239 protein-coding genes, 1 tRNA gene and 1 pseudogene are annotated in these 227,825 nt (G+C 52.8%); 57 read left to right on the top strand and 184 right to left on the bottom strand.

Annotation, left to right across the window (positions count from 1 at the left end; all coding sequences use genetic code 11):
• Positions 1-200 precede the first annotated feature (200 nt).
• The 4 genes from RT52_RS04980 to RT52_RS04965 all read right to left on the bottom strand — a co-directional run bounded on the left by RT52_RS04980 (position 201) and on the right by RT52_RS04965 (position 4,674).
• The gene (locus tag RT52_RS04980) at positions 201-458 is read right to left on the bottom strand and encodes an SMI1/KNR4 family protein (RefSeq protein ID WP_034815459.1); all 258 of its coding nucleotides are present in this window, start codon (positions 456-458) and stop codon (positions 201-203) included.
• Between the two features lie 14 nt (positions 459-472).
• Positions 473-1,234: a hypothetical protein gene (locus RT52_RS04975; protein WP_034815457.1), complete on the bottom strand. Its 762-nt coding sequence runs from the start codon at positions 1,232-1,234 to the stop codon at positions 473-475.
• A gap of 83 nt (positions 1,235-1,317) precedes the next feature.
• Positions 1,318-2,772 (bottom strand): 6-phospho-beta-glucosidase BglA, encoded by a 1,455-nt coding sequence (bglA, locus tag RT52_RS04970; RefSeq protein ID WP_034815455.1) that lies wholly within the window; start codon positions 2,770-2,772, stop codon positions 1,318-1,320.
• Between the two features lie 12 nt (positions 2,773-2,784).
• Positions 2,785-4,674 (bottom strand): beta-glucoside-specific PTS transporter subunit IIABC, encoded by a 1,890-nt coding sequence (locus RT52_RS04965; protein WP_034815453.1) that lies wholly within the window; start codon positions 4,672-4,674, stop codon positions 2,785-2,787.
• A 161-nt stretch (positions 4,675-4,835) separates the two neighbouring features.
• Here RT52_RS04965 and RT52_RS04960 point away from each other — a divergent pair, with 161 nt between their 5' ends.
• A complete protein-coding gene (locus tag RT52_RS04960) occupies positions 4,836-5,546 on the top strand; it encodes a GntR family transcriptional regulator (protein WP_034815451.1) in 711 nt (236 codons plus the stop codon).
• A 46-nt stretch (positions 5,547-5,592) separates the two neighbouring features.
• Here RT52_RS04960 and RT52_RS04955 read toward each other — a convergent pair whose 3' ends face one another.
• From RT52_RS04955 to RT52_RS04885, 15 genes are all read right to left on the bottom strand, one after another.
• Positions 5,593-6,147, bottom strand: coding sequence for a suppressor of fused domain protein (locus RT52_RS04955; RefSeq protein ID WP_034815449.1), 555 nt, complete (start codon positions 6,145-6,147; stop codon positions 5,593-5,595).
• 20 nt (positions 6,148-6,167) lie between these two features.
• Positions 6,168-6,854 carry a hypothetical protein gene (locus RT52_RS04950; RefSeq protein WP_034815448.1) on the bottom strand — a complete coding sequence of 229 codons (687 nt, stop codon included), beginning with the start codon at positions 6,852-6,854 and terminating at the stop codon, positions 6,168-6,170.
• A gap of 23 nt (positions 6,855-6,877) precedes the next feature.
• The gene (locus RT52_RS15985; RefSeq protein ID WP_051690270.1) at positions 6,878-8,260 is read right to left on the bottom strand and encodes a barstar family protein; all 1,383 of its coding nucleotides are present in this window, start codon (positions 8,258-8,260) and stop codon (positions 6,878-6,880) included.
• Complete coding sequence (locus tag RT52_RS04940) at positions 8,257-8,961, bottom strand: hypothetical protein (RefSeq protein WP_034815446.1); 705 nt, start codon at positions 8,959-8,961, stop codon at positions 8,257-8,259. The genes RT52_RS15985 and RT52_RS04940 overlap by 4 nt, the downstream gene beginning before the upstream one ends.
• 13 nt (positions 8,962-8,974) lie before the next feature.
• The gene (locus RT52_RS04935) at positions 8,975-10,036 is read right to left on the bottom strand and encodes a DUF58 domain-containing protein (protein WP_245175464.1); all 1,062 of its coding nucleotides are present in this window, start codon (positions 10,034-10,036) and stop codon (positions 8,975-8,977) included.
• A gap of 2 nt (positions 10,037-10,038) precedes the next feature.
• Positions 10,039-10,962 (bottom strand): AAA family ATPase, encoded by a 924-nt coding sequence (locus RT52_RS04930; RefSeq protein ID WP_034815444.1) that lies wholly within the window; start codon positions 10,960-10,962, stop codon positions 10,039-10,041.
• Positions 10,959-11,732 (bottom strand): hypothetical protein, encoded by a 774-nt coding sequence (locus RT52_RS04925; protein ID WP_051622597.1) that lies wholly within the window; start codon positions 11,730-11,732, stop codon positions 10,959-10,961. Before RT52_RS04925 ends, RT52_RS04930 begins: the two co-directional genes overlap by 4 nt.
• Before the next feature lie 161 nt (positions 11,733-11,893).
• On the bottom strand, positions 11,894-12,385 hold the full coding sequence (locus tag RT52_RS04920; RefSeq protein WP_081852654.1) for a DUF3916 domain-containing protein: 492 nt from the start codon (positions 12,383-12,385) through the stop codon (positions 11,894-11,896).
• Positions 12,382-12,870 (bottom strand): DinB family protein, encoded by a 489-nt coding sequence (locus RT52_RS04915; RefSeq protein ID WP_034815441.1) that lies wholly within the window; start codon positions 12,868-12,870, stop codon positions 12,382-12,384. The genes RT52_RS04920 and RT52_RS04915 overlap by 4 nt, the downstream gene beginning before the upstream one ends.
• 54 nt (positions 12,871-12,924) lie before the next feature.
• On the bottom strand, positions 12,925-13,422 hold the full coding sequence (locus tag RT52_RS04910; protein WP_034815439.1) for a hypothetical protein: 498 nt from the start codon (positions 13,420-13,422) through the stop codon (positions 12,925-12,927).
• The gene (locus tag RT52_RS04905) at positions 13,419-14,462 is read right to left on the bottom strand and encodes a DUF2332 domain-containing protein (RefSeq protein WP_034815437.1); all 1,044 of its coding nucleotides are present in this window, start codon (positions 14,460-14,462) and stop codon (positions 13,419-13,421) included. The genes RT52_RS04910 and RT52_RS04905 overlap by 4 nt, the downstream gene beginning before the upstream one ends.
• A 111-nt stretch (positions 14,463-14,573) precedes the next feature.
• On the bottom strand, positions 14,574-15,836 hold the full coding sequence (locus RT52_RS04900) for an NCS2 family permease (protein ID WP_034815436.1): 1,263 nt from the start codon (positions 15,834-15,836) through the stop codon (positions 14,574-14,576).
• A gap of 622 nt (positions 15,837-16,458) precedes the next feature.
• Positions 16,459-17,964, bottom strand: a complete 1,506-nt coding sequence (locus tag RT52_RS04895; protein WP_034815434.1) for a PH domain-containing protein — start codon at positions 17,962-17,964, stop codon at positions 16,459-16,461.
• Positions 17,961-18,467 carry a PH domain-containing protein gene (locus RT52_RS04890; RefSeq protein ID WP_034815432.1) on the bottom strand — a complete coding sequence of 169 codons (507 nt, stop codon included), beginning with the start codon at positions 18,465-18,467 and terminating at the stop codon, positions 17,961-17,963. Before RT52_RS04890 ends, RT52_RS04895 begins: the two co-directional genes overlap by 4 nt.
• Before the next feature lie 74 nt (positions 18,468-18,541).
• On the bottom strand, positions 18,542-19,213 hold the full coding sequence (locus tag RT52_RS04885) for a WGR domain-containing protein (RefSeq protein ID WP_051690269.1): 672 nt from the start codon (positions 19,211-19,213) through the stop codon (positions 18,542-18,544).
• A 189-nt stretch (positions 19,214-19,402) separates the two neighbouring features.
• On the opposite strand from RT52_RS04885, the gene RT52_RS04880 reads away from it, so the two are divergent.
• The 3 genes from RT52_RS04880 to RT52_RS04870 are packed head-to-tail and all read left to right on the top strand — an operon-like array spanning position 19,403 to position 22,079.
• Positions 19,403-20,101 carry a hypothetical protein gene (locus tag RT52_RS04880; RefSeq protein ID WP_034815430.1) on the top strand — a complete coding sequence of 233 codons (699 nt, stop codon included), beginning with the start codon at positions 19,403-19,405 and terminating at the stop codon, positions 20,099-20,101.
• Positions 20,101-21,027 carry an AAA family ATPase gene (locus RT52_RS04875; RefSeq protein WP_034815428.1) on the top strand — a complete coding sequence of 309 codons (927 nt, stop codon included), beginning with the start codon at positions 20,101-20,103 and terminating at the stop codon, positions 21,025-21,027. Before RT52_RS04880 ends, RT52_RS04875 begins: the two co-directional genes overlap by 1 nt.
• A gap of 5 nt (positions 21,028-21,032) precedes the next feature.
• Positions 21,033-22,079: a DUF58 domain-containing protein gene (locus tag RT52_RS04870; RefSeq protein WP_156028773.1), complete on the top strand. Its 1,047-nt coding sequence runs from the start codon at positions 21,033-21,035 to the stop codon at positions 22,077-22,079.
• A 33-nt stretch (positions 22,080-22,112) separates the two neighbouring features.
• Here the strand turns inward: RT52_RS04870 and RT52_RS04865 are convergent, their stop codons facing one another.
• A complete protein-coding gene (locus tag RT52_RS04865; protein ID WP_231557606.1) occupies positions 22,113-23,156 on the bottom strand; it encodes an FUSC family protein in 1,044 nt (347 codons plus the stop codon).
• Between the two features lie 223 nt (positions 23,157-23,379).
• Here RT52_RS04865 and RT52_RS04860 point away from each other — a divergent pair, with 223 nt between their 5' ends.
• Positions 23,380-24,003 (top strand): NAD(P)-dependent oxidoreductase, encoded by a 624-nt coding sequence (locus tag RT52_RS04860; RefSeq protein ID WP_034815424.1) that lies wholly within the window; start codon positions 23,380-23,382, stop codon positions 24,001-24,003.
• A 13-nt stretch (positions 24,004-24,016) separates the two neighbouring features.
• On the top strand, positions 24,017-27,394 hold the full coding sequence (locus tag RT52_RS04855; RefSeq protein ID WP_476729612.1) for a dynamin family protein: 3,378 nt from the start codon (positions 24,017-24,019) through the stop codon (positions 27,392-27,394).
• 131 nt (positions 27,395-27,525) lie between these two features.
• Here the strand turns inward: RT52_RS04855 and RT52_RS04845 are convergent, their stop codons facing one another.
• Genes RT52_RS04845 through RT52_RS04835 form a run of 3 tightly spaced genes read right to left on the bottom strand, consistent with a single transcriptional unit; the run spans position 27,526 to position 29,479 of the window.
• Positions 27,526-28,506 carry a Gfo/Idh/MocA family protein gene (locus tag RT52_RS04845; RefSeq protein WP_034815419.1) on the bottom strand — a complete coding sequence of 327 codons (981 nt, stop codon included), beginning with the start codon at positions 28,504-28,506 and terminating at the stop codon, positions 27,526-27,528.
• A gap of 19 nt (positions 28,507-28,525) precedes the next feature.
• Complete coding sequence (locus tag RT52_RS04840) at positions 28,526-28,942, bottom strand: GNAT family N-acetyltransferase (protein WP_245175463.1); 417 nt, start codon at positions 28,940-28,942, stop codon at positions 28,526-28,528.
• Positions 28,943-28,996: 54 nt separating this feature from the next.
• Positions 28,997-29,479: an SRPBCC family protein gene (locus RT52_RS04835; RefSeq protein ID WP_034815415.1), complete on the bottom strand. Its 483-nt coding sequence runs from the start codon at positions 29,477-29,479 to the stop codon at positions 28,997-28,999.
• Positions 29,480-29,819: 340 nt separating this feature from the next.
• On the opposite strand from RT52_RS04835, the gene RT52_RS04830 reads away from it, so the two are divergent.
• A complete protein-coding gene (locus RT52_RS04830) occupies positions 29,820-30,536 on the top strand; it encodes a DUF5694 domain-containing protein (RefSeq protein WP_034815413.1) in 717 nt (238 codons plus the stop codon).
• Here the strand turns inward: RT52_RS04830 and RT52_RS04825 are convergent.
• The 5 genes from RT52_RS04825 to RT52_RS04805 form a co-directional block, all read right to left on the bottom strand.
• Positions 30,525-31,070 (bottom strand): DUF2199 domain-containing protein, encoded by a 546-nt coding sequence (locus RT52_RS04825; protein WP_034815411.1) that lies wholly within the window; start codon positions 31,068-31,070, stop codon positions 30,525-30,527. The two genes, RT52_RS04830 and RT52_RS04825, sit on opposite strands and share 12 nt — an antisense overlap.
• Positions 31,071-31,121: 51 nt before the next feature.
• On the bottom strand, positions 31,122-31,412 hold the full coding sequence (locus RT52_RS04820; protein WP_051690267.1) for a DUF2750 domain-containing protein: 291 nt from the start codon (positions 31,410-31,412) through the stop codon (positions 31,122-31,124).
• A gap of 9 nt (positions 31,413-31,421) precedes the next feature.
• Positions 31,422-31,838 (bottom strand): SMI1/KNR4 family protein, encoded by a 417-nt coding sequence (locus RT52_RS04815; RefSeq protein ID WP_051690266.1) that lies wholly within the window; start codon positions 31,836-31,838, stop codon positions 31,422-31,424.
• A gap of 183 nt (positions 31,839-32,021) precedes the next feature.
• On the bottom strand, positions 32,022-32,624 hold the full coding sequence (locus RT52_RS04810) for a hypothetical protein (RefSeq protein ID WP_034815409.1): 603 nt from the start codon (positions 32,622-32,624) through the stop codon (positions 32,022-32,024).
• Complete coding sequence (locus RT52_RS04805; protein ID WP_034815407.1) at positions 32,621-32,932, bottom strand: SMI1/KNR4 family protein; 312 nt, start codon at positions 32,930-32,932, stop codon at positions 32,621-32,623. Before RT52_RS04805 ends, RT52_RS04810 begins: the two co-directional genes overlap by 4 nt.
• Before the next feature lie 161 nt (positions 32,933-33,093).
• Here RT52_RS04805 and RT52_RS04800 point away from each other — a divergent pair, with 161 nt between their 5' ends.
• The 10 genes from RT52_RS04800 (at position 33,094) to RT52_RS04755 (ending at position 39,701) form a co-directional block, all read left to right on the top strand.
• Positions 33,094-33,567, top strand: a complete 474-nt coding sequence (locus RT52_RS04800; RefSeq protein WP_034815505.1) for a helix-turn-helix transcriptional regulator — start codon at positions 33,094-33,096, stop codon at positions 33,565-33,567.
• Positions 33,564-34,010: a hypothetical protein gene (locus RT52_RS04795; RefSeq protein WP_034815405.1), complete on the top strand. Its 447-nt coding sequence runs from the start codon at positions 33,564-33,566 to the stop codon at positions 34,008-34,010. The genes RT52_RS04800 and RT52_RS04795 overlap by 4 nt, the downstream gene beginning before the upstream one ends.
• Positions 34,007-34,288, top strand: a complete 282-nt coding sequence (locus RT52_RS04790; RefSeq protein WP_034815403.1) for a hypothetical protein — start codon at positions 34,007-34,009, stop codon at positions 34,286-34,288. Before RT52_RS04795 ends, RT52_RS04790 begins: the two co-directional genes overlap by 4 nt.
• Positions 34,289-34,303: 15 nt before the next feature.
• Positions 34,304-34,702, top strand: coding sequence for a TIR domain-containing protein (locus RT52_RS04785; RefSeq protein WP_034815401.1), 399 nt, complete (start codon positions 34,304-34,306; stop codon positions 34,700-34,702).
• 139 nt (positions 34,703-34,841) lie between these two features.
• The gene (locus tag RT52_RS04780; protein ID WP_034815399.1) at positions 34,842-36,065 is read left to right on the top strand and encodes an MFS transporter; all 1,224 of its coding nucleotides are present in this window, start codon (positions 34,842-34,844) and stop codon (positions 36,063-36,065) included.
• Positions 36,066-36,150: 85 nt separating this feature from the next.
• On the top strand, positions 36,151-36,789 hold the full coding sequence (locus RT52_RS04775) for a hypothetical protein (protein WP_034815397.1): 639 nt from the start codon (positions 36,151-36,153) through the stop codon (positions 36,787-36,789).
• Between the two features lie 460 nt (positions 36,790-37,249).
• Positions 37,250-38,086 carry a GGDEF domain-containing protein gene (locus RT52_RS04770; protein WP_034815395.1) on the top strand — a complete coding sequence of 279 codons (837 nt, stop codon included), beginning with the start codon at positions 37,250-37,252 and terminating at the stop codon, positions 38,084-38,086.
• Positions 38,087-38,248: 162 nt separating this feature from the next.
• Positions 38,249-38,695: a GNAT family N-acetyltransferase gene (locus RT52_RS04765; RefSeq protein ID WP_034815393.1), complete on the top strand. Its 447-nt coding sequence runs from the start codon at positions 38,249-38,251 to the stop codon at positions 38,693-38,695.
• Positions 38,696-38,835: 140 nt separating this feature from the next.
• The gene (gene arr / locus RT52_RS04760; protein ID WP_034815391.1) at positions 38,836-39,252 is read left to right on the top strand and encodes an NAD(+)--rifampin ADP-ribosyltransferase; all 417 of its coding nucleotides are present in this window, start codon (positions 38,836-38,838) and stop codon (positions 39,250-39,252) included.
• Between the two features lie 17 nt (positions 39,253-39,269).
• Entirely contained in the window at positions 39,270-39,701 is a 432-nt protein-coding gene (locus tag RT52_RS04755; RefSeq protein ID WP_051690265.1) for a hypothetical protein, read from the top strand.
• Positions 39,702-40,080: 379 nt separating this feature from the next.
• On the opposite strand, the gene RT52_RS04745 is transcribed toward RT52_RS04755, so the two are convergent.
• The 9 genes from RT52_RS04745 to RT52_RS04710 form a co-directional block, all read right to left on the bottom strand.
• Complete coding sequence (locus RT52_RS04745) at positions 40,081-40,497, bottom strand: SRPBCC family protein (RefSeq protein WP_034815389.1); 417 nt, start codon at positions 40,495-40,497, stop codon at positions 40,081-40,083.
• 144 nt (positions 40,498-40,641) lie between these two features.
• Complete coding sequence (locus tag RT52_RS15980) at positions 40,642-41,973, bottom strand: FtsX-like permease family protein (protein WP_051690264.1); 1,332 nt, start codon at positions 41,971-41,973, stop codon at positions 40,642-40,644.
• A gap of 25 nt (positions 41,974-41,998) precedes the next feature.
• Complete coding sequence (locus tag RT52_RS15975; RefSeq protein ID WP_051690263.1) at positions 41,999-43,888, bottom strand: FtsX-like permease family protein; 1,890 nt, start codon at positions 43,886-43,888, stop codon at positions 41,999-42,001.
• On the bottom strand, positions 43,881-44,579 hold the full coding sequence (locus RT52_RS04735; protein WP_034815387.1) for an ABC transporter ATP-binding protein: 699 nt from the start codon (positions 44,577-44,579) through the stop codon (positions 43,881-43,883). Before RT52_RS04735 ends, RT52_RS15975 begins: the two co-directional genes overlap by 8 nt.
• Before the next feature lie 196 nt (positions 44,580-44,775).
• Positions 44,776-45,825, bottom strand: coding sequence for an ABC transporter permease (locus RT52_RS04730; RefSeq protein WP_034815386.1), 1,050 nt, complete (start codon positions 45,823-45,825; stop codon positions 44,776-44,778).
• On the bottom strand, positions 45,825-46,685 hold the full coding sequence (locus RT52_RS04725) for an ABC transporter permease subunit (RefSeq protein ID WP_034815384.1): 861 nt from the start codon (positions 46,683-46,685) through the stop codon (positions 45,825-45,827). Before RT52_RS04725 ends, RT52_RS04730 begins: the two co-directional genes overlap by 1 nt.
• A gap of 434 nt (positions 46,686-47,119) precedes the next feature.
• Complete coding sequence (locus RT52_RS04720) at positions 47,120-47,881, bottom strand: DUF817 domain-containing protein (RefSeq protein WP_051690262.1); 762 nt, start codon at positions 47,879-47,881, stop codon at positions 47,120-47,122.
• 8 nt (positions 47,882-47,889) lie between these two features.
• Positions 47,890-48,750, bottom strand: a complete 861-nt coding sequence (locus RT52_RS04715; RefSeq protein WP_034815381.1) for a metal-dependent hydrolase — start codon at positions 48,748-48,750, stop codon at positions 47,890-47,892.
• 216 nt (positions 48,751-48,966) lie between these two features.
• Positions 48,967-49,962 (bottom strand): helix-turn-helix transcriptional regulator, encoded by a 996-nt coding sequence (locus tag RT52_RS04710; RefSeq protein WP_034807146.1) that lies wholly within the window; start codon positions 49,960-49,962, stop codon positions 48,967-48,969.
• Positions 49,963-50,078: 116 nt separating this feature from the next.
• Here RT52_RS04710 and RT52_RS04705 point away from each other — a divergent pair, with 116 nt between their 5' ends.
• Positions 50,079-50,924, top strand: coding sequence for an alpha/beta fold hydrolase (locus RT52_RS04705; RefSeq protein ID WP_034815379.1), 846 nt, complete (start codon positions 50,079-50,081; stop codon positions 50,922-50,924).
• 22 nt (positions 50,925-50,946) lie between these two features.
• Here the strand turns inward: RT52_RS04705 and RT52_RS04700 are convergent, their stop codons facing one another.
• The 9 genes from RT52_RS04700 to RT52_RS04655 form a co-directional block, all read right to left on the bottom strand.
• Entirely contained in the window at positions 50,947-51,348 is a 402-nt protein-coding gene (locus RT52_RS04700; RefSeq protein WP_156028771.1) for a YhfM domain-containing protein, read from the bottom strand.
• 26 nt (positions 51,349-51,374) lie between these two features.
• Complete coding sequence (locus RT52_RS04695; protein WP_034815375.1) at positions 51,375-51,791, bottom strand: YhfM domain-containing protein; 417 nt, start codon at positions 51,789-51,791, stop codon at positions 51,375-51,377.
• A 66-nt stretch (positions 51,792-51,857) separates the two neighbouring features.
• Positions 51,858-52,184 carry a YhfM domain-containing protein gene (locus tag RT52_RS04690; RefSeq protein WP_245175462.1) on the bottom strand — a complete coding sequence of 109 codons (327 nt, stop codon included), beginning with the start codon at positions 52,182-52,184 and terminating at the stop codon, positions 51,858-51,860.
• A 587-nt stretch (positions 52,185-52,771) separates the two neighbouring features.
• Entirely contained in the window at positions 52,772-54,190 is a 1,419-nt protein-coding gene (locus RT52_RS04680; RefSeq protein ID WP_034815369.1) for a sucrose-6-phosphate hydrolase, read from the bottom strand.
• Positions 54,191-54,208: 18 nt separating this feature from the next.
• A complete protein-coding gene (locus tag RT52_RS04675) occupies positions 54,209-55,639 on the bottom strand; it encodes a sucrose-specific PTS transporter subunit IIBC (RefSeq protein WP_034807158.1) in 1,431 nt (476 codons plus the stop codon).
• Complete coding sequence (locus RT52_RS04670; protein WP_034815367.1) at positions 55,636-56,580, bottom strand: carbohydrate kinase family protein; 945 nt, start codon at positions 56,578-56,580, stop codon at positions 55,636-55,638. Before RT52_RS04670 ends, RT52_RS04675 begins: the two co-directional genes overlap by 4 nt.
• 105 nt (positions 56,581-56,685) lie before the next feature.
• On the bottom strand, positions 56,686-57,672 hold the full coding sequence (locus RT52_RS04665) for a LacI family DNA-binding transcriptional regulator (RefSeq protein ID WP_034815366.1): 987 nt from the start codon (positions 57,670-57,672) through the stop codon (positions 56,686-56,688).
• Positions 57,673-57,720: 48 nt separating this feature from the next.
• Positions 57,721-58,197: a GNAT family N-acetyltransferase gene (locus RT52_RS04660; RefSeq protein WP_034815364.1), complete on the bottom strand. Its 477-nt coding sequence runs from the start codon at positions 58,195-58,197 to the stop codon at positions 57,721-57,723.
• Between the two features lie 88 nt (positions 58,198-58,285).
• Entirely contained in the window at positions 58,286-59,149 is an 864-nt protein-coding gene (locus RT52_RS04655) for a cation diffusion facilitator family transporter (protein ID WP_034815362.1), read from the bottom strand.
• Between the two features lie 181 nt (positions 59,150-59,330).
• Here RT52_RS04655 and RT52_RS04650 point away from each other — a divergent pair, with 181 nt between their 5' ends.
• From RT52_RS04650 to RT52_RS04625, 6 genes are all read left to right on the top strand, one after another.
• On the top strand, positions 59,331-59,642 hold the full coding sequence (locus RT52_RS04650) for a hypothetical protein (RefSeq protein ID WP_034807168.1): 312 nt from the start codon (positions 59,331-59,333) through the stop codon (positions 59,640-59,642).
• Between the two features lie 39 nt (positions 59,643-59,681).
• Entirely contained in the window at positions 59,682-60,473 is a 792-nt protein-coding gene (locus tag RT52_RS04645; RefSeq protein ID WP_034815360.1) for a class I SAM-dependent methyltransferase, read from the top strand.
• 137 nt (positions 60,474-60,610) lie between these two features.
• Entirely contained in the window at positions 60,611-62,983 is a 2,373-nt protein-coding gene (locus tag RT52_RS04640; protein WP_034815358.1) for an immune inhibitor A domain-containing protein, read from the top strand.
• Positions 62,984-63,076: 93 nt separating this feature from the next.
• A tRNA-Thr gene (locus RT52_RS04635) sits at positions 63,077-63,147 on the top strand.
• Between the two features lie 137 nt (positions 63,148-63,284).
• A complete protein-coding gene (locus RT52_RS04630) occupies positions 63,285-63,845 on the top strand; it encodes a hypothetical protein (RefSeq protein WP_034815356.1) in 561 nt (186 codons plus the stop codon).
• Between the two features lie 149 nt (positions 63,846-63,994).
• A complete protein-coding gene (locus RT52_RS04625) occupies positions 63,995-64,690 on the top strand; it encodes a queuosine precursor transporter (protein ID WP_034815353.1) in 696 nt (231 codons plus the stop codon).
• Positions 64,691-64,719: 29 nt separating this feature from the next.
• Here RT52_RS04625 and RT52_RS04620 read toward each other — a convergent pair whose 3' ends face one another.
• Positions 64,720-64,965: a hypothetical protein gene (locus RT52_RS04620; RefSeq protein ID WP_034815351.1), complete on the bottom strand. Its 246-nt coding sequence runs from the start codon at positions 64,963-64,965 to the stop codon at positions 64,720-64,722.
• A 147-nt stretch (positions 64,966-65,112) separates the two neighbouring features.
• Here RT52_RS04620 and RT52_RS04615 point away from each other — a divergent pair, with 147 nt between their 5' ends.
• The 3 genes from RT52_RS04615 to RT52_RS04605 all read left to right on the top strand — a co-directional run bounded on the left by RT52_RS04615 (position 65,113) and on the right by RT52_RS04605 (position 66,577).
• Positions 65,113-65,469: a PilZ domain-containing protein gene (locus tag RT52_RS04615; RefSeq protein WP_034804675.1), complete on the top strand. Its 357-nt coding sequence runs from the start codon at positions 65,113-65,115 to the stop codon at positions 65,467-65,469.
• Between the two features lie 86 nt (positions 65,470-65,555).
• Positions 65,556-66,188: a hypothetical protein gene (locus RT52_RS04610; RefSeq protein WP_034815349.1), complete on the top strand. Its 633-nt coding sequence runs from the start codon at positions 65,556-65,558 to the stop codon at positions 66,186-66,188.
• 119 nt (positions 66,189-66,307) lie between these two features.
• A complete protein-coding gene (locus RT52_RS04605) occupies positions 66,308-66,577 on the top strand; it encodes a hypothetical protein (RefSeq protein ID WP_235193371.1) in 270 nt (89 codons plus the stop codon).
• A 44-nt stretch (positions 66,578-66,621) separates the two neighbouring features.
• Here the strand turns inward: RT52_RS04605 and RT52_RS17030 are convergent, their stop codons facing one another.
• Both RT52_RS17030 and RT52_RS04595 read right to left on the bottom strand, forming a co-directional pair.
• A complete protein-coding gene (locus RT52_RS17030; RefSeq protein ID WP_034815346.1) occupies positions 66,622-66,747 on the bottom strand; it encodes a hypothetical protein in 126 nt (41 codons plus the stop codon).
• 57 nt (positions 66,748-66,804) lie between these two features.
• Positions 66,805-69,468 (bottom strand): cation-transporting P-type ATPase, encoded by a 2,664-nt coding sequence (locus RT52_RS04595; protein WP_034815344.1) that lies wholly within the window; start codon positions 69,466-69,468, stop codon positions 66,805-66,807.
• 254 nt (positions 69,469-69,722) lie between these two features.
• Here RT52_RS04595 and RT52_RS04590 point away from each other — a divergent pair, with 254 nt between their 5' ends.
• Positions 69,723-70,754, top strand: a complete 1,032-nt coding sequence (locus tag RT52_RS04590) for a PTS sugar transporter subunit IIC (RefSeq protein ID WP_034815342.1) — start codon at positions 69,723-69,725, stop codon at positions 70,752-70,754.
• Positions 70,755-70,791: 37 nt separating this feature from the next.
• On the opposite strand, the gene RT52_RS04585 is transcribed toward RT52_RS04590, so the two are convergent.
• From RT52_RS04585 to RT52_RS04575, 3 genes are all read right to left on the bottom strand, one after another.
• Positions 70,792-71,784, bottom strand: a complete 993-nt coding sequence (locus RT52_RS04585; protein ID WP_034815340.1) for a Gfo/Idh/MocA family protein — start codon at positions 71,782-71,784, stop codon at positions 70,792-70,794.
• Between the two features lie 58 nt (positions 71,785-71,842).
• Positions 71,843-72,331 carry a GNAT family N-acetyltransferase gene (locus RT52_RS04580; RefSeq protein WP_034804688.1) on the bottom strand — a complete coding sequence of 163 codons (489 nt, stop codon included), beginning with the start codon at positions 72,329-72,331 and terminating at the stop codon, positions 71,843-71,845.
• A 78-nt stretch (positions 72,332-72,409) separates the two neighbouring features.
• Positions 72,410-72,841: an OsmC family protein gene (locus RT52_RS04575; RefSeq protein WP_034804689.1), complete on the bottom strand. Its 432-nt coding sequence runs from the start codon at positions 72,839-72,841 to the stop codon at positions 72,410-72,412.
• Between the two features lie 93 nt (positions 72,842-72,934).
• Here RT52_RS04575 and cls point away from each other — a divergent pair, with 93 nt between their 5' ends.
• The 3 genes from cls to RT52_RS15970 all read left to right on the top strand — a co-directional run bounded on the left by cls (position 72,935) and on the right by RT52_RS15970 (position 76,574).
• Positions 72,935-74,392 (top strand): cardiolipin synthase, encoded by a 1,458-nt coding sequence (cls, locus tag RT52_RS04570; protein WP_034815339.1) that lies wholly within the window; start codon positions 72,935-72,937, stop codon positions 74,390-74,392.
• A gap of 67 nt (positions 74,393-74,459) precedes the next feature.
• The gene (locus RT52_RS04565; protein WP_034815338.1) at positions 74,460-75,452 is read left to right on the top strand and encodes a hypothetical protein; all 993 of its coding nucleotides are present in this window, start codon (positions 74,460-74,462) and stop codon (positions 75,450-75,452) included.
• A 249-nt stretch (positions 75,453-75,701) separates the two neighbouring features.
• Complete coding sequence (locus RT52_RS15970; RefSeq protein WP_051690261.1) at positions 75,702-76,574, top strand: GGDEF domain-containing protein; 873 nt, start codon at positions 75,702-75,704, stop codon at positions 76,572-76,574.
• Between the two features lie 48 nt (positions 76,575-76,622).
• Here the strand turns inward: RT52_RS15970 and RT52_RS04555 are convergent, their stop codons facing one another.
• The 9 genes from RT52_RS04555 to RT52_RS04515 form a co-directional block, all read right to left on the bottom strand.
• Positions 76,623-78,602: a methyl-accepting chemotaxis protein gene (locus RT52_RS04555; RefSeq protein ID WP_034815337.1), complete on the bottom strand. Its 1,980-nt coding sequence runs from the start codon at positions 78,600-78,602 to the stop codon at positions 76,623-76,625.
• A gap of 198 nt (positions 78,603-78,800) precedes the next feature.
• Positions 78,801-79,232: a hypothetical protein gene (locus RT52_RS04550; RefSeq protein WP_034815335.1), complete on the bottom strand. Its 432-nt coding sequence runs from the start codon at positions 79,230-79,232 to the stop codon at positions 78,801-78,803.
• 151 nt (positions 79,233-79,383) lie between these two features.
• The gene (locus tag RT52_RS04545; protein ID WP_034815334.1) at positions 79,384-79,632 is read right to left on the bottom strand and encodes a hypothetical protein; all 249 of its coding nucleotides are present in this window, start codon (positions 79,630-79,632) and stop codon (positions 79,384-79,386) included.
• Positions 79,633-79,653: 21 nt separating this feature from the next.
• A complete protein-coding gene (locus RT52_RS04540; RefSeq protein ID WP_034815333.1) occupies positions 79,654-80,178 on the bottom strand; it encodes a hypothetical protein in 525 nt (174 codons plus the stop codon).
• A 64-nt stretch (positions 80,179-80,242) separates the two neighbouring features.
• Entirely contained in the window at positions 80,243-80,764 is a 522-nt protein-coding gene (locus tag RT52_RS04535; protein WP_034815332.1) for a GNAT family N-acetyltransferase, read from the bottom strand.
• Positions 80,765-80,895: 131 nt separating this feature from the next.
• The gene (locus RT52_RS04530; protein WP_034804698.1) at positions 80,896-82,812 is read right to left on the bottom strand and encodes a PTS fructose transporter subunit IIABC; all 1,917 of its coding nucleotides are present in this window, start codon (positions 82,810-82,812) and stop codon (positions 80,896-80,898) included.
• A complete protein-coding gene (gene pfkB, locus RT52_RS04525; protein ID WP_034804701.1) occupies positions 82,809-83,738 on the bottom strand; it encodes a 1-phosphofructokinase in 930 nt (309 codons plus the stop codon). The genes RT52_RS04530 and pfkB overlap by 4 nt, the downstream gene beginning before the upstream one ends.
• Positions 83,735-84,481, bottom strand: a complete 747-nt coding sequence (locus RT52_RS04520) for a DeoR/GlpR family DNA-binding transcription regulator (protein WP_034804704.1) — start codon at positions 84,479-84,481, stop codon at positions 83,735-83,737. The genes pfkB and RT52_RS04520 overlap by 4 nt, the downstream gene beginning before the upstream one ends.
• Before the next feature lie 136 nt (positions 84,482-84,617).
• Positions 84,618-85,532, bottom strand: a complete 915-nt coding sequence (locus RT52_RS04515; protein WP_034804707.1) for an alpha/beta hydrolase — start codon at positions 85,530-85,532, stop codon at positions 84,618-84,620.
• A 192-nt stretch (positions 85,533-85,724) separates the two neighbouring features.
• Between RT52_RS04515 and RT52_RS04510 the strand changes: the two genes are divergently transcribed.
• On the top strand, positions 85,725-85,988 hold the full coding sequence (locus RT52_RS04510) for a hypothetical protein (RefSeq protein WP_034804710.1): 264 nt from the start codon (positions 85,725-85,727) through the stop codon (positions 85,986-85,988).
• Positions 85,989-86,052: 64 nt separating this feature from the next.
• Here the strand turns inward: RT52_RS04510 and RT52_RS16305 are convergent, their stop codons facing one another.
• Together RT52_RS16305 and RT52_RS04505 are read right to left on the bottom strand one after the other, a co-directional pair.
• Positions 86,053-86,190, bottom strand: coding sequence for a hypothetical protein (locus tag RT52_RS16305; protein WP_156028770.1), 138 nt, complete (start codon positions 86,188-86,190; stop codon positions 86,053-86,055).
• A 246-nt stretch (positions 86,191-86,436) separates the two neighbouring features.
• Positions 86,437-87,627, bottom strand: coding sequence for a M28 family peptidase (locus RT52_RS04505; protein ID WP_034815331.1), 1,191 nt, complete (start codon positions 87,625-87,627; stop codon positions 86,437-86,439).
• Between the two features lie 289 nt (positions 87,628-87,916).
• On the opposite strand from RT52_RS04505, the gene RT52_RS04500 reads away from it, so the two are divergent.
• Positions 87,917-88,153 carry a hypothetical protein gene (locus RT52_RS04500; RefSeq protein ID WP_034815329.1) on the top strand — a complete coding sequence of 79 codons (237 nt, stop codon included), beginning with the start codon at positions 87,917-87,919 and terminating at the stop codon, positions 88,151-88,153.
• A gap of 39 nt (positions 88,154-88,192) precedes the next feature.
• Here RT52_RS04500 and adhE read toward each other — a convergent pair whose 3' ends face one another.
• Complete coding sequence (gene adhE, locus RT52_RS04495) at positions 88,193-90,784, bottom strand: bifunctional acetaldehyde-CoA/alcohol dehydrogenase (RefSeq protein WP_034815327.1); 2,592 nt, start codon at positions 90,782-90,784, stop codon at positions 88,193-88,195.
• A gap of 389 nt (positions 90,785-91,173) precedes the next feature.
• Here adhE and RT52_RS04490 point away from each other — a divergent pair, with 389 nt between their 5' ends.
• The 3 genes from RT52_RS04490 (at position 91,174) to RT52_RS04480 (ending at position 93,876) form a co-directional block, all read left to right on the top strand.
• Entirely contained in the window at positions 91,174-91,620 is a 447-nt protein-coding gene (locus RT52_RS04490) for a MarR family winged helix-turn-helix transcriptional regulator (protein WP_034804716.1), read from the top strand.
• A 79-nt stretch (positions 91,621-91,699) separates the two neighbouring features.
• Entirely contained in the window at positions 91,700-92,413 is a 714-nt protein-coding gene (locus RT52_RS04485) for a YebC/PmpR family DNA-binding transcriptional regulator (protein WP_034815325.1), read from the top strand.
• A 143-nt stretch (positions 92,414-92,556) separates the two neighbouring features.
• Positions 92,557-93,876: a Na+/H+ antiporter family protein gene (locus RT52_RS04480; RefSeq protein ID WP_034804719.1), complete on the top strand. Its 1,320-nt coding sequence runs from the start codon at positions 92,557-92,559 to the stop codon at positions 93,874-93,876.
• 146 nt (positions 93,877-94,022) lie between these two features.
• On the opposite strand, the gene RT52_RS04475 is transcribed toward RT52_RS04480, so the two are convergent.
• From RT52_RS04475 to RT52_RS04450, 6 genes are all read right to left on the bottom strand, one after another.
• On the bottom strand, positions 94,023-95,474 hold the full coding sequence (locus RT52_RS04475) for a glutamate synthase subunit beta (RefSeq protein ID WP_034815324.1): 1,452 nt from the start codon (positions 95,472-95,474) through the stop codon (positions 94,023-94,025).
• On the bottom strand, positions 95,471-99,907 hold the full coding sequence (gene gltB / locus RT52_RS04470) for a glutamate synthase large subunit (protein ID WP_034815323.1): 4,437 nt from the start codon (positions 99,905-99,907) through the stop codon (positions 95,471-95,473). The genes RT52_RS04475 and gltB overlap by 4 nt, the downstream gene beginning before the upstream one ends.
• A gap of 248 nt (positions 99,908-100,155) precedes the next feature.
• Positions 100,156-100,917 (bottom strand): V-type ATP synthase subunit I domain-containing protein, encoded by a 762-nt coding sequence (locus RT52_RS04465; protein ID WP_245175461.1) that lies wholly within the window; start codon positions 100,915-100,917, stop codon positions 100,156-100,158.
• A gap of 108 nt (positions 100,918-101,025) precedes the next feature.
• On the bottom strand, positions 101,026-101,838 hold the full coding sequence (locus tag RT52_RS04460; RefSeq protein WP_034815320.1) for an aldo/keto reductase: 813 nt from the start codon (positions 101,836-101,838) through the stop codon (positions 101,026-101,028).
• A gap of 64 nt (positions 101,839-101,902) precedes the next feature.
• The gene (locus tag RT52_RS04455; RefSeq protein WP_034815319.1) at positions 101,903-102,700 is read right to left on the bottom strand and encodes an ABC transporter permease subunit; all 798 of its coding nucleotides are present in this window, start codon (positions 102,698-102,700) and stop codon (positions 101,903-101,905) included.
• Positions 102,697-103,572: an ABC transporter ATP-binding protein gene (locus RT52_RS04450; RefSeq protein WP_034804735.1), complete on the bottom strand. Its 876-nt coding sequence runs from the start codon at positions 103,570-103,572 to the stop codon at positions 102,697-102,699. The genes RT52_RS04455 and RT52_RS04450 overlap by 4 nt, the downstream gene beginning before the upstream one ends.
• A gap of 118 nt (positions 103,573-103,690) precedes the next feature.
• Between RT52_RS04450 and RT52_RS04445 the strand changes: the two genes are divergently transcribed.
• Complete coding sequence (locus RT52_RS04445) at positions 103,691-104,251, top strand: TetR/AcrR family transcriptional regulator (protein WP_034804738.1); 561 nt, start codon at positions 103,691-103,693, stop codon at positions 104,249-104,251.
• A 41-nt stretch (positions 104,252-104,292) separates the two neighbouring features.
• Here RT52_RS04445 and RT52_RS04440 read toward each other — a convergent pair whose 3' ends face one another.
• The 4 genes from RT52_RS04440 to RT52_RS04425 all read right to left on the bottom strand — a co-directional run bounded on the left by RT52_RS04440 (position 104,293) and on the right by RT52_RS04425 (position 107,742).
• Entirely contained in the window at positions 104,293-105,405 is a 1,113-nt protein-coding gene (locus RT52_RS04440) for an NAD(P)/FAD-dependent oxidoreductase (protein ID WP_034815318.1), read from the bottom strand.
• 53 nt (positions 105,406-105,458) lie between these two features.
• Positions 105,459-106,190 (bottom strand): Bax inhibitor-1/YccA family protein, encoded by a 732-nt coding sequence (locus tag RT52_RS04435; protein ID WP_034804744.1) that lies wholly within the window; start codon positions 106,188-106,190, stop codon positions 105,459-105,461.
• A 22-nt stretch (positions 106,191-106,212) separates the two neighbouring features.
• A complete protein-coding gene (locus RT52_RS04430) occupies positions 106,213-106,737 on the bottom strand; it encodes a type 1 glutamine amidotransferase domain-containing protein (RefSeq protein WP_034815317.1) in 525 nt (174 codons plus the stop codon).
• Between the two features lie 69 nt (positions 106,738-106,806).
• Complete coding sequence (locus RT52_RS04425) at positions 106,807-107,742, bottom strand: NAD(P)-dependent alcohol dehydrogenase (RefSeq protein ID WP_034815316.1); 936 nt, start codon at positions 107,740-107,742, stop codon at positions 106,807-106,809.
• A gap of 201 nt (positions 107,743-107,943) precedes the next feature.
• On the opposite strand from RT52_RS04425, the gene RT52_RS04415 reads away from it, so the two are divergent.
• Positions 107,944-108,738 (top strand): thymidylate synthase, encoded by a 795-nt coding sequence (locus RT52_RS04415; RefSeq protein ID WP_034815314.1) that lies wholly within the window; start codon positions 107,944-107,946, stop codon positions 108,736-108,738.
• Positions 108,735-109,217 carry a dihydrofolate reductase gene (locus RT52_RS04410; RefSeq protein ID WP_034815313.1) on the top strand — a complete coding sequence of 161 codons (483 nt, stop codon included), beginning with the start codon at positions 108,735-108,737 and terminating at the stop codon, positions 109,215-109,217. The genes RT52_RS04415 and RT52_RS04410 overlap by 4 nt, the downstream gene beginning before the upstream one ends.
• 14 nt (positions 109,218-109,231) lie before the next feature.
• Here RT52_RS04410 and RT52_RS04405 read toward each other — a convergent pair whose 3' ends face one another.
• The 6 genes from RT52_RS04405 to RT52_RS04380 form a co-directional block, all read right to left on the bottom strand.
• The gene (locus RT52_RS04405; protein ID WP_034815312.1) at positions 109,232-110,713 is read right to left on the bottom strand and encodes a GGDEF domain-containing protein; all 1,482 of its coding nucleotides are present in this window, start codon (positions 110,711-110,713) and stop codon (positions 109,232-109,234) included.
• A gap of 171 nt (positions 110,714-110,884) precedes the next feature.
• A complete protein-coding gene (gene fumC / locus RT52_RS04400; protein WP_034815310.1) occupies positions 110,885-112,285 on the bottom strand; it encodes a class II fumarate hydratase in 1,401 nt (466 codons plus the stop codon).
• 106 nt (positions 112,286-112,391) lie between these two features.
• Positions 112,392-112,781: a reverse transcriptase-like protein gene (locus RT52_RS04395; RefSeq protein ID WP_034804763.1), complete on the bottom strand. Its 390-nt coding sequence runs from the start codon at positions 112,779-112,781 to the stop codon at positions 112,392-112,394.
• Entirely contained in the window at positions 112,762-113,535 is a 774-nt protein-coding gene (locus RT52_RS04390) for a 5'-3' exonuclease (RefSeq protein ID WP_034815494.1), read from the bottom strand. The genes RT52_RS04395 and RT52_RS04390 overlap by 20 nt, the downstream gene beginning before the upstream one ends.
• 5 nt (positions 113,536-113,540) lie before the next feature.
• Entirely contained in the window at positions 113,541-114,476 is a 936-nt protein-coding gene (locus tag RT52_RS04385; protein ID WP_034815309.1) for a CobW family GTP-binding protein, read from the bottom strand.
• Positions 114,477-114,491: 15 nt separating this feature from the next.
• A complete protein-coding gene (locus RT52_RS04380) occupies positions 114,492-115,670 on the bottom strand; it encodes an HD domain-containing protein (protein WP_034815307.1) in 1,179 nt (392 codons plus the stop codon).
• Positions 115,671-115,823: 153 nt separating this feature from the next.
• Between RT52_RS04380 and RT52_RS04375 the strand changes: the two genes are divergently transcribed.
• The gene (locus RT52_RS04375) at positions 115,824-116,336 is read left to right on the top strand and encodes a hypothetical protein (protein WP_034815306.1); all 513 of its coding nucleotides are present in this window, start codon (positions 115,824-115,826) and stop codon (positions 116,334-116,336) included.
• Between the two features lie 37 nt (positions 116,337-116,373).
• Here the strand turns inward: RT52_RS04375 and hfq are convergent, their stop codons facing one another.
• The 7 genes from hfq to RT52_RS04340 form a co-directional block, all read right to left on the bottom strand.
• Positions 116,374-116,622: an RNA chaperone Hfq gene (gene hfq / locus RT52_RS04370; RefSeq protein ID WP_012726185.1), complete on the bottom strand. Its 249-nt coding sequence runs from the start codon at positions 116,620-116,622 to the stop codon at positions 116,374-116,376.
• A 12-nt stretch (positions 116,623-116,634) separates the two neighbouring features.
• Entirely contained in the window at positions 116,635-117,585 is a 951-nt protein-coding gene (gene miaA / locus RT52_RS04365; protein WP_034815305.1) for a tRNA (adenosine(37)-N6)-dimethylallyltransferase MiaA, read from the bottom strand.
• A gap of 235 nt (positions 117,586-117,820) precedes the next feature.
• Positions 117,821-118,411, bottom strand: a complete 591-nt coding sequence (locus tag RT52_RS04360; RefSeq protein ID WP_034815304.1) for an AmiS/UreI family transporter — start codon at positions 118,409-118,411, stop codon at positions 117,821-117,823.
• Between the two features lie 109 nt (positions 118,412-118,520).
• Positions 118,521-119,384: a PPK2 family polyphosphate kinase gene (locus RT52_RS04355; RefSeq protein WP_034815302.1), complete on the bottom strand. Its 864-nt coding sequence runs from the start codon at positions 119,382-119,384 to the stop codon at positions 118,521-118,523.
• 106 nt (positions 119,385-119,490) lie between these two features.
• Positions 119,491-121,020, bottom strand: coding sequence for a M4 family metallopeptidase (locus RT52_RS04350; RefSeq protein ID WP_034815300.1), 1,530 nt, complete (start codon positions 121,018-121,020; stop codon positions 119,491-119,493).
• A 177-nt stretch (positions 121,021-121,197) separates the two neighbouring features.
• Positions 121,198-122,196: an ABC transporter permease gene (locus RT52_RS04345; protein WP_034815298.1), complete on the bottom strand. Its 999-nt coding sequence runs from the start codon at positions 122,194-122,196 to the stop codon at positions 121,198-121,200.
• On the bottom strand, positions 122,189-123,109 hold the full coding sequence (locus RT52_RS04340) for an ABC transporter ATP-binding protein (RefSeq protein ID WP_034815297.1): 921 nt from the start codon (positions 123,107-123,109) through the stop codon (positions 122,189-122,191). The genes RT52_RS04345 and RT52_RS04340 overlap by 8 nt, the downstream gene beginning before the upstream one ends.
• Before the next feature lie 118 nt (positions 123,110-123,227).
• On the opposite strand from RT52_RS04340, the gene RT52_RS04335 reads away from it, so the two are divergent.
• Positions 123,228-123,977 carry a GDSL-type esterase/lipase family protein gene (locus RT52_RS04335; RefSeq protein WP_034804789.1) on the top strand — a complete coding sequence of 250 codons (750 nt, stop codon included), beginning with the start codon at positions 123,228-123,230 and terminating at the stop codon, positions 123,975-123,977.
• Between the two features lie 20 nt (positions 123,978-123,997).
• Here RT52_RS04335 and RT52_RS04330 read toward each other — a convergent pair whose 3' ends face one another.
• A complete protein-coding gene (locus RT52_RS04330; protein WP_034815295.1) occupies positions 123,998-124,675 on the bottom strand; it encodes a GNAT family N-acetyltransferase in 678 nt (225 codons plus the stop codon).
• Positions 124,675-125,787, bottom strand: coding sequence for a mandelate racemase/muconate lactonizing enzyme family protein (locus tag RT52_RS04325; protein ID WP_034804795.1), 1,113 nt, complete (start codon positions 125,785-125,787; stop codon positions 124,675-124,677). Before RT52_RS04325 ends, RT52_RS04330 begins: the two co-directional genes overlap by 1 nt.
• A 78-nt stretch (positions 125,788-125,865) precedes the next feature.
• Between RT52_RS04325 and RT52_RS15965 the strand changes: the two genes are divergently transcribed.
• Complete coding sequence (locus RT52_RS15965; RefSeq protein WP_051690260.1) at positions 125,866-127,050, top strand: hypothetical protein; 1,185 nt, start codon at positions 125,866-125,868, stop codon at positions 127,048-127,050.
• 27 nt (positions 127,051-127,077) lie between these two features.
• Here RT52_RS15965 and nhaC read toward each other — a convergent pair whose 3' ends face one another.
• The 14 genes from nhaC to RT52_RS04250 all read right to left on the bottom strand — a co-directional run bounded on the left by nhaC (position 127,078) and on the right by RT52_RS04250 (position 143,559).
• Complete coding sequence (gene nhaC / locus RT52_RS04315) at positions 127,078-128,478, bottom strand: Na+/H+ antiporter NhaC (protein WP_376778076.1); 1,401 nt, start codon at positions 128,476-128,478, stop codon at positions 127,078-127,080.
• 146 nt (positions 128,479-128,624) lie between these two features.
• Entirely contained in the window at positions 128,625-129,722 is a 1,098-nt protein-coding gene (locus RT52_RS04310) for an amidohydrolase (RefSeq protein WP_034815290.1), read from the bottom strand.
• A gap of 21 nt (positions 129,723-129,743) precedes the next feature.
• Positions 129,744-130,088 carry a DoxX family protein gene (locus tag RT52_RS04305; protein WP_081852651.1) on the bottom strand — a complete coding sequence of 115 codons (345 nt, stop codon included), beginning with the start codon at positions 130,086-130,088 and terminating at the stop codon, positions 129,744-129,746.
• A gap of 56 nt (positions 130,089-130,144) precedes the next feature.
• Positions 130,145-131,398, bottom strand: coding sequence for a S1C family serine protease (locus tag RT52_RS04300; RefSeq protein WP_081852650.1), 1,254 nt, complete (start codon positions 131,396-131,398; stop codon positions 130,145-130,147).
• A 120-nt stretch (positions 131,399-131,518) separates the two neighbouring features.
• Positions 131,519-132,337 carry a fumarylacetoacetate hydrolase family protein gene (locus RT52_RS04295; RefSeq protein ID WP_034815288.1) on the bottom strand — a complete coding sequence of 273 codons (819 nt, stop codon included), beginning with the start codon at positions 132,335-132,337 and terminating at the stop codon, positions 131,519-131,521.
• 53 nt (positions 132,338-132,390) lie between these two features.
• Entirely contained in the window at positions 132,391-132,846 is a 456-nt protein-coding gene (gene nrdG / locus RT52_RS04290; protein WP_034815286.1) for an anaerobic ribonucleoside-triphosphate reductase activating protein, read from the bottom strand.
• Complete coding sequence (locus RT52_RS04285) at positions 132,824-134,674, bottom strand: anaerobic ribonucleoside triphosphate reductase (RefSeq protein WP_081852649.1); 1,851 nt, start codon at positions 134,672-134,674, stop codon at positions 132,824-132,826. The genes nrdG and RT52_RS04285 overlap by 23 nt, the downstream gene beginning before the upstream one ends.
• Positions 134,675-134,860: 186 nt before the next feature.
• On the bottom strand, positions 134,861-135,694 hold the full coding sequence (locus RT52_RS04280; protein WP_034815488.1) for a formate/nitrite transporter family protein: 834 nt from the start codon (positions 135,692-135,694) through the stop codon (positions 134,861-134,863).
• Between the two features lie 208 nt (positions 135,695-135,902).
• Entirely contained in the window at positions 135,903-136,571 is a 669-nt protein-coding gene (locus tag RT52_RS04275) for a 50S ribosomal protein L25/general stress protein Ctc (protein WP_029335235.1), read from the bottom strand.
• Positions 136,572-136,734: 163 nt separating this feature from the next.
• Positions 136,735-138,540 carry a DNA mismatch repair endonuclease MutL gene (gene mutL / locus RT52_RS04270; protein ID WP_034815282.1) on the bottom strand — a complete coding sequence of 602 codons (1,806 nt, stop codon included), beginning with the start codon at positions 138,538-138,540 and terminating at the stop codon, positions 136,735-136,737.
• Between the two features lie 4 nt (positions 138,541-138,544).
• Positions 138,545-141,073 carry a DNA mismatch repair protein MutS gene (mutS, locus tag RT52_RS04265; protein WP_034815280.1) on the bottom strand — a complete coding sequence of 843 codons (2,529 nt, stop codon included), beginning with the start codon at positions 141,071-141,073 and terminating at the stop codon, positions 138,545-138,547.
• Positions 141,074-141,122: 49 nt separating this feature from the next.
• Positions 141,123-141,551, bottom strand: a complete 429-nt coding sequence (locus tag RT52_RS04260) for a YlbF/YmcA family competence regulator (protein WP_034815278.1) — start codon at positions 141,549-141,551, stop codon at positions 141,123-141,125.
• 107 nt (positions 141,552-141,658) lie between these two features.
• Entirely contained in the window at positions 141,659-142,081 is a 423-nt protein-coding gene (locus RT52_RS04255; protein WP_034815275.1) for a GNAT family N-acetyltransferase, read from the bottom strand.
• Between the two features lie 14 nt (positions 142,082-142,095).
• On the bottom strand, positions 142,096-143,559 hold the full coding sequence (locus tag RT52_RS04250) for a phytoene desaturase family protein (RefSeq protein WP_034815273.1): 1,464 nt from the start codon (positions 143,557-143,559) through the stop codon (positions 142,096-142,098).
• A gap of 140 nt (positions 143,560-143,699) precedes the next feature.
• Between RT52_RS04250 and RT52_RS04245 the strand changes: the two genes are divergently transcribed.
• From RT52_RS04245 to RT52_RS04215, 7 genes are all read left to right on the top strand, one after another.
• A complete protein-coding gene (locus RT52_RS04245; RefSeq protein ID WP_034815271.1) occupies positions 143,700-144,200 on the top strand; it encodes a hypothetical protein in 501 nt (166 codons plus the stop codon).
• Positions 144,201-144,246: 46 nt separating this feature from the next.
• Positions 144,247-144,546 (top strand): P-loop NTPase family protein, encoded by a 300-nt coding sequence (locus RT52_RS04240; RefSeq protein WP_051690259.1) that lies wholly within the window; start codon positions 144,247-144,249, stop codon positions 144,544-144,546.
• Positions 144,543-144,893, top strand: a complete 351-nt coding sequence (locus RT52_RS04235; RefSeq protein ID WP_034815269.1) for a VOC family protein — start codon at positions 144,543-144,545, stop codon at positions 144,891-144,893. Before RT52_RS04240 ends, RT52_RS04235 begins: the two co-directional genes overlap by 4 nt.
• Before the next feature lie 116 nt (positions 144,894-145,009).
• Positions 145,010-145,537, top strand: a complete 528-nt coding sequence (locus tag RT52_RS04230; protein WP_034815267.1) for a P-loop nucleotide/nucleoside kinase family protein — start codon at positions 145,010-145,012, stop codon at positions 145,535-145,537.
• A gap of 125 nt (positions 145,538-145,662) precedes the next feature.
• The gene (locus RT52_RS04225) at positions 145,663-146,424 is read left to right on the top strand and encodes a transporter substrate-binding domain-containing protein (RefSeq protein ID WP_034815265.1); all 762 of its coding nucleotides are present in this window, start codon (positions 145,663-145,665) and stop codon (positions 146,422-146,424) included.
• Complete coding sequence (locus RT52_RS04220) at positions 146,421-147,425, top strand: pyridoxal phosphate-dependent aminotransferase (protein ID WP_034815263.1); 1,005 nt, start codon at positions 146,421-146,423, stop codon at positions 147,423-147,425. The genes RT52_RS04225 and RT52_RS04220 overlap by 4 nt, the downstream gene beginning before the upstream one ends.
• Before the next feature lie 219 nt (positions 147,426-147,644).
• Positions 147,645-149,003, top strand: coding sequence for a glycosyltransferase family 2 protein (locus RT52_RS04215; protein WP_034815261.1), 1,359 nt, complete (start codon positions 147,645-147,647; stop codon positions 149,001-149,003).
• Positions 149,004-149,038: 35 nt separating this feature from the next.
• Here RT52_RS04215 and RT52_RS04210 read toward each other — a convergent pair whose 3' ends face one another.
• The gene (locus RT52_RS04210) at positions 149,039-149,596 is read right to left on the bottom strand and encodes a maltose acetyltransferase domain-containing protein (protein ID WP_034815486.1); all 558 of its coding nucleotides are present in this window, start codon (positions 149,594-149,596) and stop codon (positions 149,039-149,041) included.
• 84 nt (positions 149,597-149,680) lie between these two features.
• On the opposite strand from RT52_RS04210, the gene RT52_RS04205 reads away from it, so the two are divergent.
• The gene (locus tag RT52_RS04205) at positions 149,681-150,604 is read left to right on the top strand and encodes a DUF7916 family protein (RefSeq protein ID WP_034815259.1); all 924 of its coding nucleotides are present in this window, start codon (positions 149,681-149,683) and stop codon (positions 150,602-150,604) included.
• 39 nt (positions 150,605-150,643) lie between these two features.
• Here the strand turns inward: RT52_RS04205 and hisE are convergent, their stop codons facing one another.
• Genes hisE through RT52_RS04155 form a run of 10 tightly spaced genes read right to left on the bottom strand, consistent with a single transcriptional unit; the run spans position 150,644 to position 157,591 of the window.
• Positions 150,644-150,952 (bottom strand): phosphoribosyl-ATP diphosphatase, encoded by a 309-nt coding sequence (hisE, locus tag RT52_RS17580; protein ID WP_029335255.1) that lies wholly within the window; start codon positions 150,950-150,952, stop codon positions 150,644-150,646.
• Entirely contained in the window at positions 150,949-151,281 is a 333-nt protein-coding gene (gene hisI / locus RT52_RS17575) for a phosphoribosyl-AMP cyclohydrolase (protein WP_034815258.1), read from the bottom strand. The genes hisE and hisI overlap by 4 nt, the downstream gene beginning before the upstream one ends.
• Positions 151,230-151,997, bottom strand: coding sequence for an imidazole glycerol phosphate synthase subunit HisF (hisF, locus tag RT52_RS04190; protein ID WP_034804865.1), 768 nt, complete (start codon positions 151,995-151,997; stop codon positions 151,230-151,232). The genes hisI and hisF overlap by 52 nt, the downstream gene beginning before the upstream one ends.
• Positions 151,990-152,703, bottom strand: coding sequence for a 1-(5-phosphoribosyl)-5-[(5-phosphoribosylamino)methylideneamino]imidazole-4-carboxamide isomerase (locus RT52_RS04185; protein WP_034815256.1), 714 nt, complete (start codon positions 152,701-152,703; stop codon positions 151,990-151,992). Before RT52_RS04185 ends, hisF begins: the two co-directional genes overlap by 8 nt.
• The gene (hisH, locus tag RT52_RS04180) at positions 152,681-153,268 is read right to left on the bottom strand and encodes an imidazole glycerol phosphate synthase subunit HisH (RefSeq protein ID WP_034815254.1); all 588 of its coding nucleotides are present in this window, start codon (positions 153,266-153,268) and stop codon (positions 152,681-152,683) included. The genes RT52_RS04185 and hisH overlap by 23 nt, the downstream gene beginning before the upstream one ends.
• Positions 153,265-153,852: an imidazoleglycerol-phosphate dehydratase HisB gene (gene hisB / locus RT52_RS04175; RefSeq protein ID WP_034815251.1), complete on the bottom strand. Its 588-nt coding sequence runs from the start codon at positions 153,850-153,852 to the stop codon at positions 153,265-153,267. Before hisB ends, hisH begins: the two co-directional genes overlap by 4 nt.
• On the bottom strand, positions 153,839-154,855 hold the full coding sequence (locus RT52_RS04170; protein WP_034815249.1) for a pyridoxal phosphate-dependent aminotransferase: 1,017 nt from the start codon (positions 154,853-154,855) through the stop codon (positions 153,839-153,841). Before RT52_RS04170 ends, hisB begins: the two co-directional genes overlap by 14 nt.
• Positions 154,852-156,066: a histidinol dehydrogenase gene (hisD, locus tag RT52_RS04165; protein WP_034804882.1), complete on the bottom strand. Its 1,215-nt coding sequence runs from the start codon at positions 156,064-156,066 to the stop codon at positions 154,852-154,854. Before hisD ends, RT52_RS04170 begins: the two co-directional genes overlap by 4 nt.
• Positions 156,063-156,671 (bottom strand): ATP phosphoribosyltransferase, encoded by a 609-nt coding sequence (gene hisG, locus RT52_RS04160; protein WP_034804884.1) that lies wholly within the window; start codon positions 156,669-156,671, stop codon positions 156,063-156,065. The genes hisD and hisG overlap by 4 nt, the downstream gene beginning before the upstream one ends.
• Positions 156,668-157,591 (bottom strand): ATP phosphoribosyltransferase regulatory subunit, encoded by a 924-nt coding sequence (locus tag RT52_RS04155; RefSeq protein WP_034815247.1) that lies wholly within the window; start codon positions 157,589-157,591, stop codon positions 156,668-156,670. Before RT52_RS04155 ends, hisG begins: the two co-directional genes overlap by 4 nt.
• A gap of 110 nt (positions 157,592-157,701) precedes the next feature.
• Here RT52_RS04155 and hisJ point away from each other — a divergent pair, with 110 nt between their 5' ends.
• Entirely contained in the window at positions 157,702-158,517 is an 816-nt protein-coding gene (hisJ, locus tag RT52_RS04150; protein WP_034815246.1) for a histidinol-phosphatase HisJ, read from the top strand.
• Positions 158,518-158,671: 154 nt separating this feature from the next.
• On the opposite strand, the gene RT52_RS04145 is transcribed toward hisJ, so the two are convergent.
• The 13 genes and pseudogenes from RT52_RS04145 to RT52_RS04085 form a co-directional block, all read right to left on the bottom strand.
• Positions 158,672-159,028, bottom strand: coding sequence for a hypothetical protein (locus tag RT52_RS04145; RefSeq protein ID WP_034815244.1), 357 nt, complete (start codon positions 159,026-159,028; stop codon positions 158,672-158,674).
• 212 nt (positions 159,029-159,240) lie between these two features.
• Positions 159,241-159,816, bottom strand: a complete 576-nt coding sequence (locus RT52_RS04140; protein WP_034815241.1) for a deoxycytidylate deaminase — start codon at positions 159,814-159,816, stop codon at positions 159,241-159,243.
• A 51-nt stretch (positions 159,817-159,867) separates the two neighbouring features.
• Positions 159,868-161,097, bottom strand: coding sequence for a toxic anion resistance protein (locus RT52_RS04135; protein WP_034815239.1), 1,230 nt, complete (start codon positions 161,095-161,097; stop codon positions 159,868-159,870).
• The gene (locus tag RT52_RS04130) at positions 161,081-161,797 is read right to left on the bottom strand and encodes a 5-bromo-4-chloroindolyl phosphate hydrolysis family protein (protein WP_034815237.1); all 717 of its coding nucleotides are present in this window, start codon (positions 161,795-161,797) and stop codon (positions 161,081-161,083) included. Before RT52_RS04130 ends, RT52_RS04135 begins: the two co-directional genes overlap by 17 nt.
• A gap of 144 nt (positions 161,798-161,941) precedes the next feature.
• Complete coding sequence (locus RT52_RS04125; RefSeq protein WP_034815234.1) at positions 161,942-163,294, bottom strand: sodium-dependent transporter; 1,353 nt, start codon at positions 163,292-163,294, stop codon at positions 161,942-161,944.
• 117 nt (positions 163,295-163,411) lie between these two features.
• Complete coding sequence (locus RT52_RS04120) at positions 163,412-164,293, bottom strand: diacylglycerol/lipid kinase family protein (protein ID WP_034815232.1); 882 nt, start codon at positions 164,291-164,293, stop codon at positions 163,412-163,414.
• The gene (locus RT52_RS04115) at positions 164,290-165,795 is read right to left on the bottom strand and encodes an ABC transporter permease/substrate-binding protein (RefSeq protein ID WP_034815230.1); all 1,506 of its coding nucleotides are present in this window, start codon (positions 165,793-165,795) and stop codon (positions 164,290-164,292) included. Before RT52_RS04115 ends, RT52_RS04120 begins: the two co-directional genes overlap by 4 nt.
• Positions 165,796-165,808: 13 nt before the next feature.
• Positions 165,809-166,522 (bottom strand): annotated as a pseudogene (locus tag RT52_RS04110) (ABC transporter ATP-binding protein); the annotation flags it as partial.
• 116 nt (positions 166,523-166,638) lie between these two features.
• Complete coding sequence (locus tag RT52_RS04105; RefSeq protein WP_156028769.1) at positions 166,639-167,343, bottom strand: 3D domain-containing protein; 705 nt, start codon at positions 167,341-167,343, stop codon at positions 166,639-166,641.
• A 227-nt stretch (positions 167,344-167,570) separates the two neighbouring features.
• Complete coding sequence (locus RT52_RS04100) at positions 167,571-168,029, bottom strand: GDYXXLXY domain-containing protein (RefSeq protein WP_034815226.1); 459 nt, start codon at positions 168,027-168,029, stop codon at positions 167,571-167,573.
• Positions 168,026-169,210, bottom strand: coding sequence for a DUF2157 domain-containing protein (locus tag RT52_RS04095; RefSeq protein WP_034815224.1), 1,185 nt, complete (start codon positions 169,208-169,210; stop codon positions 168,026-168,028). The genes RT52_RS04100 and RT52_RS04095 overlap by 4 nt, the downstream gene beginning before the upstream one ends.
• A gap of 17 nt (positions 169,211-169,227) precedes the next feature.
• A complete protein-coding gene (locus RT52_RS04090; RefSeq protein ID WP_034804917.1) occupies positions 169,228-169,428 on the bottom strand; it encodes a DUF2187 family protein in 201 nt (66 codons plus the stop codon).
• 41 nt (positions 169,429-169,469) lie between these two features.
• Entirely contained in the window at positions 169,470-170,096 is a 627-nt protein-coding gene (locus RT52_RS04085) for an NUDIX hydrolase (RefSeq protein WP_051690258.1), read from the bottom strand.
• 97 nt (positions 170,097-170,193) lie between these two features.
• Here RT52_RS04085 and RT52_RS04080 point away from each other — a divergent pair, with 97 nt between their 5' ends.
• Complete coding sequence (locus RT52_RS04080; RefSeq protein WP_051690257.1) at positions 170,194-171,735, top strand: FAD-dependent monooxygenase; 1,542 nt, start codon at positions 170,194-170,196, stop codon at positions 171,733-171,735.
• Positions 171,736-171,753: 18 nt separating this feature from the next.
• On the opposite strand, the gene RT52_RS04075 is transcribed toward RT52_RS04080, so the two are convergent.
• Entirely contained in the window at positions 171,754-172,017 is a 264-nt protein-coding gene (locus RT52_RS04075) for a hypothetical protein (protein WP_034804921.1), read from the bottom strand.
• A 100-nt stretch (positions 172,018-172,117) separates the two neighbouring features.
• On the opposite strand from RT52_RS04075, the gene RT52_RS04070 reads away from it, so the two are divergent.
• Positions 172,118-172,420, top strand: coding sequence for a hypothetical protein (locus tag RT52_RS04070; RefSeq protein WP_034815220.1), 303 nt, complete (start codon positions 172,118-172,120; stop codon positions 172,418-172,420).
• 50 nt (positions 172,421-172,470) lie between these two features.
• Here RT52_RS04070 and RT52_RS04065 read toward each other — a convergent pair whose 3' ends face one another.
• From RT52_RS04065 to recU, 8 genes are all read right to left on the bottom strand, one after another.
• A complete protein-coding gene (locus RT52_RS04065; RefSeq protein WP_034815218.1) occupies positions 172,471-173,046 on the bottom strand; it encodes an NERD domain-containing protein in 576 nt (191 codons plus the stop codon).
• An 18-nt stretch (positions 173,047-173,064) separates the two neighbouring features.
• Positions 173,065-173,361, bottom strand: coding sequence for a cell division regulator GpsB (gpsB, locus tag RT52_RS04060; RefSeq protein ID WP_235193373.1), 297 nt, complete (start codon positions 173,359-173,361; stop codon positions 173,065-173,067).
• A gap of 5 nt (positions 173,362-173,366) precedes the next feature.
• On the bottom strand, positions 173,367-173,912 hold the full coding sequence (locus RT52_RS04055) for an SLOG family protein (protein WP_034815216.1): 546 nt from the start codon (positions 173,910-173,912) through the stop codon (positions 173,367-173,369).
• Positions 173,909-175,066: a ribonuclease H-like domain-containing protein gene (locus RT52_RS04050; protein ID WP_034804930.1), complete on the bottom strand. Its 1,158-nt coding sequence runs from the start codon at positions 175,064-175,066 to the stop codon at positions 173,909-173,911. The genes RT52_RS04055 and RT52_RS04050 overlap by 4 nt, the downstream gene beginning before the upstream one ends.
• Complete coding sequence (locus RT52_RS04045; protein WP_034804932.1) at positions 175,063-177,312, bottom strand: DEAD/DEAH box helicase; 2,250 nt, start codon at positions 177,310-177,312, stop codon at positions 175,063-175,065. Before RT52_RS04045 ends, RT52_RS04050 begins: the two co-directional genes overlap by 4 nt.
• A gap of 17 nt (positions 177,313-177,329) precedes the next feature.
• Complete coding sequence (locus RT52_RS04040; RefSeq protein ID WP_245175459.1) at positions 177,330-177,890, bottom strand: hypothetical protein; 561 nt, start codon at positions 177,888-177,890, stop codon at positions 177,330-177,332.
• Between the two features lie 80 nt (positions 177,891-177,970).
• Positions 177,971-180,598, bottom strand: coding sequence for a transglycosylase domain-containing protein (locus RT52_RS04035; protein WP_034815214.1), 2,628 nt, complete (start codon positions 180,596-180,598; stop codon positions 177,971-177,973).
• Between the two features lie 21 nt (positions 180,599-180,619).
• The gene (gene recU, locus RT52_RS04030; protein ID WP_034815212.1) at positions 180,620-181,210 is read right to left on the bottom strand and encodes a Holliday junction resolvase RecU; all 591 of its coding nucleotides are present in this window, start codon (positions 181,208-181,210) and stop codon (positions 180,620-180,622) included.
• 320 nt (positions 181,211-181,530) lie between these two features.
• Here recU and RT52_RS04025 point away from each other — a divergent pair, with 320 nt between their 5' ends.
• Entirely contained in the window at positions 181,531-182,382 is an 852-nt protein-coding gene (locus RT52_RS04025; RefSeq protein ID WP_034815209.1) for a DUF3800 domain-containing protein, read from the top strand.
• Between the two features lie 35 nt (positions 182,383-182,417).
• On the opposite strand, the gene nth is transcribed toward RT52_RS04025, so the two are convergent.
• The 14 genes from nth to bshB1 all read right to left on the bottom strand — a co-directional run bounded on the left by nth (position 182,418) and on the right by bshB1 (position 196,036).
• On the bottom strand, positions 182,418-183,074 hold the full coding sequence (gene nth, locus RT52_RS04020) for an endonuclease III (protein WP_034815208.1): 657 nt from the start codon (positions 183,072-183,074) through the stop codon (positions 182,418-182,420).
• On the bottom strand, positions 183,074-183,661 hold the full coding sequence (locus RT52_RS04015) for a DnaD domain-containing protein (RefSeq protein WP_034804943.1): 588 nt from the start codon (positions 183,659-183,661) through the stop codon (positions 183,074-183,076). Before RT52_RS04015 ends, nth begins: the two co-directional genes overlap by 1 nt.
• A gap of 67 nt (positions 183,662-183,728) precedes the next feature.
• Positions 183,729-185,030, bottom strand: coding sequence for an asparagine--tRNA ligase (gene asnS, locus RT52_RS04010; RefSeq protein ID WP_034809104.1), 1,302 nt, complete (start codon positions 185,028-185,030; stop codon positions 183,729-183,731).
• A 20-nt stretch (positions 185,031-185,050) separates the two neighbouring features.
• Positions 185,051-186,238: a pyridoxal phosphate-dependent aminotransferase gene (locus tag RT52_RS04005; protein WP_034809106.1), complete on the bottom strand. Its 1,188-nt coding sequence runs from the start codon at positions 186,236-186,238 to the stop codon at positions 185,051-185,053.
• A 16-nt stretch (positions 186,239-186,254) separates the two neighbouring features.
• Positions 186,255-186,737 (bottom strand): hypothetical protein, encoded by a 483-nt coding sequence (locus RT52_RS04000; RefSeq protein ID WP_034809109.1) that lies wholly within the window; start codon positions 186,735-186,737, stop codon positions 186,255-186,257.
• Positions 186,734-186,919, bottom strand: coding sequence for a YpmA family protein (locus RT52_RS03995; RefSeq protein ID WP_021067223.1), 186 nt, complete (start codon positions 186,917-186,919; stop codon positions 186,734-186,736). The genes RT52_RS04000 and RT52_RS03995 overlap by 4 nt, the downstream gene beginning before the upstream one ends.
• Before the next feature lie 63 nt (positions 186,920-186,982).
• A complete protein-coding gene (gene dinG, locus RT52_RS03990; RefSeq protein ID WP_051690254.1) occupies positions 186,983-189,793 on the bottom strand; it encodes an ATP-dependent DNA helicase DinG in 2,811 nt (936 codons plus the stop codon).
• 107 nt (positions 189,794-189,900) lie between these two features.
• Positions 189,901-190,284: an aspartate 1-decarboxylase gene (gene panD, locus RT52_RS03985; RefSeq protein ID WP_034809114.1), complete on the bottom strand. Its 384-nt coding sequence runs from the start codon at positions 190,282-190,284 to the stop codon at positions 189,901-189,903.
• Positions 190,285-190,289: 5 nt separating this feature from the next.
• The gene (gene panC, locus RT52_RS03980; RefSeq protein WP_034815203.1) at positions 190,290-191,120 is read right to left on the bottom strand and encodes a pantoate--beta-alanine ligase; all 831 of its coding nucleotides are present in this window, start codon (positions 191,118-191,120) and stop codon (positions 190,290-190,292) included.
• Positions 191,117-191,953 carry a 3-methyl-2-oxobutanoate hydroxymethyltransferase gene (gene panB / locus RT52_RS03975; protein WP_034815202.1) on the bottom strand — a complete coding sequence of 279 codons (837 nt, stop codon included), beginning with the start codon at positions 191,951-191,953 and terminating at the stop codon, positions 191,117-191,119. The genes panC and panB overlap by 4 nt, the downstream gene beginning before the upstream one ends.
• Positions 191,954-192,163: 210 nt before the next feature.
• Positions 192,164-193,126: a biotin--[acetyl-CoA-carboxylase] ligase gene (locus tag RT52_RS03970; RefSeq protein ID WP_034815201.1), complete on the bottom strand. Its 963-nt coding sequence runs from the start codon at positions 193,124-193,126 to the stop codon at positions 192,164-192,166.
• The gene (locus RT52_RS03965; protein ID WP_034815200.1) at positions 193,099-194,238 is read right to left on the bottom strand and encodes a CCA tRNA nucleotidyltransferase; all 1,140 of its coding nucleotides are present in this window, start codon (positions 194,236-194,238) and stop codon (positions 193,099-193,101) included. Before RT52_RS03965 ends, RT52_RS03970 begins: the two co-directional genes overlap by 28 nt.
• On the bottom strand, positions 194,235-195,356 hold the full coding sequence (gene bshA, locus RT52_RS03960) for an N-acetyl-alpha-D-glucosaminyl L-malate synthase BshA (RefSeq protein WP_034815199.1): 1,122 nt from the start codon (positions 195,354-195,356) through the stop codon (positions 194,235-194,237). Before bshA ends, RT52_RS03965 begins: the two co-directional genes overlap by 4 nt.
• Positions 195,353-196,036, bottom strand: a complete 684-nt coding sequence (bshB1, locus tag RT52_RS03955) for a bacillithiol biosynthesis deacetylase BshB1 (RefSeq protein WP_034815198.1) — start codon at positions 196,034-196,036, stop codon at positions 195,353-195,355. Before bshB1 ends, bshA begins: the two co-directional genes overlap by 4 nt.
• Before the next feature lie 113 nt (positions 196,037-196,149).
• Here bshB1 and RT52_RS03950 point away from each other — a divergent pair, with 113 nt between their 5' ends.
• Entirely contained in the window at positions 196,150-197,025 is an 876-nt protein-coding gene (locus RT52_RS03950; protein ID WP_034815197.1) for a YitT family protein, read from the top strand.
• Between the two features lie 81 nt (positions 197,026-197,106).
• Here the strand turns inward: RT52_RS03950 and RT52_RS03945 are convergent, their stop codons facing one another.
• The 27 genes from RT52_RS03945 to prsW form a co-directional block, all read right to left on the bottom strand.
• Positions 197,107-197,571 (bottom strand): GreA/GreB family elongation factor, encoded by a 465-nt coding sequence (locus tag RT52_RS03945; protein ID WP_034815196.1) that lies wholly within the window; start codon positions 197,569-197,571, stop codon positions 197,107-197,109.
• Positions 197,572-197,631: 60 nt separating this feature from the next.
• On the bottom strand, positions 197,632-198,315 hold the full coding sequence (locus RT52_RS03940) for a zinc metallopeptidase (RefSeq protein WP_034809132.1): 684 nt from the start codon (positions 198,313-198,315) through the stop codon (positions 197,632-197,634).
• Between the two features lie 38 nt (positions 198,316-198,353).
• On the bottom strand, positions 198,354-198,971 hold the full coding sequence (locus tag RT52_RS03935; protein ID WP_034815477.1) for a DUF1405 domain-containing protein: 618 nt from the start codon (positions 198,969-198,971) through the stop codon (positions 198,354-198,356).
• 85 nt (positions 198,972-199,056) lie between these two features.
• Complete coding sequence (locus RT52_RS03930; protein WP_034809138.1) at positions 199,057-199,851, bottom strand: menaquinol-cytochrome c reductase cytochrome b/c subunit; 795 nt, start codon at positions 199,849-199,851, stop codon at positions 199,057-199,059.
• Positions 199,852-199,884: 33 nt separating this feature from the next.
• Positions 199,885-200,556 carry a menaquinol-cytochrome c reductase cytochrome b subunit gene (qcrB, locus tag RT52_RS03925; RefSeq protein ID WP_021067209.1) on the bottom strand — a complete coding sequence of 224 codons (672 nt, stop codon included), beginning with the start codon at positions 200,554-200,556 and terminating at the stop codon, positions 199,885-199,887.
• 15 nt (positions 200,557-200,571) lie between these two features.
• Positions 200,572-201,075, bottom strand: coding sequence for a QcrA and Rieske domain-containing protein (locus RT52_RS03920; RefSeq protein WP_034815195.1), 504 nt, complete (start codon positions 201,073-201,075; stop codon positions 200,572-200,574).
• A gap of 110 nt (positions 201,076-201,185) precedes the next feature.
• Positions 201,186-201,626, bottom strand: coding sequence for a DUF2487 family protein (locus RT52_RS03915; protein WP_034815194.1), 441 nt, complete (start codon positions 201,624-201,626; stop codon positions 201,186-201,188).
• A gap of 161 nt (positions 201,627-201,787) precedes the next feature.
• Entirely contained in the window at positions 201,788-202,321 is a 534-nt protein-coding gene (locus RT52_RS03910) for a ReoY family proteolytic degradation factor (RefSeq protein WP_034815192.1), read from the bottom strand.
• 25 nt (positions 202,322-202,346) lie between these two features.
• Complete coding sequence (locus RT52_RS03905; RefSeq protein ID WP_034815190.1) at positions 202,347-203,618, bottom strand: tetratricopeptide repeat protein; 1,272 nt, start codon at positions 203,616-203,618, stop codon at positions 202,347-202,349.
• 33 nt (positions 203,619-203,651) lie between these two features.
• Positions 203,652-204,902, bottom strand: coding sequence for a 3-phosphoshikimate 1-carboxyvinyltransferase (gene aroA, locus RT52_RS03900; RefSeq protein ID WP_034815188.1), 1,251 nt, complete (start codon positions 204,900-204,902; stop codon positions 203,652-203,654).
• Between the two features lies 1 nt (position 204,903).
• The gene (locus tag RT52_RS03895; RefSeq protein ID WP_034815186.1) at positions 204,904-205,947 is read right to left on the bottom strand and encodes a 3-dehydroquinate synthase; all 1,044 of its coding nucleotides are present in this window, start codon (positions 205,945-205,947) and stop codon (positions 204,904-204,906) included.
• Positions 205,941-207,101, bottom strand: a complete 1,161-nt coding sequence (gene aroC / locus RT52_RS03890) for a chorismate synthase (RefSeq protein ID WP_034808553.1) — start codon at positions 207,099-207,101, stop codon at positions 205,941-205,943. Before aroC ends, RT52_RS03895 begins: the two co-directional genes overlap by 7 nt.
• 10 nt (positions 207,102-207,111) lie before the next feature.
• Positions 207,112-207,891: a CheR family methyltransferase gene (locus tag RT52_RS03885; RefSeq protein WP_034815475.1), complete on the bottom strand. Its 780-nt coding sequence runs from the start codon at positions 207,889-207,891 to the stop codon at positions 207,112-207,114.
• A 105-nt stretch (positions 207,892-207,996) separates the two neighbouring features.
• Complete coding sequence (ndk, locus tag RT52_RS03880) at positions 207,997-208,416, bottom strand: nucleoside-diphosphate kinase (protein ID WP_034808551.1); 420 nt, start codon at positions 208,414-208,416, stop codon at positions 207,997-207,999.
• 91 nt (positions 208,417-208,507) lie between these two features.
• Positions 208,508-209,470: a polyprenyl synthetase family protein gene (locus tag RT52_RS03875; protein ID WP_034815184.1), complete on the bottom strand. Its 963-nt coding sequence runs from the start codon at positions 209,468-209,470 to the stop codon at positions 208,508-208,510.
• Positions 209,471-209,473: 3 nt separating this feature from the next.
• Positions 209,474-210,175: a demethylmenaquinone methyltransferase gene (locus RT52_RS03870; protein ID WP_034808547.1), complete on the bottom strand. Its 702-nt coding sequence runs from the start codon at positions 210,173-210,175 to the stop codon at positions 209,474-209,476.
• Between the two features lie 20 nt (positions 210,176-210,195).
• Positions 210,196-210,768, bottom strand: a complete 573-nt coding sequence (locus RT52_RS03865) for a heptaprenyl diphosphate synthase component 1 (RefSeq protein WP_034815182.1) — start codon at positions 210,766-210,768, stop codon at positions 210,196-210,198.
• A 127-nt stretch (positions 210,769-210,895) separates the two neighbouring features.
• Complete coding sequence (locus RT52_RS03860; RefSeq protein ID WP_024370177.1) at positions 210,896-211,168, bottom strand: HU family DNA-binding protein; 273 nt, start codon at positions 211,166-211,168, stop codon at positions 210,896-210,898.
• Positions 211,169-211,277: 109 nt separating this feature from the next.
• Positions 211,278-211,979, bottom strand: coding sequence for a hypothetical protein (locus RT52_RS03855; RefSeq protein ID WP_209325624.1), 702 nt, complete (start codon positions 211,977-211,979; stop codon positions 211,278-211,280).
• A gap of 13 nt (positions 211,980-211,992) precedes the next feature.
• Positions 211,993-212,193, bottom strand: coding sequence for a DUF2768 domain-containing protein (locus tag RT52_RS03850; RefSeq protein WP_034808542.1), 201 nt, complete (start codon positions 212,191-212,193; stop codon positions 211,993-211,995).
• Between the two features lie 80 nt (positions 212,194-212,273).
• Entirely contained in the window at positions 212,274-213,317 is a 1,044-nt protein-coding gene (locus tag RT52_RS03845; RefSeq protein WP_034815180.1) for an NAD(P)H-dependent glycerol-3-phosphate dehydrogenase, read from the bottom strand.
• Between the two features lie 17 nt (positions 213,318-213,334).
• Positions 213,335-214,645, bottom strand: a complete 1,311-nt coding sequence (der, locus tag RT52_RS03840; protein ID WP_034808538.1) for a ribosome biogenesis GTPase Der — start codon at positions 214,643-214,645, stop codon at positions 213,335-213,337.
• Between the two features lie 130 nt (positions 214,646-214,775).
• Positions 214,776-215,921, bottom strand: coding sequence for a 30S ribosomal protein S1 (rpsA, locus tag RT52_RS03835; RefSeq protein WP_034815178.1), 1,146 nt, complete (start codon positions 215,919-215,921; stop codon positions 214,776-214,778).
• A gap of 141 nt (positions 215,922-216,062) precedes the next feature.
• Positions 216,063-216,686 carry a lysophospholipid acyltransferase family protein gene (locus tag RT52_RS03830; RefSeq protein ID WP_081825894.1) on the bottom strand — a complete coding sequence of 208 codons (624 nt, stop codon included), beginning with the start codon at positions 216,684-216,686 and terminating at the stop codon, positions 216,063-216,065.
• The gene (gene cmk / locus RT52_RS03825) at positions 216,683-217,360 is read right to left on the bottom strand and encodes a (d)CMP kinase (protein ID WP_034815176.1); all 678 of its coding nucleotides are present in this window, start codon (positions 217,358-217,360) and stop codon (positions 216,683-216,685) included. Before cmk ends, RT52_RS03830 begins: the two co-directional genes overlap by 4 nt.
• A 74-nt stretch (positions 217,361-217,434) precedes the next feature.
• Positions 217,435-218,100, bottom strand: coding sequence for a flagellar brake protein (locus RT52_RS03820; RefSeq protein ID WP_034815173.1), 666 nt, complete (start codon positions 218,098-218,100; stop codon positions 217,435-217,437).
• A gap of 19 nt (positions 218,101-218,119) precedes the next feature.
• Positions 218,120-218,776, bottom strand: a complete 657-nt coding sequence (gene prsW, locus RT52_RS03815) for a glutamic-type intramembrane protease PrsW (RefSeq protein WP_034815171.1) — start codon at positions 218,774-218,776, stop codon at positions 218,120-218,122.
• A 108-nt stretch (positions 218,777-218,884) separates the two neighbouring features.
• On the opposite strand from prsW, the gene RT52_RS03810 reads away from it, so the two are divergent.
• Together RT52_RS03810 and RT52_RS03805 are read left to right on the top strand one after the other, a co-directional pair.
• Entirely contained in the window at positions 218,885-219,856 is a 972-nt protein-coding gene (locus RT52_RS03810) for an asparaginase (RefSeq protein ID WP_034808531.1), read from the top strand.
• Between the two features lie 29 nt (positions 219,857-219,885).
• Positions 219,886-220,893 carry a YpdA family putative bacillithiol disulfide reductase gene (locus tag RT52_RS03805; RefSeq protein WP_034815169.1) on the top strand — a complete coding sequence of 336 codons (1,008 nt, stop codon included), beginning with the start codon at positions 219,886-219,888 and terminating at the stop codon, positions 220,891-220,893.
• 57 nt (positions 220,894-220,950) lie between these two features.
• Here RT52_RS03805 and RT52_RS03800 read toward each other — a convergent pair whose 3' ends face one another.
• From RT52_RS03800 to RT52_RS03770, 7 genes are all read right to left on the bottom strand, one after another.
• Positions 220,951-222,219, bottom strand: a complete 1,269-nt coding sequence (locus RT52_RS03800; RefSeq protein ID WP_034808527.1) for a Glu/Leu/Phe/Val family dehydrogenase — start codon at positions 222,217-222,219, stop codon at positions 220,951-220,953.
• Positions 222,220-222,367: 148 nt separating this feature from the next.
• Positions 222,368-223,285 (bottom strand): D-alanine--D-alanine ligase, encoded by a 918-nt coding sequence (locus tag RT52_RS03795; protein ID WP_034815167.1) that lies wholly within the window; start codon positions 223,283-223,285, stop codon positions 222,368-222,370.
• 96 nt (positions 223,286-223,381) lie between these two features.
• Positions 223,382-223,963, bottom strand: a complete 582-nt coding sequence (locus RT52_RS03790) for an adaptor protein MecA (RefSeq protein WP_034815164.1) — start codon at positions 223,961-223,963, stop codon at positions 223,382-223,384.
• Between the two features lie 64 nt (positions 223,964-224,027).
• Positions 224,028-224,885, bottom strand: coding sequence for a MerR family transcriptional regulator (locus tag RT52_RS03785; protein WP_034815162.1), 858 nt, complete (start codon positions 224,883-224,885; stop codon positions 224,028-224,030).
• A 174-nt stretch (positions 224,886-225,059) separates the two neighbouring features.
• On the bottom strand, positions 225,060-225,263 hold the full coding sequence (locus RT52_RS03780) for a hypothetical protein (RefSeq protein WP_034808518.1): 204 nt from the start codon (positions 225,261-225,263) through the stop codon (positions 225,060-225,062).
• 41 nt (positions 225,264-225,304) lie between these two features.
• The gene (locus tag RT52_RS03775) at positions 225,305-226,732 is read right to left on the bottom strand and encodes a RecQ family ATP-dependent DNA helicase (protein WP_081852647.1); all 1,428 of its coding nucleotides are present in this window, start codon (positions 226,730-226,732) and stop codon (positions 225,305-225,307) included.
• A complete protein-coding gene (locus RT52_RS03770) occupies positions 226,716-227,738 on the bottom strand; it encodes a YpbB family protein (RefSeq protein ID WP_081825892.1) in 1,023 nt (340 codons plus the stop codon). Before RT52_RS03770 ends, RT52_RS03775 begins: the two co-directional genes overlap by 17 nt.
• Between the last annotated feature and the right edge of the window lie 87 nt (positions 227,739-227,825).

The following is a 227,825-nucleotide window of genomic DNA, read 5'->3' as shown; positions in this document are numbered from 1 at the left end:
TTTAGAACTGGCTAGTTATGTCCCAGCCTCTCCATTTTGCTTTATAGCGGGTCACCTGACCTATTCATTAATGGCTATGAATTTTTGAATGGTACTTCTACACTTACATCTTCTTTACATAATCAATCAATATCAGTTTATGATTGACCTGATGCTGTCCCTGTCGTTTATAGCCGAGCTTCTCATAGAAATGATGATTCCTATTGAAATCGATTTGTTCGAATCACGACATCATATTCACTGCTATCTGGTGAGATCCCCCATAGGGCATCCTCGTCCACGACTAGATAGCCATATGACTCCAAAAATTTTCGATACATCGGCGGAAACGTCACATTCAGTTGTTCCTCCGCCTCACGAATCGCTGCTTCCGAAGCTCCTGAACCGTATGTAAACACTTCTGGATACTTCTCAATCATCTTTACGACCCGATTGAACTTCAACTCAATTTTGTTCATGGTGTTTCCTCTTTTTAATTGCGCTCTCGCTTATAGATGTCGATGTCCCCACTTCTGAAGTCGACGCGTGCATTCCAGTTCCGGACGTCAGATTGAATGATAAACACATCGTCTGATTCCCAACGACTCGTTCCGAAATACAACGAGAACGCGTACGGGCTCGCAATCTCCTCAATCACATTCTCTTGAAACAGTCTTATACCTCGTTCGTACCCTTCAATCCAAAACGACGCGCCTGTCACCAAGACAATCAATTTGAAAAGCACAATCCGATTACGTTTTTTGTTCGATTTCGGTGTCTTATTCAGCAAGGCGACCAACTTATAGTCGTTCATTTCAATCTGCTTCAGGCAATGCTCGATCATGTCAGAAATCGGCCGTTCCGAGCTAATCATCTGAACTTCTAACAACGGCACGAGCACGTCCCGAATGACCATTGCGAACTGCTGAAACTTCTCTTTCTCTTCAAGCATCATCTCATACGTCTCATAATCGAACATCTCATGCGTGAACTCGTGTGTCACGAGTTGATGATGTGTGTCATCATACGTATGCGTGTTATATGTACGATTTGTCTCAGCATGGATTAGGTTTATCCCTACAAGATTAGGGTCTTTGAAACGAATGTCTCCGCTCTCTACGAAGCGTGACAACGCACGTGATAACAATTCTTCAAAGACGTACGATGAGTGAATCGCTGTGATGTGTTTCTTTGCCCAGTTCCGGTCGCGCTGCGCGTTTACGCTCGAATCTAGACGAATGGTAATGTGCCCCATCTTTTCCCCTCATTTCTCTCACTTCTTCATTATACAAAAAACTCCCTTTGACGATCATCGAGATCATCAAAAGGAGTCTGAGATTACTTGACCGGTTCGTACGCGAGCGCTTCCCCGTTCGTCTCGATCACGTGCTTGTACCAATCGAACGAGTCTTTCTTCATCCGCTCCATCGAGCCGTTGCCCTCATTGTCACGGTCGACATAAATCATGCCGTACCGTTTCTTCATTTCGCCCGTCGTGAACGAGACGATGTCGATGATGCCCCATGGCGTGTAGCCGATCAAGTCGACGCCATCGTAGACGACCGCCTCTTTCAGCTGCTCGATATGTGCCTTCAAATAGTCGATACGGGCCGCATCATGAATCTTCCCGTCAACGATCTCATCGACGGCACCGAATCCGTTCTCGACGATGAAGAGCGGGATTTGATAGCGGTCATACAGTCGGTTGAGCACGTAGCGGAGACCGACCGGATCGATCGCCCATCCCCAGTCGCTCGACTTGATATACGGGTTCTCGACGCCGTTCGGTAGACCGCCGTTGACGATATCGCCGCTGTTGTCGGCGACGACGTCACTTTTCACCGTCGTCGACATGTAGTAGCTGAATCCGAGGTAGTCGACGGTCCCGTTTTTCAAAATCTCCTCGTCTCCTTCAAGGAACGGAATCGTATAGCCTTCACGTTCGAATTCGTTCAAGGCGTAGCTCGGATAAACACCGCGCACTTGCACGTCGGGGAAGAAGTAACGCTGACGCATCATCTCTTCAGCGAGCATGACGTCGTCCGGGTTCGACGAGTACGGATAGATCGGTACGTGGGACACCATCGCCCCAATCTCGAAGTCCGGGTTGATCGCCTTCCCTTTCGCGACGGCGAGGGCGCTCGCGATCAACTCGTGGTGGCCCGTCTGATACATGACTTCACGCGCGTTCTCTCCTTCTTCGACGATGACGCCTGAGTTCGTCCATAAGAAGAGCGGGTTGTTGACGTCCATCTTGTTGTTGATCTCGTTGAACGTCATCCAGTATTTGACCTTGTCTTTGTAGCGGTCGAAACAGACCTCGGCGAAACGGACGAAGTGGTCGACGACGGCACGGTTGCGGAACCCGCCGTACTCGCGTGCGAGGTGGAGCGGCATCTCGAAGTGCGACAACGTGATGATCGGCTCGATATCGTGCTTCAACAGCTCGTCGAACAAGTCGTCATAAAACTTGAGACCGGCCTCATTCGGTTCTGAGTCGTCCCCGTTTGGGAAAATCCGGCTCCAGCCGATCGAGGTACGGAGACACTTCAAGCCCATCTCGGCGAACAAGGCGACATCCTCTTTATAGCGGTGGTAGAAATCGATCGCCTCATGGTTCGGATAAAACTCGTTCGGTTCGACCTTGTCCGTGATGCGACGGGCGACGCCGTGGGCACCAGCCGTCAAGACGTCGACGACGCTCGGTCCTTTGCCGTCTGCGTCCCAGCCACCTTCAAATTGGTGAGCGGCCAGTGCGCCGCCCCATAAAAAGTCGTTTGGTAATGTTTTCATTGTAGTTCCTCCTTAATTGTTCACAACCGTGAGCATCGCTTGTGTTGTGTCTGTCTTTTCGTTTGATTGAACAAGTACATCGGCGTATGTCGCACTGTTCGTTACGATGACCGGTGTAATCGTCGAGATGTTATGGGCTACGATCATGTCACGGTCGAACGTCGTCAACACATCGCCCGCTTTGAAGGGATCCCCATCCTTCACATGCACGGTGAACGGTTTCCCATCGAGCGTCACCGTATCGAGACCGACGTGAATCAAGAGCTCGATGCCTGAGTTCGAGCGGAGCCCGATGGCATGTTTCGTCGGTGCGACCATGACGACCGTCCCGTCAAACGGGGCTACGACGTTATTCCCGTCTGGCTCGACGGCGTAACCTTTCCCCATCGCCCCGGAGCCGAACACGTCGTCCGGGACGTCGTTCAACGCGAGGACTTTCCCTGACACCGGTGAGACGATCGTCTCTTCCTGAACGAGCGTCGCACTCGCTTCCGCCGTCGCCGGTGTTTCTGCCACTTCTGTCACTTGTTTCGCCGTATCTTCTCCAAAACCGAAGAGTTGAATCAAGACGACCGGGAGAATGATGGCGATGGCCGTCCCGATCAACAGTCCCCAGATTGACGAAGGGACGTCCGAGCTGATCCCGTTCACGAGCGTGAGCGGACCTGGAAGACCGGCATAGGCGAAGTAGTACGGGTTGAAGAAGCTGGCGACGATGGCACCAATCGCACCTGAGATACAGCCGAAGATGAATGGCTTTTTGAAACGGAGCGTGACCCCATAAATGGCAGGCTCCGTAATCCCGAACAGACCGGTGATTCCAGCCGAGACGCCGACTTTTTTCGTCTCTTGACTCTTCGCTTTCAAGATGACACCAAGAACGGCGCCGACTTGGGCGATGACGGCAATCGTTTGATACGCCTGGAACGAGTCGCGGCCGTATAAATCAAAGTTCGCGAGCACCATCGGCGTGACGCCCCAATGGACACCGAAGATGACGACGACTTGCCAGAGGCCACCGATGATGGCACCGGCGAGCATCGGCGCGTTCTCTGCTAAGAAGTTATAGCCGTTCGCAATCCCGACCGCACCCATCGTCGTGATCGGTCCGATGACGAGGATCGTCAGCGGCACCATGAGTACCAAACTGAAGAACGGGACGAACAGTGGTCGAATGACCTCGTTCATATGTCGGTTCAAGAACCGCTCGACGTAAGATAAGATCCAGACGAGAAAGAGCGGAGGCAAGACGGACGACGTGTACGTCGTTCCCGATAAGGCGAGCCCGAGAAAACTGATCGTCTCCCCTGACGTGATGCGTGCTGCCATCTCGGCCCATGTCGGACTGACCAATGCCGCGCTCGCCGCCACGGCGATAAACGTGTTCGTCTTGAAATGCTTCGACGCGGTGATGGCGATAAAGATCGGCAAGAACGTGAACGGCGCCCACGAGATGAAGCTGAACACTTCGTACGTCCCGGTCTCGGCGAACCCTTCGAAGAGAAGCGTCGTGATGATGAGCGTCCCCTGCAAAATCCCCGCGGCCGCTAAAATATAAATGAACGGAGCGAACACGGCAGACATCGTCGCGATGATGCGGTTGAGGACGGTCCCTTTATTGCCTTCTTCCGTCTCATTCGTCTCCATCTTCACGAGTTTCGAGAACTCATCGAACACTTCCCCGACATGTTGCCCGATGACGACCTGGAATTGACCACCCGTCTCGACGACCGTGATGACCCCCGGCATCGCCATGACTTTCTCTTTCGCTTGCGGATTCGACCGTTTCAACACGAGGCGAAGCCGTGTCGCGCAACGCGCAGCATTGATGACGTTCTCTTCCCCACCGACCGCATCTAAAATGTCACGGGCGAGCTTTGAATAATCCCGAACTTTACTCAAGTGAAAACCCTCCTTTGATATAACGCTTACATTTTGTACACTCTTACTATAATTGTACCGGTACAATTAATCAAGACCGATATAAAATATTTGTGTGACCATTCTTTTAACGGTCGTATGATATAATAGGGGCACCATGACAATGTAGATGAGGGACAAGGATGCTAAAATACCAACAGATTGCAGCAGCAATTGAGCAGTACATTAATGATCAGGATTTAAAACAAGGGGATAAGTTGCCCGTGCTCGAGCAGTTGATGAGCCAATATGGCGTCAGTAAGAGCACCGTCACGAAGGCGCTCGAGTTGCTTGAACGTCGCGGTGTCATCTTCCAGTTGCGGGGAAGCGGGATCTTCGTCCGACGTCACAACCGCCCGGGCTACATGAGCCTGTTCTCGACGCAAGGGTTCAAAAGCAACCTCGGCGACCGCGTCTTGACGTCGGACGTGCTCGACGTGTCGATCACGAAACCGAGTGAAGACGTCGCTAGAAACTTAGGGATTGACGTGTCGAATGACGTGTATCGCGTCGAACGAGTCCGTTACGTCGACGGGGAAGTCTTTTGTTACGAGGAGTCGTATTATGTGAAGGCGATCGTGCCCTATTTGAATCGGGAGATTGTCGCCGACTCGATTTTCGACTACGTCCAAAGTGCGCTCGGCATCACGATCGGGTTTTCTGATATGTATATGCAGGTCGGGCGACTGAACGAGACGGAGGCCGGATATCTTGGTCTGAAAATGGACGACCCGACGCTCCGCATCGAGACGATTTTCCATCTGACGAACGGGAAGCCGTTCGACTACTCACGAATCACCTATCATTACGAGCACTCGCAGTTCGTCGTCCAGGCGAACGGGCCGTACATGTGAAAACACCGCTCGACGCGATTTGCGTGGAGCGGTGTTTTTGTGTGGTTCAGACGAGCGGTTTGCGTTTCAAATCGAGTAACGCATCATCTGTTTTATAAAGTACTTCGTTGAACCGTTCTACCCCGTTCGCTTCGATGAACGCTTCTTCAGATGGGAAGATGGGAATGAACCAGAACGGGACTACGGTTTGTTCGTCCCCTTCATACGCATGAAACGACTCATCAAAATAAAAAGGTTTCGCCACATAGATTGCTGAGAAGTTCAATCGTTTGAAAACGTTCGGGGGGAGTTCGAAATACTCGCCGAGTTTGAAGGCGTGATGTGTCTCGAGCGCATGCGTCGTTAATTGCCACAGCAACTCGAGCACGTCTTCATACGAACGTTTTTGCTTGAAGCTCAATAGGAGCTCTTGATGTGTCTGTGTGCCGTCCTCGTTTTGCAGCGTATGCCAATGAAGGCCTAGCGTCGAGATGGTATACGAATCGGTCGTAGGACTGTCATTGAACTGCAAGAACTGCACGGCCTGCTCTAACAAATCGTCCGTCTCGAATTGATTCGTGAATTCTCCACAGTGGGATTCAAGGTGTTGTAAATAGTTCAAATTCGTTTACTCCCTTTGTATTAAAATTTTATAATCGTTCCATTCACATGATCGAGAAAATGGTAATGATTTGCTGCATCGCGACTCATCACAAAATTTCCTAATTCCGTTGGATTGTGAACTTTCATGAATACATCAAGTTCCGATTTTGAAGAATATAGTCTCTTTATGAGTAATTTATGAATCGGTAATCGAAGCTGCGGGACCAAATGCGACTCGAGTAATCTGTCCCACGCAACATCTTCTAAAGTCAATTGATATACACGCTCCGGTTGCTGGGTCGTTCCACCGAAACAGAATGTAAGCTGGATTGGAAAAATTGGACTGCAAAGCACTTTATTAAAGAAAGATTCATAATCGAGTGTCACAGTATCGATTGTTTTCACGGATTCACTCGCAATCAATAATGCATCTCGATAAATCACAATCGATAAGTCACCAGTCGAAGCTAAGCGAATAGAATCAATATCTTGATTCAACTCTATGTGCTGTAAAAGAAGATGAAGATCTTTTTCTGTGAAGAGTGTGCGTTTATCAATTGTCTTTTCCATCTCTTTATTTTTAAAGCTTATTATTTTTTTATTATTGTCTATTACCTGATTGTATTCGACTTCAACCGGATAATCGGTCAACTGAATATGCCGTTTAATAAGTTCAATCATCTCATATTCTTCAAACGCGTATATCGGAATGTAAAGTAAAGCCATAATTCATAGACTCCCTTTCTCACTTATTTGAAGTAAAACCGCTTGATTGAACCGTTCACATGGTCGAGAAAATGATACACATCGTCCGCATCATGCGCCAGTACGAAGTTTCCAAAGATATGAGGATGGAATTCTCCTAGAAATGTCTCGAGTGACTGTACAGGTGTAGTTGATGAAAAAGACTGCCGAAACCTTTTTGCTTTTGGAATCTTTAATTGAGGTAACAACGTTTCTTCAATCAACTTCTCCCATGCTGCGCCATGTAGCGTCAATCGATAGACCGTCTCGCTTAGAGCAATTGTACCACCGAAACAGAACGTCAATTCAATCGGATACGCACCACGTGTCACGTGACGAAAAAACGTCTCGTAATCCGCTGTATCGATCGATTCAACGGATTCAATATTCGTCCCTTGGAGTGTCAGCCCCTCACGGTAATAGCTTACCAACCAATCCGTCTCATTTGAGAACGTGACAACGTCTTGGCAATGTTCGTCACGGGAAAGTGTCAGCCATGGGGCAATCGACTCATGATTATGAACGATTCCGGATGTGACAGACTCCTCTTCTAAGCATTCAAACGAGAAACGATGTCTCTTTGGTAACCGTACCGAAGTCTTCCGTTCCACGCGTAACGGGAAAGCTTCTCCGGTGAGATGTCGGTAGATCAGGCGATTTGCTTCTCCCTCTTTTAATGCCTGGCTCGGTAAAATCAGCATCTCTGTCTGATGATAGATGATTCGACACGGTTTCAAGTCCGGCTCGTTCGTGTAGTCCGTAAAACTGGTCGCGAGCATGTCTGCCGCCTCAGGCAATCGCCGCTCAAACTCCGTCCAACCGTGTAGCTCCACAATGTCCGGCAATCCGTTCTCATCGGTGATGACGTCCCAAAATGCGTCCCAGTTCATACCATAGTGCGAAGGGAATTGTAACTGTTCGTTCAATAGTTCATGCAGCTCGGTTTCCGTCGCGATGTTTGAGACGTCTAGCGTCACACGAGTGACTCGGTCATTCTGTTTACACACCTCGCTCGGATGCATCCAGACATACACCGTCTCGACGACCCCAGATGGAGCGACATCGACGTAGACATCACGGGTGAACGGATGCAAGACGAGGTAACGTAGCATCGTTGCATCCGTGAAACTTTCATCGATGTGTATATCACCTGGATGAAACGAGAAGATGTCAGCAGCTTGTCGACGAACCGTACGATACTTGTCATCAAGTTCTTGATTGTAGACGCGGTCGAATTCATTACGGTCGACTTTCCATAACGTCCCATCGTTCGAACTTGATAAGCGTATCGTCTTTTGTTCAAACGCATCTGAGTGCATCGCGTGTCGCCGTACAAAGAAAGCCGTGGCTGCATCGACTTCATGCAACCACGGACGTTTTATAGTCATCTTTTCCATCGCCTCCGATACAAGAGATAACCGAGCGGGAGTCCCGCCAACAACGCGAGGCCAAGCATGCGATATGATGTCGGTTTGGTCGTCTGAACGTCACTTGAACCACCCGTAAGGGCATCCTCCGCGGAACCTTGAACGTTTGAACGTGTCTCGACCAAGAGTTTCTGATACATCTCGAGCGTGATCGTGTCTCCGGCGATGAGCCGTTTCGCATCGGTCGTCAAGGCGGTCAGCGTCTCCCCATCATAGTCAAACCAGGCGTTCTCTCGCGCGGAATGGACCAATGTACCGGACACATCGGCTAAGGCGACGGCCAACTCGTCACCATACCCGAACGTGGAGAAGGCAAAGACGCCTGGTTCTTGCTCGTACGTACCGATGACGTTTCTCGCTTCTCCGTCTTGTAGGACGGCCGAGACGTATTCTTTACTTGAGACGAACGTACACGCGTCATCTGGCGAATAACAGGATTGTGCGGCCATCATCACTTCGTGCAGTGGACCGAACGAGATGGTGCGACTTTCCGTCAAGTGATAGTTACTCGGATCGTCTCCTTCGATATGATCAAGGACGATCGACTCGAAATGTGTTTCTGCAAACTGCTCTGCTGACCGTTCTGTCGGCGCGGCCATGGCTGACGTAGTACCGAGCGTGAAGAGTCCGGCTAAAGCGAATGATGTGATCAGGCGAAACATGTCATAACTCCTTTCAACCGACAGCGATCCGGTTCAGCAGTAACGCGTCAATCCGAATCACTTCCGCATGCGGATGCTTCTGTCGCTCGATGATTTGATTGAACCGTTTCGAAGCGACGAATCGATCGGATTCATGGACCCACGCCAAACGTACGAGGGCGAGGCGCAATTGTTTGCGACCGTCACTCATCCGCAGGTGGTCAATCTGATTATCGGCGTCTAACCGATTGATGAACAGCTCGACTTTACAATCTTCCTTCACCAAATAGGATACCAGATAAGCGGCTTGTTGAATCAACTCTTCGTAACGCCCGTGGAGGCCATTCCCGAGCGGACCGCTCAAGTCGAGTGCGAGTGTGAACGTATCGAGGTTTTGGCGTTGAAACACTTTCGCCTGCAGCTTCCCTGTCTTCGCTGTCGCGACCCAGTCGATTTGTTTGACCGGCTCTTGCTCGTACCGTTTTGTGCTTTGAATCATCAACGGGTCGTTGAGCGGTGAATGTTTGACGAGTCGGTCTCCCATCCGAACAAGGCGCGAGTCGAATCGGTTCTGTCTCGTGATGGACGGAAGGATAATCCAGGACGGAAGCGTAAAACCGGTGAGGAAGATGGTGCCGAGCCAAAACGGGAGCTTGAACTGAAGAGTGCATTCTTCGATTTGGACGGGACCTCGTCGCTTCGCGTGGATTGAAAGCAAATAGCTCGATTCATGACGAAGCTGTAAGGTGTGCACGGACTGATCTTCGTCAAACGTCAAGCCGTGCCCCGTGACCAGACGGATTGATGTCGGGATCCCGAGCGTCTCAAGTTGCTCGATGCCTGTCACGTCCATCTTGAGTGAGACGCGATCATTCACGAACAACAACTGCTCCTTTTGATGGAACGACAAGCCTGTCACCCCGACGATTTGCTTCGTCAGCCATTTTCGTACGAGCATCAGCCCGAGAATCACGCCAGCCAGGTAAGCGAACGGCCAGACGTAGGGGAACCAGACGAAGAAGACGAGTATCCCTGTGTAGGCTGGCCAAAGCTTTTCATCTAAAAGGGACGGTGTACTGACTTCGACCTGTCGCATCCTCACACCTTCTCGACCGGGACGTCGACGCGCTCCAAGATGTCGGCGAGGACGGCCCGTTTCGTTGATTTCACGTCTCCTTCGAGCGTGAGCGTCAACCGATGCGCGAGGACATGCGTCGCGACGGCTTGGACATCTTCTGGCGTCACGAAGCGACGATTCTCGATGTAGGCATACGCCTGAGACGCCTTGACGAGGGCGAGTGTCGCACGAGGGCTGGCCCCGACTTCGACGAGCGGATGGTTCCGCGTCTCTTGGATGAGGGCGAGTAGATAGGTCACGACGTCCTCATGGATGCGAACCTCCTCGACTTCTTGCTGTGCCGCTAAAAACGTCTCGGACGACATGAGGGCATGGACGGCGTGACGTGTCTTCGAGATCGTCTGTAAAATCAGTTGCCGTTCTTCCGCCGCCTCGGGATAGCCGACTTGGAGCGACATCAAGAAGCGGTCGAGTTGTGCGTCCGGCAAGGCGAACGTCCCTGCCGACTCAATCGGATTCTGTGTCGCGATGACGAAGAACGGTTCCGGCAGTTGATACGTGACCCCGCCAATCGACACTTGCCGCTCTTCCATCGCCTCGAGTAACGCCGACTGTGTCCGAGGGACGGCCCGGTTGACCTCGTCAATCAAGAGGATATTCGTGAAGATTGGGCCCGTCCGATTTTCGAACGTCTGCGTCTGCACGTTGAAGTAGTCAGCACCGATGATATCACTTGGAAGCAGGTCGGCCGTGAACTGGATCCGTGTGAACTCCGCCTCGAAGCTCTTCGCGATGCTTTTGGCGAGGAGCGTCTTCCCCGTGCCTGGGACGTCCTCTAACAAGATGTGTCCGTTCGCGAGTAGCGCCGTGCAACAGAGGCGCGTGATGTCAGGTTTTCCAAGATAGATTTGGTCGAGTTGTTCGAGCACGCGTGTGATGGTCATAAGGGTGGCTCCTTTTCTAGGCGAAGTAAGTGGGCATCGAGCTGTTGTTTGAACGCTTCTTCCCGTTGTGGCGTGATTTCGACTTGGTCATACCGGGTCTCTAAATAGCTCAAAAGTGAGGCGTCGAGCTGGATACGATTCGCCCAAGCAGATAACGTCTCGAACGGCCGTCGTCGTTGTTGTGGCGGCAGCGCTTGCTCAAATTGAATTAGATGTTGCCGCAACGGGGAATCCGGCAACGGATGGATTGAGCGTGGGGACTGCTCGAACCTTTCTTCTGGTTCTTGACTTGAGTGGTTCACTTCGTCTGTCGATACGGAGCCACTCAGTTTTTTGTTGAGACGTCGCCTACGCCACAACCATGCGCCAATTAACAGAAGGCTAGCGCTGAGAATGTATGGTAACAACGATAGGCGATCGGCTTCGTCATTGGATGGTTCCCCATATGACGGAGACAAGTCATCCGAATTTCCTCTCGGTGTGCCACCTTCCTCATCCGATGGTCCAACAATGCGCCCACTTCCAGAAGACTTAGACGCAGAATCTTCGTCAGCGCCACCGCCGCACCAACGATTGGTGTCAACCACTTCGATAATCCCAAACAACTTTCGCTTGTCGTGACAGTCCGTCACCCAGCTCGTGATAGGGCTCCCGGAAATATCCAATCCTTTAAAGTATGTATATGCGGCTTGACCTGAGAATGAAATGAGTGCGACAACCAGTAACGAAATCAAAACCGTTGATATAAACAGGGCTTTGGCCTTTCTCATATAACGATCCGTCTGTGAAACTGTTGATTCGACCGCATCCGATGTCACGGCTCCCTTCATTCATCGATTCCATTTAATCCTTTTTATGGAAAATGGATTTGAAAGGATTATAGCATATGGATTGATAGAATATTTAGTCTTTTCATAAAAAAGTCGCCCGCTTATTGAACGAGCAACCATACTTCCCCGCTATATGTATAATCATCGTCTTGAATCCGCTCATGGAACCGATGTACCTCGACGTCCGCCGGAAGGTTGAACCGCTGTAGGCACATCGAGTCGACAGGCAAGCTCGTCCACGTCTGCTCGGACGTATCGCGTTCCATGAACACCTTTAGTCGTGCGTCGCTTTCGAATACGAGAAGTTCGGACTGCCAGAGCGTCGGCAGGTCAATCAAGACGACGACCCGGTACTGTTTATCTTCTCGGAGATGCACAAGCCGAGCTCCCCCTTCTAGCATCGCCTCGATGACGGCTTGCTGGATTCGGCTGTTCTCCTCGATTGATAGTAAGAACGATTGATCGATTGGAATTTTGCTATGCCAATACCCGTCATGGAATGTTGTCGGAAACGAATGGGTCTGTTCTGCGATATCCAAACGCAACCATTTCAACCTTCGTCTGACGTCTCGTACTTTCGTTCTTCTCTTCAAGACGTCGCCCCTAAAACTCGGTCGACTTGCTGCTGATGGTGGCGGTCATGTTCGATGAACTCGGTGACGATATAGGCAAGTGTGTACGGAACACCTTGGTGCGGGCAATGGGTCGCCCCGTTTGCCGTCGTGTGCATTGTCATCGTCTCGTGACGAAGTGACGTCAGCCCTTCTATAAGTGAACTCCGACTCGTTTTGGCTAACTGGAGCACCTTTTCTCCAGAGAGACGTTTCGCTTTTTGGGTCGCGCGCGCGTTAAACGAGTCGAACTCGGGGAAGATCATCCCTTCCCCGTTTTTGACGGCCGGGATGATGACGTTCAACAGATGGTTGTCCCAATGGGCGATGTGCAGGACGATTGCTTTGATTGACCATTTGTCGGTCGCAATCGGTTTCTCCCACGTCGATTCATCCAATTCCGTTAGCGTGTTAAGCCATGCTGTATAGGATGCAAACTCGTCGATGACGTCTGAAGTGTTAGTCATGAAAATGTCCTCCTTGATTTATTAAGTTAAGAATCCGCTCATATTCAATCTCATCTATTCCGATTCAAATAACCCTTCCGTACGATTATATTCCTCTAAACTTCGCCAACCGGGGAAAGTTTGACGGAATCGCTCGCTTACGTCCTCAACTTGGCTGAGCATTAAAACAAATGTTGAGTCCCAAAAGATCAATTCACACATAGCATCCGGATGCTGAATACGGGGTGACTCGATCCATAGATCGCTATTCCCGTCTGCGAACGGATGGACGATTAAATCGTTTAACGTGATGGACGTCTTTCGTTCAAACGCCGTGAATACTCCCCAAATGACGTATAGGCTTGTGTGCTGGACAAGTTCGAGTAGACGTTCACCTTTTATCCAGTAGGCCGTTCCCTCCTCAAGTTCTTGAATCTCTTCGAAATACTTTAACGAGTCATTTGAGATTACGGCATCGAGGTCCGTCACCAACCAATTATAGTTGGTGACTTGTAAACAAAGAGCATCCATGACTTCTTGAATGGAAACGAATCGCTCGATAATCGTATTCATGTCAATACAGCCTCATCTTTTAACAACCATCTGAACCATCTGCCGTGCCCGTCCGTCTCCGCAATCGTCTGCTCTCGTTTGACACCGTTCACGTATTCGTCCAGATGCAAGTCTTTGTCTTGGATATTGTTGTAGAGATGGAAAACGTCTCTCGTCTGGCCAATTTCTTCGACCACGTTCAATAAGTGTTTTTTCATGTCGATCGTCATCTGATTGGCTACGTGCGTGTGGAAGATGCATAAGGTGCTTCCTTCTGGAATACTCCCGACAAGGCCGCTCAATCGACTGATCCCGTCGCCTTCGATGAAGTCGATCGGCTGCTCGCCGATATAACTCGACGCGCGTTCGAACATCTGTAAACGTTCCTCATGCTCTGGCCAAATCAACGACTTGAGCCATAACCGCTCTGCTTCATTATTTAAATCGACGATGTTCAAATCAAGTCCGATACGTGCTACGACCGGAGCGGGTGCGGACGAGAGCGGCGGTGTAAGCTCCCCGACGAATTCTGAACGGATATGTAGCCGTGACTGCACCTCTCCGAACACTTCCTCTGTCTCATATGAATACGCGTACTGGTCCCACAATAGTTGTAAGCCGGCACTTGTCCCGATCTCAATCAATGCCAATGGTTTTCTCGTTTTTTGATGAATGTAGCCAAAAGCGGGATATAAGTATGCACACCTTCGGACTTCGTTCGTCTGAACGCGTTTCGAACTTAATATAGACTCGATTTCATTTCGATACGTGAGACAAAACGATTTGAACGACTCGAACGATTCGGTTACGGGATTAGCGTCGCGCACTATACTCGGGTAGTAGTCTTTTAGCGGGTGGTCGTTCCCTTGCATCAGCAAGTAATGGACCGCACCGAACAATAAGTTCGGTACCGGTTGGTCTTCCCTCGCCACGTTACCGATTTCAAGCAGTTCGTCGTCTTGCGAGATGTGAAGCGATAACGATTCATAGAGCGGGCTCGAGTCCCGGCATTCTCTCTCAGCAAACGTCGCAAACTTTTGAGACAATTTAGATGTCGTCAAATCAAATCCTCTCCTCACACGTGTTTCATGCATACTACTTCCCGTGTAAGTCATGAGACTCCTTTTTATCCATACAAAAAAACGGCACCGTATTCACGGTACCGCCCTATCTTACAGCCAGACTGGTAAAGAAAAGAAAACGAGGAACAAGACGGTCAAGACACCGACGACCGGACTGAGCGCCCGATAGCCCTTCTTGAACAAGATGATCATCGTATAGGCGATGAAGCCGAGCCCGATACCGTCGACGATGGAATACGTGAACGGGATCATGATGATGACGAGAATCGCCGGGAAAGCATGCTCCCAATTGTCGAGCGGGAGATGCTTCACGTTCTGGAACATCATCATGCCGATGATGATCAACACCGGCGCGATCGCCGTCACCGGAATGATCGCGAACAGCGGCAACAACAAGAGCGAGACGACATAAAGGCCTGACGTCACGAACGAGGCGATTCCGCCCCGTGCCCCGACCGAGATGCCGGCTGCGACCTCGACCGTCGAGACGGTCGGGCTCGAGCCGAATAGGGCACCGGCCATCGTCGATAGTCCTTGCGCGACGAGCCCTTTCGGTGCGTCCGCATCTTTGCCGATCGCCCGTGTCTGATTCTGGATCAAGCTGATGTTTTCAATCAGCAAGACGAGCGTCAACACGCCGACGGCGACGAGGAAGAGCGGCGACATCGATTCGGTGAACGAGACGCTCCCGAATACGGTGCCGAACGACTCGAAGAACGGGGTGAGCGCGAACTCACCGGTCCAGTCGAGCGTGCCCATGACGGCGCTCAAGCCGACACCGAACGCGATGGTCCAAAGGAAACTGCTCGGTCCCATCTTCAAGAAGAGAAGGATGGCGACGAAAAGCGTCAGGAACGCGACCTGCACCGGCCGTTCCCCGAGATCTCCGATGTGAAGCAACGCCCCGCCACCGCCCGAGACGATCCCCGCCGCCTCGAGCCCGATCAAAATGAGGAAGAGGCCGAGACCGACCGTCAATCCGTCATGAATGATCGGCGGGAACGCGTTCGCCAGCTTCCTCGCCACCTTGGTCACTGTCAGCAAGACGACGAGCGCCCCCGAGACGAACGAGACGGCGAGCGCACCTTGCCAGCTTAGACCCATCTGCAGGACGAGCGTGTACGTGAACAACGCGTTAATGCCCATCCCCGGTAACAGGAGCAGTGGCAAGTTGAAGAGCCCTGCGATGAACGTTCCGATGATGCTTGTCAAAATCGCTCCGACGAGCGCTCCCTCGAACGGGAGTCCGGCTTGTGTCAAGATTGCCGCGTGCACGGCCGGGATGTATGCTGTCGCCAGAAAATTCAGCACGCCCCCGTATGTTTCTGTTTTCCATTCTGTTTGTTTTGCCATAGGAATCAATCCTTTATTGGCACCCTCACCCACCCATGTGGTTATACACACGAGGTTGATTATATCCTGTCTGACTTCTGACATGCAAGCGAATGTTGACTCAATTCCATCTTTCGACCCAATCGTGAGACCTGCTCCGCCTAAAGCTTCATTTCCTAAAACAAGAACAAACGTTCTTGTTTTTAGCATCTTTTTTGAAGAGAATCTGCTATAATGAAGGAGCAGGTTAACGCAGCAATAGTGGGGTCAGCCGCCAAGTCCACAATGGAGGAAGGCGGTGGTGCGGATGGAACAGCTTTGGACCTGGATCGGCGATTACGTAATCCTCCCGATCCTCGCTCCGATTATCGTTCACTTGGTAATCCACCAATCATCCGATCGTGCAACGTCTGAACGCACAAAAAAATGACCCCCTCGGCGCAATGAGATGGGTCACTTTCTGATTCACTAACCATTGTGGCGGCTGGGCCACTCTTGAAGTGGTAGCCTGTACGCCAGAGGCCGGTGTATCGAGCACCGGTCTCTTTCTACTTGCATCATACCATATCTGTTCCCGGTTTTCAGTAACGGAAACGCGAAAATTGTGAATCGAATCGCACAAATGGGACACACCGGGCCATCTTCAGCCCGGTGTTTTCATGTTTTCTACGTTGTAGCGCGAGAACCAGTCAAGCATGGCGTCCGCTTCTCGTTTCGGGATGTCCTCAATCGACTCGATGGACAACAGACCACCGCGCGTCGACAAGACGACGTTACAAAGCCCGAAGCGTCGTTGCAACCAAGACTGCGTCACGTGAATCTGTTCGATGCGCGGTTTGTCCGTCACGAACGAGCGCACGTTGAACGCCCCCGTCCGTAGTTGGATGAACGTTCCGTTCCGCGCATAGCGGTTCGTGTAATAGCTGAGCACACGCCCACCGACGATGAGTGCCCACAACAAGAGGAGCCACCACGCGTATTCGCGGAAGAAATAAATGACGATGCCGGTGACGATCACACCGAACCAGCTGATGCGCATCAGCTTGATCACAAGCGAGCGTTTCGGCAAGCGATGGAGCGTGTCGGCCCAGGCGAACTGGCTGAAGTGTTCGTTCAGCACCGCCATCGCCTTATCCCGTTTGACGAACGGGAGAATCGTCGACGACTCGTCTTTCAATTCGTCCATTGTCCCGGCCGCGACGAGTTCGACACCGATGATGTTGAACCAGCGCCGGATGAACGTCTCTTTGATCCGAATCGCTTGAATCTTCTCGTACGGGATCTCTTTGGCCGACCGGTTCAGTAAGCCTTTCTCGACCCGGATGCGGTCGCCCCTTCGTTCGAGGACGAAGTTCCCATACTTCAGGAAGTTGATCACCGTCCCGATGACGACCGACAAGAGCAAGATGGAGAGGATGAGCACACCGATGGCGATCACCGAGGCACTGATGACCCAGTCCCCGATTTGGTCGAACGTGCCGTCGAGGTTGATGAAGTCGTCGATGTACGTGATGATCGTCGAGGCAACCGGGAAGATGGCGAACACGGACAGCGACGTGAGCGAGGCAATCAAAATCTCGCGGGTCGATAGCGTATATAGCCGAACGCCCGGCGGTTTCTCAATCGTCGAGGTTTTCTCCGTGACTCCGTCTTCTGATTCGCTCGGCTCGGTCGAGGCCTCGAGCCGTCGACGTCTGGATTGGTCGAGCACGTCCTCGAGCCGTTTCGCCTCACCCGGGAAGACGCCTGCGAGTTTGAACGAGGCGTCATCACTGTTCGCATTCGTATCGAATGTCAATTCGACGACACCGAGCAACCGGTAAAAGAACGGGCTGTTCGAATGGACGCTCTGAATCTTATAGAGCGGCAGCGACTTCTCTTGCTTCATCCAGTTCCCCTCGATGACGTACATCGTCTTCTCGTCCAAGGCGTACCGGAAGTTGCGCCAACCGAAAAACTTTTGCAGCAAGTCGAACCCGATGAACAGGAGCACGGCGACGCGAAGGATGATTCCAAACGTCGTCTCCCAGTCGTTGTTTAAGACGAACAAGATGACGATCGGGATGGCGAACGACTTTAACATGTCGACGATGCGTAGGACGAGCACCCGTGTCGGAAGCCGATTCCACGTGAGCGACGCTTCGGTCATACGACATCCTCCTCTTCGATGCGGGCGTAGACGGCGATCTGTTCGCGGAGCGTCTTCGCGAACGATTCTTCGATCGCATAAATCTCATGCGATCCGGCAGCCGTACCGATCGTGATCGTCTGAAGGCCGAACTTTCGAAGAAGCGGTCCTTGTTTCGCATGCACGTATTGCACTTTTGTCATCGGGATTAAGACGTCATGTGTCGTGATGATGCCGTGATGAAGTCGAATCTCGAGCGGTTGGACGAGATACGTGAAGCGCTCCTGTTTCCATTTCTGGAAGACGATGATGTCGACTAGGCTATAGATGACCGCGATCGCCAGTAACCCGTAAGCTGTGGCTTGGAGCCAACCTGGCCAGTCGAACCAGACGGCCGCGAATACGAGCGCACCCGTGATGATCAAACCGATCACATAGAAGATGGCACTCGATAAGCGGAACACGGTTCTCGCCTCGACCGGCAATGTACCGCTGATGGGTGATGCTGTTTCAATCTCTGACATTGGTGTTTCCCCCTATCCGTTCGGACGTTCGTCCGTCTCTCTCTTTAGTATACGCCGTTTTTTTGAAAGAAGTTTCAACTTGAAGTCGGAAAACTGTTCAACCGCACTTTCATCGACTCAAACCGCGGTCTGTCTTCTAGCTCGACTTGGTGAGTTAGACGGTCGAGTGCGGCAATACCTTCTTCTTGTAGCGCAGTCTCTAGATGACCCGTCAGTTTAATCGACGCGAACGCGCTCGACATGACGACCACGTCGCATTCGAAACCGTATTTGAACGTCGCCCAGTCGTCCGGGGTTGACACGTCCCGCTCCATCCAGTCCGACACGATCTCATACGCACCGACAAGGAAGTCGATGTCCCGCTCTTTTCGAATCGCGTCCTCGAACATCACAAGCACGTCGGCACCTTCATCGCTTCCAAACGGCGCGAATTCGTCCGTGCAGTCCAAATAGAAGTCGTCCTGAAAGTGAGCATTGAACCGAGGATGTGCCGTGAGTCGGTCTGGCCCGACTTCCGCGTCGTCGACGTAAAGATGGGTGTCCCAATCGTACTCGACCTCGACGTACCCTTTTTTCAGTTTTTGACGGACGAGCTTGTCCGCTTCTTTCTTACATGCTTCTGCCGTATCGAACGATTTCAGCTGGGCTTTCCCGACCGTACCACATTTTCCGTATTGGACGACGAACTCGTCCATGCCGACACGGATGTTCCAAAATTTTGTAGTGTGTAGTAAATGAACCTTCATTTGTCACTCTCCAAATTTATTTAATATATTTAGATTATACGATGAATTAGACAATGTAATGATTTACTTTTTCAAGGTATCATTTTTAAAATATTGACATTTTTTTAATATCAAGGAATATATAAGTATAAATTGAATTTCATTAAGAAGATTAGGTTGTGATAAAGACTTGTCTATGAAGGAGGGCTTATGCAGAAAAGAAAAATGTATTATTTCATCATTTCGACCTTAGTCATCGTCGCTTTATTTAAAATCGGGGGTACTTTCCTATATGGAATGATTGTAGATCGCCCTACCCAACAAGACATGTCTGGGGAGCCAAGGTATATCGACGGTGAGCCAGCAACCTTTGATAAAGTAGACAATCTAGAGGACACTAACGATATACCGAAATGGCATAACCTTTTGTTGAAAGAAAGTTTTAAGAAAATAATTACCGGTGAGAATCAAAGTTCTACTTCAGACGTCCTGAAATGGGTGGCTGTAGGTCTTTTGCTCATTCTATTTCTCAAGTACTACAAGCGTGTACGGGATTGGTGGGACAAACGGCGACGCAAAACGACATCGTCCTCGGCTGACGAGAGACCATTCTCAGTTCGAGCCAATACGAGCACAGTGACTAATACAACACCAACCGTTCACTATGCCTCTGATACTGAGCTTGGGAAACTACTCGTGGAGCTAAATGACACCTTGAGCGACACTCAAAAACGAAAACCTCACGAGACCGTCTCAGAATGGTTTGCACGCATTCGATTCGAACAATCTGTGAAACCTTATGCCGATGTGCGATATGGAGAACTGGACGTGATCGACGAGCGCTCACTTCATGATTTCAAAGTATCTGTCAGACAGTACATACAACACTATAAAGGAGAGAAATCTTGATGAACATTCGTACGATGATTGATGAAATCAACCAAGTCTATTTGGGCAACCCGACAGTGGTAGAGTTGTGTGTGACGTCCCTTTTAGCGAACGGACATGTGCTCTTAGAAGATGTACCGGGCACTGGAAAGACGATGTTGGCCAAGACATTGGCGACGAGTTTCCACGGCGATTTTTCAAGAATTCAGTTTACAGCCGACTTATTACCGTCAGATATTGTCGGTTCAGATTTTTTCAATCTGAAGACGCAAGAGTTTGAAAACAAGCAAGGTCCGATCTTCGCTAACATCGTGCTCATCGATGAAATCAACCGGGCCGTCCCACGTACCCAGTCCGCATTGCTCGAAGCGATGGAGGAACGACAGGTGACGGTCGGGGGCAAGACATATCACCTTCCTACCCCATTCTTCGTCATCGCGACACAGAATCCGATTGAATCGTCTGGCACCTTCTCTTTGCCTGATGCGCAGCTTGACCGGTTCATGATGTGTCTACATACAGGGTATCCGACCGAAGAATTCGAACTTCAATTGCTGGAGGAATCCGTCACCGAGACCCGGAAGGCGGTATTGGCAAATGTCGATTTCGAGCAACTTCTTCAATATCGAGCCGATGCCATGAAAATCCACGTCTCGAAAGACATCTTACGTTATATCGTCTCGATTGCAACCGCGTCACGAAGTCATCGGAACGTTCAAACGGGGATCAGTCCTCGTGCGACGATCGCGCTCTCGAAAGCCGCTCAAAGCTATGCCTATATCCAAAGTCGTGATTATGTCACACCAGAGGACATCAAGTTCTTGGCCCCATATGTTTTCGCACATCGATTGACACTGACGCTCGAAGGCGAGATTAAGTCTTCGAAGGCCATGGTCATGGAAGAAATCTTGGCGACCGTCCCGGTCCCGGTCGAGATGGGCATGTGACTCTGATGAACATCACGACCAATGTATTTTTCTTGCTTGAGAAACGCATCCAAATCGTCTTGTTTTCAGTGATGATTATCTTGTTGTTCGTGCCGTACCTCTCGATCCTTTCATTCGTTCTCGCTATTTTTTTGGCGGCAAGTGTTTATATCGAGCGTTACACGAAACGACTGACTTCACAAATGGACGTCACGTGGAGACAGTTCGACTCGATTCTGTTCAAAGACGACAGGTGTAAGTTCACCCTTGACCTGACGAACGTGCACCTGTTAAACGAAATGAGCACGAAAACGTATATACGTACGCCAAAGGATAAACATTACACCGTGAACTTAGAGGGGCATACGGAATCTATCATTGAATTGGACGAGCTGTCGTCTGATTTCGTCTTCGAACTTACAGGCAATCGAAGGGGGCCCATCGAAATAGCTGAAATATCCATCACGATTAGCTTGCCTCTATCGTTAGGGACGTTGACACTCTATTTTTCCCCTCCTTTACGTTGGACGGTCTATCCATCGATTTCAAGTACTCATGCGCAACGTATCCGGTCACACCTGAAGCTTGGTGAGCGCGTCTCTAAATATTCTCCAATTAAAGACCGGTTATTACAAATCTCCTCGAAGCCCTATGAGGATGAACCGTCCAGACAAATCGACTGGTATGCGACGGCGAAGAAATCCACCTTGCAAACGAAACTGTACCAGCCGGTCAATCAAGACATGTTCACGGTGTACCTCGATTTGTCAGCTTCGAACGGGATCGGCCTTCATCATCAGTTCGAAGAATTGATAGAGGATACGGCATTGGTCAGTCGGGAATTGATTGAAAGCGGCGGGAAGGTCGAGCTATTTGTGAACCGATTAGATCAAAAGGGACATGTCAATCACTTGAGCATCCAAGAAGGGGCGAAGCAGCTAAAAAACATCCTCGCCCTACTCTCTAGTCTATCGGAGCAAGATCACTATATGGGTTCAACCCGTTTCTCGCCTTACGTGACGAAAATAAAAAACAAGCAAGCTCAGCTCATAAAAATTGCATCAACTACCTAGACTATTGAAAAGTCAGGTAGTTGATGCAATTTTTTAGTCTTCAAAGAACCACTTCTTGCGCGGTTCCACTTTCAAGTTGTCGCCATGTTTCTTCATCTCGGTGATGAGGTATCGTTCAAGCTCGTTCATCGCCTTGACCCAGTCCGTCATCGTCGCGACGAGCGGGACGACGGTCAAAATCAAGTCTTCCTCTTCGTCTCGCATCTTCTCGATCATCAGCTTGGCGAAGTCGAAGTTCTCATGGATGAGGTCCTCTTCCCGATCGATAATATGCTCGTTCTCGAGTTCATACGCTGAGAATAGGCGCTCATGTCGTCTGAGCAAATGGCGTACATGTCGTAACAGTTCTTCCTCGAGCTGAGGTGGTAAGTGTTCGAGCGTTAGAAAATCGTCATGCAGTTTGTCAAGTACGTGGATGGCGGCACTGTTCGTGTCGATCATCTTCGACTTCAAGACGGCTCGGCGATAGATCGGCGTCTTCTTCTCGAGCCAGCGATTCGCTTTAATCTCTTCTTCGAAGAAGTCGTATGTCGTCTTCGAGCCGCGATGTTTCTTCTTCGTCTCTTCGAGTGACTCGAACGAGGAACGTCCCCCGTCCGTCTCGGAGAATAGACGCGCAATGCGGACGGCCATTTGGAACACCGTCGTGATCTCGTCCTCGAGCTTCCGTTCATAGCGTGGCGGGAACAACAGTGCGTTGACGAGAAGCGCGACCGTGATCCCCATCATGATGAGTAAGTATCGTTCCCCAGCGAACATCCAAATCGGCATGTCCGATTGGCTCGCCCCTTCCATGATCAAGATCGTCGTCAAGATGACGGTCCGTGTCGTCGACTCGAGATTCAAGAACAAAAGAATCGAGATGGCGATGATAATGACGACGCCGATGGCAATCGGGGTCGGGTTCGGCGTCAACAGTAACGAGAAGACGGCAAGTAGCGCCCCGATCAAGTTCCCCTTCATCTCTTCTAAAAACCGGAGTCCCGTCTGATAAACGGACGGAAGTAACGCGAGCGAGGCGGCGAGCGCCGGTACAACGATTTGTTGAAACTGAAACGCCTCGGCGATCAATAACACCAAGGCGACCGAAATCCCGGTTTTGATGGTTCTAGCTCCAAATCTCATGCGGTGTCGACAGCGAACTGTCTTCCTCCCTTTTACACGTCTTGTTTTTTTTGTATCCTTCTTGTCACGGGTTCAAACATACGAACAAATGGAGCCGTCAAGCGCTGTTTCGAGAGCGCTTCCGTGGTATGATGGCGGTGGATATTTTCTTTCATCTTGATGGGGAGGGGTTTACTTGTCAACCATTGCTTTATTTGGAGGGAGCGGCCGCACGGGGATGCGGTTGCTCGAGAAATTAGTAGAAGCCGGTCATGAGGTGCGACTCTTGTCACGTCGACCGATCGAATCACGTGAAGGGGTCACGGTCATCGTCGGAGATGCGACCGATTTGAGCGCGGTCACGGAGACGGTGCAGCATGCGGACGTCGTCTTCTCGGCGCTCGGCACCGACAAGCAAAATGTCTTGTCGCGCTTCACCCCGCTCGTGATTGAGGCGATGCGAGAAGTTGGCGTCACCCGTATCATCACGGTCGGGACGGCCGGGATATTGCAGGCACACGACACGGACGCCTATCGTTTCAAGACACGCGAATCGAAACGGACGATGACGACGGCTGCCGAGGACCACGCCCATGCGTATGAGTTACTCCGCGACTCAGATCTCGACTATACGGTCGTCTGCCCGACGCAATTGATTGACGAGCCGTCAGATGGGGACATCGTCATCACACCAGACGAACTCGGGACGCTTCATTCTGGCCCGATTTCACGCGATGACGTCGCCGATCTCGTCGTCAAGGCGTGGGAAGAAAACAACTATATAGGGCACCGTGTCGGAATCATGACGGAGTCACGATGAGGGGATGAAGAAGTTGAACGAACAACACATGCGCCTCGCGCAATTGACCGACCTGTTTGAGACGCAAGACGAGACCGAACTGGCCCGTCTCGCCCGGACGGCACTCCGCAAAGTGACCCGTGACGAGATTTGGATCGCCGTCTGCGGTCACTTCTCTGCCGGAAAATCAACACTGCTCAACAACTGGCTCGGGGACGGCGTCTTACCGACGAGCCCGATTCCGACGAGCGCCAACATCGTCACACTTCGAAGCGGGGCGACCGGCGCCTCGGTCGCGGTCAACGATACGGACTGGATTCAGCTCGGGACAGATGAACTCGAACGTCTGAGTGACTTTTGCAAGATTGAAGAAATCAAAGAAGTCGAATACGCCCTACCCCGTTTCCCGTTCGGCGACGACGTCGTCTTGATGGACACACCGGGCATTGACTCGACCGACGAACGCCACCGTCAGGCGACGGAGCGCTCGCTCTTCCTCGCGGATCATTTGTTTTTCATGATGGACTACAACCACGTCCAATCGGAACAGAACATCCAGCTCATGAAACAGTTCAGCACCGAGGGACGTCCGTATTCAATCATCATCAACCAAATCGACAAGCATGAGGAGAGCGAGCTGTCGTTCTCGTCGTTCAAGCAGACGCTCGCGGCAGCGTTCGCACACCACGATATCGAGCCGGATGACGTGTTCTATATCTCGCTCCGTGAACTCGACCATGTGGAAAACGAAGTGACACGGCTACGGTCATACGTCGAACACGTCATCGCCACAGCACGGGACAACCGTGTTGAGAGTGCCGAGCAGTTGACGGACACGCTCCTCGCACGTTCGGAACAGACGTACGCCCGTTCACTCGAGCAGCTACCGCCTGTGGAGAAGCACCCGACCGAGATTCAGGCACGCCTGCAGCGACTCGAGAAAAAACATGTCTGGCTCAGCGCGTTCCGCCGCGAGTTCTTCCGCCACCAGGCCCCGATCGTCGCCAGCGCGCCAATCATGAACTATGAGTTCCGTGAACTGTTGCGGGACTATTTGGAAAGCTGTGCCCCGACGTTCAAGATCGGCCTGTTCTTCTCGAAAGACAAGACGCGGCAAGAACGGACACGCCGTGAGGAAATCGCCGTCAAAGAGTTCAATCGCCTGCTCGACACGAACTTGCGCCCGCACTTAATCAAATACGCGGAAGACATCATCCGTGACTTGAAGTTGCCAGAAGCGATGCTTGCCCGACCGGACGCGTTGCCGGAAGCACCGGCAACGCTCATCACCGACCAAGTGAAAAGTGGTGCCTCGCTCAGCGGAGATACGGTCCTTCAGTTCAGCCGGGACATCGAGTCCGCCGTCGCCGCCTGGGTGACGAAAGCGTCCGACCCGTGGGTGGCGTCGGTCGAATCGTACCTTGAGACAGACGGTGCGGATCGACTCGCTCGAATCACGACCGAACAAGACTCACTTTACGACATGTTGGACACGCTCGGTACGAGACGTCACCTGCTGGAACGACAGACTGCACTTCATGCCTACACGGAACGTGCCTTGACGCCGGAACGCATCGAAGCGCTCGAAGTCCGTCACTATGTCGATGTCGAGCATTTACCGAAACAACAAGTTGCCCAGCAACAGAAAGAAGTGGCACCGACGACAGTCTTGGATGATAATTTGGCCGCTTTGTTATCTGATTTTTCATATGAGTATGCGGTATGTGAAATATTAGAAAGTCATCCGTTATTCACGTCTCGCGTGAGGTCGCTCCGACGCAAACTCGAACGAGCCGAAGCCGAGACGTACACGCTCGCCATCTTCGGTGCATTCTCGTCCGGTAAGTCGTCGACGTTGAACGCCCTGCTCGGCGAGACGGTGTTGCCGACGTCACCGAACCCGCTCACCGCCTCAATCACGAAAATCGTCCCGCCGAACGGACGAGCGCACAAGAGCGCCACGATCACCTTCAAGTCACGTGACGAGCTCGCGGCCGAACTCGACGGTTACGGGACGACACTCGATTCACTCGCACTCGACCATCCGTTCGTGAACGCAGTGAAACACGCCCCACTTCACCATCTCGGGACGACGGAGACGGTCGATTACGACACGTTCGCCTCGTTCGTCACGGAAGAGACGAAGAGTTGCATCGTCAAAGAGATTGAGCTATATGTCGACTCCCCTTGGGCCGAGCGCGGCATTATCTTCGTCGACACGCCGGGCGCCGATTCGCAGTTCAACCGACATAGCGAGGTCCAATTCGGTTATATGCGTGACGCCGATGCGGTCTTGTTCGTGACGTATTACAATCACGCCTTCACCGAAGCCGACCGCGAGCTCGTCATCCAGCTCGGGCGGGTCCAAGGGACGGGCGACCACCAGATGTTCTTCCTCGTCAACGCCTCTGACTTAGCGGCGGACGAGACGGAACGGGACGCCGTCTCCGACTATGTGGCCCAGCAATTGACGAAGCTCGGCGTGAGACACCCTTCCGTGTTGCCGATCTCGAGCCGAAACGCCATGAACGGACGAGACGAAGGATTCGACCGCTTCGCTGAACGGCTCGGCCAGTTCGTCGACCACGACCTGCGCCAAGCGAACGCGCTTCGCATCAAGGAAGAGACAACCGCACTCCTCGCCTCGTTCGAAGAAGTCGTCCGGGAGGCGGACGCCGACGCGAGCGTCAAAGCGAAACGTCGCGACCGGCTCGAACGATTACAGGACGGAAAACTACTTCCAATCACGTCCCTTGAAGCACCGTTCGCCCGAGAAGCGAAGGAACTGCTCGCCCATCTCGAGACACGGTCGCTCCTCCGTCTGTCGGACTTCGTCAAGGAGACGTTCCATCCGGTCGAAGTGGACGGCTCGAAGGCGAGTCTAGAACGTGCCCTCGTCCGGACGCTCGACAAGTATGCCTATGACGTCCATCAGGAGCTTCAAGTGTTCCAGTATCGGCTCGAGAAGTTCTTGAAGACCGAGACGGCCCGGCTCGTCACGCAAGAGACAGCGAAGTTGCGTCCACTGTTGCCGACGTTCTCGTTCGACGAGGACGTGACGATCGACTGGCTGCGTGACACGGTCGAGACGGTGTCGTTTGACCAAACCGCCTTCCGTCCGGTGTTGAAACAGTTCAAGAACACGAGCCAATTCTTCGAAGGGGACGGCCGGGCGATGCTACGTGACGACTTGAGCGCGCGCCTGCGCCTCGCAGTCCGGGAACAGCTCGAAGCAATCGGTGCCCGAGAAATCGAACGGACGTCGCGTGCACTCGCCGGACTCGAAGAAAGCCTCAGTATTGCTTGGAACGATGAAGTACGGAATCTCGTCTCCGGTGAGCTGAGCGTCCTCTCAGACGGACAGTCTTTCACCGACATGAGACAGCGTCTCGAAGCGCTCGGAAAGGAATGAACGCATGGGCTCTTTACTGCTTGTCGGCCTGATTCCGGCCGTGATCATGACGATCGCGCTCGGATTGTTCATCCGACATTTATACCTGAACAAAGAATGAAACAAGCCTCGAGCGCGCTCGAGGCTTGTTTTTATGCGTCTGCCGGGTAACGGACGTCGATTTGTCGGCGCATCTCGGTCATGACGTCGGCGAGCGTGCGCATGTCGTCATATGTATGATGCGACGTCTCCCGCTCCCCCGTCTCGATCAACCGAATGAATTCCTGAATCTCGAACGCCATCGGGTTTGTCTGCTCGCTGACGAGCTCCTCGGTCGTCCCGTCACGCCCTTCGAACGTCAGCCGGTCGAACGTGGCGATGTCGTCAATCAAGATCCGCCCCGTCTCCCCGATGATTTCAGACGGCGAGTTCGAACCGTGAATCTTCGAATGGAGCATGACGATGTCCATCGCGTCATACGATAGGATGGCCGAGCCGCTGCCGTCGACGCCCGACTCGAGTTTGACGGCGTTCGCCAATACCGTGTTCGGTCGACCGAACAGCTTGAGCGCGGGACCGAGACAATACACGCCGAGGTCCATCAAGGACCCGTTCGAGAAGGCTGGATTGAACGTGTTCGGGTTGTCCCCACGCTTATACAAATCGTACCGTGACGAATATTGCGACTTGTTCAAGATGACGCGCCGGACCGGACCGACGCGATGGAGTTCTTGGCGCAACACGTCGAAGTTCGGCATGAACAGGTTGCGCAGCGCCTCGAGCAAGATGACGTCATGCGCGCGGGCCGTCTCGAGCATCGCGTCGACCTCGCGGACGTTCGAGGCGAACGGCTTCTCACAGAGGACATGCTTGTTGTGACGCATGAACAGCATGCTCTGCTCGGCGTGGAGGGCGTTCGGGCTCGCGATATAGACCGCGTCGATGACGTCACTCGCGGCCATCGCTTCGAGCGACGTGAACGTATGGGGGATGTCAAATTGAGCGGCATATGTTTCTGCCCGCTCCGCTGTCCTAGAATAGACGGCCGTCACTTCTGTGCCTGTGATCTGTTGGATTGTCTCAAGAAAGGTGTCGGTGATGAAGTTCGTGCCGATGATGCCGAATCGAATCATATGTAATCTCCTCGTTTCTTTATAGCTGTTTTGACAAGACGATCTCATCGTGAAGTGGGATGCCGTTGTTCCCGATCAGGGGGATGCTTGGCTTTTCGAGCCGGGCCACGTTGACCGCATCCGTCACGATTCGTTCGAGCCGAAAGCCGCGTTTTTGGTAAAACGCGAGCGCGTGCACATTATCGTTCGTCGTAATCAAAGTTAAACGCTTGAGACGATGACGCTTCGCCTCTCGTTCCACTTCTTCTAAGAGTGAGGACCCAATGCCTTTGTTTTCCTGTAAACTGTCGATCGAGATAATTTCGAGCGCATCATGACGGATGACGTACGTGACGAGCCCATGAATCGACCCGTTCATCCAGACGAAACCGTCGAGCGACGCACAGTCATATGTCCCAGACGAGACGACCATCTGGGAAGCCCCCCATTGATTCATGAAAAACGTACGCACCTCGGTCCTGTTACTAGTGGTGATGGCATGAATCATCGCTTACTCCGCCTCATCGGCAGGGGCGGCCTGCTGACTCGCCTCGGTATAGATTCGGAACTGTTTGAACTGCTCGTCATAGATGAGACGAATCGCCCAGGCGAATCCTTTCGCATACAACCGGTAGAACCAAGACGAAGGCAACAACGTGATTCGAACCGTTACGCTCGTGCCGCCTTCGGTCTCCTCGAGGACGTAAGACGTCGTCGAGACACCTTGGTTCGTCACAGCCTGTACTTCACACGCATAAGGTCGATTGACATGCGTCAACATGGAATCGACACGAATCTCTTTATTCTCGAACTGTTGGACCGAGACGAAACGTTTGCCTTCGACGAGTGCGTTGTCATTGTCCTCGTAAATGTTCTCGATGAGATGGTCGTTCCATTTGGTGATGTGTTCATCTTCTGCCAGACAGGCGAAGACGTGGTCGATCGGGGCTTGGATGGTCATCTGATAGGTCGCGATTTCTGTCGGTTGTTTCATTGAATCCCCCTCTTTCAGTCTAATATTTTTTCAAAATATATGTATCGTTCCATTGATAAATCTGTCGAGCTAAAAGGTCTTCTTTTCAGGTATATAATTGTTCAATCGTATTGAAAATGGAATGCTTCTCTACCTTGAGTTGAATCATAATAGACTCCATTCAATTTATTAAAAGTTTATATCGTTCCAACAATAGTGGCCGCTGTTTGGGATTCGTTTAATTGGAAAGAAATCATTTCGTGTCATAGGGCTTACCTTCTCGATTATCTTTTCTGAAACTTATTCTAAAAGAGATCGTAGAGAAAACGTATAGAAATTTTATATTGGAGTGTGAGAAAGCATGATTGAGTTGTTGCTTATTGGAACGACGCATTTGAATATGCCGAACAACGGGGATGTCTTGATGCCGGAAACGTCCGATATCCTCAGTCCCACCCGTCAACAAGAGCTAGATGCGTTTGTTACGCGATGTTCTTGTTTCGAACCGACCGTCATCTGTCTCGAAGTCGCGAAAACTGATCAGGAGTCGTTGAATCAGCGTTATCAGAAATATGTAACTAATCCGCTCACAGCCAGCGAAGACGAGCGCGAGCAAATCGGCTTCCGGCTCGCGAAGCTGTGCGAGTTGCCGTTCGTTCAAGCCGTCGATTGGAACGAAACGATTGACGGTGTCAGCCTTGGTGACGTGATGGACACTCACCCTGACGAGATGGAGAGAATCATTTCGACACAGCGGACACTCGTGCAGGACGTGGAGACCGCCTTCGCTAACTTCTCGATTTCTGAGTATTATGCGTACATAAACCAAAGCGAGATAACCGATTCGATGCATCAAGCCTACACCGAAATCGCCGCCGTCGGTCCGACTGGATCGAGTTGGGTCGAATTATACTGGAATGCACGGAATCAGCGCATCTATGAGAATGTGAAACGTGTCGCGAAGTCGGATGACCGCATCGTGCTCTTATACGGTCTCGCCCATGTTCATCTGTTGAGACAATTTTTCGAGCAAGACGGCGACTTTATCGTTCGTCCGTTCGATACCCTAGTCCCTTGACCGTTCCCTTTGATCGATAGTTCGCGCCAAGTGCTCGATCCGTTCTCGTGTGATCCCTTCCCGCTGCTCGATGGCGAGCGGATGGTCGGTCGGCTCGAGTTCGATAAACGGCCGCATCCCGACCTCTCGGATATGGACGTTCGTCTTCAAATTGATCGTGTCCGGATAATCGGGCAAGTCTGTCGAGAACCAACCGAACATCGGTTCAAGTTCGACACGAGCCGGGTCTTCCCACGCATCAAGCATCCGAAAGAAATTATCCGCGCTGAGCGACACCCAGACGTTCCAAGTAAAGATGTTGTCCTCTCCGATAATCGGGAGTTCGAGACAACCATTCACAAAGAAATGTTCCTCGTCTAGGACGCAGACGTCATCGGTCAAGACGACGCGCCGTTTCCTCTCTTTCTTAGACAATTCCTCGATAAAGGTCGGCATGAGCGAACCATATCCGAGTGGTACGTCAATTGGTGCTTGGCATACCGAGCAGGTACATTGCGCGCTATGCTTGCGCTTCTGTTTGAAACGATTCAACATTTTTAAGACCTCTCTTGATAAAAAATTGTAAATTCGGTATTTGAAATAAATTTAATTCGCTTCTTCGATGGTTTCTAGGACGGTTTCAGGATCGTATTCCATCCCTTTCAAGTCACTCGACCAATCTAATCCACACAACAACCCGTCATCCGCCATATTCGGCAACCAGCCCGCGACGAACAGATCAAGTGGCAACTCGATGAGGTGATAGTCCTCCCACTCCTCAGCCTTACAAGCAAGTGCCCCTTCAGGAGTTGAGAAGAACAATAAGACGTCCGTCGTCTCAATGATGGAAGGCGCATACGCCCAGCCATTGTCCGTTTCGGCCGACAATCCGAACACCGTACCGCTCTAAAGGACACGCTCACAGAACCTCTCAATCACGTCCGACTCCAATCGCGTCACCTCGACGAACGCATCGATCGAATCGGCCACTCGCTCAAGCTCATCCGTCTCATGCCACCAGATGTAGATCGTCTCGACGTCTGAAGTCAAAAAGCCGAGCTCGTCCCCGCTCCCGTTCTCCGCAACCGTAATAAAGCCTTCCGGCAACTGACGTTCGTCCCTGTTCGCACGGATGATGTCGTCCCACGTTTTGTTGAAGTAACGTTCATCTTTAATCGGGTAAAAGAACCACTCCCCGACCTCAAATTTGTTGTCGTGAAGCCATGCCTCTCGGAGTCCGTTCGGCAAACGGCTGCCGAGCGCTTGTTCGACCACCTCGATGGTTTCGAACGTAAATCCGGGCAGGTTGGTTTCGATACGCATTTCAATTCCTCATTTCTTCATTCGATAACATAAAGTATACTTTTTTTGGCGAAAAGAGGGAATGCGTTTTTCGTCGATTTGTGTGAAGACTCTAGACATGAAGAAAGGTAAGCAAGCCATCTAATTTAGATATCTCGCGCGTCAACCCGTCTTGACCTAGCTGTTCGATTGAAATCCTCATGATCAATCCTCCATTTCTTGCAGCTCGTCAATCCAACGCTCAAGCTCTTTTTTCTCATGCAAATACACACCCGGCTCCACTTGAAGGTCGATGCCGTGCAAAAATCTCAGCCCGTCCATCACGCGTAGATCAACGTGCATGTCTTCCGTCCGCTCAAGTGCGTCCGCCGCCAAGTCGGAGACGTTTTCGAACGTCAGCTTGCCTATCCTGACCGCATATAACCATTCCACGAGATCCTTGCGAGACGGGACGTTCCGGCGCCTCGGAAGTTCGCCTAGCGTCAGCGTTCCTTCATTCACCTGCTCAAACAGTTCGATGAGCCGTTGGTTTGTCGGAGCAATGTCGAGTAACGTCTCGATCGGCGTCCGAATCCACTTCGTTTCATCAGTCATCTCGTCCCACAGCACGAGCACCTCATCCCGTCCGTACACGAGCCAATCACCGGAAGCGTCATATCCGATTCGTTGCCCAAGTCGAGACGACGGAAGACGGGACGCCTCATCGGAAGTGAGTAGTGTCGCGGGCAGGCGTTCACCCGCAGCGGTCGTCATGTTGACAGGACGCACTTCGGTCGGAAGAAACGTGATCACGTCTTCCCATGTCATCGTTCTGACTGCAACCATTCTTCAAATGAAGCGGCGATCGTTTCAAGTTGTTCACCTGTCTCATGGTCGACAATGAGGACCTCGTTCGTCTTCAAATTGACACAGACGAGATCCCCGAGAAAGTCTTCATATCCGATGACGGGGAGATGGTTTGGCCAAGGTTCTTCCTCATCGAACACCTCTCCTTGCACCTCGTCGAAACGGTCGCGTTCGTTCAAGAATGCGAAACGCGGGAGCCCTTCTGCATCCTTCAGTTGTATCTCCATTTCGGACGTCGGTAATAGCGCTAATAATTGTTCTTTCGTCATTTTTTTGCACCTCGTTTTTTCTTCATTTTACCTCAATATTTACTTCATAGGTTCGATTTTCCAATGAATATCATTGACAGAAACTTTAAAAGGTGTAAAATTACACTTGTAAGTTATTGTCATAAACTCCTTTATTTTTAACTAGTCAATCGAGGTGGATGATGAAGAAGACTGATTTTATCCAAACGGTTTCAAAACACATAAAACTGATTCGAGTCGAGCAACAGCTTTCCCAAGAAGAGATGGCGGAAATACTCGGCATCTCGAAAAAGACGCTCATCCAAATCGAGAAAGAACGAACCGTCGCCAACTGGGGCACGGTCGTCACGCTGTGCGCCCTCTTCAATGGCAGCGAGATTCTATTGAATGAGATTGGGGACGACCCCGTCGAGTTCGTCAAACTAATTGCCAAAGAGACAGACTATGAGCCGAAATCGAAGACGCTCGGCGGCCGGGTCTGGTGGAAACAGATTGCGACAGACGGCGATTATGTGATGCAGCAAAACGTCATCAGTAGTCATTACCGTATCCTCGATTCAAACGACGTACGGTGGTACAGCTCGTTCGATGCGGATGATGCTTTGCACGTGTTGGCCCGACTCGCACGAGACCATCGAGAGGAGTCTTTGTCATGAACATAAGAAAACGATGCCTCGTGACGCTATCCTGCGTCTATACCATCGCCTTTATCTTGAACGTCATCCCGTCGGTCACGTTCCCTGATGCGACGATCGGTCCGCTTCAGGCAACATCGTCCGTCTTGCTTGTCCTCTGTATGATGGGAACGTGCGTCTTGAATGACCGGGTCGCCAAGCTTTATGTGACGGCACTCCTATTCGCCGGGGTGACCGTGTTCACGCTACATAGCTTCGAGACGTATGTGTATGACATCGTCATCCTTGACGCGTTGTTCGCGATTCAATATCCGCTCTATTTGTTATTCGTGACCCCACTCTTCGGGCTCAATCTTTTCTTCAACGTCGAGGCAGATTTTATCGCCTTGTTCGCCTTCTTCATCGGACTGTTCATCCTCGCTATTCATGAGATTGCGATGATGGTGTCACGGAGGGTAAGTTGAGCCGTTGGTTATTTGTAGGCTTTGGCGGTCTCGTCACCGCTCTTGCTTATTTCCTGCTTTTTCCGAACCTCCCCTTCGCAAACGGATGGGGTTGGATTGGCGGGACGACCGGTCTGCTCCTATTGTCCGTCACCGGTTTTAGCCTTCACCTCGGACGAAAGCATCATTGGACGGCCCACCACCGGTTCGTCGTCGGAATCGGACTGATTGCCGCCTTTATGCTGGCATTCGGTCTCATTCTCTGGTGGATCGTCGCAGTTAACTTGAATCACATTTGAATGGGAGGAAGATAAATGAACTACTATATCGGGTCCGGGTTTTATAACATCGAGAACGTCAGACGGTTACGCGACTTGCTTTCCGCACAAGGCCATGCCCATACATACGACTGGACGCTCAACACGCGGGCCGATTCGGTCGATGCGCTACGCGACATCGGAGAGAAAGAGCGTGACGCCATCAAAGCTTCTGACTTTGTCGTCATCTTGCTTCCGGCCGGGAAAGGCAGCCACGTCGAACTCGGCATTGCCATCGGTTCAGGCGTGCCGGTCTTTATTCACGATACGACGGACAGCATGACGAATTTCGAGACGACGAGTACGTTCTATCACGTCGCGCAAGTCGTCCAGCTGTCAGGTGCCCTCGAGGACATTCCGTCGCAAATCGATGCTTTTCTCATCGAAAGCGCTTGAGTGCCCTGTCTCTCCTTCTCACCAATGCATGAATTCACCTATTTCCAAACATAAATTTGAAATGATTTGCATTTGTTATGGCGCAGGAATCATTTTTGTGACATACTGTTCAAAATCTATTTGAACGGGGACGATTGTTATGCCGACATGGAAACAGCCTTTACTTTTACTCACAGGTGTCGGGATCTCGAACCTTGGCGCCTGGGTGTACTTCATCGCCCTCAACTTGATCGTCCTCGAGATGACGCAATCGCCGTTCGCCGTCTCTGTCCTCTACATGCTCGTGCCGCTCGCGGCGCTCTGTGCGAACTTTTGGTCAGGTACGGTCATCGACCGCACCGACACACGCCGCCTGATGCTCCTCCTCGATGCGCTTCGTGCCGTCGTCGTCTTCAGTCTCGCCTTTATCGACTCGCTCGCGCTCATTTATGTGCTCGTCTTTTTGTTGAACATCGCGAGCTCCGTCTTCGAATCGGCCTCCCTCGTCTATATGACGAAGCTTGTTCCTAGCGGTGACCGGCAAAGGTTCAACGCCATGAAGAACTTCGTCCAATCGGCCGGGTTCATCTTAGGCCCGGCCATCGCGGGTCTGTTATTTATGATCGGTAGCCCGACGCTTGCCATTCAGTTGAATGCGTTGGCGCTACTCGTCTCCGTCGGCATCCTCGCGCTCTTGCCGACGCTACACACGGCACGTGAAGAGGTTGAAGTGTTCAATGTACGTATGATCATCGAGGATTGGAAGACGGTCGTCCGGTTCGCGTCGACGAAGCGTTACGTGACGCTCGTCTATAGCCTGTTCTGTGTCATGACAATCTTCATGTCCGGGCTTGACTCACTCGAGGCGTCGTTCGCGACGCAGGTGCTCGACTTCTCCGAGAGCCGTTACGGCTTCCTCGTCAGTGTCGCCGGAGCCGGGATTATCGCCGGATCCATCATCAATGCGACATTCAGCACACGCATGACGTTGCCGTTCTTGATTAGTTTTGGCGCGATCATGACGCCAGTGGGCTATCTCATCTTCGCCTTCTCCGAATCGTTCGTAGTCGCGTCTGTCGGCTTCTTCTTGCTCACGTTCGCCTTGTCGTTCGCGAACACTGGCTTCTTGTCGTTTTATCAAAACAATGTCCCGACCGATCTGATGGGCCGCTTCTCCGGGGTGATCAGTGTAGCGGAGTCTGTCTTGATTATCGGGTTGACGTTTGGGATTGGGCTTCTTGCAGAGTTTGTCGGGATCCGCTCGACGTATGTGGCCTTCTCGCTCGCTTTCTTGCTCGTCGGATTGGTCACGGTTCGGGTAGTGCTAGAACGTTCGAAACGAGGACTGTATGAGCCGGTGGTGATAGAAGAGAACGTCTCATAAAAAGTTAGTGAAATACGAAATGCTAAATTTTTTAGGTGTTAAAGGACTAGAAAGTAAATATTAGATGCTGATTGGAGAACCTTGAATGACTGTTCGTATTATAAAAAGCGTAGAAATTTTTTATCGGGAATCCGATACTGGGCGGCAAGTAAATCTGTTCACGTTCGCATCACAAAAAAACACGTGCTTGTCAGATCTCATGGAAGATGAGTCAATACAGGGTGATTTAATTTATGTAGTCGAGTTTTCCGATGGTGTTAAGAAAATCGTATGCCATCCGAAAGAAACACGAAACGAAGAATGGCAAGTCTTTGAGCTGTTTAAATGGTGTCAACATTGGTATACAATTTATGAATGGTTGTACAAGAAAGAATTTAGAACGAAGCGTCCGTTCCAACAATATGCTACGCGTTATGAGGCAGAAGAAGCAAGGTCAACGCCAGAAGACTGGGAGATCATTAAGCGTTTTTCTGTTGAAGAATTCGAAGAGCGAATTGGTAAAAACGAGGACGGATTAAATGAATTTGAAGAATTAGAAGAAAATCTGGATCTTATTTTAGAGCATGAAAATAAAAATTCACGCGCAGCCATAGCCTCAGGTCGCTACTATGACTATTTTATAGAGGAATGGCTTAATCCTATAGAATCATTACATGCGCTCGAGCCACTTATTTTAGATGTGAGCTATGGAGATTTTGGGGATAATCAAAAACCAACAAAATAAATCGATGTCATATTTGATCATACCAACTTACTATATGCCGTTTGCACTTAAAAAATCATTTGTAATCAGTGTGGCCGAGTCCATCCTCATCATCGAGTTGACCACCTCGCTGAATTTGTCGGGATTCGTTCGAAGTGTGTCGCCTTCTCACTCGCTGCCTTGCTTATCGACTTGGTCACGATCCGGGTTGTGTTAGAACGTTCACGACGTTCGTTGTACGATTCCGTTCTATTTGAAGACGCATCATAAAGAAATCGAGACAGTCGTTCAATGAACGGGTGTCTCGATTTTTAAATTCAAGTTTCTATAAATGCACTCGCTTCATTTCAAAAAAGCACCGTTTCGACACTAACGCTTGCTCTATAATGAACATGAAGCACCTTTCTTTGATTACCTCTGCTGCACTTCGGGTAATTGTCGAGGTGGGCCTACACCATACGTCATACAAGGAGGGATGGTTATGAAACGATGGACCAATGAATCGCTTCAACTGATTGGCCTCATCTCTTCCCTACTCATCGGAACGATTTTTTACACCATCTTACTCGTCGAGAGCGACAGCGGCCTTCTCGGCTTATTGATTTTGCCAGTGATCGTCGTGTCTTCACTCGCCTTCGGGATGCGTGCCGGTTTAACGATTTCGGTGACGCTACTCGTCTTTCTATTCATCTATTTTCAATCGTTCGCCCCACTTAACGCACAAGGTGAAGTCCAGTTCTTCAATTGGCGCGGAATCGGATTTACTACGCTTATTCTCATGTTATCCGTCGTCTCCGGGCTCGTCCATCAACTCGTCAAACGTGTGCAGCAATCCAGGCTCGCTTTAGAAGAACGGGCACGCCAACTGATTGCTGTCGATCCTGAGACGTGGCTCGACAACGCCGAGCGGTTCCAAATGGACGTCAATGGCGAACGAGATCGACTCGTGCGACATGGTGGTGTCTTCTCGGTCTCATTCATCACGTTCGACGACTTCGATCGATTCGAACAGACATATGGGCGCACCGAATATGAATGGTTTTTGAATTACTTCAGTGACGAACTTCACGGGGCGACACGACGTACCGATCAAAAATATCGAATTGCTCATGATACGTTTGCCATCATCTTCCCGCATACGTCTCCTGAATCGGCACAAGTCGTCCACGACCGCATCCGACCATTGCTCGAACACTATGAGTTACAGAGCGGGGAGCATGTGCGCTTGACGTACGAAGACACATTTTATGAAGTGACACTTGAGAACGCAACGGTCATGGTCGATACCATTCTTGAGAAAGCGTCATCGCTTCATTGAAATTACGTTGACCAATCAAGCTCTGGAACCCACCATCGATGAACGGCATGGTTCCAGGGCTTTTCGATATGCTAATGAAAATCTGTAAGAAATGTATTACCGGTAAAGGAATCGGATCTCATATAAGAGAAATCAACAGCACAACCTTTTGAATAAGGAGGCATGATTCCCATTCCATCGACCATCTATTCCATCAAACCAATCGAGTCGCCACGCGAACTCGATGACTCATTCCCTGTCATGAACCAACTGCGCACCGACCTGACGCTTGAGGCCTATTGCGAGCTCGTCTCCGCCATGCGACCACAGGGCTATGAACTGTATGCGTTATACGCCGACGATACAATCGTCTCGCTCGCGGGAATCGAAGTTCGCGTCAATCTCTATCTCGAGAAGCACGTCTTCGTTTACGACCTCGTGACGTGCATGAACCATCGCTCGAAGGGATATGGTGAGATGTTGCTTCACTTCGTCCACGAATACGCCCGCGACCGAGGTGCCAAATACGTCGCCCTCGAATCGGGACTCGCTCGGACCGAAGCGCACCGTTTTTATACAGATAAGATGGACTTTGCCATCACGAGCTATGCGTTCCGTAAACAGCTTTAAATTCTATGTAACGAAAAAGGAAGAGCCGAACGCTCTTCCCGTCTTTATTATATCGCGATTCACGAGCCAAAAACAGACTATCTTCTCTTAAATTCATCCACTATACTGTGAAGCCAACCTGACTGAAGGAGAGATGAAGCATGACTGATGACATCAAACCGCTCGACCCCGGCCCGTTTTTCCACGGCACGAAAGCCGAACTGAAGCTTGGGGACTTGCTTGAACCGAAGCGACGTTCGAACTATCAAGAGAAACAGTCGAACTACATCTATTTCACCGCCACCCTCGACGCCGCCAAATGGGGTGCCGAACTGGCGAGCGGTGAGGCTCGTGAGCGCATCTATCTCGTCGAACCGACGGGCGACTTCGAGAACGACCCGAATTTGACGGACAAGCGCTTCCCTGGCAATCCGACCCGGTCGTATCGGTCGAACGTCCCGCTCAAAGTCGTGGCCGAACTCGGCGCGTGGGAACGCCACCCTGACGATGTAATCGCGCATATGCTTGAATCACTTGAGAAACTGAGGCAAGCCGGGGAAGATGTGATTGACGACTGACACGAAGGAGAACGATTTTGAAGAAATTCCACAACAAACGTAAGTATATATTGATTACCGGTCTCGTTATCGGACTGCTATATGCGACGACATTTATCCCGCAACGCGTCATCACGACGTCACCGTCGAGCGTGTCCCGCATCCATGTGTTTGACGGGCAGAGCGGTTATGAACTCAATTTGAATGACCGAGACGACATATACGCTGTCATGAATAACTTGAATGACGTCACCTTTCAAAAAGGAAAGCCCAGTATCGGCTATATGGGATACTCGTATCGGGTCACCTTATACGATCAAGACGGAGACGAGCTCGATGAATTTATCATCAATAGCGAGGACACGCTCCGCTACCACGGTTTCTTTTACACGGCAAAGTCAGGGAACATCGATTATGACAAGTTTGACGCGAGGATGACGCAAGTGAAGACACAACCCGTTGAAGAATGAAGCGATGTCTATCGAAGCGATTGATTGGCTCTACGTCTCGACAGCAAGGAGATTAGCACCAGACTGGCTATCGCTGAGATTGCAATCTTAAGCTGAAACTCATTCGTTAGTCCGTCAATTACGTATCCTCTAAGTTTTTGGGACAAACTTGCTTCCGGTACCCAATCAATCACATAGCCGATTACTAGCATTACTGGAAGACTTAGAACCACGTACACAACTATAAAAAAGAATATGAACGTTTTAATGTTCGGCACCTCAACCCTCCATTCAAGTTGTCGTTTTATTGACACAATCGCTATAAAAGAGACACGCTATATCCATTTCTACGTCGAAATGTGCATAGCGTGTCTTTCGTAAAAATTTGTATAAACGTAAATCAGTTTGCTTCCACGTACTTTTGGAAGTTATCAAGAATCGCCTGCCAACCTTGACGCTGCATCTCAATCGGATTCATCGATTCCGCGTCAAACGTTTCGACCACTTTTGTTTGCTCACCGTCCGAAATAAATGAAACGGTTACTCTACGATTGTCTTCAAGGTGATATTGAATGAGGTGATTGACTTGAACTTCATCATATACACCTTCAAAATCGAAGCCCATACTTTTATCCTTGGCCTCCATCCGACTTCGAAATTTTCCTCCGGCTCTCAAGTCATTCTCTGCTTCCGTCGTATGCCAATCTTCGGATGCATGATTCCACTGTTTAATATGGTCGGGTTCTGTCCAAAGTCGCCATACTTTATCGATTGGCGCATCAACGAGAGATGATACTGTCACAGTGTTGGATTCCATCTCATAATCTCCTTTTAAATGTTTTTGGAACATAAGTGATTGGCACTCAACGATACGCGACAATTACTTTTTCGCACCATTCCCTTCGATATTCGTACGATGAAATCCTTCCTTCCGTATATCTCCATTAATCACTTCGTTTTTTCAATTTGAAACAGAGTCGATGACGTATACATGTTCTCCAATAAACAAGTTTCCGTTTACTAGTAATGCAACGCGTTCAACTTCTGAAGGAATCTCATAGGTTAATAAAACTTTTACGTTTGCAGGGACGGTTAGCTGGGATTTTCCATCCCACCCTTCCTCCTCAAGGATCGTTACATCTTTCACCTCATATTTATCTCCTTGTCCATCAAGTAAAGGATAGTGTTGAGGCATGAACCTAAAGGTAAAGTCTTCTTGACCCGGAACATCTTCTAGCTTTACCGTAACTTGAACAGGAATAGTGAGTAAACGTGCTGTCGGAGTGGAAATCTGTATACCATCTGGTGGATTGACCGGATTGAAAACTTGTATCTCTTCACCTTCACGTTCTGCATTCGTGACTTCATAGATACGGAATGCCGCTTCCCCACGTTCTTGGATGGCATCTTCCACTACAATGACGTCTTCCTTATGTGATGTCTCCTCATTTTTCTTATCCTGAAGATCTGCTAATTTCTCACCTGTCGTTCCTTGTATAATCGGTTTGGCCTCATCAGATGATCTAAGTTCGCCCGCTTCTGGTAACGCAAAGAAGAATAACGTCAGAACAGCGGCACCGAGCGAACCACCGATAGTTCCGAGAATCCATTTGAAACGACGTTCTGTCCGTCTCGTGTTCACCTGGGTCCCACGCATCGCCTGATACGGCAAGACGTTGACGGCCATCTGGGCCGGGAGCAAGGCCCCTAAAACTCCAGTCACAATCGGTAAAAAGAGTGTCGACATGAGGAAAAGCAGCTCGGTTAACGGGAGCGACCCATACACGTTCCAGACGAGCACGCCCGCGACGACCAGGCCGAGTATTCCGGACAAGAGTCCAAGCAATCCCCCTTCGACGAGCACGAGTCGGCGCACGTTCGCCGATCGCCACCCTGTCGCCTTCAAGATGGCGATCTCACTCCTACGCTCACTGATGTTCTGCCACATGACCTCGGTCGTCGTCAGGATGGCGATGAGAAGTGCCACGGCCATGGCGACATAGTGCATCGTCCCGACCTCGAGCGCGACGTATTCCCCGAGGAGCGACGTGAACATGACGCCCTGCAGGCGGACCGAGACGAACAGGAAGAACATAAACAGGCTCGTCGGCACGGCGATGGCGAGGAGTGTCAAAATCGTGCGCTTCCACTGGGTCACGAGCTGGTTGAACGCCATCCCGACGACGCCTTCGGTCCGAACGATGCGCAGTCCACGCGTCGTCGCACCGGAGCGAAGCGCCTCATACGGTTTGATTTTTCGGATCATCAGCATCGGGACGAGCGAGCCTAACATATAAATTCGAGACCGCCAAACCCGATCAGGGCGACACGAAGCCCGTCGTCGCCGTATCGCCGGCGAGTAAGAACGCACCCAAGATCGACCAGGCGATGAGCGCGACGACACCCCCGAGCAGGAGCGCCTCGATCAACAGGAGCCTGGAGAGCTGACGAGGTCCCCAGCCGAGCGAGAGGAGCACAGCAAACTCTTTCTTCCGTGCGTACAGCATGATCACGTTCGACGTGAACACGCACAAAACTGCGACGAGGATGACGCTCGCGATGACGCCGCCCATGCCCATCTTCGTCTCCTCGAAGATGGTGAACGAGGAACCTAAGCGGACCCATGGTTGTTGGACCCATCCGAGCGCCTCCCCTTCCCTCAGGCCAGGTAGGTAGGTCAACGCCATTTGCGGAGACGACCCGAGTGTGATATCGGTGATGAGCCCCGTCTTCTCCTCAATTTCCTTCGCAACGGCCTGGAGCCTCGCCTCGCTCGCCTCGTTCAGTTCGTCGACCTCGCTCACGTTGACGCGGATGGCCGAAATCGGTTCGTCACCAATGATGGCTGCGGCCGCTTCGAGTGTCGTCAAGACGAGCGGCGGCCGCGTCAGGAAGCCGCGGTCATTGTTGACCGGCTTCATCTGCTTGACCGGGTTTACCGGCTCGTCATTCGCATCGATGACCCAGTCCGCCTTGGCCGGGAAATACGTCTCCATCGGTAGGTCGGTAAGCGGATCGCGCGCCATGTCGAGCTTCTCTGGATCGAAGACTCCGATATAATTGAGCTTCACTTTCGGCCAACCATCACTCGTTTCACTATATAAAGACAGAGGACGATACATCTGTTTAAATGGATAGATACTATCCTCTGGCACTTCATAAGGCTTAACTTGATAGGCGAACGGCCATCGTTCCTCGAACGGACTTTTAACGGTTTGATAGTTCAGTGCCGAAGGTCGAAAAGCGAGAAAATTGAAAGCTTGATCTCCATTAGAAAAATCAAGCTTCCCATCCTTTAGGAATGTATCGATTAGCGCCTTATGTACCTGTAGTGAGGAAATTTCCTCGATTTGATCAAGCGCCTTCCCGTCTAACGTATCGAGATAGGCTTGTCCCCCAGCATCTCGAACTTTTGATGCAATCTCTCTCGTATCAGTCGAATCAAACGGAAGTTGAACCTCTTCTAACTCGAACTCCATCGTCGAATCTACAAACGTTTTCGTACTCATGATGACAGGCATCTGGATAATTCCGTTCTCTACTTTCGTTTGACCAGTTTGCTCGAAGTATTGACTGATGTCCTCCTTCTCAATCATCGCCGCATCCAATCCGACAAGTGCCGCCTCTGCTTCTGGGTCGATCCCTGCTATCATAAAGTTCGAACCAAATCCTGCTGTAAATTTATCGCCTGGCATCGTCGGACTTAGACCATAACCCGGGTCGGCATCCGTTGGTTGCCATCTCCCTAAGAAGTAGGTCGAATATTCATCTGACTCGACTCTCGCACCCGTGTCCGTTTTCTCGGTGAACTTGACACGATAGACGACCGGTCGATCCAGTTTAAATTCTCCGACATCTTTGAAATAATCATACGACCCGATCATCGCGATCGGTGCCGCGACCTCAATGTCGTCAATCTGTTTGATTTGCTCATACTGCTCCAGTGTGATCCCACCCTGAAGTCCGCTCATGTAGTTCGGTTCGAGCAGGTTCAGCTCCTCGGTCACGCTCCGCGTGCCTGGCGGCCGGACGACGATATGATACGACGATTTCCATCGCTTCTCGAGCTCGGAGACGACCGTCCCCTTGTTCGATTCGGTGAGCCCGACGAGATACGACAGCCCGGTGCTGACGATCAAGACACCGACGAGGAGCAGGATGAACCGCTCCTTGTTGCGCCACCACGAGTTCCAGATGAACTTAAGCATTGCCCGTCACCCTCGTATCGATTACCTCGATGATCGCGCCGTCCTTCATGCGGACCTGGACGTCGGCTCGCTCGGCGATACTCGGGTCGTGGGTCACACAGATGACGCCGCATCCTTTCTCCTCGTTCAACTCCCGTAACAGCTCGAAGATGACCTCGCCCGTCTCCGAGTCAAGATTCCCGGTCGGCTCGTCGGCGAGCAACCATTCTGGTTCATGGATGAGGGCGCGTGCGACCGCGACACGTTGTTGCTGTCCCCCAGATAATTGGGACGGCAACGACTCCGCCTTCTCCCGTAATCCGACGCGTGCGAGTAGCGACAAGGCCCGCTCTTTTTTGTCATAGTCGACCTTACGACCGAAGAGCGGGGCCATCACGTTCTCGACGGCCGTCAACGTCGGGATGAGATGAAACTGTTGGAAGATGAAGCCGACCTTCTCGAAACGAAAGTTAGCCAGTTCCTTCGCGTTCAATTGACTCAACTCGTGTCCGTCGTAAGATAACGTGCCGCTCGTCGGGACGTCGAGCGTTCCGAGAAGACTCAAGAGTGTCGATTTCCCTGAGCCTGATGGTCCGATGACAGATACGAAGTTACCTGCTTTGAACTTCAAATTGATTGGCTTCAGCGCATACGTATCGATTCCATCCCCTTGAAACTTCCGTGTCATTTGTACACACTCAAACTCACCCATATTTTTACCTCCAACGTGTCATTTGGTAATTATTAGTTGATTTAAGTATAGCAAGATTTATCCAAATGACCATCCTTTTGTTTGATTATTCTGATATCTATATTTTTTAAATTGACTCAAGACAATAAGAAGAGGCACTCCTATACTCAGGAATGCCTCGTTTAGACGGATTCAGCGGCTTCACTTTTTCACCATATCATCCGCTCATATCTTTTTTACGATGGAGTCGAAGCGCCTCATCCGTATGAACGAGCATAAACGGTTCGTCGAGTGACGCCGCTGCCGCCTCGGCTTGCGAGACCGTCTCATCGGTGACGATTGCTTCTTGGCGCCGTGATTGGAACGCCCGCTCGAGCCGGCTCGTCAACAAGTTGCTAAGGAAGACGAGCAAGGACAGTCCGATGGCCGGGACGAGGAACATGTGACTCGTCATCCAAGTCGTCGCCGTGAACTGCTTGAAATAATAGCCGAACATCGACGACCACTCAAATAGCGTCGGCATGACCCCTTCAAACAAGAAGACAGTTCCTCCGAAGAAGACGCCGAACAAAGAGAGATGAATCAACAACATCAACGTCTGGACGAACTGTTGCATGAAGACGATCACCAGCGTCGGCATGAGGTGCGGCCATAAATGTCGCCTCGTCCGATGCCACACACTGCCACCTAACGTCTCGGCGACGACCATAAACTCTTGTTTCAGCAGTTGCCTGACCTCTGTGATCAAATAGAGCGTCACGGCAGGTAACCCGAGCAAGATGAAGACCGTCAGCTGAAGCGATACGCGATCGATGAGCGGTGGCACCATCGTCGAGTCGGCGAACATCAACGAGGAAAACAACATCATCATCGCCAGTAACGAAATCGGTAAAATCAAAAAGCCGTCCAACACCATCTTGAAGATACGATTCAACCGCGCCCCCCGAAATGCGAGCGGGATTCCGACGAGCAAACCAATCGCCATCCGTCCGAGCGCAACAATCGCGCAAATGCCGACCGTCCACTTGAACCCTTCAATCATCATCTGGAACAAGTCGTTCCCGGCCCGGTCCGTCCCGAGCCATTGGTCTTTCGACGGTTCGAGCGGCGGGATGCCAATCAATCTTCCTTCCTCCGAGTAGCGGTTCAGGAACTGGTCGACCTGTCCGTCACGAAAGATCGTATTCCCGATACTGAGTAAAAGTAGACCCATTAAAATCGTGAAGACGATCAAGAAAATCGGGTCACGGATGAGTACGCGGCGCATCATACCCCTCCTTTCCAAGCGTCTGGGATGAGCCATTCCGCCAATACATCCACGAGAAAGATTGGGATGTAGATGACGAACAAGATGACGAGTAGTATCGGCATGGAAGGATTATAGACGATGAACCGGAAGATGCCTTGCACGTTGAACAAATACTCGATAATCAACAGACTCGACAATACCGTAATCAAATTCGAGCGGAAAAAGAGGTAGAACCGATACACCAAGTTCGGGAGCAAGTGTTTCCAAAACATCGAGACCGGCTTGACACCCTTCGCTCGTGCCAGTTCGAGAAACGGCGTCGTTTCTTCTTGCAATATGTGTTTCGTCAACCATTTGAGGAAGAAAAACAAGATGGTGAGCGTTAACGTCACGATTGGTAAAAAGCGTATGTATTCTGCAAATCCGCCCGCGACCTCGATGCGATCGAACCCGGTCTTCTTGTAGAGAGTGATAGCGAGGAATTGAGTGAAGATGAGCCAAAACAAATCCGGTACCATCTCGAGCGTCTCACTTGTCTGTCTTAGGACGGTGCGCACGCGTCTCCCGCTCCGATAAAAGAAGTACGCATACACGAGAGCAAATCCAACCGCGACGACCAACGACGTCATGAAGATGATGACGGTCTCCTTCATGAGCGGTCCAATCGCTGGTAATAACGGTAACTCTCGTTGCGCCGTGACGTTGAAATAGGTGATCTCATCCAGTTTCGTTAACTGACTAAATTGTTGTTGCAGACCACCCCAGTAGTTCGAGGGCACAAACTCGAGTTGTCCAACTAAAGACGGCAAGGCACTAATCCCAACCAAAACGATACACGTGATGAGAATTTGGGATGATTTTCGGGCGATCCAATTCATCGTGTCGACTCCCTTTCAAAACATACTCATTCTACTAAAGTTAATATTATCCATATGTAGTTTTTGTTAGTTTAGCACATTAGTTATGTGAATAAAAACAATATTCTAAATATTAAACCTTTTAAATTATGATACCCTATAACCAATCGATGAAGATCCGTCTTCTTGACCAATAAAAAAGCATTCCCGGATACAGGAATACTTCAGTATGTTGAAAAGAGGACATCCCCATCAAGAGAACGAATCTCATAGTCGACAAGTTTTTTTATTTCGCGTGTCAGCGTTCCCGTACATACATACTCTATACCCGGACCGTACGAAATATCCGGGATCGTCATCATCGCTACTCACCATACGAGCAGCAACGAGCCCGTCTCGACAATCGTTTCAAACTTCATACAAAACCACTCGTTCAAACGTTAGAACGAGTGGTTTTATGTATGTGCCTTCATCCGTCCCTTCTGCCACGCCACGAGCAAGATGCTAATGATGACGAGCAAGAACCACGACGACAGTTTGCCGAGGTCGACGAGCGCCCAGCCGCTCAACTGGTTCGGATACGCCCAACCGTTATAGAAAGTGACGATATTTTCCGCAAACCAGATAAAGCAGGCGATTAAAAAGAAAGCGACGACGACGGGCATCGTGAATCGGCGGTCGTCGAGCCGATACGTGACGATGGCCCGGCCAAAGACGAGAAAGACGAGGCCGATCAACACCCAACGCAAATCGAGCCAAATGTGGTGCCAAAAGAAGTTGAAGTAGATGGCGATTCCGAGGCCGAACCCGATGAGCGGTGGTGGCATCTTTAGAAATTCCAAATCGAGGCGGCGCCATGACTGGACGACGTAGCTGCCGACGCTCGCATACATGAAGCCGGCATAGAGCGGGACGCCGAACCATTTCGTCACCGCCTCGTCCGGATAGCTCCACGACCCCATCTGGACTTTAAACAGCTCGAGGCCGAGCCCGATGACGTGGAACCAACTGATCACTTTCAGTTCTTCCACCGTCTCGAGCCCGGTCTTGACGAGCACGACTTGGACGAACAGACACCAGATGAGGAGGACATCGTAACGCGGAATCGGGAAATCGATCCACTTCGTTAACGCGAGTGCACCGAAGATCGCGACCGCGAAGAGACAACTGAGTGCCTGTTCGTAGCCGAAGATGAATAAATACCGGAAACGTCGCACAGAATCACCTACAATTCAATGTATTCGTAGAGGAAGGACGACTCGCCGTCAAAGAAACGCGGGTCGAATAGTCCGAGTCGCTCGTCTTCGTCGACAACGACAACGAACGGTGACCATTGCTTCAGCGTGAGCGCCTCTTTATTCTCATCAAAGAGCGGTGTCAAATCGGCATCGTCCGCACTCGTCAATTCATATTGAAGTACAGATGATTGATAGACGGAATCGCTGAAAATCGAGACCGTGTCATCGGTCTTCGTGACGACCGTGAACTGCGTCGGGATGAACGACGCCGACAACGCGACCTCGTCATGCTCGGTAGCGTACGACTGATACAAATAGGCGCCTTGTGCGCTTTGAATCAAGACGTGGACAAAGATGGCGGCCCAGGCATAGCGATATACCGTGTGCCTAACGTTCTGGCGGCGCGCCACTAGCCATGCGACAAGGAAGATACCCCAATAGACGAAATCGACGATTGGAATGACGCCGAACGTGAGCCGCGCGTCCGAGAACGGTTCGAAGTAACCTGTCCCCCAGGCGTTGAACACGTCGGCCGTGTTATGAATGAACACGGACAGCATCGCCCAGTAAAAATAACGCATGTCGGTTACTTTAAAGAGAACGCGGACGAGCCAGTAGATGAGTAGCGCGAATAGCGGGACGAGGAAAATCGAGTGCGTGATGCCGCGATGCCACATCTGATACATCCCTTCGGTGTCCCAAAGCCGAGAGATGACGTCCGCATCCGGGATTTGACTCCCGACGAGCGTCGTCACGAGCAACGCGCGTTTCTCGTTTTTCTGGAGCTCGCGTTTATCTGCCGCCCCATATAACGTGAGCCCGAACAGCGTATGTGTGATCGTATCCATTGTATTCCTCCTTTCTCTTTGAAAAGACACCCTCCTCAAAGCGAGAAGGATGTCCTCAATTTATTTCTCTTGGTCCATTTTCATAGCGCGCCTCGCGACGACAGCGACAAAAATGACAGCGACAATCGGAATGATTAATGGCATCCAGTTCAACATCCGCCTGTCCCCTTTCTACAAGTGTCGCAAGCAGTATATCATAACTTCAAATCAAGCGTTTCAATGAATGCTCGCCTTCGAGTATCGGCCTGCCATCGATTCGATCGTCTGACGCATATGGTCCCGGAGCGTCAACGGTTCAATCACCTCGACTTGATTGCCGAGTGACAAGAGCCAGAAGACGAATCCGTCGGAGACGGCCGCATCGAAACGGATGTGGAAACGACCATTCGTCTCCGTGATCGATACGTCTTCACCTAATTTGTCGAAGATGACCGGGAGCACCCGTTCGTCAACGGCCAGGACGACTTCTTCGTCAAGCCCGTTGTACATATTGAACGACTTTTGGAAATAGTCATCCGGCAAGTGATGCTTTTGACGCGGCGAGTCGTCCTCGACGATCTCCGAGTTGACGATACGGTCAACCCGGTAGTTGCGAATCTCCCCAATCGATTCGTCGATGCCGATCAAGTAATACTGCTCGTGATTCCAATGCAAGTCGATCGGGTTGACGACGTAGCGTTCGCCGTCACGTCGGAGCGGGAACGTCCGCTTGGCGACGTCGAATCCGACGACGTCCGTATATTGGAACGAGATGGCTTTTTGTTCTTGAATCGCCCGTTGAATCCGGTCGATATGGTATGGAATATAGTTCACTTTCTTCTTCGGCGTCTTGATGATGGATTGGAGCGTCTCAGCTTCCGGGATGCTCGTCAAATTGCGGAGCTTGTCGACAATCTGCTCGGTCACGTCTTCCGAGATGAACTTCGCGGCGACGATCGCATCGACCATCATCCGCAGTTCATGACTCTCGAAGAGGCGGGCCGAATGCCAATATTTTTTGGCAAGACCGTTCTTCTCGAGCTCATCCTGCACCTCGAACCCCGAATCGGTCAATGCTTGGATGTCGTCTTTCACGGATTTTTTTGCTAACTTAGAAGTATCACCAATTGTAGATAAGTAAGCAAGCAGGTCCTCTAACGTCTTCGGATGATTGTCGTCCGTATGGCGTTCGAAGAACCGTCTTACTTCAAGTAACCGCTCTCGGTTGTTCACGGTATGTTCCCCTTTCACTTCTGTATATATAATATGTATAAAGAGACATTATCATGTTATTTCCATGAAATAAAGTTATTTTCCATTACATTTCGTTTAAGGAGGCAATCGTCGCTGTGAAACACTACGCTCACGTCAACGGCACGAAAATCGAATACATCGACCGTGGTCACGGTCCTGTCGTCGTCTTGATTCATGGTACCCAATCATCGAGTCTCGAACCGTACCATGTAGACCGGCTCGTCTTGTCTGGTTTCCGGGTCATTGTCCCATCCCGACCCGGTTACGGTGAGACTCCGTACTCATTTTCGGCGACTCCGCAAGCGTTCGCCGAGAACTTGCGCCAACTCATGCACGTCATGAACATCGAGTCCTATCACGTGTACGGCATCTCCGCTGGTGGTCCGACTTCGATCGAGCTTGCCTCACGAAACGACCGGGCCCTCAGTCTGACGCTCGCTGCCGCCGTGACAAGTGAGGTCGACTTCCCTTATCGTCGCTACATCAGTCGAAATCTCGCCCAGCCGCTCTTCATCGCCGCCCAGTTCACGATGAAACAGTTCGTCTTCCGCGCGATTCAAAAACAGCCGTTCGAGGCGACGGCCCGCATGATTCAGTCGACGAGCCTGCTCGCGTTAGATGCGATTCGCGATGAAGTGACACCGTACGACATCTTCCTATTGAAACGTGTCGCCAGTCAGATGGCGTTCGGGCTCGGGGCCCAGTTCGACCTACGTCAACGTGTCCCGGACGAGGCGCTACTCGGCGTGACATGTCCGACATATATCGTCCATTCAAAGAATGATAAGGCCGTGCCTGTGCGCCATGCCCATCACGCGAAGCGACTTATCCCGCACGCACAGCTCACGATTTTGAACAGTCCGGGCCATCTCATTTGGATTGGTCGCCAGGCGCGAAAGAGCGAGCAGCAAATCGAGCGCTTTATCCGCTTAAACTCGTAAGGCACCAATCTAGGTGTCTTTTTTAGTCTGCTTCGAGTAATTCGATCAGTCGATTGGTCACGTCTGCCGGAATGAGGTGAGCCGTGTCTGTATCGTCCGCGTCGTAAAGGCTGCTCTCACCGTCCGATTCATTAAGCCAGAGGTAATAGCGGTCAGTCTCTTCATTTTCGAAGCGGACTTCGAGATCGTATTCCGGTCCGACCACGTTGGCGATCCCCGGAATTCTCTCTGCCTCACGAAGCATATCTTCGAATACTTGAATCGCTTTCGGTTCGTCAAACGTGATGAAGTCACCCGTTTGGAAACGATAAAACCCATCCGATTCCGAGACGGTCACCGCTTTAATTCCGTCCGTCCGAAAATCGTTCGAGCCACAACCCGTCAACATGAACACTACCAATACGGGCGCTACGATTCGTTTCATTGAAAGCTTCACCATCCATCCCCTGTTCACTCATGCTCCAGCAGTCGAATCAGCTCGTCCGTCACGTCTGCCGGAACGAGATACACCGTATGCGTATCGTTCACATCCATAATGCTCGTCGGCATGCCTAACTCGCCGAGCCAGACGTAATAGCGGTCCACCGTCTCGTCTTGATAACGGACTTCCACATCATATTCAGGCGTTGCCATATTCACGATGCCAGGTTGTTGTTCCGCATTGCGAATCATGTCCGCGAACACTTTGACGTCTGCGAGCTCGTTATACGTGATGACATCGTGTTCGTGGAACCGCCCGAAGTCGACCGACTCGGCAATTCTCACTTCTGTGACATCTTCTGCGATGAGCTCATTCGTGTCACATCCTCCGAGTAAGCCGACGGTCAAAGCGGCAATCCCCGTTATCCATTTCCCCTTACGTTTCATCTGACTTCACCTCCTTAAAGTTGTCGACTTTCAATACGTAAAACTAGTTTCAAGGACCATGCTAGGTTAGGCGTCCACCTGTAGCGTCACAATTAAGCGGCCCGTGATGTCGGCCTCCACTTTATAGAGGCGGTGTGACTCGCTGACGTTCGAAAGGACACTCGGTGTCCCGTTACGCCCGAGCCAAAGTTGATAGCGTTCCACAGCATCGGCTTTATAGTGAATCTCGAGATCGAAATCCGGTTCACGCTGAACTGTCGTGTCCATCAACTCGTCCGCGTTGCGAAGCATATCCGCGAACACCTTGATGTCCTGCAGTCGATTGTATTCGACGAGGAACTGGTCGTTGAATCGGGTCCCTTCCACCGATTCAGCGACTTTCACATGATTCATCTCTTCAGCTTCAACTGCCTTGAATCTTTCTCTGCCATACCCATACGGTAGCGTAATTTTTCTCACTTCATTAATGAAATTCAACAGTCTACCCATCATATTCGACCTCCTATCTGTCTGATCATTTTACATACGCAAAACGTGTACAGAACGTTTCATTAATATCACTTTAAGCTTTTGACTTCTGCTTCTCCTTAGCCCTTTCTAAAAAGATTGGTAGCACGTTCAGTCCGATTGAGATGCTTGTCAGAACCCACCACGCTCGCCCCATGCCTGGAATGACGTCTGCCAACGCCGCCCAGTCCTCTGCTTCGACCCAAACCGCCAAATGGCTGTAGTCTGCGCATACCGTCAATGCAGTCAAAGACAATGCGACCGCCATCGGTAGCCTGTAGTCTTTCCCCACGCTGAACGTGTACAAGTTGAATAACGTCGCGCCAATTGCCAGTAAACCAAATATAATCCACATCAGAGCATCACTCTCCATTATTTATGCAATTGATTACCTATTTTTACAGTAGCATAAGCAAAACGTGAAATCGTTACATTTCGGAACAACAAAAAAGCCGAGCCGAAGCTCAGCTTAATTATTCGTACGTCCAACCAATCAAGCTCGCAGTCGCCCCTTCATAGCGCAACTGTTTGTCGAGCTCGCTCGGGAACACGCGGAGCGTGGCGACAGCTTCACCGTCATTGACGAAACATTCGACGCTCGACGAATCGACGAAGAGATGGAGGGACGTGACGTCCATCACGTTCGTACGCGTCGTGCCAAATTCGGTCGCGAACGGCTCACCGGCGTTCGTCCGGTCAATCGTCAACTCACGAGTCGACGCGTCGTACCGGATGACGAGCGACTCATCTCCGACTTGAAGCAGTTCGAGCGTGAAGTCCGATCCGTCCGTCGTCAGTTCGAGTTCGTAACGGTTTGGTGTCGAAGCACCCACCGCAGTCCCGGAGACGTTGACGAATTCGGCTTGGCGTAACTTTGTCATCGCTTGCACGGGACGTTGCTTGAGCATACCGTCCTCAATCGATAGTTCGCGCGGTAGCGTCAAGGCGTGTGCCCAACCGAACCGGTCCGTCGGATAGTCGATCTCCGGCAAGCCCATCCAACCGACTAGTAAGCGACGTCCTTCATGTTCGGTCGTCTGCGGAGCATAGAAGTCGAACCCGAAATCGAGTTCTTCGAACGCACCGTGCTCAAACGTCAACGTCTCGAGGTCTAGCTTGCCGATGACGAACCCCGATTGATAAATGTTGTGATAGCGATGACCGTCTGGCTCGATGCCTTGTGGTGAGAAGACGAGGACGTGCTGACCGTTCAGTTCGAACACGTCCGGACATTCCCACATATAACCGAACGGGTCGAGACCCGTCTTCACTTCTCCGAGGAACGTCCAGTCGTTCAAGTCGCTCGAACGGTACAAGACGACACATCCGGTCTCGTTCTCACGCTGGGCGCCGACGATCGCATAGTAGGACCCGTTCTCAAGCCATACTTTCGGGTCACGGAAATGCTCCGTGTAGCCAGCCGGGACGTCCGGGATGGCGACGTTCCGTCGTTCGATTTTCCCGTCGCGTAACACGCCGATCAGTTGCGAGGCGTGACGCGTCCAGTCGTCCGTCCGGTGGTTACCCGTATACATGACGTGGAGTTCACCGTCAGCGACAAAGCCGCTGCCAGAATAGGCGCCATGCGAGTCTTCGGTCGTCTCCGGGACTAACGCCACCCCGCGATCGGTCCACGTGACGAGGTCCGTCGATGTGACGTGATACCAATGTTTCAGACCGTGTACCGGTCCGAGCGGGAACCACTGATAGAACATGTGATATTCCCCGTTAAAGTACGTAAAACCGTTCGGGTCATTGAGGAGGCCTGTCGGCGGTTGGATATGATAGCCGAACCGCCAAGGCGAGGCCGCCGTTTTCGTGCGGAGTGTCTCCATGTCGAGGGCACTCACGTCACGCAGCGAACGATAACGTTCCGCCTTCGTCCAAGTCATTCAAATCACTCCTTTGTTTTATGCGGCTTGTTTGACCGCGTCTTTTTTCGCCTGGCGCTTCGCGAGGACGAACGTCAAGCTGAAGGCGACAGCGAACGAGATCGCCATGCCGATGATATACGATACGATTGATGCCGGTGCGATCGAGATGATCCCCGGAAGACCAGCCGCACCGAGTGCGACAGCGAGGACTTCACGACCGACGATGAACGCCGAGGCGATTCCTGAACCGATGATGGCGGCGATGAACGGGTAGCGGAGTTTCAAGTTGACCCCGAACATGGCTGGTTCGGTGATCCCTAGAAGTGCCGAGATACCTGACGCCGAAGCGACACCTTTCATTTTCTTCTCACGTGTCAAGAAGAAGACAGCGAGTGTAGCCGCGCCTTGGGCGACGTTTGACATCGCGGCGATCGGGAAGATGAACGACCCGCCCGTCCGTGCGATATCGGCGAGAAGTTGCGTCTCGATGGCGATGAAGCTGTGATGCATCCCTGTGATGACGATCGGTGCGTACAAGAGACCCATGACGAGACCGCCGAAGAAGCCGAGTGAGTCGTACGTCCAAACGAGACCATCGATAATCAAGTTCCCTGCTTCACGCGTGATTGGTCCGACAAAGGCGAACGTGATGAACGCTGTAAAGAGGAGCGAGAGAAGCGGTGTGAGCAGGATGTCGAGTGAGGCCGGCATAAATTTACGAATGTTGATTTCAAGCTTCGATAAGATATAAGCCGATACGAGTACCGGTAACACTTGACCTTGGTAACCGAGCTTCTCGATTTCAAATCCAAGGATGTTCCAGACCGGGATATCGCCGACTGTCGCTTGCGCGTAGGCGTTGACGAGATCCGGGTGAACCATGATCATCCCGAGCGCGGCACCGAGATACGGGTTGCCCCCGAACCGCTTGGCCGCGGAGAATCCGATTAGGACGGGCAGGAAGACGAAGGCGGCGTTGGCGAACGTATTGATCATTGCGGCGAGGTCGGCGATGCCAGGGTACTGGTCGATGAGCGAGCTGCCGTCGAAGAACAAGTCCGGTGCTGTGAGCAAGTTATTGATCCCCATCAAGAGACCACCGGCGACGATGGCCGGGATGATCGGTACGAAAATATCAGATAGCATCTTCACGAACTGTTGGAGCGGGTTGCCTTTCTTCGCGCTCGCCGACTTGACGTCGCTCGTCGACATGTCGCCGAGTCCTGTCAATTGGGTAAACTCGGCGTAGATTTTATTGACCGTTCCTGTCCCGATGATGATTTGATACTGTCCGCCAGTCGAGAACGTCCCTTTGACGACGTCTAACGCGTCAAGTTTCTTCTCATCAACTTTCGACTCATCGTTCAAGACGAGGCGGAGCCGGGTGGCACAGTGGGCCGCCGCGGCGACGTTGTCTTTGCCGCCGAGCGCCTCTAAAATCGCTTCTGCTTCTTGTCTGTAGTTCATTCAGGTTTCCCTCCTAACAGTTGTTGAACACGTTGTGGTGATGGTATGGCTGGAATCGCGCCGTAAGCGGTGCATGTCAAGGCGCCGGTCACGTTCGCATATTCGATATCCTTCTGTAAACGCATATCATCGACGCCGAGCGTGGCGAGACGATACAAGTACGCGCCGACGAATGCGTCACCGGCCCCCGTCGAGTCAACGCTTTCAATTTTCACCGACGGGATGATGTCACGTGACTGACTCGTCGCAATCAACGTGCCGCGTGAACCGAGCGTGATGGCGACACGGCTTGCGCCGAGTTTGAGCAGTGCGTCGACCGCCTCGTCGAGCGTCTCGGCTCCGGTCAACAAGTGCGCTTCTTCTTCGCTCAATTTGACGAAGTCGGCCTCGGCGATGAAGTGGAGCGAGTCTTGTTTGAACGCCTCGAGGTCCGTCACGAGTGCGTCGCGATAGTTCGGGTCGAACGAAACGAACAGCCCATCGCGTTTCGCGAATTGCAGCAACTTGAAGTAGGCGTTCTTCAATTCACCGTCAAGGAGTGCCGTCGCCGAACCGAAATGGACGATATCCCCTGACTTGAACTGAGATAAGTCGATCGCGTCGAACGCATAATCGCCGTCACTGCCGCGTCGGAACGTGAAGTCACGCTCCCCGTCCGCTTGAATCGAGACGAACGCGAACGTCGTGTCGCCTGCTTCGACCAAATTGTCCGTGCCGACACCGTTCGTTTGGAGCGTCTCTTTCAAGAACTGTCCGAACGGGTCCGCCCCGACTTGTCCGAGGAAGCTCGATGCGCCCCCGTGCTTACTGACGACGGCCGCCACGTTCGCCGGCGCACCGCCCGCTTTTTTGACGAAAGTCGTGCCGTTGACGAGGTCGCTCGACGCGTCCTCGCACACCCAGTCAATCAATAGTTCACCAATGCAATGTACGGTACTCATCCGTCCACCTCCATAATCCTTCTGTCATCGTTCATTTATCGAACCGGTTCCAAAGGAAGATAAAAAATGTTGCGGAACCGGTTCCGCAACACAAATGTAATCGATTTAATTTAAAATGTCAACGCTTTCGCGCAGTTTTATCTCGAAATTTGTGAACGTTTTCATTGCGATGACATCGCCTGTTAACAAATGGAGAATCATGTCAGCCGCTTTCGCTCCCGTCCTGCGATATGGAAGGTGTACCGTCGTCAGGGACGGATGCAACACTTCGGTGAAATCATAGCCCCCAAATCCGCTCACCGAGACGTCATTCGGGACGGCCTTACCGCTATTGGCGAGCCCTTTCAATACACCGAGGGCGATATTATCGGTCGCACAGACGACGAGCGACGCCGCCTGTTCACGTCCGATCTGTGCCCCGATTGGAATCGCGTCGTCGATTTTGAACGTCGTCGTATACGTCTTCACATCCGCACCCGCCTCGTTGAACGCCTTTAAGAAACCGTCACGTCTCGTTTGGCCGACGGCGATATCGTACGCCTCGACACCTACATAGATGACTTTACGATGCCCCCAATCCATGAACTGCTTTCCGAGCGCGTACGCCGCATCGAAGTCGGGATAGACGAGGCTATGCACGGAAGCATGTTCTTGACCGATTAAGAGCACCGGAATTTGAATGGCCTCGATGGCGCTTAGATGACGCGCGGTCACCGTCGTCCCGAGCCAGATGATGCCAGCGACTTTCTGCTTCGCCAAGTTGTATAGCTGCTCAATCTCACGCTCGGTCTGTTGGGCCGTGTTCACGACGAGCATCTGGTAGCCGCGCTCGGTCAACCGCTCATCGATACCCATCATCGTCCTTGAAGCGGCATACGAGTCGAGGCGCGGCACGATGACACCGATCATCTTCGTCTGTTTCGACTTTAAACTTTGCGCGAACTGGTTCGGTTCATAGTTCGTCTCTTGAATGACGCGCTCAATCTTCTCTCGGGTCACCTGCCCGACCGAACCCCCGTTCAAATAACGGGAGACGGTACTCTTGGCGACGCCGGCAAGTTTGGCGATGTCGTTGATTGTCACTTGTCTCATCTTCAAAACCCCCCATACGAAAAAACTGACGCGTCGAACGCCGTCAGTTTAATGGTTTACTACATATCGTTTCTTAAAGTTCAAATAATAGAGTCCGTTCCGTTTCTCGAACCCGTTCTTCTCGAGCACGCGGCGCATCGCCTCTTGATGCGGGCTCGTCGGCGGAATACCAGCGCGGACGGTATGGCCTTCTTTCAACTCTGACTGTTCGAGCGCGAGACGTAACCCTTCCGTCGCATAGCCGTTATCTTTATATGGGTCAAACACCATCAAATCGAGCTGATAGACGCGAGCGAGTTTAAGCAAAAGCACTTTCCCGACGATGTTCCCGTCGACGTGAAGGTCAAAATAAAAGTCTTCTCCATAGCTGTGTTCATCAGCCGAATAGACGTGCTCAGTGCCCATCTCCTCGAAGATCCCTTTCAACTCCTCGGCTGAAATGCCGTATGAGCTCTGCCCATATTTCTGAAAATGTTCATATTCAATCTCATCAATTTGACGAATAGGTTGACGCACGATGTCCATCCCGTGCCCTCCTTAACAGTTATTCCGTAATCTTTCCACACTCATTATATACGAACGGCGTCATGAAGCGCAAAAGATAACCGAAACGTCAAGCGGGTTCGATGTGGATATGAACCGAATCGACGGCATGGCGCTCATCGAGTTTCCGCTCAATCTCATCGCAAAGGTCATGCGCCTCGTCGACCGTCAGCTCCCCATCGACCGCGATCGTCACATCGAGCATGACGTGGTTCCCGAGATGGCGACCTTTGATTTCACGCACTTCTTTCACCGACTCGAACTCGCCGATCGTCTCCTCGTACTCGTCTACGAGGTCCGGGGGGAACCCGTCCGAAAGTTGATGGGTCGCATCTAAGAAGATTTGAATGGCCGTCCGGATAATCATCCCGGCAATTAAGACGGCGAGCACCGTGTCCATCCATGGCAGTTTGAAATAAGCGAATAAGACACCGAACGTGGCCCCAATCGAAATCATCGCATCGGCGAGATTGTCTTTCGCGGCGGCCTTCAAGGCGAGCGAGCGCGTTTTTTTGGCCAAGTTCGTATTGTATGCATACACGCCGAACATGACGAGCGCGCTTAGGAAGGCGACGACCGCAGCGAGCGGGTTCGGCTCGACATATTCGCCCCGAAGTAAGTTCGCGATACTGTTCAATAGGACGAACACCCCGACAGCGACCATGATGAGTGACGCGACGAGCGCGGCGAGCGTCTCCATCTTCGCATGCCCATATTTATGTTCGGCGTCGCGCGGCAACGCGGCAATCCGAATCCCGATATAGACGGCGATCGAGGCGATAATGTCCGTCGTGTTGTTGAATCCGTCAGCGAGGACGGCCTCTGAGTTATAAATGATTCCGAAGACGACCTTTAATATAGATAAGACCAAATACGTCGTAATCGATAAAATCGCGCCTTTGAGCGCTTTTGGTGGATGATTCGTTGTGCCCATCCGGCCACCTCCCTTTTAGCCTAGTTAGTATATCAGCTGAAGTTTGAGTGGGTATAGAGAAACATTGTTTCCTCCCCACAAAATAAATGGAATATATTCCCGGTAGTTTCGTCTTACGAAAAATATGGTAAAGTAAACAAGAAGAGACCCTTGTGGTTACCCCCTAAAAGAGGTGAAACGTATGTTTACAGAACGAGATGGAATCAAATTAAGATTGGAACAAATTGACAGATTGTTGTCGGATTTGAACCGCGAGGCGAAACAATTGATGGCACGATTGCGCGAACTCGATGCGAGTGGTGAAAACCCGCAGGAAGTGTCACTTAAGCCGGAAGACCGCGACACGCTCAAATCGTCAATCGACGAGACGCTCGAAGCGCTCCAAAGCCGCTCGAAACGTCCAATCAATCCGAACGATGAAAAGAAAAAAGAATTGGCCACACACAAAGCACTCATTGACGAGTTGTCTGATTTATTAAGCAAGAAAAAGTGAGACGCGACCTGCGTCTCTTTTTCATGAAGGAGCGTTTTTATGTATATTGTCACGACCTGCCTGCGACCGACAGATTCGGTCCGTGAACAGGCCAAACGCCACGCATCGCAATACGGTGTGCGTTTCGTGGAGCGGAAAAAACAATCGATCGAGGCGTTGATGAATCACTATGAGGAAGGCGTCCTCGTCTTTGATAAACGGCGCGTCGAATACACGTCGCTCGGGACGACCGAACCGTTCTTTTTTCATCCTTCCAGCTCAGTTTTTCGCATCAAACAATTGATGCGTGATGGACACGACCCGCTCGTCGACACGGCCATGCTCGAGCCCGGCGACCGTGTCCTCGACTGTACGCTCGGCCTCGGTTCGGACTCGATTGTCATGAGCCATGCCATCGGAGCAGATGGTCGCATCACCGGAATCGAGAGCGAGTTCATGACGGCGATGCTCGTCAAGGAAGGACTTAGCGTGTGGGTCGAGAAAGAAGAGGCCATCAATCAAGCGATGCGACGAATTGAAGTCGTCCACGCAGACGCCCTTGCCTATTTGAAGACACGTATCGACGACTCGTTCGACATCGTCTACTTCGATCCGATGTTCGAGAAAACGATTTCAGAATCGGTTCATTTGAACCCGTTACGTTCACTCGCGAACACCGCCCCGCTTTCAGACGAACTACTCCGAGAAGCGCGGCGTGTCGCCAAGAAGCGCATCGTCCTCAAGGCACACTTCGAGAGCGAATGGTTCGACGAGTACGGTTTCACGAGGTTTATCCGTAAGTCGTCAAAACTGCATTACGGATATATCGACATGGAGACGGACATCCTTTAGGGCTTATTGCCCAAATGGGACGAAAGTCTCTTTTTTTCGTTCTCTATTTTCTGAATATTGACATTAATCAGACACAGGTCTAGTGTTTACCCTAAGCTCACACAATTTCCCATTATTTTCACAGGAGGTCAGTACAGATGAAAAATCGTTCCATCCGCCGCACGACACTTGCGGCCGTCCTGACGTCAGCGATGACGGTCAGCGCCATCCCGGTCGCTGCAGGACCAACCGACGTCGCGCCGGCCTTGCCGCCGGCTAGCGAACACGCCCCGTTCGATCATCACATCATCGATGAGGAACGTCTCGCCAAAGCGCTCGAGAATCGTGGCGTCATCAAGAAAGGCTTGTCGGCTTCAGAACGGACGAAAGCGGTCGAGGCGTACATCGCCAAGAAACAAGGTGCGGCGCAAGACCCGCATAAGCATGATTTGCATGACAAGGCGGCCGCTGCCAAGGAGAAGATACATAACCAGTTCGAAAAAGAGTCGAACCGTCTCCTCGACAAGGCGAAAAAGGGTCAAGCGAACTATCGGAAAGGCAAACCGGACGGTCAAGTGAAAGTCGACCCGGCGAAACAGGCCGGCTATAACGGCGCCGTTCGTGAAGACAAAGTACTCGTCTTACTCGTCGAGTATAGCGACTTCAAACATAACAACGTCGTCCAAGAAGAAGGTTATCTGTACAGCGACAACTTCAGTAAAGAACATTATGAGCAGTATATGTTCGGTGACGAGTCGTTCGAGCTGTTCAACGGCGATAAAGTCCAAACGTTCAAACAGTACTATGAAGAGCAATCGGGCGGCAGCTACACTGTCGATGGAACGGTCTCAGAATGGTTGACCGTCCCGGGCACGGCGAAAGACTACGGTGCCGACCGTCCGACTGGCGGTCACGACAATGCAGGACCAGGACCGCGTCAACTCGTCAAAGACGCATTAGACGCGGCTGTGAAGAGCGGCATGAACTTGGCCGAGTATGACGAATACGACTTATATGACCTTGACGGTGACGGCAACTTCAACGAGCCAGACGGCTTGGTCGATCACTTGATGATCATTCACGCAGGTACCGGCCAAGAAGCGGGTGGCGGCTTGCTCGGAGACGACGCAGTCTGGTCACACCGTTGGGTCGTCGGCAACAGCCCATATCGCATCGCCGGTACAGAAGCAGCAGTCCCATACTGGGGCGGTCAAGTGGCTGCGTTCGACTACACGATTCAACCGGAAGACGGCGCAGTCGGCGTCTTCGCGCACGAATACGGTCACGACCTCGGTCTGCCAGATGAGTATGACACGCAATATACAGGTCAAGGCGAACCGGTCCAATCATGGTCAATCATGAGTGGCGGTAGCTGGGCCGGGAAGATTGCCGGTACTGAACCGACAAGCTTCTCTCCACAAAACAAAGAGTACTTCCAAAAGTTGATGGGCGGCAACTGGGCAAACATCACGGAAGTCGAACTCGATGATATTAACGCACAAGGTTTCGTCTCCCAAATCGACCAATCGGTGACGAAATCGAACAACCCTGGCATCGTGAAAATCAACTTGCCAGATAAAAAGGTTAAAGGCATCGAGCCGAAGTTCGGCAAGTATTACTACTACTCGACGAAAGGCGACAACTTGCATACGGAGTTGGCGATCCCGAGCGTGAAACTCGGAGCTGACGGGCAGCTTGCCTTCGATACACGCTTTGAGATTGAATACGACTATGACTATCTCTATGTCAAAGCGCTTAGCGGCGGTAAAGAAGTCGTCCTCGACGTATACGGTGACGACAATACGGGTAACGACGCAGAATCGACGAACGGTGAATGGGTTCGTAAGTCGTACGACTTGTCACAATTCGCCGGACAAGACGTCTCGATCGTCTTCGAATACGTGACAGACGGCGGCCTTGCGCTTGAAGGCTTCGCACTCGACAACGTCTCGATCACATCGGGCGGCGCGACATTGTTCGCTGACGATGCAGAAGGCGCGGAAGCGGTCAAGTTGAACGGTTTCGTCAAGTCGGACGGTTGGGATGAGAAGCCGCACTACTACTACTTGGAGTGGCGTAACCACGCCGGCGCTGATACGGGTCTCTTGAACGGCCGTGGCGTCAAATACAACACAGGTCTCGTCGTCTGGTACGGAGACGATTCGTTCTCAGACAACTGGGTCGGCATCCATCCTGGCGAAGGCTTCATCGGTGTCGTCGATTCGCATCCAGAAGCATTGATCGGGAAGTTGAACGGCAAAGACACGGTCGCAGGCAGCACGCGTTACCAAATCGCGGACGCGGCGTTCAGCCTCGACAAGACGATCCCATGGTATATCAACTCACCGAGCCGTGGCATCTACGACTACAAAGCACAACCTGGCGTGAAGCAATTCTATGACGCCAACACGTATATCAACTCGCTCATCCCAGACGCAGGTAAGAAATTGCCTAAGTACGGTCTCGTCGTCGACGTCGTCGGCGAAGCGAAAGACAACTCGGCCGGTGCCGTTTGGATTCGCAAACAATAACGACCCTGCCCCGCGCCGAAATGGACGCGGGGTCTTATTATTCTAAAAAAGCTTGAAATTGCTGAACGAACTGTGTAACATAATACGTGTAACGCCTCTGTAGGTTAGTGGCAGACCTCAGCAATGGTAATGCTGCAGCACGAGTTCGATTCTCGTCGGAGGCATCAAACGGATTCCGTGACACGGACCGATCAAAGCACTTTCTCAATCCTTTGAGAAAGTGCTTTTTTTATCTATATTCTTTTAGACATACCAATAAATGGTACAATGAGTAAATCAATATACATAAAGGAGATTAATTATGAAACGAATGCTCATCTCGCTTGCTGCCGTCGCCTTACTTGCCGCCTGTTCGGAACAGACGACAGAGCCCACAGCTGACTCACCCCCAAAAACTAAAAATGTCGTCATCGATGTATCTAAAAAACAGCCTTTTTCCGAGCCTGTCCCGACCGAAGAGGAAGTCACCATCTTTTTAGGGTATCTCGAGTCTCTAAGCAGTGACACGCTCGAAGCCTTGCGTGAATCCGATCAAATAGTTTTCTCCTGTGGGACGTCCTGTGAAGATCGCCCGCTCGATGAAATTTCTATGCAAATCGACAGTCACCGGGAAGAACTCGAATCCATCCGTTCTGATATTAATGAGATTCTCCCTGCGCTCGATTATCTTGTCGCATCTGATGCGTCAGGCATCGACCGTGAAGGGCTGACCAGCGCATTAAATGAACTCACAACCGTCAGTGAGGGGTTGACGCAATTTTTAGAGGCTGACGATTGGGCATATTGGGAAGATGCCCGTACTCAACTGAATTACCTGTCATCAATTATGAAGGGTATCGCTATCAATCTGAGTGGTGTATGACCACATCCCAATCAGATGAATCGCTCTCATCCAAAACTCGGGTGAGAGCTTTTCCATTCAGTCATGGAAACTGTCTTGACACGGTTTCCGTTCCTCTATAAACTTGAAAAGTTGAAAGTACCTATTGATTCGGAAGGAGCAACATCCCAATGCTTAATGAATGGTTATGGATTCCTTCTGCCTTGCTCACGCTCGGCCTGCTCGTCCTCAGCTATAAGCTGTTCGGACGTGTCGGGCTGTTCGCCTGGATCGCGATGGCCTCGGTCGTCGCCAACATCCAAGTGACGCAGCAGATTGTAATCGGCGGTTTCATCTTCACACTCGGGAATATCGTCTACGGTTCCCTTTATTTAGCGACAGATATCTTGAACGAGAAATACGGTCGTCATACGGCGCGTAAAGGCGTCTGGCTCGGTTTCTTCATCTTGATCGTCTCGACGGTGCTCATGCAGTTCGCCTTGCTATACGAGCCGTTCGAAGAAGCGCTCTTCATGCATGAGAGTTTCGAGGCGTTGTTCTCGATGCTCCCGCTCATCACGCTCGGTAGCCTCGCCGCGTACCTCGTCTCGCAGCTGTTCGACGTCTTCATCTACTCGAAGATTCGGGCGAAGACCGGTGAGAAGAAACTATGGCTCCGGACGACCGGTTCGACCGTCGTCTCCCAGTTCATCGATACGCTCACGTTCTGTACGATTGCCTTTTGGGGTATGGAATGGGACATCTGGTGGAACATCTTCGTCACGACATACGTCGCGAAGTTCGTGATCGCCTGGATGGCCACACCGTTCATGTATTACGCGAAACGGACGAAGCCACAAGAAGACGAGGCCGAGAAGGCCGCATAATAGAAAACGCCACGAGCAGTCGTGGCGTTTTACTTTGTCCGAATCTTGAGTCGGACGGCATATGGTCTTGCGTCTTCGACGGTAGACGTCTCTCGACAGACGGCGAGCGCAACGTAGGCGTCGATGGCGAGTGCTTCAATGGTGTCTTCGGTCGTGCTGACTTCGAGTATGGTGTAAGGTGGCAAGCGTTCCATCCTGACCCACTCCCCGTGCATCTTTACATAAACGACGGGTTCGTCGATCGAGTAACGTGTCAGTAACTCCTTGACGTTCACACGATCCCCTCCTTCGACCCAATCCTTGCCTCAATTATAGGAACTCGTTGCGTTTCTGTAAACCGTGCCTCCCGGAAATTGTCGCCCCTACCCTTCAACTTTTGGTTGGTTCAGCCGATACATGGAGTAGAGAAATGAGGTGAATTGATGCGTTATCGACGCCAAGAGACTTTTCGCTACATCCTACCAAATCCTCGTTTTATCCCGTACCGCCTCGTATGGGAAGACAAAGAATTGCATGACGGCGAAGCGATGTTGTTGAACATCAGCTCCCACGGTATGAAATTGCGTTGTGACTACCTCTTCCCTTTGTCTGAAGGGTTGAAGGTGACCGTCACCCTCGACCTCGTCCCGATGCTACAAGCAATCGAAGTGACGGGCCATGTACGGCACCGCAGTCAGATGGGGAGCCTGTATGACTACGGAATCATGCTTGATACGAACGCGGAAGAGACGCAACAGCTCGTGACGATGATTAAATCTTATGCACGCGAGAACCAGTGAGAGAGTGTCTAATGACACTTTCTCATTTTTCGTTCTTAAAAATCAGGGTATACTATGGGAAACAGTACTAGACGTGAGGTGTTGGCATGACGAGAAAGTTTTTATTGATTCCTTGGGGCATCGCGATCGCCATCGCCGTCCTCGGCCCAAACGAGCCGTTCTCGAGCCGGTTTTTGCTCGACTTTGTAACGTATAACACAGATGTATATGAGGGCTATTCTTTGTCCTTATTCAGCATCCTAGGCGTGTATCCGCTCGCTTTGTTCCCACTCCTCTGGTCGGAGGTCAATCAATTACGACCGAATCCGCTCTTGCCTGCAGCGACCGGTTTCGTCGTCGGCGGTTTTCTCATCGCCCCGTACTTAGCCTTTGCTCGGCAGTCGCCCTACCCGACACCGATCAAGCCGCTCCCGACACGATTACTCGGGGTCGTGTTGCTCGCCGTGACGATCGGCTTATTCATCGCAGCCGCGACGACGGGTGACGTCGGGACGTATTGGTCGTACGTGGAACAGAATCAGTTCGTCCGGACCATGACGGTCGATTTCTTCTTACTTGCCTGCATTCAAATCACGCTCATGAACCGCGATGCGAAACGATACAAGATGAGCCTTTGGCCGCTACCGTACATCCCGTTGTTCGGATTGTTGTTCTGGCTCATTATCCGACACAAACAGCCGTTCAACGAAGCGCCGACAAAGCGCCCTCGACACTCGTAAAACACGAACTCCTGGAACAGTTCCGGGTGTTCGTGTTTCTTCATGTGTTCGAATAAGGTATGATGGACGTTGAAACGAAATCATTTGAATCGAACGGAAGAGAAAGTAGGAATGAAACGATGCGTTATTTTAAAGTCATGACTCATACGAACGACAAACAAGAGGAAGTCATCCTCAGCGAGTATCACAAAGTACCGGAGAAGAAAGTCGATCAATTCTTAAAAGACATGCTCGAACTCGATATGTATGAAGAGAACGTCAGCTTAAAAGAGTGTCAAGTCGCCAAAGACCGTTGGGAATGTCCGGTCGGTGACTTCGTCATCGTCGAATACTTTAATGAAAAAGAGTTTGACCGCATGAATGAATTTAAAGCCGTCAAGAAAAAATGAACGCAAAAAGGAGAGGACCTCATTGAAGGCCCTCTCCTTTTTAATTATTCGTTATCTTCTTCCGGGTCCGGGTCAGGATGTTGTGTCGGCGCCGGTTTTTTAGCGGGATCGGATTGTTCGTCTGGCTCTGGGTCTGGATGGACCCCTGGCTGTGATTCGTCACGTTTCATAAAGCAACCCTCCTTTTCGATAATTCATTCTTTCCACCGCGTTACACTTCTGAAACGTCAGTGAATGTTTTTATCTCCGATGACGCGACGCGAGATAGCTTTCTCAATTTCAACAATCACGAAGACAATGAAACCGAACACGACCGGGAAGAGCCAGTCACTTAACTCGAGTGCGGCTGTGCCGAACAGCGTATGCATGAACGGCACGTACGTGATGAACAACTGGAGCGCAATCAAGAGTCCGGAGACAATGAATGCGATCTTGTTGTCAAAGAAGTGACGGTTAAACGCTGGCGCGAGCTCGGTCCGACAGTTGTACAAGTGGAACAACTGGGCCATGACAATCGTGTTGAGCGTAATCGTCTGCAACTTCGCCGTCGAGAAATCGTAATCGGCGAGCAGATAGTTGATGGCGAGACTACCTCCCCCAATCAAGATCGAGACGAAGATAATTCGGAAGACATAATATTTACTCAAGAGCGGCACGTTCGCCGGACGCGGTGGCCGTTTCATCGTGCTTTCCTCGAGCGGCTCGAAAGCGATCGCGAGCGAGAGCGTGATGGCGACGACCATGTTGACCCATAAAATCTGGACCGGACTAAGCGGCGCGGAAGCTCCCAGCAAAATACTCATCGCGACGAGGAGCGCCTGTCCACCGTTCGTCGGCAATAGGAACAAAATCGTCTTCTTCAAGTTGTCATAGACGCGGCGTCCTTCACGGACGGCATTATAAATCGTTTTAAAGTTATCATCGACAAGGACCATCTGAGAGGCTTCTTTTGCGACCTCTGTCCCTTTAATCCCCATTGCGACCCCGATATCGGCCCGCTTCAAGGCCGGCGCGTCGTTGACCCCATCTCCCGTCATCGACGTGATGAGCCCGTTCTGTTGGAGGCCTTTGACGAGGCGTAGTTTATCGTTCGGACTCGTCCGTGCGAAGACATCGTTATGAACCGACGCTTCTTTAATCTCTTCGTCAGACATGTTCGTCAATTCTTTTCCTTCAAGCGCACCTTCGACTTCCATCCCAAGTTCACGGGCGATGGCGACGGCCGTATCTTTATGGTCACCGGTGATCATCTTGATGCGGATGCCGGCATCCCGACAAGCAGCGACCGCTTCGATTGCTTCTGGACGAGGCGGGTCGACGATGCCGTAAAGTCCGAGGAAGGTCACCCCATCTTCGACATCTTCATGGTCGACCGTGTCTTTCGAAGCATCGACACGTTTAAACCCGCCCCCGAGAACACGTTGACCGCGGTCGGCAATCTCTTTTCGTTTTTCGTCCCAATATGCCCGGTCGAAATCGTTCCCTTCGGCCATATCGAACAGACGATCCGGCGCGCCTTTGATAAAGATCATGCGCTCCTCTTTATAGTCGACGAGCGTAGCCATATATTTATATTCTGAATCAAACGGAATCTTCGAGATGACTTTTAACCGCTCAATCGGCTGTTCGGCCTTCTCGGCGAGCGTCAACAGACACGCCTCGGTCGGGTCCCCGTTGACAACCCATTTTCCTTCTTCTTGATACAGTTGAGCATCGTTACACGTCTTCCCGACCGTGAGTAAATCAACCATCGAAGCATCATCGTCGAGATCGAACGGTTGACCGTTGATTTCAAGGTCTCCGTCTGGTGCATATCCGCTTCCCGATACTTCGATATCGTGTTTCGCCGTCACGACTTGTTTGACGGTCATCTCATTTTTCGTCAACGTACCCGTCTTATCTGTACAAATGACCGAGACAGCACCGAGCGTCTCGACCGATGGTAGACTTCGAACGATTGCTTTCTTCTCGGCCATGTTTCGGACACCGAGCGCGAGAATAATCGAGATGACAGCCGGTAATCCTTCTGGAATCGCGGCAACGGCAAGACCAATCGTCGTCAGCATCAGTTCAATCGGGTCATAATCGCGGAAGAAATAGCCGAATGCATAAATGGCGATTGAAATGACGAGAATGGCGATTGACACCGTTTGACCGAACTTCGTCGTCTGACGGATAAGCGGCGTTTTTACGGTCTCGACTTCAGCGATCGAAGCGTTGATTTGACCGAGTTCCGTCCCTTCCCCGATGGACGTGACGAGTGCTTTCGCACTGCCCGTCGCGACACTCGTTCCGGAGTAAATCATGTTTTTCCGGTCACCGAGTACCGCGTCTTCCGGTACGACTTTAATTTTTTTCTCGACCGTTGTCGCTTCCCCGGTCAAGGCGGATTCTTCCACTTTAAATTTCTCGGCTTGGACGACGCGGGCGTCGGCCGGAACTTTATCTCCGGCAGCGAGCACCATGACGTCGCCGACGACGAGGTCGCTCGAGTCGACTTGAATTTGTTTTCCGTCACGGATGACGCTCGCTTTCGTCTCCAGTAGTTTCTTTATTCCTTCAAGCGCCTGTTCGGCTTTGTTTTCCTGAAGATATCCGACGACCGCGATGATCGTCACGACGAGTAAGATGACGATTGTATCGATATACTCACCGAGAAATCCGGTCACGACGGCTGCACCGAGAAGGACGTAGACGAGAACGTCATTGAACTGTCGTAAAAACTTGATGATTTCTGGCGTCTTCTCCTTCTCGGGCAATACGTTCTTCCCGTATTTTTCTTGTCGACTCGATACTTCCTCATTCGTGAGACCGTGGTCGACGTCTGTCTCGAGATGCTCCCTCACCTGGTCCGGTTCGAGGGCGTGCCACTTCTGATTCTCGATCTCCATCTCTGCTTCTCCTCCTCAATTCCATCTATCTAAATCTACTTCTACTTCCTGTTTCCCACTCCAACGCATCCTGACACATTTTCACAACTTTTTTCAGCACATTTTCATTACTGACCGACTATAATTTTCCAAAAGACACATTGGAAACGTTATCATCGAACTTTCTTATGTCAGTTCGTTGAAATGGCTTTACAGGAGCGATGGGATGTTTAAATATAGAAGAAATACAAACAGAGAGAAAGAGGTACAACATCATGGTGATCATTCAAGGGATAGCATTGTTGCTATTGATTCTCGCACTTTTTACATTATTCAGTTACAAAGCTCCGTTCGGCATGAAAGCGATGGGGGCGCTTGCCGGGGCGGCCATCGCCACATTCTTAGTCGAGGCGTTCAACGCCTACGCCATCGGCGGACTCTTACCGCTTCCACTCTATGAGGAAGTCGGGCAAGCCGCCGGCTCGCTCTCCGGACCGGCAGCAGCGGCGCTCGTCGCCATCGCGCTCGGGATCAATCCGGTCTATGCACTCATGCTTGGACTTTCCGTCTCTGGATTCGGCATCTTGCCAGGATTCTTCGCCGGATACATCCTCGGGCTGCTCGGGCGTCGCCTCGACAAACACTTGCCTGCCGGGGTCGATATGATTTTCTACGTCATCATCATGGCGCCGCTCGCCCGACTCGTCGCCATTGGGATTGATCCGATCGTCTCCAATACGCTTGCCCAAATTGGGGCGGTCATCGAACTTGCGGCGACACAGAATCCGATTGTTATGGGACTCGTCTTGGGCGGCATTGTGACGGTCGTCTCGACGTCACCGCTCAGCTCGATGGCCTTGACGGCTATGCTCGGCCTTACAGGCGTACCGATGGCCATTGCCGCGCTCGCCTTAACGGCCTCGATTTCAATGAACTTCTTGTTGTTCAAACGTTTGAACATCGGGACGAAGAAAGATCAGTTGTCGGTCGCTATCGAACCGCTCACGCAAGCCGACCTCATCTCGGCCAACCCGATTCCCATCTATAGCGTCAACTTTGTCGGCGGCGCTTTGGCCGGTCTCGTCGTCGCGATGACCGGGATGGTCAACAACGCACCAGGTTCGGCTGCAGGTGTTCCAGGACTCCTCGTCATGTACGGGTTCAACGATTGGCAAACCGTTACGGTAACGGCCGTCATCGTGTTCGGAATCGGGATTGTCGCTGGTCTCGTCGGTAGCAAGCTCTTTAAAAACTTCCCGATCGTCTCGCAAAGCGAGAAGACGATTGAAGCAGAAGAAGCAGCATAAAAAATTCGGACGTCCCTCGGGACGTCGAATTTTTTGGTTAGAAATCGATTGTACGTTGTTCGTCTGAAGACAAACGGGCCAGCTCGATGACTCGTGTCGTCAAGAGCGCGTCACTTAGCGGGACGAGCGGACGGCGGGCGATAAAACTAGCTGCGAGTTCCCGGTAAAAGTCGGTGTAGCGACCAGACTCGATCGCGACCGCACTCGTCTCGCCTTGGCTGAGCGTTCCCGTCTCGAGGACGTCCGGCGACAGATTCCCATTCCGCAGTGCCGCTTCTTGCGGGTCGAGCCCATGTTTGATGAAACTTCCTTTTGTCCCGTGCAACTCGAAACGAGGTGCCTCGCCGGCGATGAACGGATTCGAGCGCAGATACACCCGCTTCTCTCCATGATGGAGCGTGATGAAGAAGCCGTCGTCCGATTGCCCTCCGTCGCGTTGAATCATCACGTCCGCTTGCACCCGGTCTGGAACACCGAACAAGACGAGCGCTTGGTCAATCAAATGACTGCCGAGGTCGAACAAGATACCCGACCCAGGCCCTGCGTTCTCCCGCCACCGGTCACGGACGGCGGGCCGGAAACGGTCAAATCGGGACTCGAATACTTTCCAGTCCCCGAGTTCCCCCTTTTCAAGTAGCGCCTTGACTGTCAAGAAGTCCCCGTCCGTCCGGCGATTATGGAACACGTTGACGATGCCTCGACTGTTCGCCTCAAGGTCGCGGAGCTTCTCGCCTTCCTTGACGCTCAAGAACGCAGGTTTTTCGACGAGGACGTCTTTCCCGGCCTTTAAACACGCCTCGACCATGTCGTTATGTAGATGCGACGGCGTCGTGATGACGAACAGTGTCGCCTCACTCTCGAGTGCCGCCTCGAGTGACTCGTACACGGTCACATCTGGTAACTCGCGCTTCACGTCGTCCGGCCGTGATGAGACGACACCCGTCACGTTATATTCGTCTAACGCCTTTAAAAAAGGTAAATGAAACGTCGTCGCCGAGAATCCGAATCCGACTAAAATCGTGTTGATCATGTACTCTCCTCCTATCGGTCATCCTTTAGTATAGCAAAAAGAGAGGTCGTTTGACCTCTCATGCACTGACGCTCGCCTCGAGCTTGTATTCAAACGTATTGTACCCATTCCTCGAGCCGACATATACGAAGCCGAACCGGGGGTAATAGTCGTTCAAAAACGCGTTGTCTGCGACACAGTCGAGACGGATCGGCTCGTCCCCGTCCGCTTCTTCGAGGACGTGTTGCATCAACCGTTGTCCGACCCCTTGCCCTTTCAACTGTTCGCTGACGACGATGCGGTGAATATATTGACCGCGCTCGCCATCTTCCCATAAGGCATGGTCCCACTCGTCCGGTGGAAGCAAGGCGATCGAGGCCAATATGGCATCTGCTTGTTCATATACATAAACGTCACCGCTAGCGATGTCGGTCTCTACCCGTTTCAACAAATCTTGCTCCAAATATTCCGTCCATTGGTCGCTTCCTTGTTCATTTAGCGCTACGGCTCGTTGTTCGATTAAATTCGCGATGTTTGAGGCATCGCGTTTCGTCGCGAGTCGAATCATAACGTCCTCCTTAGTCATACAGTATTTGAAATACCAATATAACGGACGTGTCTGACCGATTTCAACCATCTTGCTTCATTAATCCGCCCGGAACAAGACGACCTCTCCCCCGTTCAACCGATAACTGTACGTGAACGTCGCGTTCAAGCTGTGTGAGACAGAGCAATACCGGTCGACCGATAGTTCGATGGCGCGGCGGACGCGTTCTTCGGGCATATCGCCTTTGAGCACATACAGAAGGTGAATCGCCGTGAACCGTTTCGGGTGTTCCGTCGCCCGGACGCCGTCAATCTCCATCTCGAACGTCTCGAGTGGTAGCCGCATCTTATGAAGAATCGAGACGATGTCGATTCCGGTGCATGTGGCCGTCGCCTGTAAAAGCATCTCGGTCGGTCGTGGACCGAGGTTCAATCCGCCGACGTCTTCCCCCGCGTCAAGCGTGACCCGGTGCCCCGATGGCGTCATCGATTCGAACGCCATTCCTTGTTTCCAGTCCAGTTTTATATGCATCTTGTTTCTCCCCCTTTGTTTCGATAGCATACTATTCCCCGTAATGAGGTATGATAATGCTAGATGTTCAAATTGTCGTTAGGAGAGTGGATTATGGATTGGTCCGTCATTATCAGCTGGGGATTGTATGTCGTCCTTGGATTAAACTTATTATTCGCGCTCGCTGTCATCTTCGCCGAGCGCCGTGACGTCGGGGCCACCTGGGCGTGGCTCCTCGTCCTATTTTTCTTGCCGATTCTCGGCTTTATCGTCTATTTGTTTTTAGGACGCCAATTGAAGAAAGACAACTTCTTCAACTTGAGCGTCGAGGAGCGTTCGTTCCACTCGCTTCAAGTCGAGAATCAAATCGAACAATTGCGCCGGAAAGAGACGGCGCTCCAGCAACCGTTATTCGAGAAGTATGAGCAACTGCTCGAGATGAACCTACGCTCCTCGAAATCACTCGTCAGCGTCCACAACAAGTCGTCCATCTTACATGATGGGGAACAGAAATTCAAGGCGCTTATGGATGACATCCGGAACGCCGAGACCGAAATCAATATCCAGTATTACATCATCCAGCGGGACGCCCTCGGCAAGGCGCTCATCCACGAATTGATCGAACGCGCCAAGGCCGGCGTCAAAGTACGTCTATTGTATGATGCCGTCGGGTCACGCAGCTTGCGGAACTCCGATTTTAAAGAACTGATCGCCCATAACGGTGAGGTCCGCGTCTTCTTTCCACCGACGCTCGGAATCATCAACTTCAAACTGAACAACCGAAACCACCGCAAGCTCGTCATCATCGACGGGAAGATCGGGTATGTCGGCGGTTTCAACGTCGGGACCGAATATCTCGGCCTCGTCGAGAAGTTCGGGTATTGGCGCGATACCCACCTCCGGGTTGAGGGTGACGTCGTCTATCATCTGCAGCACCGTTTCATCTTGGACTGGAACTATTCAGGACACGATAAGCACGACCCGGAAAACACGTTCTGTTTTGCCCGGCACGACATCTCGACCAAATCGCCGATGCAAATCGTGACGAGCGGTCCGAACTCGGACACGGAGCATTTGAAGAACATGATGATCAAAATGATCATGTCGGCGAAACATCGTGTCATCATTCAGACGCCATATTTCATCCCCGACGCGAGTTTCATGGACGCCTGCAAGATGGCGCTCCTTTCCGGCGTCGAGATGAACATCATGATTCCCGGGAAACCGGACCATCCGTTCGTCATGTGGGCGTCGCTGTCGTTCCTCGGCGAGCTGCTCGATTACGGGGCGAACGTCTATATGTACGACCAAGGCTTCTTACATGCGAAGACGCTCGTCGTCGATGATGAGATTGCGACGGTCGGGACGACGAACCTCGATGCCCGAAGTTTCCGCTTGAATTTCGAAGTGAACGCCCTCATTTATGACAAACAAGTCGCCCTCGAGCTCGCCTCGCTGTTCGAGTCAGATATTGCCGTCAGCCGACGCCACACGGTCGAAGATTACGCCGAACGGAAATGGACCGTCCGGATGCGAGAAGGCGTGTCACGCCTGCTCAGTCCAATCTTATAATGTCAGAATGGTCCGCTTCTCATCGGAGAGCGGACTTTTCAATAGTGAACAATGAATAGGAGGAAGTATGTTGTCAAATCAATCCATATGTGAAGCCTGTCAGCACCGAACAGTCGATGTCATCGAGACGACCGATGACCCGGTTCAACCGTACCGTCTGTGCGCCTCGTGCCATGAACGACTGATGGACTATGCCTTGCGCCCGATCGAGTGGTACAACTTGGCAAGTGTACATGGATCGTTTAAGCCGATGCTACATGACGACTTATACGATGAAGATGGCACGGCGTGTCAACCGGAAACAGAAGTCATCGTGACGAGACAGGACTTGCCCCCTTCGCTTGAGCAAGCCCAATCCAATGTCGAGGCGCTCCTTTCGTTTGCCGTAACGAGGTGGTATGTCGAGGACGAAGTCATCAGTGCTTTGAAGCAACACGACGCGCTTGAGCTGCTCGATGCCTTGAAGACAAGATATGAGCAGACCGCAAACCTCGACGTGAAGGCCCGTCTGCTCGAAATCGTCGCTGACGTCATCCAAACACCGGCAGCCGACTGGGTACGCAGCCTCTGGCATGATGTCGACGTAGAGCTACTCGATTCACTCGCTTCTGCGACCGCGACCAGTCTACCGACCGAAGAAGGGTTGAAACGCGTTTACGACAAGTTGGACGCGATTGAACCGAAAGAACTTCCGAGTGTCGCATTCTTATGTTTATATCGTTTCCGTTCGCCTGACGTGCTCGATTGGATCGAGTCAAACTGTGACGCGTTCGATTCGAACTGGGCGAGACTCGCTGCCGTCAGCATGCCGACGTGGCATCGGATGAATGCCTGGTTAGAACGTGGACGGCCGTTCAGTTTAGTCGCGCTTGAAGCGATGGTCAGCTGTGTAGAAGGCCATGGTGGGTTGTATGTCGACACCCAATCGCCCCGCATCCTCGAGACGCATCTCGACGAAATCGAACCGGTGTTGACTGCGTACGAACGAAACGATTCCGTTCCCCGTGTGAGACGACAGGTCGCAATCCTCCTCCAAAATAAGGACGACATCTTTACGTGATTCAACTTAAGACAAAAGGGGGTGCCTCGTTCGCATCCTCTTTTTCTCTGCGTTGATTGACTAGCAGCACGTGCCTCAATTTTTGTATTCGATTTGACTAATCCTTGACAGTTTTTTAGATTCAGCACATTTCTCTATCTTTTTAGCTAATCCAATTCCAATTCAGGGTATAAAGTATCAATACGAACGTCCTAAGCTTTCAATTTCCACTCGGAAAGGAGGAAGTATGCGTTCGCGCATATGTCACCTATGGCTGATCCTAGAGACCAACATGAAGCAACTGCAGCACGAATCGATCCTTCCTCATGGGACGAACTTCCGGTCGGACTGTTCTCATTTGACCGGTCCGGCCGAATCATCAGCTACAACGAGGCGTTCATCGTACTACTCGGTCTGTCCGTGCATGATTACCCTTCATTTGAACGATGCACGTCTGTTCAATTGAATTTGAGTGAGGCAGCAGAACGCGTCTTGTCAGGCGAGACGGTCCGTCTTGCCGGATGGCACCATCGCTCGAACGAGCAGGCCCGCTTCCTTCGGACGACGATGTCGCCAAGTTTCCAAAACGACCGCGTGACCGGAGGCGTCGGCGTGCTCGAAGACGCGACCGAGCAGCGGCGTTACGAAGAACGGATGGAACAGCTGTCCTCCCTCGATCCGTTGACCGAACTGTACAACCGTAAGAAAGTGAGCGACTTGTTGATGGCCGTGGCCGAGCGTCCCGATGCCTCAACGGATGCCGCGGTCATCATGCTCGATATCGATTATTTCAAGCTCGTCAACGATACGTTCGGCCACCCGACAGGAGATCTCGTCTTACGCTCAATCGCCCAGCTACTCCGACGAAACATCCGGAAGACCGATGCGATTGGCCGCTGGGGCGGGGAAGAGTTTTTAATCGTCGCCCCGCATTCCTCACTCGCCGACGGGGTCCGTTTGGCCGACAAGCTCCGCCAAACCGTGAACGACGAACCGTTCGGGCCAGTCCCTCACGTAACGTGCTCGTTCGGCGTCAGTTCGTTCGCCGGCGGCAAATCGGTCGAGCAAGTGTTACAAGACGCGGACGAAGCGTTATATGCGGCGAAACACCACGGTCGGAATCAAGTCTCAAGCAAGCAATGAAAAAAGGCGTCGCAATCCTCCGAGTTTGGAGTTCGCGACGCTTTGTCGTTAAATCGTGAATCGTGAAACGAGTTCTTGTAGTTCTTCTGCCATATCGGCGAGTGCTTTCGCGGATTGTGACACTTCCTCCATCGAACCGAGTTGATCTTCGGTCGTCGCGGCCACTTGCTTCGAGGCACTCGAGTTCTCATCGGCGATGTGCGCGATTTGTGTCGCCGCAGCTGATACTTCTTCGACGTTCGCGGCGATCTCTTCGACCGTCGCCGTCACGTCCTCGATGCGCGGGGTCATCGCTTGCGTCCGGGCCATGATTTTATGGAACCGGGCCGCTGTGTTCTCCGTCGTCTCGAGCCCTGCTTTCGTATGACCCGACACTTCTTTCATCAAGACAACCGACTGTTCGGTCTCTTGTTTGATGCGTTCAATCAAATGGGCAATCTGTTTCGTCGACTGTTGTGATTGTTCGGCGAGCTTCCGTACCTCGCTCGCGACGACCGCGAACCCTTTGCCGTTCTCGCCGGCCCGGGCCGCCTCGATTGCTGCGTTCAAGGCGAGCAAGTTCGTCTGCGCCGCGATTCCGTTAATGACGTCGACGATATTCCCAATCTCGTTTGAGCGGTCTGACAGCGACTCGATGACGTGAGCGAAAGATTCGACCGACGTATCGATGGCGCGCATCTGGGCCACGTTCTCTGTCACGGCAGCGGTCCCATCCTCTGCTTCCATCGCCGTCTCGCGCGAGAGCTCTGACACGTCCGTCGAACTCTCTGCGATGCGCATGATTCCCGAAGTGATGGCTTGAAGTGAGACGGCATTATCGTCAAGTTGACGTTTTGAGTCGTCCGCCCCGGCCGCCATCTGTTGAATCGCACCGGCAATCTGTTCAGAGGACGCCGTGTTTTGAGCGGAATTGGCCATCAGTTCTTGCGACGATGCCGCCACTTGACCGATTGATGCATCAAGTCTTGAAACAATCGTCCGCAAAGATTGGGTCATCGCATTGAAACTTTCGGATACACGCCCGATTTCGTCGTTTGAGTCAACCCGAATCTGTTCCGTCAAATCACCTTGTTGAATGCGTGCGGCCCCGGCGGTCAAACGATTGAGCGGACGAACGATGGAGCGAATGACGAAATAGAGTAGAGCCGACGCGATGAGAATCATCCCCGCGATGACCGCGAGCGTCGTCCACAAAATGCCGACCGTCTCTTGGTCGATCTCGGCTTCGTAAAGCGTACCGGCGACTTTCCAACCGGTCAGTCCGTTCGTCATGAAATCCATTTGTTTCGCGTCACCTTCGAGCGTATAGGCGAAGCTGTCCGCCTCTTTGCTGTAGAGCGGTTCGACCCAGTCGCCCGATGCCTCTTCCCCAGCTGCGAGCGTCGGATGGGTGACGAACCGCTCAGTCCGGTCGAGAATCGTGATATAGCCGTCTTTCCCGATTTGAATGCTCGCCGCGACGGCTGCGATGTCATTGACGTCGACATCGACCGCGATGACCCCTCGTCCATCAGTCGCTTCGCGCGACAAGGTGACCATCATCTTCTCTGACGCGGCGTCGACGTACGGGTCGGTGATGACGACTTGCCCAGCTGCCGCTTCGGCCGCCTCGTACCACGGACGCGTCCGCGGGTCGTAGTCATCCGGAAGTGTCTGTTCAGGATAGATGGTCATCTCGCCTTCGACAGAGGCATAATAGATGTTGGTGACTTTCGGATGTGTCGCCAAATACTCGAGGAGCTTCTCTTCTAATGCCAGATTGTCACCTCCCGACTCGTAGAGCGTCGCATCGATGCGCTCGGCAAAGAAATCGACGTCACCTTTAATCGGACCAATCAAATTGTTGATCTCGACATCCATCCGCTCCACACCCGAGTGGGCAGACTGCAAAATTTGATCTTTGATTTTCTGTTTCGCCTGACCATAGGCGACAAGTCCAATCAATAAAGAGGGAACGAGTAAAACGAGTGCAGACATGATAATCAATTTCTGTTTGATGCTGATCGTGCGTGTTGACTTTCGGTTCATAAAACAACTCCAATCTCGAGCGATCGCTCGTCACGTTACTGACAATATCGGACAAAATCTGTGTTTCTTTATAACCCTCACTAAAATTCTTCTCGCTAGTTAGAATATTCATAATTGAAAACCTTTTCATTCCAGCTTGCAGTCGACAAACGACAAAAACACCTGCTCGCGCAGGTGCAAAGGATGTGTTTGTGGAGCCTAATTATGCCTTTTTCCATGTCGGTTTATAAATAGCAAGAATGCCGAGACAATTTCTTCGTAGGATTTTAACGGTTGGTATTTTATATGTTTTATAAAAGAGACGATAGTATGACGTTCCAATTCTATACCGTGTAATGTAGCTTGATAGTTCAGTTCATATAACAGTTCAAGATCAAGGTTTCTTTTCAATAGCAACCCTTCGCCCAAGCCTGCTCTCGCTTGTTCAGCCCGAAGAATGTAATTGTCGTCTCGGATGTCTTTAATCAACTGACAATAGAGACCAGATGAAGTTTTTTCGATTGAAGCCCAATCAAAACGTTTGACCGATTCCAATGTAGAATGTTTGAATACATCGCCACTCCAATAGTTGTACCATTCGACCTCGTCTGGTTTGAGGAAGATTGCTTCATCCTTTTCATACTCATACATATAGTGCGTCACGGTCTCCTTAGCTATGAAGGCCCGGTATGGCGTTAGCGCGTCGCACAGCGCTTTAAAAAATAAAACCCACTCGTCCGGCCGCTCATGGAAGTGGGCTTCAGAGAGGTTTACAGCTACATAAAAGCTACCAGGCAGACCCTCACCTCGTGTATGAAACGCTATCCAGCTTTTCCTTTGCTTGAGAGAGCCAATAAAAAAGAAAATGACCGTCAAGGCCGTCCATCCACATGCTTAGAAACGTTTCAATTGTAAACGGGGTGTTGATCGGCTCATAGAAACCTAATTTGTCTATGACTAGACCATAGTCCGTCATGATGTTTAATACGTCGCGAGCTGTCTGTTGGTTCGTCTCGCGCTCGAAATGAAACTTCAACTGAATCGTATTCATACGCTGTTCCCCTCCCCCCCTTTAGTCTTCAAGATACATAGCCAACTGGCGCAACTCGTCTTGAAGTGACGAGAGATCAACCGCTGAATGAACACCCATCATGTAGTCGTATCCGATGAACACTTTGAACATATACGCTTCGTCTGAGCCTTCCGTCTTATGTTCTAACTCGGCGTATAGCCCATTCCTTAACATGAGTCGTAGTATGTTCGGGATGTGACGCCGCGATAGGACGTTGCCTGTCTTCATTTTTTTACGCATGTCTCTCATTCGAATCGGATAGAGCGCATTGAACGCACGTCTTGAAGAAGGGTGATACGCATAGTCATGGAAACGTCGCTCAAGGTAGGAGACGGTCAACGTTTTCACGCCCAAATCATCCATGATTCGCTCAATCGCTTCAATGTAATTGGCTTCCACACGTAGATATTCTTCAAGCGTGAAGACAATCCCGTCATACGTGTCACCGATGCATGACATATCGATCCATTCGTCAATCTTCCCTCTCGTGTCAGGATTGTATTTCGTCACACTGTATATATACATCCAGTCATCTTCTCCTTTTGATTGGAAGTCGTCAAAAAAGACGCGACAACGAGGTCACGTCCGTTCAAGCACCGATAATGGCATCATAATTGGCCTTCGTCCACCCGTAGGCGACTTCGCGAAGCGCGATTTCCCCGAACGTGCGCTCTTTTTCGTCAATCACTTCGCCTTGTTTTTGCTCGTAAAACGAGCGATACGGGTTCAACTCGAGCGCCCAGATGATCATCCCTGAGCTACTCATCGCTTCGACTGCCTTCTCGAGCAAACGTGAGCCGAGACCGTTCCCTTGATGTTCTTCGAGCACGTAGATGGCGTACACTTCATTCGAATGGTCTGGATACTTCCCTGTCCGCTCTGCGCCGTAAAGGACGAAGCCGACAATTTCTTCATCGACGACGGCGACATATCCGTCCACTTCCCGTTGCGAGAGGGCGTCGCGGACCTTCTCGGCCCACTCAACCGCGTTCGATGACAACTTCAATAGAAAATCGGTCGGCACGATGCCCCGATACGTCGTCCGCCAACCGTTCACTCGGACGCGTGCGATTCCATACGCATCTTTCGGTTCAGCTACTCGTATAATCATCTCGGCCCCCTCCTAGCACAAGTTTTACAAGTATTTTACCACAAATCGCCACCTTGCAATCCATTAGCCAAGCAAATCCAAAGACAATTTAGCGACAAAAAACGACCGTGGTCTGTCCACGGTCGTTCATCTTACGCGACGTCTTGTTTCGGTGTAGGTGTAGCGGTCGCAGTCGTAAGTGGTTTTTTCAAGAATGAAAGGAGGAGTGCTCCAATCAAGGCACCAGCGAGAATCGCAAGTGCGTAAAGCCCCATGCTCATGACGACGTTTCCGGCTCCTTCAAGGAGTGGGAAGACGAAGATGCCGCCGTGCGGTGCAGGCAATTGGATGGCGAAGAATGCTGACAATCCACCGGCGATGGCAGATCCGAGAATCGCTGACGGCAAGACGCGAATCGGGTCAGCCGCTGCGAACGGGATGGCCGCTTCCGTGATGAAGGATGCACCCATGACGTAGGCGGTCTTCCCTGCCTCACGCTCTTGTTTCGAGAACTTCTGACGTGCGAACACAGTCGATGCGAGTGCGACGAGAAGTGGCGGGACCATCCCACCGGCCATGACAGCCGCCATGACTTCCTGGTTTCCGGCCGTGAGGGCTGCTGTACCGAAGACGTAGGCGGTCTTGTTGATCGGACCACCCATATCGACTGCCATCATGCCTCCGACGATGACGCCGAGCAAGACGGCGTTCGCACCGCTCATGCCGTTGAGCACTTCCATGAGCCATGTCATGAACGCGGCAATCGGTTCGTTGACGACGAGTAACATGATCATCCCTGAGATGAATGAACCGAGTAGCGGGAACAAGAGAACTGGCTTGATTCCTTCAAGTGAGGCCGGCAAATTCGCGAGCGCACGCTTTAAGAACACGACGACATAACCTGCGAGGAAACCGGCGATGAGACCACCGAGGAACCCTGCCCCACCCTCACTTGCGAGGAAACCGGCGACGAGACCTGGTGCAAGACCCGGACGGTCGGCGATGGACATCGCGATGAAACCGGCAAGGACTGGAACGAGGAACCCGAAAGCGGCGCCACCGATCGTCATGAGTTGTGCGGCAAATTCGTTGTATGACGGATCGTCCGGATTCGCCGAGTTGATGCCCCAGAAGAAGCTGAGTGCGATCAAGAGACCACCCGCGACGACGAGGGGAAGCATCGCTGAGACCCCGCTCATCAAGTGTTTGTATACACCGGTACGCTGTTCTTTTTTCTCGCCACCAGATTTACCAGTCGACTGATAAACCGGCGCATCTTGCTTCACGGCACGGTTAATCAATTCTTCCGGTTTCCGGATCCCTTGGGCGACCGGAACTTCGATGACGTGTTTGCCGGCGAAGCGGTCCATCTCGACCGCCTTGTCCGCCGCGACGATGATCGCTGTCGCTTTCGCGATGTCAGCCGACGTCAATTCATTTTTCACTCCGGTCGATCCGTTCGTCTCGACTTTCATCTCGACGCCCATCGCGTCCGCTTTTTGTTTCAAGCTATCGGCGGCCATGTACGTGTGCGCGATCCCTGTCGGACAAGCCGTGACAGCGAGAATGTATGGCGCGTCTTCGTTCACCGCTTTCGCTTCGACCGGAGCCGCTTCAGCCGCTTCTTTCTCTTCGATGGCCCGAATGACGTCATCGGCAGAAGTCGCAGCGTAAAGGCGTTCTTGGAAGTTCGGGTCCATAAGGAAGACAGATAATTTCGATAACGTTTCCAAGTGCTCATTGTTCGCATGCTCACCCGCTGCGATCATGAAGAACAAGCGGCTGTCTTGCCCGTCAAGCGCCTCATAATCGATGCCTTCCGAGCGTCCGAACGCGATTGCCGGCTCTTTGACCGCTTTCGTCTTCGCGTGTGGAATCGCGATTCCTTCTCCGAGACCGGTCGTGCTTTGCGCTTCACGCGCCAGGATGGCGTCACGATAGCCGTTCCGGTCCGAAAGTTTTCCGGCCCGGTCGAGCACGTCGACGAGTTCTTCGATGACGTCGGCTTTCGTACGGCTGCCGAGATTCAATTGAATCGTGTCCTTTTTGAGCAGATCCGTGATGTTCATGTTGTTTCCTCCAATCGAGATAGTGGGGTGACGTCGACTTCGCCGACCAAGCGGTCCACGTCTTGTTTCGTACAGAGGCCAAACGTATAGGCAGACGCGCTGCCGGTCGTCACCGCATAGCGGAACGCCTCCGACGCGTCGTGGTCGAGAATGTTGGCGACGAACCCGGCGACAAGCGAGTCACCGGCTCCGACCGAGTTGACGAGCTTCCCGTTCGGCGTATTGGCCGTATAGGCTCCGCTCGCGTTGACGAGCATCGCGCCGTCACCGGCGAACGAGACGATGACGTTCTGCGCTCCACGTTCGACGAGCTTCTCCGCAAAGGGGAGTGCCTGTTCGAACGTCTCGATGTCCGTATCGAACAGTTCGCCGAGCTCGTGATGGTTCGGTTTGATCATGAGCGGCTCGAGCGACAACACTTCGAGCATCGCTTCCTTCGTCGTATCGACGACGAATTCGGCCCCGTTGGCCCGTACCTTCTCGGCAAGCGTCCGGTAGAGCGTGCTCGGTAAGTTGCCCGGGATGCTGCCCGCGAGGACGACGATGTCACCTGGGCTCACGTGTTCGAACTGCTTCGTCAGCTGTTCGAGCTCGCTATCTTGAATGACGGGGCCGCTCGCATTGAGCTCCGTCTCTTCTTTGGCCCGAATCTTGACATTGATTCGGGTCTCGCCCGCGACTTCGATGAAGTCCGTTTGGACACCCTTGTCTTTTAGCGCTTGTTTAATAAATTCACCGGTCGATCCACCGACGAAACCGAGCGCGACCGTCTCGACATCATATTCACGCAAGACGAACGCGACGTTGATTCCTTTGCCGCCTGCGGTTTGTGTTGTCTCTTGAATCCGATTCACTTCTCCTAGCACGACTTCTGGTAACGTGACATAGTAGTCGATCGAAGGGTTGAGCGTTAACGTGTAAATCATTGGGCGTTCACCACCTTTGTAGTAGATTCGATTGAACGGACGTACGCGACATCTGACAGTGTGACGAGCGTCGCCGCCTCGAGCGGCGCGACTCGACTGAATGATCGTTTCCCGAATTTCGAGTCATCTGCCAAGATGTACGCCGTACGAGCGAGTTCAATCGCCGTTTTTTTGACGAGGGCTTCTTCTGGATCCGGTGTCGTATAACCGGCTTCAAGGTCGACGCCGTTGATGCCTAAAAATGCGAGGTCGACCCGATAGTTCATCATGCTCTCGCGGGCGTTATAGCCGACGAGCGCCTGGGTCGAACGCTTTAGTTCACCACCGATGACGAACGTTTTAATATCGAGGTCGAACAAGTCGTTCGCAATCGGAAGACTGTTCGTGACGACGATGACTTGTTTTCCGGTTAAGAACGGGACCATCGCTTGTGTCGTCGTCCCGGCATCGAGGTAGACGGACATCCCATCCTCGATGAACGTCGCGGCCTTCCGTGCGATCGCGACTTTCTCATCGACGTGACGGTCACGCTTCTCTTCAAACGTCGGTTCTTCTTCCGGGTGAATGACGAGCGTGGCGCCACCGTGGACCCGTTCTAAATAACCTTCTGCCTCAAGATCGGTCAAATCACGACGAATCGTCGACTCTGACGCTTCTGTCAATTCGACCAGTTCTTTCAATTTGACGATCCGTTGTTCCGATAACCGTTGCAAAATTAATTGATGTCGTTGTTTCGTTAACATCATATTCCCTCCGTAGTTATAATATAAAGCGTTTACATTCAAAAAACAATCAAAAACATTCATATTCGTTCATTTATTTTTTAATTGTCACAATTATAACATAAAAAACGGTCACCTAGTGACCGTTTTTGACTGTTCATTGTTGCTTTTGGAGCCATTCGTCAATCTTTTGGATTAAAACAGGGTGTAGCGGCGCCTCGATGGCATCACGATATTCTTTATGCAACTGAAGCAACGAGTGCGGCGTGGTCCGCTCGACAAGCAAGTGGTTCATGTCTTTCAAGATGTCGCTCGTAACGTCCCCTTTCGTCCTGACGGAATGAACGTGTTCCGGCGGGACTTGGACGTCACGGTCACCGGTGATGGCAAGGACCGGTACACGCACGTGCTCGAGCCGCTCGCGGACGTCATACGAGGCGTGCTCCCGAATCCACTTCGCATTGACGATTTGGCCTCGGAATTTGAATGAGGCGACGTTCGTCCGCAGCGAGCGTTCGAACAATTCATCTTGCCGTTTGCGCACTTTCGCCGGGACGCCGGTCAAGCGATAAAACATCCCTTTCAGTCCTTTGACGGACCCGATCTCATTGGCGAGCGCATCGGCTTGAAGCAAAAACATCTGTTTCGACGCGTCGTTAAATCCGGCTAAGAGAATCAAACCCGTCGCTTTCGTCTCGAGTTGAACGGCCGGTGCGATGACCGCCCCTTCGCTATGACCGAGAATGACGACGTCGGTCACCTCTGGCAAACGCTTGACTTGATTGACGACGGCGATCGCATCGTCGATCAAGTCGTGCAACCCGACTTTGTTGAAGTCGCCGTCCGATTCGCCAATCCCTTGTTTGTCATATCGAAAGACGTTGACGCCCATCTCGAACAGGGCCTCTGCCAATTTTTTATACGTTCCGAACGACGACGGACCCATGTTCCCATCGCGGTCACTCGGTCCGCTCCCGCTCAAGATGACGACCGTCTTTCGCGGCGTGTCATGTAATTGCAGTGTTCCAATCAATTCACCGTAAGGTCTTGTAATCGTTAAGTTTTGTTCCATCGTATCGCCTCCTCTTTCATCATACCGGACATCACGAGACGTATCGAGCAAAACTGATGAACGGACAGGTGGGGCATCCCCATCCCTCTTCTTTGATTGTATAAGTTAAAAGGATAATACTACCATTTGTCGAAAGAACACATAGCGTCATCTGATGGAGACGACAAGTCAAATTACGAGAGGAATGAGAGAATGTTCGAAAAAATGGTTCGGTATGGCTGGAACGTCCTATCCGGTTTGTTTGTGTTGGCCTGTTCACTTTGGTTGAGCGGTCCAGGCATAGCCGAAACGGACACGCCAGACTATCGCTGGTATTTCATGTTATGGTTCCTGCTGTGGACGATTGGGTTCCTGTTGCAATTCAAGCAACGAACGAAATCGATGGGGTTGGTGCTCACGTTCATCCCGACGCTATATTATCTATTCCTTGCATTGCGGGCGATGGAACTTTTCTAGCATACTTTGTCCATGCAGACGTCTTTGACCGAGCTCTAACTATGATTCAAGAAATATAAATGGATTAGGTCAACGCTTGTAGTGCGGAGGAAATATGAAGTAATGCATTGATCAGCTCATCGACGTGCCAAGCGATATAGCCGCTGCTGATCGCGATGATCGTGAGCATCGTCAGCTTATATATTTGAATTGTATCTTTCATTTGTCTCATCCTTTCATCAGTTAGATTTTTGAACCTCAATCCCTACAAACGAGCGTACCATGTTTCCATTATTATGTAATCAATGTACAGATTTGAATTACGATTTATGCACAACTGCGCAAACTTCTGACGGTCACGACATATACCATCATCGCTTGGATAACTCGCTTCAAAATTACTCGTCCCTAGAAGTCTAATGAGTAAAAAGGACCGTAGACCATGTATCGTCTACAGTCCTTCATTCGTTTATTGTGTCGTTAACCACTCGACTAACCAGTCTACATGCTCGCGCATCGCGTCATCCGATAGCCGATCGATCGTGTCGTCCTCGGTAAAAACATCCTGGCTCGCTGTGAGCGAATCGTTCATCGAGATGACATCGATGCCGGCTTGTCGATATTCGTCTAAAATCGACACCCCTAAACTTCTCACTTCGACATCTTCAAACGCTGCACTGTCCATGAACGGATACGACTTCATGCCGTGCGTTTTGACGAAGCGGTCCGTATCCCCTGTCCCAATCAAGTCAAGCAACATGACGGTTCTCGTTGTCACGTCGCGCTCTTCCAACATGCCAAGGTAATGCGTGCTCGCCTCGTACCCTTCCCCGTACCCGTTCAAAAAGACGTAGCGAATCGTCGCCTTCGTCTTGACGTCATCCATCGCTTGAATGACTTGATACAGAATCGAGGCACCACCGAGGCCAGTTAACGCATGGTCCCCGTATCCACTGCTATCGAGTCGTGCCATCACAATCACTTCCTCATCTGTCGTCCCGGTCTGAACGAATTCCGTATAGGGCATTTCCGATTCATACGGTTCGATCGTCACGGTTTGGCCATCCGTCAGCATCTCGGCCGTTTCAGTCCCGACGCCGGTTCCATTAAAACGTAGCCAAGCCGACACATGGACGAATCCGAACTCATCCTGAGCATCTGGATGAGGCGTGATTAAGTAACCGGCTGCTCCCGCTTCTTTCAATTTCGTCAAGTAACGATTCGCCGCCTCATCATTGAGCACCTCACCATAATGGTCAAGGTGATACGCGTCATCCCGCGCCTCAAATGACGCCTCGGTCATCGGCAAGACGACGATTTTGTCGGTCACGTCAGGAATCGGTGCGTCCCATTCGATGTGGATGACGTCACCTTGAATCGGTTCTTCCACCCTCATCGACGAGTATCCGTCGAACAGCTCATCTCCTATCGTGACGTCCGTATAAAACGTTTGGAACGGGGCGTCGTGCATAAGGCGATCCATGTTCAAATCAAGATCGACACCGAGCGATTCAAACAGCTCCGCATTTTCCCAACTATCGACATGACGGTCGTACGAGGCAAAATATTCGGCCGTCTCATACGGGCTATCGAGCGAGAGCGGGTTCACATATAAAAACGTGACATAAAGCGCATAAATGAAACTAAGGAAGGTGTTCATATAACGTATCTCCAATACTAATAAATAATTTCGACCAAGAAATTGTAAAGAATGGATAACTTGGCATATATTATTATAGATACGTTTTTTAAGAATTTGAATTTAATTTTTTACGAAATTCAATATATTTTTTCACTTTAAGTCTTTCGTCATGGACTGAACGGCTCCATGTATTCGTTCCGCTTCTTCCTACAATCGCCCACTCGGTAAAGCGAGAATCATTTCAAGAAGGTTGGTACTCCCTATGAATCCGGTTCAATGGAATCAAAAACGAAAAGAAAGACGCTACATGTACGCCTTCATCCTCCTCACTCTACTCAATACGGTGCAACATGCATATGACATCGGTTCTGACGCCTCTTCCCCATACCGACTCGTCGGTGGTCTCATTTTGTATGCGATCCTGCTCTATTTTGGGCTAAAAGAAAAAAGGTGGGCCGAGATCGCCATCAAGTTTGTCGTCTGGTTCAACGTCATCGCTTTACTCATCATCGTCTTGTTCATGGGACTCTCCCTGCTCGAATGAAAAAAGGCGGCCACTCGTTTGAGTGGTCGCCTGTGTTGGTTATACGCCTTCGTAAGCAGCGTACATGATCTCTTTCAATTCTTCAACGAGCGGCATTTTCGGGTTGGCCGTCGTACATTGATCTTCGAACGCGTCGACCGCCATCTTGTCGACTTTCGCGTCGAGGTCCGCTTTTTTGATGCCTTGTGCTTTGAACGAGAGCTTGATGTTCAAGCGCTGACCGAGCTCGATGACAGCTTGGATGAGTGACTCGACGCCTTCTTCCGTCGTGCTCGCTGGAAGTCCGAGGTAGCGCGCGATTTCTGCGTAACGCTCGTCGGCGATGAACGACTCATATTTCGGGAACGCCGCGAGTTTCGATGGTCGTGTCGCGTTGTAGCGGATGACGTGTGGCATGAGAATCGCGTTCGTCCGTCCGTGCGGGACGTGGAACTCGCCACCGATTTTATGTGCGATCGAGTGGTTGATGCCGAGGAACGCGTTCGCGAACGCCATACCCGCCATTGTCGATGCGTTGTGGACTTTCTGACGGGCTTCGGCGTCACTTCCGTTCTCATACGCTTTCGGGAGGTAATCGAAAATCATCTTCATCGAACGGAGCGCAAGTCCGTCTGTATAATCGTTAGCCATGACTGAGACGTACGCTTCGATGGCGTGTGTCAACACGTCCATTCCTGTATCGGCCGTGATCGACGCTGGGACCGTCATGACGAACTCAGGGTCGACGATGGCGACGTCCGGTGTGATCGCGTAGTCAGCAATCGGGTACTTCACGTTTTTCTTCTTATCTGTGATGACCGTGAACGGTGTCACTTCAGAACCCGTACCTGATGTTGTCGGGATGGCGACGAACATCGACTTGTTGCCGAGCGTCGGGAACTTGTACGTCCGTTTGCGGATATCCATGAATTTTTGGCGAAGGTTCGAGAACTTCTCTTCTGGGCGTTCGTAGAAGAGCCACATGCCTTTCGCGGCATCCATCGGCGAACCGCCACCGAGCGCGATAATCATATCTGGTTGGAAGTGACGCATCGCTTCGGCACCGCGCATGACCGTCTCAACGGATGGGTCTGGCTCGACTTGGTCGAAGATGCGGTACTCGACGCCAGCAGGCAAGTTTTTGACGACTTTATCGGCAAATCCGAGTTTGACCATCATTTCATCCGTGACGATCATCGCCCGTTTTTTCGATGTGAGCGATTGAAGGTACTGGACTGAGTTTTTCTCAAAGTAAATCTTTTCAGGGACTTTAAACCATTGCATGTTCACGCGACGTCTCGCCACCTTTTTCACGTTGAGTAGATGTTTCGCCGTCACGTTCTCAGAGACGGAGTTTTTCCCGTACGACCCACAACCGAGCGTGAGCGACGGTGTCATTTCGTTATAGAGGTCACCGATCCCGCCGTGTGCCGTTGGCGAGTTGACGATGATGCGGCAAGCTTTCATCCGGAGTCCGAACGCGATAATGGCGTCCTCGTCTGTCGAGTGAATCGCTGCCGTATGACCGAGGCCGCCGATTTCAAGCATCTTCTCAGCGATGGCGAACCCTTCTTCACGCGATTGGACTTTATACGCACCGAGCACCGGGCTTAATTTTTCATGTGAGAGAAGTTCTGTCGCACCGACCGTCTCGAGTTCGGCGATTAAGATTTTTGTATCGGCCGGGACTGTGAGTCCAGCTTTCTCGGCGATCCAGGCTGCCGGCTTCCCGACGATTTCCGGGTTGACCGCACATGAGTCTGTTTTGATGACGAGTGTCTCGAGTTTCGCTTTCTCTTCTGGTGAGCAGAAGTAGCAGCCGAGTGCCGTCATTTCCGCTTTCACTTCTTCATACACTTCTTGGTCGACGATAATCGCTTGTTCAGACGCACAGATCATACCGTTATCGAACGTTTTCGACAAGATAACGTCCGAGATGGCACGTTTCACTTTTGCTGTTTTGTCGATATAAGCAGGTACGTTACCTGGTCCGACACCGAGGGCCGGTTTACCAGTCGAGTAAGCCGATTTGACCATCGCCGCTCCACCTGTTGCGAGGACCATGGCGACGCCTGGGTGGTTCATGAGTGCTTTCGTCGCGTCGAGTGACGGTTTTTCGACCCATTGAATCAAGTGTTCCGGTGCGCCAGCTTCGATGGCTGCATCACGAAGGATGCGTGCCGCTTCGCTTGAACACTGTTGTGCCGACGGGTGGAAACCGAAGATGATCGGGTTACGCGTCTTGATGGCGATGATTGCTTTAAACATCGTCGTTGACGTCGGGTTCGTCACCGGTGTGACCCCAGCGACGACACCGACCGGCTCGGCGATGTACGTGATGCCGTTTTGCTCGTCGTCTTCGATGACGCCGACCGTCTTCTCGCCACGGAGCGAGTTGTAAATATATTCTGTCGCGAAGATGTTTTTGATCATCTTGTCTTCAAATACACCACGACCTGTTTCTTCATATGCATGTTTTGCGAGAGCGACGTGCTGTTCGAGTCCGGCGAGCGCCATCGCTTGAACGATCGCATCGATCTTCTCTTGGTCGAACGTCATCAACGTATCGAGCGCTTTATGCGCTTGTGTGACGAGCGTGTCGACCATCTGTTCTGCTGATGTCTCTACTACTGCTTTCTCTTTAACTGCCATGTTGGTTTCCTCCTCATGAATGAGAGCTGATAAGTTTGACTTGATGGAGAGCACGGGGCAATCAGTTGGTTCAAGAAGAGTTTGTGCTTTCCTTCACATTCATAGAATACACCGATTTTCCGATTTTGTGCGTGACAACAATGTGAACTATTTCACAAGATTTTTTAGAAGAATGAGGATAGGGATTGCTTTTTCAGATGATGCTCAGTAAAATCTTATTCGTTTTCATGAAAATAAAGTATAGACGATATGTAAACGCTTACAAACGTTGTGTCCACGATGCGACGGAAGCGCTGTGCAAAATGTCACGGAATGAGGATTGGTCGTCCAAGCCGTCCCCCACTCGTGTATAATGGGAAGTAGAACCTGATTAGGAAGTGAATAGACCTATGCCTAGACAAGATGCAGCCGATCAGTTCGTTAAACTGATCCCATTGATTCGTAGAAAATTACTTCGCCGCTCGGACTTGCCCCAAATCCCGAACTTGAACTTCTCTCATTTTCATCTATTGATGTTGATTGAAGACGAGGGTGCCGTCACAAACGGACACATTAGCGAGACGTTATCAATCGCCCCACCGAACGTGACGCCGCTCATCACGAAACTCGTCGATGAAGGATACATCACCCGCGTGCCGGACGAGCGTGACCGCCGCGTCATCTGGAATCAATTGACCGAGAAAGGCGAACAGGTCCTTCGGGAACGACGCGATTCGTTCCGCCGCCTGTTCGAAGATCGCCTCGCCTTTTTAGATGAGGACGAGACCGCACGATTGATTGATAGCTTGAAGACACTGACCGAGATTGTCGAGAAGATGGACAAGAGCGAGGGATGATTTTTACTCGTCAATGTCCCGCGCTTCTTATATAATCGACAGTGAATCAATCGAACTATGGAAAGAGAGATGACATGCAATGGGTCGTAAATGGAACAACATCAAAGAGAAAAAGGCGTCAAAAGACGCCAACACGAGCCGGATTTATGCAAAGTTCGGTCGGGAGATCTACATCGTCGCCCGCCAAGGCGAGCCAGATCCTGAACTGAATCAAGCGCTCAAGTTCGTCGTCGAGCGCGCGAAGACGTACAACGTCCCTCGTGCCATCATTGACCGCGCCATCGACAAGGCGAAAGGTGGCGACGAAGAGAACTTTGACGAGTTGCGCTATGAAGGATTCGGTCCGAACGGCTCGATGGTGATCGTCGACACGCTTACGAACAACGTCAACCGGACGGCGTCTGAAGTCCGTGCCGCGTTCGGGAAGAACGGCGGCAATATGGGCGTGAGCGGTTCGGTCGCCTACATGTTCGATGCCACGGCCGTCATCGGCGTCTCTGGCATGAGTGCGGACGACGTGCTCGAACTCATGATGGAACATGACCTTGACGTGCGTGACGTGCTTGAAGAAGAAGACACGGTCATCGTCTATGCTGAGCCGGAAGCGTTCCACGCCGTCCAAACCGCATTCAAATCAGCCGGTATCGACTCGTTCGAAGTCGCCGAACTGACGATGCTCCCACAAAATGAGATCACCCTCGACGATGCGTCGAAAGAGCAGTTCGAGAAGCTCCTTGACGTGCTCGAAGACCTCGAGGACGTGCGCCAGGTATATCACAACGTCGAATTATGACGAGCCAGCGATAACTTTTCGGAGTTATCGCTTTTTTCAACACTTGATTTGACAAGCATGGTCTCATATGTTAAATTTCAAAAGTCTTTATCATATTAAAGTGATAATAAGAGAAAGAGTTTTGGAGAAAGGTGTTGTCTTTTATGAACGCTGTCTTATTAGCAGTCATCGTTTTATTCGCGCTCGCCATCAGTCGCGTGCACATTGTCTTATCGCTCATCTTAGCCGCCATCGTCGGAGGGCTCGTCGGAGGGCTTGGCTTCAACGATACGCTCACCGCGTTTAGCGACGGGCTCGGCGGTGGCGCGTCCATCGCGCTCAGCTACGCGCTCCTCGGTGCGTTCGCCGTCGGTCTCTCGAAGACGGGACTCCCGGACGTCTTGGCCGAACGGTTGATCGCCATGTCCGGTCGTGACGTCACCGGGAAGAACGTCTTGTTCGTCAAGGCGCTCTTGCTGTCGCTCCTCCTTTTACTCGCGATCAGCTCACAAAACGTCTTGCCGATTCACATCGCATTCATCCCAATCGTTGTCCCGCCTTTACTCGTCTTATTTAACGAGTTGAAGCTCGACCGACGCCTCGTGGCGACCATTCTCACGTTCGGACTCGTCACGCCGTACATGCTCTTGCCTGTCGGCTTCGGGGGCATTTATTTGAATGAAATCTTGCTGCCGAACGTCGAGACGAACGGGATGGCCGTCGGCGACGTCAATATTGTCGGCATCATGGCCATCCCGGCTCTCGGTATGGTATTCGGTCTCATCGCCGCCTTCATCCACTATCGGAAGCCGCGCGACTACGAGACGATCGCACTCGGCCCGAAAGATTACGAGTTGCGTCAATTGAGCCCGTTGAAGATCGGATTGACACTCGCTGTCGTTCTCGTCGTCCTCGTCGTCCAGTTGCAGACCGACTCGATGATTGCCTCGGCCGTGACCGGTCTCGTTCTCTTGAGCGTGCTCCGGTTAATTCCTTGGTCTGAAGCCGATGACATCTTCACGAGCGGCATGCGCATGATGGCGTTCATCGGGTTCGTCATGATCGCGGCAAGCGGCTTCGCGGCCGTCATTCGTGAGACAGGGGCGATCGAGCCCCTCGTCAACGGTGCGTCTGGGCTCATGGGCGATTCGCAGTTCCTCGCAGCGCTCGTCATGTTGCTCGTCGGACTCGTCATCACGCTCGGAATCGGCTCGAGTTTCTCGACGATCCCAATCATCGCGGCCATCTTCGTCCCACTGTGCATCCAATACGGCTTCTCGGTCGAGGCGACGATCGCCATCATCGGGACGGCCGGCGCGCTCGGTGACGCCGGTAGTCCGGCGAGCGACTCGACGCTCGGCCCGACGAGCGGCTTGAACGCCGACGGTCAACACGACCACCTCCGCGAGACGGTGTGGCCGACGTTCTTACACTACAACATCCCGCTCATCGTCTTCGGACTGATTGCGGCGATGGTGTTGTAATCACTTTCGATTGCGCCGTGCATAGATCGTCCCGAGTAAGACGAGCACGAGCAAAAACCAAAATCCTGTATACATGAGGATCTCTGTAATCATCGCTTTCCTCCTGTGACAAAAAGATAAGGAGCGACGCTTGGCGTCGCTCCTTTTTATGATGAAGTTTTTAGCTCCGTTTGACAAGTTTCCAAGTAGGCGTCGACCTTTTCTGCCACTTCACGCCCTTCACGGATCGCCCACACGATCAGGCTTTGACCGCGCCGGGCGTCACCGGCGACGAATACGCCGTCAACGTCCGTGACGTAATCACGTTTTGACTCGACCCCGAGTTTTCTCAGTTCCGGCTCTGGTCGCTCGAAGCCGATAGCGACGAGGACGAGATCGGCCGGATACGTCTTCTCTGACCCTTCGACGACGAAGAACGTGGCGTGACCGTCGGGTTTGACGATTTTCTCCATCCGTTCCGTCTCGATGCCGACGACCTTGTCGCCTTCGGTCACAATCTGATTCGAGCGAATCAAGTACGTGCGCGGGTCCGCCTCGTATTGTCCGATTGCCTCGGCGTACGCGTAATCGGTCGACAGCGTATCCGGCTGGAGCGGCCATGGCCGTTCCGGCGACCGGTATAGCCCTTTCTCCGGGTGTTTCCCGAACTGCGTGACCGATGCCGCGCCTTGACGGATGGCCGTCGCGACGCAGTCCGCTCCCGTGTCGCCGCCACCGATGACGATGACATGCTTCCCTTCTGCGTCATGGCGTGGGTCTAAATCTTTTCCGTTCAACTGTTTCGTCGAAGCGGTCAAGTAGTCCATCGCCAGTTCGATTCCTGAAGCGTCGTCCCCGTTGATGCCGAGCGTTCGTTGCTTTTGGGCACCGGTAGCTAAGATGACGGCGTCATACTCGCCCCGGAGCGCCTCGACCGTCACGTCTTCCCCGACGTTGACGCCTGTCTTGAATCGAATCCCTTCCGCCTCGAGCAAGTCGACGCGACGTCGGACAACGCCTTTGTCGAGCTTCATGTTCGGGATGCCGTAATACAAGAGGCCGCCGATTTCATCGGCTTTCTCGAGCACGGTGACCGTATGGCCGAGCTGGTTCAACTGGTCGGCCGCAGCGAGACCGGCCGGACCGCTCCCGATGATGGCGACGCGATACCCGGTACGCTGACGCACGTGACGAGGCTTGACCCATCCTTGTTCGAAGGCGCGGTCGATAATCGTCCGTTCGATTGACTTGATCGCAACCGGGTCTTCACTGATGCCGAGCGTACACGACCCTTCACAAGGCGCCGGACAGACCCGACCCGTGAACTCCGGGAAGTTGTTCGTCTCCATCAAGCGCTCGTAAGCACGGAAGAAATCCTGGTCGCTCACGAGTCTGTTCCATTCCGGGATCAAGTTGTGAATCGGGCAGCCGATCGTCTCTTGGCCAATCAGATCGCCGACATGACAAAACGGTGTGCCGCAGTCCATACAACGCTCGGCTTGCTTGACGATCGGACCGTCTTCCATCCGTGACGCATATTCCCCATAATCGTGAATCCGGTCCTTGACACCCCGTTCTGGGAGTGTCTCACGCGGAATGCTTAAAAAGTTGTGTCTCATACTGCCCCTCCTTCTGTGACGACTCGGAACAGTTCTAATGCCCGGTCGGCCTCGCTCAATTCAGGTCGCGTCATTTCGAGCTGACGCATCACATCGAGGACGTTCGCATAATCTCTCGGCACGACTTTGACGAAACGGCTCAGCTCGTTCTCAAACGAGTCGAGAATCAACCGCGCCTTGACACTGTCGGTGTGGAACTGATGAAGCTCGAGCAGCGAATAAATTTCTTCGGCGTCTTGATCCGTCAACGAGTCGACCGCCACGAGTTCGTGGTTGACGAGCTCGTCGTAGTCTTGATCGCCATACAAATAGGCGACCCCGCCCGACATACCGGCTCCAAAGTTGCGGCCGACCTGACCGAGGACGACGACCGTCCCCCCGGTCATGTATTCGCAACCGTGGTCACCGACCCCTTCCGTGACCGCGACGGCGCCAGAGTTACGGACGGCGAAGCGTTCACCGGCATGACCGTTGAAGAACGCCATCCCGCTCGTCGCCCCGTACAGGCAGACGTTCCCGGCGATGACTTGCTCGCTCTCGTCAAACGGGGCATGCTTTTCAGCGATGAGGGCGATTTTTCCGCCGCTCAACCCTTTGCCGACGTAGTCGTTCGCGTCACCGATGACCGAGATGGTGATTCCTTTCGGCAAGAACGCGCCGAGGCTCTGCCCGGCCGACCCGCTCAAGCGAATCGATATCGTGTCCTCGGCCAGTACGACGTTCCCGTGCACCCGCGTCAGTTCCGAGCCGAGCATCGTCCCGACGGCCCGGTCCGTATTTCGGATTCGGCCGACGAAGAACGTCGGTTGGCCCGATTTGATGGAACGTGACACGGCCGGCATCAATTTTCGGTGGTCATACGATTTGAACGCCGGATGCGGCAGCTCTTCCTTCTCCGGAAGCGGCGTCGGCATGGCGATCATCGGGTGTAAGTCGAGCGATGACGCTTTCGCATGCGTTTGTTTCCATTCGCTCTCTTCGAGAAGATCCGTCCGCCCGATCACTTCATCGAGCGTGCGCGCGCCGAGCGACGCCAAAATCTCGCGGACGTCTTCGGCGAGGAACGTCATCAAGTTGACGACATGTTCTGGTTTCCCCATGAACTTCGCACGGAGGGCCGGGTCTTGCGTCGCGACACCGACCGGGCACGTGTCCAAGTGACAAGCACGCATCATGATGCAACCGAGGACGACGAGCGGAGCCGTCGCGAACGCATACTCCTCAGCGCCGAAGATGGCAGCGAGCACGATGTCGCGACCGGTCATGAGCTTCCCATCCGTCTCAAGGGTGACGCGGCCACGGAGCCCGTTCAAGGCGAGGGTCTGGTGCGTCTCAAGGAGGCCAAGCTCCCACGGGAGACCGGTATGTTTAATCGACGTCCGTGGCGAAGCGCCCGTACCGCCGTCATAGCCTGAAATGACGATCGTATCGGCGTTTGCCTTGGCGACACCGGCCGCAATCGTGCCGACACCCGATTTTGAGACGAGCTTGACGCTAATCTTCGCGTTCGGGTTGACGTGCTTCAAGTCGAAGATGAGTTGCGCCAAATCTTCGATCGAGTAGATGTCATGGTGCGGGGGTGGCGAGATGAGACCGACCCCAGGAACGGAGCCGCGGACCTCGGCCACCCATGGGTACACTTTGTTGCCTGGGAGTTGACCGCCTTCGCCGGGTTTGGCGCCTTGGGCCATCTTGATTTGAATCTCATCGGCGTGATACAGGTACTCGGCCGTTACACCGAAACGGCCGCTCGCCACTTGCTTGATGCGACTGACTCGTTCCGACCCATCCTCATCCGGGACGAACCGGTTGCGGTCCTCGCCGCCTTCACCCGAGTTACTCTTTGCCCCGATTCGGTTCATCGCGATGGCGAGCGTCTCATGCGCTTCCTTCGACAAGGAACCGAACGACATCGCCCCGGTCTTGAACCGACTGACGATAGAGGCGACCGATTCGACTTCTTCGAGCGGGACGGGTTGTCGCTCCGTGAAGCTGAACAACTGTCTTAAGAACTGCCCGGAAGACTCATGGAGACGGACGTATGCATCATAGTAACGTCGTTCATTCTCACGGCAGGCACGCTGCAGCAAGTGAATCGTCTTCGGGTTGAACGCATGCTCTTCCCCGTCGGCGCGCCACTGGAAGTCAGCCCCTGCGTCGAGTGGGCGGTCCCGGTCATAGGCCGCCACGTGTTGTGCCCGGCCTTCTGCTTCGATTGCCTCAAACCCGATTCCCGACAGTTGTGACGTCGTTCCCCGGAAATGCGTCTCCACAAGGTCCCGGTCTAACCCGACCGCTTCAAAGATTTGGGCCCCGCGATAACTTTGTACGGTCGAGATCCCCATCTTCGACATGACTTTCACGATTCCGTCGACGGTGGCCGCTTGATAACGACGCACCGCTTCATCGAATGAGTGGCTGAGTTGGTTCGAACGGATTGCTTCGTCAATCGTCGCGTAGGCGAGATAAGGATAGACCGCGTCCGCGCCATAACCGATCAGTGCTGCCGCTTGATGGACTTCACGTAACTCGCCGCTCTCGCTGACGAGGCTACAGGACGCCCGTAAGTTCGAACGGATGAGTCGTTGATGGACGGCGCTCATGACGAGGAGCGCCGGCATGGCGATTCGCTCGGCGTTCGTACCGCGGTCCGATAAGACGATGACTTCCGCACCATCCCGGACTTTGGCCTCGACGCGCTCGAATAACGCTTCCAAGGACGCCTCTAAACCGCTCGCATACGTCGCATCGACACGGCTCACGCGCAGCTCTTTCTCGATGCCGACAAGCCGGGACGCATCTAAAATCGGATGTGCGAGCCAGACGCGGCGGGCGTGGCCACGGCCGGTATGGACCGGGTTTGATTGCGGGCCAAGCCATGTGAACGTCGCGGTCACGATTTTTTCCCGCAGGGCGTCAATCGGCGGGTTCGTCACTTGCGCAAAGTGTTGTTTGAAATAGTGGAACAACGAGCGCGACCGCTCAGACAGGACAGCGACAGGTTGGTCATGTCCCATCGACCCGATTGGATCCTTCTTTTCATTGATGAGCGGTACCATATACTGCTCGATGTCTTCTTTCGTATAGCCGAAGGCACGTTGTTTGCGCTGCAAATCGTCGACAGGAGGCTCGATGACAGCCCCGTCCTCGATCGTCTTCATCTGTTTCAACCATTTTCCGTACGGTTCGGCGCGGGCGATCGTCTGTTTGATTTCCGCGTCCGGGATGAGTCGTTTCGATTCCAAGTCAATCAAGAGCAGTTGGCCAGGGCGGAGCCGTTCTTTCTTGACCACGTTTTCGGCTTGAACCGGGATGACGCCGCTCTCGGATGACAAAATCAACTCGCCGTCTGCCGTCTCGATGTAGCGCATCGGCCGGAGCCCGTTCCGATCGAGGATGGCGCCGATTTGCCGGCCGTCCGTGAACACGACCCCGGTCGGGCCGTCCCATGGCTCCATGATTGACGAGTGATATTGATAAAAGTCGCGTTTGTAGCGATCGATCGTGCCTTCGATGAACGGCTCCGGGATGAGCATCATCGCCGTGTGGGCGATTGAACGTCCCGTCCGTGTGAAGAACTCGAACGCGTTGTCGAGCATCGACGAGTCGCTCCCTTCTTCTTGCAGAACCGGGAATAGTCGCTCGACGTTCTCGTACAGGTCGGTCTCCGTCACCCCTTCTCGGGCGCGCATCGCATCGATGTTGCCGCGTAACGTGTTGATCTCACCGTTATGGACGATCATCCGGTTCGGGTGCGCCCGTTCCCACGACGGGAACGTGTTCGTCGAGAAACGCGAGTGGACGATGCCGAACGCGCTCTTATAGAACGGTGACTGTAAATCGAGGTAGAACCTTTCGATTTGTTCCGGTGTGAGCATCCCTTTATAGACGATCGTCTTCGTCGAGAAGCTCGGCATATATAAATTTAACGTCTCGGTTTTTTCGATGCTGCGGCGTAGCTCGTAAAGCGTTCGCTCATTCGTCTCATAATCCAAAAACGGACAGGCGACGAACCACTGATATATCGTCGGCTGGGTCGTGCGTGCATGCTCACCGATCGCGAGCGGGTCGACGGGCACTTCACGCCAGGCGATTGTCGCGACATCGAGGTCTTCGGCGAGACGCTCCATCTGTTGTTGCTTCTCACTGAGCGCCGTCTCCTCCGGTTGGAAGAAAACCATCCCGACCGCGTAAAGTCCCGGTGCTGGCAAATTCATCGTCTGCAAGAACAACTCATGTGGAATCTCCGTCATGATGCCGGCACCGTCTCCGGCGTCGATGACCCCTTGCCCCCCGCGGTGCTCAAGTCGACATAGCATCGACAACGACCGACTGACAATCTCGTGTTTCTTCTCTCCATTCAGGTTGACGTATAGGCCGATGCCGCAAGCGTCTTTCTCGAATCGTGAATCGTATAAACTCGTCCGTTTCATCGAATCAACCCCTCTCTCTCGTACTGTTTCGTAAGTTTTATTTTGTTCTAAATATTCTGAAAAATCAAGAGAGATGTATACATTTTTGCATAATACCATCTCGATGTATTGAAGATGTAAGCGTATTCAATAGCTTTACCAAGCTTTTTCCGAAAACAACTTATAATAAATAAAGAATATTTATCCACTATATATATTAACTAACGAGTTCTTTTGACCACAAAAAAAGACGTCTTGCAGACGTCTTCCTAAACCGTTTTCCCTGTATGATGTAAGAACCCGCGTGGCCGTTTCCAAATAATCAAGCCGACATAACCGAGCGCGAGTAGGATGAGCGCGCTGACGAGGACGACGTAGAGCGTCGCGTTCTCGATTCGGGCAAAGATGGCGATATAAGCCCAAACGAACACGAGCGGATAGATGAAGTCACGGTGCCACCACATGAATACGAGGGCAAGGACGACGCCGACCATGAGCATGAGAGACGTCCAGGCCAGTTCATCGAGACCGAGCACCGTCGTGATGCGCTCGGTCTTCATGACGACGAACACGTTGACAATCGTCGCGACCGAGACCCACCCGATATAGAGCGAGAACGGAAGACGATCGAACCAGCTCGTCGATGTCCGAAAAGCGACATGGTACAGCCAAGCGAGCGTTCCTAAGAACAAGACCATGACGACGAGCGAAGCGATGAACCATTCGTTCGTGAACGTCAAGAGCCAAAGTCCGTTCAAGATACAAGAGACGAGAAAGCCCGCCTTCATCCGATTCGCCTGCCGGTTCGCGACCGACCCTTTCTTCAGTTGCAACACAAGCCAGACGGCGAGTCCGAGATAAATGAGTCCCCAAATCGAGAACGCGTATCCGGCCGGTTTGAAGAAAATATCAATTCGGTCCGACACGGCCGCATTGTCTCCGCTCGCGAAATAGTTGATGACGACGGTCGCCAAAAATGCCAACCAGTTGACCAATGGCCATTTTGATAAGTCCATATGCGCGATCTTCAAATGAAGATCTGCCACCTCCTTTTTCAACATAGTAATGTATACCCATGTGACTCCGCTCATACACAATCGAAAACGAAAAAAGAGACCCAGCGCTGGGTCTCAATGTGTTCAAAAATCGATGTGGTCCGGGTCTGGTCCGAGTCGCTCGTGTGTCGCCACGGTATCTAATTTCGCCATGTCGTCTGCATCCAGTTCAAAGTCGAAGACGTCAAAGTTTTCTTGGATACGATGTGGCGTGACCGACTTCGGAAGCGCGACGTTCCCTGTGTCGAGATGCCAACGTAACACGACTTGTGCCGGTGTTTTCCCATGCTTCTCAGCAATCTCGGCGAAGGCTGGGATGTCGAGGAATTTCCCTTGCATGAGTGGGCTCCACGCCTCGATTTGAATCCCTTCATCTTGGCAATATTCGACGAGGTCTGGTTGCGGCAACTGTGGATGCAACTCGACTTGGTTGATGAGCGGCGTCATCAGACCGGCCTCTTTCAAAGCCTCGAGATGATGCTCTTTGAAGTTCGAGACACCGATCGCTTTGATTTTTCCGGCTTCATATAATTCAATCAACGCTTCCCACGCTTCGACGAACCCGTCGACTGGCCAATGGAGTAAACATAAATCCAAATAGTCCGTCTCGAGTCGAATGAGTGATTCTTCAAACGCCTCTTTCGTCCGGCCTTGGCGGATCTCCTCGTTCCAAATCTTCGATGTCAAAAAGATATCGCTACGATTGACGCCGGATGCGTGAATCCCTTTGGCGACCCCTTCTTCGTTCTTATAGACGGCAGCCGTATCGATATGACGATACCCGACCTTAAGTGCCTCAGCGACCGCGTCAGGCGCCTCTGTCTCATTGTCGACTTGCCAGACACCGAATCCGATCATCGGGATTTGAACCCCGTTGCGTAACGTTACGAATTGCATACACTCATTCCCCTTTCAGCTGTTCGAGCTGATTGTATCATACCCGAGAACTTATTCCGAAAAACTAAATCGTCAAATCTTTTCGAGTGAATCGCGCATAACAGGCGACAACCGCCAACGCAAGCAGACCGACCAGGACAAGGAACGACAACGTCGGGACATCACCTTGCAGTTGTGCGTTAGCATCGAACAAACTGAAGACAGACAGGCGTTCGAGCCATGCGAACGTATCGCTGAACCCGGAGAAGATGTTGGCGATTAAAAACAGGGCGAACAACCCGCCGGTCACCATATACGAGCGACTGCTGTCGTCGAACAGGCTCGCGATGACGAACGCAATCGCACCGAGGACGAATAACAATAGCCCCGCATTCAACTGTAACGTCCACATGACACCATAATCGATTCCGAGATCAAACAAGAGATCGGCAACTGTGAGGCTGAGGCCGTTTGCCGCGACGAACAAGACGGTCGCAAACAACAACACGACGAGGCTCGCTGTGACGTAGGCGCTCCGGGAAATCGGTGCCGCCAAATACAACATGACCTCACCCGAATCGACCGGTTTCGCCATGAGGCGTGAGGCAAACGTCAAGGCGAACAAGATGGCGAGCACATAGAAGATGAGGCCATAGTAGTTTCCGGCGAGTAAGTTGACGACGTTGTCCATCGCGATGCTCGGATCGATTTTAAATACCTCGAGCAGTTCCGGCGGCAACGAATCAAGTTTCCCTTCGATGAGGCCGGTCTCTTGAATCGACGGGAAGACGGCCGCTAAAAAGAACAGATAGAGGCTCGTCCCGAACGCGTACCCGAAAATCCAGCTCCGATTCTGCTTGAATAACGAATGGACTAACGTCATGACGTCACCTCCCCATAATATTCCATGAACATATGCTCGAGCTCGTCGGCACCGCTTGTGAGCGACTCCACCTCGAACGATGTCAACGTCGCGATCAATGCGTTCAACTCATCCGATGTTGAGACGGTGACGGTGACGGTACGCCCGTCACGAATCCCGACCTTGTCCGCTAGCGCCTGCGCCTCGACTTCACTTTTCAGACCGATTTGGTACGCTTTCACGCTCCGTCGCTTCAGTTCATCTATATCGGCCTCGATGATGATCCGGCCGTCTCGAATGAGCGCCGCCCGGTCACACGTCTTCTCCATTTCCGGAAAGTGATGTGAGCTCATCAAGATCGCCTTCCCGGCTGCCTTCTCAGCGAGTACCCATTCAATCAGTCGCTCTTGCATGAGCGGGTCAAGCCCGCTCGTCGGCTCGTCGAGTACGTAGACCGGGACGTCTTTCATAAAACAAGTGACGATCCCGAGCTTTTGTTTCATCCCTTTTGACATCTTGCGGACTTTCAACGACGTGTCGAAAGGGAAAATCGTGCGGAGACGATCCTCTCGTTCTCTGCTGGTACGATGTAACCGGCTCGTCAAACGAATGATTTCTTCACCCGTCATGTCCTGTGGGTAATTGATTTCGCCAGGTAAATAGCCGACCGATGCCTTCACCTGTTCACTCTCACGCCAGCAATCATGCCCCATGACACTCGCTTTGCCGGAATCCGCATGAAGTAACCCCATCAAATGGCGAATCGTCGTCGACTTGCCGGCCCCGTTCGGTCCGATAAAGCCAAAGACAGAGCCCGGTTCAACGCGCAGCGTCACGTCGAAAATACCATGAATGGCATCGAACCGCTTTGTCAAGCGATCAATCTGTATCATCATCCTGCCTCCTTTTTGAAATATAATCAATTTTTCATTACAAAACTAGTATATCACGTTCTTTTTTGAAATGGAAATGGTATATTGATTACAAAACAAGCGAATAGGAGGTTGTGCCATGGACGGTTTCACGAAGCGCACCGAGGAGAAGCGAGAGGCGATCCTCACGGCCGCTAAAACGTTAATGCAACAAAAACAGTCGCGTTTCACCATAAACGAGCTCGCCCGTGCCGCCTCGGTGTCCCCGGTCTCAATCTACAACTACTTCGGGTCCAAAGAACAAGTCATCTTGCTCGTGCTCACCCGCCTGACCGAGCGTGAGATGGATTGGATTGAACACGAAATCGAGCGCGACGCTCCGTTTGACACGTTGCTGCTCGACATTTTGAAACGAAAGATCGAGTCGGCCGTACTTTTCGATGACGCCGTATTGGCGACTGTCACGTCGGACCCCTCTTGGCATGAACTCGCGGCGCGTGGCTATGCCGCGTTCCGTCAGCTCATCGAGTACGGGAAGATGAGTGGAGCCATCGATTCGAATATATCGACCGACGCTTATCTTCGTTACGTTCAACTGATGCAGCAGGCGATTTTGTCGGACCCGGAGCTGTCGATGACACAGATGACCGAGACGATGCATGAATACTTTCACTTTTTTCTCCACGGTATTCTCAAATGACGAAAAGACGCTCCCCATACCAGCTGAGGAGCGTCTTTCATTCAATCGATTGGAAACACCGTCTCACCAATCGGGTAAAGCGACATGTCGAGCTCACAGTCCCCTGTCAGGACAAGGTCAGCGAGCACTTTGCCGATGAACGGTCCGACCGTCAGACCCGAAGAGCCGAGTCCGTTCGCGACGACCAACTGTTCCGCTCCAGGGAGTCGACCGAGCACCGGAATCGAATTCGGCGTGACGGGACGCAATCCGACCCGCGTCTCGACGAGCTCTGCTTCAGCGAGGCCCGGGGCCGATTCAAGTCCTTTCGCGAGCACTTCGTGAACGCCGACGGCTGTCGGTCGGACGTCAAAGCCCTTCTCTTTCTCATGCGTCGAGCCGATGACGACCTTGCCGTCTTCGAACCCGAGCAAGTAACGTCGACGTGGCGGCATCGCGACAGGCCAGTCGGACGTATCCGTGTCCGGTAGCTTCACGTGGACGATTTGCGCTTTTTCCGGCTTGACACTCGTCGTGTAGCCGATCGGCTCGAGCAATTCCTTCAGCCACGCCCCGCAGGCGAGAATGATTTCATCCGCCTCATAACGCACCCCGTCGCATAAGACGTGATAACCGTCTCCTTTGACGAGTTGCGCCGACCCGTTGACGACGTTTACCCCGCGCTTGATGGCGACGCGCTCGAGCGCGGACCGGATTCGCTCCCCATCGACACGCGCCCCACCTTCGACGAGAAGCGCCTCATAGTCTTCGGATAGTGGAGGGAAGAGCGAACGTGCCGCTTCGACCGACAATCGTGTCAACTTCCCGATTTCGGGGGCATCTTCCCGCCGGACTTTCGTCCGTTCAAGCATTTCGTTCAGCTTTTTATCTTCATGTAAGGCGAGCGTCCCGACCCGTTTGTAGCCGGTATCCGTCTCGCCCGCCTGCAGCAACGCATCGACGACTTCCTTGTAATAGCGTGCCCCGCCTTTTGCCAAGGCATACCACGCTTTATTTCGGCGTTGCGCGATCCACGGACAGACGATACCCGCCGCCGCGTCGGTTGCCCGACCGGCGTCTTTCCGGTCGATGACCGTCACGTCTGCTTTTCCGGCCAAATGATACGCAGCCGAGATTCCGACGATGCCGGAACCGATAATGACTATTTTTTTCATGTCGATTCGTTCCTTTCTTCCTGAAAAAATCACCGGCCAAATGGCCGATGATTTTAGTCCCGATTTGCCAGGCGATACAACAAGTCGAGCAATTCGATATAGAGCCAGATGAGCGTCACAATCAATCCAAACGCCGCGACCCACTCGAGATGCTTCGGTGCCCGCGCTTCGACTTGACGAGCGATAAAATCGAAGTCGAGAACGAGCGCGAGCGAGGCGATGATGACAATCACGAACTGGACACCGATCGCGAGCGGCGAAGAGCCGGTCATGAACGGGAGCCCGGTCCCGAAGAAACTCATCCCGATTTGGAAGAGATACAATAGCATGACCGTGAAAATGGCGGCCATGATGCCGGCGCGGAACTTTTGCGTCACTTTGACAAGTCCGGTCGAATAGACGAACCACATCGCGAATGCGACGATAAACGTCGTCATGACGGCACGACCGACGATTCCCGGCGCCATCGATTCGAAAAAGTACGAGACCGTTCCGACGAAGACCCCTTGGATGATCCCGTAAAGCGGTGCGACGACAGGTGCCGTATTCGGTTTGAACGTGATGACGAGCGCAAGCACCAAGCCGAGTACGGCTGACCCGATCATGAGCGGGAAGAGAAGTCCTTCCCCAATCGTCGGCACGAGCGTCCACATGACGCCAGCCGAAGCGGTGACGAGCATGAGCAGCGTGAAAATTTTAGACCACGTGCCGGCCTTTGTCATCGGCGCGGTCGCGTAAGCGGTGGATTCCATTGATTTGCGAAGAATTGGATTAGATTTAAGCAACGTTCATAAGCTCCTTTGTTTGTTAGCGCTGTGCCATGACATCGACGAAAGCGCGCATATAGTCTGGAAGATCAGGTGGGCGACGACTTGAGACGATATGTCCGTCCACGACGACTGGCTCATCATGCCAAATCGCTCCGGCGTTCTCCATGTCGTCTTTAATGCCCGGCGTACTCGTGACGTTGACACCTTCTAAAATATTCGCCGAGATTAAAACCCAGCCCGCGTGGCAGATTTGACCGATTGGACGTTTCTCTTCGTGCATATAACGGACGAAACCTTTCACCGAGTCGAAGCGACGCAACAAGTCTGGCGACCAGCCACCAGGCACGAGAATCGCATCGAACGACGTGATATCGACGTCTTCAAATGCCACATCCGACTTGGCCGGGACCCCGTACTTTCCTGTGTAGACGTGCGCCCCTTTCTCGCCGGCGAGGATGACGTTTGCGCCCTCTTCACGTAGGCGATGGACCGGATACCACAACTCCAAGTCTTCGAAGTCGTCACTGACAATCTGCAAGACGTTCTTACCTTGTAATTTCATCGAATCCCTCCCTTTCATTTCCTTCACAAGTATACCCTAAAAGCTACGCCGCGAAAACAAAACGATTGGTTAGTCTGACGTCAATTCATTCGGCCGCACGACGCTCACGATGACGTTCCCGACCTTCCCACCCGCATCGACGTAACGATGGGCCGAGACGATTTCCTCAATCGGATAGATCGAGTCAATGACCGCTTTTATGTGCCCTTCGTCGAACAGCTCGTTCAAGAAAGTCAGGTCGTCTTTCCGTTCACTCGAGACGCCTTGACCGGCGACGGAACGAAACTTCCCGCCCGCTCTGACGTGCTTCCGAGCGATCCGCTTATCGATTTTTCCGGCCGCATCGAACACGGCATCATACGTGAGTAGCCTGCTGTCGTATCCTTCCGTCTTATAATCAATCAAAACGTCAGCACCTAACCGTTTCACGAGTTCGAAGTTTCGCATTTGACAGACTGCCGTCACGTGAGCCCCGAAGTGTTTGGCGATTTGGACGGCCATCGACCCGACTGCTCCCGATGCCCCATAAATCAATACGGTCTCCGCTTGTTCGATGTTCACCTTGCGTAAAAAATGGAGGGCGGTCGTTCCACCGAACGGCAGGCTCGCCGCTTCCTCATAACTTGCATGTCGTGGCATGTGTTCCACACATTTATGCGCTTTAATACACGCATATTCCGCGTAGCCCCCGAATCGCATTCCCGTCAGCGCATAGACCCGGTCCCCTGCCTTGAACGTGTTGACACGTGTTCCCGTCTCGACGACTTCGCCTGCCAAGACGACACCTAAAATCGGTTGACGCGGTGCTTTGAGTCCGACGGCAATCAGCATCGGAAGTTTGCCAGCGGTCGGGACGTCGAGCGCCCGGAGCCGACGGTCGCCTGAATGGACGGCTGTCGCATGGACTCGAATCAATAGTTCATCGGTCTTCGGAACAGGCTCGTCCACTTCATGAAGCTCGAGCACATCTGGGGGGCCGTACGCGGTACAGATGACTGCTTTCATCTTATCCCTCCTCATGAATCTGAGTCAGCGAAATCGTCTTTTCCTTTAGTCTTCTTTTTCCGATATTCGCTACATGAAACATTCGGAGAGAAATCGATATTTAGAACGATTTGCCCGTAAACATCCATCGTTTTCCCAATATATTGTGTTATAATGAGTGCGACTTTTTGAATATCTAGAATGAGAAAGGGGATTTCCCACATGAAGCAATACCATGATTTATGCGCCCATATCCTCGAACACGGGGTCGTCAAAGAGGACCGGACCGGTACCGGGACGACGAGCGTCTTCGGTTATCAAATGCGATTCAACCTTCAGGACGGGTTCCCCCTGATCACGACGAAAAAATTACATACCCGTTCCATCATCCACGAACTCCTTTGGTTCATTTCAGGAGAGACGAACGTCAAATATTTGCAAGACAACGGAGTCCGCATCTGGAACGAATGGGCAGATGAGGACGGCAACCTTGGTCCTGTCTACGGTGCCCAGTGGCGCTCGTTCCCGAAACCGGGCGGCACGAGTGTCGACCAGCTCGCTCAGGTGATCGAACAGATTAAGACGAATCCCGACTCGCGTCGTCTCATCGTCTCGGCTTGGAACCCCGGTCAACTTGAAGACATGGCGCTACCGCCATGCCACCTATTGTTCCAGTTTTATGTGGCGGACGGCAAGCTATCGTGCCAGCTCTATCAGCGGAGCGCCGACACGTTCCTCGGTGTCCCGTTCAATATCGCGTCCTACGCCCTACTCACACATATGGTCGCGCATGTGACTGGCCTTGAGGTCGGGGACTTCGTCCATACGCTCGGCGACGCCCATATTTATCATAACCATCTCGAGCAAGTAAACCTTCAGTTGACTCGAGAACCACGACCGCTCCCGCAACTAAAAATCGTTCGGGATGTCACCTCGATCGAGGACTTCCGGTTCGAGGACTTCGAAATTGTCGATTACGATCCGCACCCACACATTAAAGGAGCCGTCAGCGTATGATCATCCACGTCGTCGCCTATGGCCTCAACCGCGAAATCGGAAAAGACAATGCGTTGCTTTGGCGCTTGCCAGATGACTTGAAACAGTTCAAAGCCATCACGACGGGACAGACGATCGTCATGGGCCGCAAGACTTACGAGTCGATTGGTCGCGCTCTCCCGAACCGGCGAAATATCGTCGTCACGTCCGACACATCGTTTAAGGCCGACAATATCGAAGTTTGGCATAATCTCGAGCGGCTAAAAGACGAAGCGAAAGAGCATGATTTTTATGTCATCGGTGGCGCCACGTTGTATGAGCAGACGATGCCGTGGACCGACCGCTTCTACGTCACGGCCGTCGATGGATCGTTCGAGGCGGATACGTTCTATCCGACGCTGCCTAACGTCGTCGTCACGTCCGAACAGTTCCATCCGGCCGATGAGCGACACGACCACAGCTTCACGTTCTACCAATACGACAGAAAAGACATCGATTGAGTTCGATGTCTTTTTTAGTCCGGCAACTTTTCGAGCCACTGTTCAATTTTCTCGGTGATGGCAGCCTCACTATCCGCCTCAGACACGTCGTCATATAGCCCAATCTCCGCCGCCGTCCGCGATGTCACGGCCAAAATATGGCTATATTTGCCCCGTTGTTCTTTCACGGCCGACAGTGTCCGCGCCTCATTCGATCCTGATTCATCTAGCACGAACATTTCAACGTGATCGTTACAGACGTATGCCCCGTATGGACGATACACGACTTCATAGCGCCGATGTTGCTTCGGTAACTGGTCGGCCAAACGGGCATACTTTCTCGGGCTCATCGTGACGTAGGCAAGGCGTTTCTCCTCGCGGACGGCTGTCGAGTATCGGATAATGCGGTTACGTCCGTCCCGCTTCGCCTTGTACAGCGCCTCGTCCGCGTACGCGCACCATTCACCGAGTGTCAGACCGGTCTCGCACACACGAGTGTACCCGATCGAGACGGTGAGATGATGTTCATAAGAGAACGTCATCTGTTCGATGCGCGTCCGGACACGCTCGAGTACGGCATCGACGATTTGTCTGTCCGAGACGTTCAAGATGACAAGGAACTCTTCGCCCCCATACCGAATCAGTTCATCACTTGAGCGAATGGCGAGCCGAATCTCTTCGGCGACGCGATGTAACACTTCGTCTCCATACGCATGACCGAACGTATCGTTCAATTGCTTGAAGTGATCGATATCGAGCAAAGCGAGCGTGAAACTCTCACCTGAACGCTCTAGCCGGGACATGAACCGGCCGAACGTCGCTTTCAAATATTTACGGTTGAACGCACCGGTCAACTCATCGACGAGGAGTGCTTTCGAAACGAGCCGCGCTTTTTCGATATGATGTCCGAGCCGGACGAGGCGCTCTTCCATCGGGATCCAAGACTCCCAATAGTCATCGAAGCCATATGAATACGCCGCTAGCCGGTAATGTTCGTTCGTACCGATGACGATGAGCGGGACGTATAGCTTCTTCATCTTGCTGACGAACGACTGGATGTCGCGCTCTCGGAAGTTCGACCAAAGCTCGACGTCCATCATGATCGCTTTCGGGACGTCCTCGTAATCATATTCGACCGCTTCGGCGAGCGTTTGTAAAAAAACTGGCCGCGCCCCGAGTTTTTCGACACGTGGTTTGTATCGACTGAACGTCGAGAAACTCGTCGATAAGATAAGGACGAGGTCTTCGTCTTCTTGGTCAATGCCGAGAATCGTATGTATGTATCGTTTGACGGGGGCAATCAAAGCCGTCGCCTCCGCTTGGGATAGGACAGCCGGCAAATCACGTGCATCCGCTTCAACTCGGCTGAAAATCTCGAGTAAATGCATGAATCGCCGCTTCTTCACTTCGGTTTTCATCCAATCCAATAAATAGTCGATGTCTTGTTTTGGCAGTTGGCGCGCTTCTGTCAACTTGGACAAGATCTCGTGTATACGAGCTGTAGGTTGATGCAACATTCCCGACCCCCCAGTTTCGTTCTCCCCGAAATTCGCTTCTGTCTTCGATTATGCGACTTCGCCCACGAAAATACAACTATTTCCTCATTTTATTCCTATTGTTTGACAGATAGTTAGTACTTACGTCCTAAATTACCATAGAGAAAGGACGACCTTGCGGCCGCCCTTGTTTTATTTTTCAACTTTTAAGTTTGGTGACGTCATCTCTTCCGGACGAATCCACTTGTCAAATTGTTCCTCACTGAGAAGACCCGTTTTCAGCGCCGCTTCTTTAAGCGATACGCCTTCTTTGTGAGCAAGTTTCGCGATTTTCGCCGCATTTTCATAACCGATGTGCGGATTGAGCGCTGTGACGAGCATGAGCGAGCGCTCCACGTTATGGGCGATCACGTCACGATCCGGCTCGATGCCGACCGCGCAATGCGTATCGAACGAGTGCAGACTGTCCGTCAACAGGCGGCACGTCTGCAAGAAGTTATACATGATGACGGGCTTAAAGACGTTCAACTCGAAGTTCCCTTGGCTCGCGCCGAATCCGATTGTCGCGTCATTGCCGAGCACTTGCGCGGCGACCATCGTCAACGCTTCACTTTGCGTCGGGTTCACTTTACCTGGCATGATCGAGCTACCCGGCTCATTTTCAGGAATGGTAATCTCTCCGATGCCGGCACGTGGTCCCGAGGCGAGCCATCGGACATCGTTCGCGATTTTCATCGCGTCCATGGCAACTGCCTTCAACGCGCCGTGTGTGAAGACGAGCTGGTCATGACTCGTGAGCGCATGGAACTTGTTCACTGCCGTCACGAACGGTTTACCGGTCTCGTGTGAAATCTTCTCCGCGACGACTTCCCCGAAACGCGGATGGGCGTTGATGCCCGTTCCGACAGCCGTACCCCCGAGCGCAAGTTCCGTCAACGGTTCGATCGTCCGCTCAATCATCTGTTTCGAGAGTTCGAGCATACGCACCCAACCGCTAATCTCTTGCCCGAGCGTGACGGGAGTCGCATCTTGAAGATGGGTCCGACCAATCTTGACGATATCCATGAATTCATCGGCCTTACGCGCGAGCGTCCCGTGCAGCGCGTCGATCGCGGGGAGGACGTGATCCTCGACCGCCAAGATGGCCGCGATATGCATCGCGGTCGGATACGTGTCGTTTGAACTTTGCGACTTGTTGACGTCGTCGTTCGGATGAATCGTGAGCGCTTGACCGCGCGCCTTCAATAAGTCGTTCGCCAAATGGGCGATGACTTCGTTGACGTTCATGTTCGACTGCGTCCCAGAACCGGTCTGCCAGACGACGAGCGGAAACTCGGCATCGTGTTTCCCTGCGATGATGTCATCGGCCACTTCGGCGATGACATCGGCCTTCTCTTGTTCGAGGACGCCGAGTTCGGCATTGGCGAGCGCGGCTCCTTTTTTCAAGATGGCAAAGGCGTAGATGACCTCGATCGGCATCTTCTCCGTCCCGATTTTAAAGTTCTCTAGGCTGCGCTGTGTCTGTGCGCCCCATTTCGCCGAAGCTGGAACGTTGATCTCCCCCATCGTGTCCCGTTCAATCCGATAATCCATGAAAATTCCCCCTCTTTTTTTGACTACGCTTTCATTTTAGCGAAACTTTTGCAAAAAAGAAATCATTCCCCTGCAATTGACAAAAAGTCGGGCCAACGCCCGACTTTCACTCCATCATTAATGCTCGTTTCGCCACATCATGGGATCGATTCTCCGCACGCGGAATCCACTTGATGAACTTATGTGGCAACTCGTCATAGAGCGTTAGCGCTTTAACGAACAAAGGACGCATTGTTTGATCTTTTAAAAACCGATGCTCAAGGGCGCGCACGACCGTCTCCGCATCCGAATATATCATGAACGTCGTCTCACCTTCGAGCTGGTGCGCGTGTTCAAGCGCAAAGTCGAGGGCGGCAAGTTCAGCCTGAACGCTCGTCAACCCCGACACTTTCTTCATATACGTCGACACCGTGCCGTCAGTTTGCCGCAGCCAGACACCGAGTCCGTTCAGAGCGGTCTCTTGATTCGTGGCGGCGTCAAAATAGATGTGAACCAAAGCGATACGCCTCCCAGTCCATCTCGATTGGGGCATGAATGTCGATGAGCGAGAGCTGTTTCGACAACTTCGCCACGCCTTCCTGTCCATCGAGCTTCTTTGAGAACTTCCGGTGCGCCTCGAGCAGTTGATCATGCTTCAATCGATCAAATAGCACTTCGACCGTATCATACGACTGAACGAGAATCGTCGCTGTTTTCGGTCCGATTCCGCGAACACCAGGGATGTTGTCCGACGCGTCACCTTGGAGCGCCTTCACATCGACGAATTGGAGCGGTTTGATGCCGTAGAGTGACTCGAACAGCGTCCCGTTCATAAGCACTTCTTCCCCTTTTTTCGGTACGATTTGAAAGACCGAGTCCGATAACAGTTGGTGCAGGTCGCGGTCCGACGAATAGAGGTACGACTCGCCCGGGAAGTGTGTCGCCACCGCCCCCATCAAGTCGTCGGCCTCATAGCCGGCAAGTTCCGACTGGAAAATGCCTCGTTCCGTCAAGGCCGCCCGTAATTTGACGTAGTCGTCGAATAACGGTTCCGGGAGTCCGGTCCGCGTCGCCTTATACTCAGGGAAAATGGCGAATCGATGTGTCGATTCACGCGGCCCGTCCCAAAAGAAGGCAATGTGGGAGAAGTCATTCGTCCAGCCATCGACTTTTCGAAGCAATCCTTTCACTGTCACATCAGGGTCGAGCGCCCGGCGACGCTCTGTCGCGAAGTAATAACGTGACAACAAGTTGAACCCATCCACTAACATCAGTTTCACGTCTCATCCACCTCACAAGCATGTAATCCGCGAGCGAGCGCTTCACGGTCAAGTTCCTTCCCAATCCAGACGAACACGGAACGGGTGTCGTCACTCGGTTCGTTCGCGAACGTCGCACCCATCAACTGGTTCGTCGCCTGAACGACGAATTTGGATTGTTCCCCGTCAAGTCGGACAATCGCCTTCAAGCGATAGAGCTGATCTTCATAATGCATGAGCACCTCTCGGACGTAACGCGTCACACGCTCCCGGGAAAGCGGAACATCTGTCGTCAACGTGACGGCACGGAGTGTTGCCACGGAGCCGTGACCTTCCGTCAACGTGGACAGCTGTCGCTCATCGACACGAGACAGTTGGAACGTATCCTCGAGCAGATCGTAGTCCCCTTCCGTTTGTACCGTCTCGACGACACGAACGGTCGGGTTGATTGTACGAATCCTTTCATGCGCCCGTCTGAGCACCGCTTCGTCCACGAGGTCCGTCTTATTTAACAGGATCACATCGGCATAAGCGATTTGGTGAATTCCTTCTATAAACAAGTCCCGGTCCATTTGACTCGCATCGACGATCGTCAAAATCGCGGTCAGCTTGAAATGAGTTCGTAAATAGTCATCATAGTAAATCGTCTGGATGATCGGAGCCGGATCGGCGACGCCCGTCGTCTCGATAACGATTCGGTCGAACGTCTTGTCTTTGGCCGCGAGCTGATAAAACGTCTTGCTCAAATCGTTTTGAATCGAGCAGCAAATGCAGCCGTTCGATAGTTCGATTTGTTCTTGGTCCATTTGGACGATCAGTTGCTCATCCAAATTGATGGAACCGAGCTCGTTGACGATGAGCAAGATACGCTCGTTCGTCGCCGCGAGCAGCCTGTTCATATAAGTCGTCTTACCGGCGCCTAAAAAACCGGTCACAAGTTGCACGGGAATCATTGCAAAAACCTCACTTCATAGATTGTCATGGACACGCGCCCACTTCTCATACCGAGCGTCGAGCAGGTCGATGAGATGGAGCAACCACGCTTCAGCCGTCACCGGGAGGACGCTCGATCCCCATTCCCGCTTTCCATGATGGGACAAAATCATATGCCAAATCCGATGATGGACATCAAGCGGTAACGTGACGCCAGACTGACGCTGGCTCTTCTCGAACAACAGCCCTCCATACGGCATATGACCGATTAGACTGCCCATCGGATTGATGGAAATCCCTGTCGTCTCGCTCGTACCCGAGACGGCAAACAAATTCTCGAAGCGGCGCGGTGACGACAATAGATGACTATATTCATACAGTTTGCCGATATCGTGGAACAAAATCCCGAGGGCGAGTTCATCCCACCGAAGCGGTTCTTTCAGCTCGGCGACCGCCTCACACGCCGCATACAGCGACTCGAACGTCCCTTTGAACGCCTGCTCGACTTTCACACCGTTCATCGTATTCCATACGTCTACTTTGTGCAACTGCTCGGCCTCTTTGATGACACGGAACGCCATCGCCAAGTAGTCGTCTTGCTCCTGAATCCGATAGCCGAGCCGAAGCATGCACGTCGTGTGCTTCAACAACCCGCCTGCATAGTTGTGATGATGATACAAGGCGGCCGGGGCCAAGACGAAGTCGTCCCATACGTCCTCGAGCAGGGCATAGGCAATCTTTTGGGCGTCTAGAGATAGCGTCCCAAGGATTGCGAACAATTCGTCCGCGAACGCGTCAATCGTCTCGTCATTTGGCAGGCCAGGTAAGAGCGAGACCGCTTCGTCGCGAGAGATGGCTTGCACCTTGTCAATCGTGATGGATTTCGCGCCATCCGGTTTCGGGTAGACGTCGATTTTCCCTGACAGGGCGACGACACCCGACTCGTAAATCGGCAATAGCTGATCCTCATTGCCACGCAGCCAATGCTTCGCGCGAATCAAACCGCTCGCCGTCGTCACGTTCAACTGAAGCCACTTCGCCCCCGACTTACTTTCTTTCACCTCGACCGTGCTGACGAGCGCTTTCGTATCGACGGGCGTCCCGTCCGTCAAATCAGCCAAGCGCACGTCCGATTGCTCCATGGCCGGGATTTGGTAAATATTCCGGTCAAACCCGTCCCCTGTGACTCGTTCGACTTGTTGATAATAGTTCATCATAGCCCCTCCTTCGCATCTGTGCCCATTGTACCGTTTTTCATTAGGCTAGGCGAACATACTTTCGTTATAGGTCGAAAAAATCTCAGATTTTATTGAAAGCGCTTACGAGTATTGATACGATAGAGTTAGTTATAAAAAGGGGGAATCGAAATGATTTCATTGACAGACACGTATGAACGGCTCATCGCGACGGGGGAAGCGACACGTTATGCGAGTGAACATCCGACGACTGAACAAATCATCAAGGCAGCCGCCTGCCCGGTGCCTGAGGCTGATCTCGAACGAATCGTCTCCGGTCACGCCGGGAATCCATATACGCACGATTCGGTGTTCGAATCGATTATCACTCATGAACTAAAAGGCGCGATGGCGACGCTCCTCGTCCTCGGTTATCCGGTGCAGACACCGCTCGCAAAAGCGCTCGTTTTGTCCGCCTTCGCCCGGACGAACCGTATGAACATCGAAAAGTTGAAAGAGCTCAGCCACGCCGACCTGCTCGTCCGAATCCAGTCGGCGGAGCGGTCATGGAAGCGCACGTTCGCCCACTTGTATCGGTCCAAACCGTCACAACTTTGCGACCAACTCGACTCGATCCTTGGCGGTTGTGCCATCCACCGCGTGCTCGAGGCGGTCGGTCATGACAAAGACGTAAAAACAGCATAAAGAAAGAGCGGTCCCCGGGCCGCTCTTTCTTTATGGCTTATCCTTCTGTCACTTCCACCGCATCTGGTTCATACAGCGTAACGTTACGGGCTGGTGAAAACGTTGAGATCGCATGCTTATAAATCAACTGTTGGCGCCCTTCCGACTCAACGATGACCGTGAAGTTGTCGAACGACTTGATGACTCCCCGAATTTGAAACCCACTCACTAAAAACACGGTCGTCGGTACCATCTCTTTGCGCAACTGATTTAAAAAATGGTCTTGGATGTTATAGCTTGCCTTCATGTTGCATTCCCCCTAGTCTGTGTCTCTTTCAAATAATCGGAATTTTCGAAAAAACCCCTCAACTTCATCATAAATATTTTTATACGATAGTTCAAATGATTTTCTTCCCATATCCACCCAAATCCCATCAAATTGATGACGGAACCACGTCAATTGTCGTTTGGCGAATTGCCGCGTATGTTGTTTTAGCGTCTCGCGCATCCGCTCTTCCGTGATGCGACCTTCGATGTAAGGGACGACTTCTTTATACCCAATGGCCCGCATTGCCTGTGTATTCTCATATCCTGCGTCAAGGAGATGTTTGACCTCATCGACTAAACCCGTCTCGACCATGACATCGACGCGCTCATTGATTCGTTCATAGAGAACGTCCCGGTCAGCGTGTAAGACGAACAGCTTATAGGCATAATGTTCGGACGGGGCGCTATCGACTGCTTGACTGTCCCCTTGCATCGCGACTTCAAGGGCGCGAATGACACGACGCACGTTATTCGGATGGATTTGTTCGGCCCGTCTCGGGTCGAGTATACGTAACCGCTCATGCAGTGCGTCCGCGCCGAGGCGGCTCGCCTCGTCTTCAAGCGACGCTCGTAGCGCCTCGTTCACTGGCCGTTCGGCGAACTCATAATCATATAAGATGGATCGAATGTATAGCCCGGTGCCGCCGACAAGAATCGGCAGTTTGCCGCGGGCATAAATATCGTCAATCGCCTGACGTGCCAGTTGTTGAAACTTGGCGACGCTCATCGGTTCATCCGGGTCACAAATGTCAATCAAATGGTGCGGGATGCCTTCCGCCTCCTCGACCGTCACTTTAGCCGATCCAATGTCCATGCCACGATACACTTGTACCGAGTCGCCGGACACAATCTCTCCGTTGAATGCTTTTGCCAACTCGATTCCAGTCTTCGTCTTGCCGACCGCTGTTGGTCCGACGATCACGACGACAGGTGTTTTTTCCATCCAGTTCACTCCTCAAACGAAAGACCGCTCCAGAAAGGAAACGGTCAGTCAAATTCTTCGTTTAATTGTATCATCAAATACGACGGCAAACAGCATCCAACCACATAATAGTAAGCCGAGCAATAAAACTAATCCATCACTCATTCGTTTCCGCCTCCTTTTCTCCCCCATTCCCATTTTTCACACTTTAGACACAAATTAATACGCAAAATAAAAGATGCCCCATAGGAGCATCTTATGACGTCACTTCAATTAAACGGTACCGCCAAATTGTGAATCCGAAATATAGGACCGCCGTCCCGCTCGCAGCCCACCATATAATCGTATATAGCGGTGTCGCCAGACCTGATAGTCCAATCATCGCCGGTACGATTAACGTCAACCAACTCAAAACGAGCGCGACGCGTGATGTAACTGCATCGATTGGTTGCCCGAGGCCCATGCCGAGGAAGAAGAGCGCCCATAGGAACGCCCAGAACGCCCACATCGCACCGTTCACAAAATCAGCTCGTCCGAAGCCAATCCCCGCGTAAAACAATGCGGCAATCGCGACGAAAAGGGAGAACCAACCGACGCCGCGACCGTCCATGTTAAACAAGAACGTGACACCGACGTATAGATAAGTGAAAGCGAACAAGTAAATCCCGGCATACCCGAACACTTCGGCCGGTGTCGCATGGACGACGAGCCACGTCGCGATGAACGCTTGCAAGAAACCGGTGAACAAACTGAACACGCCGGCGCTTTTCACGTCGACTTTCCCGAATAAGACGAGGCTATTTAAAAACAATGCCACGCCGCCAAACAATAAACTGATATTCCCCACGTGCATTACTCCTTTGTACAGATGTCAGACGTCTTTCGATATGTCCACTGTACTGTGAATTCGCTTTCAATGCAAGAGGGGAAATTGATGTTCACGAGAACGCCTCGATTCACTCGCTCTCAAGCGTCCGGATGGCTTCGTCAATCTTTTCTTGTTCTTCTTCAGTGAACGTGGGAAATTCGGGATCGATTTGTTCTAACACGTCAATCATGACCGATGAAACGATATAACGGGCATACCATTCATCATCGGCCGGGAGGACGTACCACGGGGCGTGTTCCGTCGCCGTCTTCGAAAGCATATCGGCAAAGATCGCCTGATAGTCGTCCCAATACTGTCGCTCCTCGACGTCGCTAAAGGAAAACTCCCAATTTTTCTTCGGGTCTTTCAACCGTTCAAGCAACCGGTCTCGTTGAACTTCTTTTGAGACGTTGAAGAAGAACTTGATGATTTCGAACCCGTTCTCATGCAAGTAGCGCTCAAAATCATTGATTTGGCGATAACGCATCGACCAAACCGCCTCTTTGTCCGTCTCATCTGGAATCGCTTCTTCCCCGAGCAAATCGTGCACACGGGGGGCGATGACTTCCTCGTAATGCGAGCGATTCAAGATGCCGACCTGCCCACGCTCCGGCATCAAGTCGTGCATGCGCCATAAATAGTCATGTTTCTTTTCTTTCTCGGACGGTTTTTGGAACGCGTTCGTCTTTAACCCTTGGGCGTTCAAGTTCGAAAAGATATAGCTGATCGCTTCGTCTTTTCCCCCAGCATCGAGCGCCTGTAAGACGACAATGACTCCTGTCTCCGCCTCGGCATATAGTTTCCAATGCAGTTCTTTCAATCGTTCGATGCTTTCCGGAATCAGTTTGTTTTTTAATTCATCGTCAGTCGGTCGGTCGGAAACGGATGTATCGAATTCCTCAAGTCGCCGTGTTCGTTGTTGATCAATTTTATATGCATCAAAATCATTCATTCGGGCTCACCTCACTTTTTTCATATCCCTTCCTTATACCCAAAAGTTCAGAGCCTGTATCGCCCACACAAAAACATCGACCCCTTGCGAAGTCGATGTCTGCCTATTAATTGATGCCGACCGCGTCGAACGACTTCGCCGCAGCGATGGCTTCCGGGCTCGTCGCACCGTACAAGTCTTTCGCTGACTGAACGACCGCCTGACGGAGGCTCGAGAAGTTCGAGGATGGTGTCAAGTATACTGTGAGAGCACGGTAGTAGATATCCCCCATCTTCATGACGCCAACGCCTTGGACCGAGACGCCGTAATGCGTGCCACCATTTCCAAGTAGGTAAGCCGCCTTGTTGACGATTCCTGAGTTGATATGGACACCGCCGTTATCTTGCGTGCCCGTATAACGTTTCGAATAGTGATCTGGGTCGCCGTAAGCGGCCGGGTTCGCCATTGAACGGAGTCCGTCGCCAGCGATACCTGGTGTATAGATATCTTCCCCAATCAACCAGTCAAAGTTCGAGCCGACACTGTACTCGGCGACCGTCCCGAAGATATCAGAGATGGCTTCATTGATGGCCCCAGACTCGTTTTGATAGATCAGTCCTGCCGTGTACTCCGTGACGGCGTGCGACAATTCGTGCGCGACGACATCAAGCGCCCCTGAAAGGTACGTGAACGTTTGCCCGTCCCCGTCCCCGTATACCATCTTGCTGCCGTCCCAGAACGCGTTGTTGTAACTACGGCTGTAATGGACCGTTGAGTTGAGCGCGGCGCCGTTGTTGTCGTAACTGTTCCGTCCGTATGTGTTCTTGAAGAAGTCATACGTCTTCGTCGCGTTGACGTGCGCGCTGACAGCCGCCCGGTCGTACGTCGTGTTCAAGACGTTATCGACGTCGGCCCAAAGAGAACCTGGAAGCGTAGTGCGGTTTTTCGCGTCGTACGTGTAAATGCCTTTGCCACGAGTCGAATCCTGAAGATAGTAATACGACCCACTCTTCGTCGTCTTAAACGTTTGACTCTGTCCGAGAACATCGATGCCTGTTCCCGTATATGTCGTGCCCGTCACGCCATTTACCGGCTTTGCATGCGCCAATTGGTTGAACTTGTTGACGACTTCTCCACTCGCTGCGTCGATGAAGTACGTCCAACGTGACGGCTCGTCTGCCTCAAGGATCGTTCCCGTCACTTCATACACGTAGACGGCTGAGTCGCCTTGTGGATACACGACAAGTTCAGCTTTCGGTTCAAGCTCATAGGCGCCTTGATGACCGACGAGTTCTTTATAGCGGTTGATTGCTCTTTGTTCGTTCAACTTGATTGACTTATGTAATCCTTTGACAGCTTTCGTGTCATCGACGACCGTCTTCAATTGCCCCGCTTCATCGACAACGCCGACGACGATGCCACCGAAGACCGGTACCCCGTCAACAGTCTGTTGTAACTTGACGACTTGACCGACTTTGTCTTGCTTCGACTCGAGCGTCTTGAACTGCCCTTTCGCTTTCGCATATTCTTTGACGATTGTCGTCGGTGCCTCGTTTGACGGTTTCGTCAACGTCCCTGATTTGAGTTCGCTCGCCCCGACGAGTTGCGGTACGAGTAAGACGCCGGCGATGATGGATGTGGATATTACTTTTTTCATTTGTGTGTCCCTCCTTATGTGGTGATTCAAACTTTACATAGTTTCACACAATTAAGATATCCAACCATTTGATTATTTTGATAATTTTAAATATTAAGTAAATATTACTACTCGTACATCAGGACAGCGCCTTTCTCACTGTATAAAAAAACGTCACCCGTAACGGGCGACGTCGAATCAATATACATCTTTTTGCGTGAAATGGTAAAACGCGTAAGCGAGTGCCGCCAGTGACCAGAGCGTGATCACGATAAGCGAGAACGGTAACGTCATCCCATCGATCGGTGGCGCTTGACCTTCGAGATAGGTATGAAGACCGAAGTTGACGTTGACGAGGTACTTCGAACTGTCCCAGTTCGAACCGAGCGACGTCAAAAGCGGACCCGAGATGAGGACGGCCATCATGATGCCAATCCCGGTCGCCGTGTTTTTGACGATGACCGACACCATGAGTGCGATCGTCCCGACCGCGGCGACGACGAACCAGGCGAGGCCGACGGACATGAGTAGATATTGCCACATCGGCAGCGTATGGACGAAGTCGGTCGAGAACGTACCGGTCGGCGAGGCTTGGAATCCGGTCAGTATCGGCGCGGTCCAACCGTCCCAGCCGAGCACGATACCGGAAATCGCATAACTGACGAGCGCCGTGATGAAGATGAGGAGCGACGTATACAGAAGCGTCGTCATCCATTTTGCAAGCAGGATCTTGAAGCGCCGGACCGGTCGCGACAAGAGCGTCTTAATCGTCCCGTCGTTATGCTCGCCGCTGACGATATCGGCCATCAAGACGATGATGAAGAGCGGCAGGACGAGCGTCGTCCCTTGGGAGAAGAAGACGCGCATGAACGTCGGTGCCCCCGGGTAACTCGGGTTAATGTCGTTATCTAAGTAATATTGGTTCTGTTGCACCCGAAATTCGAGGATTTGCCGGAACTCGTCTTGGACGTTCGCCGAGGCGAGCCGGTTTTGCGTGTCGATAATCTCTTGCTGCAAATCGACGCGCCAATCAATCGTTCCCTGTTCTTCCCGCTGCTTCTCGATCTGTCGATAGTTCGCATACGTGAACATCGAGACGAGGACGACGAGAATCGTCGAGACGACCAGCAACCGTCGTTTGCGATGAATCTTTAACACTTCGTTTCGAATCAATCCGATGATTGAAGGATTAGACAATGTGGTCACCCCCGGTCAACGAAATAAACAACTCTTCGAGCGTTTGGACGCGTCGCTCTAGACCGGAGACCGCGACGTTGCGCTCGAGTAAATAGCGGTTCAAGTCGGCGGTGTCCTCCAAGTTCATCGAGACGCGAATCGTTCGTTCATCGATGACGTCGGCTTGGGTCACCGACTCGAATCCGCGCACAATCGGGAGCGCCTCGAAGCTGTCCGGCACATGAACGTCGACCGTCGAGGCGAGCTCGTTGATCAAGTCCCCGACCGTGCCGACTTTGACGATTTTGCCGCGAGACATGATGGCGACGCGGTCGGCGAGCAGTTCGATTTCCGCTAGAATGTGGCTCGAGACGAGCACGCTTAAGCCCGTCTCTTCGACGAGTCGGCGGATGAAAAGGCGCAAGTCCCGAATCCCCATCGGGTCGAGTCCGTTCGTCGGCTCATCTAAGATCAAGACGCGCGGGTTGTTGAGGAGCGCTTGGGCGATCCCGAGCCGTTGCCGCATCCCGAGCGAGTACGTCTTCACTTTGTCATCGATTCGTGCCGTCAAATCGACGAGGTCAATCACTTCTTGGATTCTCGCCTCAGTCACATCCGGCAACATGCGGGCGAACACTTCCAAGTTTTCACGACCACTTAAAAACTTGTACAGTTCTGGGTTTTCGACAATCGCCCCGATTTGGTTCATCGCTTGGACGAATTCTCGTTCGACGTTATAGCCGCAGATCGAGACGGTCCCGTTCGTCGGTTTGATTAAACCTACAATCATCCGAATCGTCGTCGTCTTCCCGGCCCCGTTCGGACCGAGGAAGCCGAACACTTCACCCGGGAACACGTCGAACGACATATTGTCGATAATCGTCTTTTTCCCAATCACTTTTGTCAATTGATCAATCTTCAATGTTGGTTGCATCGTCTCACCTCTTTTCCATTCTAGCGGAGACGATGCCAGTCTGTCCTATTCGAACATTCACATAGGGCACGTTCACGTTTTTTTGATATGATGAGAACAACGAAAGTGAGGTCATCAGATGAAAAACCGAAAGTGGTACGCGTTTTTAATCGGCTCGATTTTTCTAACAGGAACGGCTCTATACGGCCTATGGATCGGTTATCAAGATATCGTTCATCCGCCAGAACGGACGCTCTCGGTCAACGAGGATGCCCGCCCTGCACCAGAAGGTGACGTGTTCGTCGCCCTCGGTGACTCGCTCACACGCGGTGTCGGCTCGACGTCGGGCGCAGGATACGTGCAACCCGTCAGCCGGGCATTACAAGAAGACGGGATCCGGTCACAGAACCTAGCCGTCTCGGGAGCTCGCACCGAGGACTTACTCGCTCAGCTCGAGCAGCCCGAAGTACGACGGACAATCGAGAACGCTCGATACATCACCTTGACGATCGGTGGAAACGACTTGTTCAACCGCGGCGAGAACGTCGATAATTTCGACTCGGTCGACATCACCCAAGTCGTTGCCGATGCGAAGACGAACTTGAATACGATTTTCACCGAAATCCGCAACCTGAACGATTCCGCTCAAATCATTTACATCGCGCTATACAATCCGTTCCAAGACAATGAGAACGGGGAAGCGTTCAATCAACTCATCCTCGATTGGAATGCGTCGGCCGCACAGTTCGCGAACGCGCAACGCATCGACGTCATCGACCCGTTCGCCTACGTTTCCGACGTGTCACGGGACCTTGCGACCGATCAATTCCATCCGAGCGACCGGACGTATGAGAAGTTCGCGGACGATGTCTTGTTCCTACTCGATTGAAACAAGCCTGATCATGACGATCAGGCTTGTTTTTCGTAGTCGATATACCATGTCCCATCTATTTCACGCATACCCGTCCCATACCAGCCGTCCTGTAACAGACGCACTTGTCGCGCCGTGTCAGCCATCTCGACGGACGTGACGAGTCCATCCCCATGCCAACCGGTGTGTAGCTCTCTCATGAAGATGTAGCGCCATTTGCCCCCGTATTTCGGCTTCAGCGCGCCAATCCGAAGTCCAAGGGCGAACTTATCTTTCAAGCTCGGAATATTGAACGGGGCGACCGTCGCACAGACGAGGTCGAATCGGACGTCTTGGCTAAACGCCTCCATCAAGAGGTGGCCGAGATGTTGTTGCAGTCGATAACCCCGAAACGACGGATGGACGTTCGTCACTTCCTGATAGATGATGCGCTCGAGTGAGTGTTCCGGGTACCCGATGTCCCGGCCGAGATGCTCTGCATCGATTGGCGGGATGAGGAGCGCGCGAAACGCGATTAAATCTTCGTCCCGATATGCCCCGATGATGGTTCGGTCTGCCAACAGTTTTTGAAACTCGCCAGTCGTGAGCGCTTGATAGTGAGCGGACTCGGTCAATTCATCAATGACCGCTCGTTGGACGGACTCGATGGCGGGTAAATCCTGTTCCGTCAAATGGCGAACGTGTAACGTGAGACCGTTCCAAACCCCAGACCACATCAGCCCGTCACCTCATACCGCGCCGTCGCCAACTGCTCGAGGACGGCCTCATCGACTTCGATCCCAAGTCCGGGCTGTTCGTTCAAGCGGATGAACGGCAAATCGTACTGCAAGTTCCCGACATCTTGTGCGAACCGGAGCGGGCCCGTCAATTCGACGGAACGTACGATTTTACTTGAGAAGGCGACATGGAAGCCCGCACTCGATGCGATGGACGACTCGACCATCGACCCGATTTGACACTCGATTCCTGACATTTCCGCGATATGGACGAGCTTTTTCGCCGGATAGATCCCACCGCACTTCATCAGTTTGATGTTCACTTTGTGTGCCGCCTGCATGAGCGTCAACCGGCGCATCTCAGGCATGCCGCGCACTCCTTCATCAATCATGATCGGGACGACACTCTTCGCTTTCACTTCGGCCATCCCCTCGAAATCGTCGGCCCGAACCGGCTGTTCGATCCAGTCGAGCGCATACGGGATGAGCTGCTGCATCGCCTGTAGCGTCTTCCCGGCATTCTCCCAGCCTTGGTTCACGTCGACGCGAATCGGGACGTCCGGTCCGACCGCGCGTCGGACCGCGGCGACGCGCGCGACGTCAGAGGCGACGTCGACCCCGACTTTCATCTTGATGGACGTGTAACCGGCATCGAGTTGCTGCTTCGCTTCCTCGGCCATCGCATCCGGGTCACCGATACTGAGGACATGCGTCACGGGGAAGGCGTCATGATAACGCCCACCGATCAAGTCGTATACCGGAAGACCAAGCTTCTTCCCGACGAGGTCGTGGCACGCGATGTCGAGTGCCGCTTTCGCGGCGGGCACGTCCCGGATGGACCGGTCCATCACATCGTGAATCCGTTCCATATGCATCGGGTTCTCCCCAATCAACTGTGGTCCGAGCAAGCGATGGATGATTGAAATCGTGCTCTCTAGCGACTCACCGGTAACATGCTCATCGGCGACCGCTTCGCCGTATCCGACATGACCGCAAGCACTCGTTAATTTGACGATGACGGACGGCATATCCTCATAGCGGTGATAGCTGACGACGAATGGGACTTTTAGTGGGAAACGGACGGCAAACACTTCAATCTTCTCAATTTTCATACATAAGCTCCTTTACTTCTGTCGTATCGTTAGTTATATTGTCGTTAAATAGTCGTTAAATTGCAAGGAGGAGTTTTCATGGCCATCCATCTCGCGCTCGTCGGGTCCGACACGTTCGTCTCGACCGTCATGCGCGCCGTCTCGTTCGATGACGTCCGGTTCAGTCCGTTCATCTATCACCATCCGAAAGAAGCGGCCACCATCGCACAACAGCTCGGATCGTTCGACGCCGTCTTCTTCTCCGGTTCGTTCCCGTATGCATACGCCCTTCCCTATTTGAAGGAAACACTCGCGCATCACGTCGTCCAAGACGAGACGGTGCTTTTGACGACACTTTTACATGCGAGCGTTACGCAGCACGTCCCGCTCGATCGCTTGACGATGGATGTGAACGATCCGGAACGATTGGCGTCAATCTTCGCCTCTTTACCGGACATGGCTCGACCGGGCGTCATGAAAATCGATCCCGACGTCTCCTTTACGGACGTGTTCACGTTTCATGCGTCGAAGCAACCTCATGACGCCTCGCTTGCCGTGACGAGCATCGAGCGCGTCCATCACGAGATGCTTGATGCCGGATATAACAGCCAGCTCATGATCGAACCGACGCGTACGATTGTCGTTCACGTTGAAAAGCTGATCGAGCGGGTCCGGCACGCCCAGGCCGATGCGGCCCAATTCGCCGTCGTGCTCTATGCCTCGACGACGCGTGGGCTTCAGACCTACCTTGCTGCGTTGCCACATCACGGTCATGTCGAGGTCCATTCCGACACGACCTCACTGCTCACCACAAAAGGTGTGATTGAACGGGCGTTACAAATCGAGACACTCGCCCCTTCCGATGAGGAGACAAAAATCGGAATCGGGTATGGGCCTGACTATCAGACGGCCCATGATCACGCGACAATCGCCCTCTCAGCCTCGACGCATCACCCGATCCGAATCATCGACGCGTCGAAAAAGTTGTCGTTCCCCGGAACAGACGAAACAATCGCGTACCGCGTGACAGAAGACCGGGCGTTCGACTTGATGAAACGACTCGGAATCAGTCCGGCGAACGTGAGTAAAATTATCGGCTTCGCCAAACAGACACATGAGTTTACCGCCAAAGAGATGACCGCTTACCTTCACGTGTCGCGCCGGACGACGGAACGGCTCATCAAAAAGCTGTTTGATGCCGGCTACGTCGAGGTGATTGGCGAAGAGATGAGTTATGCGCAAGGAAGGCCTCGTTCCGTTTATAAATTCAAGCTGCCAACGTAAAGGACGCGTCAGACGACGCGTCCTTGTTTATTGCGCTTGTCGCTGATCATCCGGTGGGACAGTCTGTAACACATGGAGCTTCGCGATTGTGAAGCCAGTAAACGCATAGATGACCGAGATGACTGGGACGATGAAGTTCAACACAGCGTATGGCGCGTATTCGAACGCCCCGACGCCGAGCGTTCCGAGGATGAACACGCCACATGTGTTCCATGGGATAAAGACGGACGTGAGCGTCCCCCCGTCCTCGAGCGCACGCGACAAGTTCTTCGATTGAAGCCCCATCTTCTCATAAGCACCGGCGAACATGCGAGCCGGTACGACAATCGATATGTATTGCTCGGAACATGTGGCATTCGTCGCGAACCCTGCCAAAATCGTCGACGCAATCATCGAACCGGCCGTCTTCGCAAGCTTCACGATTTGATTCATAATCGACTGGAGCATACCCGAATATTCCAAGATTCCGCCGAACGTCATCGCGACAATCGTCATCGACACGGTATACATCATCGCGTCTAACCCGCCTCGACTGAACAAGTTGTCGACGAGTTCGTTCCCCGTATTGATGACGTATCCGCTCTGCAACGCCCCGACACTGTCCGCGAGCGTCCCGCCTTGAATGACATATTGAGCGAGAAACCCGAGCGCGATCCCGACGACGAGGGCCGGAATCGCCGGCACTTTTTTCGCAACGAGTACAATGACCGCGAGCGGGATCAACAAGAGCCATGGTGAAATGAAGAAGCTGTCTTGCAAGATCGCGAGCGTCTGAGTGATGTCTGATGAATCGGTCCCCGACTCGCTAAACCGTCTGCCGAGCCAAAAGTAGACACCGAGCGCGATGAACAGGCCCGGAACCGTCGTATAGAGCATATGACGGATGTGTTCGAACAAGTTTGTATGCGTCAAGCCGGCAGCCAAGTTCGTCGTATCCGACAGCGGTGACATTTTATCCCCGAAATAGGCACCGGAAATGACCGCCCCCGCGACCATCGCTGCCGGAATCCCCATGCTGAGTCCAATCCCCATGCCAGCGACACCAATCGTCCCCATCGTCGACCATGAGCTTCCAATTGATAATGCGACGACCGCACAAATCAAACAGATTGTGACGAGAAAATAAGCCGGCGAGATAATCGTCAAGCCGTAATAAATCATCGTCGCGACGATGCCACCCCCAATCCATGCCCCAATCGTCAAACCGACGAGAATGATGATGACGACCGCCGGCAAGGCGAGCCGGATCCCTTTGTACATCATCTCTTCAATCTCTTTCCACTTAAAGCCATGCTTGTAGGCGACCATCGATGCCACCGCCGTCCCGATGATGAGCGGGATATGTGGTCCTTGCTCGAGCAATACAATCGCCACGAGCATGACCCCGATCATGACAAGTAGCGGCAAGAGCGCCCATCCGAGTTTCATTTCTTGCTTGTTCCCCTGTTCCATCAAATTTCCTCCCCGTTAGCGAATAATTCAGAATTGTCGTTATATTGTCGCTAATAGGATTATGATAACGCTTACATTAGACGTTGGCAATAACAAAAAGACGAAAGCGATTCGCTTCCGTCTCATTTTTCCGTGGCAGCCCGGCGCAACGTATCCGCTAACAAGACTGCCCCTTCCTGTAGAACCGACCGATCGAACGTCATGTGCGGATGATGCAACCCCGGCGTCAAGTTGGCGCCGATGCCAATCATCGTTGCGTCGAGTTCCGGTTTTTTCACCGTATAAAAATGAAAATCATCACTCCCTGACGTCACGATCCGTTCGACGAGCGCCTCTTTTCCGTACCGACTCGTGATCGCATCCGTCGCATGCCGGCTCGAGCGTTTGCCGACGACGGCTCCAGGTGTGAAGTCTTGCCACTCCCACTCGAGCGTCACCCCGTGAAGCGATTCAATCTGATGCAGCATTGTCTCGACCCGGTCACGCAAGGCGAGCAATTCCTCGTTCGATTGGGCCCGTACGTCAATCGAGAACGTGGCGTTCCCAGGGATGATGTTCACGTTGTCGCTGCCGGCCTGCACCCCGGTCAACTTCACAGAATGAGGTTCGAACGGCGACAGATAGATGTTTTTCAACTGTTGATGAATCGTGAACATGACGTCGAGCGCGTTTTGTCCTTGGTGCGGACGTGCCCCGTGCGCATCGTCGCCGATGACCTTGCCTCTTAAAAAGATGGCGGCCCCGTGTTGAATCGTCGCCGCGAACTGACCGAGCGCGAGCTCCTCGATTGGACGCAGATGGATCCCGTATAGTTCCGTCACATCGATCAAGGCGCCTTTCTCAATCATCGCGAGCGAACCGTTGCCTTGCTCTTCTGCCGGTTGGAAGATAAAGCGGACCCGTTTTTGTAACGGCTCATCTTTCAAAAGATCGAGCGCGCCGAGCACCATGCTCATGTTCGCGTCGTGACCACACGAATGGTTTGCCTGAAACGTCCCATCGACTTGTTGCCATAACGCATCGATATCGGCCCGGACGGCGATGACGTCTTCGCCGTCCCCAATCTCTGCCAACACGCCCGTGACGTCATCGAACGTCTCGTGCGATACGCCGAGCGAGGTCAAGATCGTTGCAATCGTCTTCGTCGTCTCGACTTCTTTCCAGCTCACTTCCGGATGCGTGTGAAAGTGGTCGAACCACGTCAATACGTTCGTAGCCATGACTTTCCCCCTCCGTATGTACTAAATTTTTTTAATTCCTTTAATGAGCACCCATTGCAGCGGTAAACGGAGCCACGTTACCCAGTTCGGGATCGTCTTTCCGCCGATTCGCGACGGTTTCAGCGCCATGTTGATGTTCGCCGGGAAGACGGCGAGCAAGAAGGCCGGTCCCGTCCGCTTGACGAACCGTGTGCCCCGATTCAGCAGCAGCAACGTCCCGTACACAATCTCGATCACGCCGCTCACTTGGACCATGAACCGTTTGAACGGCCAAGCCTTCGGGATGATGGACATGAAGGCACGCTCGTTGACGAAATGCATGACGCCGGCGCCTAAAAATAATATGCCATAGAAGATACGAAGCAAATGAATCCCTCCTTTTTTCTAAGCATATCAAAAAAGGCGGGCAAGATGCCCACCTTTTAGAGTGCTGAACCGTTCGCATTTTGAATCTCGACGTCCACCGTCTCGGTCTGACCGTCACGAATGTACTCGATTGACACCGTCCCGTCCGTATCGCGAACGAGTTCGCTCCGGAGGTCGATGAACGACGAGACGTCCTGGTCGTTGATTTTGACGATGACGTCACGGGCTTGAAGTCCGGCTCGTGCTGCTGAACTGTTCGCCTGCACATCGATGATAATCGTCCCGTTCGTCACCGATTCCGGTAAGTTGATCTGTTCGGTCAAGTATCCAGGCGGAAACTCCGACACGTCGCGGAGCGAGACCCCGAGCGACGGATGGTTCACCTCGCCCGTCTGCTCGATTTGGTTGATGAGCGGCAAGGCGATATCGATTGGAATCGAGAAGCCGACCCCTTCCACGGCATCTGTCGCGATTTTCATCGAGTTGATGCCAATCAATTGACCCGCCTCATTGATGAGGGCGCCGCCTGAGTTACCAGGGTTGATGGCCGCATCGGTCTGAATGACCTCGGCGTTGAAATCGGCTTGTCCGTTCTCATCCGTGTCGACCGGTACAAGTCGGGACGTCGACGAGACGACACCACGCGTCACCGAGTTTTCGAACTGACCGAGTGGGTTGCCGATGGCGATGACGGTCTGTCCTGGCTTCAACTCGCCGGACTTACCGATATTGATGACGGCTGGCACGTCGGCCGCATCGACTTTCAAGACGGCCAAGTCATACGTCGCATCGCTGCCCATGAGCGTCGCATCCGCCGTCTTCCCATCGTTAAACGTGACCGTCAATCGGTCAGCCCCGTTGACGACGTGATGGTTCGTGACGATATATGCAGCGTCGCCTTCTTTTTTATAGATGACCCCAGAGCCGACACCGGCCTCGACCGACTGGCTCGAGAAACCTTGCGTCGCGAAATTGTTCACGGTCACGACGGCCGGTTGCGCGGCAGCGACGGCATCCGTCACCGACGTGTCCCCGACGTTCGAGGACGTCTGAAGCGGTGTCCCTTCCGAGGTGACGGCCGTATCGTTCACGTTCGACACCGGTTGGTCGAGAAACGGGAACGCGACCGCCCCGGTCACGAGCGCCCCGATGACCCCTCCGACAAATCCCGGGAACATCCGTCCGAGGAAGGACGGTCTCGCCGGCCGTTCCACTCGCGGTGGTTCGGGCGAACGTGTCGATGACCCGATTTCCGTGTCGAGCCATTCGTCGCGTCGTTTATCTTCAGGTGTGTGATCATTTCGTTCCATATTGATTCATCTCCTCAATGATGTTTCCTCTAATCTCTATGTTGATTATAATCGGAACCAATCCGCTCATCGAGAATTGACGGAGCGTTTACAAGATTCTTCACAATTTGCGTCAATATGTTAGACGATGATATTTCGTAGCGAACCAATCCCCGAGATGGATACCTCGACCGTGTCGCCTGTCTGTAAATAGACAGGTGGTTTCATCCCATGGCCGACACCAGCAGGCGTTCCGGTCGCGATGATGTCCCCGGCTTCGAGCGTCATTCCTTTTGACAGCGTCCGAATCAATTCTTCAATCGGCCGAATCATGTCGGCGGTCGTGCCGGCTTGTCGAAGTTCCCCGTTTACGGTCGTCTCGATCGTGAGCGGGAATGAGAGCTCGTCCGGTGTGACGACGTAAGGGCCAATCGGACAGAACGTATCAAACGACTTGCCGCGGAAGAATTGGACGTGTTGTTTTTGCACGTCTCGCGCCGTAATGTCGTTTAAGACCGTGTAGCCGAAGATGTGTTCCTCGACGTGTTCGATATCGCGGCCCGACTTGCCGATAATGACGGCAAGCTCCCCTTCATAATCGAGCTGGTCGGTCAGCTCCGGATGTCGTTCGACGACCGCGTCTGGACCGACGACCGATGTCGGCGCCTTCGTGAAGATGACGAGCTTCCCGGCCCCTGCCGTGTCCATCTCTTTCACGTGTTCTTCGTAATTCTTTCCGATACAGATGACGTTTTTGAGCGGACGGTACGGTGCGAGCAGTTTGACCGATTCGAGCGGATAGCGCGGTGCGACGTCTAGGTCGACGTCTGGCTCGAACTCACGGGCGATGACTTCTAACAATGCGTTCGTATGTAATTGATTACTGACGTCATACACGTTCGTCCCTTCGACGATCCCAATCGCTACTTCCCCGTCACGTTCATATGTACACCATTTCATGTAAATTCCCCCTTTTTTATGAGTATACAAAAAATCGAGGCGATTCGCCCCGATCACACTTTGTTCAAAAAAATGATGCGCTGATTGCGCGAACCCCGGAATCGGAGCGACCTGTCCTTTAGGGACTCGATGAATTTCCCGTCGACGAGCACGTCGGCTTGATTGAGCACGTCCGTCACGTGTTCGTCATTCATCTGTTCAAGTAACTCAAGCGTATACCCGGTATAAACCCAAACGTTTTTTGCCAATCGCTTGCAGCCCCGAACGAGAGCCGCCAACTCTTTCGGTTGCATAAACGGTTCACCGCCTGAAACGGTAACCCCGTCCCACCCAGACACTTGGATCTGTTCTAGAAGTGTCTCAACTGACACCTCTTCCCCGCCGGCTGGATTCCATGACTCCGGGTTGTGACAGCCTCGGCAGTGATGCGGGCAGCCCGCTGTAAAGACGACGGTACGGATTCCCGGCCCGTCGACGACCGAATCTTCAATGACGGATAGGACGCGCATCATGTTTCACCCTCGCTCGTTCTTCTTCCCGTTTTGCCGAGTTCCATCGATCCATTGTGCCGACCAAATATCCTGTGATACGGCGAATACGCTCAATTTGCTCGGACTCCCCGCAAGTCGGGCATGCTTCATCAATGATGCCTTCAAGTCCGCAATTCCCACAACGATCGACCGGGTGATTGATCGACCCATAGCCAATGTCATGTTTACGCATCAGTCTAACGATTGCCTCGACGGCTTCCGAATTATGGGCAAGGGAACCATCGACTTCGACATACGTGATATGGCCAGCGTCACAAAGGGCATGGTAAGGCGCCTCAATTCTAATTTTTTCACGAATCGAGACATCTTTATAGACTGGCACGTGGAACGAGTTCGTGTAGAACGCGCGGTCGGTCACGCCTTCAATCATCCCGAACGCTTCCTGATCTTTCACGACGAACTTGCCGGACAACCCTTCCGCCGGGGTCGCAAGGAGCGAGAAGTTTAGATCATATCGGTCGGCCGCTTCTTTCACCCGCTCGGCTAGATGCGTCACGATCTCTAGGCCAAGTCGTTCAGCTTCTCGCGACTCGGCATGGGTCGACCCCAATAGAACCTGTAACGTCTCGGCCAGCCCGATAAAACCGACCGAGAGTGTACCTTGCTTCAATACGTCGCGGACCTCGTCATCCGGAGCGAGCGTCTCGCCGCCACGCCAAACATGTTGTGCGTAAAGGAAACGGAATTCATCGGCTCGGCGTTTGCACTGGTATTCGAACCGGTCGCGTAATTGCTCGATTGCGATGTCGAAATAGTCGTTGAGCATACGATAGAACGCTTTGATGTCAGATGAAACGAGGGCCATCTTTACCAAGTTCAGTGTCGAAAATGACAAGTTTCCCCGTCCAATCGACGTCTCAGCGCCGTGCCGATTGCCCATCACGCGTGTCCGGCAACCCATATAGGCGACCTCGGACTCCGGCGTACCGTCATTGTATTGCGCGTTGAACGGGGCGTCGATGAAGGAAAAGTTCGGGAACAGCCGCTTCCCTGTCACTCGACAAGCGAGTTTGAACAAGTCGATGTTTGGGTCTCCCTCATGGAAGTTGACGCCTTCTTTTACTTTAAAAATTTGAATCGGGAAGATCGGTGTCTCGCCATTCCCGAGACCGCGTTCGGTCGCGCGTAACAGTTCCCGAATAAAAATTCGGCCCCATCGTGACGTATCCGTCCCATAGTTAATGGAAACGAACGGAACTTGCCCACCGCCACGGGAATGCATCGAGTTGGCGTTGTGGATGAACGCCTCGCACGCTTGATACGTCGCCGTAATCGTCTCTTCTTCCGCAATCGTACGCATCTCGGTGTCCGTCAACTCGACCGGGAGATGACGGAGTCGTTCGAGGTGACGTTCATACGTCTTCTCCACATAGGGAGCTAAATCAACGTCAAACATTGGGAACGCCTGTCCTCCGTGCTGCATGTTCTGGTTCGCCTGAAGGATAATCGAGGCGAGTGCCATCGCCGACCGGATGTCTTTCGGGGGCCGAATCGTCCCATGTCCGGTGTGAAAGCCGTTCATTAGCAAGTCACCGAGCGGAATTTGGCAACACGTCGTTGAGCCCGTCACGTAATAGTCTGCATCGTGAATGTATAAAAAATTATCGGCGACCGCACGTCGCGAGCGTTCGGACAACAAGTACGTCGTCGCGAGTTCTTTTGACACTTCCGAGGACAAGCGAGCCAGCTTCCCGAGCGGCGACTTGCCGTCCACGTTCGCGTTTTCTTGGACCAAATCCTGGTCAGGGAGGACACAGACATCTTCATACAATCGAATTAAATTCACTTTGCAACACCTCACTATATATTGAATCCATTCGCTGTAAACAGCGAACCAATCATCTATATATAGATTATGTCACGTTCGCAGGCATTTATGCGGGACGACTTTGTGACATCTTTATAGGGCAAACATGACAAAAAACAGCCGAACCCTAGGCAGGGACTCGACTGTTACGATTCGTGATATAAGTCATACTTCTTTAGCAGGTTTGACGATCGTCAACTCGACTTCTTCTGACTCTTGGGCTTCCCGCAATCCTTTCGCGTTCAACCACGTATAGATGGCCCCCATGAACAAGGCACCTCCGATGATGTTTCCGAACGTCGCCGGAACCAAGTTGTGAATCGCCCCGGCGAAACTGATTGTCTCTGGGTGCGGGACGACGAGCGTGAGCGCGAACAAAACGAAGTTCGCGATGACATGATCGAATCCTGAAGCGAAGAAGACCGCGACTAGGAAGATCATCGAGAAGATTTGCGCAAATTCATTTTTCATTTGTTTCGGCAAGAAAATCGCCAGGCAAACCATCCAGTTACAGAAGATGGCACGGAAGAAAATCTCGACCGTCGTATGGTGCATCTTGCTCTCGACGACGGCGAACAACCAGTTGTTCATCCCAAGTTCTTGAATGATTCCGGTCGGGGCAAGCAATATGGCGAACAAAATTCCGCCGACTGCATTCCCAACAAAGCACAATAACCAGACGAGCATCGTATCACTGAGCGTCGTATATCCGCGCAACGTCGACGTCGTGAAGTACATCGTATTCCCCGTGAACAGCTCAGCTCCCCCATAAATGATCATGACGAGTGCGATCCCGAACGAAAAGCCGCCAATGAGCGTCGTGAACGGCGAATCAAGCAGATACATGCCATTGACGACTTTTAGTGTGAAGATGGCGGCGAACCCGATAAAGATCCCGGCGAGCATCGCCCGTAAAAAGTATTCCATTGGCCGATAATGAATCATGTGCGATGACGCCTGGGCTTTCTTCCGTAATGATTCAAGTGCATGGATTTCCATTGATGCCATGTCACAAACCCTTCTTTCTGTTTGAATGAACCTTTATAATAAGAACGAACATGTGAAATCATTAACAATATAAGCCCGAATCCAATAAATTGCAATCGACCTTGGACCATGTTGACACATTTTTCACATCGTAATCGTTTACATATGTCGGATTTGTGACGAAAAAAACGACCCTTCGCAAAGGGTCGTTCGATCGAGCTTATTCTTTGTCTTCAGACTTCTCTTCAGACTCTTCCGAAGATGCTTCAGCCGACTCTTCTTCAGTCGCTTCAGTTTCACCTTCTTGCGTAGTATCTGTGTCTGCTTCAAGCTCTTCAAGTGATACCGGCTCATTAACCGATGCGATTTGAAGTTCGCCATCCGAGACAACCTCGTAGTCTTTGTTTTCTGGAATGTCCGCTACCGTCACCGAGTCACCGATGCCAAGTTCAGATACATCGAGTTCGATGCGCTCTGGAATGTTGGCAGGTGTGGCCGATACCGTGACTTTATAGAGCGTTTGTGCCAAGAAGCCGCCTTCTTTGACACCTTTCGCGTCGCCGACGAGCGTGACGTCCGCTTCGACTTCTGTTGCTTCGTCCATCTTCACGGCCATGAACTCGACGTGCTTATACTCGTTCGTGAACGGGTCAACTTCTGTCCCGTGAACGAGCGTGTTCACTTTCTTGCCGTCGATGTTGAGTTCGATCAAGGCGTTATCACCATGCTCACGAAGGATTTTACGAAGTGCCATCTCTTCAAACGCGACTGGTGTGCTCTCGACTTTGTAGCCGTAAACGACACCTAGCACTTTTCCTTCTTTGCGTAAGTTTGCACGGACCGAACGTGGTCGTAATTCTCGTTTCGTTACATTAAGCTTGTCTGCCATAATCTTTTCCCCCTACTGGTTAATGGATCATGTCTACATCTTGAGGGTGAGGCAGTGAAAGAGCCACCTCTCAACCTCGATGCGTTGAGCGACATGTGTATAATGTTCCCACGTCACGCATCGGGTAAACGTTACAGACCGTTAAAAAAAGATTACAACGTTGTCACATGACACGCTTAAACAGTTTCTCAAGTTCGTACGTACTCCATTTAACAAGGATTGGGCGACCGTGCGGACACGTGTAAGGCGACGCTGTCTCCGACAAGTCGTGAATCAGTTGGCGCATCATCTCGACGTTCAACGGATGGTTCGCTTTAATCGAACGTTTGCATGCCATCAAAATGGACGCCTCCTCGCGATATTTGGCAAGGTCAATCGAACGATCGCGAATCGCCATCTCGACTAAATCCCGAACCGTTCCTTCAAGGTCGTGTTGCGGATACCACGTCGGAATCTCTCGGACGAGGAACGTGTTCCCCCCGAACGGCTCGAGTTGAATCCCGGCCTCTTCTAAGAGCGGCAGCACTTCTTCGATGGCGAGCGCTTCTTGCTGGGTGAATTCGAGCGTGAGCGGTAACAAGAGTAGCTGGTACTCTTTCCCCGGATTCCCGAGTTGTTCATAGAACAGTTCATACTTGATCCGTTCTTGCGCGGCGTGCTGGTCGATGACGTACATGCCGTCCTCGCCGCCACAGACGATATAACTCGCGTGTAATTGCCCGATGACGTCGAGCTCGGGGAGCCGCTCCGTCTTCTGTTTCATCGGGGTGGCCTCCGAATCAGGCTCGTGCCTCGGCGAGACTTCCATGTTCAAAGGCGTTGGTGCCCACTGGCTCGGCGACGTGATCGGTTCACGTGGTATCGGGTAGTTCCATGCCGGCTCTTCTTTCACTTCAGGCGAGCGCTCGACGGTAAAGTCGAGTCGCGCTTGTTCCGTCTGGGCGCGTTCCACTTTCGGTTTCGGTTGGACCGTCGGGATGAGGCGTTGCTCACGAAGCGTCAGTTGGACCGTGTCTTGAATCAATTGACATAACTCTTTTTCTTTTGAGAGCCGGACTTCGCGCTTCGTCGGGTGAACGTTGACATCGATCAACATCGGGTCCATGTTCACTTCGAGCACAGCGATGGGGTAACGGCCGATCGGGAGTAGCGTGTGATAGCCTTCGAGGATGCTTTGGGTGAGGGCGAAGTTTTTGATGCTGCGTCCGTTCAAGATGAGCGTCACGTATTGTTTATTCGAACGGGTCACTTCCGGACGGACGAGATACGCGCTCAAACTATAGTCGTTCGTCTTGCTCGACGCCGTCACGATTTGAGAGGCGACTTGGCGTCCATAGATGGCGAGCATCACTTGTTTAAGGTCACCGTTTCCGTTCGTCCGCAACAACTCCTTGTCTTCATGATAGGCTGCAAGACGAACCTCTGGATGAGACAGGGCGATACGATTCAACGTATCCGTGATGCTCGCGAGTTCGGTCGCCGATGTCTTCAAATATTTCAACCGGGCCGGCGTATTGTAAAACAGCTGGCTGACCGTGATCTCCGTTCCGACGTTCATTGCCGCAGGCTTCGTCTCGGTCAAGACCCCTCCCTCGAGCGTCATCTCAAATCCGACCTCTTCAGCGCGGCGTGACTTGAGCGTGACGTGGCTAACCGAGGCGATCGACGCGAGGGCCTCGCCTCGGAAACCGAGCGTTCGGATGCGGAACAAGTCATGCTCGTCGCGAATCTTGCTCGTCGCGTGACGGAGAAAAGCGCGCGGTGCGTCATCTTCATAAAATCCGTGTCCGTTATCCCGGACTTTGATGAGCCGAATCCCGGCCTCGACGAGCTCGACCTCAATCTTCGTCGCGCCGGCGTCAATCGCATTCTCAACGAGTTCTTTGACGACCGAGGCGGGTCGCTCGACCACCTCACCCGCCGCGATTCGGTTGGCTAACTGTTCAGGGAGTTCTTGAATGATTCCCATCGTCTCATCCTTTCTTCGCAGCTTGTTGTAGCGCATAGAGCGCCTGCATCGCCTCGATCGGGTTCATGGCGAGTAAATCGAGCGCGAGCAGTTCGTCTGTTAAACTGTCCGATTTCTCGAACAAGGACAGCTGGGCCACATCCGTCTCACTTGTCGGGCGTGTTTCTCGCTTCGCTTCATCCGGCGCCGGTTCGGCTTCGAGGTGCTCTAAAATGGACCGGGCCCGGTCAATCAAATCTGCCGGCAAGTCGGCCAACTCGGCGACGTGAATCCCATACGATTTATCCGCCTTGCCTGGGTGGACCTCGTGCAAGAAGACGACGCGACCATCACGTTCGACTGCGCGGACGTGCACGTTCTCTAGCGTCGAGATCGTCTGTTCCAACACGGTCAACTCGTGATAGTGGGTCGAGAAGAGCGTCTTCGCGCCGATCGTGGCCGCGATATATTCCACGATCGCTTGCGCGAGCGCCATCCCGTCATACGTCGACGTCCCGCGTCCAATCTCATCGAGCAAGATGAGGCTATGTTCCGTCGCTTCCGTGACGGCTTGACGTGTCTCGGTCATCTCGACCATGAACGTCGACTGGCCGCTGACTAAATCGTCGGCTGCCCCGATTCGCGTGAAGATACGGTCGAACAATGGGAGCTCGGCCGCTTCGGCCGGGACGAACGAACCGATCTGATGCATGATGGCGATGAGTGCGAATTGACGCATGTACGTCGACTTACCGGACATGTTCGGTCCCGTGATGAGGAGCATCCGCCGTGAGTCGTCAAGCGTCAAGTCGTTCGCGACGTACTCGCCGCGCCCGAGCACCGTCTCGATGACGGGATGGCGGCCGCGGTCGATTTGAACATGTTTCGCCGTCGTCGGGCGAACGTAATCCCGTTTTTCGGCGACGATGGCGAGACTGAGCAAGACGTCGAGTTCACTGAGCGAACGGGCAAGCCGCTGCAACGGTTTCGTCTCGCGCTTGACCTCGTCTCGAAGTGCCACGAACAAGTCATACTCGAGCGTGCAACTCTTCTCTTCGGCCCCAAGAATGAGCGCCTCTTTTTCTTTTAATTCCGGTGTGACGTAACGCTCGGCGTTCGTTAGGGTCTGTTTCCGTTCATACCGCCCTTCCTCGAGCAGCTTCGCGTTCGCTTTCGTGACTTCAAGATAGTAACCGAACACACGGTTATAACCGATTTTGAGCGACTTGATTCCGGTCGCAAGACGCTCTTGTTGTTCAAGGTTGGCAATCCACGTCTTCCCGTTCGCTTTCGCTTCGAGCAGTTCGTCGAGCTCGCTCGAATACCCTTCTCGAATCATGCCGCCTTCCTTCGTCGAGATGGGCGGTGCGTCGACGAGCGCTCGGTGAAGCAATTCCGCTAATTCCTCAAACGAATCGAGTTCCGCATCGATTTGACGAAGCCTTGACGCCGTCACCGCTTGTAACAGGGCGCGCACGTCCGGGATGCGGGATAACGTATCGCGCAACTGCACGAGGTCGCGGGCGTTTGCCGTCCCGTATCCGACCTTGGCGACGAGACGCTCGATATCGTATACGTACTTCAACTGCTCGCGGAGTTGGTCACGTAACATGAAGTCGTCTAACAAGTTTTCGACCGCATCGAGTCGCGCTTCTATCGCCCCTTCCGTATAGAGCGGTTGTTCGAGCCAACGTTTTAATAGTCGCCCTCCCATCGCGGTCGTCGTCTCATCTAACAGGGCGAGGAGCGACCCTTTCCGTTCCCCGGAACGGGCCGAGCGGAACAATTCCAAGTTTCGGGCCGTGTTGGCGTCAAGCTGCATGTGCTGCTCGACTTCATAGGCAACGGCAGGTTGCAAGTGGTCGAGCGAACGTTTTTGTGTTCGTGTCAAATACGCGTATAGCAAGGCGAACGCGTCTCGTTGCGCCTCGTCTCTAGCGTCAACGGCCAAGTCGCTATCGATCCGGTCGGTTTGAACCGAGAGTGGGATCCCGAGCGGTGCCAACACGTCCTTCAAACGTTCGTCCGAGACGAGCACCTCGTTCGGGAGTAGCCCTTCCATCTCGCGGCGAACGGCTTCTCGCGTCGGCAAGGTCGTGAGCCAAGATTCACCTGTCGTCACATCGCCGCGTGCCACCCCGTAGCCGAGTGGATGGTTCGTCACCGCGACAAGATAGCGGTTCTCCTTGTCACCGAGGGCGGCCATATACGTCCCAGGTGTGATCACTTGGATGACTTCCCGTTTGACGAGCCCTTTCGTCGCTTTTGGATCTTCCATCTGTTCGCAGATGGCGACGTTAAAACCTTTCTCAATCAATTGCTCAATGTAGATAGCGGCCGAGTGATGAGGAACCCCACACATTGGAATAGGATGTTCCGCGTTCTTCCCGTTCTTCGATGTGAGCGTCAATTCGAGTTCTTTCGCTACGATTTGCGCGTCTTCAAAGAACAGCTCATAAAAATCGCCAAGTCGATAGAACAAAAAGGCGTCTGGATGGTCCGCCTTGATTGAGAAGTATTGTTTCATCATCGGGGTTTGATGTATGATTTCCATTTTTTTCACCTCTAGAAATTAGAACAGCTGACCAGAGGCCAGCTGTTTGTTAGTATCCGCAGCCGCCGCGTGATTTCTCGGCCGCCATGCCACTTCCTGTTTTACCAGCGAGTACGTCGCCGTCTGTCGATTCGATGATGCGGTCGGTCACTGAGTTCGCAAGCGTCACCGTCACGTATTGAAGCAGGTCGTTCACCTCAACTTGCGTCTCTTGGAACGCTTGGACGACCGGGATCGCGTCAAGCTCGTCCATTGCTTTGTCGATTTTCTGTTCGACTTTCGCGAGGGCCTCTGTCTTCCCGTAGTGTTGACAGTTGACCGCTTCTTTTTGCAAAAACTTGATGCGTTTGATGAGCGTTTGCACGCGTTCGCTTTCGTTCACTTTCGTCTCTGCTTCTTTGAAACGCGCCACTTCTGGCGTCTTCGCGAGAAGTTCGGCCAATTCTTTTGCTTTTTCAATCACTTGTTGGTCAGTCACGTTCGTAAACCCCTTTGCTGTCTATAATGTGATCGCACGAAACGTGCGCGAGTGTTCTCCATCATTCTACCATGAACGAATTCGGAAAGGTACATCATGGATTCAGTTCAAGCGTTGCTTTTTCGTACCATGTCGACGTGGGGAATCCCGTCCTCATCGTATTCATCGCTCGTCCGCTCGAACCCGAAACTCGCATAAAACGGTTCGACATACGTCTGCGCTTGTAAGTAGAGGGTTTCTCCCCCGTAATCGTTGACCGCGGCCTGCATCAATTGACGCGAATAGCCGTTGCCCCGATGCCCCGGTCTCGTCACGACCCGGCCGATCGCAATGGGTGAAGCGTGAACTAAAACACGCAAGGCCGCGACGACTTCGCCCCCTTCTTCCACCCAATAATGGACGGCATCGAGGTCTTTCCCGTCAACCTCCTGATATGCACATTCTTGTTCAACGACGAACACTTCCGTCCGTAGGGCAAGGAGCGCGTACAGCTCACGCGTCGTCAGTTCATCAAATCGCTTTTTCATCATCTTCCATCGTCTCCTTATAACGTCACGCCGAGCGCCCGGGCCACGTGCAACCCGCTCGTCATCGCGCCAATAGTCCCTGCGCCTGGAAACACCGTGTCCCCGCAGACAAAAAAGTCCGGAAGATTCGTCCGATAACTCGCGGCATGAAACAATGATTGACGCGGCGTCTGTGCATAGCCGCCGACGGCACCGTTCGGGCGTTTCGTATACTTCACCCAGGCGCCCGGTCCTCCTGGAAGCATGAGATTCGTGTGCCCCGACCAACCTGGGAATCCGATGCGCACAGCCTCAATCAAACGCTCGGTCCATTCATGTTCCAGTTTCTCATAGACGGCGCGCTGTTTCCAATCCTTCCATTCCGAAAGGTCGACGTGGGTCGACACCGTCACCGTCCGCTCGGGCTTGTCGGTACGCAACACGTCGCCGCCTGCTGACATCGACAAAAACGCATGGCCGCTCGGTAAATGCTCCGTATACACTTGTTGGAACAATGGCCGGTTCAAACAGACGTGTTCTGGGAGCGTAATATATAGACTAAACGTGCCCCACTGCGAACGGCTCAAGTGACGCCGATATTGGCGCTTGAACGATTTCGCGTCCTTCCCGGTCAGTAGTTGACTCGTCGCCTCGAGCGGGATGGCCGATACGACCGTATCGACGATGTCGAGCCGACCGCGCCGATCCGTCAGCAACCAACCGTCACTCACCGGTTCGATCGAGGTGATGTGACGACCAAGTAGTGCTGTCCCGCCGTCTCGACGAAGTGCGCGTTCGAGCGCGTGGGCAAGTTGATACAGTCCCCCCTCGACGTAAAACGCGCCTTCGTGGTAAATCGACAAGGCGACCGCGGCGAGCAGATGGCTCGCGTCTTTCGCCCCTGTCTGCAGACTGTCGAGCAAGATCCCATCAATAAACTGTTCGAACACCGTCCCGCTCAGCTGATGACGGGCAAGCGTCTTTTGCAACGGACGATAGAGTTTCGGCGCGACGGCGACAAGCTGTGGATTTAGTCCCTCCACCGCGACGAAGACGTCTTGTCGACTACGAAACGGCAAGGCCGGCAACCGTTCAAACAATGGACGGAGCGTCTCAAAGTCTCGCCACATCTCTTTCATGAACGCGCGGACATGGTTCGCCTCACTCGGAAACTTATTTTCGAGTTCACGTAAGAAACGATCGCGGTCCTGATCATAGACGACGGTCCGGTCGAGCAAGTGAACCGCCATGACTTCCTGTAACGGCCGAACCGGGACCGTCTCTTCTAAATGGCGCAATACGCGGTCATGGAGCCCGCCCGGCTCAAACCCCATACCGAGCGTCGCCCCGGCCGGAAACAAGTAGTCGCCTCGCTCGAACTTGCCGGCGCAGCCGCCCCATTCCCGTGACGCCTCATAAACCGTCACCTCATGTCCGTGCCGTTGTGCGAGGGCGGCAGCCGTCAACCCGGCAATCCCACCTCCAATGACTCCGATACGCATATCCATCCCCTCCTACGTCCATCATACATGGCAGACGTTCAATCGTGATGATTCGACGTGTCGGCTCGATGTTTTTCGGGCTAAAGGCAGGGTTCTTTCGATTGATGGCGAAAAAATCGATAAAGGACAGGTGAAGGCATATGCGAAGTCGGGTCATCATTTACTTATTGATTCCCATCTTGATTTTTATCGGTATTCTCATCACACCGGCATCGGAAGAATCACAAAAAGTCGCCACGATGACGGCCGTCAACATTCAAGAGATGATCCCTTATGAACGCGAGTATACGGCGCAACAAGTGTTACTGGAGAAAACGAATGACGGACGTGAAGCGAAGATTGAAGAATGGCGGCTCGAACGAGGGGCTCGTACGACGTATAGTTACGTCCTGAGACTACAGGGGTTTGAGACGGTCATTCAAGTCGATGCCGGGGCAGCCAATACGCGCTCGGACGGCTATTACGCCATGCAGGCGCACAGCCCAGTCTTCGAGGCGGACGAGCCGCTGTCGATCGGTTATCCAATCATCCTATTCGCAACGGAGCAACGGCTCGTATTGAATCAAATGGAAGTGCGGGTCTTATACGAAGAGGACGGCGTCATAGAAAAATGGCGTATCCTAGAATCAGAAGAATCATGATATTCAACATGCGAGAGGTAATTTCTAATGCAAAGAAGATTCCTCATTGCGCCTTCCCGCTGCCGACACGATTATATTTCTCGACTTGCCGAGGACCGTTTGGACGTATCGCGTCTTGAAGCGCATGCTGTCCGATCACGGCCAGACACGTCCGGACATGAACTCCGGTTGTGAGGAACGGTTCGACCCGAAGTTCTTGAAGTCGGTGTGGGATTATCCGAAGTCGCAGCGACCAGCGATTCGACAGCATTTACACAAACTTGAATCCGAAAAAGACATCATGATTCTGCGTTCACGGGCCGAAGTCCGTCGTTTCGTAGCGAATCAACTGGAGGCGAATCCATGAATCCAATTCTCCCAGAAATCGGGACCGTCTTTATTCCCGTCCGCGACGTTGCGACGTCCCGGGACTGGTATTGTCAGCTGTTTGATTTAGCGACAGATGGAGACATCCTGTTCGGACATCTTTATGTCGTCCCGTTAAACGGACCAAATCTCGTACTCGATAGTAAGATTTTTTCTGAAGCGAACGTCATCCAGACCCCACTTTTCCATTTGAACACGCCGGATATCCACCAAGCATACGCGCATATGATGCAACGACAAATTGACATTTTAACCTCGATTGAACACGACCATTGGTTTCATTTCAAAGACCCGGATGGAAACGTCCTGATGATGTGCCAATGCTGACGGGGGCGTAGGAGCATACGAACGAATCCGACGCACTCATCCGTTACGTCGATGAGACGCTCTCCCCGTTCGGCGGATTCACCATCGGGAAATCAAACGAAACGTGAGGATACCCTATGTTTTTTCTTCAAATGTCCGGTTTCCCCGGGTCAGGCAAATCGACGCTGTCTCGCGAAATCGCCAGACGACTGGATGCGGTCATCGTCGATCACGATGTCACGAAGACGGCACTGCTCGAATCAACCGCACAACACTCGCTCGACCCCGGGCTGGCCGGAAAAATCGCTTATGATCTCGATTGGGCGCTCGTCGAGTTCCATTTGTCTTTAGGGCGAAACGTCATTTTGGATAGCCCTTGTCTATATGACGTGATGATTGAGCGCGGCCTAGCGATTACAGAAAATAGCGGAGCCACTTATCGATACGTCGAGTGTCTCGTCGATGACATCGATGAAATCAATCGCCGGCTGCGGGAACGAAACCGGAAGCTCAGTCAAATCAGAAGCGTGTCACCAGAAGATTTTCATCGGACTGTCGCAGGTAGTAAAAAACCAGCGCATATGCATACGCTTACAATCGACACGAATCGCCCGCTCGAGACATGTTTTTCTGACATTATCGCCTATCTTCAAGCGATTGATTGAACACCTGATGCATCCTGTGCCTTCAGATTGGATGCATTTTTTTAATTGTTTTTGTATTTTTATACTTTACAATTAATAATCATACATATACACTTAGTCTCATATCGTGAAGGAGGAATTATTATATGAAGAAATGGTTGTTAACAGGAGCACTCGTCGTGAGTGCCATCGCACTTGGAGCTTGCAGTCAAAAGACGACGGGCGAAGAGAAAAAGACACTCGTCATGGGGACGAGCGCCGATTACTTTCCATATGAATTCGTCGACACGGCCAACGGGGACGCCATCGTCGGATTTGATATCGAGATTGCCGAAACAATCTCGGAACGTCTCGGGTATGAATTAAAAATTGAGGACATGGACTTCGGGAGTCTACTCGGTGCACTTAACGCCGGTCGGGTCGACTTTGTCATGGCCGGCATGACGCCGACCGAAGAGCGGAAGCAAAACGCCGCCTTCTCAGACATCTATCTATCCGCGACGAACTTGATTATGTCAAAAGACGAATCGCTCCAGTCGATTGAAGCGCTCGCCGGCAAAAAGATTGGCGTCCAAACGGCTTCGATTCAAGAAAACATCGCTAAAGAACAAGCACCAGACGCAGAGCTCGTCTCATTGAACAAGATTCCTGAAATCGTACAAGAACTGAACACAGGTCGAATCGATGCGATGGTCATCGAAGACACGGTCGCTCAAAAATACTTGGACCAGGATCAAGGATTTTACACGTTCGCATTGAAAGAAGATGGCGAGAAAGGTTCAGCGGCCGCCTTCAAGTTAGAGGATGACTTGCGTGACCAGTTTAATGACGAATTGAAGAAGATGATGGAGTCAGGTGAAATCGATGAATTGACGAAGAAATGGTTCTCAATGGAGCCAACGGAATGAGACCTGTCTCACTGCCAATCTATCCAATTACCTATCCAACCGGTTTTCGCTTGAATCAAAACGAAAGCCAATTCCCGGTCCCGGACCGCATCAAGCAGCAACTGTCAGCCATTTCGTTTGATGACTTGCACGAGTATCCGGTACAGCCAATCGATGAGCTGTTCACGCGTTACGCCGCCTACGCTGGGGTCGAACCGAATCAGCTCCTCGTCGGATGCGGCAGTGACGAAATGATTCATGTCGTCACGCAGGCGCTCTTGTCGCCTGAAGACGTCGTCTTGTCTCCAAATCCGGATTTCGCCCTCTATCCGATTTTTACAACGATTGCGCACGGACGTCACCTTCAAACGAATGATTTGTCGTTCGACGGTCTCGTCGCATCGGTGACGGAACATGAACCAAAGCTACTGTTGCTGTCAAACCCGAACAATCCGACCGGAAAACAATGGTCAGTCGCTGAGTTGAGCGACCTCGCTGGACGAGTGCCCTACCTTGTCGTCGATGAGGCGTATATCGATTTCACGCCGGACGCGAGTATGGTTTCACATCTCCATGCTTTTCCGAACGTGATCGTGCTCCGGACGTTATCAAAGGCGTTCGGTCTCGCCAATATCCGTATCGGTTTCATGGTGACAAACAGCGACTTGGCGAATTACTTCCGCCAGTTCGTGCCGCCATTTAACGTAAGTGGCTTTAGCGCTAAAATTGCGAATCTGTTTTTAGCGGATGCGTCATACGTGCAAGAGGCCATCACGTGGCATCACCACCTGCGCGAGCAGTGGCTTGAATTGCTGTCAGAAGTGGGTGACGTCTATCCGTCTGAGGCGAACTTCCTCTATGTGACGGTTAACGAGCCTGAAGCGTTGTGGCAACATCTCGCTTCACATGGGATTCACGTCTCGCGTCAAGCGACCGGGATTCGAGTCACACTCGGTAACGTGGATGCACTCGAGGCGACTCGCGAAGCATTGACGACATGGAACGTCACCGCCCATTCTTAAAACATGCCCGAAACCGTCGGAACCCAATCGACGCGTTCGGGTGTTTTTGTTTTAGGTCAATGTTTTGAGAGCATTACATTTCTCTAGTTGACTTTCATCACAAAGGTCGTCAAAATTCTTTTTGTTATGCTACACTTCGTTGCATTCTGTGCATATTTACACAATTTTTAAAGCGCAATATGTTCACATTTACAATTCAATAATATGGAGGAATTTTTTATGGTGTCACGAAATGAACCAGTCGAGACAAAATGGGGAAGAAATCGAATCGGCAATCGATGGTACTGGACCATTATGACTCGATTCTGGTTGTCCCACAGCTTCTCACTCGTCTGGCTACTCTTCTCAGTCTACATCTCACTACCTTGGCTCATGGATTTAGCCAAACTGACCAATCTCCCACTCGCACTTTTTATTATCGGAGGCATCGCCTACATACCTGGATATTTGATGGCGTTTCTTCTCGCAAGTCTCGTCCTCGATCGTCAACCTCCGTTCAAGGAAGAACATCCAAATGAAGCTGTAACCGTTATGATTGCCGCATATAATGAGGAGTCTTCTATCTATGAGACAATCCGTTACGTTGCAACGCAAGATTATACAGGTCCCCTTCACTTGCTTGTCATCGATAACAACTCAAATGACAACACGTCAGCCGAAGTGTTACGAGCAAAAGAAGACTTTTCACTTCCGATCACATTACTGCATGAACAAAAACCTGGAAAGTTTCAAGCACTCAACTTTGGATTGACCCATGTCACAACACCATATGTCATCACACTTGATGCGGATACGTTGATTCACCCCTCTGCCGTTCGTTTTTTAGTAGCTCGCCTCGTGAGCAGTCCTAAAGATGTCTGTGCTGTAGCCGGGAGTATGCTCGTTCGGAACAGTCGTCGCTCGTTTTGGACACGGCTTCAAGAATGGGATTATTTCTTAGGAATAGCTTCTATAAAACGACTTCAAGGACTTTATCAAGGAACGCTCGTCGCACAAGGCGCGTTTAGTTTATATGAAACAGCGGCCGTTCAAGAAGTCGGTGGCTGGCCTGATGCAATCGGAGAAGACATCGTGTTGACGTGGCGGTTACTTGAAACAAAACGACGCGTATATTTCGAGCCGCTCGCGGTCGCGTTCACGGATGCGCCTGAGTCATTTCAACATTTTGCCCGTCAACGTTCTCGTTGGGCGCGTGGCATGGTTGAAGGGTTGCAGGAAGTGAAACCCTGGCGTCAACCTCAGCTCTATACGAAGTATTTAACAGGTGTCAACTTGATTATGCCGTATTTAGACATCGCCTATACGTTCTTCTGGATCCCAGGTCTAATTTTAGCTTTGTTCGGTCATTACTGGATTGTAGGTCCGATGACATTACTCGTGTTACCCTTGACTGTTTTGAGTTACGGGTTACTTTACTTCTATCAACGTGATTATGTATTTAAGAACTTGAACTTGCGTGTACGTAAAAACTTATTTGGTTTTATCTTTTTCGTATTGAGCTATCAATTGTTCATGTCACCGATTTCTGTATGGGGCTATGCGCAAGAAACGTTCAAATTGAAGCGAGTTTGGGAATAAACAGTGCCCCGCAATTCTCATTGCGGGGCACTTTCTTATGGAATGAGTTTGAGCACACGTGCCGGATTGCCACCGACAACCGCTTTAGCCGGAACATCTTTCGTGACGACCGAGCCGGATGCGATGACCGCGTCGTCGCCGACCGTCACACCTGGATTGAGGATGGCGCCTCCACCAATCCAGACCCGATGCCCGACTGTCACCGGTTTCCCGAACTCGACGCCGGAGATGCGCTCGGTCGGGTCGAGTGGATGGGTCGCCGTATACACGTGTACACCCGGTCCGAGCATACAATCATCGCCGAAACGAATCGGACAAATATCTAAAAAGACGCAGTCAAAATTCGCAAAAAAGCGCTCCCCGAGATGAATGTTGTAGCCGTAGTCACATTTAAACGTCGGTTCGACATAATACGATTCCCCCGTCGTACCGAGCAATTCTTTCAGTGCGGCTTTACGTGTCTCCAATTCGTCAATCCCGGCCGCATTGAAGCGTTCTGTCAGGCGTCTCGCGTGTTTCCGGTCCGCTACGAGTTCCTTGTCGCCTGCTATGTATCGTTCGCCACGAATCATCTTCTCTTTTTCCGTCAATATGATCTCCCCCATTTCCATTCTAGTATAGAGGAATTTATGAAGAAACGGGGAATAGAGTGATGACGACATAGAGGAGGAAGCTACATGAAACGGATTCTTGATTGCAAAGCCAGTGATTTTTTAACGTTCAACCGTCACGACTTACTTGCCTCGATTCAAAAAGCAGAAGGACGGACCGTCCTCGCCGAGGTCATCCCAACGGTCCAACCGCTCTACCCGGAAGTGACGAACGCGGAACTCGCCCGGGCGTTCGGTGCCGACATGATTCTGTTGAACATGCTCGACGTGTTTCACCCGTATATTAAAGGACTAGAAAGTCACGCCTTATTCGGGAACGTTCCCGGGGAGTCGATGTCCGACAATCCGATTCTCGAATTGAAACGGCTCGTCGGCCTACCGATCGGTGTCAATTTGGAGCCGGTCGACTTTTCTGAGAAGTCGACGGATATGTATGATGTGAAACAAGGACGGCTCGCGACACGGGAAGCGTTCGCGAAAGCGTCTGAACTTGGCATCGACTTCATCTGCCTGACCGGCAATCCGAACACCGGTGTGACGAACGAGGCCATTGAACAAGCCATCATCAGTGCCCGGCAAGAGTTCGCTGGCGTCATCATCGCCGGAAAGATGCATCAAGCCGGGGTCGGTCGGGTCCTTGACCGTGAAGCCTATACGCGCTTCGCCGAGGCTGGAGCGGACATCATCCTCATTCCAGCACCAGGAACCGTGCCTGGTGTTCGTGAGGACGAGTTTTTCGAAGTCACCCGCGATATTCAAGCGCTCAATAAGCTCGTCGTCGCCGCCATCGGGACTTCGCAAGAAGGGGCCGACGAGGCGACGGTTCGGGAAATCGCCTTATCCTCGAAACGTGGCGGGACGGACGTGTTTCACATCGGGGACGCCGGACTGTCTGGCATCGCCACGCCGGAAAATATTCAAGCGTTATCGATTGCCATCCGTGGCCGACGTCATACGTACATCCGTATGGCCGCCTCGGTCAATCGCTAAAAAAGGAACGGAGCCTCGTGGCTTCGTTCCTTTTCGTTTTTACCAGTCTTCGACGTCCCGACGTGGTTTCGCTGGTGTCGTCGTGCCGTGCCGCTCACTGAGGAGCGTCTCGACGTCTTCAAGCGAGACGCCTTTCGCTGCGAGCAAGACGAGCAAGTGATAGATCACGTCGGCCGCCTCTTCGACGACGTTCTCGTCCTGTAATGCTGCAATCACGACCTCGAACGACTCCTCACCGAACTTCTTGGCGATTTTGTCGACGCCTGACTCGAACAAATACGTCGTATACGATCCGTCTTTCGGTGTCGTCTTCCGTTCTTGAATCAACTTCTCTAGTTCATGAATCATCCTTCCACCTCCGTGAAAAAGCAACTTCGATTGCCCGTATGACACGTCGGCCCATTGGCCCGGGCCCGGACGAGGAGCGCGTCTTGGTCGCAGTCGACGTGAATGCTCTCCAGTTCGAGCGTATTCCCGCTCGACTCGCCTTTCATCCAAAGTCGGCCTTTCGAGCGCGACCAGAATGTGACCGTGTTCGTCTCAAGCGTCTGTTGAATCGCCTCATCGTTCATATAGCCAAGCATGAGCACGGCGTTGTCTTCCATCGAGACGATGATCGCTGGAATCAGTCCGTTGTCATCGTAACGAACCGCATCGGCAAGTTGTGATCGCTGCATACGTGCTTCACCTCTTCCACTGTCGTTTTTCGGTCATGTAGAATCGAAGCGAGTAGCGCCGCATCGACACGTTCGAGCGCGTCGACGACGTGATTTGCGTTACCGGCCCCGCCTGACGCGATGATCGGAATATCGACCGCATGGCGCAGAAGCTCGAGAATCGCTAAATCATATCCGCTCTGCTTCCCGTCTTGGTTCATCGACGTGACGAGCAGTTCCCCTGCCCCGAGTTCGGCGACTCGTTTCGCCCAATCAATCGCGCGCAGTTCCGTCTTCTGTTTGCCGCCATACGTGTAGACGAAGTACTCCCCGTCCTCGAAGCGAACGTCGATGGCGACGACGATACATTGTGACCCGAAACGTTCGGCCGCTTGTTTAATCAAATCCGGTGACTCGACGGCGAGCGTATTGAGCGACACTTTGTCCGCCCCTGCTTTTAAAAGCGAAGAGATGTCTTCAAGCGAACGGATGCCGCCGCCGACCGTGAGCGGGATGAATACTTTCCGGGCGACGGCACTGACGACATCGAGCATCGTCTGGCGGCGCTCGGTGCTCGCCGTGATATCCAAAAAGACGAGTTCGTCGGCACCAGACGCATCATAATATTTCGCGATTTCGACAGGATCGCCGATGTCACGTAGCGCCACGAATTCGACGCCTTTGACGACACGGCCTTCTTTTACATCGAGACATGGGATGATTCGTCGTTTAAGCATGACGCGCCTCCCACTCAATTAATTGGTCGAGACTGACTTTCCCTGAAAGCAACGCCTTTCCGACGACGGCCTCGTCAATCTGTGCGTCGCTTAGTGCCTGGACGTCTGCCTCTGTCGTCACGCCGCCTGAAGCGATGAGTGTGACCGAGACGGCTGCACGGAGCGCACGCATCCGCTCGAGGTTCGGGCCGTTTAACTTTCCGTCCGACCCGATATCTGTGTAGAGAATCGTCTTCACGCCACGAGCGACCAAATCGTTCGCGGCATCGATATCGCGTAACGTCGTCGCCTCTTGCCAGCCGTTGACGGCGACCATCCCGTCGTACGCGTCAAGCGCGACGGCGATGCGGTCACCGTATTTGACGAGCGCCGCATCCAAGAAATCTGGATCCGTGAACGCCTTCGTCCCGAGCAGGACGCGGTCGGCCCCGGTCTCCATGACAGCATCGAGTGCTTCGACTGAACGGATGCCCCCGCCCGTCTGGACGAAAAAGCCACATTCTTTCGCGAAACGGACGACGTCAAGGTGTCTCGGCTCGCCCGCTTTCGCTCCCTCGAGATCGATCAAGTGGAGCATCGGGACGCGCCCTCGCCATTCCTTCAACTTTTCATAAGGGTCCCCGTACTGTTCTTCCGTATTGAAATCCCCTTCTGTCAGGCGGACGATTTTACCATCGATTAAATCAATTGCCGGTAGTAATCTCACGTTCGACCGACTCCTTCCATTCTTGTAATAAACGTAATCCGAACGTCCCGCTCTTCTCCGGGTGAAACTGCATCCCCGTGACGAGACCGTCTTGGACGATGGCCGGGACGCGCTCGCCCATATAGTCGGCTGACGCAACGATATTCACCTCATCCGTCACGACGTGATACGAATGGACGAAATACACGTCCTCATCGCGTAAAATCGAGTTCCATCCGACGTGTGGCAACCGCTTCGCCCGCATCCGTTCGACCCGTCCTTCGATGAGCCCGAGTCCTTCAGTCAACACGCCTTCCGTACTCGAGTCGAACAATAACTGCATCCCGAGGCAAATGCCGAGGAACGGTTTCTCCGTCGCCATCTGTTTCAGCAATGGCACGAGACCCGTCGCATGGAGCGATGCCATCGCTTGTGGGAAAGCACCGACACCTGGTAGCAAGATGGCATCCGCCGCCTCAATCTCAATTGGATCGTTCGTAATGACAACGTGACAACCGATCGCCTTTAATGCCCGCTCGACATTGAAGACGTTCCCCATCCCATAATCAATGACCGCGACGTTCATCCTTCGATCCGTCCTTTCGTTGAAGGCAGACGGTTCGACCCGTCTTGTCCAATCGCCTCGGCGAGTGAGCGACCGAACGCCTTGAATAATCCTTCGACCATATGGTGCGAGTTCGAACCGTAGAGCACCTCAAGATGGAGCGTCAAACGGGCGTTCATCGCGACCGCGCGGAAAAACTCTTCGGCAAGCTCTGTATCAAAGTCGCCAAGCTTTGGATTTTTGATGTCGGCGTTAAACACGAGGAACGGCCGGCCCGACACGTCGACGACACTGCGTGCGAGCGTCTCATCCATCGGGAGGTAGCTCGTACCGTAACGGCGAATCCCGACTTTGTCACCGAGCGCCTCTAAAATCATCTGGCCGAGGGCGATCCCGACGTCTTCGACCGTATGATGGGCATCGACCCACGTATCCCCTTCGACTTGGACCGATAAATCGACTTGGCTATGGAAGGCGAACAACGTCAGCATGTGATCGAAGAACCCAACACCCGTTTGGATGTCACTTTGTCCCGTCCCGTTCAAATCTAGCTTCAGTTCAATCTTTGTCTCTTTTGTCTCGCGTTTCGTCTCAGCTGTTCTCAAGTGAACTCACCTCTTCTATCGTTTGTTGAATCAATCGATACGCCTCATCCGTCCCCGCACTGACTCGGATGCCGTCAGAGAAGGCTCGGACGTGGACACCGTGTCGGAGGAATCGGTCCGCCCACTTCTCACTGTCCGGTGTTTGGACGTATAGGAAATTGGCGCGGCTCGGAAGGATTGTCCCGACCGGTTGTAGAATTTTCGTCAACTTTTGACGCTGGTCGTTATGGAACGAGACAGCGTCACGGATGTATGCCGAGTCCTCTAACACGACGGCGGCGACGGCGGCACTTAAGCCGCTCACGTTGAACGGGGAACGGAAGCGATCGACGTTCGCGATTAACGTCTCGTCTGCGATCATGAATCCGATCCGTAAGTTCGCCAAGCCGAACGCTTTCGAGAGCGTCCGTAGGATGATGACGTTCGGGTACGCCTCGAGTTTTGACGTGAAGGCATCCGTCATCGTGAAGTCGATATACGCCTCATCGACGACGAGATACGGCACGCGCGAAGCGAGCGTCTCGAGCTCGTCATGCGTCCACATTTTTCCGGTCGGGTTATTCGGGTTCGAGACAAGGACAAGCTTCGGCTCGTTCGCCTCAATCGTCCGGATGAGCGAGTCGAACGACAACCCGTCTTGATCCGGTTGAATGAACTGTCCCCGGGCGATTTGTGTATATATCCCATACATTGAAAAGTCCGGGAGCGGTGCGACGACACGGTCTTCGACGTCGAGCAGTGCTTGGCAAAGGATGGCGAGCAACTCATCACTACCGCTCCCGACCATGAGTTGGTTCGCGTCCACACCCGCATATTTGGCATAATTCTGTTTCAAGCGCGTCAACTCTTCAACCGGATATCGGCTTAAGCCCGTCAAATCGATTGAACGAATCTTGTCTTGAATTCGCTCGGGAAGGTCGTATTGGCTCTCGTTTTGATTTAACGCATGTCCCTTGACCGCATGTGGGACGTAACGCGGAATCGTTTCGTATCGTTGTCTCATACGTCCTCCAATCGGGCCGCCATCGCTCGAGCGTGCCCTTCTAACTGTTCTTGTTTGGCGATTCGGATGGCAGCCCGTGTCACCGTCTCGTCGAGTTCCGTCATTTGCAGGAACGTCTGACGCCGATAGAAGTCATCGACCGACAGCCCGCTCGAGAATCGAGCCGTCCCGCTCGTCGGCAAGACATGGTTCGGTCCAGCGATATAGTCACCGAACGCTTCGGCCGCCTCGTGACCAAGGAAGAATGAACCACCGTGACGAATTTGTTTCATATAATCGTCCGGGTTCTCGACGGCGAGTTGGACGTGTTCAGCCGCCATCTCATTCGCCTGGCGAATCGCCTCATCTTTTGACTTCACGACCACACCACCGCGTTCGAGCGCCTCGATGGCGATGTCTCGTCGGGGGAGGTCGCTCAGTTGACGTGCGAGCTCTTCCTTGACGGCGCGAGCCATCCGATCCGTCGAGACGAGCGCGAGCGCCGTCGCCTCGACGTCGTGCTCGGCTTGGGCGAGGAGATCGGCCGCGACCCATTTCGGATTGGCCGTCTCGTCGGCGATGATGAGCACTTCGGAAGGTCCTGCCACCGAATCGATGCCGACGATGTGAGAGACGAGCGCTTTCGCGGTGGCGACGTAGGCGTTCCCCGGGCCGACGATTTTATCGACCGGCCGAATCGTCTCCGTGCCGAACGCGAGCGCCGCGACCGCTTGGGCGCCACCGACGAGATAGCATTCATCGGCCCCGGCGATTTTAGCGGCAATCAATAAGGAGACGTCAATCCCGTCCGGTTTTGGCGGTGTCACCATGACGACACGTTTCACGCCGGCCACTTTTGCCGGGATGACGTTCATGAGGACGCTAGACGGATAGACGGCCGTCCCGCCCGGAACGTACACACCGACCGAGTCGAGCGGCATGTAACGGCGGCCCAGTCGGAACATCTCGTCTTCGAAGACGTCGTCGTCTCGGCGTTGGCGTTCGTGAAACGCACGGATCCGCTCTGCGGCGAGCGTCAGCGCGTCCGTCAGCTCGTCATAAGCCGGCGGTGGTGTGAACGTAGTCAAATCGACAGCTTCGATTTGGTTGACGCCATCAAACTTAACCGTGTATTCGAGGAGTGCTTCGTCTCCTCTCGTCTCGATGGCCTCAAGAATCGGTTTGACCGCTTCAGCCCAAGTTTCACGTCGTGTCCGGTTTTGTGAGCTCATGCGCCTTCCTCCTTGCTAAGACGACGAATCCATGCCTTCAATTCGTCCGGATCGTTCGCGAGCGCCGTCTCACTCGTGATGAACTTGGCGTTAATATCAAAAATCGTCTCGTATTCTTCAAGGTCGTTCGCCCGAAGCGTCGCCCCCGTCTCGACGATGTCGACGATGCAGTCGGCAAGGCCGGTCAATGGAGCGAGTTCGACGGACCCGTTCAAAGCGATCACTTCGACGTTTTGTCGCTTCGATGCGAAGTGCGAGATGGCGATGTTCGGATATTTGCTCGCGACTTTCAACTTCTTCGTCCCGTTTTTCCGTTGTTTCGGGCCACACACCGCCATTCGGCAGCGACCGAACGGCAAGTCGACGACTTCGAGGACACCAGGTGTCTTCTCACGTAAAATGTCGCCGCCGACGACGCCGACGTCTGCCGCGCCGTGCATGACGTATTTATAGACGTCGTCGCCTTTGACGAAGATGAACTCGTGCCCGTCGACTTCGACCGTCAACTCACGGCCGCGTTTCTCCGGCCAGACGGTCAATCCGACTTGTTCGAAATAGTCTCGTGCCGCTTTTTCGATGCGACCTTTCGCGATTGCCACTTTCATGAGATCACCTCACCTAACTGTTCTAAATCGAGTGATAATCCGAACGCTCGACGCGATTGGCCAAAGTGACCGTAAAGCGAGTCATAGCGTCCGCCAGACAAGACACGACGACCGTCCATCGTTCCGGTGACGGTCAGTCCCGAATAGTAATCGAAGTCGCCCGTCTGTCCGAAATCGTAGGAAGCGTTCAAACCGATGGTCCGTAAATGCTCGACGGCACGCTCGACGTCTTCAATGTTACCCGTCAGGCTCGAATCGGCTTCTTGTTTCAATTCCTCAACGGCCGAGTCGCCAATTAAAAATGGCAACTTGGCGATGAGTGGATAGTCGTATGTCACGGCAAGCTCGCGGAGCGACTCGAGGTTTCGGAGCGCCAAATACTGTCTGAGCGTCCGTTCCGGTATGCCGGCCGCCTCGGCGATTGATGCGACGAGTGCGGCCGAACCGACTTGAATGCGCAATCCTCGGCGAGGCATGATGTCTTTTGTCATCGACAAGAACGATTCAATCAATTCCGTGTCGGCCGCCTCACCGTCAATCCATTCGAGCCCGAGTTGTTGCCGTTCGTGCGGCTGGCCCGAATGTTTCGGGGTCCGGCGGTATACGGCACCGGCATAGGCGACGCGCATCGGTTCGTTCCCATCTGCCAGTTTCCGTGCGATTTGAAGCGTATAGTCTGGTCGCATGACGAGCAACTCCCCATCGTTGCCGAACAACCGATAATAGGCCGATTCATCGAATAAGGCGAGATCTTGGTAATGCGAATAGTACTCGACGAGCGGCGGCTCGATGACGCGATATCCGTTCGTCGTCGCTTGTTCGAGGAAAGAGAGCATCCATTGTTTCGGACGTACGACGTCCACGTCTTCTAATTCATGCCATCCTTCCGGGATGGAACCTTTCGTATTGAACCAAATCATCTGTATCACCCTTTATCTTATTATCACTTTACCAAACTAAAGTAGTGTGTTAAATTTATCAAACGAAGCCGGTGCTGTCAACCGGTGAAGCGGAAAGGATTTGTTACTCGATGATTGACTTTACCCATGATGGCCACATCCATACCCCATTTTGTCCGCACGGTTCGACGGATGCGTTAGAGGCATATGTAAAAGCCGCCCGCACGCGCGGTCTAAAGACGATTACGTTCACGGAGCACGCGCCGCTCCCGGCCGGATTTGTCGACCCGACGCCGGACCAAGACTCGGCGATGTCGCTCGAGACGCTCCCCGAATATCTGGATCAGGTCGCGCGGTTGAAACAAGCTTATGCCGACGTCCTGGATATCCGAGTCGGTTTAGAGATTGACTACCTGCCTGGTTTTGCGGAAGAAACGATCGCCTTACTCGAGCCGTTCGCAAACCGGCTGGATGAGACGATTCTGTCCCAGCACTTTCTGTTAGATGACGGCGACTATTTACCGGTCGACTTCTCGCTCGAGACGTTTGATGTGCTCGTGAAACGTCTCGGCTCGTTCGAGGCGGTCGTACGCGCTTATTACGAATCGCTAGAGGCCGGGCTTAGATTTGAATGGGAACGATTGAACGTGCGACGAATCGGACACTTGGATTTGCCAATCAAATACGAAAAACAATATGATTGGGAACGTGAACATGTCAAAGACATCGAGACGCGTCTGTTACGGACGATTCAAGTCCGCGGATTCGGTCTCGATTTGAACACAGCCGGTCTTCGGAAAGTGGATTGTGGGAAAGTCTATGCGGAAGCCGTCGCCGTCGACGCGATTGCGCTCGGCATTCCATTCGTCCTCGGTTCTGACGCCCACGTCGCGATGGATGTCGGCCGTGATTTTGAAGATATACAAAAAAAAGCCACGTTCCGTTGAACGTGGCTTCTTTAACAGCGATCTAGCTATCTAGATCCCCATGTTTGGTTGTCGATAACGATATGGCGTTCCATTTCTTCATCTATTGATAATAGTAACATACTGAATTCGTGATGCAAGTAAAAAATAAAAAAAGATGGCACAGAGGCCATCTTTATACCGTCATCGCCGCATACAAGCCTTTCAACTCTTCCGTTGCCACCTCGTCCATCTGCAACGCCACAAGTTCGACGAATTGTAAGGCCGGGTCTGTGTCGCCTGACATGCGTACGATTTCGGCTGCCGCATCGTCAAGTGCGAGCAAGATGCCCGATACACCGAGTGTCGGATAGTAACGGAGTAGCGCGCGGACGTGCTTCATCTCCGAGATGTCGTTCCCGTTAATTTTGAGCGCCTTGACCGCCAATTCCTTATGCGTCCCGATCGCGAATTTATCTTCCCACACTTCTTCGAGTGTGATTAACGCTTCCACTTCATAGGCACCATCTGTGAAACGAACTAGTTTTTCCATGTTCCATATCCCCTCTCGTTAATCTACTTTCATTATAAAAGATGATGTCAGGAATAGATTGTGAAATATTGAACATTATGTGTAAACTTTGTCTCACTTGACGGACACAAATGGCTACAGGCCAAAAAAAGGCCCCTCCGAGGAGGGGCGAATAATGGAAGAGTAAAACACCATTGGCAGTACATTAATAATATAACACCGAATGTAAACGTTTACAATGTGTTTTTATAACTTTTTTCAAGCGGAAGATGAACGACCTCGATCCCGCTCTCTCGCATTAAATCGAGCCCGTCCCCATGCTCGTATCCAACGGCGTAGACGACACGGGCGACGCGGGCCGCAATCAAGGCGAGCGAACAGGCATGGCAGGGCGAGTGTGTGACGTATGCCGTCGCCCCGAACGCGTTCGTCGAATCGGCAGCGAGTTTTCCGATCGCATTGATCTCGGCATGAATCTCATGTTGCTTCGACCAATTGTGGTGCTCATACAGGTCCGCGCATTTAACAAATGTCACACCGTCATGTACGAGCTGGATTGCCGGCTCCATCAAATCGACGGCATCGTCATGTACATACTCCGCTCGCTTGTAAAAACCGTCCGCTCGTTTTAAAAAGATCTCGTTGCAGTTCGTGTGACCAGGCGGTGTCCCATTCAACCCAATCGAAATCGGCTTCTCCGCCTTCACGATGACACAGGCGACACTTTTAGAGGCACATTTTGAATGCCTTTCAGCCATCATGTCAGCAAACTGTAACCACGTCTCATCCCACAATCGTTGTTTCTCCATATGTATCCTCCTTAAGGAAAAGGAAAGTCCGATTGCTCAGACTTTCCCGGGTCAATATCCTGTGTCTTTCGGTAACTCTTTGTTTTTCGCGGCAATCTCGATGACTTTCTCTTTCAACTCATGTTCCATCCGATCGAGTTCACGCTCGGCGTCACGACGCTTCTGCTTTCCTTCTTGCTGGATGCGGAGCGTCTCGTCAAGTGTCGACAAGAGGTTCTCGTGGGCCACTTTAAGCGACTCAACGGAGACGATCCCCTTCTCGTTCTCTTGAGCGATTTCAATCGAAGAATCTTTTAACATCTTCGAGTTCTGTTCGAGCAACTGGTTCGTCGTCTTCGTCACATCTTGTTGCATCCGGAGCGCCGTCTTCTGACGCGTCAAGCTAAGCGCGAGGACGACTTGGTTCTTCCAGAGCGGAATCGTGTTGACGACGGCCGACTCGATTTTTTCAGCTAAGATTTGGTTGTTTTGTTGAATGACACGGATTTGCGGCGCCATCTGTAGACTGATCGTACGGCTCAGTTTCAAGTCGTGTAGTTTCTTCTCGAAACGGTCGGCGAGTTGAATCATGTCGTTCAACTGTTGCAACTTCACTTGATCTTTCGACACTTCGACTTCATGACGGAGCGGCGCGATTTCGTACTCACGGACGTGATCGAGTTTCGTCTCCCCTGCCGCGATGTAGACGTTCAGTTCTTCGAAGTATCGCTTGTTCTTATCGTACATCTGATCGAGCATCGTGATATCTTTCATCAACCCGAATTTGGCGCGGTCCAAGTTATGGATGACTTCTTCGAGATAGACGTTCATCTTCTCGAACTGGAGCTTATAGTTCTCCGCTTTCTTCTTGGCACGACCGATGAGTGGCAAGTTATCGACAAAGCTCTTTTTCTCAGGTTGAAGCATATCCGGGTCCATCTTGCGTACGTTTTGCATCAAGTCAGACAATAACTTTCCAGCATCGCCACCGTCTTTCATACGAACCTCTGTCAAAATTTGATCTGAGAATTGCGAGAGTTCACGTTGGACGTTCGAACCGAACAACATGACGGAATCCGTCTTCTTTATATCAATCGATTCAGCGAGGCGGGTAATCCGCTCACGGTGCTGATCCGGCACGTCCGGTTTCGCTTGGATGGCAGGTACCTCGTGTTTTGCCGTCATCGCCGACCAATCCATCGATGGGTCAGAAAATGATTCTGTCTCGGTCTTTGTTTTTGTCTCTGACGTGAGTTCTTCTTCTGGCCAAGACTGCCAGTTCGTTTCATTCGATGAAGTCATGCTTTTTTCTCCCTTCAGGTTGATCGGCCAATACGCGTTCCATCATAATCAACTCGCGTTCAAAATCAACGGCGTCATCCTCTAACAGACGGCCTCGTTGTTCTTGGAACTTGTCGACGATGAGGCGCATATTCGTGATCAGTTGCTCTCGTGTCTCTTCTTGAATGACGACACGTTTTCCTTCTAGCTCTTTAAACTTTAAGACGACAGACACGAGCGAGTCCAAATAGAACGTGAACAAGTCACGCACATGTTTGGCGTCTTGTGGGTTTTCGAATAGCTCGGCAAACAACTCGTGCGCTTCTTTCGAGACCGCCTTCATTTCACGACGCACCTCAAGGTCTTTTATGTCTGGGAGCACGCAGTCGATTTGTTGCAACTTCTCGTACCCTTGTTCGATGGTGCGCTGTAAGAACTGTAACTCTAAGTCGTCCGTCGCTTCGAATTGACGGACTGGTGCTGGCTCTTCGATCGGCTTTAAAATACGTGATCCGACGAATGTCTCTTCTTCGTCAAGTAGTAGTTTCTTTTTCGCTCGTTTGGCTATCGGCGCTGGATTTCGGTTCCGTCGCTTATTCGTCGACCATACTTCGTTCAAAACGAGCGCTCCGACAATGATGAATAGCCAAGAAAAATCGAATACACTGATGGCAAAATATAAAACTGCCCCGGTCAGGGCCCATTTCATCCATGTCTTCATTCGTTTCACCTCATCTCGTGATACTTCTATTGTACCTTACGTCACCATTCAAAAAAAGTTTCGTCATCTTTATAAGCTTACCATAATACACTTTTCACCTTCCTCGGTCGCAAGGACGAAAAAAAGCAAGGGAAATCCCCTTGCTTACATGTTAAACCACGTCGACACCATGACGATGGCGACCGTGACTGGAATGACATAACGAATCAAGAAACGCCATACCGGATAGAGTTTTTTGCCTGTGTCTGACGTTTGAATCTCTTCTTGTAAAATGCGTTGGTCGACGATATAACCAACGAAAATGGATGTGAGTAACGCACCTGTTGGCATTAAAATGTAGCTGACAACGTAATCCATCACATCGAAGAACGTCATTCCATCAAAGAATTGTAACTCGCTCATCACACCGAACGAGAGTGCAGACGGAATACCGACGGCGAAGACGCTGGCTGCAGCTAAAAGCGTCACGTTTCGTTTCGAAATAATCTCTTTCTTCTCATTCAGGCGGTCCGTCACCCCTGCAACGACGACTTCGAGCATCGCAATCGACGACGTGATTGAAGCAAACGTGAACAAGAGGAAGAACAAGACCATGAAGAATCCGCCGAGCGGCACTTGATTGAAGACGGCCGGCAAGACGACGAACAACAACGCTGGGCCTTCAGCCGGATCAAGTCCTGATGCGAACACCGCTGGGAAGATTGCAAGACCAGCAAGCAACGAGACCATAATATTCAACAGGACGATCATATTAGCCGAGCGATTAAGTGTGCCTTTCGTCTGGATGTAAGAGGCATACGTCAACATCGCCGCCACACCGAGCGAGAGCGAGAAGAACGCTTGACCGAGGGCAAACAATACCGAATCTCCTGTCAGGGCCGAGAAGTCCGGCTGCAAGAAGAAGCGGACCCCTTCCATCGCCCCGTCAAGCGTCAACGAACGGATGACGAGCACGATAAAGCTGACGAAGAGAAGCGGCATCAAAATCTTGCTCATGCGCTCGATTCCAGCTTCGACACCTTTTAAGACGATTAACAGCGTGATGAATAAGAATAAAAATTGTCCGAAGACCGCAATGCCTGGTGATGAGACGACGTCCCCGAAGACGGCACCAAACTCGTCAGGCGAACGTCCGCTTAGCGTCCCGCTCAAACCGAGACCGACATAAATCAGGACCCAACCACCGATGACACTGTAGAATGAGAGCAGTAAGAAACATGCGATGACACCTAAGTACCCAATCAAGGACCAACGGCCGTGACCAAGTTTTTTGAAGGCGAGCAACGCCGTACGTTGTGTCGAGCGTCCGACGATGAATTCGCCGATTAATAGTGGTAGTCCGAGCAAGAGCGTAAATGCTAAAAACATGAGCAAAAAGGCGCCGCCTCCACTTGTGCCGGTTACGTATGGAAACTTCCATATCGCTCCGAGACCGATTGCCGACCCTGCGGCCGCTAAGATGAATCCAATTTTTGAGGCGAACGAGTTTTGCGCCATTCCTATCCCTACTTCCTGTTTTCATTTCATTTTCATAATAATAGTGAAATACTAACACGGTTCAGAATCGAGGACAACAAAAAAAAGAGAAAAGTCTGAATTCTTTTCTCTTTCCTCTTATTCCTGACCGGCAACGAGAAACGTCAATTCTTTCTCGAGCACATCGATTTTAAGTTCGGTCGCCTCGAAATGTTCTCCATCGACATCGATGATTTGCTCGTCATGCAGGCGCACGATCAAGTTACTCATCTGCAAGTGTACCCATTCGTCCGATGCCTGCTCGAGGCCAAACTGTTGCGCCAATAGTTGTCGAATGATCGGAAAGCCGATGGCGGAACTGTGGACGACTTCGACATAGCCGTCATTGAACGACTGTGTCTGTAACTTCGTCGGCACGGTCCCAAGGTAAGCGCCGTTGCCGATGTAGAGAAAACTGACCGGTCCGTCATGGACGACGGTGCCGTCCTGTTCGATTTGGACATCGAACGGGTCGGCTTCCCGAAACTGACGGATCGTCGCTAAAAAGTAGCCGATTGACCCGAGTGATTCTTTTTGCAACGGGTCGATTTGACGTGACGTATCTGCGATTAAACCGACACCGATAAAATTCAGCCCATATCGGTCATTGACGCGCATGACGTCGACCGGCTCGGCGTGACTCATCTTCAAGATCCGGGCGGCTTCGACAGGTTCGACCGGTAAATCGAGGGCACGTGCGAAATCGTTGCACGTGCCTCCCGGTATCAACCCGATATTAGGCCGGTCTTTCCTATCAAGCTGCATCAAGCCGTTGACGACTTCATGGATCGTCCCGTCCCCACCGATGACGAGCAAATGGTCGTAACTCCCGCTCGCCTCGGCGAAGCGACGCGCGTCCCCTTCTGCGTTCGTCTTTAAAATATGAATCTCAGCGTAGAGCGACTCCACCGCGGCGATGACTTCACCGAGCATTGTCTCATGCGTCCCGGATGTCGGGTTTGAGATGACGAGCGCCTTCATAAGAGCCCCGCTTGCTCTAAGAAATCTTTGGCGACATCGTAAGCTCGTTCATTGCCGTAGGCGACGCGTCGGTTCAGTTCAGACATCTCCTCATCTGAGATGAGCCCTGCGAGTTGATTGAGTGCATCTTCGATTTCAGGGTGTTCTTCAAGTGTCTCTGCTTTCAATAACGGTGCTCCTTGATATGGCGGGAAAAATTGTTGATCGTCTTCGAGCACGACGAGGTCGTTCTCGGCGATGTCCGGGTCGGTCGCATACGCATCGACTAAATTGACGTCCCCGCGTGAAATCGCCCGGTAGCGCAATTTTTGTTCCATCGATGTTACCGATGGGAAGTCAAGACCGTACGCCTGTTGTAATCCTGGATAGCCGTCTTCCCGGTCCGTGAATTCAAGCGTGAAGCCGGCTTGAATGTCGTTTTGAACGTTTCGTAAATCAGAAATCGTCGTGATGCCTTCTGCCTCCGCGTAGTCACGAGGAATCGCAATCGCGTACGTGTTGTTGAACTGCATCGGCTCAAGCAACACATAACCGTCATCAGCGAGCGCATCACGTGCTTGTTCATACACTTCTTGTGCATCGTTCGAATTCGGTGTCTCGTCAACGAGGCTCGCGAGGACCGTTCCCGTGAATTCAGGATAGATATCAACATCTCCACTTCGAAGAGCGCCCCAGACGAACGTCGTCTCACCAAAGTTCGGGCGGACCGAGACGCTCAGGTCCGTCTCTTCCTCAATGAGCAACTTGTACATATTCATCAAAATCTCCGGCTCAGGGCCTAGCTTCCCAGCCACGACGAGGTCGGTCTGCTGGGTGCGTCCGAACGCGAGCGGTGCCGCGATGATGAGCGCGAGAACCGCCGAGACGGCGATTAGTTTCGTCCGATTACGTGTCGCCGTCGCACCTTCCATCTGACGTAGTAAGAAATCAAACAAGAGCGCGAGGATTGCAGCGGGGATTGCCCCGAGCAAAATCAAGTAATTATCATTTCGGTTGATCCCGAGCAAGATGAGCGTCCCGAGCCCACCCGCCCCGACGAGCGCCGCGAGTGTGGCCGTCCCGACGATGAGGACCATCGCCGTCCGAATCCCGGCCATGATGACGGGGAGGGCGAGCGGGAGTTCCACTTTCATCAAACTTTGGTTCGGCTTCATCCCGCAGGCGCGGGCCGCCTCGAGGAGGGATTTATCCACTTCATTCAACCCGGTGAACGTATTGCGAAGAATCGGCAGTAGCGCATACAACACGAGGGCGATCGTGGCTGGTAACGCCCCGATGCCGACGAGTGGAATCATGAGACCGAGTAACGCCAAGGATGGAATCGTCTGGATGACGGCTGTGACGCCGATTGCCGTCTCCGCGACTTTTTTGCGCCGCGTCAGCCAAATCCCGAGTGGAACAGCAATCAAAACAGCAATCAAAAGCGAGACGACCGATAGTTGTAAATGCTCGACGAGCGCTTCAATCAGTTCTCCACGTCGATTTTGAAACGTTTCAAGCATCGACCTCACCTCTTCTTCGTTGAGTAAATTCAAGCACGAACGGGTCGTCGCTAGCACGAATCTCAGCCGGTGTTCCGACGACGACGAGTTGTCCGTCCCGCATGAGCGCGATCCGGTCACCGAGTTTCATCGCTTCTTCGATGTCGTGGGTGACGAACAAGATCGTCTTTCCGAGTTCATCGTTCAACCGTTTGACGTCATCTTGAAGCTGCCCCCGACTGATCGGGTCAAGCGCCGAGAACGGCTCATCCATGAGAATGACTTCAGGGTCAGCCGCAAGCGCCCGCAGTACACCGACACGTTGTTGTTGACCACCGGATAGTTCGGTCGGTTTTTTCTCACGGAGCACCGGGTCAAGTCCGGCGATATTCATCAGTTCCGTGACGCGATCTTTCGTTTTTTGTTTCGGCCATTTCAATAAGTCGGGAACGACCGAGATGTTTTCTTCTACCGTTAAATGAGGGAATAAGGCAATCTGCTGGAGCACATAGCCAATATTGCGACGCAGTTCGTAAATATCGAACTGATAAATCTCTTTCCCGTCAATCAGGATTTTACCATCCGTATGATCGATGAGACGATTCACCATTTTCATCGTCGTCGTCTTGCCACATCCTGACGGCCCGATCAATACGAAGATCTCCCCTTTTTGTACCGTCAAATCCAAGTCTTTCACGGCCAATGTCCCATCGTCGTAACGCTTGGAAACATTTTGAAATTCTATCAACACAATCCCTCCTCGGCTCATTCCTGTTATGGAAAGTCAAATATTAGTTTGCCCGAATAACGGCTCTTTTAAACAACAAAAGGTTCTCCCGGATGGAAGAACCTGACTTGGTCGATTTAGTTGATGGTGACTTGGATATGACGACGCCCCCATTGGATGGCTTCATCTTTCGTATCGACGAGCAAATCGACAATGTTTCCTTTGATTCGACCGCCCGTATCGAGTGCGATCGCATCCCCGATTCCCTCAAGGTGTACGACTGAGCCAAGTGGGATGACCGAAGGGTCGACAGCGATGATTCGCATACCGTTGTAGTAAATCGAGTCGGTCACGTCATGGCCCGTTGCCGTCAAGACACGGCCGTTGTATGAACCGTTATCAGCAGCATCGTTCGTGTAGGCGGTCGATTCGACTTGCAGGACGTTCGTTGCGACTTTCATCGAGACCGGCCGCGCGCTTGGAGCCGCCTCCGCTTTTGCTTCTTCTTTCTCTGCACGTGCAGCTTCGGCTTCTTTCGCCGCTTTTTCTGCAGCCTGTTTCGCCTCACGCTCAGCTTCCTCTTCAGCTACTCGCTTCGCTCGTTCAGCCTCACGTTTCGCTTGCTCCGCTGCGCGTCGTTTCTCTTCTGCGAGCTGCGCTTCACGCTGACGCTTTTGTTCCGCTTCACGTTCCATCGCTTGGCGTTCTAGTTCAAGCGGGTTTTGGACAATCTTTTGTTCCGTGCCGATTCCGATTTGCGCGGCTTCAGTTGCGGACGCGACGGCGAATACGCCTGTCATGGAGATGAAAAGGACGATCATATATTTAATGAATTGATTCATGGTTGATTAGCACCTTTCGCATTATGTAACGAACAGATGTTAATTTACCATGATTGGTCACACACGTGTGCGATTCATACCGAAGTGAAATATTCCTGACATATGACTTTTAAAATCGTTACAGATTGTAATATTTATATAAAACGGCGTCACAAAGCCATCAAACAAAAAAATTACAGAACCGTTACAACAAAGTGTGTAACGAATCTGTAATCTGTTTGCAAAACTTATTCGGCTTCGATTGGCCGCAACTCATGAGCTCGGACCATCCCCCAAGGAGCGATTTCGACGTCGACTTCGAACGTTTTCGCGCCTCGGATCAAGTCGGCTTCATCGTCCGTCACTCGATAAGAGCTCAAATCGTCGACATAAACTCGGCGATCGAAATAGTTCGCTCGAATCCCGCCGAAGAACGGTCTCGAACTGACGCGGTCAACCGTCGCATATCCGTCCTCTCCGGCTTTGAACGTCACATAGACGGTACCAGATTCGACGTCTTGACGTCCTTCGAACGCGTCATACTCTAAATAAATCGAGTCCCCGAAAAACGGGTCATACGGCTCATAAGAAGTCGCCTTGAACGTATACGTCTGACCGAACCACGAGACCGCATAGACGAGCAAGACGAATCCGACGGCGATGAGCACTTGTATAATCGGTAAGAGCCAAGGTGTCATGCGTTTCATGTCCGTACATCCCCTCTCGTCCGGTTACGCCACCACAGAGCGAGCGACAATCCGAATACGATGAGCGCCCCGATCAAGAAGAAGAGCGAGATGTCGAGACGATCCCACACGTAAATGAAGTAAATCGTCATTTGAACGATTAAAAAATAGATGAAAGCGAGCACAATCGGTTTACGTTGATGGTCTTGCCAGACGAGGTAACCGAGCGCGACGACTTCGAGTAGGACGGCGAGCAGAATACCTGAATCGTTGAATAATGAGAACGGGATGACAGCAAGCAGACTCACCCACATCAGCTCAGGACGCCGGTGCACCAAATAAATCCCGACGAGAGCGGCCGATAGGACCGTCGCTTCAATGACGGACGGTGGACGCTGGGACAGCCATCCTTCCGTCGCATTGATGAGATAGCCAATCGAGAGGATTGCTGCGACGAACAAGTACAAATAGTTCCATTGCGCACGTTCACGATAGATGAGAAACAGCACATGCATGATGACGAGCGCCCATAACGGCCAAAAGCGACCCTCATAGTTCGCGTATTGTCCGATTATGATGAGAAGGCCGTAGAAACCAAACCACGCGAAGATGCGGTCAAGCTCATGATTGGTGTAGTGGAACCAAACCCACGTGATGATGAGACCGAGCAAGATGAGCGTCAAGCCGATGCCTTGAAAGCTGTTCGTAATCGCCATAAACCCTCCGAGTGCCGCGATGAACGTGAAAATCGGATGTTGATAGATGAGCCGATGCAACACGGCGACACCGAACATGAGCCAAAACAAGAGCGGGAGTTGCGAGGACAAGTTATACGTCGTGAAGATGACGATCATTGTCGCAACGAAGAAGACGATGCCGAGGACACGGAACAATGTCACAAAGCGCTGTGCCCGTGTCTTCACTTGTTCGGCCGCCACATACATGCCGACCATGATGACGAGAAAAATCGCCACTTTTAGAAGGTCCGGGATGGCCTGCCAATTCGCAGCGACAAAACTGAACAGACTGAGCGCAAGTAAAATCGAACCGATGATTACGAGGATTGGCGGGTTGTGTTCTCGCTTGTCACGTACCGTCAATCGTTCATGTTCATAATCGACGAGCCGTTGCCCCGTCGCTTCATCCAACAACCCAGCCTCTTTCCATTCACGTACTTTTTTGTCAATGGACACCGGAATCATCCCTTTCGGATCAAAGGTCAGCTAGCGCGTTCAATCAATTCCAATTCTGATTTGAGTAAAACTTGTTTTTCAAATTCAAGTCCTAACTGTTGAAATTCTTCCATGATGGAAACGTCCCCGATGACTGTATTGGTCAGTACGGCAGTCACTTCCGCGACCCATCCTTCACGCGTTGATTTTACGATATCACCCACAACGAATTCTACAGACACACCCATTCACTTCCAATCTTAAATTTGTTTCTATCATTATAACGAAATTATATCCGTTTGAATACGTTTTCTTTTATGTGTTTAATGAATTGTGACAATATTTTTCCAGTAAGTCCCCAAATAATGTAGTCCTCATGTTCATAAAAAGGTTCTCTCATTTTAATTACCCGTTTTTCGTACGCTTTAGCATTCGCCATCCGGTCAAACGGAATATTTTGATCCGGATTCATCGTCCACTCCATCTCGCCGTGGAACGGGTCGATGTAAAGCAACGTTTCGACCGGGACCGTGAAGAGATGGTCGACTTCATCTGTCAGCTTGACGTCCGGCACGACAGGGATGATCCCGACGAACGGATAAATCAATTGACGATGCGGCGTCGCAAGCGGTTGCAGACGGCCGATGACTTCGATTTCTGCCTGCGGGAGCGTCAACTCTTCGCTCGTTTCACGGATGGCGGCTTCAAGCGGCGTCTCCCCTTGGTCCAACCGCCCGCCCGGGAACGCGATTTCTCCTGGTTGTCGCCGCATCGTATGAGCACGGACTTCAAAGACGACGTGCCACACCCCATCGACTTCGGTTAACGGAATTAAGACCGCCGCCGTCTGTTCATAATTCTCTTCCATTGAGAAGCTGTCACGCAGCTGAGTTTCATTGATTGACGAATCCTTCATTCCGAGTCACCTCACTCCTTATGTTTTCTACACTTCCACCGTTGTCTCCTCGTTTAAACGTGCCCAATGTCGGAAATATCAATATTAACGATAGGAGATGGTAGATGTGGACCAACAAGTAGACGTTTTGATTGTCGGTGCGGGCCCGACCGGCCTCACCCTCGCCTTGACCCTTGCTCGTTATGGGATCTCGTTCGAGATTATCGACCGCAAGACGACCCCGTCGAACAATTCGCGGGCAATCGGGATTCAACCGCGGACGATTGAGGTGTTCTCACGGCTCGACGTCGCTAAAGAGGTGCTCGATCGCGCTCGCACGATCGAGAAAGGAAACCTTTACTTTTCCGGGCAGTGGACGGCCAAGCTAGAGTTTTCAAGGCTTGTCACCCCTTACCCGTTCGTGACGCTGCTTCGTCAGAATGAGACGGAAGCGATTCTTGAACAAGCGCTCAATCGTCACGGCCACTTCGTGCGACGAGGTGAGTCGCTCATCTCGCTCACCCATTATCCGTCACGTGTACTCGCCCATCTCGAGGGCGACACCCCGCGGACGATTGAAGCGAAGTACGTCGTCGCGGCCGACGGTGCGAACAGCTCGATTCGTCGGATGCTCGCCTTGCCGTTCAGCGGCAAATCGTTCAAAGAGTCTTGGGTGCTCGCGGACATGAAGGCGAGATGGAATATCTCACGTGAGGAAGTGCATATCTTCTTTTCAAACCGTGGGGTGCTCGAAGTGTTCCCGTTGACAGACGATACGATTCGAATCACCGGGAACCTCGCAAACGACGAATCGTTCGACGAGTCAAAATTACGTGAATTGGTCGAACAACGGAGCCATATGCCCGTCGAAATCGATGAAGTCGAATGGTTCTCCTTGTTCCGGGTTCACAACCGGATGGTGGACGCGTTCATTCATAACCGGGTCATCTTGATGGGGGATGCGGCACACATCAACTCACCTGTCGGCGGGCAAGGGATGAACACCGGGATTGCCGACTCGTTCAACCTCGGTTGGAAACTATGGCTCCACCTGAAGGCCGGTGCCTCTTTTGGTGTCGTTTCGACGTATCGGGACGAACGGGAACACGTCGCGCGGAACGTCCTGCAGACGACGAACGTCGCGACCGAAGTGTTGCAAACGACGTTACCGATGCTTTTGCCGTTTCAAGCGCTCGGTGCGGACGTCTTCACCCGCGTCAACTTAATCAACCAAAAGATCACGGAACGAATTGCCCAGCTCCATCTCTCGTATCCGTCCCACTCCCGAATCCCGTTTCAACGAGTCGCGGAAGGGAAAATCTTCCCTGAAATCGAAATGATTCGAACGGATGACGGGATGCGCCAGAAGATTTCAGAAGTCGCGGACGGACGGTTCCAAGTACTCGTCCTCGATGATGGGTCCCGCGATTCGGCAGCACTGTACGACTATTTGAATGAGCATCAATCCTTTTTCCAAATCATCACGCTGTCGAAGACGAGCCGTCCCTTCTTCGACCAGGGCAACGAACTCGCCAAGTCGTTCTTCATGCGACGAGGCGTCCTCGTCATCCGCCCGGACGGCTATCTCCTCCATAAGCAACGGCATTTACGCCTCGCTCCGCTCCAAGAGAAGATGAGCGACTGGCTCCCGTTCGCATGACGCAGAAACGCTCGACTCTCAATTGGAGTCGAGCGTTTCTTTGTTGTAATACAAGATGCCCGGGGCAGAGAGCGTCAAATCATAAAACGCCTCGAACGCCTCGATGTCTTCAAGTTTTCGGAAATCGACCTTATTCGTCTCGCTGTTTGGGATGGCGACGATAATCCCTTCCGCCGTCGACTTGATCATCCCGGTCTGACCGTTATGGATTCGGATATAGAGCACATGTTCCTTCTCGAGCAGTTGAACCGCCTCGCGGCGTGATTGAATAGACGTTTTCACAAAATCCCCCTCTTCTTCTTTGAGTATACCGGGGAAAGTCGGTTGCTTTCAACCGTCGACCTCGATAAACTATTGTAAAGAAGGGGTGGAAGCTGTGGATATGGTTTGGACTGATTTTAGGACTTTAATGATTGTCGTGCTCGGTACGCTATTTGTCATTCTCGTAGCGGTTCGCACGATTCGGAACGTACGTTGGGTCCGTTTTGGCGAGGCGTTCGGGAAACAAGGCGAGGCATTGCTTGAGGATTATGCGTACTTGACCGAGAAAGGCATCGAGTGTCGGGTCGAACAAGGCTTGCCGACGGGACGGTTGTTTCGACCGCTCGCTAAAAACTTAGACGATCGGGTCGCGCTTTTCGTACATCGAAAAGATGAGGCCGCGGCGCGGAAATTGCTCAAATAAAACAACACCCTATCGCAGCGGGCTCAAGAGGCCCGGTTGCGATAGGGTGTTTATTTATGTACTTGTCGCTCTGAACAATAGTACGCGATTTGTTTGATGGTCGGCTCCGTCAACAGTTCGAGCTTCGTCTTAGAGATGACGTCGTCGACGATTTCGAACGACGATGCGCAGTTCGCGCGAAGTCGTTCGACCTTCAGTCGGCTCGTCTCGGGGAAAATCAGGAACGACGTGACCGGCACGGCTTGTCCGCACTGTCTTTTCAAACGACCACGGATTTGTTTCGTGATACTATCGAGCTCTTGAATCGGATGTGGGTGGATGGTCTTCCAACCGAGCGACGTCTCGTGACGGCATTCCCGATTCGACATGTGAACGGCCGAAGTCGTCCGATTGACTTGAACCAAAAACACACCTTTTGGCCCGACGAGGACGTAGTCGAACAACGTTGCATCCATCTCGACATGCTCAATCATCATCCAATCAAACCGGCACGTTTGCCGTAAAATCTCGACAAGCTCCTCAGTGTACGATTTAGCCGGTTCAATCACTTCCACTTTCGTGCGGAACAATCCTTTCGTCTGTCGTTTTTCCGGTTCTTTCGGTGCGGCCGTCAACACGTGTAACATCGCATCCACCTCCTCTCCTTATTCGCTCGGTCCGACTTGCTTGCCGAAGACGGCTTTTTCCAAGTTTGAAATACGTCGCAGCATATCATAGTTCGAGGCGACCGGTTGTGACGCTTTCACCGGTTCGGCTTGATCGCTCGATCCGCGGCGGAGCGACTCATTCTCTTGACGTAAGCGTTCGATTTCTTTCGCCATCTTCTCATAGTCACGGATGACGACGTCGAGAAATTGGTCGACCTCTTCTTGCGAATACCCACGGAGGGCTGTTTTGAATTCTTGTTTATAAATCGCTTCTGCTGTTAATTCCGTTTGCATCGTCTTCACTCCCATTGTTGTTCCCATTGTTTTTCTTCTTCAATGACCCGTAAGTCCTCAGGTGTAATCAAGAATAGCTCCATATGCTGTTTCCGTTTTGCCCCTTCGACGAGAAATCGAGGGCTTCCCCCCGTCTCTTCGTCAAACAAGCTGATGAGTCCTGCTGCTTTATCCAAAAAGAATGCAGTTTTTGCCCGAAGTTGGCTCGGGTCCTCATACGGACGTTGGGTCAACGGCTCAAAGAAATCCGCTTCGAGCTGAAGTTGGATGAACAGCTCCTGCTCATACGGCTTATACCGTTCCTCCATTTCCAAAAATGGAGGAAATACGGCAATCTTGATTGGATACGTTTCCCTTAACTCTAACAATACTTGTCCAGCCCACAATTCACAACCGTTTGTCCCACTAAAGATGAACCATTCCCCACCGAGCTCAATCGCCTCTACGATTTTGCGGCGATACGCCTCCTGAATGATTTCGATCCCTGGATGGTCGGCTTTGAAGATTCCTAGCTCATGCGGGCGATAACCGGTAATCGCGACGACTTTCATAAGCGCTTCCTTTCTAACCGGGCGAGCCGGTGTTGTAATTCACGTTGGGCACGGAATGCCGTCTGCTTCAACACCGTCCGCCTTGCTTCGACGAGTTCGAGGGCACGATTCGTATAGACGATGGCGCGGTCGATGTCTTTTGTCTGATGCTCAGCATGCTTGGCGAGTTCCGTTAGCGATTCGATGGAACCGACTTGTTCAAACAACGGCAACGCCTCGTCGATTTTACCGGTGCGCTTTAAAAGCATCGCCTGACGCATTTTCGCCAGTTTCGACGGGTTATCGAGTTGCGCGTACGTCTTCAAGGCCGCATCCTCATTTCCGAGGTCGCTCAACCAGTGCGCCCGCTCTTCCCCGAACATTAACCCATCGCCTTCGACGAGATGCGTGAGGCGGGTGTAGAGCGAAACGAGGCTCAAACAGTCGGCATGATGGTGTTCGATGACCGGACGTAAAATGTCCGGTTCTCGTTCTTTAACGTATTGGAAATAATGCATCGGGGCCAAAAAGCCCGGTAAGTCGTCAACGCGTTCATGCCCGAAGTGGGCTTCGACCGCCTTCAACGAAACAGATTCGAGCGTCGGTTTTAACAGCCGTCTCGATGCGTGCAACAAATCGACGTGTCCGACTGCCGGGAGTTCCTTCACTTTCGACTTCACGAACGTATGGCGTGTCTTGATTTGCGGCCAGTCAAACGACTTTCCGTTATAGGTGACGAAGCGGACCTCATCACCGATATCGTTCAAGAAATGATAATAAAACGCCGTCTCAAACGCCGGGTGGGGCAACACATACTGCACCATCTCGAGATGTCCTTCATGGATGCGGGCAAACCCGATTAAAAAGATGGACGTCCCCGACCCTCGTAGCCCGGTCGTCTCCGTATCCATGAACAGCACGCGATCGGTCGGGACGTCCACCGCAAAAAACGGATGCGTCGCCTCACGGACGGCTCGTCGGGCTTCTCCATATGTGAAGTCGTGATACATCGACTCGAGCGGATACATCTCTTTCAAGCGGACGCACCATTCTTTTTCGAACGTCAAAATCTCCCCACCGAGCGCCTTCCATTTCGCTTGTTCGACATCATCAGGCGTTTCGATTTGTTGTTTCGGTTCTGTCGTTTTAATCAAACGTGCTAATTTTGCTTTCATATCGTTCCTTTCAAGGCATGCAACTGATTGACGACCTGCTGTTTGAAGTCCCCGTAGCCGACCATCCCGACACAACTCGGACAGCCGCTCGCACAAGGGCAATCCTCGACGGTGCGCACTGCCGCCTCAAGGACAGCGTCGGCGTCACGATAGAGCGCCTCGCTCAACCCGATTCCGCCCGGATAACGGTCATACAGGAAGACGGTCGGTTTCGACGTATGGGTCGCCTTCATTTGAAGCGTCGTGAACAAGTCATGGCTGTCACACATGAGATATAACGGGGCGAGACGGCGTAACAAGTCACTCACCGCCTCGAGCTGGTCTTCCATATCAGCTTCCGAGTATGCGTAGCGCTCATCGAGCGTGAACCAAGTCGCCGTCGTGTGTAGCTCGCGTTCCGGCAGATGAATCGGGCCAGATCCGATATTCTCATGCGTCCCGAACTTGATTTTTTTGAACAACGTGGCCATCGCGATGACCGAAACCTCGCCAAACGTCTTCACTCCGTCCGATTTGTTCTCTTCTAGCACTTTCAGTTCGACAGCCAAGTTCGCGTCGGTGTAATAATCGACATCGACTTGCCGCACGTACGCCTTCTTCTCTTCGAAGTCGAGCTTTTCGACTTGATATTGTTCGGCACCATGCAAATAAATGGCTTCGTCATGCAACAACGTCATCGCGCTGAACGTATCCATCTCGCCGATGACGGCGTGTTTGGCCGTCTGGTCGACGATGACGACGTTTTCCTGATCCGACGTACGGAGTGAAATCTCGTGGGCCGGGAACGAATCCGTCATCCAGTAGTACTTATCGGCCCGCTCATGGAGGACTTGGGCGTCCGTCAAGAAATCGAGGATGTCTTCCGTGTCGACCGTCCCGAACCGTTCTCCTTTATGGAACGGCAACTCGAACGCCGCACACTTCAAATGATCGACGAGGATGATGAGATTGTTCGGGTCGAGTCGCGCCGCCTCCGGTGAACGATCCAAAATCAAATCGGGTTGCTCGACGACGAGCTGGTCGAGCGAGGACGACGAGGCGACGAAGATGACGAGCGACTCCGAATGCCGTCGGCCGGCCCGTCCGGCTTGTTGCCAAAGCGAGGCGACGGTACCGGGATACCCGTTCAAGACACACGCTTCCAATTGCCCGATATCGACGCCGAGTTCGAGCGCGTTCGTCGAGACGACCGCTCGAATCTCCCCGTCGCGGAGCCGGCGTTCGATTTCACGGCGTTCGGACGGCAAATAGCCGCCGCGATATCCGACAATCGACTTCGGTCCGAGCTCACGCCGTGTCAACTCTTGGAGATACGTCAACAGCACCTCGACGCGGACGCGGGAGCGGGCGAAAACGATCGTTTGAATGTCGGCCTCGACGAGCTTTGACGCGATCCGCTTCGTCTCGAGCGTGGCGCTACGGCGGATGCCGAGCGCCTCATTGACGACAGGCGGGTTATAGAAAATTAAATGCTTCTTTCCTTGTGGCGCACCGTTTTGGTCGACGAGGACGACATCTTCCTCGGTCAACCGTTCGGCCAACTCGACCGGGTTCGCAATCGTCGCCGACGTCATGATCCACTTCGGATGGCTCCCGTAATAGGCGCAAATCCGCTTCAGCCGTCGGAAGACGTTCGCGACGTGACTGCCGAATACGCCGCGGTACGTATGAAGCTCATCGACGACGATATACTCCAAGTTCTCGAACAAGCGAATCCACTTCGTATGGTGCGGCAAGATTCCCGAATGGAGCATGTCTGGATTTGTGATGACAATGTTACCGGCATCACGTACTTTCGTCCGAGCTGCCGGTGCCGTATCCCCGTCATAGGTGAAGCAGCGCAAGTCGCCTTCGAGCGCCTCGACCATCGACATGAGGTCGGTGTTTTGATCTTGAGCGAGCGCTTTGGTCGGATATAAGTAAAGCGCCCGGGCCGTCGGCTTCTCAATCATTTTTGAGAGCACCGGCAAATTGTAACAGAGCGTTTTCCCCGAAGCGGTCGGGGTGACGACGACCGTGGAATGGCCGCGTGCCGTCTGTTTAATCGCTTCGGCTTGGTGTGTGTACAACTTGTCGATGCCGCGCTCGTTCAAGACGCGCACGAGGTCGCGTGGAACGCTTGCCGGAATGTCCGCGAACTTTGCGGGACGGGCGTCGACCGTATGCCAGTTCGTGACATGACTATTGAAGCCTGGGTCGGTCTTGAGCGTTTCAATCATCTCTTCGACGGAACGCTTCTTTCGCATAAACTCACCTTCTCCTATCAAGAATTCGAAGGTGCAAGACGCTCCACGATGTCTTTCACTTGCCCGATCCGCTCGTCGCGAACGAGGCGATGAACGGCCGGCAACCGGAGCACTTCCATCGTGTTGAATGCGGCCGCCACATGTTCGTTCTCTTCCTCGAGGCGCTTGATCGCATCGTCATATAACAGATGCGTCGATCGGCCGAACAGGACGATGGTATGTAGCTTCGTGCATTTCGAATGGACCGCCTGTAAATGTTTCGTGTAGCGTTGCACCGCTTTATAGTAGTCATCGTGCGCCACGAGCGCACGACGTTTTCCGCGCAATAGTTCAGGATAAAATCGTTCGTCACCGAGAAACATCGTCTCGATCCCGATTCGTTTTAAATGCGAATGGCCCGCCGCGAGCGCGACGTCTCGATCATACAACAAACGTCCAAACGGGATGGACTCCCCGAGGAGGAGGCGTCCCATCTTCAAACCGTTGACACCGTGAAGCGGGAGACCTTCGTCATCCTCTTGCAGTCGATCGATTACAAATAACACTTTCATCTTACGTTTAAGAGAGAGTTGTACCATTTGTCACCATCCTATTCGCTTTCTTTTCATTATAGCAAACGGAACAGAAAAACAGGGCGATTTCAATCGCCCTGTGCGTGTTATTCATTGTTGCGGTCACTGTTTCCGTTCTCACGTCCACCGTTCCCATTGCCGCGGTTCTCGTTTGAGTCAGACGATTCTGAGTTGGACTGCCGTTCAAGGTCTGTTCCCGACTCTTCTTCCGCTGGAGGTTCTTCCTCCGTTGCCGGTTCTTCCGTCGTCTCTCCCGAGTCGCTGTTGTTGCCGTTATTGCCATTGTTGCCGTTATTATTGCCGTTGTTACCGTTCCCGTTATTGTCGTTCGACTGTTCCTCTTCGGTCGGCTCTTCAGCCGGCTGTTCCGTTTCCGGTTCTTCTTCTTCAGCCGGTTCTTGATTACGTTGAACCGTATACTGGGTTTGAAGCGGGCTCGACTGTTGCTCGCCGACGAGCGGATTCGTCGCCGTCGCGACAATCGTGAACGTGGTCGTCCCGTTCGTCAGACCAGAGATGTCGACACTCGTGTCTGACGTCGTGGCGACGACGCGCTCACTTCCGTCCGGTCGTTTCTCCGTCACGGTGAACGAAAGGTTTTGATACCCGTCCGCTTGCACCGCTTCCGTATTATACGACCATGTCAACGTGCCGCGGTCCGCCGGGATGTCGTAATTGATCGACGCGCCGGTCGGTGCCGGGAGCTTGTCCGGTTCGAGGTCTTTCGGCTTCGTCCCTTTGACGTACAGCTCGTTCCCGAGCGACAATACCGACTCCGGTTGCTGGAACGCTGCCGGACGACCGTTCGCGTTCGTCACTTCTTGCATCATATACTCGAAGTAGAACTGCGCGTAGTTCGGACTCATTACCCTTTCAGCCGTCTCGTTTGAACGACCGGTCCAGACGGAAATCGAGTAGTCGGTCGTATAGCCGGTGAACCATTTATCCATATCTTTGTTCGTCGTACCGGTCTTACCGGCGACGTCATACGGGAAGGCACCTGGTTGATACGTCCCGATTGAGGTGCTGACGACGTCACGGAGCATGTCTGTGAGCATGTACGCCGTATAGTCTTCCATCGCTTGTTTCGCTTTCACCGGCGAGTTGATCGTCGAGCCGTCATTGAACTCGATTTTTTGAATCAAGTGCGGCTTCGTGTACATCCCGTTCGTCCCGAGTGCAGCGTAAGCGGCCGCCATCTGCGACGTGCTCGCCTCGGCCGTACCGAGCGCGTTCGAGGCGTTCATCTCGTCGCCAGACATCGACGGCTCGATACCGAGATTTTGGACGAATGACTGAATCGCGTCTTGGCCGAACTCGTCCCGTACTTCATAGAAGGCACGGACGGCCGGTGTGTTCGCTGATACGGTCAAGAAGTAGCGCATCGTATTCGAGCCACGATACCCTTCATAGTAGTTGATTGGATTGTAATCTTCGTCTTCGAACGGGGCGTCACGGAGTACTTTCCCCGTCGACCATTGGCCGTTCTCAATCCCAGGTCCGTAGTCGAAGAACGGCTTCGCCGTCGAACCGATTTGACGCTTCTCGCGTGAGAAGTCACGATAGTTCTTATCGCCTTGCTCCGCTTGTTGGCTGTCAATCAAGGCGACGATTTCACCCGTCTTCGTATTGAGGACGGTCGCCCCCATCCGTAGGTCTTCCGGGAAGACGTTTTCGACGTTCATGAAATCGACGTTGTTCGATTTGATGTCGTTGTTGAACTTCGTATGCAAGTCTTTATCGATTGACGTATACACTTTGAGCCCTGCGCCATAAATGTCTGCCTGTTCGAGGCCATAGTCTTCCTCGAGCTCGGCTTGGACGCGCGCATAAATCGCACGCGTGTACGACTCGCCGTCCGTCTGTGGTGCCGGCGAGATGACGTCCGCGATCTCGACGTTGAGCGCTTCATTGTATTGCTCTTCCGTGATATGACCGTCACGCTTCATCGCGGCGAGCACTTGCTCTTGACGATAACGCGTCAGTTCTTGGTCACCACTGATTGGGTCATATGCGCTCGGACGCTGTGGCAGACCGGCGAGGATTGCCGCTTCCTGATAGTTCACTTCCGATACAGGCTTGTTGAAGTAAGCCTTTGAAGCCGACTGTACCCCGTATCCGCCTGAACCGTAATAGTTGATGTTCAAGTACATTTCGAGAATCTGCTCTTTTGAATATTCACGTTCGAGTTTGATGGCGAGCCATTGCTCTTGAATCTTCCGCTTCATACTCTTCTCACTCGTGAGCATCGATTGTTTGATCAGCTGTTGCGTGATCGTCGAGCCACCCTCGGACCCGAACCCGCTCGTCAAGTTGGCGAGGACCGCCCCGCCGATTCGGCGGATGTCGATTCCGTTATGTTCGTAGAAACGACGGTCTTCAATCGAGACGACCGCTTGTTGCATCACTTCAGAGATATCATTGATTGACACGTATTCGCGAACTTGGCCGCTTTCGAGCGGTTCCCCATTCGCTGAGATCAATTGAATCGGATACGTCTTCACCAACTTCTCTTCGTCGAGCGGTGGTGCGGTCGCGATTGCATAGGCGGAATACGCGCCCGCCGCGACAACGCCGATAATGAATAGTAATGTTGCGAGTAAAAGAATACGGCGCCAGATCGGCTTCTTCGTTTTCGGTTTTGACTGTTTCGTCGTCTGTTTACGTTTATTGGTCGTCGTGTCTTGCCGACGTGCCACCCGACTTCGTTCCATTCATGATTCACTCCTTCTATTTCAATCGAGCCATGCTTCTAGCGCCGCCAAATAATCGACGGCCGGCATCGCCCGGGTTGGAACTTCGATTGCATGTTGTTCAATGAAGCTGAGCGGGATTGATTTTCGTCCCGTCTCACGTTGTGCCCACCAGTCTAACAACTGGTCTGCTGACAGCACATATTGCGTATTATAGCGGCTAAACCGGATGATGACAAAGCAAATCCCTCCATGTTTCATACAATCACGCATGTGTGTGATTTGATGGTCATGAAAGTTACCGAGTGGGAACGACGTCTTATTGTTCGTCTCTTTCGCTTCGAAATCGATATATTTGCCGCGATACACCCCGTTATAGTCGGTCGTCGACGCTTGTTTGAAATACGCTTCCGTCACTTTCGCGGCGCTCCGTTTCGGATAATCGACTTTGACGATCTGTAGTGGCGTCGGTTTCTTATGGATGACCGCCTTGCCGTGGATTCGATAATACTCGTTCGTCTCGTTGAGCAGCGTCTCTAAGTTCATGCCTCGGTTCGCATACGTCGGACGCTCCGAGCGAATCGGTGCCCGACTGTCGGTTGATGCTTTCTTTCCGTTCGGATAGTGGAACATGTCGTCACCCCTACAACTCATTTTAGCAGGTTGGCCCACTCGTTCCTTCCGTCTAAGGTCTGATTGTCGAGTTCTGTCGCTCGACTGTCTCGTGGATTTTCCGCAATGCATATCGTACCAAACTCTTGTATGTTAAACTAGTATGTAGTGTATTGTGTAGTCAAATTGACACAAGCTTGTTACGGTGCTACTAAATACTTTTCTACAATAAGTCTTCTACTAGTTAACCCTTTCATCAATCCGATAAACACGATTGATGAAACTTATAAAAAATAGAGGCGCTTGAGATGAAAGAGATAAAGCTGTGTTGGAGGGGTACGATGGATAACGGAAAGAAGTACGTGATGTTTGTCGATGAGACGGGTACACCGAAGGGAAATACGCAATTTAATTTGACGGGTGTCCTCATGGAATACAAGTATGCGATTGACGCCGACGAGGCCGGAATGCCGTGCGAGCTGAAACGTCGTCTTCACGCGTTCAAGCGAGACGTGTTCAAAACGGAAAACATCCCGCTTCATCTGAAAGAGATTTTAAAGGCCGAGCATCCTTACGGAAAAGAGGATGGGATCACGATCGATATGCTCCGTGACTTTTGGAACAAGTTACCGGACTTCCTACGTGACATCAATTGTACGATTATTAGCGTCGAGGTCGATAAACAGAAGCTACAAGACTTCTACTCGACACCGAAAGACCCTTACGTCGTCGCGTTCGCGCATTTGATGAAGTCGTTTTACGCATTTCTTGAAGAGACCGAAGCGGTCAGTGCCCGCGTCGTGCTCGAATCGCGTGACGATTACCAGAATCTACTCATTCAAAAGGCGTTTTTTGACATTTTCAACTCAGGGACGGTCCACCTCGATGTCGAAAAGAGTCGACAAAAAATCAAAGGCTTCATCTTCTCCGAGAAACAAAACACGATTTATCAGTCCGGGCTCGAAATCGCAGACCTCGTCTGTCTGCCGCTCTCGCGCGTCCGTCGCGGGGTCATCGAAGTCAAACCGCGGTTCGTCCATTATGGGGATGAGAATCGCATCTTTAAAGCAATCAAGGACAAGATTTACATTCGTAAAGAAAGTCCAGACCAAGACTTCCGAAACTGGGGCTTCAAAAAAGTCCCGATCACGAAAAAGCGCCGCGAATGGAGCGACCATCCGTGGAACCACTAAAAAACTGCCTCGTAGCGTTAGCTACGGGGCAGTTTTTATGTCGCTTTTATCGACTTCATCCGCTTTTTCCCTTCCCGGCACATGTGCAGGAGCGGGCACGTCTCACAAGCCGGGCGTTGCGCCTTACAGTGATACCGTCCAAAGAAGATGAACTGATGATGCAGCTGCGACCATTCCTCACGCGGGAACTTTTTCATGAGCGTGTCCTCGACTTGACGGACGTTGTCTTTCCAGCGACAAATCCCGAGTCGTTTCGAGACGCGCTCGACGTGCGTATCGACGGCGAACGCCGGCTCATGGAACGCGACCGACAAGACGACGTTCGCCGTCTTGCGACCGACGCCAGGCAACGCCTCGAGCGACGCCCGGTCGTCCGGGACAATCCCGTCATGAAGCGTCACGATTTGCATCGATAGCGCCTTCACGTTCTTCGCTTTGTTCCGATACAATCCGATGCGCTTGATGAGCGACTCGATTTCCGAGACGTCGGCTGCCGCCATCGCTTCGACAGTCGGGAACGCCTCGAATAGGCCTGGCGTCACTTTGTTGACGAGCGCGTCCGTCGCCTGAGCCGATAACGCGACGGCGACGACAAGCTCGAACGGATTGCGATGCGTCAGCTCACAGTGCGCATCCGGGAACATCTGTCGCATCGTGTCTGATACTTCGTTTAGTTGGGCCCGGGTCAACATCATTTGTTCCTCCGTTGATATTCGACGACATCCTCAAGCGACTGGACGTTATGGTCTTGCCAGACGCGCAAGATTTTATCCATGTACTTGAAATTCCGCACGTTCCGGAGTTTTGCTTCCCGAAGGGCGGCCAGCACCAACTCTTCGCTAAACCCGTCTTCGGTCAGCCAGCCGACGATTTGCTCGATTTCAAACGGGGTGATCGTCCCGAATTCGCGCTCGAACGTATGAATCAAGTTCTCATTCAACGCATGCGGCGTCTTGACGGTCACCGTCTCCTCCTCGAGCGCTTCAAACAACGGTAACAGGCTGTATCGTTCCACGTCAGCCGAGGCATCGATGGCAATCAATTCTTTTTGCAACAAACCGAGCAAGACGGCACGTGCTTCATGCTCGGCCACGTTCATCCGTTCCCCGAGCTCGCTCGGGAGCGGCATCTCGATACCTTCCCCGGTCAGTTCGAGCAAGTGGACGACGAGACAAAACTCGACCGGGCTAAGGTCCAGCCGGCGTGCGTCCGTGAACAATTTACGCGGGACGACGACCGGGCTCTGTTCGAACAGTTTGATTAGACTATGTGCATTCATGGCGCACATCCTTTCTAAACACATCAATCGGGGAAGACGTCAAACGTCATCCCCGATTCGGCGATTATTATGGGTGAATCCGGTTCAAAAGACGTGGGAACGGAATCGCTTCGCGGATATGCTCGATTCCGCTAATCCAAGCGACGGTGCGCTCGAGACCGAGTCCGAAACCTGAGTGCGGCACTGAACCGTACTTCCGGAGCTCGAGATACCAGTCGTACGCGTCCGTCTCATCGAGGCCTTCTTTGATGATTTCTTCTTTCAAGCGGTCATAGTCGTCTTCACGCTGTGAACCGCCGATAATTTCTCCGTACCCTTCCGGTGCGATCAAATCGGCACAGAGGACGAGATCCGGGTTCTCCGGGTCGACTTTCATATAGAACGGCTTAATCTCTTTAGGCCAGTGCGTGATGAATACCGGCTTGTCATGTGCGTTCGCGATGGCCGTCTCGTGCGGTGCACCGAAATCGTCGCCATACTCGATATCATCGAATCCTTCGGCTTTTAGGAACGTGATTGCGTCCGCATAACGGATGCGTGGGAACGGTGCTTGAACTTTCTCAAGCTTCTCCAAGTCGCGCCCGAGCAGTTCGAGCTCGTTGCGGCAGTTCTCAAGTGCCGACTTCGCCAAATACGAGACGTAACGCTCTTGAAGGTCGAGACTCATATCATGATCGAAGAACGCCATCTCAGGCTCGATCATCCAGAACTCGATTAAGTGACGACGTGTCTTCGATTTCTCGGCGCGGAACGTCGGGCCGAACGAGAAGACTTTTCCAAGCGCCATTGCCGCGGCTTCCATGTATAGTTGTCCTGTCTGAGACAAGTATGCCGGTTGACCGAAATAGTCCGTTTCGAACAACTCCGTCGTCCCTTCCGGCGCGCTTGACGTGATGATCGGCGGGTCGATTTTGACGAATCCTTCTTGGTTGTAGAACTCATACGTCGCCCGAATCAATTCGTTCCGTACTTTCATGATCGCGTGCTGGCGACGCGAACGGAGCCAGAGGTGACGGTTGTCCATCAAAAACTCCGTCCCATGCTCTTTCGGCGTGATCGGGTAATCGACCGACTCGGCGATCACTTCCATGTCTGACACTTCAAGTTCAAAACCGAGCGGCGTGCGGCCACCGTCTGACTTGACGTTCCCTGTCACCCAGACCGATGTCTCTTGCGTCACACCTTTGGCGAGTGCGAACAGCTCTTCGGCCACATCGGCTTTGACGACGACGGCTTGGGCGAACCCGCTCCCGTCCCGGAGCTGAAGGAACGCGATTTTCCCGCTCGAACGTTTATTGGCAATCCATGCACCGACGCGGACCGTCTGTCCTTCGTAATCTTTAAATTGGTTGATTGAAATAGTTGTCATTGTCGTTTCCATCCTTTCGCTTATCGAGCGTTCTCTTTAATGAAAGCTTCCACTCGATCGAGCGCTTCTAATACTCGCTTTAACTCCGTCGCATAGGAGAGTCGTACGTAATCGTCTTGACCGAAGCCAGAGCCCGGGACGAGCGCGACGAACGCTTCACCGAGGACAGCCTCGCACCAAGCGTCGACCGAGTCGTATCCGCTCATCGATGCCGCTTCTTTGGCGTTGGCGTATAAGTAAAATGCACCTTGTGGTTTCAAACATGTGATTCCTGGAATTTGAATCAATCGGTTATAGACGATGTCGAGGCGTTCCTCGAACGAGACACGCATCATCTCAACGTCATCTTGCGGCCCGTTATACGCTTCGACCGCGGCTGCTTGCGCGACGGACGTCGGGTTCGACGTCGAGTGCGAGGCGAGGTTCGTCATCGCTTCGATAATCGTTCGGTCACCGAGCGCATAACCGATGCGCCACCCTGTCATCGCATGCGACTTCGAGACGCCGTTGATGATGATTGTGCGTTCGCGCATACCCGGAAGTGTCGCAATCGAGACGAACCGGTCATCTCCGTAGACGAGCTTCTCGTAAATCTCATCGCTGACGACGAGCAAATCGTGGCGTTTGACGACGTCCGCGAGTTCTTCGAGTTCCTGTTCGGTATAGATCATGCCGGTCGGGTTGGACGGGCTGTTCAAAATGACCGCTTTCGTCCGATCCGTGATGGCCGCTTCGAGCGAAGCCGGCGTCAATTTGAACGACGTCTCTTCCGTCGTCTCGACGTACACCGGTTCCCCGTCCGCGAGTTTTACTTGTTCCGGGTAACTGACCCAGTACGGGACCGGGATGATGACTTCGTCCCCTTCATCAAGAATCGCTTGGAACAGGGCATACAAGGCATGCTTCGCCCCAGAGGCGACCATGACCTCGTTCCGTTCAAAGACGAGGTCACTGTCGCGCTTCGTCTTGTCGATAATCGCATCTTTCAATGCAACCGTGCCCCCTGAAGGCGTATATTTCGTATCGCCTTCCCGGGCAGCGCGGCAGGCCGCATCGATGATTCGGTCTGGCGTGTTAAAGTCCGGCTCGCCCGCCCCAAGACCGATGACGTCTTGTCCTGAAGCCTTGAGCGCTTTCGCTTTCGCCGTGATGGCGAGCGTCGTCGACGGCGTCAATTGTTTAACCCGTTTTGCCAATAGATGTTCCATCGTGATCCCCCTCTACTTATAACGACGCGTCCGTCAGTTCGACCCGTCGGATAAATTCTCCAGTTTGAAGCGTATAGTATGAATACGTGTATGACGCGTTCGCCTTTGTCACCACTTCGACTAAGGCACGTTCATCGAAGCCATATGTGCAGCTGACGAGTGTCCCGCCCGTCTCTGCGAGTGAATCGTTACAAATTTGATCCAAATCAACGTTCGTCACGTCACGGACGACAATCGGTTGTTCCTCATCGACCGGAACGAATAGGACGTTTTCTGCGTTCTCGAAGACGACGTAAGGTTCAGTGCCGTTATAGAGCGTCGCCCGATCGACTGTCACGCCTGCTTGCTCCGTCTCAAGACGTTCTCTTGCCTCGCCGATCATGGCATCTTTCACACGCTCGGTGTGGCCGATCGTGAACCAATACACACCACTAAAGACGATGACGACACCAATCAGTGCCGTCACGAGTGCGATCACTACTTTTGACTTACGTGTCATTCCGTCCGATAGATGGTGAACACCATCTCTTCTTTCTTCGGATCATTTACTTTTTTCTCTAACGCCAAACCAAACATTAAATCTTGGCCCTTGAGCGTCCGATTCAACAAGTCGACGATTTTATAGACGTCTGCGGTCGGCTCGATGCGAACGGTCGCGAGCGTTTCGATATTTGAATTCATGGTCCATCCTCCTTCGAACACTATACCCATCATTATAAAACGATAACTTCTTCATGCCTAGCGTTATCTGTCATTTCCTAGGCCGGTCTTCGCTTTGTCGTCCAAAAAAAGTTCAAGTTCTGCGAGCGCCGTCTCGATTGGTCCTTCGATTCGGTCGACGGCGGGCAGACTATTGAGGAATTGCTTGCCGTAACGCGTCGTCTCGACACGGCGGTCAAAGACGAAGATGGCGCCGTAGTCGTCTTTCGAACGAATCAACCGGCCGACCCCTTGTTTGAAACGGATGACGGCCTGTGGCAAGGACAGTTCAAAGAATGACGATTTTCCGGTCGCCTCAATCTTCTCACCCCGGGCTTGCATGACGGGCTGGTCCGGCGGTGCGAACGGTAGCCTGACGATGATGAGACACGTGAGCGCCTCGCCTGGGATGTCGACGCCTTCCCAAAAGCTAGCCGTACCGAACAAAATCGACTGATCGATGCGCTTGAACTGCTTCGTCAACCGACTTCTCGATCCGCCGCTGACACCTTGGGCGAGAAGCGTATATGCTTCGTCGAGTTGGTCTTTCACCGCCTCATGCGTCAGGCGTAGCAGTTCGTTCGAAGTGAACAACACGAGCATGCGCCCTTTTGTGACGTTGGCAATCTTTGCGATGGCGTCCGCGGTCTGTTCGACGAACTGTGGGAGCGGCACTTCATTGATGAGCGGGAGGTCGGACGGGACGAACAGCTTCGCCTGACGTTTGAAATCAAACGGCGACGGCAAGACGACACGCCGCACGTCTTCCCCGTCTAACCCGAGCCGACGCTCGATGAAGCCGAACCGTCCCGACACCGTCATCGTCGCCGACGTCAAAATCGTCGGCCGCTTGTTGAACAGCCGCTCGTGGAGCAACGGACCAATCTCGACCGGTTGCGTGTAAACCGAAGTCAGCTTTCGATTCGCTAGGTTCAGCTCGACCCAACTGACCGAGTCGTCATCCCGGGCGAGCATCGTCTCGAACAAGACGCTCTCGAGTTCGCGCACATCCCCGATAAACGCCTTGAAGTCCGCGATGACGGCCCGTTGCTTGAACGTCATATGTTCTTTATGTTCATCAAGAAGGCGGTGCATCTGCCGGAGCGACATCCGCAATGTCCGTAGTTTCGATTCGAGTCGTCTCGCCACTTCCCGAATCGGCTGGAAGGCGTTCCCTTCTCGTTCAAAGCGCACCGTTTGACGAGGCTCTTTCTTCTTGCCGAGCGAGTAAAGCGCCGTCAATAGGTCATCGAGCTCCGCGTCGACTCCTGCGAGCGCGACGTCCGTGTCACGGCTGAACGCCTCCGTCTCTTCTGACACCGACGTCAGATCGGCGAGTTGCAACAACCGTGAGTGAAACTTCCCATCGGCCCCGTACCCGAACCATTTGAACACACGGTCGAATTGGAGCGCATCGAACGTGACACCGAAATGATGGGACGCGACTTCCTCAACTTGGTGCGCCTCGTCAAGGACGAGCGGTGTATCGGTCGGCAAAATCCCGGCCTGATGCTGAAGGTCGGAGAATAAGAGCGCATGGTTCGTCACGATGATATCCGCCTCTTTCGAGCGCAAGACGGCCCTTGTGAAGAAGTCCCGGCTATACCATGGGTCGAAGCGCCCGAACTCCGAGGCCGCGTCCGCTTGAATCAACCGTTTGAACGAGGCAGGCCCTTGTGTGGCCGCTCCAGGTAGCGATAGCTCCTCTAGGTCGCCCGTCTCGGTCTCCGTCAACCAGACGAGCACCATCGCTTTGCACATCCCCGTGAGCAGTCCGTCCGTCTTTTCCTCGAGGACCGCCTCGAACTTCCGTAAATCGATGTAGTTGCGGCGACCTTTCAACAGCGTGAACGCCACTTCCGGGAATATCGCCTGTAAAATCGGCAAGTCCCGATTGAGCAGTTGTTCCTGCAATTGAATCGTATGTGTGCTGACGACGACGGGCCGCTTCGTCTCGAGGGCATGGTGCGCACTCGGGATGAGGTAGGCGAGCGTCTTCCCTGTCCCCGTCCCCGCTTCGACTAACAAGGTCGCCTCGTCGTCGAGCGCCTTGTAGACGTGCCGCATCATCTCGAACTGACTTTGCCGCGGTTCGAACTGATGGAACAATGACGGAAGCGTCTCTTCAATCGTCCGATGGAGGAACGGCTCGAACGGTTCGCGTTCGACCGCTTCGACGTGCGCGTCCGTCAGACGTCTCAAGGCAATCTTGCGATGAATGTCATAATTCGTTTCGTCATCCGGACGAATACCGACCTCGACAATCAACTCATCGAGTAACGGTTCGATGTTGCTCGTCCAAGACTCAGACAAGCGCCGGAGCTGTTTGAGCGTCACGACCGGCAGATCTCGGAGCCGTTCGATTTGACGGATGAACAGCTCTGCCGTAGCCTCGGCATCACTGAGCGCCCGGTGCGCATCCGTATGCACCAGGTCGAACGTGTCGGAGAGCGCCTCGAGGGCGTGACTTTCAAGGGTCGGGTAAAGGATTCGGGCCAGTTCGACCGTGTCGATGGCCCGTCCTTCAAAGCGCATATACCCGGCCTGCTCCAAACTTTCATTTAAAAAATTCAAATCAAACGTGACGTTGTGGGCGACGAAGATGCGCCCGTCTAACATCTTCCATATGTCGGGAATGACCTCTTCAAACGTCGGGGCATCCGCCACATCACGATCGGTGATCGTCGTCAACTGCGTGATAAAGGGTGGGATCGGACGACTCGGTCGAATCAAGGTACTGTAGCGCTCAATCACTTCACTCCCTTGTACGACTACCGCCGCGAACTCAATCAGTTCGTCGCCGGATTTAACGGAATGACCGGTCGTCTCTAAATCCACTATCACATAAGTGTCCATAACATCCATCCCATCTTCGGCACGCGCGTGCTTGCTATCTGTCTCATCTTACCATAGAACGAAAGACGAAAAAACGGGGACGCCTATACTAGACGCCCCCGTTCGCTTCACAATACTGTGTGTGCAATCTCTTCATAGAGCAATTGGTCGACCTCGTTGCGTTCGTTCAAGACGGCCACTTTCGGACGATGCATTTTCGCTTCTTCCGCCGTCATTTGACCATACGCCATGATGATGACGACATCGCCGACTTGGAAATGTCGCGCTGCGGCCCCGTTCAAACAAATGACGCCTGAGCCGCGCTCGCCTTTGATGACGTATGTCTCGATGCGGGCCCCGTTATGGTTGTTCGTGATGTGCACATGTTCGTTTTCCATAATGCCGACCGCATCCATCAAATCCTCATCGATCGTGATGGAGCCGACGTAATGCAAGTTCGCTTCGGTGACGGTCGCCTTGTGTAGTTTCGCGTGCATAAATGTTCGAATCATTCGATTCATCCTCTCTTCCAAATCACATTATCAATCAGGCGGGCCCGTTCGAACTGCACCGCCACGGCAATCAATAGTTCGGTCGATGCCGAGGTCGCCTCGGTCAACGTCGGATAGTCTTTCACTTCGACATAGTCGATCATGCTATTCGGAATGTTTTGCAACCGTTCCTCGAGTCGTGCCATCACGTCTCGGAGCGGCTCGCAGTCTTCAAGCGCGTCGTACGCATCGGTCAAGGCGCGGTTGATTTCGCTCGCATCCGTTTTTTCCACGTCTGACAGATAGACGTTCCGTGACGACTTCGCGAGGCCCGACGGTTCGCGAATAATCGCACATCGACGAATCTCGACCGGGACGAAATAGTCGCGGACGTAACCTTCGATTAGAGCGACTTGTTGCGCATCCTTTAATCCGAAATAGGCGCGTGTCGGATGGACGAGATTGAACAGCTTCGATACGACGGTCAAGACGCCATCGAAATGACCGGGACGACTCGCCCCGCATAAGACGTCCGCGCCGGTCCGTACCGTCACCCGTGCCATATCGAGCGGATACATCGTCTCGGTCGTCGGATAGAACAACACGTCGACACCTGCCTCACGGGCGAGCGCCTCGTCTCGCTCAAAGTCACGCGGGTAACGGTCAAGGTCTTCGTTTGGCCCGAACTGGGTCGGGTTGACGAAGATGCTCATGACGACGAGATCGTTCTCGGCTTTGGCCGCCTCGACGAGACTGAGGTGCCCTTCATGTAAATAGCCCATCGTCGGGACGAAACCGATCGTCCCGGCGTCTGTCAACAGTTGCTGCAACGCGCTCGGTGTCGTGACGATGTTCATGCCTTGCCCCCGTAGAGCGTGTCGAGCAAAGACTCGTCCATCGTGAACGTGTGCCGCTCGAGCGGGAATGAACCGTCTTTCGTCGACTCGACATAATGGCGAATTGCCGTCGTCGCCACTTCGTTCACGTCGGCATACGCCTCGACGAACTTCGGTAACCGGTCGACCCCGTATTTCAAGATGTCGTGATAGACGAGCACTTGTCCGTCGACGTCGGCCCCTGCCCCGATGCCGATGACCGGAATCGTGAGCGCCGCGGCGATCTTTTTCGCCAATTGGTGCGGGACACACTCTAACACGAGCATCTTCGCACCGACACGCTCGGCCTCGAGGCTGTCGGCAATCAACTGTTCGGCATCCTCAAGTGACTTGCCTTGTACTTTGTAGCCTTCGAGCACGCCGACCGATTGCGGCGTGAGACCGAGATGGGCGACACAAGGCATGCCGACCTTCGTCAGCCGCTCGATTGTCTCGAGCACCTCGCCCGCCCCTTCGAGCTTGATGGCGTCGGCTTGTCCGTCCTGGAACAAGGACGCCGCGGCTTGGAGCGTCCGGTCAAAATCACCGTGATAGGTCGCAAACGGCATATCGACGACGACGAACGTGTCACGCGCCCCGCGGCGTACCGCCTTGGCGTGATGAATCATATCTGCCGTCGTCACAGGAATCGTCGAGTCGTAACCGAGTACGACCATCCCGAGCGAATCGCCGACCAAGATGATGTCGACCCCCGCCGCCTCGGCGAGTTTCGCCGACGGGTAGTCGTAGGCGGTCAACATGACCAGTTTCTCTTCTTGTTTCATCTTTTTGAGTAGTGAAGTCATCGTGTGCATAAAATTCTCCTCCTAGTTGGGAGACAGGAAAGAAAAAGCGCCTTCTTATCGACAAGAAGGCGCACGAAAGCAAACTCAAGGGTTGAGTGTCCTTCTGTCCCTGTCAAAATGATCAAGGCAGACAAAAATGTGAGTGACGGTCTGCAGTCCGGTACACTTCGCGAGCGATAGCGTCCGACACACTCATTATAGACCACGTCAAGCATTCATTCAATCATTCCAAACCGCGATTTCAGCAGAGTAAATCGGTTCGATTTCCGCTCCCGTCTCCAGTAAGAGCGCACCTTCAGACGAGATGCCACGCATGACCCCGGTCTTCGTCCTTCCACCCGTCGTCAACGTGATCATCTCATCGATGAAAGCTGCGTTGTGAAGCCAATGTTCACGAACCGGGGAGAAGCCCGCCTCAAGGAACAGATCGTACTCCTTCTCGAGGTCTTCTAACAAACGAGCGAGCAATTCGCTGCGGCGGTGGACGATGCCCGTCTCGCGCTTGAGTGACGTCGCCCGATGGAGGAGTTCTTCTGGGATCGTCTCGCCGTTGACATTGAAGCCGAAGCCGAGGATGACCGCTTGAATCCGGTCGCCCTCGGTTTGCATCTCCGTCAAAATCCCGCCGATTTTCTTCCCGTTCAAGAGCAGGTCGTTCGGCCATTTGATCGTTGCGGCAATCCCTTCACGGTTGAGAGAGCGGGCGAACGCGCTCGCCGCCATGAGGGTCAATTTCGACGCGTCTCGAATCGGCAAGTCCGGACGTAAAATGACGCTCGCCGCAATATTGACCCGGCTCGGATTGTACCATTGTCGTCCGAGTTGTCCGCGGCCGGCCGTCTGTTCTTCGCTGATGACAATCGTCCCTTCCGCCGCCCCTCGTTGAGCGAGCTCGTGGGCGATCCGTTGTGTCGTGTCGACTTGGTCGTACGCGTGAACGTGTTGCCCGAAACGGCCACGCCGGACGGAGACGAACGCCGTCTCATCGAAGCGGTCGTTCTGCTCAAGCAATTGATACCCTTTTCGTGGAATCGTCTCGATTGCGTAACCGTCTTGTTTTAACGTCTCGATATGCTTCCAAATAGCGGTACGTGAAATATTTAATTGCCGGGCCAACTCCTGCCCGCTCCAAACCGCCCCGTCTTGCAAGAGGCTCAAGACCTTTCCTCGTGTCGAAGCCATGCGCCTGCCTCCTTCCGTAAAATCGTCTCCTCGTTCGAGAGCTCGCCGTGGAGCACCACTCGTTCCAGATGGGCAAGTAACTGTTTAATCGTCGCGCCTTTCGCCCCGATGGCGATGGCGTCACGACCATCGAAACGAAGCTCACTGCGACGTTGAATCGGCAATGCCCGCTTCAACTCGAGGGCCCGGTCCGTCCGGCCTTCCATCCGTAAGTACGTGTCGAGCGTCGCCTCGGGCGTGTCGTAAATCGCGAACGTGTCGAGGCCGGTCGAGAGCAACCTAGCGAGCCGACTTGCTTCACGTTTGGTCGCGTTCGACCGTTTCCAGGCAGCGAGCCAATTCGCGTCACCCGCGTGATAGAGTAAGAGCGCCCAGCCGCCGAGCGCGTTGACCGGTCTCCGGTCGTCGTCGATGACCTTTTCCAAGAGATGGCGATCCATATCCGGCAAGTGGGCATGAATCCCGGCCGCCATGAGCGACGAGAGCGCCCGCTTATAGGCCGGACCCGCCATCAGCTTCTCGAACTCGATGGCGATGCGCTCCATGGCGATATGGCGAAGCTTGTGCCCGAGCGCCGAGGCTGCGCGGACGAGTTCCTCGTCGAGTGTGAAGTCGAGCTGGGCCATAAAACGGAACGCCCGCATGATGCGGAGGGCGTCCTCGTCGAACCGTTCGTACGGGCTCCCGACGGTTCGGATGACTTTCGCTTCGAGGTCGAGCCGTCCGCCGAACAAGTCGACGACGTTGCCGTCGTGGAACGCCATCGCGTTCATCGTGAAATCGCGTCGGAGCAAATCCTCCTCGAGTGAGACGCCGAGGGCGACGTGGTCGGGGCGACGCGAGTCGGAGTACGTACCTTCCGAGCGGAACGTCGTCACTTCGAACGGGTGATGGTCTAAGATGACCGTCACCGTCCCGTGGTCAATCCCGGTCGGCACCGCCTTCGGGAAGAGCGCGAGCACCTCGTCCGGGAAGAGCGACGTCGCGATGTCGATGTCGTCCGGCAAATGTCCGAGCATATAATCCCGGACGGCGCCGCCGACAATATACGCCTCGCCGCCGCGGGCGTTAATCGTTTCGATAATCTGTTTTGCGTATTCCCACTCTGTCATACGCGCACCACCCGTTCATAAAGTGATTCGTAGGCGGACACGATATCGGCCGAAGCGAACTGTTTGGCCCGTTTCAACCCGTTTTCCCGTAACCGCATCTGTAGCGCCTTGTCGAGCAAGATGTTCTCGAGCGCTTTTGTCGCCCCGGCGACGTCACCACGGGCGACGACGAACCCTTCCGCCCCATCGGTGATCACTTCCGGCAAGCCGCCGGCGTCCGAGACGACCGACGGGATGCCCGTCGCCATCGCCTCGAGCGCGACGAGACCGAACGCCTCTTTATCCGATAACAGGACGTGCACGTCACTGATCGCTAACAGTTCCGCGACTTGTTCTTGCTTCCCGGCGAAGATGACGTCTTGCTCGAGCGACAACTCGCTCACTTGGCGGCGCATCGCCCCCATGAGCGGGCCGTCCCCGACGAGGAGCAGTTTCTTATCCGGCACGTCCATCCGGTCGAACGCTTCGAGGACGAGATCGATCCGTTTCACTTGGCGGAAGTTCGAGACGTGGATGACGACATGGTCCGATTCGGTCAAGCCGTAACGTTCCCGAAGTGACGAATCATCGAGCGGACGGTACACCGACTCGTCGATGAAGTTATGGATGACGTCAATCGACAAGTCGGACCCGATCCGTTCGAGCGTCTCTTGCCGCAGGCTATCGGACACGGCCGTGATGGCGTTCGATTGCCGAAGCCCGTATAGGATGGCCGGTTTCAGCTCCTCATCCTCCCCGAGGACGGTAATATCGGTCCCGTGTAGCGTCGAGACGATCGGGATGTTCGTCCCGGCCATCTCGCGCCCGAGCGCGGCACAGACGGCGTGCGGCACGGCGTAATGCGCATGGATGACGTCGAGACCGAACGCCTGGATGACGCTCGCGATCTTCGAGGCGAGCGTAATGTCGTACGGTGGATAGCGAAACACCGAATATTGATTGATCTCGACCTGATGGAACGTGATGTTCGGATGATACGCGTTCAATCGGAACGGGATGCTCGACGTGATGAAATGGACGTCATGGCCGCGGTCGGCGAGCTTCATCCCGAGCTCGGTGGCGAGAATGCCCGACCCCCCGACCGATGGATAACAGAGGACACCAATCCGGAGCTTCATGCGAGCCCACCCGCCTTCCTGACGGCGTAAGGCTTGACGGTCATCAAGCCTTCGGCGTACGTCGTCCCGATTAAACTGCCGAAATGCCGCTCCCGGGCCCGCACGCGCTCGATGTATTCATCTGTGAGCGGGGTGCGGACGCCGTCGACGGGCATGAATTGGCTCTCATACGCAGACAAGGCACGCAGCTTCGTCTCCATCGTCTCGCTGATGTCGATGCAGACGTCAGGCGTCTTGAGCGCGTTAATCATATATTGATAGACGCTGTCCGGTCGATACGCCGGCACGTCCGGTAAGTATTTACGAATCCCGGCGTTAAAGAGCGCCTCCTCGACGAGCCGGGCACAGGCCCGATGGTCGGGATGACGGTCGACGCCGTACGGATACAAGACATGCGTCGGACGCTCGGTCCGAATCAACCGGACGAGCGTCTCGATTTGGCTTTCGTCCCCGGTCAGTCCACGGTCCGGGAACCCGAGATTGAGGCGACGAACCCCGAGCACGTCGTCGGCGTATCCCGCCTCGACGGCGCGCGTGTCGACGTCCCCGTTCGAGGACAGCTCGGCCCGCGTCAAATCGACATAGACGACCTCGATGCCGTCGCGTCTCCATTGGGCCGTCATCCCGGCGATACCGATCTCGATATCGTCCGGATGGGCCCCGATTGCTACTATTTTCATAATCAATCACCTCTTCTGTGAAAAGTATATCGGACTCCTCCGCGAATGTCATATGTAGAGGGTAGGCAATCGAGAGGTTTTTCGAGTACTCTAGGAAATGGGAGGTGAACGAAATGACGGTCCAGTTACCGATTCGTTTTCGCAATATTATCTTTATCTTAATTGGTTCTTTCATTTTTGCGTTCGGGGTGTATCACTTCAACGTACAAAACAATTTGGCCGAAGGTGGCTTCACCGGGATCACGTTGATTCTGCGCGGCTTGTTCGACTGGTCGCCCTCGATCACGAACTTGGCGCTCAACATCCCGCTCTTCTTCGTCAGTTATAAGCTGCTCGGGCGGACGACGTTCATCTATACGCTCATCGGGACGTTCAGTTTCTCGCTCTGGTACGCGCTCGTCGCCAAGTACTCGAACCTCGTCATCGATTTGACCGACGACATGGTGCTCGCGAGCTTGTTCGCCGGGCTCTTCATCGGCGTCGGCCTCGGCATCATCTTCAATAACGGCGGCACGACCGGCGGCGTCGACATCATCGCCCGCCTCGTCCAGCGCTATGTCGGATGGTCGATCGGGAAGACGTTCCTCGTCTTCGACTTCTTCGTCATCGTCCTCAGTTTGACGTATCTCGACATCCGCGAGGCGATGTACACGCTCCTCGCCGTCTATGTCGGGGCTCGCGTCATCGATTCGATGCAGGAAGGAACGTACGCCGGCAAGGCCGCGATGATCATCAGCGACCATCGGACGGCGATCGCTGACGGCATCCACGCGACGATGAATCGTGGGACGACACGCCTCATCGCCAAAGGTGGCTACTCGAACAAAGAGCTCGAGGTGCTCTATGTCGTCGTCGGTCGCAACGAGGTCAACCGCCTGAAGACGATCGTCAAACAGATCGACCCGCACGCCTTCGTCACGTTCCATCACGTGTACGAGGTCGGCGGGGAAGGCTTCACGTTCGACGAGAATCGGGTCCCACTGAAGTAATCGAAACCTCAGAGACATCAAACAAGCCACCGGCAGCGAACTCGCTGCCGGTGGCTTGTTTTTTAACGGTTGTTCGCCTCGTCATCGTTCGATTCGGACGATCTCAAAGTCGAGCGTCCCGCCCGGTGAAACGATTGAAACGGTTTGGCCGACGACGCCCCCGATTAACCCGCTACCGAGCGGCGACGTGTCGGCAATCGTGTCTTTCGCCAAATCGGCTTCGTGTTCACCGACGATGCGGTACGTCTCTTCATCCCCACCGGGTATCTCGCGGATGACGACGCGGCTGCCGAACGCGACGACGTCTGAGCGGCCCGTCTCGACGATGACGGCATGAGCGAGTAGCCGCTCGAGTTCGACGATCTTTGACTCGATCCGCGCTTGTTCCCGGACCGCGTCCATATACGTCACGTCTTCTCGAAAATCACAGAACTTCCGGGCCGCCTTGACGCGTTCGAGCGCCTCGCGCCGGCTGTCGCCTCGCAGCGTCTCGAGCTGTTCCTGCAAGCGGTGGCGCCCCGCTGTCGTCAATTGTGGTTGATGCATCGGTTGCTCCTTTCGAAAGCGAAATGAAAAAATCCCGTCACGTGGACGGGACTGATGATTCTACTCATCACGTGGCATGAAGACGATGAGCGCCAAACGGATGAGTTCCGCGACCGCGACGAGCGTGGCGGCGACATATGTCCAAGCTGCGGCGTTGAGCACTTTTCGTGCGCCTGACTCTTCGTTCGCCGTGACGATCCCGTGGCTCGTCAATTCGGCCATCGCCCGTTTCGAGGCATCGAACTCGACCGGAAGCGTCACGAGTTGGAACACGACCGCACCGAGCATCATGATGACACCGAGCTGAGCGAGTCCTAAGGCACCTAACAAGAATCCGCCGAGGAGGAGCGGGAACGACAAGTTCGACGTGATGTTGACGACCGGGACGAGACGATGGCGGACGCGCATCATCTTATAGTCGGTCGCATCTTGGATGACGTGCCCGATCTCGTGCGCCGCGATGGCTGCTGACGAGATCGTCGAGCCTTGATACACTTCACGTGACAAGCGGACGACTTTGTTGACCGGGTCGTAATGGTCGCTCATCAGTCCGTCGACCATCTCGATGCGCACATCGTTGACACCGTTTTGCTTCATGATGAAGTCTGCGACTTGCGCGCCGGTGACACCGCTTTGGAGGCGTTGCTGTAAAAATTTCTTATACGTACTTTTCACTCGCATCTGAGCCCATAGCGGGATGAGCATAATCAGTGCAAGATAGAAAATATAACCACCTAATGACATTTTCTATATCACCTCTGCGTGTATTTGATAGTTCAATTTTACATTCTTATGACCTTATTATCAAGTGAAGTGCGTAGGACGAGCACATATCCCACAAAAAAACACAATCCTGTCAGCCAAAACGACCCGTATCCGATCCACATGATATGTTCGGCGAGCGCGGGGTAACGTGGCCATTGGCCGAGCACATAATCGACGACGTCGTTATGGATGACCCAAACGAGCGTCAACACGAACGAGCGTATCGTCCACGTCATGAACGGGGCGTAAAGGAGCGCCTGGACGGCCATGGCGCCGTGCGACACCATGAGCATGAGTGCCATGAGCACCGTGAACGTGTCGGCATCACTACCGAGCGTCCGTAAGAACAAGACGTTCATGACGACGGCCCAGACACCGTATTTGATTAAAGTAATGAAGGCGAGCGTCTCTAGGAGTGGCGATCGCTTGCCGAAAATCCAAAGACCGAGCACGACCGTGAAGAAGAGCGAAGCCGTCGGACTATCCGGCACGAACGGCCAGTAGATGAGTGGCGTATCCCGCAGTTGTGGTTCGTACCAGATGTAACCGTAAATCGTACCGAGCAAGTTGATGACGAACAACACGCTGAGCACGGCTTTATGTCTCAAGAAAGGATACCAAACGTTATGTAACATGTTCAAACCGTCCTTTTTTCCTTATTGTAGCGCGAGCCGAAGGGAAAGTAAAAACGCGCGGCCCAATTGGACCGCACGCGTTGGATTACTGGTTGTTTTCGCCGCCTTCACCGTATGAAGCGATGAATTCAGCCATAGCTTGAAGATCTTCATCCGAACCGTCCCATTGACCGGCTGGCATCGCGCCAATCCCGTTCACAGAGATTTCGGCAATCTCTTCTGCCGAGTAAGTCGTACCGACGAGCGGTGGGGCTGCAGCGCCACCTTCTAGGTTTTGACCGTGACAGTTGACACATGATTGGGCCGCATAGATTTCATAACCTGGGGCCGCCGTGTCAATCTCTGGGCCTTCACCCGGGACGACAAGGATACCTTGCTCATGGACTTGGTCCCAGTGCGTCGTTTGTACCGACTCCCACGTCAAGTAGACGATCGAAAGGATACCAAGCAACATGAACGTTGTCGAGACTGGGCGTCTCGCCGGTCGGCGCTCGAGCCCTTGGTCAAGCCATGGTGCAATCAAAAGCGCCGTAAAGGCGATTCCCGGCATGATGACCGTACCGAGTAAAATCCAATCCCCTGCTGCAAACTGATATTTGAGCAATTGATACAAGAACAAGAAATACCAGTCCGGAAGCGGAATATATGACGTGTTCGTCGCATCAGCGATGTTTTGAAGTGGCGCAGCTTTAACAATCGTCAAAGCAATGAATCCGATCAAGAAGACTGATCCGACCATCCACTCTTTAAGCAAGAAGTTCGGCCAAAACGCTTCTGTGCGTCCTGGGTATTCTGAATAGTCTTTTGCAATATTCTGTTTCCGATTCGAGATTCCTACTCGAGAGTCGGTCACAAATTTCATCCCTTTACCGCGATGCATATCGTTTCTCCTCCTTTTTGTCTTCGAATCGGCTTAAAGCGGTCCAGATATTCCTTGTTTACGAATCATCAAGAAGTGAGCCCCAAGGAGTCCGAACAAGGCCGCCGGTAAGAAGAAGACGTGAATGGCGAAGAAGTTCGTGAGCGTCCGGGCGCCGACGATCTCACCACCGGCGAGAAGCGTTTTGGCGATGCCACCGATGACCGGGACACTCTCAGCAATCTGAAGCGTAACTTTCGTCGCGAACAACGCTTTCATATCCCAAGGCAACAAGTAACCTGTGAGACCGAGCGCCAAGACGACGAAGAAGAGCAAGACGCCGACGACCCAGTTGAGTTCGCGCGGCTTTTTATAAGAGCCTGTAAAGAATACGCGGAGCGTATGCAAGAACAACATGACGATCGCAACCGATGCGCCCCAGTGATGCATCCCACGGACGATTTGACCGTGTGCGATCTCGTTTTGTAAGTAGTAGACCGACGCGTGCGCGTTGATGATGTCAGGTACGTAATACATCGTCAAGAACATCCCTGACAAGATTTGAATCACGATCGTAAAGAACGTCAAACCGCCGAAGCAATAGACAAATGCTGAAAAGTGATGGGCAGGGTTGACGTGTTCTGGTACTTCATGGTCAGCGATGTCGCGCCATAACGGCGTGATGTCGACGCGTTCATCGACCCAATCATAAATTTTTTGTAACATCGGCTATTCCCCCTCTCACAACTGTGTGACCGGACTGCCCAAGTATAGGAATCCGTCTTTTTCTTCTTTTTCATAACGGGCAAGTGGTGATGTCGGAGGCGTACCTGGAATGTTCGTCCCGTCCTTCGTATAACGACCGAAGTGGCACGGGCAGAAAAATTCTGTTGGACGCGTCGGATCGCCGCCGTATCCTACTTGACAGCCGAGGTGCGTACAGATCGGAGACAAGGCGATCACCTCTCCGCTCTCATCTTTGAAGACCCATGCTGAGAGCGTCTCTTCGAACTCATACCATGCATCTTGCGTTTGTTTTTTAAAGTCGACACGTTGCGGCTCAGTCGTGATGTCATCGAGACTCATCACTCGAACTTTGTCACCCGCATCCGATCTTTTAAGTACCGGATCGATTGCAAAGTTGACCATCGGACTGATCAATGTTGCCGCCATAAAGCCACCTACTCCAGTCAGTGTGTACGTTAAGAACTGACGGCGCGTGACTTTTGACCCTTTTTGAGCCATTTCGTTCCCCCCTCATTCGTGTGCATAACCCCATAATTCTTTATGCATTCTTCACAAAAATTTCTCACTCAACAAAATAGTATATCAATAAAACCTCTACGTCAACCGCTTCATGTCGCCATCCAACGGGCAGAAAGCTCTGTGATGACTTGTGTCGCAAAATTTTGAACCATCGTGTGCGACTGCTCGCCCGACATCCCTTTCAACGCTAACGGCGGCACGAAGATGATCGGTAAATCGAACGCTTTGAAGCGGACGTCTGAAGAGATGAACAACACGTGAGAGAAACCCGACGCCGTCGCTTTCTCGAGGACGGTCTCCGCAAGTAAAGAGCCGGTTTCCACGTCGACGTAACTAAGCGTCGGGCAGAGCATCGTTCGTCCAGAGAGCTGTCGTTCCGTCTCGAGCGCCACCGCCTGGATGACCTCGTTCCCTTCAGCTTTACGGACCATCTCCTCGTCGAACGCGAGTTCGACGAGCGGGACGACGAGCGTATCGACGTATTGTCGTTCCGTGAGCGACTTTCGCGCATCAATACTATCGAACCTCATCTTTCCCCTCCTCTCTAGACATGATTCATCATGTCTATTGTATCGCACCTCCGTTCATTGCTTGTTCAAACTTATGAACGAAATGTGAAATTATTGTGTATTCCTACGTCATTAATATACCAAAAAACAAGCGCTACCCATAACGGAAGCGCTTGTTTTTCCTAAAATAATTTTGAGGCTCGAACTTGATGGAGTTTACTCGTCAAATTGCGGAACAACTTCTCATCACGTCGGTCGAGCGCCTCGTCGATTTCGACGAGCAATCGTTCTTCCTCGAACTGGGCGACCGAGGCACGGATGACGGTCTGTGCCGATGTCGTCACTTCGTCTTTTACTTCGGCAACGGGTTCGAACGGGTTCGGCTCGACAATGTCAATCCAATTCTCGTCAATCATCATGCCCTGGAAATTGAGTTCGACGTAAATCGCACCGTCATGGAGGCGAATGTCATGATACGCCTTCTCCGGATTGACCGTGACGAGGTCGCCGCGACGATATCGGAACGGTTCCCCGTCAAAGCCGTAAGCTGTCATCACAAGGCTTTGCGGGGCGACGGAGGCGTTCGTCACGAAATGGACGTTGCCGAGTTTCTCCGGATGCCTGAGCCAATAATCGATAATCCATTTGGCCTCTCGCTTACGCAGCGTATGATGAGCGAGGAATCGCTTTAAAAAATTCTTTTTCCGCTCCACCATATGACCCCATCTCCTTTTATATCGATTAATCGCGGTCCGCTAACGAGTCGAGCCGTTCTTCGAGCGCTTGACGGTCGTCCACGTCGACGGTGAGCGCAAGCGTTTGCTCGAGCATACGCTTCGCCTTGTCGCGCTGTCCTTCTTCTACTAACAGTGTAGCCCATTCGGTCGCAAAAGACACGTCCTCTTTATAAACGTCTTCAATCGATTCGTAGAGCGCGACCGCTTCCTCATACGCCTCGAGCTCATAGGCGGCTTTGGCCTTGTACCATGTCATGAGCGGCGATGTCGAATGGTCTTCGAGGGCGTCAATCGTCTCGATGACCGCATCCATGTCCCCGGCCTCGAACAAGACGGACAAGAGCAACTCAGTCGCTTCGAGCGATTCCGGATTCAAGGCGAGCGCCTCACGCAGTTCGGTCACCGCCTCATCGGTCGCACCTTGACGCAAGAACAGTTTCGCCTTCACCGTCCGTAACTCGTCGTTATAATCATCACGTTCAATCCCTTGCCCAATCATCTCGAGCGCCTCATCGATTCGTCCGAGCGCCTCGAGCGCTTCCGTATATGGAAGATAGAGCGACGTGAAGTCCGGGTCCATCGTCCGCAACTCCTCGAACTGTTTGACCGCGACCTCGTCACGCCCGATGCGGTGGGCCGTCATGGCATGCCCGAACACGGTATTCAAGTTTCGGCCCGTCGACTTCTCGAATTCGACGAGCGCCTCTTCGAACGACCCGATCATCGTGAGCGCCTCGGCGTAATCGGCCTGATAATCGATCTCTTCAGGCAACGCCAGATGCGGCAGTCGCGCATAGAGCGGGACGGCTTGTTCGAACGACCCGATTGACGCGTAAAGTTCAGCGAGCCCATAGACGAGCAGCGGTTCGTCCGGATTCGTCTCGAGTGCCTCGAGCAGTTTTTTGACGGCGACTTCGTCGAGTCCTTGCGATTGATACAAATCGGCCAATAACACGAGGCTCCGGACGTGTGCCTCTCGATCTTTCGTGTCGACTTTCTCGAGCACGGCAATCGCCTCTTCTTCGCGGTCGCTGTCGAGATATGCCTCGGCGAGCGACAACGCCACGTGCGGATTCCCCGCATAATCGACGTAAAGCGCGGCCAGGACGTTCACCGCGCGGTCGGCGAGTCCGAGCTCGAGATAAAGATCGGCGATGGCTAGCCGGTCTTCGTCCGAGCCCTCTTTTTCAAGCGATTCGAGATGGTGCAGGGCGTGTTCTGTCTCCCCGGCCTCGAGCATCTCGACAATATGGTTCAATTCTGATTCATCTAACATTGATCTTCCTCCTACCGACAACAACTATTGACGTTATTCTATCTCACGACCGAGCCGTTGTAAATCTTGATGAAACTGCGGGTAACTGACATCCGAGACATCCATCCCATGAATGTGGACAGGATCGTCCGTCAAAAGCGCTGCAATCTGCAGCATCATCGACAGCCGATGGTCGCCAAACGCATCCACGTCCCCACCTCGAATCGGACTCGGGCGGACGGTGAACCCGTCCTCAGTCTCTTCGATGTCGACACCGAGCGTCTTCAGTTCGGTCACGACCGTCCGGATGCGGTCCGTCTCTTTCACACGCAGTTCGCCTGCGTCTCGCACAGTCGACGGGCTTGTCGCCTGTGACGCGACGAGGGCAAAGAGCGGCAACTCGTCGATTTGATGCGGAATCGCCTCGCCGCCTAACTCGATGCCGCGAAGCGTGCTCGTCGAGACCGTCACATCGGCGACCGTCTCCTCTCCGAGCGGGCGCGCCCGCTCAATCGAGACGGACGCGCCCATCCGTTCAAGCGTCCGCAAAAAGCCGATGCGCGTCTCGTTCAAACAAACATCGACTGTCGTGACTCGACTATTCGGGACGATGGCCGCTCCGGCCCAAAAGAATGCAGCCGACGACGGGTCGGCCGGGACGTGGACCGTCGCTCCCTTCAATCCACCCGGGTCGAGTCGGATCACTCGTACCCCGTCCTCGATCGTCACATCGATACGACCGCCGAACAGTGGCAACATCCGTTCCGTATGGTCACGCGACAACATCGGCTCTCGCACGATCGTCTCTCCCTTGGCCCGAAGCCCTGCCAACAAGATGGCCGATTTGACTTGGGCGCTCGCGACAGGCAACGTGTAGTCGATGCGGCCCAGTTCGCTTCCTCGGATGCGAATCGGGGCGTAATCGCCTTCGATATTGGCCCCACGCTCACGTAGCGGTACCGTGACACGCCCCATCGGCCGTTTCGAGAGCGATTCGTCACCCATCAACTCATACGTCCCGTCATACCCGACGAGCAGTCCAGTGAGGAGACGCATCGTCGTCCCCGAGTTGCCGCAGTCAATCGTCGTCGACGCCATCTTGTCCGTTCCCGTGATGACGACCCGGTCAGCTCGTTCCTCCACCGTCGCCCCGAGGCGACGCATGGCCTCCATCGTCGACCGGCAATCGGCTCCAAGGAGCGGGTCATGAATCGTCGTCACACCATGCGCGACGGCACCGAACATGACGGCGCGATGCGTGATCGATTTGTCACTCGGGACACGAATCCGTCCTGTCAATCCCATGCTACATCCATCCTTTCAGTTGATTGAAGGCGGCGATGAGGCGATCGTCTGACACCGGTTCGACCGTGACGGTTTCACCGAGCAAGACGAACCGGACTTCACCGCCGCGATTTTTTTTATCCCGTCCCATTAACGTCCGATAGTCTTCAAATGGACGCCAGGCGACCGGTGTAACTTCGTTCGCTGTCATCCAGTCTGCTAACCGCCTCGCCCGGTCCGTGTCCCCGTTCAAAAGGAAGGCATACACCATCCCATACAGGACGGCCTCTCCATGGGCGAGCCGATACCGTTCACTCGTCTCGAGCGCATGGCCGAACGTATGGCCGAAATTGAGCCACGCCCGAACTCCTGCTTCTCGCTCGTCCGCCTCGACGATGCGACGCTTCACTTCAATGCCACGCGCGAGCCACTCCGTCCAATCGATCGGGCCCGTCAAGGCGTCGAACAACGCATCCTCGAACGACGCCTCGAGCACATGCTCAGAGAGATACGCATGCTTGATCAGTTCGCCGAGACCGCTCCGGACGTCACGTTGCTGTAACGTCTCGAGTCGCGTGACGTCGTAGTGGACGCCCATCGGTTGATAGAACGCACCGATCGCATTTTTGGCGAGCGGATGGTTGACGGCGACTTTTCCGCCGACGGCCGAATCGTGCGCCAGAATCGTCGTCGGGACTTGGATGTAACGGACGCCCCGCATATAGACGCTCGCCAAAAAACCGGCCAAATCCCCGACCATGCCGCCGCCGAAGGCGAGAACGATCGTATCGCGGTCACATCCGGACGTCAATCCTTCGGAGACGAGCCGTTCGATGACGGAAAGCGACTTCGATTCGTCGCCTGGTGGCACGACCGACCAGACAATGTCTGGATGGACGGGCGCCAGCCGTTCTCGAAACGTCTGGCCATGGAGTCGGTCGACCGTCTCATCGGTCACGACCCAAACCGTCGAACCAGAAAAAGCTTGAACGCGGTCGAGCCAAGCATCACCGCGTTCAATCGTCACATCATATGGGGTCGACGCATCGACGCGAATCGTCACCATGTCCGAATCTCCTCACGATACGTCGCGACTCGGTTTTGTATCCGTTCCACCGTATCGTGCCCGAACGTTTCACACAGCTCACGCGCAAGTTCGAAGGCGACGACCGCTTCGACGACGAGCGAGGCGGCCGGGACGGCACACGCGTCACTGCGCTCGATTTGAGCGAGGAACGGCTGTTTCGTCTCGATGTCGACCGACGGGAGCGGTTTGTATAGGGTCGGGATCGGTTTCATGACGGCCGTGCAGACGATCGGCATCCCCGTCGTCATCCCGCCTTCAAAGCCGCCAAGGTGATTCGAGAGTCGAGTGTAACCGGTCTCATCATAGGCGATCGGGTCCATCACTTCCGAACCCGGACGATACGCCATGTCAAACCCGTCCCCGAAGGCGACGCCTTTGATGGCGTTCACGCTCATGACCGCCTGAGCGATTCGCGCATCAAGTTTCCGGTCGTACTGAACGTAGGAGCCGAGTCCCGGGATGACACCGTGGACCTCGGTCGTGACGACGCCTCCGAGGGAATCCCCCGCGGCTTTCGCCTCGTCAATCAAGCGCATCATCTGATCTGCCGCTTCCGCGTCGTACGTGCGGACGGGTGACGCCTCGACCGCTGCGATGAGCGCCTCCTTCGAGTCCATCGTTTTCACGGCCGCGACGCCGCCAATCACTTTCACATAGCTGAGCACGCTCATCCCTACGGCGGCGAGCAACTGCTTGCTGATGGCGCCGACCGCGACGCGGGCTGCCGTCTCACGGGCGCTCGAGCGCTCGAGCACGTCGCGAAGGTCGCGATGGTCGTACTTCAATCCTCCGACGAGGTCGGCGTGCCCTGGCCGTGGGCGGACGACCCGCCGCTTCACCTCGGCGTCATCTGCGATCGGCTCCGCTTGCATGACGTTCCGCCAATGCGTATGGTCCTTGTTCTCAATCCAAAGCGAGATCGGGGCACCCGTCGTCCGTCCGTGACGAATCCCGGCCCGGACGTCCACGCGATCCGATTCGATTTGCATCCGCCGGCCACGTCCGTATCCCGATTGTCGTTTTTTCAATTCTTCATTCACCAAGTCGATGTCGACGGAGAGGCCCGCCGGCACTCCTTCAAGAATGATGGTCAATCCAGGACCGTGTGACTCTCCTGCCGTCAAATAACGCATACACGCCACCTCACTCTTCGTATTTTTCGTAAAAGAAACTTTGCTTCATCCGGTAGCCGTAACGTTTCGGTTGGAAGATTTGCTCTGTCCCGCCGACGAACAACACACCACCCGGACGCAACGAGCGATGAAACGATTTGTACACTTTCTCTTTCGCTTCCTCCGTAAAGTAAATCAAGACGTTGCGGCAGACAATCAAATCGAAGTTTCGTTCATAGACGTCCGCTAACAAATTGTGCTTTTTGAACGTGACGAGCTTCTTTATGTCTTCTGCGATGTAGTAATCGTCGCCCCGCCGTGTGAAATAACGTTGTCGGAACTCGGCCGGCAAGTCGACGAGGGCCCGTTCATGGTATTTGCCTGCTTTCGCTTTCTCGATGACGATGTCGTCGAGGTCGGTCGCGGTAATCGAGAATTGGGCAGGTGACAGATGTTTGGATAAGAGCATCGCGAGCGAGTACGGCTCTTCCCCTGTCGAACAGGCGGCGCTCCATACGCGTAACTTCCCTTGGCTCTTGCGGATGAGTTCTGGCAAAATATCCTCCTCGAGCTGTTGCCAACGGACCGGGTTCCGATAAAATTCGCTCACATTGATTGTCATCCGGTCTAAAAACTCTTCGTACAGGCCGCGGTCGGCCTCCATCGCTTTGAAGTACTCGATGAACGTGGCATAGCCTTTCTTCTCGCGGAGGGCAATCATCCTGCGCTTCATCTGTGCCTCTTTATATAAGTTCAAATCAATCCCAGACTTTAAGTAAAATTTTTTCACGAAGATGGCATAATCATTTATCACCAGTTCCAACCTCAATTCTTCCTCATTTCCTAGTTCTCGATGCCGCGTAAGCGCTTCAACGGCAACAAAAAAAGGGACAGGTGACCCCGTCCCTCGTTCTCGTCATGAAACGTGCGATGCTTCAGAGACGAACCAAAGCGCCAACTCCCGCTCGGCACTCTCGGCACTGTCAGACCCGTGAATCACGTTTTGTGACATCGTCGCGGCCAAGTCGCCCCGAATCGTGCCCGGTTGCGCGTCGAGCGGGTTCGTCTTCCCAATCATCATGCGTGAGACGGCGATGATGTTCTCACCTTCCCATTCCATCGCGACGACCGGACCTGACGTCAAGAAGTCGACGAGCTCGCCGAAGAACGGCTTCTCCTTATGTTCCGCATAATGCGCTTCTGCGATTTCTACAGACGGTGTAAGCATTTCGAGACGGTTCAACGTGTATCCTTTGTTTTCAAAGCGCGAGATGATTTCCCCAATCAAGCCACGCGCTACGCCGTCAGGCTTCACCATTAAAAATGTCTTTTCCATTCCCCTAATCCCCCTAAATCGATATGTGTACGATGTACTCTATAAGTGTACACGGTCACTCTCGTTATTGAAAGGGGTTACAACGTGCAAATTACCATTTCCGTTTCCCGATATATTCGGCAATCTCGATGAGCGAACGTTTGTCTGACACGTCCGGGAGCGGCTCGAGCCGTTTGATGGCCCGGCGAACGTAACGATCGATCGTCTGTTGGCTCCGTTCAAGCGTCCCGTTTTGCTGTACCTCGCGGACGAGCGCGGCCGTCAAATCAGGGGTCGACGTGCTGTCGACTCGCGACAAGCGCTCGTAAAACCGACCATCTTCGGCCGAATAGAAGAGCGGCAACGTCTTATGGCCGTGCTTCAAATCTTCACCGACCGGTTTCCCGAGCTGAAAGCTCTTCGCTGTGAAGTCGAGTAGGTCGTCCGTCATTTGAAACGCCATGCCGATGTCATACCCGAACAGACGTAACTGCTTGACGACTTCTGGCGACGCGCCCGAGACGATTGCCCCAGCGGCACAACTCGTCTCGATGAGCAGCGCCGTCTTTCTGGCGATTCGGTCCAAATACCGTTTCGGTGACTGCGACCAGTCGTATTGATCTTGGATTTGATTGATTTCGCCGATACAAATCAATTCCATCGTCTCTGCCATGAGTTGCATCACTTCCGGCGAATCGACTTCGGAGACGAGGCGGATCGCCTCGCCGAACAGCGTGTTTCCCGTGTACATGGCGACACGTTCATCATACCGTTCCATGACGGTCGGCTTGCCGCGTCTGAGCGTCGCATCGTCGATGACGTCGTCATGGACGAGCGAGGCCATGTGGATGAGCTCGAGACTAGCCGCTACTTTCGTCAATCGAATGTCATTCTGCTGACCGAACGCGGCACTCAAGAGGACGAAAGCCGGACGAATCCGTTTCCCGCCCGCGTCTAACAGTTGCCTCGACGCCGCATCGATGACGGGATGGTCCGTATGCACACGTGTCGACAAAAAGCGGTCGATTTGATCGATTTCACGATTCATGTGACGATATAGTCGTTTTAAAGACATCGGTTACCACTTCTTCCCTAAGTGCATCGCACATGCACCACCGGAAAACGGTTTGACCTCGACTTGTTCGAACCCAGCCGTCTCGAACATTCGCTTCAATGTGAGGCGGTCCGGGAACGAGTCGGTCGACTCTTGCAGCCATTTATATTGGTCATAGGAACCGGCGAACAGCTTGCCAAAGAGCGGCATGACCGTACCGAAGTAAAATCGGTACAGCTCGCTGAAGAGCGGCGCCGTCGGTTGGCTCGTCTCGAGGCAGACGACCGTGCCGCCCGGTTTCAAGACGCGATGCATTTCGCTTAGCACCGTCATATAGTCCGGGACGTTACGAAGGCCGAAGCCGATTGTCACAAAATCAAACGAGTCATCGCCAAACGGCAACGCCATCGCGTTTCCGTGAACGAGTTCGATGTTCGGATATTGTTTTACTTTCTCGTGACCGACCGCAAGCATGTTCTCCGAGAAGTCTAACCCTTTGACGACCCCCGTGTTTCCTGCCGCTTCGGCGAGTTGAATCGTCCAGTCAGCCGTCCCACAACAGACGTCGAGACATTTCGCGCCCGGGAACACTTGCATCCGTCGCATCGTCGCTCTGCGCCACCACTTGTGGAGCCGGAAACTGATGATCGAGTTCATCGTATCGTAGCTCGGTGAGATGGATTGAAACACATCATATACTTTTTGCTCTTTTTCTTTCGGTTGCAACACGTAACATCCTTTCCGTTCTAAGCGACAGCATGCGCCAAAAGCGCCGATAGCTGCTCTCGTTGTTCTTTATGCAATGTCGTCGCTCTTTGTTCGATGATTTGTTTTCCGTACGACGTCAAATACGTTTGACCGATCAATTCAGCGAACGTCTTGACGAGGCCAAAGTTGGCTTCCATCCATGTCGATACAGAAATCTCGTCGTCTAAAGCGAGTGTGCATTTAGCCCCGTTGACGAGTTGGACGGTCCGGCCGAAGCGATCACTGAAGTCGGTCGGGAATCGTGCCAATATTTTATAAAATTGAGCCGATGCGAAGTCTCCGGCGAGCACGTTCAACTGGCGCGCCAAAGAACCGTTCGGACAATCCTTCACTTGATCGTGCAACTCGAGTGCCTGATGGGCAAAATACGTGGCTAGCACGAGCTGTTGTTGTTCGGTTGATTCTTCGTCAATCAATTCGACCATCCAACGAAGTAAAGGCATGTCGACTGCGGGCACAATCTCGTGTCTCGTCAAATACGGATGGGTCATGCGTTGTTCGATTTGACGAGCAAGGTCGGTGACAACGCTTTCGTTTGTCCACTGTTCCATGCTATCCCCCCTCGTCCTCTTCGTTGTCATTCTGACATAGTATAGCACATTTTCGTCACATTCACGCCATGTGAACTCGTAAACGGACACAAAAAAAGCCGCCTTTCGGCGACTTATGTAATGCCTATTATTTGACCGCGTCTTTGAGCGCTTTACCTGCTTTGAAGGCAGGGACTTTGCTCGCAGGGATTTCGATATCTTCTTTCGTACGTGGGTTGCGACCTTTACGGGCAGCACGCTCACGAACTTCAAAAGTACCAAAACCGATCAATTGAATTTTCTCACCGTTTTGGAGTGCTTCAGTGATTGATTCAAATGTAGCTTCAACAACTGTCGTCGCTTCTTTTTTAGAAACTTCGGCTTTTTCAGCAACTGCTTGGATCAATTCAGTCTTGTTCATCACGATTCACCTCCTCTCACAGAGAGTTTACGGGATTAATCATATCGTACAAACGTTGATATGACAACATTTTTTAAGTGAAAAGCCCATATTCACGACGCTTCGTCGATCAGTTGTTTAAAAATTCGACTTCGCCTTGTTCATTAATCGTATAGCCTTGCGAATAAGCTGGGGCGAATGGTGAATCATTGTAGAGCAAATACCGAATATCCTCGCCGACTTCTGGCGTCACATCCGTGTTTTCGAGCTTGGCCGCGATGTCTTGGCGATAGTCGACGAATAGCTGTCCGCTCCCGTCGACGTAGATCGGTAACTCGTTATCGGAGTATGGGCTCGGGATCGTCGGTTCTTCGGCGACGAAGATGAGGTCGTAGTTGAGCGTAAATTGATTTTTACCGACCGATCCGGCAAACGGGAACTTCCCTTCCTTCGCCCGGTACGCGTTAATGTTCGTCTGCAACTGCTGTAGCCGCTCGGTCACCCGTAAATCAATCAGCTTGACCGTCGGTTCGTCCTCGACGTCGACGAGGACGTATAAGAACAGCCCACCCCCTTCAAAACTGTTCGCCGGCGGGTCGGCCATATACCCTGGGACAAGACGTCCGAATTCGATTGGATACCGTTCCATGAGCGGTGTCTCGGCCGGCTTCGTTTTAATCGGCAACACCCCGGTCGTCTCTTTGAACGAGTCGACGGCCGTTTGGACCGAACGAATCTGTTCTTCGTACGGGACGTTGTCGACACGGTTTGACTGCGGGTACATACACCCGCTCAGAACGGTTACCGCCAACAGACTGACAACTACTAACATTCGTTTCAACGGTTCAACCCCCTGTCGGCCCTGAAGCGACCACGTAAATCATAATGAGCGTTCCAAATAAAAAAATGACGAATGCGACGACGCGCACGAGCGCCCCGAACCAACCAGATAGTTTCGTGTGGCTGACAGCGACCATGAGCGCCGCGATGGCGAACGCCCCGATGCCGGCGAATGAAATCCACATCTTGATGAGTGACGGTGTCACGTTGATCCCCTCGACTTTCTCTCTAATTCTCTCTCCGTACATTAGTGTAGCAAAAAAAAGCAAGGAACTGAACGAAAACGTCAGTCCCTTGCCATTTCATCGCCTTCGAAATGGAACACTTGCTCCATCTCGTGTTTTTGCGGGCGTCGCATCAACTTCTTCACTTCATCGTGCGGGCTCTTGTTCTCGAACAAGACGTTATAGAGCGCCTCCGTGATCGGCATCTCGACGCCGGCCTCACGGGCGAGCGTGTGCGCGGCCTCACAGGCGCGCACCCCTTCGACGACCATACCCATCTGCCCGAGCACGTCTTCGAGTTTTTCCCCGCGTCCGATGGCGTTACCTGCGCGCCAGTTACGACTGTGCTGCGACGTCGCCGTGACGATCAAGTCACCGATGCCGGTCAAGCCGGAGAACGAGGCCGGATTGGCCCCGAGCTTCACACCGAGACGGGCAATCTCGACGATGCCGCGCGTCATGAGCGCCGCTTTCGCGTTATCGCCATAGCCAAGACCGTCCGTCATCCCGGCAGCCAAAGCGATGATGTTTTTGAGCGCACCACCATACTCGGCGCCAATGACGTCCGAATTCAAATAGACACGGAACTGGTCGTTCGTGAGCAACTCTTGAATCTCGTCGGCGACGTCTAAGTCCTCGCACGCAATCGTGATCGTCGTCAATTTGCGGACGGCGACTTCTTCGGCGTGCGTCGGACCTGTCAAGACGCCGATGGCCCGCCGTTTCGACGGGTCAATCTCTTCAGCGATAATCTCAGACAGACGCTTATGCGTCTTCGGTTCAATCCCTTTGGCGGCGTGGACGATGACGGCCGGTTCCGTGAGGAGCGTGTTCAGCTCGCGGGAGACCGGACGAATCGCCGAGCTCGGAACGACGAGGAAAATGATGGACCGTCCGGCAATCGCCTCTTTCAAATCGGTCGTCGCTCGAATCGACTCCGGAAGCGGAGCGTCCTTCAAATAAGTCGAGTTCGTATGTGACGTATTGATCTCGAGGACGTGATCCTCTTCACGGCCGTAGAGCAAGACGTCGTGACCATTATCAGCGAGGACGAGCGATAACGCCGTTCCCCAGCTCCCTGCGCCGATGACAGCTACTTTTGCCATAGGAGGCACCCCCATTACTAGTTTTTCTGACGAGCCACGATGTGGACCGGTGTACCGGTGAAATCAAATGCGCGGCGAATCTGGTTATCTAGATAACGTTTATACGAGAAGTGGAGCAACTCAGGATCGTTGACGAAAAGAACGAACGTCGGCGGCTCGATGGCCACTTGCGTCGCGTAGTTGATCTTGAGTCGTTGCCCTTTGTCCGTCGGTGTCGGGTTCATTGCGACGGCATCGACGATGACATCGTTCAAGACACTCGTCGAGATACGGCGACGATGTGATTCGGCCACTTCGTTGATGACCGGGAGGAGCGTCTGCAACCGTTTCGATGTGAGCGCCGATAAGAAGACGATCGGTGCATAGTCGAGGAACAAGAATTCTTTACGGATCTTCTCTTCCATTTTCTTCATCGTCTTGTCGTCCTTCTCGACGGCATCCCATTTGTTGACGACGATGACGATCGCTTTCCCTGCCTCGTGGGCGAGTCCGGCGACACGTTTGTCTTGCTCGATGATACCTTCTTCGCCATCGAGGACGACGAGGACGACGTTCGAACGTTCAATCGCCTTTTGGGCACGCATGACACTGTATCGCTCTGTCGATTCGTATACTTTTCCGCGCTTGCGCATCCCGGCCGTATCGATGATGACGTACTCTTGATTGTCGCGTGTGAACGGCGTATCGATCGCGTCGCGCGTCGTACCGGCCACGTCCGAGACGATGACGCGTTCCTCACCGAGGATCGCGTTCGTCAAGCTCGATTTCCCGACGTTTGGACGTCCGATGAGCGAGAAGCGAATGACGTCTTCGTTATATTCGTACTCGTCTTTGTCTGGTGCGAGCTCGAACACTTTGTCGAGAAGGTCACCAAGACCGAGACCGTGCGTTCCCGAGATTGGGAACGGGTCGCCAAACCCGAGCGAATAAAACTCATACATGAGGTCGCGCATCTCGAAGTTATCGACTTTGTTCACGGCGAGCACAATCGGTTTGTTCGAACGGAAGAGCAAGTTCGCGACTTCCTCGTCCGCTGCCGTGATGCCTTCGCGTCCGTTCACCATGAAGATGATGACGTCCGCCTCATCGATGGCGAGTTCGGCCTGATGGCGCATTTGAACGAGAATCGGTTCGTCACCGACCTCGATCCCGCCTGTGTCGATTAGATGAAACTTTCGGTTCAACCACTCACCCGTACCGTAAATTCGGTCGCGTGTCACGCCCGGCTTATCATCAACGATTGATACGCGATCTCCGATAATCCGGTTGAAAATCGTGGATTTCCCAATATTCGGGCGGCCGACGATGGCCACTGCTGGAATTCCCATAAAAAACACCTCTCTAACTTTCATTCAATAAATACTCGTTTCTAAATGCAACTGTACTATCATATCACAGCACTATTTCGGTGACCATACAAAAAGAAGCGGGAGCATGACTCCCGCTTGAACGACCGTCTTATTTAGAATCGTCCGAAGACTCTTCGCCCGTTAGTTCCGAGACGGAGAATCCTCCTTGGTCACTGTATTCGTCGAGGAGCGCCTGGTCTTCGTCACGTGACGATTCGGCTGACTCGAGTGCGCGCATCGACAGCGAGATTTTTTTCTCGTCGAGATGGACGTCAAGCACTTTCACTTTCACTTCTTGCCCTTCTGTCAACACTTCAGATGGGGTCGCGATATGTCGATTCGCGATTTGCGAGATGTGAAGCAACCCTTCGACTTGCGGTGCGACTTCAACGAACGCACCGAACGTGACGAGACGTTTCACTTTCCCTTCGATCACGTCACCAGGTTGAATCTGACCTTCAATCGATTCCCACGGGCCTGGTTGCGTCTCCTTGATTGACAATTTGACTTTCTCATTGTCAAGGTCAAGGCCGAGCACTTTCACTTTCACTTTGTCGCCTTCGGTCACGACGTCACTCGGTTTCTCGACACGACTATGCGCCATCTCGGAGATGTGAACGAGACCATCGACGCCACCGATGTCGACGAAAGCACCGAAATCAGTGAGACGTTGGACCGTCCCTTCGATGATTTGGCCGACTTCAAGCGACTCGAGCGTCTCCGCTTTCTTCGCGCTCATCTCCGCTTCCGCGACTGCTTTATGCGAGAGAATGACGCGGTTCTTCTCACGGTCGATTTCGACGACTTTGACCGTGATTGGTTTATGCAAGTAAGAAGAGAAGTCCTCGACGAAATGACTTTCGACGAGCGAGGCCGGGATGAAACCGCGGATGCCGATATCGACGACAAGACCGCCTTTGACTTTATCCTTGACCATGACTTCAAATACTTCACCTGATTCGTATTTTTCGACGATTTGATCCCAAGCTGCCTCGGCATCCACGTCCTTCTTCGATACGACAACCTCTTCGTCCGTGACTTTCTTCACTTTCACACGGATTTCGTCGTTGACATGGAGTGATTCGTTTAAATCGTCTAAATGCATGCTTGATACTTCGCTGATTGGCAGAATCGCCTCGGTTTTATACCCGATATCGATTAACGCTTGCTTGTCCTCGATTTTGACGACTGTACCGGTCACGATTTGACCTCGATTAATTTCAAAATCAGGCATATCTTTCATTTCTTCGACCATTCCAACACTACCCCCTCACGATGAGTACAAAAAGGAGCGCCCAAAGGCGCTTAACACCTAGTATAAACTTCTTATAATTCCGAAGATTTGTCAAGGTGTTATCAGATTAGTACCTTTCCTCGAGCCAGATTAAACCTGAATTTACCGAACGTTCCGTGAATGCTCGATGTATAGTTCACTGATCCGCTCCATGATTAAGTCCGCCGCTTCCTGCGCACTCGCTTTATTCGCCTTGAGCGCGGTCAAGTCGAGCGGTTCGCCGATGACGACTTTCAGCTTCGTCCGGAACTTGTATCGGCCGATGATGGCGATTGGCAACACGGCTGCCTCAGAGCGCAAGGCGAAGAAGCCGACACCCGCTTGAGCCGTACCGAGCGTCCCGTCTTTCGAGCGGGTACCTTCCGGGAAGATTGAGATGAGTTCGTTCTCTTTCAACTTTTGCAAAACGACACGAAGGGCTTGACGGTCCCCCTCGCCACGCGAGACCGGAATCTGACCAGCCCGGTTGAGGATATGTTTCAGCACCGGGACACCGAACAACTCTTTCTTCGCAAAGAAGCGAAGCGGACGCTGTTTCGGAATCGCGATGGCGAGTAAGACCGGGTCCCAGTTCGACTGATGGTTCGAACAGACGAGCACCGAGCCGTCGGCCGGGACGTTGTCACGTCCGATATACTCGACACGGAACATGAGTTTTTGAATCAATGCGACGGCGGCACGGGCGACCCGATACATGCCGAACGGTCCGTTGTTGAGCGGTTTCATCGTTTCACCACCTGCTTCATCAATCGTTCAATCGCTTCGACGACACCGTCGATTGACAGCTTGGTCGTATCGAGATAGTGCGCATCATCGGCCTGACGAAGCGGAGCTACCTCACGCTCGGAGTCACGCTTGTCCCGGAGGGCGATTTCACGCTGCAATTGCTCGAGGTCGCTCGGCAATCCTTTCGATACGTTCTCATCATGGCGGCGGCGGGCCCGTTCTTCGACCGTGGCGGTCATGAACACTTTCAAATCGGCACCCGGTAAGACGTGCGTCCCAATATCGCGACCGTCCATGACGATGCCGCCCTCTTTCGCGAGGTCGCGTTGCAAGTCCATCAACGCGTCCCGGACTTCCGGTTGACGGGCGACGAAACTGACGTTGTTCGTCACTTCGCTCGAGCGAATCAAATCGGTCACTTCGGTCGCACCGTCGAAGACGCGTTGCCCAGATTCACTCGGCACGAGGCGAAGGTCCATCTCGGCGATCATCGCGGCAAGTGCTGGCCCGTCCTCTAAACCGACATGCTCGTTCAAGGCGCGATACGTGACGGCCCGATAAATGGCACCTGTATCGATATAGACATAGCCAAGTTTTTTGGCCAACGTTTTGGCAATCGTACTCTTTCCAGCTCCAGCCGGTCCATCTAATGCAATTTGTAACGGTTTCATCATAAAAATTGGGTATCGGCATTGTCCGACACCCGCCTCCTCTCGGTCATTTGTTCCGAGAACATCATAACAGTTTTTTATCGTGAAGAAAATACAGAGCCGGTTCGTTTTCTCGCCTCGAGCTGGGCGCGGAAACAGTAACGTAAAATCGTCTCTTGATCGCGTGGTGCCAAGTCCTCGAAGCAAAGTGACAACTCTTGCTTGACGGTCTGGGGCTTGATTCGGACGAGCCGACTCTTCACCCGGAACGTCTGCGGCATCCCCCGCTCATCCTCGATACGGAAGACGACGACGAGCGAGTCATCCACTTCGATTGGCGCCCGGTTGGCGACGATGCGCATCCCGCCGGCCGACACGTCGAGTGACGTCGTCTCGAACGTCGGGAAAGCTTGACCGTCGACAGCGAGGACGGTGACGTTAATCATTTCAGGGACGCGTAGGTACTCGCGGCGCTGCACCCGTTTGATTTTCTTCTCGTCCGGCAATTTGAACGCGTAACGAAGCGTCAACTGCGCATCGCTCAATCGCTTCAGGACGACCGTGTCAAACGCAAACAATTGCTCCTCGCCTTTAAAGAAATAAACGCGTAACGCCTCTTCTTCATGAAGGAAGAATGTCTTCAACGTCGCCGTCTCACTCGGTGACTCGATCCAGACGACACCGTCTTGGATGGCGGCGATTTTTGTCTTCCCCTCGCTTCTCCCCTCGACTTCAATCCGTAACTCTTGACCTACTTTTAACATGACTCCATTCCCCTTTTAGCTATTTAAATTGACGACGATTCGATTGATTGGCGGCCCGGACGAGCAACAGGGCGACCATCCATAGCACGACGATATAGAGCACGGCCGGCACTTTGTTCGTCGGTTCGATGAGCAAAATATAGTCGAACACGCCGTGCATGAGCGTGGCGACGGAGACGGCGAGAAAGAGCCAGAGCCGCTCCCGGGCCGAATGTTTCGCCCGACCGAGGCAAAAGCCCATCGCCACAGCGAACAAGGCGTGGCCGCTAACCGGCAGGACGGCCCGCCAAATCGCGATTTCGAGTGAGTCGTACACCCATAAATATAGAAAATTCTCTAATGTGGCGAAGCCGAGTGAACAGGCGACCGCATAGAGAATCCCGTCGTAGTAATCATCGAAGACTTTATGTATGTATATTGTATAATAAATCATGAACCACTTAAAAAACTCTTCTAACAACGCGGTTGCCACGAACGCTTTCCAAAACGGGCTCGTCAACACGCCTTCTTCTTCGAACGCGTATTGGATGAACATGATCGGGAAAACGAGGACGGCTCCGGCGACGAACGAACGGATCACATAGCCGAGCGGTTCCGCTTCCAATTCATGTCGAAGATAGAAATAGGAAAGAAGGGCGAACCCTGGCGCTACCGCAGACAAGGCGATTGCAATCATGACGCATCTCTCCTCTCTACCGTTAAGCATACACCGAAACGAGAAAAAGAAAAAGCAGAAAACGCCTAGAAATTGGAAGAAACGAACAAAAAAAGTTGGAGGTCTTCTATGAACCATTTACTACTCATCCACACCGGCGGCACGATCGCCATGTCTCAGTCGGGAACAGGGCACGTCTCGCCGAGCGATATCAACCCAATCGATGCGACGCTGCCGAAAGCGACGGATATCGCCCGCATCACGACGAAACACTTCTCGAACATCCCGTCGCCGCACATGACGCCGGCGAAGATGCTCGAGCTCGCCCACTTCATCGCCCAAGAATTGACGCAAGACACGTACGACGGGGTCGTCATCACCCACGGCACGGACACGTTAGAAGAGACGGCTTACTTTCTCCAAATCACGCTCGGTGCCCCGGTGCCGATCGTGTTGACCGGGGCGATGCGCTCATCGAACGAGATCGGCTCGGACGGTGAGTTCAACTTGATCACGGCGCTTCGCGTCGCACGGAGCGAGGCCGCGCGCGGCAAAGGCGTACTCGTCGTCTTCAACGGCGAGATTCATTCGGCGTTCAACGTCACGAAAACACATACCTCGTCGGTCGACACGTTCAAGTCGGTCCACTTCGGGAATGTCGGGATGGTTACGAAAGACCACGTCCTCATCTACAGTCAACCGATGACGCGGCAAGCGAAGATGATTCCTTCGATCTCGAAGCGGGTCGCCGTCTTAAAAGTCGTCGCCGGCATGGAACCCGATTTGCTCGAAGCCGTGCTCGACCTCGGCTATGACGGGCTCGTGCTCGAAGTGCTCGGTCAAGGGAACGTTCCACCGACAATCGTCCCTGCCCTCGAACGGCTCGTCGCCCACATCCCGGTCGTCATCGTCAGCCGTTGTTTTAACGGCATCGTCCAAGACGTATACGGCTATGAGGGCGGCGGCAAACAGTTGAAAGACATGGGAATCATCTTCTCGAACGGATTGAACTCTCAAAAAGCAAGACTCCGTCTGCTCGTCGAACTCGAGGCCGGCTCGTCTCAGCCTGTCATGGAGCACAGTTTCAGCTTCCAGCAGTGAACTTGCCAACATCGTCTTGCTTCCATACAATGAGGGATGAGGTGATTTCATTGAAGAAACAGGCGATCATCGTCGGCGCCGGCCCTTGCGGCTTGTCGGCGGCCATCGAACTAGAACGGATCGGCATCTCGTGCACCGTCATCGAACGGGGCAACATCGTCGATGCGATTTACCATTATCCGACCCATCAGACGTTTTTCTCGTCTGCGAACTTACTCGAGATCGGGGATATCCCGTTCATCTGTAAAGATTTGAAGCCGAGACGCCAAGACGCGCTCGTCTATTACCGTGAAGTCGTGAGCCGGATGAATCTCGACGTCAAGCCGTTCGAGACGGTGACATCGATTGACAAAGAAGACGGACGATTCACCGTCACGTCGCATCATGAACGGCACGGGACGACAGTACGGACCGCCGACTATGTCGTCCTCGCGACGGGCTACTACGGCCGCCCCCGGAATCTTGATGTACCGGGCGAGGAGCTACCGCACGTCTCGCATTACTTTAAGGAAGCGCATCCGTATTATCGGCAACGCGTGATCGTCATCGGCGGCAAAAACTCGGCCGTCGACGCCGCCATCGAGCTCGAGAAGGCCGGCGCGCACGTGACGGTGCTCTATCGGGGCGACGGCTACAGCCCTTCGGTCAAACCGTGGGTGCTCCCGGCGTTCGACTCCCTCGTGCGGCACGAAAAAGTTCGTTACGAACTCGAGACCGAAATCGTCCGCATCGAGACGGACCGCGTCGTCTATCGCCAGCACGGGGTCGAAAAGAGCGTCGCGGCCGACCACGTCCTCGCGATGACTGGTTATTTGCCTGACCACGGCCTGTTCGCCGAGTCTGGCGTGACGATTGACGACGAGACGGGTGTCCCGTCGTTTGACGAAGACACGTACGAGACGAACGTCGAAGGCCTCTTCATCGCCGGTGTCGTCGCTGCGGGTAACGATGCCAACAAGATTTTCATCGAGAATGGACGGTTCCACGGAAAAGCCATTGCCGAGACGCTTCGGGAGCGTAACGGTGTGACATCCTAAACGACAAAGAGGGAAGACCTGACGAATCAGGTCTTCCCTCTTTTTCTATGACTAGATTTAAACCCAGCCGCGGAAACGTGACGCTTCCGCCATCTTACGAACGCCGACCATATAGGCGGCGAGACGCATGTCGACTTTACGGGCCGAAGCCGTATTGTAGACGGTGTTGAATGAGTGGACGAGCACTTTTTCAAGCTTCTCTTCGACTTCTTCCTCCGTCCAATAGTAGCCTTGGTTATTTTGCACCCACTCAAAGTAAGAGACCGTCACACCGCCGCTCGAGGCGAGCACGTCCGGCACGAGCAAGATGCCACGCTCCGTCAAGATGCGGGTCGCTTCGTTCGTCGTCGGTCCGTTCGCAGCCTCGACGACGATCGAGGCTTTAATGTTGTCAGCGTTCGTCTCCGTGATTTGGTTCTCAATTGCAGCAGGCACTAAAATGTCACAGTCGAGTTCGAGCATTTCTTGGTTTGAAATCGTGTTCTTGAAGAGCGTCGAAATCGTCCCGAACGAGTCTCGACGGTCGAGGAGGTACGGGATATCGAGCCCGTTCTCGTCGTGGATGGCACCGTAAGCGTCACTGACGGCGATGACTTTCGCACCGGCGTCATACATGAACTTCGACAAGAAGCTTCCCGCGTTCCCAAACCCTTGAACGACGACGCGCGCCCCTTTCAACTCGATGCCACGACGAAGCGCGGCTTCGCGAATCATGATGGCGACCCCTTTCGCCGTCGCCGTCTCACGACCATGAGACCCGCCGAGGACGAGCGGCTTCCCTGTGATGAATCCTGGTGAGTTGAATTCATCGATTCGGCTGTATTCATCCATCATCCACGCCATGATTTGCGAGTTCGTGAACACGTCCGGTGCCGGGATATCTTTTGTCGGACCGACGATTTGACTGATGGCTCGGACGTAGCCCCGGCTCAGACGTTCGATTTCTCGGAAACTCATTTCACGCGGGTCACAGACGATTCCACCTTTTCCGCCACCGTAAGGAAGGTCGACGATTCCGGCTTTCAAGCTCATCCATACCGACAACGCCTTCACTTCGACTTCCGTCACGCTCGGGTGGAAGCGGATCCCACCTTTCGTCGGACCGACAGCATCGTTGTGCTGGGCCCGGTAGCCCGTGAAGATTTTTGTCGAACCGTCATCCATGCGGACCGGGATGCGGACGGTCAACATCCGGAGCGGTTCTTTCAACAGCTCGTACATCTCTTCCGGGTAGCCGAGCTTGTCGAGTGCCTCGTGAATGACCTCTTGTGTCGATTCTAGGATGTTCTTTCGTTTTTGATGACCTTTTTCTTGATCCGTAATCATGAAGGTTTCCTCCCCTAAGTTGTCAATTCTCCCCCAAGAATCAACCTCGTATTCGATTAAAAGTATAGCCGATACACGACCAATTTGAAAGGGTTTTACAAAAATAATGAAAGCGTTTTCTAAAAGAAAAAAGAAGGGTGTCCCCCTCTTATTTTTCTAGCGCTAACGAGATGAAACGTTCGAGCAGCTCGCCATATGAGATCCCGACGGCGCGCGCGCTGTCCGGGAACAGGCTAAGCGGCGTCATCCCCGGTAGCGTGTTCGTCTCGAGAATATAGGCGAGGCCGTCTTCTGACACTAAGAAGTCAGACCGCGAATAGCCGGCACAACCGAGCGCCTGATGCGCGAGCACGGCCGAACGTTGAACTTCTTCCGTCAACGCCTCAGGCAGTTCAGCCGGACAGACGTGCACCGAGCCACCTTCTGTATATTTCGACTCGTAGTCGTAAAACTCATTTTTTGGGATGATCTCGATGACCGGCAGTGCTTCTTCGTGACCGAAGTTCCCGATGACCGGTACGGTCAACTCTCTCCCTTTAATGTACTGCTCGACCAACACGGCCGTATCGCACTCGAACGCTTTCGCGATGCCGTCGCGAAGCATCGTTTCGTCCATCGCGATCGTCAATCCGTTCGATGAGCCTTCTTGGGCCGGCTTGACGACACAAGGGAACTCTCCGCCCCACTCGGCCACTTTCGCATCGACGTGGGCCGGGCTCTCGACGAGTACGTCGCGTGCGACGCGGATGCCCGCTGCCGCAAAGATGATTTTCGCCCGTGCTTTATCCATCGCTAGTGCCGATGCCAAGACACCTGATCCTGTGTAAGGCAAATTCGCCATCTCAAGAAGCGACTGGACACGCCCGTCTTCCCCGTACTTGCCGTGGAGCGCGCTCAACACGACGTCCGCTTCAAGCGTCAACAACTCATGCGCCCGCTCAGGGTGAAAATCGATGGCGACGACGTCATGACCTCGTTCTTTCAGCGCCTCGATCATGCCTTTTCCGCTCGTGAGCGAGACTTCACGCTCTCCTGATACTCCTCCATATAACACAGCGACTTTCATCTTATCTCTCCTTCGACTTTCAACTGAAAAATTCAAGTTTTATCATACCACGCATGACGAAAAAACAATAGAAACAGAACGGTGAAAAAGCCGTACTCACGCGAACGTATCGTACAGCTCTTTCACCGCTTGAACGGATTGAATTGTCTTCCCATACTCGAGCATCATATACGGGCTCACGGTCGTCGTCTTGCCGTACTCGGACAAGATGGCGGCGAGCCTCTCCTCGACTTGCGGGTTCAACACTTCTGCGAAATGCAAATAGTAGTGCCCGTCATAATGGTAGAGCGCGCCGCCATGGTCCGTCGCATGCATATGCGGGTATAGGCTGACCGACGCGTCAATGACGTCCTCGATGTCCTTAAACTGATAGATCAAGTGATGAATCACATCGATCGTCAAACGGATCTCGACTTGTTCTTGGTCCGCCTCGGACTCGAGCGCGCCGACTTTTTGCACGTCGATGACGATCCCGTCGCGGGGAAACATCGTCACGTTCAAATCGACGGCACCTTGCGGGCTGAACCCGTATTCGGCTTCCGCCGTCTCGAGCAACTCGCGCCAAAGCTCTTGTCCGGTCTCCCCGACAATCGTGTCAATCGCGATGCCACGAAGCGATAACTCGTTGGCCGTCAAGTAGACCCGTAAATGTTCTTTTGTTTGTTTTTCAAATCTCAAACGAAAACCTCCAAACACTAGTCGTTGCTACATATTAATAAGCTACTCTCGTTTGGCCGAACTGTCAAATAGTTGAAAGCCACTCCGTCCACGCTTCAGGCGAATTGCCTAAAAATGAGCTTCCGAACCGATCCGCGTGCTGGCTGACGGCGTATCCGCCGACACCGATGACGAGGTCCGTATGCTCCGCACGGACGTACGCCATCGCCTCCTCGAGCCCGTTCAAATGTTCGGTCAACGTACATGAGAAGATTAGGCATTTGGCGTCGATATCGTGTAACGCCGTGCCCAAATCTTCTTTCGGGATGCCTGAGCCGAGGAAAATGACGTCATAGCCATGCTGACGCAAATAGAGCGTCACGAACAGGAGGCCAATCTCATGCATCTCGTCGGGAGCGCACACGCAGACGATTCGCGGCAAGAACGGGTTCATCGGCATCTGGAGCGACAACGTTGACAGCCTCGAGCGAAGAAACGCCGTCGCAAAATGTTCATGGGCGATGGTGATCGTGCCGTTCTCCCAACGCGTCCCGATATCCATCAGCAACGGGGCGATAATATCTGTCGTCACTTTCTCAAAACTGAACGTGTTGAAGGCCCGGTTAATCAAATCGTGGGCTTGTCGCTCATCAAACGTCAGTAGCGCCTCCATCAGCCCGTCCTTTAACTCTTCGTCGTAAAGACGGTCCGGCTTCGGTTCGGGTGCTTTATGCAGCTGTTGAATCGCTTGGGAGACGGTCAACCCTTCGCGTTGCTTCTCGACGACCCATTTGATTTTTTCGACATCTTGTTCTGAATACAGACGGTGCCCCGATTCGGTCCGGCTTGGGACGATGAACTGATAACGTCGCTCCCACGCCCTAATCGTCGTCGGGTTCACTCCGGTGAGTGATGCGACCGTCTTTATGGAGTATTTTGGCATCACAGCCCCACCTCTCCTACTAGTCTTCTCTTTCAGTATAGACCGCCCGTCGGTACTTCGCCTGTTTTATTGTGCAATTTCATAAGAAATTGGTGAACCACTTCCAAACTTTCACGGAAAGGAATTGTCTTACAGTCAAATCCATAAAAAAAATACGGCCGTTCCGCCGTATTGTCAAAAGAAGATTGCATGACGTCCTATATATAAAAATGCCAATATAATAGCAAACATGGAAAGGGTCAGCATCATGGCAAGAGGCCGCTTCAGCCAATTGTCATTCAGTTTTTCTTTACGCTCGTGTTCTTGTCGTGCCGATCGAGACGGCAACGTATCCACCACTTTTTCACGGAGTGAATCCGCCTGGTTCCGATGTCGCAACGCACATCCTCCTTTACCTTTTTTATCATTTTACTATGATATCAATCAAAGGAAAAGATACGGCTCAACCGATGTTTCCAATCTGTCACATTTTTAGACACAACTTGCTCGTTTTCCGGGAAAGCGATGGGGCCGCAGACGTCACAGCACGGCTCTTGGTCAATCGGTTGCTCAGAGAAGTAACGGAGTAAATAATCGCGGCGACACGTCTTGATGAGCGCATAGTCAATCATTTGACCGAGTTGACGATACCGGTCGCGTTTCCTCTCCTTTACCCAATCCACCGCGCCGGCAAGCGTCCGTTCTGAGAGCATCTGTTTCAAGAGCCCGAATACCGGGTCTTCCTCGTTCATCCGGAGCAGGCGCGGCAAGTGGGATAGACTCGTCCCGTTCTCGCGTTCGAAATAGGCGACTCGGATGTCTTTTTCTTTCGGATACTGCTGGTCAATCAAGAACTGTTGAATCCGCTCATCTCCGTCTGCGTACAACAATACCGCGAACGCAGCTTCCCCGTCGCGGCCGGCCCGACCAATCTCTTGCATATACGCCTCGAGCGTCGCCGGCAGCTGGAAGTGAATCACGCTTCGGACGTTGTCTTTATTGACGCCCATCCCGAACGCGCTCGTACACACCATGACAGCGACCTCGTCCCGTAAAAACTGGGACTGGACGAGCCGGCGATCCTCGGTCGACATGCCGCCATGATAAAACAAGGCGTCGTCGAGCGAGAGGGCGAGCGATTCCGCCTCACGCCGTGTTGCCGTGTAAACGACGGCCGGTTTCGGCACGTCGCGCACGAGTTCGATTAAACGCGGTAGCTTCTGTTCGCCGAGGAGACGTTCGACGATGAGTCGAATCTCCGGACGGTTCGCCGAATGGACGAATTGGGCCGGATTGAACAGCGCCAACTTCTCGATGATGTCCTTCTTCACAGCCTCAGGAGCCGTCGCCGTGACGGCCATGCACTGTGGGCTGCCGAGCTGTTTACGGAGCTCGCCGAGTCGTGCGTATTCCGGTCTGAACTCATGGCCCCACTGCGAGATGCAGTGCGCCTCGTCGATGACGAGCATCTGAATCGGGGTGCGCGCGAGCGCCCTCGTCACGTGTGGCACGGCGAGCTGTTCCGGAGAGAGATATAAGAAACGGTATCGCTTCAAGTGGTTCAAAATCGCTTGCTTCTCTTCGAGCGTCTCCATCGAAGTCAGCCGCGCCACGCCACGTTCCCCACGCTCACGGATATGAAGCATCTGGTCCTCGATCAATGACAAGAGCGGCGAGACGATAATCGTCAAGCCGTCGTTCTTAATATAGGACGGTAGCTGGAACGTCAACGACTTGCCGGCCCCCGTCGGCATGATGGCGAGCACGTCCTGCCCGTCTGCGACTGCTTCGATGACGTCGCGCTGCCCTTCTCGGAACGCGTCATAGCCGAACACCCGCTTCAATGTTTTTTCATACAAACGTCTCACCTCGTTTCAACCTCGCGAACACGAGTCGGATTTGATAATAGCTGATCGTCTCGATTTGGTCGAACACCGGCTTGAGCGCCCAGCTGTCCGGTTCCCGCATTTGCTCGACCATGACGATCTGTTCTGTCGGCACGAACTGGTCGAGCGGGAACGCCTCGAGATACATCGCCATCTCGACGACGTGATCTTCAATCGTCGACGTGCGCAAGCGCCGAATCGATTGGACTTGATTGAACGTCCGACCGCCGGCGAACAGTTCGTATGATTCCCGGGCCGACAGCGTCATCCGTTCCGTCGTGAGACCGGACGTGAACCCTCTCAGTTTCGCGTCTTCCGGCAAGTGGTGCAACAGCGCGCTCCACCCTGCCAAAAAATAGAGCCGTGCCGTCCGGGCATCGACGTCGAGGAGTGAAGCGATTTGTTCATACGTATATCCGGTCTCGAACGCGCCGGTGAATCGATAGACGACCGCCGTCGCATACGGGTCACCGACTTCATCGAGAGCCGTCTCGAGCTCTTCATGAAACGCTTGGATGAGCGGGCGCCAATCCCGCTCTGTCCGGACGACTTGCTTCACCCAGCGCTCGGCGTGCCGGTCGGCTTGGACAGGGTAAAACGTGCGCTTATGTTCGAGCGACATGAACGTTTGGATGAACAGACTGAGCCGTTTCCACGTCATCGTCGCATAGTCTCGCTGTTCCCCACCGAGACGTTCGAACAAATCACGGACGGCTTCTGGAGAAGCAAGCATAGCGCCGGCTTCCGTCAAGCTGAAGCTCGAGCGGTTGAGCCAGCCTCGTTTCTCGAACGAGGCGAGCAGTTTCTCGTAATCGTACTTCGTGTAAGGGAACAGCCCAAAGATCGGTTCGAGGTCATAAAAGAATGCATCTTGTAACGTCGTCGCCGAACGTTTACCGTTCAACACATGAAACAGACTGCGCTCACTTCGCTCTCCTTTCAATCGGTCAATCGCGAGGAGCAACACCCCGTCAGCCAAGTGCACCATCGGCCCACCTCCTTCTCAATCATTATCCTTCCAAAACGATGTTCGTTTCCTCATTGAAATAATCGGGTATGTAGACTACAATTACTC

Source organism: Exiguobacterium alkaliphilum 12/1 (genome assembly GCF_000714435.1).
GTDB lineage: Bacteria > Bacillota > Bacilli > Exiguobacteriales > Exiguobacteriaceae > Exiguobacterium > Exiguobacterium alkaliphilum.
The sequence above is the reverse complement of the archived record's forward strand: the minus strand, read 5'-3'. Positions and strand labels throughout refer to the sequence as shown.

Excerpts from the sequence above, each read along its gene's own strand:
- RT52_RS04980 (WP_034815459.1), bottom strand. The coding sequence starts at position 458 with ATGAACAAAATTGAGTTGAAGTTCAATCGGGTCGTAAAGATGATTGAG.
- RT52_RS04975 (WP_034815457.1), bottom strand. The coding sequence starts at position 1,234 with ATGGGGCACATTACCATTCGTCTAGATTCGAGCGTAAACGCGCAGCGC.
- bglA (WP_034815455.1), bottom strand. The coding sequence starts at position 2,772 with ATGAAAACATTACCAAACGACTTTTTATGGGGCGGCGCACTGGCCGCT.
- RT52_RS04960 (WP_034815451.1), top strand. The coding sequence starts at position 4,836 with ATGCTAAAATACCAACAGATTGCAGCAGCAATTGAGCAGTACATTAAT.
- RT52_RS04950 (WP_034815448.1), bottom strand. The coding sequence starts at position 6,854 with ATGGCTTTACTTTACATTCCGATATACGCGTTTGAAGAATATGAGATG.
- RT52_RS15985 (WP_051690270.1), bottom strand. The coding sequence starts at position 8,260 with ATGACTATAAAACGTCCGTGGTTGCATGAAGTCGATGCAGCCACGGCT.
- RT52_RS04940 (WP_034815446.1), bottom strand. The coding sequence starts at position 8,961 with ATGTTTCGCCTGATCACATCATTCGCTTTAGCCGGACTCTTCACGCTC.
- RT52_RS04935 (WP_245175464.1), bottom strand. The coding sequence starts at position 10,036 with ATGCGACAGGTCGAAGTCAGTACACCGTCCCTTTTAGATGAAAAGCTT.
- RT52_RS04930 (WP_034815444.1), bottom strand. The coding sequence starts at position 10,962 with ATGACCATCACACGCGTGCTCGAACAACTCGACCAAATCTATCTTGGA.
- RT52_RS04925 (WP_051622597.1), bottom strand. The coding sequence starts at position 11,732 with ATGAGAAAGGCCAAAGCCCTGTTTATATCAACGGTTTTGATTTCGTTA.
- RT52_RS04915 (WP_034815441.1), bottom strand. The coding sequence starts at position 12,870 with ATGACTAACACTTCAGACGTCATCGACGAGTTTGCATCCTATACAGCA.
- RT52_RS04910 (WP_034815439.1), bottom strand. The coding sequence starts at position 13,422 with ATGAATACGATTATCGAGCGATTCGTTTCCATTCAAGAAGTCATGGAT.
- RT52_RS04900 (WP_034815436.1), bottom strand. The coding sequence starts at position 15,836 with ATGGCAAAACAAACAGAATGGAAAACAGAAACATACGGGGGCGTGCTG.
- RT52_RS04895 (WP_034815434.1), bottom strand. The coding sequence starts at position 17,964 with ATGACCGAAGCGTCGCTCACGTGGAATCGGCTTCCGACACGGGTGCTC.
- RT52_RS04890 (WP_034815432.1), bottom strand. The coding sequence starts at position 18,467 with ATGTCAGAGATTGAAACAGCATCACCCATCAGCGGTACATTGCCGGTC.
- RT52_RS04885 (WP_051690269.1), bottom strand. The coding sequence starts at position 19,213 with ATGAAGGTTCATTTACTACACACTACAAAATTTTGGAACATCCGTGTC.
- RT52_RS04880 (WP_034815430.1), top strand. The coding sequence starts at position 19,403 with ATGCAGAAAAGAAAAATGTATTATTTCATCATTTCGACCTTAGTCATC.
- RT52_RS04875 (WP_034815428.1), top strand. The coding sequence starts at position 20,101 with ATGAACATTCGTACGATGATTGATGAAATCAACCAAGTCTATTTGGGC.
- RT52_RS04870 (WP_156028773.1), top strand. The coding sequence starts at position 21,033 with ATGAACATCACGACCAATGTATTTTTCTTGCTTGAGAAACGCATCCAA.
- RT52_RS04845 (WP_034815419.1), bottom strand. The coding sequence starts at position 28,506 with ATGATTCGATTCGGCATCATCGGCACGAACTTCATCACCGACACCTTT.
- RT52_RS04840 (WP_245175463.1), bottom strand. The coding sequence starts at position 28,942 with ATGAATCAATGGGGGGCTTCCCAGATGGTCGTCTCGTCTGGGACATAT.
- RT52_RS04835 (WP_034815415.1), bottom strand. The coding sequence starts at position 29,479 with ATGAAACAACCGACAGAAATCGCGACCTATCAGATGACCATCCAAGCC.
- RT52_RS04830 (WP_034815413.1), top strand. The coding sequence starts at position 29,820 with ATGATTGAGTTGTTGCTTATTGGAACGACGCATTTGAATATGCCGAAC.
- RT52_RS04825 (WP_034815411.1), bottom strand. The coding sequence starts at position 31,070 with ATGTTGAATCGTTTCAAACAGAAGCGCAAGCATAGCGCGCAATGTACC.
- RT52_RS04815 (WP_051690266.1), bottom strand. The coding sequence starts at position 31,838 with ATGCGTATCGAAACCAACCTGCCCGGATTTACGTTCGAAACCATCGAG.
- RT52_RS04810 (WP_034815409.1), bottom strand. The coding sequence starts at position 32,624 with ATGACATGGGAAGACGTGATCACGTTTCTTCCGACCGAAGTGCGTCCT.
- RT52_RS04805 (WP_034815407.1), bottom strand. The coding sequence starts at position 32,932 with ATGACGAAAGAACAATTATTAGCGCTATTACCGACGTCCGAAATGGAG.
- RT52_RS04800 (WP_034815505.1), top strand. The coding sequence starts at position 33,094 with ATGAAGAAGACTGATTTTATCCAAACGGTTTCAAAACACATAAAACTG.
- RT52_RS04795 (WP_034815405.1), top strand. The coding sequence starts at position 33,564 with ATGAACATAAGAAAACGATGCCTCGTGACGCTATCCTGCGTCTATACC.
- RT52_RS04785 (WP_034815401.1), top strand. The coding sequence starts at position 34,304 with ATGAACTACTATATCGGGTCCGGGTTTTATAACATCGAGAACGTCAGA.
- RT52_RS04780 (WP_034815399.1), top strand. The coding sequence starts at position 34,842 with ATGCCGACATGGAAACAGCCTTTACTTTTACTCACAGGTGTCGGGATC.
- RT52_RS04775 (WP_034815397.1), top strand. The coding sequence starts at position 36,151 with ATGACTGTTCGTATTATAAAAAGCGTAGAAATTTTTTATCGGGAATCC.
- RT52_RS04770 (WP_034815395.1), top strand. The coding sequence starts at position 37,250 with ATGAAACGATGGACCAATGAATCGCTTCAACTGATTGGCCTCATCTCT.
- RT52_RS04765 (WP_034815393.1), top strand. The coding sequence starts at position 38,249 with ATGATTCCCATTCCATCGACCATCTATTCCATCAAACCAATCGAGTCG.
- arr (WP_034815391.1), top strand. The coding sequence starts at position 38,836 with ATGACTGATGACATCAAACCGCTCGACCCCGGCCCGTTTTTCCACGGC.
- RT52_RS04745 (WP_034815389.1), bottom strand. The coding sequence starts at position 40,497 with ATGGAATCCAACACTGTGACAGTATCATCTCTCGTTGATGCGCCAATC.
- RT52_RS15980 (WP_051690264.1), bottom strand. The coding sequence starts at position 41,973 with ATGTTAGGCTCGCTCGTCCCGATGCTGATGATCCGAAAAATCAAACCG.
- RT52_RS15975 (WP_051690263.1), bottom strand. The coding sequence starts at position 43,888 with ATGCTTAAGTTCATCTGGAACTCGTGGTGGCGCAACAAGGAGCGGTTC.
- RT52_RS04735 (WP_034815387.1), bottom strand. The coding sequence starts at position 44,579 with ATGGGTGAGTTTGAGTGTGTACAAATGACACGGAAGTTTCAAGGGGAT.
- RT52_RS04730 (WP_034815386.1), bottom strand. The coding sequence starts at position 45,825 with ATGCGCCGCGTACTCATCCGTGACCCGATTTTCTTGATCGTCTTCACG.
- RT52_RS04725 (WP_034815384.1), bottom strand. The coding sequence starts at position 46,685 with ATGAATTGGATCGCCCGAAAATCATCCCAAATTCTCATCACGTGTATC.
- RT52_RS04715 (WP_034815381.1), bottom strand. The coding sequence starts at position 48,750 with ATGGATACGATCACACATACGCTGTTCGGGCTCACGTTATATGGGGCG.
- RT52_RS04700 (WP_156028771.1), bottom strand. The coding sequence starts at position 51,348 with ATGAAACGAATCGTAGCGCCCGTATTGGTAGTGTTCATGTTGACGGGT.
- RT52_RS04695 (WP_034815375.1), bottom strand. The coding sequence starts at position 51,791 with ATGAAACGTAAGGGGAAATGGATAACGGGGATTGCCGCTTTGACCGTC.
- RT52_RS04690 (WP_245175462.1), bottom strand. The coding sequence starts at position 52,184 with ATGAATCATGTGAAAGTCGCTGAATCGGTGGAAGGGACCCGATTCAAC.
- RT52_RS04680 (WP_034815369.1), bottom strand. The coding sequence starts at position 54,190 with ATGACTTGGACGAAGGCGGAACGTTATCGTTCGCTGCGTGACGTGAGT.
- RT52_RS04675 (WP_034807158.1), bottom strand. The coding sequence starts at position 55,639 with ATGAACTACAGACAAGAAGCAGAAGCGATTTTAGAGGCGCTCGGCGGC.
- RT52_RS04670 (WP_034815367.1), bottom strand. The coding sequence starts at position 56,580 with ATGAGTACCGTACATTGCATTGGTGAACTATTGATTGACTGGGTGTGC.
- RT52_RS04665 (WP_034815366.1), bottom strand. The coding sequence starts at position 57,672 with ATGAGACAAGTGACAATCAACGACATCGCCAAACTTGCCGGCGTCGCC.
- RT52_RS04660 (WP_034815364.1), bottom strand. The coding sequence starts at position 58,197 with ATGGACATCGTGCGTCAACCTATTCGTCAAATTGATGAGATTGAATAT.
- RT52_RS04655 (WP_034815362.1), bottom strand. The coding sequence starts at position 59,149 with ATGGGCACAACGAATCATCCACCAAAAGCGCTCAAAGGCGCGATTTTA.
- RT52_RS04650 (WP_034807168.1), top strand. The coding sequence starts at position 59,331 with ATGTTTACAGAACGAGATGGAATCAAATTAAGATTGGAACAAATTGAC.
- RT52_RS04645 (WP_034815360.1), top strand. The coding sequence starts at position 59,682 with ATGTATATTGTCACGACCTGCCTGCGACCGACAGATTCGGTCCGTGAA.
- RT52_RS04640 (WP_034815358.1), top strand. The coding sequence starts at position 60,611 with ATGAAAAATCGTTCCATCCGCCGCACGACACTTGCGGCCGTCCTGACG.
- RT52_RS04630 (WP_034815356.1), top strand. The coding sequence starts at position 63,285 with ATGAAACGAATGCTCATCTCGCTTGCTGCCGTCGCCTTACTTGCCGCC.
- RT52_RS04625 (WP_034815353.1), top strand. The coding sequence starts at position 63,995 with ATGCTTAATGAATGGTTATGGATTCCTTCTGCCTTGCTCACGCTCGGC.
- RT52_RS04615 (WP_034804675.1), top strand. The coding sequence starts at position 65,113 with ATGCGTTATCGACGCCAAGAGACTTTTCGCTACATCCTACCAAATCCT.
- RT52_RS04610 (WP_034815349.1), top strand. The coding sequence starts at position 65,556 with ATGACGAGAAAGTTTTTATTGATTCCTTGGGGCATCGCGATCGCCATC.
- RT52_RS04605 (WP_235193371.1), top strand. The coding sequence starts at position 66,308 with ATGCGTTATTTTAAAGTCATGACTCATACGAACGACAAACAAGAGGAA.
- RT52_RS17030 (WP_034815346.1), bottom strand. The coding sequence starts at position 66,747 with ATGAAACGTGACGAATCACAGCCAGGGGTCCATCCAGACCCAGAGCCA.
- RT52_RS04595 (WP_034815344.1), bottom strand. The coding sequence starts at position 69,468 with ATGGAGATCGAGAATCAGAAGTGGCACGCCCTCGAACCGGACCAGGTG.
- RT52_RS04590 (WP_034815342.1), top strand. The coding sequence starts at position 69,723 with ATGGTGATCATTCAAGGGATAGCATTGTTGCTATTGATTCTCGCACTT.
- RT52_RS04585 (WP_034815340.1), bottom strand. The coding sequence starts at position 71,784 with ATGATCAACACGATTTTAGTCGGATTCGGATTCTCGGCGACGACGTTT.
- RT52_RS04580 (WP_034804688.1), bottom strand. The coding sequence starts at position 72,331 with ATGATTCGACTCGCGACGAAACGCGATGCCTCAAACATCGCGAATTTA.
- RT52_RS04575 (WP_034804689.1), bottom strand. The coding sequence starts at position 72,841 with ATGCATATAAAACTGGACTGGAAACAAGGAATGGCGTTCGAATCGATG.
- cls (WP_034815339.1), top strand. The coding sequence starts at position 72,935 with ATGGATTGGTCCGTCATTATCAGCTGGGGATTGTATGTCGTCCTTGGA.
- RT52_RS04565 (WP_034815338.1), top strand. The coding sequence starts at position 74,460 with ATGTTGTCAAATCAATCCATATGTGAAGCCTGTCAGCACCGAACAGTC.
- RT52_RS15970 (WP_051690261.1), top strand. The coding sequence starts at position 75,702 with ATGGCTGATCCTAGAGACCAACATGAAGCAACTGCAGCACGAATCGAT.
- RT52_RS04555 (WP_034815337.1), bottom strand. The coding sequence starts at position 78,602 with ATGAACCGAAAGTCAACACGCACGATCAGCATCAAACAGAAATTGATT.
- RT52_RS04550 (WP_034815335.1), bottom strand. The coding sequence starts at position 79,232 with ATGTATGAGTATGAAAAGGATGAAGCAATCTTCCTCAAACCAGACGAG.
- RT52_RS04545 (WP_034815334.1), bottom strand. The coding sequence starts at position 79,632 with ATGAATACGATTCAGTTGAAGTTTCATTTCGAGCGCGAGACGAACCAA.
- RT52_RS04540 (WP_034815333.1), bottom strand. The coding sequence starts at position 80,178 with ATGTATATATACAGTGTGACGAAATACAATCCTGACACGAGAGGGAAG.
- RT52_RS04535 (WP_034815332.1), bottom strand. The coding sequence starts at position 80,764 with ATGATTATACGAGTAGCTGAACCGAAAGATGCGTATGGAATCGCACGC.
- RT52_RS04530 (WP_034804698.1), bottom strand. The coding sequence starts at position 82,812 with ATGAACATCACGGATCTGCTCAAAAAGGACACGATTCAATTGAATCTC.
- pfkB (WP_034804701.1), bottom strand. The coding sequence starts at position 83,738 with ATGATTTACACGTTAACGCTCAACCCTTCGATCGACTACTATGTCACG.
- RT52_RS04520 (WP_034804704.1), bottom strand. The coding sequence starts at position 84,481 with ATGTTAACGAAACAACGACATCAATTAATTTTGCAACGGTTATCGGAA.
- RT52_RS04515 (WP_034804707.1), bottom strand. The coding sequence starts at position 85,532 with ATGGAACAAAACTTAACGATTACAAGACCTTACGGTGAATTGATTGGA.
- RT52_RS04510 (WP_034804710.1), top strand. The coding sequence starts at position 85,725 with ATGTTCGAAAAAATGGTTCGGTATGGCTGGAACGTCCTATCCGGTTTG.
- RT52_RS16305 (WP_156028770.1), bottom strand. The coding sequence starts at position 86,190 with ATGAAAGATACAATTCAAATATATAAGCTGACGATGCTCACGATCATC.
- RT52_RS04505 (WP_034815331.1), bottom strand. The coding sequence starts at position 87,627 with ATGAACACCTTCCTTAGTTTCATTTATGCGCTTTATGTCACGTTTTTA.
- RT52_RS04500 (WP_034815329.1), top strand. The coding sequence starts at position 87,917 with ATGTACGCCTTCATCCTCCTCACTCTACTCAATACGGTGCAACATGCA.
- adhE (WP_034815327.1), bottom strand. The coding sequence starts at position 90,784 with ATGGCAGTTAAAGAGAAAGCAGTAGTAGAGACATCAGCAGAACAGATG.
- RT52_RS04490 (WP_034804716.1), top strand. The coding sequence starts at position 91,174 with ATGCCTAGACAAGATGCAGCCGATCAGTTCGTTAAACTGATCCCATTG.
- RT52_RS04485 (WP_034815325.1), top strand. The coding sequence starts at position 91,700 with ATGGGTCGTAAATGGAACAACATCAAAGAGAAAAAGGCGTCAAAAGAC.
- RT52_RS04480 (WP_034804719.1), top strand. The coding sequence starts at position 92,557 with ATGAACGCTGTCTTATTAGCAGTCATCGTTTTATTCGCGCTCGCCATC.
- RT52_RS04475 (WP_034815324.1), bottom strand. The coding sequence starts at position 95,474 with ATGAGACACAACTTTTTAAGCATTCCGCGTGAGACACTCCCAGAACGG.
- gltB (WP_034815323.1), bottom strand. The coding sequence starts at position 99,907 with ATGAAACGGACGAGTTTATACGATTCACGATTCGAGAAAGACGCTTGC.
- RT52_RS04460 (WP_034815320.1), bottom strand. The coding sequence starts at position 101,838 with ATGCAATTCGTAACGTTACGCAACGGGGTTCAAATCCCGATGATCGGA.
- RT52_RS04455 (WP_034815319.1), bottom strand. The coding sequence starts at position 102,700 with ATGACGTTAGTCCATTCGTTATTCAAGCAGAATCGGAGCTGGATTTTC.
- RT52_RS04450 (WP_034804735.1), bottom strand. The coding sequence starts at position 103,572 with ATGATACAGATTGATCGCTTGACAAAGCGGTTCGATGCCATTCATGGT.
- RT52_RS04445 (WP_034804738.1), top strand. The coding sequence starts at position 103,691 with ATGGACGGTTTCACGAAGCGCACCGAGGAGAAGCGAGAGGCGATCCTC.
- RT52_RS04440 (WP_034815318.1), bottom strand. The coding sequence starts at position 105,405 with ATGAAAAAAATAGTCATTATCGGTTCCGGCATCGTCGGAATCTCGGCT.
- RT52_RS04430 (WP_034815317.1), bottom strand. The coding sequence starts at position 106,737 with ATGAAATTACAAGGTAAGAACGTCTTGCAGATTGTCAGTGACGACTTC.
- RT52_RS04425 (WP_034815316.1), bottom strand. The coding sequence starts at position 107,742 with ATGAAAGCAGTCATCTGTACCGCGTACGGCCCCCCAGATGTGCTCGAG.
- RT52_RS04415 (WP_034815314.1), top strand. The coding sequence starts at position 107,944 with ATGAAGCAATACCATGATTTATGCGCCCATATCCTCGAACACGGGGTC.
- RT52_RS04410 (WP_034815313.1), top strand. The coding sequence starts at position 108,735 with ATGATCATCCACGTCGTCGCCTATGGCCTCAACCGCGAAATCGGAAAA.
- RT52_RS04405 (WP_034815312.1), bottom strand. The coding sequence starts at position 110,713 with ATGTTGCATCAACCTACAGCTCGTATACACGAGATCTTGTCCAAGTTG.
- fumC (WP_034815310.1), bottom strand. The coding sequence starts at position 112,285 with ATGGATTATCGGATTGAACGGGACACGATGGGGGAGATCAACGTTCCA.
- RT52_RS04390 (WP_034815494.1), bottom strand. The coding sequence starts at position 113,535 with ATGTTAGTGGATGGGTTCAACTTGTTGTCACGTTATTACTTCGCGACA.
- RT52_RS04385 (WP_034815309.1), bottom strand. The coding sequence starts at position 114,476 with ATGATTCCCGTGCAACTTGTGACCGGTTTTTTAGGCGCCGGTAAGACG.
- RT52_RS04380 (WP_034815307.1), bottom strand. The coding sequence starts at position 115,670 with ATGAACTATTATCAACAAGTCGAACGAGTCACAGGGGACGGGTTTGAC.
- RT52_RS04375 (WP_034815306.1), top strand. The coding sequence starts at position 115,824 with ATGATTTCATTGACAGACACGTATGAACGGCTCATCGCGACGGGGGAA.
- hfq (WP_012726185.1), bottom strand. The coding sequence starts at position 116,622 with ATGAAGGCAAGCTATAACATCCAAGACCATTTTTTAAATCAGTTGCGC.
- miaA (WP_034815305.1), bottom strand. The coding sequence starts at position 117,585 with ATGGAAAAAACACCTGTCGTCGTGATCGTCGGACCAACAGCGGTCGGC.
- RT52_RS04355 (WP_034815302.1), bottom strand. The coding sequence starts at position 119,384 with ATGAATGATTTTGATGCATATAAAATTGATCAACAACGAACACGGCGA.
- RT52_RS04350 (WP_034815300.1), bottom strand. The coding sequence starts at position 121,020 with ATGAAAAAAGTAATATCCACATCCATCATCGCCGGCGTCTTACTCGTA.
- RT52_RS04340 (WP_034815297.1), bottom strand. The coding sequence starts at position 123,109 with ATGCAACCAACATTGAAGATTGATCAATTGACAAAAGTGATTGGGAAA.
- RT52_RS04335 (WP_034804789.1), top strand. The coding sequence starts at position 123,228 with ATGAAAAACCGAAAGTGGTACGCGTTTTTAATCGGCTCGATTTTTCTA.
- RT52_RS04330 (WP_034815295.1), bottom strand. The coding sequence starts at position 124,675 with ATGTGGTCTGGGGTTTGGAACGGTCTCACGTTACACGTTCGCCATTTG.
- RT52_RS04325 (WP_034804795.1), bottom strand. The coding sequence starts at position 125,787 with ATGAAAATTGAGAAGATTGAAGTGTTTGCCGTCCGTTTCCCACTAAAA.
- RT52_RS15965 (WP_051690260.1), top strand. The coding sequence starts at position 125,866 with ATGGCCATCCATCTCGCGCTCGTCGGGTCCGACACGTTCGTCTCGACC.
- nhaC (WP_376778076.1), bottom strand. The coding sequence starts at position 128,478 with ATGAAACTCGGATGGGCGCTCTTGCCGCTACTTGTCATGATCGGGGTC.
- RT52_RS04310 (WP_034815290.1), bottom strand. The coding sequence starts at position 129,722 with ATGGCTACGAACGTATTGACGTGGTTCGACCACTTTCACACGCATCCG.
- RT52_RS04300 (WP_081852650.1), bottom strand. The coding sequence starts at position 131,398 with ATGGAACGAAATGATCACACACCTGAAGATAAACGACGCGACGAATGG.
- RT52_RS04295 (WP_034815288.1), bottom strand. The coding sequence starts at position 132,337 with ATGAAATGGTGTACATATGAACGTGACGGGGAAGTAGCGATTGGGATC.
- nrdG (WP_034815286.1), bottom strand. The coding sequence starts at position 132,846 with ATGCGCGTCCTATCCGTCATTGAAGATTCGGTCGTCGACGGGCCGGGA.
- RT52_RS04280 (WP_034815488.1), bottom strand. The coding sequence starts at position 135,694 with ATGGAAATCCATGCACTTGAATCATTACGGAAGAAAGCCCAGGCGTCA.
- RT52_RS04275 (WP_029335235.1), bottom strand. The coding sequence starts at position 136,571 with ATGGCAGACAAGCTTAATGTAACGAAACGAGAATTACGACCACGTTCG.
- mutL (WP_034815282.1), bottom strand. The coding sequence starts at position 138,540 with ATGGGAATCATTCAAGAACTCCCTGAACAGTTAGCCAACCGAATCGCG.
- mutS (WP_034815280.1), bottom strand. The coding sequence starts at position 141,073 with ATGGAAATCATACATCAAACCCCGATGATGAAACAATACTTCTCAATC.
- RT52_RS04255 (WP_034815275.1), bottom strand. The coding sequence starts at position 142,081 with ATGATGAAAAAGCGATTTGATGAACTGACGACGCGTGAGCTGTACGCG.
- RT52_RS04250 (WP_034815273.1), bottom strand. The coding sequence starts at position 143,559 with ATGCGTATCGGAGTCATTGGAGGTGGGATTGCCGGGTTGACGGCTGCC.
- RT52_RS04245 (WP_034815271.1), top strand. The coding sequence starts at position 143,700 with ATGCGAAGTCGGGTCATCATTTACTTATTGATTCCCATCTTGATTTTT.
- RT52_RS04235 (WP_034815269.1), top strand. The coding sequence starts at position 144,543 with ATGAATCCAATTCTCCCAGAAATCGGGACCGTCTTTATTCCCGTCCGC.
- RT52_RS04230 (WP_034815267.1), top strand. The coding sequence starts at position 145,010 with ATGTTTTTTCTTCAAATGTCCGGTTTCCCCGGGTCAGGCAAATCGACG.
- RT52_RS04225 (WP_034815265.1), top strand. The coding sequence starts at position 145,663 with ATGAAGAAATGGTTGTTAACAGGAGCACTCGTCGTGAGTGCCATCGCA.
- RT52_RS04220 (WP_034815263.1), top strand. The coding sequence starts at position 146,421 with ATGAGACCTGTCTCACTGCCAATCTATCCAATTACCTATCCAACCGGT.
- RT52_RS04215 (WP_034815261.1), top strand. The coding sequence starts at position 147,645 with ATGGTGTCACGAAATGAACCAGTCGAGACAAAATGGGGAAGAAATCGA.
- RT52_RS04205 (WP_034815259.1), top strand. The coding sequence starts at position 149,681 with ATGAAACGGATTCTTGATTGCAAAGCCAGTGATTTTTTAACGTTCAAC.
- hisE (WP_029335255.1), bottom strand. The coding sequence starts at position 150,952 with ATGATTCATGAACTAGAGAAGTTGATTCAAGAACGGAAGACGACACCG.
- hisI (WP_034815258.1), bottom strand. The coding sequence starts at position 151,281 with ATGCAGCGATCACAACTTGCCGATGCGGTTCGTTACGATGACAACGGA.
- hisF (WP_034804865.1), bottom strand. The coding sequence starts at position 151,997 with ATGCTTAAACGACGAATCATCCCATGTCTCGATGTAAAAGAAGGCCGT.
- hisH (WP_034815254.1), bottom strand. The coding sequence starts at position 153,268 with ATGAACGTCGCGGTCATTGATTATGGGATGGGGAACGTCTTCAATGTC.
- RT52_RS04170 (WP_034815249.1), bottom strand. The coding sequence starts at position 154,855 with ATGAGACAACGATACGAAACGATTCCGCGTTACGTCCCACATGCGGTC.
- hisD (WP_034804882.1), bottom strand. The coding sequence starts at position 156,066 with ATGAGCTCACAAAACCGGACACGACGTGAAACTTGGGCTGAAGCGGTC.
- hisG (WP_034804884.1), bottom strand. The coding sequence starts at position 156,671 with ATGAAAGTGGCAATCGCGAAAGGTCGCATCGAAAAAGCGGCACGAGAC.
- RT52_RS04155 (WP_034815247.1), bottom strand. The coding sequence starts at position 157,591 with ATGATTTGGTTCAATACGAAAGGTTCCATCCCGGAAGGATGGCATGAA.
- hisJ (WP_034815246.1), top strand. The coding sequence starts at position 157,702 with ATGATTGACTTTACCCATGATGGCCACATCCATACCCCATTTTGTCCG.
- RT52_RS04145 (WP_034815244.1), bottom strand. The coding sequence starts at position 159,028 with ATGGAAAAACTAGTTCGTTTCACAGATGGTGCCTATGAAGTGGAAGCG.
- RT52_RS04140 (WP_034815241.1), bottom strand. The coding sequence starts at position 159,816 with ATGGAGAAACAACGATTGTGGGATGAGACGTGGTTACAGTTTGCTGAC.
- RT52_RS04135 (WP_034815239.1), bottom strand. The coding sequence starts at position 161,097 with ATGACTTCATCGAATGAAACGAACTGGCAGTCTTGGCCAGAAGAAGAA.
- RT52_RS04130 (WP_034815237.1), bottom strand. The coding sequence starts at position 161,797 with ATGAAGACATGGATGAAATGGGCCCTGACCGGGGCAGTTTTATATTTT.
- RT52_RS04125 (WP_034815234.1), bottom strand. The coding sequence starts at position 163,294 with ATGGCGCAAAACTCGTTCGCCTCAAAAATTGGATTCATCTTAGCGGCC.
- RT52_RS04120 (WP_034815232.1), bottom strand. The coding sequence starts at position 164,293 with ATGAAGGCGCTCGTCATCTCAAACCCGACATCCGGGACGCATGAGACA.
- RT52_RS04115 (WP_034815230.1), bottom strand. The coding sequence starts at position 165,795 with ATGCTTGAAACGTTTCAAAATCGACGTGGAGAACTGATTGAAGCGCTC.
- RT52_RS04105 (WP_156028769.1), bottom strand. The coding sequence starts at position 167,343 with ATGAATCAATTCATTAAATATATGATCGTCCTTTTCATCTCCATGACA.
- RT52_RS04100 (WP_034815226.1), bottom strand. The coding sequence starts at position 168,029 with ATGAAACGCATGACACCTTGGCTCTTACCGATTATACAAGTGCTCATC.
- RT52_RS04095 (WP_034815224.1), bottom strand. The coding sequence starts at position 169,210 with ATGATTCCGGTGTCCATTGACAAAAAAGTACGTGAATGGAAAGAGGCT.
- RT52_RS04090 (WP_034804917.1), bottom strand. The coding sequence starts at position 169,428 with ATGGGTGTGTCTGTAGAATTCGTTGTGGGTGATATCGTAAAATCAACG.
- RT52_RS04085 (WP_051690258.1), bottom strand. The coding sequence starts at position 170,096 with ATGAAGGATTCGTCAATCAATGAAACTCAGCTGCGTGACAGCTTCTCA.
- RT52_RS04080 (WP_051690257.1), top strand. The coding sequence starts at position 170,194 with ATGGTAGATGTGGACCAACAAGTAGACGTTTTGATTGTCGGTGCGGGC.
- RT52_RS04070 (WP_034815220.1), top strand. The coding sequence starts at position 172,118 with ATGGTTTGGACTGATTTTAGGACTTTAATGATTGTCGTGCTCGGTACG.
- RT52_RS04065 (WP_034815218.1), bottom strand. The coding sequence starts at position 173,046 with ATGTTACACGTGTTGACGGCCGCACCGAAAGAACCGGAAAAACGACAG.
- gpsB (WP_235193373.1), bottom strand. The coding sequence starts at position 173,361 with ATGCAAACGGAATTAACAGCAGAAGCGATTTATAAACAAGAATTCAAA.
- RT52_RS04055 (WP_034815216.1), bottom strand. The coding sequence starts at position 173,912 with ATGAAAGTCGTCGCGATTACCGGTTATCGCCCGCATGAGCTAGGAATC.
- RT52_RS04050 (WP_034804930.1), bottom strand. The coding sequence starts at position 175,066 with ATGAAAGCAAAATTAGCACGTTTGATTAAAACGACAGAACCGAAACAA.
- RT52_RS04045 (WP_034804932.1), bottom strand. The coding sequence starts at position 177,312 with ATGCGAAAGAAGCGTTCCGTCGAAGAGATGATTGAAACGCTCAAGACC.
- RT52_RS04040 (WP_245175459.1), bottom strand. The coding sequence starts at position 177,890 with ATGGTACAACTCTCTCTTAAACGTAAGATGAAAGTGTTATTTGTAATC.
- RT52_RS04035 (WP_034815214.1), bottom strand. The coding sequence starts at position 180,598 with ATGGAACGAAGTCGGGTGGCACGTCGGCAAGACACGACGACCAATAAA.
- recU (WP_034815212.1), bottom strand. The coding sequence starts at position 181,210 with ATGTTCCACTATCCGAACGGAAAGAAAGCATCAACCGACAGTCGGGCA.
- RT52_RS04025 (WP_034815209.1), top strand. The coding sequence starts at position 181,531 with ATGGATAACGGAAAGAAGTACGTGATGTTTGTCGATGAGACGGGTACA.
- nth (WP_034815208.1), bottom strand. The coding sequence starts at position 183,074 with ATGTTGACCCGGGCCCAACTAAACGAAGTATCAGACACGATGCGACAG.
- RT52_RS04015 (WP_034804943.1), bottom strand. The coding sequence starts at position 183,661 with ATGAATGCACATAGTCTAATCAAACTGTTCGAACAGAGCCCGGTCGTC.
- asnS (WP_034809104.1), bottom strand. The coding sequence starts at position 185,030 with ATGACAACTATTTCAATCAACCAATTTAAAGATTACGAAGGACAGACG.
- RT52_RS04005 (WP_034809106.1), bottom strand. The coding sequence starts at position 186,238 with ATGGAACATCTATTGGCAAAACGGGTTAAACAATTGACGCCGTCGACG.
- RT52_RS04000 (WP_034809109.1), bottom strand. The coding sequence starts at position 186,737 with ATGACACGTAAGTCAAAAGTAGTGATCGCACTCGTGACGGCACTGATT.
- RT52_RS03995 (WP_021067223.1), bottom strand. The coding sequence starts at position 186,919 with ATGAATTCAAATATCGAAACGCTCGCGACCGTTCGCATCGAGCCGACC.
- dinG (WP_051690254.1), bottom strand. The coding sequence starts at position 189,793 with ATGGACACTTATGTGATAGTGGATTTAGAGACGACCGGTCATTCCGTT.
- panD (WP_034809114.1), bottom strand. The coding sequence starts at position 190,284 with ATGATTCGAACATTTATGCACGCGAAACTACACAAGGCGACCGTCACC.
- panC (WP_034815203.1), bottom strand. The coding sequence starts at position 191,120 with ATGAACATCGTCACGACACCGAGCGCGTTGCAGCAACTGTTGACAGAC.
- panB (WP_034815202.1), bottom strand. The coding sequence starts at position 191,953 with ATGCACACGATGACTTCACTACTCAAAAAGATGAAACAAGAAGAGAAA.
- RT52_RS03970 (WP_034815201.1), bottom strand. The coding sequence starts at position 193,126 with ATGGCTTCGACACGAGGAAAGGTCTTGAGCCTCTTGCAAGACGGGGCG.
- RT52_RS03965 (WP_034815200.1), bottom strand. The coding sequence starts at position 194,238 with ATGACAGAGTGGGAATACGCAAAACAGATTATCGAAACGATTAACGCC.
- bshA (WP_034815199.1), bottom strand. The coding sequence starts at position 195,356 with ATGAAGCTCCGGATTGGTGTCCTCTGTTATCCATCGGTCGGGGGGTCG.
- bshB1 (WP_034815198.1), bottom strand. The coding sequence starts at position 196,036 with ATGAAAATAGTAGCAATCGGGGCCCATCCGGACGATATCGAGATCGGT.
- RT52_RS03950 (WP_034815197.1), top strand. The coding sequence starts at position 196,150 with ATGACGGTCCAGTTACCGATTCGTTTTCGCAATATTATCTTTATCTTA.
- RT52_RS03945 (WP_034815196.1), bottom strand. The coding sequence starts at position 197,571 with ATGCATCAACCACAATTGACGACAGCGGGGCGCCACCGCTTGCAGGAA.
- RT52_RS03940 (WP_034809132.1), bottom strand. The coding sequence starts at position 198,315 with ATGTCATTAGGTGGTTATATTTTCTATCTTGCACTGATTATGCTCATC.
- RT52_RS03935 (WP_034815477.1), bottom strand. The coding sequence starts at position 198,971 with ATGTTACATAACGTTTGGTATCCTTTCTTGAGACATAAAGCCGTGCTC.
- RT52_RS03930 (WP_034809138.1), bottom strand. The coding sequence starts at position 199,851 with ATGCATCGCGGTAAAGGGATGAAATTTGTGACCGACTCTCGAGTAGGA.
- qcrB (WP_021067209.1), bottom strand. The coding sequence starts at position 200,556 with ATGTTACAAAAAATTTATGATTGGGTCGATGAACGCGTCGACATCACG.
- RT52_RS03920 (WP_034815195.1), bottom strand. The coding sequence starts at position 201,075 with ATGGCTCAAAAAGGGTCAAAAGTCACGCGCCGTCAGTTCTTAACGTAC.
- RT52_RS03915 (WP_034815194.1), bottom strand. The coding sequence starts at position 201,626 with ATGAGGTTCGATAGTATTGATGCGCGAAAGTCGCTCACGGAACGACAA.
- RT52_RS03910 (WP_034815192.1), bottom strand. The coding sequence starts at position 202,321 with ATGGTGGAGCGGAAAAAGAATTTTTTAAAGCGATTCCTCGCTCATCAT.
- RT52_RS03905 (WP_034815190.1), bottom strand. The coding sequence starts at position 203,618 with ATGTTAGATGAATCAGAATTGAACCATATTGTCGAGATGCTCGAGGCC.
- aroA (WP_034815188.1), bottom strand. The coding sequence starts at position 204,902 with ATGGGATTGACAGGACGGATTCGTGTCCCGAGTGACAAATCGATCACG.
- RT52_RS03895 (WP_034815186.1), bottom strand. The coding sequence starts at position 205,947 with ATGGTGACGATTCGCGTCGATGCGTCGACCCCATATGATGTGACGATT.
- aroC (WP_034808553.1), bottom strand. The coding sequence starts at position 207,101 with ATGCGTTATTTGACGGCAGGAGAGTCACACGGTCCTGGATTGACCATC.
- ndk (WP_034808551.1), bottom strand. The coding sequence starts at position 208,416 with ATGGAAAAGACATTTTTAATGGTGAAGCCTGACGGCGTAGCGCGTGGC.
- RT52_RS03875 (WP_034815184.1), bottom strand. The coding sequence starts at position 209,470 with ATGTCTTTAAAACGACTATATCGTCACATGAATCGTGAAATCGATCAA.
- RT52_RS03865 (WP_034815182.1), bottom strand. The coding sequence starts at position 210,768 with ATGGAACAGTGGACAAACGAAAGCGTTGTCACCGACCTTGCTCGTCAA.
- RT52_RS03860 (WP_024370177.1), bottom strand. The coding sequence starts at position 211,168 with ATGAACAAGACTGAATTGATCCAAGCAGTTGCTGAAAAAGCCGAAGTT.
- RT52_RS03855 (WP_209325624.1), bottom strand. The coding sequence starts at position 211,979 with ATGTTAGTAGTTGTCAGTCTGTTGGCGGTAACCGTTCTGAGCGGGTGT.
- RT52_RS03845 (WP_034815180.1), bottom strand. The coding sequence starts at position 213,317 with ATGGCAAAAGTAGCTGTCATCGGCGCAGGGAGCTGGGGAACGGCGTTA.
- der (WP_034808538.1), bottom strand. The coding sequence starts at position 214,645 with ATGGGAATTCCAGCAGTGGCCATCGTCGGCCGCCCGAATATTGGGAAA.
- rpsA (WP_034815178.1), bottom strand. The coding sequence starts at position 215,921 with ATGGTCGAAGAAATGAAAGATATGCCTGATTTTGAAATTAATCGAGGT.
- RT52_RS03830 (WP_081825894.1), bottom strand. The coding sequence starts at position 216,686 with ATGAAACCGCTCAACAACGGACCGTTCGGCATGTATCGGGTCGCCCGT.
- cmk (WP_034815176.1), bottom strand. The coding sequence starts at position 217,360 with ATGATGAAACCGTTACAAATTGCATTAGATGGACCGGCTGGAGCTGGA.
- RT52_RS03820 (WP_034815173.1), bottom strand. The coding sequence starts at position 218,100 with ATGTTAAAAGTAGGTCAAGAGTTACGGATTGAAGTCGAGGGGAGAAGC.
- prsW (WP_034815171.1), bottom strand. The coding sequence starts at position 218,776 with ATGATTGCAATCGCCTTGTCTGCGGTAGCGCCAGGGTTCGCCCTTCTT.
- RT52_RS03810 (WP_034808531.1), top strand. The coding sequence starts at position 218,885 with ATGAACCATTTACTACTCATCCACACCGGCGGCACGATCGCCATGTCT.
- RT52_RS03805 (WP_034815169.1), top strand. The coding sequence starts at position 219,886 with ATGAGGGATGAGGTGATTTCATTGAAGAAACAGGCGATCATCGTCGGC.
- RT52_RS03800 (WP_034808527.1), bottom strand. The coding sequence starts at position 222,219 with ATGATTACGGATCAAGAAAAAGGTCATCAAAAACGAAAGAACATCCTA.
- RT52_RS03795 (WP_034815167.1), bottom strand. The coding sequence starts at position 223,285 with ATGAAAGTCGCTGTGTTATATGGAGGAGTATCAGGAGAGCGTGAAGTC.
- RT52_RS03785 (WP_034815162.1), bottom strand. The coding sequence starts at position 224,885 with ATGCCAAAATACTCCATAAAGACGGTCGCATCACTCACCGGAGTGAAC.
- RT52_RS03770 (WP_081825892.1), bottom strand. The coding sequence starts at position 227,738 with ATGGTGCACTTGGCTGACGGGGTGTTGCTCCTCGCGATTGACCGATTG.